Here is a 207,478-nt window from a genome sequence, read left to right on the forward strand (position 1 = left end):
CTTCTCGATTCGACAAACTCAAGAGAAACTATGAAAGCGTCATAGCAATGGCCTGCGCTTTTCTGTGGCTGCCAATGTGAAACGGGAACAGACCCTAGCTTGCGGAACTCCTCCGACCAGTTTTTCTCGGCAAACCTCTTTCTCACCAGTTTTCTCTGGTCGAGATACATACAGATGACGCCGATCGGAGGCTCTTGCGACTCTGCCATCTCCTTGGCCATGCCCGCGCAAAATTCAGTGTCCTCTGCGATTTCTTCCAGCAGCCGGATGATCGCATCCGCTTCAACATTGTTGGACAAGCTCAGAGTGCCGCTGTCATAGGCTTTTTTGCCTAACTCGCTGGTGTCGACCCAAGTGACCACATGGGACAGACACTCAGGCACTTTTTGCGAAAAATAGGCAGGGCTGGGTCGATAGCCGTTCTCAAGGTCGATGTCATAGAAAATCTCGTTAACCAGATCGCCAATGGCTGGGAGCATTCGATACTGGGTATTGAGCGTCGCCCGGGTGGCACGCCCATATGGGGATTGGAAGACTCGCTCGAAGTCGCTGCGCATGACCTGCTGGAATTCGGCTGACCCGCTGGTAACGCCCAGGGAACGGCCAATAGCTGCCTTATGTTCTTCCTCATACGTAGGGCGCAGTTGGTTGTGGTCGCCGACCAATAGAACCCGAGAGCCCACCTGCATGGCGATCGCCAATTCACTCGGCGCCGATCGAGCAGCTTCGTCGATGATGACCCAGTCGAAGTGGGTTTCCGCAAGCTTGAGATGTTGTAGCCCAATACCCACGCAGGTGCCGCAAACCAATGTCCTAGACCGCATCAGAAACTCATCATAATTGGCCCTGTTGCTCGACAGACGCTCAACGTACTCCTGAGAAAGTTGGATCAGGTCAAGGCAGTGTTTAAATTCCGGAGGCCGTACTCCATGAACGGTTTGGACATGGTCATAGATGCGCTCCAGCAATTCTTGGGGTGTGCTTTCGCCCTCAACCAGCTCGCCAAGAAACAAGCTGGCATTCAGATTCAGCTCGCCCACCAGAGAGGACTTCAGCGCTTGCAACGCCTTTTGATCTGCTCCGTTTCCTTGTGCATGCTGAATTTCCTCGTCCAGCTTTTTCAACGACCGAACCAAGTTGAACACTCGCTGATTCACATCCACCATCGTCTGGACAAAAGCTTTGCCCAAACCCAGCGACGACGCCATGGAACCCACGCGTTCCTTAAGTTCAGCGCTAAACCCATTTCTCTGGCGGTCGACGATATTGCGAGAATAAACGTCCAGTAGCTCCTCAGAGACAACCTGGTCACGGTTACTAAAGCGCACAACGTTCAGATCGGTGTCCAGTCGACGGCAGTGCGCGCGGATCCGTTCTGCTGCAGTATTCACAGCTTCATGAGACTGGCTGACAAGGAGGATATTTCGCACCCCGACCTTGCTTATCAGATAATGGATGAAGGCCGCAATGAACTCCGTCTTACCTGTACCCGGAGGTCCCTGCAAAAGACCCACTGGGCCTGTGGTGATAAGCTGCGTAAATGCGGCGCGCTGGGCCTCATTCAGTCCGATGACCGTGCCACTAGCAGTGGTGCGTTCGTACACTGCAAAGTCCGCATCGGTAGGCTCTTCAGCATACCCCCTTGGTGCCAGTTTGCATTTCTCGTCGAAGTAATCCATCAAATCTGGCAACACTGACTGCCGGTTCAGAATCCGCTCCATCGCACCACGACGACGTGTCATTGATGTCTTGTTCTGCTGGCTTTGTAGGAACAATTGGGAGTCAGCCTGTACGCGTTTCGAACGACTGGAGGCAAGGACGTAGACTGCATCACGCATGCTCATGCCCAGGTTGATCTCACCGATATCTATATCCTTCTCCCCGTCCCTGAGGATCAGTCGGATGTTGTCTCCCGCTTCAAAACCCTCAAGGGCCTTCGCATCCATGGCGTAGGGAATCAAAAGTCCTACGCCGTCCTTGTGGAAGTGTGGTTCTTCGGAAACACGGAAAGAAGGCTGGGCCTCAAGCTCAGTGGAGGTGATGGTTTTCCATATCTGACTGACAGGGAAACTGCGCACTTTCACAGTTTCTAGCTGCGCCTCATCTATGGCCAGTCCGTTGTCCTCGTCCTCACAGGTAATCGAGTCCGCAACGCTTTCACCGTCCTCAATCGCCGCTTGCTTACGCACTTCAGCGTCATGCACCTGCGCGGCGAGATTTAAAAACGCCTCGTCTTTGGCCAGAAGCTTGGTCAGCTCATAGACATTCACGCTGGTACCGCCCGAAATGCTGAACCGCGCCTCTATGTGGTGGTTTGCCTGACGCGCCAGATAGGCGGGAACCCGCATCTCCTGATGGGCCTTGAACGCATTTACAAACTGCTTGGAATCAGGATTGAACTCGGTCAGTAACTGCCCGCCGACACCCGCGAACGTCACCTCCAAGGCTTTGGTGGGGGCTCTTTGGTCGGGTTTAACGACAACAAATACTTTCCCGTTGTCAGGTAGGATCTCAAATGAATCGCCACTTCTGTTTCTTAGGACGACAGAGATGGTTTCAATGGTTTTTGCAGGCGTGAAAGCAGCTTCCAGAGCATCCTTGAAACGCTCCAAGGAAAGAAAGCCGGATTCAGTATCCATCTCGTGCGCGACGGCCGCCCTCAGGGCGGGAATGTCCTTTTGCGACGGCACATCCCAGTCCATGTCCAGGAGCTCAAACACCATTCTCATCACAGCAAAATTGTCTCGTTCTGCTGGGGTGCAGTTTTCCAATACGGGACTGTAGCGGGTGTTGACCGGTGACGCGCCTGAAGCCGAGAAATCCGGACAGTCGAGCAGGTAGATCTGGGTATTTTCGGGAGCCGAACCGACATTGACTTTGACGTTGTGTGGATGCAGATCGCCGTGGCTCAATTGCTGGCCATGCAACCCGTCGATTGCCTCGATTAGCCCATGGGCGACGACGATACGGGTCTCAACCGACAACTCCTTCAGCTCATCCCAGTGCTCACCCTCGATATGCTCCTGAGCCAGGAATGGGTTACCGCTGCGATCGTACCCAAAGTGTTCAATTTTTGGCAGAAAGGCGAAACCGCTGCCTTTCAGCTGTTCCAGGACCTCAAAGAAAGCCATCAACATCGGTCCTTGGCCGTCCTTGGGATCCCGGGCATTGATCGACGGCCACGATTTCACGACCAGGGCGCCGGATCGATAAATCAATTTCTCTGCTGTGTCGGCGATAGGGTCATCGTCTTCCCGGTAAGCGGAACTCAACCGTAGATCGGTAGAGAAAACGTCCAGCCTCCGGTTATCAAATTCAAAACTGGCAGAGTTGTCCGGTGTAGACTCGCTCAATGCCTGCTGAAATGCACCGGCATGATCGAACCGCTCCTTTGGATCATTCTGCAATGCTTGCACGAGGACGTTTGCAGGCCACTCTTCTGATGACTTAACCTGAGCTTGAATACTTGCAACGTAGGCGACATCAAGCTTCAGAGGCATTGGCCGGGCCTGAAGCAGATGCCAACCCATCAGCCCGAGCGCGAAGACATCACGACAAAATGGCGTACTGCCTTCCATCGCATTGTCTTGGTCTTCAGGAAGCGCGATAGCGCCGATGCTCAGCAGGGTACGCAAATCGCCGAGAGTACCTACAGGCCGGTAATAGGCACTGATGAAATTGGAAAGAGCGATCGATGACGATGGAGAGAACCACACGCTGTGGTCACCCAGATCACGGTGAGCAATGTTGAATCCATGTAGCCCGGCAAATTGGGCCAGTAGGATTTTGAAAAGCTGGACGCGCTCAAGCGCAGTCATCCGCTCCACAAAGCGGTTGATGAACTCGTTTAGGCGGTAATGCCCGTCCGGCATTTCAAGCAATTCGGCATATTGCTCGGTGACACTATCGGGGCTGGCATTACGCTTAGGGCGAGCACAGCGATTCATCAATTCCTGATCGCGCAGACGGAGGTAGACCATGACATCCCTCTCGCGCGACAGGATTCGGTACCGTCCTTCAGCCGTTCGAGCACGGGTGTCATCTAGCTTCGAAAAGTCCCAGAGCCGGACCATCGCACGGTCATCCTTGTTATGGATATTGACCGCGTCGTACTCTCGGTAGACTTCTGTGGGGTGTGTGAACACTGCTTGAGACTGCGCACGGTAGTCATCGACAACAAGCTCTTTGGGCTTGACCGTACCTTCATTGATGATGCCATCGAAGAAGCCGAAATGCTCGTTCAAGCCGATATTCGAGCGCGCGTTGAATCGGTCTTTAAACCGCTTAGGGTCAGCCATTTCCAGAAAGTCGTCCAGCAGCATGACATGCTGCATTTCGACGTCAGGAAGATTCAGGGTGCACTTACCTGTGAGCACAATGCAGAAGTCGATCCAGGGCTCTTTCCCATTAGGCAGCCGAGACTTTAGGCCCTTGATTCGTTTCCTCAGCTCAAAGGTTTTCCGACGGGTTTTGTCTACCGGCGAGACTTCTGTTTCCTTCCCGTCTTGGTGCCATTTACCGCCGTGGTTGGTGATCTCGCCGCGCCAGTGCTTAAGCTCGACAACAAGAATGAGGCTATGGGTGACAATAACAAGATCGAACTCCCCATCTGAGCCCCGCGAGTTCGCAAAACGAAAGCCTGCGTAGCCGCGCCAAGGCCATACGCCATGGCCTGCCTCAGGTTTCTTCAATTGTTTCAGGACGTCAAACGACTTCCCTTTCGTGGAGCCTGATCCCAGTTCCGAAGGAAGCTCTTTGGGCCCAAATGCTTTAGCTATCTTGTCGATAGCATCGATCTCAAAAGAAAGGAGACCTCCTTCCCAATAGCGTACGTCCATGTGATCCCCGAAACGTTTTTATAGTGGAGTCAATCTGCCACACGTTAAAGTAAATAATGGCGTATTGAAATCTAAGATCGGATGACTTGGCGATTTAGGATCCGTTTTTTTGAGATGCGCCCTACTCACTGTTTTCGCTTTCTAGGACTCACTTGACTCAACCCGCGCTCAAAGCTCGGCGTCTTGCCGATGACAACGACTATCCAGTCAGCGCCGACACAGCACACCACCGGCAGATTTCCCGAAAAATACGAGTCGACGCCAAGCCGCTGATGAATCCTTCAGGGACCATGATCAGGCTATGCACCGGATCGTTGAAGATCATGGACTGCCGCCTCTCCACTTCCCAGCGGCTGATGTAGCGAATGTCCGGCCGCACATCAAATTTGCCGACCGGTGTCGTCATACTTTTCTCCTCGGGTAAAAAACCGCTGCTCGTCGGGTTATCCAAATGCAGGTTAAAATTCGTTAAACAACAAGGAGATATTTCCATGAGGTTATTGATCACAGGCTGTGCCGTTGCGTTGCTGTCGGGCTGCGGCACTGTTAAAACACTGAGTGATGCACCTGGCGCTGCGGACGACCTGGCGCGCTGGCAATCGAACTGCAATACGATTCCTCGAGCCTACAGCGGAGCGTCTTATCAGTTCTGTAACTTGAACAGCCCTCAAAGATCCGGGTCCCACTGGAGCGCACCAACGATCGGCCTGGACCTGATCGTCTCTGGAATCGCCGATACCATCGTTCTGCCATACACGGGCTACCAGCAGTACCAGAAAGGCGATATTAAGGTTCGCAAAAAACAGTACTAAGGTGAAGCCGCGGACCAAGCAGGCGCAAAAAAACCGCACATCGGCGGCCGTGGGTGTGGCTGGAATTTATAGTCGTTACGCGGGGAGTTCCAGCTTCGGGAGCTCCCTAATGAACTCGGCCACTGTTGGCTGCTCTCGCTTACCCGCCACACCAGAGCTAACTGCTCATAGACGTAGGCACAGACCAGTGAGCGCCAAACACGGAAAGCGATGCCATCCTTCTAGAACTTCGGTACCGCTGGTTCCTCTGCATAGCTCACGGCCGTGGCGATGCTGTCGTAGCGGGCTGCGATTGCTGCATCATTGAGCTTGCCCTGCACTGCCCGTTCGAACTCTGCCATGGTAGCAGCCTGAGCAGCAGCAACTTGAACTGCCAGGTCAGCATCGCGCGCTGCCTTCTCTGTTGTTGTCATGGCAACCTGCTTACGTGCTACCTGAACGACTTGCGCTCAAAGTCAATGGTTAGCACCTCTGCATCCAACTTCTTGTTGGTGCCAAGTTCGCCCTCAGTATCCTCCTCGGGTGTAGTGGCATTGCGCTGAGGAAGGTGGTGGAGCGGACGGAAAAACGGGCAGCGACCGAGTAGTGCTGCTGAACAGCAGAGCTCTCGCCGCGCTCAAGTTCGCCCGGGAATACGCGGAGCGTCGGAAAAATGGCAAGGGCCGAGTGCTTGAAACCCCGTTTATTTTCCCGCCATCCAGGAACGCCGATTACGTGAAACAGACCTCAGACCTGCACAAACAGTGGGTGCCGGCACTGACCGCCCTCAACATCCTCCGTCACCCACCATGTCACTGCGGCCTCAGCTATGCGACAATGCGCGCCAATGTCTGGCATGAATTCTCACATTCATATCCCGGCAACGCAGCCATGACAGTCTGACGTTGCTGACGACGTCTGCCCGCTGGATCAGCTCAAGCTCAGCCATTGCTGGCTGGAAAGCCCCAGACTGGTCCCACATGGGTCCCAGCCCAAATAAGCTCATCCCAAGTTATTGAAGGTAAGGTAATTGATCTCCACAGCTAACATCACGATGCAGTTCGGCGCCAAACCCTTGTTCGAGAATGTCTCGGTCAAGTTTGGTGCCGGTAACCGTTACGGCCTGATCGGCGCGAACGGCTGCGGTAAATCCACGTTCATGAAAATCCTCGGCGGCGATCTCGAGCCTTCGGGTGGTCAGGTGATGCTGGAGCCGAACGTGCGTCTGGGTAAGCTGCGCCAGGATCAGTTCGCCTACGAAGAGTTCACGGTGCTCGACACTGTGATCATGGGCCATGAAGAGCTATGGAAGGTCAAGGCAGAGCGCGACCGCATCTATTCGCTGCCGGAAATGAGCGAAGACGACGGCATGGCCGTCGCCGAGCTGGAAACCGAGTTCGCGGAAATGGACGGCTACACGGCCGAGTCTCGTGCCGGTGAGTTGCTGCTGGGCCTGGGTATCGGCATCGAGCAGCACAACGGGCCGATGAGCGAAGTGTCGCCGGGCTGGAAGCTGCGCGTTCTGCTGGCGCAGGCACTGTTTTCCGATCCTGAAGTGTTGTTGCTCGACGAGCCGACCAACCACCTGGACATCAACACCATTCGCTGGCTGGAAAACATCCTGACCCAGCGTAACAGCCTCATGATCATCATCTCTCACGACCGTCACTTCCTGAACAGCGTGTGCACGCACATGGCTGACCTGGATTACGGCGAGTTGCGCCTGTTCCCGGGCAACTACGATGAGTACATGACCGTAGCGACCCAGTCCCGCGAGCAGTTGCTGTCGGACAACGCCAAGAAGAAAGCGCAGATTTCCGAGCTGCAGTCTTTCGTCAGCCGTTTTTCGGCCAACGCCTCGAAAGCCAAGCAGGCAACGTCCCGCGCCAAGCAGATCGACAAGATCCAGCTGGCCGAAGTCAAGCCTTCAAGCCGCGTCAGCCCGTTCATTCGTTTCGAGCAGACCAAAAAGCTGCACCGCCAGGCTGTTATTGTCGAGCATATGGCCAAGGGCTTCGATGGCGTCCCGCTGTTCAAGGACTTCAGTTTCACCGTAGAAGCCGGCGAGCGCGTTGCGATCATCGGCCCGAACGGTATCGGCAAGACCACCCTGCTCCGTACGCTGGTCGACGAACTGCAACCGGATGCCGGTACAGTGAAGTGGACCGAATCAGCGGAAATCGGCTACTACGCTCAGGACCACGCTCACGATTTCGAAGACGACAGCACGCTGTTCGACTGGATGGGCCAGTGGACTCAAGGTGGAGAGCAACTGGTTCGTGGCACACTGGGCCGCATGCTGTTCTCCAACGACGATATCCTCAAGTCGGTGAAGGTGATTTCCGGTGGTGAGCAAGGCCGCATGCTGTTCGGCAAGCTGATTCTGCAAAAGCCCAACGTACTGGTAATGGATGAACCGACCAACCACTTGGACATGGAATCCATCGAAGCGCTGAACCTGGCGTTGGAAAACTACCCGGGCACACTGGTCTTTGTCAGCCACGACCGTGAGTTCGTATCCTCGCTGGCAACACGCATCATCGAGCTCAGCCCAAGCGGCGTGATCGACTTCAGCGGTACTTACGACGATTACCTGCGCAGTCAGGGCGTATCGATCTAAGCCCTGCTGGCAGTGCAGAAAACCCCGTCTTCGTGACGGGGTTTTCTGTTTGTACGCCCTGAGTTACTGACCGGGCTGCGTCAGCATCTCGATCCAGAGCGCACCTTTACCGGACGGAGCCTCACCAACCCGCTGCAGCGATCCGTTCGCTCCAATGGCGTAACTGCCGACCTTCTCGCTTTTTTCCCCGGTGACCAGCAACCAGCGGCCGTTTGGCGCCACCGCGATATTGCGCGGCTGCTTTTCCTGAACCGGGTAATTTTCAACAAAGGTCAGCTTGCCATTTGCAGGATCGGTCTTGAACACCGACACGCTGCTGGTGGTGCGCTCGCTCATGAACAGCCATTTGCCGTCGGGTGAGATGCGCACGTCCGCTGCCCAGATTCGTGGCGTCGGATCATCTTTCAGATCATTATTACGGGCGTCACGCACCTGACCTTGGGCCAGCTTCAAGCGCTCCGGAATCCCGTTGGCCTGACTCACCTGCTTCAACGCACCGGTTTTTTCATTAATGGAGAAAGCGGTCACGGTGCCGCTCATTTCGCCTACGACGTAGACGTAATGGCCGTCTGGCGAGAACGCGAGGTGTCGCGGGCCGGTGTTTTGCGGGACACTGACGAAGCCCTCACCGATAGGTACCAGCTTGCCGTCCTTGGGTTCAAGACGATATTGCAGGACACGATCAACCCCGAGGTTGCCAGCGTAAACAAAGCGATTGCTCGGGTCGGTGCGCACGGAATGGGCATGCATGCCGGTCTTGTAGATCTCGATGCTGTCGCTGGGCCGATGCTGTGCATCGATGGGCTGCACGCTGAGGAGATCGCCGCCATAAGACGCGCCGAACAGGAAACGTCCGCTGCGATCAGTGGACAGGTAAGCCAGGCTCTCGGCCAACGGTGCCTGGGACAGAGGCTTCAAGTGCCCGGTCACCGGCTCGATGCTGTAGCTGACAACCTGAAACGGTTTGACACGCAAAGCGGCGAACAGCGCTTTGCCATCAGGAGAAATCGCCATCGGGTTGACTTGATCACCCGCCTTGGTCTGCTCGACCAGGCTCAGTGCGCCGCTTTTATCATCCAATTGGTACTGGGAAATCATCCCATCACCAGGGCTGGAGATGTAGGCGAAGGTCGACGCGTGGACAGGCAAACCGGTAGAACAACCGACCGCAGCGGCCAGCAACAGGTATTTTCTCATGGAAGACCTTTTTTGTTATTGTGTTGTGATCAGTCATCCTATGACTATCGAACAGAGACGGCAACTGTCTCCGAGAATGCTTGGCCGGGTTGCCGGTTAAAAGTGATCAAAAAACGTTAGCGTGCTTTCATTAAATCCCGGTGCAAGCCATGATGGGGCACTCCCACCGCCTGCCAGCGAAGAGTCCAATGCCCGCCGCCTCACCTCAGCAACCTGCCGCGCAGCCGAGTTCGATGACGATCACGCTGCAAATCGTTTCCATCGTTTTCTACACGTTCGTCGCCTTCCTGTGCATCGGCTTGCCGATTGCTGTGCTGCCGGGCTATGTCCACGATCAGTTGGGTTTCAGCCCGCTGATTGCGGGATTGGCGATTGCGTCGCAGTATCTGGCGACCCTGATCAGTCGGCCATTTGCCGGACGAGCGACTGACACACTGGGCAGCAAGCGTTCGATTATTTTCGGCCTGTGGGGCATTTGTCAGCGGGGCCATGACGCTGGTTGCGACGTTGCTGGAGCCCTTTCCGGTAGCCAGCCTGTCGATACTGATCCTGGCACGCTTGTTTCTCGGCTTGTCCCAAGGGTTGATTGGCGTGGGTACGATCAGTTGGTGCATCGGCAAGGTCGGCGCTGAACACACAGCGCGCTCCATCTCATGGAACGGTATTGCCTCCTATGGTGCGATTGCCATTGGAGCACCGCTGGGCGTGGTAGTGATCGCAGCCGTCGGGTTCAACAGTCTCGGGATCGCTCTGATGGTGATGGCGGGCCTGTCGCTGGTGTTGATCCGTAACAAGCCTTCGGTGCCAATCATCGTCGGCGAGCGACTGCCCTACTGGTCAGTGTTTGGCAGAATCGCGCCTTATGGGCTGGGCCTGACACTGTCGTCCATTGGTTACGGCACCCTGACCACGTTCATTACGTTGTTCTATTTCAGCCGAGGCTGGGAAGGCGCTGCGTACTGCCTGACCATGTTCGGGGTGTGCTTCATCCTTGCCCGCCTGCTGTTCATCGGGGCAATCAACCGACTGGGAGGCTTCAATGCGGCGATCCTCTGCATGGCCGTGGAAACCTGTGGCCTGATCATGCTGTGGCTGGCGCCTGACACGAGTGTTGCGCTGGCCGGGGCTGGTCTGACCGGGCTTGGGTTGTCGCTGGTGTATCCGGCACTGGGCGTCGAAGCCATCAAGAACGTCCCCACCCCTAGCCGGGGCGCAGGCTTGAGTGCGTATGCCGTGTTCTTCGACCTGGCTCTGGCGATTGCCGGGCCCGTCATGGGCGCCATCGCGCTGGGACAGGGTTATGACTGGATATTCTTCTACGCGTCAGTGCTGTCGGTCTGCGCATTGGGATTGACACTCTGGCTGGCTCGTCGAGCCCGCCAACAGGCTTGAACCATTGCATTGCATGGTCGAGAAGAATAACAGTTTCTCCGCTAATTCCATAAGTTACACGGCGTTACTGAAAAACTGCCGGCTGTCGGTCATTTTCTTGACGTTTATCCTGTTCGCCTCTTGACTTGATCACACGGGCCTGTAACAGGCCGCACAGCGGTCGTCGCCAGAACTCACGCGACGTTACTTGCGTGGCAGTCGGGCACGTAGCAAACCTTTGGTTGCCTCCCTGACCGCGTATCAGGGAGAGCCATTCATGAGACTCCGCCACCTTCCTCTGAGCTTCAGCGGCAAAGCCTTGCCCGTCGCCCTGCTGGTGATTGCATATCCGCATGCCGACGGCGCCTGCAACCTCGTGCCCATTGCCACGGGGGGTGTTCAGATCTGTGACAGCGGGAACAGCGGTCCTCTGACAAACCTTGACGGCAACAACACGCTGGTCTTTCCCACAGCCGGAACAGGTTCCATCATTGGCAATGTTGTGTTCGGCGCTGGCAACGACAGGATTGAGATGAACTCAGGCAGCATGGTCGGCGATTTCAATCTGGGGTCAGGCTCCGACGCGTTCACGATCAGCGCTGGCACGATCACCGGCAACGTCAATCAGGGTTTCGAACCTGACGACTTCGTCATGCGCGGCGGCATGCTCAGCTCGCTGACGCAGGGTGACGGCCAGGACACTTTCCTCATGACCGGTGGCACGATCCTGAACGCGTTCGAAGACGGTGATCAGGCAAAGATGACCGGCGGAACCATTGGCCGAGTGGACATGAAGCTGGATAACAATGTGTTCGAATTGTCTGGCGGAACCATCATCAACAATCTGGTGGCCGGCTTCGGCCGGGACACGATCACTGTCACCGGCGGCAGCATTGGCGGCGCCGTCAGCGTCAGCGGAGGTAACGATCGGGTATCAATCAGCGCTGGCGAGATTCGCGGCGGGATACGCACCAGCTTCGGCAATGACAGCTTCGACTGGTCCAGTGGTGGGTATGTACGTTCGAGTATTTTGATGGCCGAAGGCGATGACACAGCGCACCTCTACAACCTCAACGAATACTATTTGAACGCCAACCCGCTTCTCGACGGCGGGCCCGGCAACGATGCCCTGACCCTCGACGCTACCCACTCCACAAGCCCAACGCGATACACGAACTGGGAGACACTCAACCTGCTTGACGGCTCGCGAATGGACTTGAATGGCAACCTGACCCTGGGCGACGTTATCAGTGGCACCGGCATGATGAATGTCGATTCCGCCAGCACGCTGACGTCTGCCTCAGGCAGTATCAGGCCCTTTGATCCGTCAGGACTTGCCAGGCTCAAAAACTCAGGCACGCTGGATTTGAGCGCAGGCGACGCCACTGACACGCTGACCATTCAGGGCAGCTACATCGGGGACAAGGGTCAACTGCTGGTGCAATCTGTACTGGGCGACGACGCATCACCGAGCGACAAGCTGGTGGTGTTGCAAGGCGTCATCGCCGGATCGACCTCGATCACGGTCGACAATGCGGGTGGAACAGGCGCTCTGACCCGGCTGAATGGCATTGAAGTGGTTCAAGCCAGTAATGGCGCAACCAGCACGCCGGCGGCCTTCAGATTGCAAAACTCCTTGTCGGCTGGTGCTTACCAATACTATCTGTTCAAAGGCGGCGCCACGGCAGGCAGCGAAAACAGCTGGTTTTTGAGATCGTCGGTGCTTTCACCGCCGTTCGCGGCTTTCGCGCAGCCTGAATCCCCCAACGAACCGGAGCTCCCAAAGCCACCAGAACCAGCACCAGCACCCGACCCGACGCCTGATCCCCTACCAACGCCCACACCTCCCGCTGGTCCAGCCCCGACGGTTCCAGTTCCAGTTCCGACTCCAGCGCCCCTGCAACCGGCAGCCACCCTGCCCGTTCCGGCACCCGATACGCCACCCCTGCCAGATCCAGTGCGAGGGGCTGCGCCCATTGCCATATACCGTCAGGAAGTCCCCAACTATTCGGTGATCGCGCCAACCGCCGCCATGCTGGCGCTTTCATCATTGGGCACGTTCCACGAGCGCCAGGGTGAACAGGGTCTGTTGCGCAATACGGGAATCACAACTGCAGGCTGGGCACGCCTGTCTGGCAGTGACATCAAGCAGCAGTGGTTGGGAACAGTGTCACCCAAACTGGACGCCTCGCTGGCGGGCTACCAGATCGGCCATGACCTGTTCGCCTGGCCAACCGACCGCGGGTCTATACAGCGAGTCGGCTTCTTTGTTGCGCATAACCGTTTGAAAGGCCGGGTCGAAGGATTTGCAGGCGGTTTTGAAAACAGCCCGACCGGACGACTGAACATGCAGGGGGATAGCGTGGGCGGTTATTGGACAGTGGTCAGCCAGCAAGGCAACTATGTGGATACCGTGGTCATGGTCACCGATCTGGACGGTCGCAGCCGTTCTGATCGAGGCATGAGTGTGGAGACCGAAGGCCACGTGCTCAGCCTGTCGATCGAGGCGGGTCGACCCTTCACGATCGGCACCGACTGGGTCGCCGAACCGCAGGTTCAATTGATCCATCAGCGCGTTGACATGGACGACCAGAATGATGGCGTTTCGACGCTTGCGTTTGACAGCCAGCCTTCGACCACGGGCAGGGTCGGCGTGCGTTTGAAGGGTGATTATCGGGCGATACAAGTGCCTGTCGAGCCCTTCGTGCGAGCCAATCTCTGGCGCACCATGGAAGGCTACGACACCGTGACATTTGATCATTCAGAACGGATCAGAACCCGGCAAAAAGCGACCACAGCCAACCTCGGCGCAGGGCTGGTGAGCAGATTGTCACAGGACATCAGCCTGTACCTGAGCGCTGACTACAAACAAAATCTGGATGACAACGACATGGACGAGGTCAGTGGCAACCTCGGTGTAAGAATGGAGTGGTAACGTCAGGGACTGCATCGGCGCTTTCAGGTCAGCAACCTGAAAGCGCCGATGCGAGGCCTAGGTTTATTCCTGCGCAGCCTTCGGCTTGAGGATAAGCACCGCCAGGGGCGGCAGGTTCAGGGTCAGCGACACTGGCATGCCGTGAGCCTTATCTTCTGCGGTATGCACGTCGCCACCGTTGCCCAGATTCGAGCCTGCATAAGTCTCGGCGTCGCTGTTGAGCAGCTCAGTCCAGGTCCCGGCGAAAGGTACACCGACCTGATAACCTTCCCGAGGGACCGGCGTCATGTTGGCAACCACCAGCAATGGCTCACCTTCTTTGCTCCAACGCAGATACGCATAGACGCTGTTGGCCTTGTCGTCACCGATCAGCCACTGGAAACCCATCGGTTCCGCGTCCCGCTCATGGAGAGCCTTTTCTTCGCGATAAATGCGATTGAGATCACTCACCAGCTTCTTGATACCGACATGGTCAGCGTACTGCAGCAGGTACCAGTCCAGTTGCTCGTCGTGGTTCCATTCGCGCCACTGACCGAACTCGCAGCCCATGAACAGCAGCTTCTTGCCTGGATGGGTCCACATAAAGGCCAGGTAGGCACGCAGGTTGGCGAACTTCTGCCAACGGTCCCCTGGCATCTTGTCGATCAACGAATGTTTGCCATGCACTACTTCGTCGTGGGATATCGGCAGGATGAAGCGCTCGGACCACGCGTACATCAGGCCGAAGCTCAGCTCACCGTGATGGTGCTCCCGATGGATCGGGTCCTGCTCCATGTAATGCAGCGAGTCATGCATCCAGCCCATGTTCCACTTGTAATTGAAGCCAAGACCGCCCTGCTGGGTGTCCTGACTGACGCCAGGCCAGGCGGTGGATTCTTCAGCAATGACCATTGTGCCGGGCGCTTCCAGAGCGACTACATCGTTCAGATGGCGCAGGAAGTCGATGGATTCGAGGTTCTCGCGACCGCCGAAACGGTTCGGTACCCACTCGCCGGCCTTGCGCGAGTAATCGCGATACAGCATGGAAGCCACGGCGTCCACGCGCAGACCGTCGATATGGTAGTGCTTGAGCCAGTGCAGCGCCGACGCAAGCATGAAGCCGTGCACTTCGGTGCGACCCAGGTTATAGATAAGCGTGTCCCAGTCCTGATGGAAGCCTTCCTTGGGGTCGGCATATTCATACAGCGCGGTGCCATCAAACTGCGCCAGGCCGTGGGTGTCGGTCGGGAAGTGCGCAGGCACCCAGTCGAGAATTACGCCGATTTCGGCTTCGTGGCAGGCGTCGACGAATGCCGCAAAGTCAGCAGGCGAGCCATAACGGGCCGTCGGCGCAAATTGTGCGAGCAACTGATAACCCCATGAGCCGCCGAACGGGTGCTCCATGATCGGCATCAGCTCGATGTGAGTGAAGCCCAGTTCCTTGACGTAGGGAATCAGACGATCAGCCAGTTCGCGCCAGTTGAACTGCCGCGATTTGCCCTCTTCGTCATAGTCCAGTTGCCATGAGCCCGCGTGCAGCTCATAGATCGATAACGGCGCAGCAACGCTGTGCCGCTCGCCACGCGACGCAAGCCAGGCGTCATCGTGCCATTCGAACTGCAAAGGTGCTGACACCCTGGATGCGGTATCAGGTGGCAACGTGGTCGCCAGCGCCATCGGGTCGCTTTTCAACGGCAGAATACCGTGAGCACCCAGGATTTCATACTTGTAGACTTCGCCCGGCTCCAGGCGCGGAACAAAAATCTCCCACACGCCAGACGGGTGACGCAAGCGCATCGGATGACGGCGGCCGTCCCAGTTATTGAAACCGCCGACCACCGAAACACGCCGGGCATTGGGCGCCCATACCGAGAAGCGCACACCCTGCACACCGTTGACGTTGATAACCTGGGCGCCGAGGCAGCTACTGAGGTCGCGGTGATTGCCTTCGGCGAACAGGTACAGATCCATTTCACCCAGCAACGGACCGTAGCTGTAGGGATCTTCTGTGATCTGCTCGCCACCGGCCCAGTTGATTTTCAACAGGTAGGGTTGCGGGTGCTCAAGATGCCCAACGAAAAAGCCGGGCACATCGCTCATCTGCATCTCACCCAGATCGTGATGGCCGTCCTGAGCGAGCAGGCGCGCACTCAGGGCGCCTGGCAGATAGGCGCGGACAAACTGTCCGCTGCCGCCGTCACCATGTGGGCCGAGGATTGAAAAAGGGTCACGATGTTCAGCACGGATCAACGCATCCATGTCCACTGCGGCAGGCAAGGCCTTGCGGTCTGCGCCGGTTTTGTCAGGTGCATTCATGTTGGCTCTCCATCAGACAGGTGCAGCAATCCACGTAAACCTTGCAAAGGCACGGCCAACCAGCTCGGGCGATTCTCGGCTTCATAGATTACTTCATAAGCGGTTTTTTCCAGAGTGAACAGCTCAAGTGCAGCGTCCTCCCCGTTTGTTTCTTTCCAGGCGTGAGCGATGTCGCCCGAGGTCGAACGATAGCCTTCAATGAACGCGTCGCGAGCCTGCGCAAGGTAAGTGTCCGCAACGCGCTTGCGCGCTGCCGCGGCCTCTTGCGAGGTATCCACGCTCTGCGCACTGCGCACCGCCATGGCGGCAGCGTAGTCGAAAGATCGCAACACACCGCCGACATCCTTGAACGGGCTGTGCTTGGCGCGTCGTTCATCCAGCGGCCTTGCAGGCTCACCCTCGAAGTCGATCAGGTATGCATCACCCTTGACCACCAGCACCTGGCCCAGATGCAGGTCACCGTGGACGCGGATGCGCAGGCCCCCGACCGAGCGCCTGGCCAGAGTCTCGACATGCTGCTGGATACGTTGACGATTGTTTGCCAACTCAGTGATTAGCTTCTGGTCATCGGCACCAAGGTCGGCCTTGCGCTGATCCAACAGCAAGAGCGCCTTCTCAAGCTGCCCGATAATGCTCTTCGCGGACGCTGCAGCATCGTCGCTGCTGGTTACTTCGACGGCAAAGTCCTGATTCTCTGTGGCTTCTGCAAGAATATGGTGCATCTCACCCAGACGAGCACCCAACTGGCGAGAAAAATCGGCCAGCTCAAGCAATGCGTTGTAGTGCTGCTCTTGCTCGGAGACACCGCGCGCCAGTTCGTCACGAACCGCACGCTCCAGATTGTTCTGCGTCCACTCCCAGGCATCGCCCTGATTGTTCAGATAACCCTGAGCGATCATCAACAAATGCGGCTGCCCATCGTCATTGACGCGCACCACCGAGCCCAGCAAGGGCGAGATGTTGCCGTACCCGGCATTGGTGAGGTACGCACCCATTTCGAGTTCCGGATGCGTACCGGCACTGACCTTGCGGATCATCTTCAGGACCAGGCCGCTGCCGACCACCACCGAGCTGTTGGACTGCTCAGCGGACAGATAACGCACCTCTGACTCGTTGTTCAACCCCAGCGGTGAAAGCTGCGCGGTCTGCTCGAAACGCAGTTCGCCGTCACCGCACGGGATTACATCCTGTGACTGCATGCCTTGAATGACTGAACGTATGAAGGTTTCCAGAGTGAAGGCATCCGTGATCAAGCCCACCTGTCGGCCGCGGCGTACGCGGGCCAGCGCCAATTGTTGTGGCAGCGCACTGTGGATTTCGTCCTCGGCCAGCAGACCGAACGGCAATTGATAGCGCTCGGTCTGACCGCCTGCGGTCACCTCGATTTCGTTGAGCAACACCGGGTTCGCAGGGTCGCCGAAGCGCACTGCGTAAGCGATATTGACGTGCTCGATCGGTTTGTCCTTGCCGGCAAACCAGCGGCGTTTTGGCAAATAGACAGCCAGTGAAGTTTTTTCCATGGTGCTGCGAAGCGGCTCGTCGAGCAACTCCTCCAGACGCTTCTTGAGCACCAGGGTCGGGAAGTCCGGCATGCTCTGCGCGGGTTCAACGTGCCAGCTGGGCATTTGATTCTCCGAAGCCAATAGAAACCAGTAAAAGCCGTAAGGCGGCAATGTGAGCAAGTAATTCAACTGCCCGATCGGCGGAAAGGCGCTACCGCCCAACATCTCGACGGGCACGGTACCGGCGTAAGCCGACAGCTCAAGTTCGGCCGCCTGCGCGGCGCTTGAAACGTTGGCGACGCAGAGCACAATCTCGCTACGCCCGTCGCTACCTGTGTACTCGCGCAGGTACGCCAAAATGCGCCGGTTGGAGGGTGACAGCATTTTCAGGGTGCCACGACCGAACGCCTTTTGCTGCTTGCGCACGGCAAGCATGCGACGGTTCCAGTTCAACAGCGAATGCGGGTCGCGCTCCTGACTCTCGACGTTGACCGACTGGAAGCCGTACATCGAGTCCATGATCGGCGGCAGTACCAGGCTTGCAGGATCAGCGCGCGAAAAACCGCCGTTGCGGTCAATCGACCACTGCATCGGGGTGCGCACCCCATCTCGGTCGCCGAGGTAGATGTTGTCGCCCATGCCGATCTCATCGCCGTAATACAGCGTCGGCGTGCCGGGCATCGACAGCAGCATGCTGTTGAGCAGTTCGACGCGACGGCGGTCACGCTCCACCAAGGGTGCCAGACGACGGCGGATACCCAGATTGATGCGTGCACGGCGGTCAGCGGCGTAATAATTCCACAGGTAGTCACGCTCACGGTCGGTGACCATTTCCAGCGTCAGTTCATCGTGGTTGCGCAGAAAAATCGCCCACTGGCAGTTTTCAGGGATTTCCGGGGTCTGGCGAAGAATGTCAGTGATGGGAAAGCGGTCTTCCTGAGCCAGCGCCATGTACATACGTGGCATCAGCGGGAAGTGGAACGCCATATGGCATTCGTCGCCATCCGGACCATGACTGTCGCCAAAATACAGCTGGGTATCTTCCGGCCATTGATTGGCCTCGGCCAGCAGCATGCGATCCGGATAATGAGCGTCGATTTCGGCGCGAATCCGCTTGAGTACCTGATGCGTTTCCGGCAGGTTTTCGTTGTTGGTGCCATCGCGTTCGATCAAATACGGGATTGCGTCAAGCCGCAACCCGTCAATGCCCATGTCCAACCAGAAGCGCATGACTTCCAACACCGCATTCATGACCTGCGGGTTGTCGAAGTTCAGATCCGGCTGGTGGGAGTAGAAGCGGTGCCAGAAATACTGACCGGCTACCGGATCCCAGGTCCAGTTGGACTTCTCGGTGTCGAGAAAGATGATCCGCGTGCCCTCGTACTTCTGATCGGTGTCCGACCAGACATAAAAATCACGCGCCTTGGAGCCGCGCTTGGCATTGCGCGCTTTCTGAAACCACGGATGCTGGTCGGAAGTGTGGTTGATAACCAGCTCGGTAATCACCCGCAGCCCGCGCTTGTGCGCCTGGGCAATAAATCGCTTGGCGTCGGCCATGGTCCCGTAGTCGCTGTGAACGTCACGGTATTCGGAAATATCGTAGCCATCGTCACGGCGCGGTGATGGATAGAACGGCAGCAGCCAGATCGTATTGACCCCAAGCTCAGCGATGTAATCGAGCTTTTCGATGAGACCGGCGAAGTCGCCAATCCCATCATTGTTGGCGTCATAAAACGACTTCACATGAACCTGATAGATCACCGCATCCTTGTACCAGAGCGGGTCTTTGATGAACGTCGCATCACCGGCCTTTTTTGCCATTACGGACTCCTTGCGGTTTATTGCGCGGCCTGGATACGCCAGATTCCAAAAGGCTGATGCGACGGATCGATGCGCATCCACTGGACCTTGCCGTACCAGGACCAGCGGTGTCCGGTCATCAGATCTTCACCCGTTGTCACCGCATCGTCGGGCAGGCCCATCTCCCACAGCGGCAGCTCGAAATGGGCTTCCTGCACGTTATGCGGATCGAGGTTGATTGCCACCAGCACGAAATTGCTGCCGTCGGGCGAGCGCTTGCCGAAGTACAGAATGTTGTCGTTCCACGCGGCGAACAGCTTCAGGCCAAGGTGGGTGTGCAACGCAGGGTTCTGTCTGCGGATGCGATTGAGCTGAGCGATTTCGGCAATGATGTTGCCTGGCGCGGTGAAGTCGCGAACACGGATCTGATACTTCTCCGAGTCCAGGTATTCTTCCTTGCCAGGAATCGGAGCTGCTTCACAGATCTCGAAGCCTGAATACATGCCCCACAGCCCGGACCCCATGGTCGCCAGAGCAGCGCGGATCAAGAACCCGGCACGTCCTGAATCATGCAGGAAGTGCGGGTTGATATCGGGTGTGTTGACGAAGAAGTTGGGGCGGTAACAATCACGCAGCGGTGCTTCGTTGAGCTGGGTGAAGTACTCCGACAGCTCAGCCTTGGTGTTACGCCAGGTGAAATAGGTATAACTCTGGCTGTAGCCGACCTTGCCCAACCGCGCCATCATGGCCGGCTTGGTAAACGCTTCGGCCAAAAACATGACTTCTGGGTGCTGACTGCGAACCTCACCGATCATCCACTGCCAGAACGGCAACGGTTTGGTGTGCGGATTATCAACGCGGAATATTTTCACCCCTTCCTTGACCCAGCCAAGCACGACGTCGCGCAACTCCAGCCACAGGCCGGGAATCGCATCCGGCGCGTAAAAATCGACGTTGACGATGTCCTGGTACTTCTTCGGCGGGTTCTCCGCGTAACGAATGGTGCCGTCCGGGCGCCACGAGAACCAGCCCGGATGCTGCTTGAGCCACGGGTGATCCTGCGAACACTGGATCGCGAAATCGAGGGCAATTTCCAGACCGTGTTCAGCCGCAGCAGCCACCAGATTACGGAAATCTTCGCGGCTACCCAGTCGCGGGTGAATGGCATCGTGTCCGCCATCCTCACTGCCGATCGCGTAAGGGCTGCCCGGGTCGTTCTCGCCTGCGGTCAGCGAATTATTGGGGCCTTTGCGGTGCGCACGACCAATCGGGTGAATGGGCGGGAAATACAGCACATCAAAGCCCATGTCCCGAATGATCGGCAAACGTGAGTGCACGTCGTTGAACGTACCGTGGCGCTCCGGATCATCAGTGATCGAACGAGGGAACAGTTCGTACCAACTGGCAAACTGGGCAAGCTCACGTTCGATATCCAGCGGGAATTCGACACTGCGGCTCAAGAACGCGTGATTGTCGACCTGCTTCATCAACGTTGCGGTTTCAGCATGCAGCAACAACTCAACCCTGGCGTCGTTATCCGCCTGTTGCAATTGTGCCAATACGCCTTCGATCTGATGACGCTGCTCACCCTGACTGCGCTCTATTGCATGCACGAGGTGAATGCGGCCCTCCTCCAGCTCAAGCTCAATGGCTACGCCTGCACCGAACTTCTTCTCAAGCTCGTAACGATAACTGCCGAACTGATCGATCCAGGCTTCGAGCCTGAAAACGTACTGGCTGACAGTGGTCGGGGTGAATTCACCGATCCAACTGTCATTACCCAGCTCACGCATCGGCGCGGTGTGCCAATGCTCCTCATCAGCCGCACGCCAGCGAATGCTGACCGCCATCTTGTCGTGCCCGTCGGCGTAGACCTTACTGGTGACAGTAACTGGCTGACCGACAATCCCCTTCGCAGCGAACAGCCCACCGTCGATTACCGGGGCGGTGTCTTCGATCACGATTCGTGGCAGTTGCAGAGCCTGGGTCAATGAGAGGGGACGGTTGCTGTGCGGGACATCGGAGGCCAGAGAATCCGGACCGTATGACTGTTCATTCATCGAGCATCACTCCTTCACGCCCCAGGGACGCTCCTGTGCATTCCATGCAATAGATAGAAAGTTCACAATACGGCAGCTGACGGTGCACAACGGCAAGACACGCCTGTTCCGGCTGCCTAGGTTCCGAGCAGCCAGCGTTACGAAAGTTCAAAGGTTTGTGAGACGACTCGTGAGACGCATCAGAGCATAGCGCAGGCTTTGGCATCTGAAATGCACGATGTCCATTGGGCCAGAAGCTGCCACGGCGATCAAACGACAGGCCGGAAGCTTCAGTTTGAAACAGCGAAAACGATGTCTCTGCGCCGATCAGTCAACTGCGTTGAATTATCGGCAAACCGTGAGAGTCGTAAAAAGGCCAACAACAAGGAGGCTGCCCCATGAATCTACCGACACCACCCGAGCCAGGCGATCCAAACATCGACAACCCGACACTGCCCGACCCTTTGCCGGAGCCCGCACCCACACCGGAACAAGAGCCGCCGAGCGAAATACCGCCAACACCTCCCGTCGGCGATCCGCCGCCCAATGAGCCGCCTGTCATCACCTGATATCACCTGACAAACGTTGCCGGAACGATTGTCAGGGAGCGTTCGACCCGTCCTTTTTCGCAGGGTTTTCCAGGGGCGGGTCAACGCGCTCCACGATATGCGGCACCAGCCTTAAAATACCCAGCGCCAGCACGGTGCTCAGTACAGCCGTGGCCTCGCGCCCCAGCCCGGCTGCCACACCGATTGCTGCGGTCATCCAGAGCCCGGCAGCCGTGGTCAGTCCCTTGACCTGCCCTGCGCTTCTGACATTGTCCTTGAGTATCGTGCCCGCGCCGAGAAACCCAATCCCTGCCACCAGGCCCTGAATGACACGGCTGATCGCTGCGTCATCGGCTCCGGCTAGCCTGGGCACCAGCACAAACAGCGCCGCCCCCATGGCAACCAGCATGTGCGTTCGTACCCCCGCCGCCTTGCCCCGATGTTCGCGTTCAAAACCGAGAATACCGCCCAGCACCGCAGCGGTTACCAGCCGGACCGTGACACGCGTCAACTGCGTAGGGTCGGTAATGTCGGAAAATTCGGACTGTAACGTTGCCACCACTTGCTGCCACCATGCGTTCATTGCTGCTCCTTGAGTACTCGACGGGAGGATATGGACCTCAGATTCGTCGACGAGTGCTCCACGTCTGGCGGATGGGCAGAACATTGGTCCACAGACGCAGTCCCAGGAAAACAACGCATCAGGAGGGTCACGATATGCCAGTGGAATTCGATCAGGACACGATTACATGCGCCATTACTTTCGAGGGCGAGGTTTTGCAAAGCGCTGTTCCGGACGTAATCATTACCAACAGCCAGGACGCACATCACCCGTATGCGCTGATCAGTGGAAGATGAGTGCCGATCAATGAAGAAGAGGCGGATGCGCTGGCCATCAATGGCGCTCAGGACGAGCGACATCACAGCAAATATGCCCAAGGCAACGCGAACAGCCTGCCTTGACTGACTGATGCAGTATTAGCTGGAGGGCAAGAAACCTGGCGTCAGCGTCCGCCTGCCACATCGATGAAGGTACCTGTGGCGTAGGACGCCTTGTCCGACAGCAGCCAGATGATAGCTTCAGCGACTTCCTCAGCGGAGCCGCCACGGCCCATGGGCAGAGACCCTTCCAGCTTGCTGACGCGAAACGGGTCGCCGCTCAAGGCATGGAAGTCGGTAAAGATGAAGCCCGGCCGGACGGCGTTAACGCGCACTCCGTCCATGGCCACTTCTTTGGAAAGCCCAAGCGTGAAGGTATCCATCGCGCCTTTGGACGCGGCGTAATCGACATATTCACCCGCCGATCCAAGCCGTGCAGCAGCCGAAGACACATTGACGATACTGCCGCCGTGACCGCCGTGGCTGGGCAACATACGCAGCAACGCATGTTTGGTGCACAGCATGGGGCCGACCACGTTGGTCATCATCATCTTGAGCAGGCGAAACTCCGACATCTCCTCCACACGCGAGGCCTGTGCAGTGGTGCCTGCGTTGTTGACCAGATGAGTCACTCGTCCCAGTTCGGAGTCGACACGGGCGTAGAGCCGGATGATTTCGTCCTCGTTACTGACATCAGCCTGAACTGCAATCGCATGCGCACCCAATGCCCTGACCTGGTTACAGGTTTTTTCAGCGGCGGCATGATCGGACAGGTAGTTGATGCAGATTCGATAACCTTCAGCGGCCGCAAGCAGTGCCGTGGCAGCACCGATCCCGCGCGAGCCGCCAGTAATGATGAGGACTTTTTGCATGGGTGTGTCTCGTAGGTTTCCATAATGCGGGGAGAAGATCATGCTGCGCCATGCTGAAGCGCCCTGAAAACAGATCGTGCCAGCGTTTCGAACCGGACGCTATCGCTGCGTTCAGTCAACCCTGGCGATTTTCTCAGGCACTTCATCACTCAGGCGCGCTTCAACCACGCGAATATCATCGAGAAACCGCTGCGCTGGCAATGGATGGCCAAGCAGGAAGCCTTGCAGAGAGTCACAGCCCAGACGCGTCAGGAAGTTTTGCTGCAATGTAGTTTCTACGCCTTCCGCCACGATGCGCAGGTTCAGCGCCTGGCCTACCGCCACAATGGCCGAGACGATAGCCGCGTCATCGCTGTCATGCTCAAGATCACGCACGAAGCCCCGATCGATCTTGATCTCGTTGGCGGGCAGGCGTTTGAGGTACATAAGACTGGAATAGCCCGTGCCGAAATCGTCGATGGACAGGTCCACGCCCATTTCCGACAGCCTGTTCAGCACCGCGAGGCTTGCATCCGCATCGCTCATGGCGGTGGTTTCGGTGATTTCCAGCGTCAGGCAGTTGGCAGGCAATTCGTGTCGCGCCAGGGTATCGGCAACGGTCTTGACCAGCCCCGCGTGACAGAACTGCAAAGCTGAAAGGTTGACCGCGATACGCCAGTGTTCGTAGCCCAGTGAGTACCACTCGCGCATTTGCCGACACGCTTCGTCCAGCACCCACTAGCCGATCTGAATGATCAGCCCGGATTTCTCCGCGAGGCCAATGAACGTGGTGGGACCCAGCACACCCTTTTCAGGATGATTCCAGCGCAGCAGAGCTTCTGCGCCAACCGGCCTGCCCGTGCCTGCATGAAATTTTGGTTGGTAATACAGACAGAAATGTCGCTCTTTCAACGCAGTACGCAGGTCCTGCGACAGTTGCAACTGGTTACGCGCGTTGCTGTTCATCGATGCATCAAAAAAACTGTAGCCGTTCTTGCCTGCAGCTTTGGTGTGGTACATGGCAGCGTCGGCATTGACCAGCAACTCATGCTGGGATTCGCCATTGCCGGGGTACATACAGATGCCGATGCTCAGCGATATCTGCACCATGTGCCCACCGATATCGAATGGGTGGGCAATGACAGCCACCTGACGTGCCGCAACGGCAAGGGCGTCCTGCGCATCATTCAGCTCCATCAACAGCACGAACTCATCCCCACCGATCCGGGCCAGTGTGTCGTGGCGATGGAGATTTTCGCGCAGACGCAACGCGACTTCGCGAAGCAGCAGATCACCAATGTGGTGCCCGAAAGCATCATTGACCGGTTTGAAGCCATCCAGGTCCATGAACATCAGGGCGAAACAGCCGCCCTCCTCGCCGACTTTCTTCAAAGCCTGCTCAATACGATCCGTCAGCAGAACCCTGTTCGGCAGACCGGTCAGGTTGTCGTGCAGCGCCAGGTGCGTCAACTCGCGGCTGGCTGTGTTCAGGGAATGTGCCAGAACGGCGGTTCGCGCTTCAAGACGGGCGTCCAGGATGCACGCCAGCAGCGCGATAGTGAGTACCGCAAGGCTGGTCACCACGACCAGCTTGTCCAACCCGTCAGCACTCAGCCCATTGCCCCAGGCGCCACAGAAACTGCCCTCTGCAAAATTGGCGGCAGCCATGCCGGTGTAATGCGTACCGACAATGGCCATGCCCATGACAATTGCCGCTGCTGCTCGAGTCAACTGGATACGTGGCGCTTTTTGACGCAGGCGAAAGGTAATCCAGAGTGCCGCTGCCGACGCGATAATGGCAATCACCAGCGACAGGCTGAACAACGCGGGGTCGTAGTCGATACCGGGCTGCATGCGCATCGCCGCCATGCCGGTGTAATGCATCGCGCTGATACCGATGCCCATGAACAACGCGCCCAGCCCAAGATGCAGCGCAGGCATCTGCGGCTGCGCGACCAGCCACAAGGCAAACCCGGACGACAACATCGCGATCAACAATGAGCACAAGGTAAGCGGCAGGTCGTATCCAAGATTCAGGGGCAGGACGAACGCCAGCATGCCGATGAAATGCATCGACCAGATGCCGATGCCCATGGCAAAGGCTCCGCCGGCCATCCACATATAGACGGCGCGACCATTGGCAGAGGCAATACGACCGGCGAGATCCAGCGCCGTGTACGATGCAAGTATTGCAACGAGCACCGAAATCACGACAAGTGAGGGGATGTAACTGCCAATCAACATACGCGCACCCAAAGCAACGAACGCGTCCATGCCGATTTGATAAGGTGATTGTACCCAATAGACAGCAATTGTCGCGGCAGCTGGTCGAAAATATGGCAATGAGCCATTATATTTTTGACCAACCGGTCAACCTCAGCCAATTGTCCTACAACTGACTTGCCAGTCAGTCATTACTGGCGTGTCAGACCGCTCTCTGCGTCCCATCCGCCACCTAGCGCAGCGATCAGTTGCACGCTTGCGATCAAGCGACTTTGCAATACATTCAACACGCTGCGTTCATTGCTCAGGGCGGTGGCCTGCACGTTGACCACATCCAGATAGCCAATCAGACCTGCCTTGTATTGATTGCTGGTCAAGCGCAACGAATCACGCGCTGACTCCAGCGCCTCCTGACGAACCGAAGCCTCTTCCTCGTACACCTTCAACTGCACAAGGTAATTCTCCACTTCACGAAAACCGTCGAGCACAGCCTGACGGTATTGCGCGACGGTCACGTCATAAGCGGCTTCAGAGCGCTCTACCTCCGCTGAACGGCGACCGCCGTCGAACAGTGTAAGGGCCAGCTGCGGCCCTACTGACCAGAAGCGGTTCGGCAAGCTGATCCAGTTTGCGAACGAGCTGCTGTTGTATCCGCCACTCATGCTGAGGGTCAGGTCCGGGTAATAGGCAGCCTTGGCCACACCGATATTGGCATTGGCGCCCATGACCGCGCGCTCGGCGGCGGCGATGTCCGGCCGACGTTCAAGCAGTTGTGACGGCACACCGACAGGTATTTGTGGCAATTGAGGAACGGACGCGACGGTCTGCAGATTGAAGTCCGCAGGCGCCATGCCCATAAGTACTGCAATGGCGTTTTCGAACTGCGCACGCTGCCAGGCCAGATCGATCAGGTCGGCCTGTGTGCTTTTAAGCTGGGTCTGCGCCTGAGCAACGGCGTCACGACCGGAGATACCGGCGCGGTATTGATTCTGGGTCAGGGTCAGCGAGCGCTGATAGGTATCCACGGTGGATTCGAGCAGCCGCTTCTGTTCGTCGATCACCCGCAGTTGCAAGTAATTCTGCACCAGCTCGGACTGCAAGCTCAGGCGCATGGCTGCCAGATCAGCAAGGCTGGCCTGAGCATTGGCCGTATCAGCTTCCAGGCCGCGACGCAATTTGCCCCAGATATCAGCCTCCCAACTGACGCCCAACTGCGCGCTGTAGCTGTCGCGAATACCTGAGTTGAGGTTGCTGGACCCCGACGTGCTGCTGCCGGTGCCCTGGGCAGAGCGGGTCTTGCCGGTGGTCAGGTCGAGTGTCGGAAAGAATGCGGCACGGGAGCTGCGAACCAGCGCCTGCGCCTGACGGTACTGAGCTTCGTACTGAGCCACCGTCTGGTTGGAGCTGTTGAGGCGAGCCACCAGCGCGTTCAGCTCGGGGTCGCCATACACCTCCCACCATGCGCCACGGGCAATCGCATCACTGGGCGTCGCCTGACGCCAGCCCTGCGCGGCCTTGAACTGCGCAGGCGTGGCCATCTCCGGCTTCTGATAGTCCGGACCGACAGCACATGCGCTCAGCATCAGAGCGCAGAGCCCCAGACCGAGCGGGCGAATCAGCCGACGAAGGTTGAAGGTGCAAGCCAGGCAATCGGTCATAGCGGAGTTTCCAGAGCAGCATCAGTGCGCACGCCGCGCCATCGGCTGAAACGATGGCGCAGACGGTCGAGATAAAGGTAAACCACCGGGGTGGTGTAGAGAGTCAGCACTTGGCTGAAGACCAGCCCGCCAATAATCGTGAGACCCAGCGGCCTGCGCATTTCCGCACCTTCGGCAGTGCTCAGCAGCAGCGGCAAGGCACCCAGAATAGCGGCCATGGTGGTCATGAGAATCGGACGAAGCCGTTGCAGGCACGCGCTGCGAATCGACTCCTGAGGAGTCATGCCCTGCTCCCGCTCGAGGTGCAAGGCCAGATCGATCATCATGATCGCGTTTTTCTTCACCACCCCGATCAGCAGGAACAGCCCCAACAGCGAGATCAGGCTGAAATCGCTGCGCAGCACATAGATGGTCAGAAGAGCGCCTACCCCTGCCGACGGCAACGTCGACAGAATGGTCAGCGGATGAATATAGCTTTCATACAGAATGCCCAACACAAGGTACACCGCCAGCAGCGCCCCGAGGATCATCCACGGCTGGCTTTTCTGCGTGGCGGCGAACGCATTTGCAGTACCTGCCATCTTCGAGATGATTTCAGCAGGTAAACCAATCGCCGCGATGGAACGCTCAATGGCGACGGTAGCCTTGTCGAGGCTCACACCTTCGGCCAAATCGAACGAGATATTTTCCGAGGCAAACTGGCCGTCGTGGGAAACCCGATCATTTTCAAGGCTTCGTACGTAATGCGCGATGCTCGACAACGGCACGCGCTGGCCGTCGGCCGTGATGACCTGAACCTGCTCCAGCGTGACCGGATCCTGCGCATACTTGGGATTGACCTCCATCACCACCTGATACTGGTTCAGGCTGTCGTAAATGGTCGATACCTGGCGCTGGCTGTAGGCGTTATTGAGCACCGCGGTGATCATGTTCATGTCTATGCCGAGCCGCTTGGCGGTGTCACGATTGACCATGAGCGTGACTTGCTGGGCACCGCGCCCTTCCCGCGCATCAATGGCGGTGAGCTCCGGGAGTGACTTGAGCGCCGCAACAATCTTCGGGTACCACTCGCGCAGGCTGGCCAGATCGCCACTTTGCACAATGTACTGATACTGCGAACTGGTCTGCTCACGGCCACCGCCCAGCTGCAGGTCCTGATCCGGAGCAAGGAACAGCCTGCCACCGGGCACGTGGGGCAGATTCTTGCGCAAGCGCTCGACAACTTTTTCGGCCGACAGGTTACGTTCGCTGATCGGCTTGAGGCGCACGATCATGAAGGCATTGTTGGTACCGCCGCTGCCGCCAATGAACCCCGCCACGCTTTGTACAGCCGGGTCAGCCAGCACGGCACGACGGTAGATCTCCATCTTGGGCTGCATGACCGAGAACGACAGGCCGTCATCGCCGCGCACAAAGCCCATCAATTGGCCTGTGTCCTGCTGTGGCAGAAACGTCTTGGGCACCACTACATACAGCGCGATGTTGACCACCACCGTGATCAGCAGGCTCAACAGCGTCAGTCGTGGATGGCGTAACACCCAACCGAGCGTGCGGTCATAGCCCGCGACCATACGGTCATTTACCCGCTCGCTCCAGCGCTGAAAAGCGCTCTCTTCCTGCGCCTGACGTGGCTTCAGCCAGCGGGCGCACAACATTGGCGTCAATGTCAGAGACACCACCAGTGACACCACGATGGCCACCGACAGCGTGATGGAGAATTCGCGGAACAGGCTTTCCACCAGCCCGCCCATGAACAGGATCGAGATGAACACGGCGACCAGTGACACGTTCATCGACAGCAGCGTGAACCCGACTTCCTTGGCACCCAGAAAAGCAGCTTTCATCGGGTCGAGGCCGTTGTGAATATGCCGCGAGATGTTCTCCAGGACCACAATCGCATCATCGACCACCAGTCCGGTGGCCAGGATCAGCGCCATCAACGACAGGTTGTTCAACGAAAAACCGCACAGGTACATGATGGCGAACGTACCGACCAGCGAGACCGGAACGGCCAGAGTCGGGATCAACGATGCACGAAAGCTGCCCAGAAACAAAAACACCACCAGCACCACCAGCACGACGGCAATCAGCAGCGTCATTTCAGCTTCATGCAGCGTGGCGGTGATGACCGGCGAGCGGTCCATGGCAATGTCCAGCGTGACACTGGCCGGCAGTACTGCTTGCAGAGCGGGCAATTGCGCTTTGATCTGCGCCACTGTTTCGATGATGTTGGCACCTGCCTGACGGTTGATGACCAGCAACACCGCTGAGTTATCGTTGAAAAAACCGCTGTTGTAGCGGTTTTCAACTGCGTCGCTGACCTTGGCAACGTCCTTGAGCCGCAGCGTCGCACCGTCCTGATAGCGAATGATCAGCGGCGCGTAGTCCTTGGCTTTCTCCAATTGGTCATTGGCCTGCACCTGCCAATTATGCTGACCGTCTTCGACCGAACCTTTTGGCCGTCTGACGTTGGTGTTGGTGATGGCGGTACGTACTTCATCCAGCGAAACACCGTACTGGGACAGCATCTGCGGTTCCAGCTCGATTCTGACCGCTGGCAGCGAACTGCCGCCGATCTGCACCTCGCCCACTCCGGTGACCTGCGACAGGCTTTGCGACAGGATGGTCGAGGCCAAGTCATAGAGCTGACCTTTCTCAAGCACCGTTGACGTCAGCGACAGCACCATGATCGGCGCCTGGGACGGGTTGACCTTCTTGTAGGTCGGCATGCTGCGCATACCGCTGGGCAGCAGGTTGTGTGATGCGTTGATCGCCGCCTGCACTTCTCGCGCGGCGCCATTGATGTCGCGGTCCAGGTCGAACTGCAGAATGATCCGTGTCGAACCCTGGCTTGAGTTGCTGGACATGGTGTTGACGCCAGCGATGCTGCCCAGCGAACGCTCCAGCGGCGTGGCGACGCTCGACGCCATGATCTCGGGGCTGGCGCCCGGCAGACTGGCCGAAACCACGATCACCGGGAAGTCCATGTTGGGCAGCGGCGCCACTGGCAACAACCGAAAACTGACCGCGCCCAGCAGCATGATCGCAAGGCTCAGCAGTACGGTGGCGACCGGTCGGCGGATGAAGGGCGCTGAAAGGTTCATGCGTCAGCCTGTCCCAACCGCTCCGGGGACTGGGGCTTGCGGCTCCAGCGGCGGCCGAGTCGATCAAAATACAGGTAGATCACCGGCGTAGTGAACAAGGTCAGCACCTGGCTCAGCAGCAGCCCGCCAACCATCACCAGCCCCAGCGGCTGTCGCAATTCCGCGCCAGAGCCGGTTGCCAGCATCAGTGGTATCGCGCCGAACAGCGCCGCCAGCGTGGTCATCAGAATCGGACGGAAACGCAGCAGAGCCGCCTCATAGATCGCTGTTTCGGGATCGACGCCACGATTGCGCTCAGCGTCCAGCGCAAAGTCGATCATCATGATGGCGTTTTTCTTGACGATACCGATCAGCAGAATGATACCGATGATCGCGATCATCCCCAGGTCATTACCGCTGATCAACAGTGCAAGCAAGGCCCCGACCGCTGCAGATGGCAGCGTCGACAGAATGGTGATCGGGTGAATGTAACTCTCGTAAAGCACACCCAGCACGATGTACATGGTGACCACGGCCGCGAGAATCAGCAGCAGCGTACTCGACAGCGAAGCCTGAAAAGCTTCGGCCGCGCCCTGGAACTGCGTCTGCACACCGATTGGCATGCCGATGTCCTGCTGCACCTGCTCGATGACTTCGACCGCATTCCCCAGAGCGACACCGGGCGCCAGATTGAATGACATCATCACCGCAGGGAATTGCCCCAGATGGGCAATGGCCAACTGCGCCTGGCGCTGTTCAACCCGCGCCAGACTCGACAGTTTGACCTGCGCACCGTCGGTGGTCTTGACGTGTATCTGCTCCAGCGCCTCCGGCCCCAGCTCGCTGCTCGCTGCCGACTGGAGTACCACACGGTACTGGCTGGCCTGGGTATAGATAGTCGAAATCTGCCGCTGACCAAAAGCGTCGTACAGGGCGTCGGTAATATTGGCCACGCTGACCCCTACCCGACTGGCCGCGTCACGGTCGATCAGCAGATAGACCTGCAAACCCTTGTCTTGAAGGTCACTGGCTACGTCAGTCAGCTCGGGACGCCTGGCCAGCGCATCGACCAGCTTGCCGCTCCACTCGCTGAGCATTTCGGCATCAGGCGATGACATGCTGAACTGGTATTGGGTACGACTGACCCGGTCCTCGATGGTCAGGTCCTGCACCGGCTGCATGAACAGGCGAATATCAGAAAGCTTGTCCACTTCAGGCTGCAGTCGATGGATGATCTGCGTGGCCGTCAGGTCGCGCTCGCCATGGGGCTTGAGGTTGATCAGGAAACGTCCGCTGTTGAGTGTCGCGTTATCCCCGTCAACGCCAATGTAGGAAGAAAGACTTACCACTGCCGGGTCTTTCAAAATGATGTCTGCCAACGCTTGCTGACGCTCGCTCATGGCTTTGAACGACACAGACTGCGCCGCTTCGGAAGTGCCCTGAATGACGCCTGTGTCCTGAACCGGAAAGAACCCTTTTGGCACTGCCATGTACAGCACAACAGTCAGGGCCAGCGTGCCAATCGCGACCAGCAATGTCAGCGGCTGGTGCTTGAGCACCCAGCGCAACCTGCCTGCATAGACATCGATCAGCCAGTCGAGCCAGGCGCCGCTGGCACGGTAAAAGCGGCTTTGCTCCTCTTCCTTCGGCTCACGTTTGAGCAACCGGGCACACATCATTGGCGTCAGGGTCAATGACACAACAAGCGAAATCAGGATCGCCACAGCGAGAGTGATGGCGAACTCACGGAATAGCCGTCCTACAACGTCCGCCATGAATAACAGTGGGATCAGCACTGCAATCAACGACAGGGTCAGCGAAATCAGCGTGAAACCGATCTGCTTCGCGCCCTTGAGCGCAGCCTGCAGCGGTGTTTCGCCCTCCTCGATGTGCCGGGATATGTTCTCCAGCATGACGATGGCGTCATCCACCACAAATCCGGTGGCGATGGTCAGGGCCATCAAGGTCAGGTTGTTGATCGAGAATCCGGCCAGGTACATGACACCGAACGTACCTACCAATGACAAAGGTACCGCAATCGACGGAATGATGGTCGCGCTGACACGACGCAGGAACAGGAACGTCACCAGTACCACCAGCACGATAGCAATCAACAACTCGTGCTGAACATCAGTTACCGAAGCGCGGATTGTCTGGGTACGGTCTGTGAGTACTGCCACGTCCAGACCGGCCGGCAGGTTATCGGTGATGCCCGGCAGCATGGCCTTGATGCGGTCGACCACCTCGATCACATTGGCGCCCGGCTGGCGCTGGATGTTCAGTAATACCGCCTGACTGCGGTTTGCCCAGGCGGCCAGCCGTTCGTTTTCAGCCCCGTCGACAATCTGTGCGACGTCCTTCAGACGCAGCGGCGCGCCGTCCTTGTAGGCCAGAATCAGGTTGGCATATTCTTCTGGCGACTTGAGCTGGTCGTTGGCGTCGAGCATCGACACCCGGGTCGGGCCGTCAAAGTTGCCCTTTGGCTGGTTCACGTTTGAAGTGGCCACCAGCGTGCGCACATCAGCAAGGTTGAGGCTGTTGGCGGCCAGCGCCTCTGGGTTGACCTTGATCCGCACGGCCTGTCGCTGACCGCCGGCAATGCTGACCAGACCGACGCCGCTGATCTGGGAGATCTTCTGCGCCATGCGCGTATCGACCAGATCGTTCAGCTTGGGCAGCAACATGGTTTTGGAGGTGATCGCCAGGGTCAGCACCGGCGTATCTGCCGGGTTGACCTTGTTGTAGACCGGCGGCGCGGGCAGATCATTGGGTAGCAGATTGGTAGCCGCATTGATGGCCGCCTGCACTTCCTGCTCAGCCACATCCATGTTGATTTCAAGACTGAAGCGCAGCGTGATGACCGACGCGCCGCCCGAACTGGTAGACGCCATCTGAGTCAGGCCGGGCATTTGCCCGAACTGCCGCTCCAGTGGCGCGGTTACTGCGCTGGTCATGACCTGCGGACTGGCGCCGGGGTACAGGGTCATCACCCGAATGGTCGGATAATCCACCTGAGGCAAGGCCGAAACCGGCAACAGGCCATACGCGATCAGACCGGCCAACACGATAGCCAGCATGCTCAGCGTGGTAGCGACCGGGCGCAGGATGAACAGACGCGACATGTTCATACGCTTGATTTTTCCACCTTGCTGACTGCCGCCGACTTGTCACTGCCGCTGTCCGGCTTGCCCTGCAGTTTTTGCACCGGACCCGCCGGGACGTCCTTGCTGTCGCTGACCACTTCGACTTCGGCACCATCACGCAGACGATCGGTACCTTCCAGCACCACGCGCGCACCCGCTGCCAGACCTTCGGTGATCACGGTAGACGTCTCGTTGCTCGGCCCGGTCTTGAGCAGGTTGATCTTGACCTTCTTTTCGCCATCGAGCACATAGACGAACGTGCCGTTGGTGCCGAACTGCACCGCCGCAGTGGGTACCAGAACGGCCTGAATCAGCGTGTCGGCACGCAGACGCACATTGACGAACTGGTTGGGGAACAGCACCTCGTCACGGTTATCGAAACGGGCCTTGAACTTGAGTGTCCCTGTGGCCACGTCAATCTGATTGTCGAGACTGGCAAGCACACCGGTGGCTTGCAGCCTGGTGTCGCCGCGGTCCCAGGCCTCTACTGGCAGCTTGTCACCCGTGCGATAGCGCGCGACTACTTTGGACAGGTCTTTTTCAGGCAACGTGAAATTGACCGAAATGGGTTGGGTCTGGGTAATGACGACCAGTGCGGTGGTGTCATTGGCGGCCACCAGGTTGCCGACATCCAACTGCTTCAGCCCGACGCGGCCAGCAATCGGTGCGCGGATACGGGTGAAGTCCAGATTGAGCTTTGCCTCGGCCACTGCAGCCTGGTTGGTCTTGATGGTGCCCTGATACTGATTCACCAGCGACTCGGCGGTATCCAGCGTCTGCTTGGCGATGCTGTCTTCGGCGTACAGGCCACGATAACGATTGACATCCAGCTGGGCATTCTTGAGCAGGGCCTGATTGGTGGCGAGCGTGCCTTGGGCCTGCTGCAGTGCAACCTGATAGCTGCGCGGGTCGATTTCCGCGAGCAGGTCACCGGCCTTGACCATCTGGCCTTCCTGGAAATTCAGCTTCACCAGTTCGCCCGCAACCCTGCTGCGTACGTTAATGGTGTTCATCGCCGCAACAGTGCCCAGTGCCTTGTAGTAAATCGGGAAATCACCCTGGGTCACCGGCGCAACGCGCACGGGAACCGCAGCAGCAGATGCCCCGAACCCCGGACGCCCCATGCCATGTCCGGCACTTTTGCCAGCTTGCACGCCGGTGCCGGGCGTGGAGGCAGGCCAGAACCACCAGCACAGGCCGACGATGACCAACAGGATCAATAAACTGATCAACCAGCGACGGGAGTTACGGGAGCCAGACGATTGCATGAATAAATCAACCATTACAGATGGGGCTTTCTTTGAAGGGCGAACAATAAGCACAGATGAGCTGCAAGCAAAGCGCCTTTACCAAGCGCTTACTTTTGTTAAACGGTTGAGGCACACATAAAAAAACGGCCTGAACGGGTTCAGGCCGTTTATGTTGCAGAACGTTACTTCAGTACAGCCAGTGCAGCGTCATAGTTTGGCTCTTCGGCAATTTCCGATACCAACTCACTGTGCAATACCTTGTCGTTTTCATCCAGCACCACGACGGCACGAGCGGTCAGCCCTTTCAGCGGGCCGTCAGCGATCGCCACACCGTAGTTTTCGCTGAAGTCAGCGCTGCGGAAAGTGGACAGGTTCTTGACGTTCTCCAGACCTTCAGAGCCGCAGAAACGCGCCTGAGCGAACGGTAGGTCAGCGGAGATGCACAACACCACGGCGTTGTTCAGGTCGTTGGCCTGGGCATTGAACTTGCGAACCGAGGTAGCGCACGTCGGCGTGTCGACACTTGGAAAGATGTTCAGAATTTTGCGCTTGCCAGCGTAGTCAGCCAGGGTTACTTCGGCCAGACCAGCGCCAACCAATGTGAAGGCGGATGCAGCAGCACCGACGTTAGGTAATTCGCCATTGACTTGAACGGGGCCGCCTTTGAGGGTCACTTGAGCCATGAAACGAAATCCTTCTTTCAGAGTATGTAAAAGAGTAAGAAGTTAAACACGAAAGTGCGCTGCAACCTATATCGGATAATTCCGAATGTGCTCAGGAAACCAGTCGATCTCTGACTTCAGGCCGCGAACACAACTCGGCCAGCCAATCGACAAACACCCTCACCCGCCGTGACAACTGGCGATGTGGCGGATAAAGCGCCATCAGCGGCATGGCTGGTGGCCGGTATTCGCGTAACACCTCGACAAGGCTGCCGCTGCGCAACTGCGCGGTGATGTGGTAGCGAGGTGCCTGAATCAGGCCGAACCCGGCCTCACAGGCCGCCACGTAGCCTTCGGCACCATTGACCGAAAGCGAGCGGCTCAGACGAGGCTCGTGGACCTGTCCATTGACCATGAACTCAAGGCCATAACGTTTATTGGAAGGTGTTGAAAAGTACTCGATCACCTGATGCACTCCAAGCTCTTCGAGCGACAACGGCGTGCCGTACCGGTCCAGGTATGCCCTGCTGGCACAGGTGATTTGCGTGAGCTGGGCCAGCGGACGCGCCACCAGCGCCTCGTCCAGCGGGCTGCCGGCACGCAACACGCAATCCACACCTTCGCGAATCAGATCGACCGGGCGATCACTCATGCCTATTTCCAGATCGATTGATGGGTAACGTTGAGCGAATTCGGGCAACGCCGGCATCACGATCATGCAGCCGATGCTCATCGGCAGATCGACACGCAGCAGCCCCTTGGGGCCTGCGTTGCCGGGGGAAAATGCAGCCTCGGTGTCGTCCAGATCAGCCAACAGGCTCAGGCAGCGTTGATAGTAGGCGACGCCATCGGGCGTCGCGCTCACCTGCCGAGTCGTTCGTTGCAGCAGTTGTACGCCCAGATGAGCTTCAAGTTGCTTGATCAGAACAGTGACCGACGCCCGCGGCATCTGCAAGCTTTCGGCGGCGCGGGCAAAACCGCCCAGCTCGACGATTCGAGTAAAGACGCGCATGGCGTTGAATCGATCCATGATAGGCGGATGTCCATTGGGTTGGTTCGGGCCACGGTCAGCCGCTGTTTTAACGGTTTCTTGCGGGTCCTGTCGAGGCCTGAGTCGGTTATGCACATCTGTTGCAGCGCTGCGCGTTACGCGTCAGAAGTCCCGTTTGTAAAAGATGTCCAGCGAACTGGCGATTCCGCTGGCGGCTTCCAGGTACACACGCTTGCTGAGCAGGTAGCGCAACGCAATGGTGTTGGCAGGTTCGAACACCCCTACCCCATAACGCAGGCTGAGCTTGTCGGTAATCTTGCCACTGGCGACCACATTGGTCTTGTCTCCGGTGCCGGACGTATCCAGTTCGAAATCCTTGATTCCCAGATTTTCTGCCAGTTTGCCAGTCGTCGTAGAGCTGCCCGCAACGCCGAGTGCCAGTGCGGCCTGCGCGACCATGTTGTTGTCCTCGCCAGAGTTGCCCAGAGGCCGTCCCATGACCAGATAGGACAAGGCCTGCTCCTGACTCATGGCCGGCTCGGAAAACACTTCGGTGGTTGGCTGATCGGCGCTGCCAGTCAAGCGGATGCCCGCGATCACGTCATCGGTCTGGCGAATGGCTTCAATATCCAGATAGGGTTGGTCAACAGGTCCTGCAAACAACAGCCGTGCCTTACGAATGGTCAGCCGTTGTCCGTACGCCCGATAACGGCCGTTATTGAGGTTGAGCTCGCCACGAGTATCGAGGTTATCGCCGATATGCACACGCCCGACCAGATCGGCCGTAAGCCCGAAGCCGGTGAAGCTGAGTTTCTCCTGGCCGACCTCGACGTCGACATCGATGGCAACTGCAAGCGGTGCAGCCCCTTCCTCAGTCTGCTGCCCGACAATGACGGTGTCGCCCGAGAGCTTGACCGTGGAAGGCGGTAACTCACGCACGGTGATCGTGCCTTTTGGAATCAGGACCTTGCCAGAGACAGCCAGGCGCTCTCCCTTCATGGAGATTTTCAGATCAGGTGCCGCTTCGACCGCCACATAGGGTTCGACAGTGATGGGCAGACGTGTACCTTTAAGGCTCACATCGACGACCAATGTCTGCCCCCAGGCCACCTGCCCGCCAATCGAACCCTGCCCGGTAGTGCCGCTTTTCCAGCCACCGTTGATCTGCACGCTTTCGCCAGCAATCACTGCCTGAATCTTCAGGTCGCGCAGTTCCATCGGCAGTTCAGGCCCGGAAACTTCGCCGTCATCCAGCGTTACGTTGCCGTTGACCAGCGGCGCCAGCAACCCGCCCGACAACCGGCCGCTACCGTTCAAGCGGCCATTGAGCTTCTGCACCATTGGTGCAAACGGCCGGGCTACCGAAACATCCAGGCCCGAGAGGGTGAAATCACCCGTCAGCGTCTTGTTTTTTGCCAGCGGGTCGATTTGCGCGTTCAGCAGCAGGCGCCCAAGTTTTGCACCCTCGAAGTCCAACCGGGAATCGATGCGTTTGGGCGTCAGGGTGCTGGTCAGCTTGAGAGTCTGATAAGGGAAGTCCAGCCACTGATCCTTGTCACGAACCCGCAATGTCCCACCACTGGCATCCATCGAAATCTGCCCGCTGGGGCCTGCCGCTGGCAGGTCAAGCTGAACATCGGCGTTCAGCGCACCTTTCCAGGCAAAATCTCTGGGCAACCATTGTGCAAGACTTTCGATCGGGAAGTTCTTGAGCTGATAACGCAGCCGAGGATCGGGCAGCAGGCGCTGATCGCCTGCACACAGACTCGCCTGCCCAGACACCCAGCAATGCGAACCGACGTTCAGCTTGCCATCGGCCAGACGCTCGATCCTGGCGGGCTGTTGCAAGCGCCAGCTCTGGCCACCACTCTGCACATCGCCAGTGGCCAAGCGACCGCGCCAGTTACCTTTGTCCTGCCTGCCGTCAAGGGCCAGCCCCAGCTTGAGCAGCGGGCCTTGCAGGTTTATCTTGAGTTGCTGGGCCTTGAGCGTGCCCTGGCCGTCCACCGACAAGGTGCCCAGCCGTGTTTCTCCGGTCTCAATGCCTGTGCCTTTCAGGTCAAGTGTCGCGCGCTGTGCGGGGTCAAGCGTTGCGGCGAGGGTTAGGCCCTGCAAGCGATTGTCCTGCAAAGCCAACTGGCTGCCCTGGAGCGCAAGCTGCCCCTGAGGAGCCTGCGGCGTTCCGGCCAGATCGAGGCGACCCTTGACCTGACCCTGGAGCCGCGGCCACAACTGGGCAAGACGCGGCAGGTCGAGATCAAGCCGACCCTGAATCCGCTCGTGCAGGCTGCCGGTGCCTTGAATGCGATTGTCGCCCAGCCGAATATTCAGGCTATTGAGGTTCCACTGCTGCGCGCGGCCATCAGCCTTGGCCTGCAACACAGCTGGCTGGCCGCGAAGGCGCCCGTTCAGATCCAGGTCGGCGGTCAGCTCCAACTGCCCGTTCTTCATCTGACCTTTACTGCGCAGCGGTCCGGCCAACGTCCCCGGCAACTCGGCGACCCAGAACGAAGGGTCGAGCGCAGTCAGATCCAGCGCCGTATCCCATCCAATGCCATCGGCGAACTGCAGGTTCAAATGACCGCCGGCCTTGCCCTGACCTGCGACCATCTCAAGCTGCGGCAAATAGACGTTTTGCAGATCACCGCTGAAGGGGCTGCCCAAGGTAAACGCACCTGCAGGGCCATCAATGTTTGCATTGAAATGCCCCAGATACTTGCCATCTGTATAGGAAACCTCGCCTTTGAAGGCGCGCAAAGCGACTTGCGGTTCGGTCTCCAGGGGATAAAGCCGTTGCCAGGGGAAGTCCAGCCAATCGACGCTCGCGTCAGCAGAAAAGCCGGTTTCCCAGCTGAGTTTGCCGCTGACGGCCAGACGCTGTTTGTCACTGGCATTCAAGTCAAGCGCCGCAATGGTCGCGCCTTTGGCATCCGCAATTCCCTTCAGGGACAAGGCGATCGGCGCCTTGGCGGCCGGCAGACTGGCGCTACCGTCAATCTGGTATCCGTTCTGAAGATTACCTTCTGCGGTCAGCAATAACTGGTCGAGCTGCAAGGTATCGGGCAAACCTGCGCTGGGCTTGAAGTGTTCGGACGTCAACTTGAGACGCGCGGGCAGGTGCTCGGTCAAGGGTTCCAGCTCACCGGTCAACACGCCCACCAGGTAGCCGCTGCTGTCGGCCTTGAGCTGCAGTGTGTTCAGCAGTTCACCTTTAATGTCGAGAGCCAGCGACCATGGCTGACCATCCTGAGGCGGTAATTGCAGTTGCCCCGTGACGGCCAACGGCCAGTCGCTCTCGGGCTTCAAAAGCCCCTGAAGATCCAGAACAAGCGCGTCACGTTGCAGGTGCGCACTGTCGATCTGCAGCCCTTCGGCTGTCCAGTGCGCAGCAAGTTGCAGGTCACGCAGTTGTTCTACGCCACCCAACTGAATGCTGCCGACCTGCACGTCCTTGAGCTGAATCGATAACGGCAGCTTCAGCACCGGCAAGGTCGTCGGACCCTCACTGGCGGGTTGATTACCAGGAGGAAAGGTCAACAAGACCTGCCCCGCGTGCAGTTGATCGATGCACAACCTCATGCTGAGCAGACAACCTGGCGACCAGATCAATGCGGGCGACTGGACTTCGACGCGGTCTTCGCCCTGCATCCACACCAGACGATCAGCAGACCACTGCCCGCCCAACTGCCCATTGAAGTTCTCCACCGTCAGACCGGGCACCTGCGCCAGCGCCCATCGGCTGCCGCTCTGCGTACCCACAACCAGAGCAACGCCCGTCACCAGTAGCATGAGGATCACCAGCACGCCCAGCCCCGCGATCTTTGCGCCACGCTTGATATTCACACGGTTCACAATTCCGGCCCCATGGAGAAATGCAGGCGAATGCCGCCGTCATCGTCCAGCGGGTGCGCGAGATCCAGCCGCAGCGGCCCCACCGGCGAGACCCAACGGACCCCAAAGCCAACGCCGGTTTTGAGATTGGGAAGGTCAAGGCTGTTGAACGAATTACCCTGGTCGACAAAGGTCGCCAATCGCCATTTCTCGGCAATCGAATATTGATACTCGACACTCCCCGCGACCATGTACCGTCCGCCGACGCGGTCGCCGTCAGCGTTGGTCGGCGAGAGCGTCTGGTAGTCGTAACCGCGCACACTTTGATCGCCGCCAGCGAAGAAGCGCAACGACGGCGGAATCGACGTGTAGCTGTTGGTGAAGTTGCCGCCGAACTGGACACGTCCTAGAAAACGGTGGTTTTGCGCCACGGTCGTGAGGCCCTTGAGCAACACCGTGCCACGCACCAGATTGGCGTCGGACAACATGCCTTCCTTGGCCACTTGAGCATCAAACTGCAAACGGTAGCCTCTGCTTGGGTCGATACGATTATCGCTGCGCAGGTACGAATAGCTGACGCCGGGCATCAGCAAGGTGCTCAGACCCGAGTCGTCGCCCAGCCGGTACTCTTCGCGCTGCCACTTGAGCGAGAGAACGCGTTCCCAGCCGCTGGGCAGTTTGCTGTGCCACTCAGGACCTACGGTCAGCAGCTTGCTGAGGCTGTCGGTGCCGGCTATTTCTTCGTATTGATAACCACCGGCGAAGCGCAAATTGTCGGTCAGCGGCGGATCAAGCGGCACGTCGTACCACAGGCCGACGTTCTGGCGAGGCGCCGACAGTTCGGATTCAAAGCCATAACTGTGGCCTTCGGCGTTAGCCCAATGGCGCGTCCAGTTGGCCCTGCCACGCGGGCCGACGTCGGTGGAGTAACCCAGCCCCAGGCCCATCGTGCGAGGCTTGCGGGTTTCCAGTTGCACGGTCACCGGAATCACCTGGCCCACGGCTGCGGTCGGCGCAGCATCGACACGAACCCCTTCGAAATAACCGCTGGCCTGCATGGCCTGGGTCAGCTCAGCGATCAATTGAGAGTCGTAAGGGGTATTTTCCTTGAACGGGACCATGCGCTTGAGCAGGTCCTCATCAAAAGGCGAGTCGCCGCTGAACGCAACCTGACCCAGTGTGTAGCGCGGGCCGCTGTCAAATACCAGCTCGACATCAGCGACCCCGGCTCGCGGATCCACAGCCAGACGCTGCTGAGTGAAATGGCCGCTGAAGAATCCATAGCGGGACGCCTGATTCTGGATCAAGCGTTTGGCATCTTCGTATTTGCCGTGATTCAACACAGCACCAGGCTTCAGAGCATCACTTTTGGGCACCCTGAATGCCTTCAGCGATGCTGCAGGGCCGTCGACCCGTACAGTGACGTTACGCAGACGGATCGGTTCGCCCGCCTGAACAGTGATGACCAGCAGGGGCTCCTGGCCTTCCTGGATTTCGCTGTCGACCTGCGCCTGATAATAGCCCAGCGCCTGCGCAGCTTTCTGCGCCTGCTCTTCGGCGCCGATCCTGAACTGCCGCAAGGCCTGGGCATCACGCTCACCCGGTTCTCCCACATAGCCCTCAATGTTGGCTTTGAGGTCCGGGTTGGCCGGGGTAACCCTGACGTCAAGGCGCGCAGCGCAAAATGCTGCTGCGCTCATCGACATCAGGAGCACGCTGCCACTGAATAATCTGAAAAGCTTCATGGGCGTGGATGCTAACACGACCCGGGGGTCACGCTGAAAGACACTAAAATGACGGTTTTTCAAACCGTTGCGTCATGGATCGGTCGCGAAACCTGAGGGTTTGGGTGAAAAAAAACGTGCTCGCGAACCGGGCCCACTGCTATTTCGCCAATTTCTTCATAACCCTGTCGCTTGTAGAACTCAAGATAGCGGGTATTTCCAGTGTCCAGGACGATGCCTTGAGAGTTTTCATCCAAAGCGCACCAGTCGTGCAACGCCTGCAACAACTGCTCGCTGAGGCTCTGCCCAAGTTCCTGGCCCTGAAACTCCGGGTGCAGACCGATCAACGGCAATACGTGAACGGTTTCGGATGGCAGGCAGGCGAGCACCGCGTTGTAGTACGCCAGATAGCGCTGTGTGCAACTGAGCCCCGTATCGACCACCATTCGCAGGCGCCATGCCCAGCTTTCGGTGACACCCAGACGGCGCTGGGGCGGCGCGATCAGCACAACACCCACAAGACGATCCTCCAGAAACAATCCCAACGCTGGCTGGTTCTGTAGAAAATGCTGCTTGACCAGTTGCCGGATTGTCGCAAGGACTCGCTGGTCGTAACCCGAACGCGGCGCGTCGAACAGAAAGGCAAAGGTGGGATCGTTGCGATAGACCTTGAACAACAGATTCCGGGTTTCACGGGAATAGCCACTGTCGAGCTGGCGGATTTCGCCCACGGAGGCAGCAGGTTGGGACATGGAATGACCTCTCGATAACGGCGCTGCGTATGGTGCAGCACTCTTGGGGAGCATGGCTTCGAGTAATGGCACTTCACGACAGTTCCAAATAAATTGTCCTACAGACGATGCCTGCACCCGGCCTCCAGTCGTTCAACCACAGGACTGCACGCTGGCCCTGAGCCGGGAGGTCAGCTAGCATCGCGGTTTGTGTTTTCTCAGGACTGCTGTTTTATGAAAATCGTCTCGTTCAACATCAACGGTCTGCGTGCTCGGCCCCACCAGCTGGCGGCGCTGATCGAGAAGCACCAGCCTGACGTGATTGGTCTTCAGGAAACCAAGGTTTCGGACGAACAGTTTCCGCAGGCAGAAATCGAAGCTCTGGGCTACCACGTGCACTTTCATGGGCAGAAAGGCCATTATGGCGTCGCACTGCTGTCGCGCAACGCGCCGCTGACCCTGCACAAGGGTTTTGATGGTGACGACGAAGAGTCTCAGAAGCGCTTCATCTGGGGTACGTATGCGGACACCAATGGCCAGCCGGTGACCATCATGAACGGTTATTTCCCGCAGGGTGAGAGCCGTGACCACCCGACCAAATTTCCCGCCAAGCAGCGCTTCTACAATGACTTGCAGACGTTGCTTGAAACCCGTTTCAGCCACGATCAGCCGCTGGTTGTGATGGGGGACGTGAACATATCCCCGCAGGACTGCGACATCGGTATCGGCGCCGACAACGCCAAACGCTGGCTGAAGACCGGCAAATGCAGCTTCCTGCCGGAAGAACGCGAATGGATGGAGCGCCTGAAAAACTGGGGGCTGATCGACAGCTTTCGGCACCTGTACCCGGAAGTCGCCGATCGATTCAGCTGGTTCGACTACCGCAGTCGTGGCTTTGAAGATGAACCCAAGCGCGGCCTGCGCATTGACCTGATCATGACATCCACGGGGCTATTACCAAGAATCAAGGCAGCGGGAGTGGACTACGACCTGCGTGCCATGGAAAAACCGTCGGACCACGCACCGATCTGGCTCGAACTGAGCTGACACCAAGCGCCGCGCCGGTCTGCTCGTGTTCGCGCGCAGACCGAAACCAACTGACGGCAAATCGCATCAAATCGTCATTTTACCGTCATCTTTCCGTCTTATTCTTTCGACACTTTCCGTGATTCAAGGTGACGCCGATGCTGCGCGCTCTGCTTACGGCGCTGATCGTGTCGAGCGCCACCGTGCCCTGCCTTGTTCTGGCCGCCCTGCCCTTGCCCACAGGTGACGTGCCCGCATTGCGGATCCAAGGCTCCAACACCATCAATGCCCGACTGGGGCCGGCACTGGTCGAAGGATTGTTGCGCCAGCAGGGCCTGAAAGCGGTGCAAACGCTGCCGGGGGAGCGTGACAATGAACAGCGCGTGATCGCAACCACTGCAGACGGCCAGTCATTACGTATCGACATCGCGGCACATGGTTCGGGCACTGGATTCAGCGCTCTCAAGGACGGTAACGCCGACCTGGCGGCCTCATCAAGACCGATAAAGGATCAAGAAGCGAAAGACCTGAGCAGCCTGGGCGATCTTTCAAGCGCAGCCAGCGAGCAGGTCATAGCCATCGATGGGGTCGCCGTTATCGTCCATCCCGCCAACGTGCTGCGCCAGCTCGATACCACGCAACTGGCGCGCATTTTCTCAGGGGACATCAAGGACTGGAGCGAAGTGGGCGGCACCAGCGGAGCCATACATGTATATGCGCGCGATGAGCAATCCGGCACCTACGACACCTTCAAGGAACTGGTTCTGGCCAGGCAAGGCAAAAGCCTGAGCAAGTCGGCATTACGCTTCGAGTCCAGCGAATTGCTCTCTGACGAAGTCAGCAAGGACCGCAACGGCATCGGCTTTACCGGTTTGCCCTCGGTCAGGCGGGCAAGAGCGCTGGCCATTGTCGACGGCCATTCAAAACCGATGCTGCCAACCGTCAATCTGATTGCGACCGAAGACTATCCGCTGTCGCGTCGCCTGTATTTCTACCTGCCGCCTGCCAGCCATCAACGCTGGGCGCTGGCCCTTGTTCAGTTCGCGCAGAGCAAAGAAGGCCAGGCCATCGTCGCGCAGAGCGGTTTCGTTGCGCAGACAGTGCGCGCGATCACCGTACCAACCACACCGCAAATGCCGGTTGACTATCAAGCGCTGACTCGGAAAGCGGAACGACTCAGCGTCAACTTCCGCTTCGCTCAGGGCAGCGCGACGCTGGACAACAAGGCGCAACAGGACCTGAGGCGAATTGTCGATTACCTCAAGACCAACGCCCTGCTCGACCGACGTGTAACGCTGGTTGGGTTCGGCGATGCCAAGAACGACACAGCGCGTGCCGTTCTGCTGTCCCGATTGCGCGCCATGACCGTGCGACGTGAGCTGCAGAAGAGTGGCGTCATCGTTCTCGACGTCGTCGGCCTGGGTGATGAAATGCCAGTAGCCGCCAACGACCTGGACGACGGTAAAATCAAGAACCGCCGTGTCGAGGTCTGGGTGCAGTAACCCAGACCTGTGGCGTCGTTCAGGACCGGCTGCGCAACAGCTCTGCGGGTACGTACTTGCCCAGTTCGAACTTGCCAATCGCTGCCCGATGCACTTCGTCCGGACCGTCTGCCAGACGCAACGTACGCTGCATGGCGTACATGTAGGCCAGCGGGAAGTCATTGGACACCCCAGCCCCGCCATGCATCTGGATGGCGCGGTCAATCACCTTGAGGGCGACATTGGGCGCGACAACCTTGATCTGGGCGATTTCACTTTTTGCGACCTTGTTGCCAACCGTGTCCATCATATAGGCAGCCTTTAGCGTCAGCAGCCGCGCCATGTCGATTTCCATACGCGAATCGGCAATTCTGTCGATGTTACCGCCCAGCCTCGCAAGCGGCTTGCCGAACGCAACGCGGTCAATCGAGCGCTTGCACATCAACTCAAGCGCGCGCTCCGCCATGCCCACCGAACGCATACAATGGTGGATCCTGCCCGGACCAAGGCGTCCTTGCGCGATCTCGAAGCCACGGCCCTCGCCCAGCAACACGTTCTCATAAGGCACACGGACATTCTCGAACAGCACTTCGGCGTGACCGTGGGGCGCGTCGTCATAACCGAAAACCGGCAGAGGCCGGACGATCTTCACGCCAGGCGTATCCACCGGCACCAGAATCATCGAGTGTTGCTGGTGCCGCGGGCCGTCAGGGTTACTAAGCCCCATGAAGACAAGAATTTTGCAACGTGGGTCACACGCCCCGGAAGTCCACCACTTGCGCCCGTTGATCACCCACTCATCGCCATCCCGCTCGGCGCGCGCAGCCATGTTGGTTGCATCCGAAGACGCTACGTCAGGCTCCGTCATCGCAAACGCCGAACGGATTTCGCCACGTAACAGCGGCTCCAGCCAGCGAGTCTTCTGCTCATCGCTTGCATAGCGAACCAGGACCTCCATGTTGCCGGTGTCGGGTGCCGAGCAGTTGAATGGCTCGGGCCCCAGCAATGAACGCCCCATGATCTCTGCCAGCGGCGCGTATTCCAGGTTCGTCAAACCGGCGCCCAGTTCGGATTCAGGCAGAAACAGGTTCCACAGCCCCTCGGCCTTAGCCTTTGCCTTGAGCTCTTCCATGATCGCCGTCGGCTGCCAGCGATCACCTTGAGCTACCTGTTGTTCGAATACTGGCTCGGCTGGATAAACGTGTGCGTCCATGAACGCGGTCACACGCTCACGCAGCGCCTGCACCTTTGGGGAATATGCGAAATCCATGAGCAGTTACCTTCTCGTTCAGGGTGTCGAGGACATGAATTGAATGCTAGAGAAGGGTCGCGCATTTATCTAATCTATTCTCGGCGTGTATAAACATTCATAACCGATATATGATCCAGCTACGTCGCGGCACAAGCGATAACCCACAACAACAAGAAGAGGCGCCCCATCAATGAACCTGAGCAAGGTTGATCTCAATCTTTTCATTGTCTTCGACGCCATTTATACCGAAGCCAATCTGACCCGCGCCGGGCAGATTGTCGGCATCACCCAGCCGGCTGTATCAAACGCACTGGCGCGTCTGCGTGAAACGTTCAACGACGCCCTGTTTGTACGCACCGCCCAAGGCATGGTGCCCACGCCCATGGCCCAGAACATCATCGGCCCGGTGCGCAACGCCTTGTCTCTGCTGCGGGTCTCGGTGCAGGAAAGCCGCATTTTCAACCCGCAGCAGGCCATCAAGAACTATCGCATCAGTATGACCGACCTGACCGAGGCAGTGATCCTGCCGGTCTTGTTTCAGCGTCTGCGCCGCCTGGCCCCCGCTGTCACCGTCGAGAGCTTCCTGTCAAAACGCCGCGAAACCACCAAGGAACTGGCCGCAGGACGCCTGGACTTCGCCGTCGACGCGCCGCTCAACACTGATCCCCAGGTACGTCACGTCAAACTGATGGAAGACCGCTACGTCTGCGCCATGCGCAAGGGGCATCCACTCGCGAGCAAAACGGCGTTGACGCTTGACGATTATCTCGCCCAGGCGCACACCCATATTTCCAGCCGGCGCAGCGGCCTTGGCCATGTCGACCTGGCGCTGGGCAAGATCGGCATCCAGCGCAAGATTGCATTGCGTTCCCAGCACTATCTGATGGCCATCCAGGTTCTGCAACAGACCGACATGGTCATGACGGTGCCTGAGCGCTTTGTACGTCGCAACGATCTGCACTTTGCCAACCTGCCGGTCAACGACGTCCCCACAGTAGAAACCCACCTCTACTGGCACGAAAGCACCGACCAGGACCCGGCCAATCGCTGGATGCGCGAACAGATTATCGAGTTGTGTCAGCGCGTGACGGCCCAGGAACAAAAGCCAGAATCTGCATTAGGTTAATTTCTCATCCAATTGATTTACATATATTTAATTTATAAACCTAATGTTATTTCGAGCTTTTATTGCCTTTCTGACCGGCCAATCATGGCCGCCTGGCATGCTTGACGCTTACGTAAAGCAGCACGTAGCTTAACCTTACGTCTACCGTCGAGCCTTGCCATGAGCAGTACCACTTACAGCATTTCCGAACTCGCCCGTGAGCTGGATATCACCACCCGAGCGATTCGCTTTTACGAAGAGCAAGGCATGCTCTGCCCTGAGCGACGTGGCCTGGAGCGGGTCTACTCAGCCCGCGACAAGGTCACGCTCAAGCTGATACTGCGCGGCAAGCGAATCGGCTTTTCGCTTGCCGAATGCAAGGATCTGATCTCGTTGTATGACCCGAGCGGTGGCAATCAGAAACAGTTGCAGACCATGCTTGGCAAGATCACTGAACGCCGCGGACAGCTGGAACAACAGCTGCTCGACATTCAGCAGATGCAACTGGAACTGGATACCGCCGAAGAGCGTTGCCGCGCAGAGCTGGACAGAACCGCAGCCATTTCCCACTGACCCACACAGGCGTTGCCATGTCACTCCCTCAATATGTGAATATCGTCGAAGTCGGGCCGCGTGACGGCCTGCAAAACGAAGCACGCCCCATCAGCATTGCCGACAAGGTGCGCCTGGTGGACGACCTGACTGCGGCAGGACTGAGCCATATTGAAGTCGGCAGCTTTGTATCGCCCAAATGGGTGCCGCAAATGGCAGGGTCTGCGCAAGTATTTGAGCAGATCCAGCGGCGTGAGGGCGTTGTGTACTCGGCACTGGCGCCCAACCTTAGAGGCTTCGAGGACGCCTTGGCTGCCGGGGTGCGCGAGGTTGCGGTATTCGCGGCAGCATCCGAAGCGTTTTCACAGCGCAACCTGAACTGCTCGATCAGTGAAAGCCTGGAGCGCTTCGTCCCGATCATGGCGGCGGCTCGACTGCATGGCTTGAGGGTCCGGGGCTACGTGTCCTGCGTGCTGGGCTGTCCTTATGAGGGTCGCGTATCCGCCGAGCAGGTCGCCTCCGTCGCGAACGAGCTATATGCCATGGGCTGCTATGAGATCTCGTTGGGTGACACGATTGGCACAGGGACGCCGAGGGCCACTCGGGAGCTGTTCAACGCAGCCGCCGCCCAGATCCCTCGCGGCAAGCTGGCGGGGCATTTTCACGACACGTATGGCCAGGCTCTGGTGAATATCTATGCCAGCCTCGAAGAAGGCATCCAGGTATTCGACAGCTCCGTAGCGGGGCTTGGCGGCTGCCCTTATGCCAAGGGTGCGAGCGGCAATGTGGCCACCGAAGACGTGTTGTACATGCTGGAAGGTATGGGCATCGAAACGGGTGTCGATCTTGATCTGACGATCAAAGCTGGCCAACGCATCTGCGATGTACTGGAGCGCAGTAACGGCTCACGGGTCGCGAAGGCGCGGCTGTCAGCGTGAAGTGTCACCGGTCGGTAACCGGGTGCGACAACTTGTCACAGAGTGTTACCCTCCTCCGCGTCATGTCGAGGCAAACGGGTAACACAGAAACAATCGACAAGGAATTTGAACGACACGTGGCGGGTAAAAATCTTCAAACCCCTGTTCTACAAGGGTTTTAAAAAACTGGCACGGGTTCTGCTATATCTCTTTTATAACAAAAACAAAAAATGCAGCAATCCAATAAAAACAAAACGTACCGGCTCTGACATAACAAGAACAACACGGACAGAGACGCAGCTAACAGATTTTTTTGGAGTGGACAGCTTTTCTGAACAGTGTGCTCGTCACGCCGTTCGCAACCGGACAGAGAACAATAAAACTGCTTCAAGGCAGCGTCCAGACTGGTTGGATCGATTCGATAAAAGTGTGATCAGCGCTCAAAAAAATACGTTTGCTCTTGATCCCGAATGGGGATCGCTCAAAAAAGATGTGAAGGGCAAGGTCGACAAAAACAACAACAGGCCTCCCGACAAACAAAAACGAGCATAGCAATACACCTTGAAGGGGAGCCCAGGCTCCCCTTCGTGCTGTCTGGCATTCATGAATGTCCTGTCTCCTCAGGCCCCCTTCCCACCCCTGGCTAACGTCCGTTCGCGGTACTCGACGTACCAAGCTCGGCGTTGACACTGTCTCGCCACAGGTTTACGTTAACGTAAAGGTCATAGCTGATCCGTCCAAGAATAAAACAGGAACGCTACCCATGAGTTACCCCAGCCTGAATTTCGCCCTGGGCGAAACCGTCGACATGCTGCGCGACCAGTTGCAGTCATTTGTTGCCGCAGAAATTTCCCCGCGTGCCGCACAGATCGACAAGGACAACCTGTTCCCCGTCGACATGTGGCGCAAATTCGGCGACATGGGCCTGCTGGGCATCACGGTCGACGAAGAGTACGGTGGCGCAGGACTTGGTTATCTGGCGCATGTGGTCGCCATGGAAGAAATCAGCCGCGGCTCTGCGTCAGTTGCACTGTCCTATGGCGCGCATTCCAACCTGTGCGTCAACCAGATCAACCGTAACGGCACGCCAGAGCAGAAAGCGAAATACCTGCCTCGTCTGATCAGTGGCGAACACGTCGGCGCATTGGCCATGAGCGAACCGAACGCAGGTTCTGATGTGGTTTCGATGAAATTGCGCGCCGACAAGCGCGGTGATCATTACGTGCTCAACGGCAGCAAGACGTGGATCACCAACGGTCCGGACGCCAATACCTACGTTATCTACGCCAAGACCGATATCGAAAAAGCCGCGCATGGCATCAGTGCATTTATCGTCGAGCGCGACTGGAAGGGTTTCTCCAGAGGCAGCAAATTCGACAAGTTGGGCATGCGCGGCTCCAACACATGCGAGTTGTTTTTTGACGATGTCGAAGTTCCGGAAGAAAACCTGCTGGGCAAACTCGACGGTGGCGTGCGGGTGTTGATGAGTGGCCTGGATTACGAACGCGTCGTGCTGTCCGGCGGCCCGACCGGCATCATGCAAGCCTGCATGGACGTGGTGGTGCCGTACATTCATGACCGCAAGCAGTTTGGCCAGAGCATTGGCGAATTCCAGCTGATCCAGGGCAAGGTCGCTGACATGTATACCCAGCTCAATGCCAGCCGCGCTTATCTGTATGCGGTCGCCCAGGCGTGCGACCGTGGCGAAACCACGCGCAAGGATGCCGCTGGCGTAATCCTTTACAGCGCTGAACGCGCGACCCAGATGGCATTGGACGCAGTGCAGATTCTGGGCGGCAACGGTTACATCAACGAGTTTCCGGCCGGTCGACTGTTGCGCGACGCCAAGCTCTATGAGATCGGTGCAGGCACCAGCGAAATCCGCCGCATGCTGATCGGGCGCGAACTGTTCAACGAAACACGTTGATTCTGGAGTTCACATGGCTATTTTGCCCACCCGCATCAACGCACGCTCCCCAGAGTTCGCCCTTAATCAGGCCGCGCTGCTGGAACAACTCAACAACCTGCGCAGCCTGCTTGGCAAGGTCGAACAAGGCGGCGGCCCCAAGGCACAGGAGCGGCATACGTCACGTGGCAAACTGCTGCCGCGTGAGCGGATCAACCGCCTGCTGGACCTTGGCTCGCCGTTTCTGGAAATCGGCCAATTGGCAGCGCATGAAGTCTACGGCGAGGACGTTCCGGCAGCGGGCGTGATCGCCGGCATCGGGCGCGTCGAAGGCGTTGAATGCATGATCATTGCCAATGACGCCACGGTAAAAGGCGGGTCCTACTATCCACTCACCGTCAAAAAACACCTGCGTGCGCAGGCCATCGCTCAACAGAATCGCCTGCCCTGCCTCTATCTGGTGGATTCAGGCGGCGCCAACCTGCCACGCCAGGACGAAGTGTTCCCTGATCGCGAGCACTTCGGCCGGATCTTCTTCAATCAGGCCAACATGAGTGCGCAGGGCATCCCGCAGATCGCGGTGGTCATGGGCTCCTGCACGGCGGGCGGCGCCTACGTGCCCGCCATGGCTGATGAGGCAATCATGGTGCGCCAGCAGGCGACGATCTTTCTCGCAGGCCCGCCGCTGGTGAAAGCCGCGACCGGCGAAGTCGTCAGTGCCGAAGACCTTGGGGGTGCTGACGTACATTGCCGGACTTCCGGAGTCGCCGATCACTACGCTGAAAATGACGAGCATGCGCTGGCCATCGCCCGTCGCTGCGTCGCCAATCTCAATTGGCGCAAACACGGGCAACTGAACATTACTGTTCCCGTCGAACCGCTGTACGCCAGCGAAGAGTTGTACGGGATCATTCCTGCAGATACCAAGCAGCCGTTCGATGTGCGCGAAGTCATCGCTCGCCTGGCGGACGGTTCGGTCTTCGATGAATTCAAAGCGTTGTTTGGTGCAACCCTGGTGTGCGGGTTTGCTCATCTGCATGGCTACCCGATCGCCATCCTGGCCAACAACGGCATTCTGTTCGCAGAAGCCGCGCAGAAAGGCGCACATTTCATCGAGCTGGCCTGCCAGCGCGGCATCCCTCTGCTGTTTCTGCAAAACATCACCGGCTTCATGGTCGGTCAGAAGTACGAGGCAGGCGGCATCGCCAAGCACGGTGCCAAGCTGGTCACCGCGGTGGCCTGCGCGAAGGTGCCCAAGTTCACGGTCATCATCGGGGGCAGTTTCGGTGCCGGTAACTACGGGATGTGCGGACGCGCCTACGACCCGCGCTTTCTCTGGATGTGGCCCAACGCCCGGATTGGCGTGATGGGCGGCGAGCAAGCCGCAGGCGTGCTGATCCAGGTCAAATGCGAGCAGGCCGAACGCAGCGGACAGGCGTTCAGCCCCGAGCAACAGGCCGGGCTCAAACAGCCGATCCTGGATCAGTATGAGCGCCAAGGGCATCCGTACTACTCCAGCGCCCGCCTGTGGGACGACGGAGTCATTGACCCGGCACAGACCCGCGACCTCCTCGCACTGGCCATTTCCGCCTCGCTGAACGCGCCCATCGAACCCACCACGTTCGGCCTGTTCCGAATGTAAGCCGGGATGACACCATGACCTCATTTGCAACCATCGAACTGATTGACGATTCCCATGGCTTCGCCACGCTGTGGCTGAACCGGCCGGAAAAGAACAATGCTTTCAATGCCCAGATGATTCGCGAGCTGATCCTGGCCCTCGACGACGTGCAGAGCAATGCCGCACTGCGCTTTCTGCTGATACGCGGACGCGGCAGGCATTTCAGCGCAGGCGCCGACCTGGCCTGGATGCAACAGGCGGCGGACCTCGACTACAACACCAATCTGGACGATGCGCGCGAGCTGGCGGAGCTGATGTACAACCTCGCCAAATTGAAGATTCCGACACTTGCCGTGGTACAAGGCGCGGCATTTGGCGGCGCGCTGGGCCTGATCAGTTGCTGCGACATGGCGATTGCTGCGGATGACGCGCAGTTTTGCCTCTCAGAAGTCCGCATCGGCCTGGCGCCAGCGGTCATCAGCCCGTTCGTGGTGCAGGCGATTGGCGAACGCGCAGCCCGCCGCTACGCGTTGACGGCCGAACGATTCAGCGGCCAACGAGCGCGGGAGATTGGCCTGATCGCCGAATGCTATCCGCTGGCGGACCTGGAGTCGCAGGCGCTGCGCTGGGTCGATAACCTTCTGCTCAACAGCCCGCAGGCCATGCGCGCCAGCAAAGATCTGCTACGTGAAGTCGGTAGCGGTGCGCTGACGCCAGCGCTGCGTCGTTATTGCGAAAGTGCAATTGCACGAATCCGCACCAGTGCCGAGGGCCAGGAAGGTTTGCGCTCGTTTCTTGAGAAACGCCCCCCTGGCTGGCAGACCGCAGCACAAGGCCACGACGCCGAGCCCCCTGCCCCGGCGACCCCGAGCAAGGACTCTCACTCATGAGCACACCACCACTTGACACGCTACTGATCGCCAACCGGGGCGAAATTGCCTGTCGCATCATGCGCACTGCCAAACGAATGGGGTTGACCACCGTCGCAGTCCACAGCGCAACTGACCGGGACGCACGACACAGCCGAGAAGCCGATATTCAAGTGGACCTGGGCGGCAGCAAGGCTGCAGACAGTTACCTGCAGATCGACAAGCTGATCGACGCGGCCAAGGCCAGCGGTGCGCAAGCGATTCACCCTGGCTACGGCTTTCTTTCGGAGAATGCCGGCTTTGCGCGCGCCATCGAAAATGCCGGGCTGATATTCCTCGGGCCGCCTGCTTCGGCCATCGACGCCATGGGCAGCAAATCTGCCGCAAAGTCGCTGATGGAGCAGGCCGGTGTGCCGCTGGTGCCCGGCTACCATGGCGATGCTCAGGACCTTGCCACCTTTCGCAGCGCCGCTGATCGCATTGGCTACCCGGTACTACTCAAGGCGACAGCGGGCGGCGGTGGCAAAGGCATGAAAGTGGTGGAGCACGAAAGCGAACTGGCCGAGGCGCTGGCGTCCGCTCAGCGTGAGGCGCTTTCTTCGTTCGGTGACGAACGGATGCTGGTGGAAAAATACGTGTTGCAGCCTCGACACGTAGAAATCCAGGTATTTGCCGATCAGCACGGCCATTGCCTGTATCTCAACGAGCGAGACTGCTCCATTCAGCGCCGCCACCAGAAAGTGGTCGAAGAAGCGCCAGCGCCTGGTCTTTCTGCCGAACTGCGCCGCGCCATGGGTGAGGCAGCCGTCAAGGCAGCTCAGGCCATCGGTTATGTCGGCGCGGGTACGGTCGAGTTCTTGCTGGATGCTCGTGGCGAGTTCTTTTTCATGGAGATGAACACCCGCCTGCAAGTGGAACACCCGGTGACCGAGTACATCACCGGGCTGGACCTGGTCGAGTGGCAGATTCGCGTCGCCCGAGGCGAAACATTGCCCATCACTCAAGCACAGGTTCCGCTTATTGGACACGCCATTGAGGTGCGTCTTTATGCAGAAGACCCGGCCAATGACTTTCTACCCGCAACCGGCACACTTGGTTTCTATCGCGAACCTGCTGCCGGGCTGGGCCGCCGTGTCGACAGCGGTGTAGCCGAGGGAGACCAGGTATCGCCATTTTACGACCCGATGCTGGGCAAGCTGATTGCCTGGGGCGAAGACCGGGAAGAAGCGCGTTTGCGCCTGCTGGCCATGCTCGACACCTGTACCGTGGGCGGGGTCAGGACCAACCTGGCATTTCTGCGCCGGATCATCGCTCATCCGGCCTTCGCTGCTGCCGAGCTGGACACCGGCTTTATCCCGCGCCACCAAGCGCAATTACTGCCAGAACCTGCTGGCTTGAGCGACATGTTCTGGCAAGCGGCTGCCGCAGCGTTCAGCCAGAGCGAGCCGCCTCGGACGTGCCCGGCTGATCGCCACTCACCATGGGCGGTGAAGAGCGGGCTCCGCTCTGGTCTGCCCAGCGAAATCGATATGCACCTGGAATGCAACGGCGTGCGTAGCATGGTGCGGCTGCGGAATGCAGCCGCACCCTCGTGGAGGCTGACGGGAGAGTATCTGTGCGGCGACCAGGACGGCGTTCGACGCCAGCATCTGGCAGTTCGCCATGGCGCCACGCTTTACCTCAAATGGGAAGGCGATGTGCACGCAATCACCCGCTTCGACCCCATCGCAGAAGCGGATAGCAGCGATGGGCAACAGGGCGGCATGACCGCGCCCATGAACGGCAGCATCGTTAGGACACTGGTCGAGGTGGGTCAGGCAGTCGAGGCAGGAACGACGCTGGTGATACTGGAGGCCATGAAAATGGAGCACAGTGTTCGTGCGGCAACCTCAGGCGTCGTCACGGCGCTGTATTGCCGTGAAGGCGACATGGTCAACGAAGGCGCCGTGCTCGTAGAGCTGAAGGATCCCGACTGATCCAGTAAAGCCCACTACACACACAAAAATCATATACAAAAACGCCCTGAAGGGTCAGGGCGTTTATCGTTACAGCAATACAGCACACACCACAGACAAACGCTTAGTAGTAAGCGTTTTCTTTCTGCGTGTGGTCGGTGACATCACGTACACCCGACAACTCTGGAATGCGCTCAAGCAAAGTGCGCTCGATGCCTTCCTTCAAGGTTACATCGGCCTGGCCGCAGCCCTGGCATCCACCGCCGAACTGCAGCACAGCGATGTTTCTGGTTTCTTCCTCTACAACGTCGATCAGGGTCACTTGACCACCGTGGCTGGCGAGCCCCGGGTTGATCTCGGTTTGCAGGTAATAGTTGATGCGCTCGTTGATCGGGCTATCAGCATTGACCATCGGAACTTTGGCATTTGGCGCCTTGATGGTCAGTTGGCCACCCATGCGATCAGTCGCATAGTCGACAACGGCATCGCCCAGAAACGCTTCGCTGAAACCGTCGATCCAGGCAGTGAAGCTTTTCAGGCCGATGGCCTTGTCTTCTGGCTTTTCTTCGCCCGGTTTGCAATAGGCGATACAGGTTTCAGCATACTGAGTGCCGGGTTGGGTAATAAACACGCGGATGCCGATGCCTGGGGTATTCTGCTTTTCCAGCAGATCGGCCAGATAATCGTGGGCGGCATCGGTAATAGTGATAGCGGTCATGAAAATTCCTCGCAGACGTGCGTGCAGTTTACGCCAATCCCGTGCATCACACAAAGTCCCAGTAATTTTGTCAGGTTAATGCGTCCACCCTGCCACGCACCCGACGGCTGTCCAGCCAGTCCTTCATCCGGCGATACAGCCCCTTCTCGATCCACTCGTAACTCAACCAGGCGCCCATGGCAATAATCGGCACGCAGAAAGCGAAGACCACGTAGGGACTCAGTCCGAAGCGCTGCGCCATCAACAACCCGCCGTAAAGCACCAGCACATGCAGCAGGTAGACCGAATAGGAGCAGTCGCCGAGCACTTTGAGCAGGCGATTGCCTCGAAAATACGGTTCAAGCGAGATACAACACAACACGATCAAAGCGCTGGGCAGGCCCCAGTTGAGCAAGCGCTGGTCGTTGGTGAGGTGGTTGATCGCATACAAACCGATGCCAATACCCACCAACGGCAACCACAGCGCCTCCTTGATCCAGCCGCGGCGATAGAGCATGCCAATGCCGATACCCAGCAGGAATTCGTAAATGATGTCATTGCCGTAGAAGCGGCTGATCAACCCGGCGCGGGCCAACACTTCACTGACGGCAAACAGCGCAGCGGCGATTATCAATGGCCTGTAACGTTGCTCGAACAGGAAAACCATCGAGAACAGCAGGTAGAAGAACATCTCGTAGTTGAGCGTCCAGCCCACATTGAGTGTGGGGTACAAGCCGTAACCACCAGGGTTTTCCGACGGTATGAAAACCAGTGACAACAGGAAGTTCTGCCAGCCGATCACCTGATGCGGCAGCATCGGTGCCGCGGCCAGCAACAGCAGCGCCATGGCGGCGGTGTACAGCCAGTACGCCGGCACGATACGGATCAGCCTGTGCAAAATGAAACGCCCTGCGGGCATGTCGCTCTTTTGCGTTGAGAGAAAGATCACCAGCCCACTGATGACAAAGAATATGTCGACGCCGACAGCGCCTTTGGAGACAAAAAACTGGCCGAGCGGGCTGCTGGCCTTGAAATCAAAAAAGATCTGCATGAAGTGATGACACACAACGACCCACGCTGCGAATGCCCGTAAAGCCTGTACCGAAATCAACATCTAAAAAACCTCTGTTTCCTGTCTTTTCAAACCGGAATCCACACTGACGTTCAGCCATGGGTTCCATGGCGTGCACCGTCTCGGACCGCTTTTTTTGAAAAAAGATCGCAGAAAAAGAGATCTGTTCAGGAAACCAATAATGGCTGCAGGCCATGTACGTCGTGGCTTGCAGCCGCATCGCACCGGCCTGGAGGTTCTCGAAGCGGTTCACGTCGAACGCGGCTGCTTCCTGCGGATCGGTTTCCTGAAGGTAACGATTGAGGTCGTGGAACCAGGTCCAGAACAATGGATGCGTACGCCGGATGCCCCACCGTTGGATGACCTGCTCGAAGCTTGCCATATCTTTGCTTTGCTGCAGCGCATCGACAAAGGTTGATACTTCACTGGCGGGGTATTAAAGATGAAATTCGGGTAACTGTTGAGCACACCTGGCCAGATCGTGAAGGTGTCTAGCCCCGGAAGGCGTTGGTCAAGCCTGAGCACTGCGACAGAAAGACAGCACAGCCAGGCATGCCTGCAAGCGGGAGGGCATTTCATCAAAGCTCTACGGAAAAAATGGCACGATTCTAAAAGCGCAAGCACACCCTCAACATGAGCGATTTTCATGCAAAAGCGTCAACAACACTAAAACCTTTCCGGTTTGGTATTATTCCGTTCTTTATGCATCGACCTTCCCAAGGTAGCCCCCATGTCTGACCGCAGCGCCCGCCATCAAGCCTTCCTCAATGCTCTTAAACAGAGGATCCTCATTCTCGATGGCGGCATGGGCACCATGATCCAGAGCTACAGGCTTGAGGAGCAGGATTACCGGGGCAAGCGTTTTGCTGACTGGCCGAGTGACGTGAAGGGTAACAACGATTTGTTGATCCTTACCCGTCCCGACGTGATTGGCGCCATCGAGAAGGCCTACCTGGATGCCGGCGCTGACATTCTTGAAACCAACACCTTCAATGCGACTCAGGTTTCCCAGGCCGACTACGGCATGGAGTCGATCGTTTACGAGTTGAACGTCGAAGGCGCGCGTCTGGCACGCAAGGTGGCTGATGCCAAGACCCTCGAAACTCCTGACAAACCGCGCTTTGTTGCCGGCGTTCTAGGTCCGACCAGCCGAACCTGCTCGCTGTCGCCGGACGTCAACAACCCTGGCTATCGCAACGTAACCTTCGATGAGCTGGTCGAGAACTACACTGAAGCCACCCGAGGGCTGATCGAGGGCGGCGCAGACCTGATTCTCATCGAAACCATTTTCGACACGTTGAACGCCAAAGCGGCCATTTTCGCGGTTCAGGGTGTTTTTGAGGAACAGGGTTTCGAACTGCCCATCATGATTTCCGGCACTATCACTGACGCTTCCGGGCGCACCCTGTCGGGCCAGACTACCGAAGCCTTCTGGAACTCGATCAGCCATGCCAAGCCGATCTCCGTAGGCCTGAACTGCGCGCTGGGTGCCAGCGAACTGCGACCTTATCTGCAAGAGCTGGCGAACAAAGCCAACACGCACGTTTCGGCGCACCCCAACGCCGGGCTGCCGAATGCCTTCGGCGAATACGACGAGCTGCCAAGCCAGACCGCCAGCATCATTGAAGAGTTTGCCCAGAGCGGCTTCCTGAACATCGTGGGTGGCTGCTGCGGCACTACGCCGGCGCATATCAAGGCGATCGCCGAAGTGGTTTCCGGCTACGCGCCACGCCAGATCCCCGATATTCCAAAGGCCTGCCGCCTGTCAGGTCTGGAACCGTTCACCATTGATCGTCAATCGCTGTTCGTCAACGTTGGCGAGCGCACCAACATCACCGGCTCTGCCCGCTTTGCCCGCCTGATTCGTGAAGACAACTACACCGAAGCTCTGGAAGTCGCCCTGCAACAGGTCGAAGCCGGTGCGCAGGTGATCGACATCAACATGGACGAAGGGATGCTCGACTCGAAGAAGGCGATGGTGACCTTCCTCAATCTGATCGCAGGCGAGCCAGACATCTCACGCGTGCCGATCATGATCGACTCGTCGAAGTGGGAAGTGATCGAAGCCGGGCTCAAGTGCATTCAAGGCAAGGGCATCGTCAACTCGATCAGCATGAAGGAAGGCGTCGAGCAGTTCATCCATCACGCCAAACTGTGTAAGCGCTACGGCGCCGCCGTTGTGGTCATGGCGTTCGACGAACAAGGTCAGGCGGACACCGAAGCGCGCAAGAAAGAAATTTGCAAACGCTCTTACGACATTCTGGTCAACGACGTGGGATTCCCGCCGGAAGACATCATTTTTGACCCGAATATCTTTGCCATCGCTACCGGCATCGAAGAACACAACAACTACGCGGTCGACTTCATCAATGCCTGCGCCTACATCCGTGATGAGCTGCCCTACGCGCTGACATCTGGCGGCGTATCCAACGTGTCGTTTTCGTTCCGCGGCAACAACCCGGTGCGTGAAGCGATTCACTCAGTGTTCCTGCTGTACGCGATTCGCAACGGCCTGAGCATGGGCATCGTCAATGCCGGACAGCTGGAAATCTACGACCAGATCCCGGCCGAACTGCGCGATTGCGTCGAAGACGTGGTGCTCAACCGTACCGCCGACGGTACCGATGCGCTGCTGGCCATCGCCGACAAGTTCAAAGGCGATGGCAGCGTCAAGGAAGCCGAAACCGAAGAGTGGCGCAGCTGGCCCGTCAACCAGCGCCTGGAACACGCACTGGTCAAAGGCATCACGACGCACATCGTCGAAGATACTGAAGAATCGCGCCAATCCTTCACCCGGCCCATCGAGGTCATCGAAGGGCCGTTGATGTCAGGCATGAACGTGGTCGGCGACCTGTTCGGCTCGGGCAAGATGTTCCTGCCACAGGTGGTGAAATCCGCTCGCGTCATGAAACAGGCCGTAGCGCACCTGATCCCCTTCATCGAGCTGGAAAAGGGCGATAAACCGGAAGCCAAGGGCAAGATCCTGATGGCGACCGTGAAAGGCGACGTTCATGACATCGGCAAGAACATCGTGGGCGTGGTGCTGGGCTGCAACGGTTATGACATCGTCGACCTGGGCGTGATGGTACCCGCAGAGAAGATTCTGCAAGTGGCCCGCGAACAAAAATGCGACATCATCGGTCTGTCAGGGCTGATCACCCCGTCGCTTGACGAAATGGTCCATGTCGCCCGTGAAATGCAGCGTCAGGACTTCCATCTGCCGCTGATGATCGGCGGCGCGACGACCTCCAAGGCACATACCGCGGTCAAGATCGAACCGAAGTACAGCAATGACGCCGTCATCTATGTCACTGACGCGTCGCGTGCGGTGGGTGTTGCCACACAACTGCTTTCCAGGGAGTTGAAACCGGCGTTCATCGAAAAGACCCGTCTGGAATATATCGAAGTGCGTGAGCGGACTTCGGCACGCAGCTCGCGCACCGAGCGCCTCAGCTATGGCGCGGCCGTGGCGAAGAAGCCGCAATTCGAATGGGAAAGCTACACCCCTGCCCGCCCGACTTTCACCGGCACGCGGGTCTTGAACGACATCGACCTCAACGTTCTGGCTGATTACATCGACTGGACACCGTTCTTCATTTCCTGGGACCTGGCCGGCAAATATCCGCGCATCCTGACGGATGAAGTGGTCGGCGAAGCCGCAACCGCGCTGTTCGCCGACGCCCGGCAAATGCTGCGCAAGCTGATCGACGAAAAGCTGATCAGTGCGCGTGCGGTGTTCGGCTTCTGGCCTGCCAATCAGGTCAACGACGACGACCTTGAAGTCTACGACAACGCAGGCAAGCCGCTGGCGAAACTCCACCACTTGCGCCAGCAGACCATCAAGCCGGACGGCAAACCGAACTTCTCGCTGGCCGACTTCGTCGCCCCCAAAGACAGCGGCCTGACTGACTACATCGGCGGGTTCATCACCACGGCGGGCATCGGTGCCGAAGAGGTCGCCAAGGCCTACCAGGACAAGGGCGACGACTACAATTCGATCATGGTCAAGGCGCTGGCTGACCGCCTCGCCGAAGCCTGCGCCGAATGGCTGCACCAACAGGTGCGCAAGGACTACTGGGGGTACGCAAAAGACGAGGCGCTGGATAACGAGGCCTTGATCAAGGAACAGTACATGGGGATTCGCCCGGCCCCAGGCTATCCAGCCTGCCCGGACCACACCGAAAAAGGCACCCTGTTCGCCCTGCTCGACCCGCTGCCGGAAGGCACGCCGGAACACACGCCGGGCAAAAGTGGCGTTTTCCTCACCGAGCACTATGCGATGTTCCCTGCCGCAGCGGTCAGCGGCTGGTACTTCGCCCATCCGCAGGCGCAGTACTTCGCGGTCGGCAAGGTCGACAAGGATCAGGTCGAAAGCTACACCGCTCGCAAGGGCCAGGACCTGAGCGTGACTGAGCGCTGGCTCGCACCAAACCTGGGTTACGACGAGTAAATCAGATGTCCCGGGGCCGACGCAGTATCTGGCTCCGGGTATGTCGGCCAATCATCTGCAAACCCGATTATTCTTCTGCGATGGTTCCTATCGCTCGCCTCCGGATTTCTTGCCCTCGGGCTGGGCAAGCGGCAGCATATTTTTCAGCGAGAACGGCGAGTCTTCGCCGACACCACTGACGTTAAACGCTTGCCTGTCAAGGCGGTACCGCTCATCCCGAGTGGCTTCAAGAAAACGTTGCGCATCCTTAAGTTCCACCACATGCAGAACATCAATCGTCCTGGCCCCCACCTGCTTTCGCGCCTGTGGATGCGCAGTGTCATAGCGGCTCAGCAAAATCATTGCCCAGCCACCCAACGTAAAGTGCCCCGTCGCAACCACACCCAGACTTCCGTTCAACTGGGCGCGCAGCGACAACGCGGTGCCGTTGATGGCGCTGAAAAAAATATCTTTGCCGGGCTCGCCACCGCGCTCACGCAGCGCATCCATTGCGCCGAAGGCCATCTGCTCGTTCGCGGACCAGACCAGCCTGATCCCGGGATAGCGCTTGAGCAACACTCGGGCCTGTTCCAGCGCGCGGTCACGGCGCCAGCCACCCAGTACAATCTGGCGCAGATGCACTTGCGGGTGTTCAGCGACCGCTCGCTGCATGCCGTGCTCACGCTGTAGCGAGACCGGCGTGGAATTGGTGCCCGAAAATGCCAACAACTCAACAACATCACCTTCGGGCACAGACGGAGCCAAAGCGATCAGACGCTTGGCGGTAACGTAGCCGCCCTCCTCATCGTTGCCGACCAGACTGCCGATAAAATCAGGGTAACGGGCAGGCAGATCGCCGAGAATGCGAATTTGATCTGCTGTCAGCGTGTTATTGACCGCGAACAACTTGACGCCGCTGCCTTGTGACAGACGCAGGATTTCCGGCGCGACGTTCAGTTCGTTGGAAAACACCAGGTAGTCAGGACGCGCATACCCCTGCAATGTGTCACGGGCCATACTCAGCAATTTGCGTGTGTCTCGGTCCGAGTGCAGGACTGTCAGCGACATACCGGTAGTGTTCGCGGCGGCCTGCATGACATGTACATAGCTCTGCCAGTAAACGTCGTTCTCCGTGCCGGGGCTGATAAACACCACAGACGCGGCCCACGATGAACTGGCCCACGAACAGGCAAGCGCAATCAACCAGCGGGCAGAGACCTTCATATTGTTGAACCTTGGGGCGCCGGGGATAGATCAGCGTATTCCTGAGCTATCGGCTGCTACCCCCGGGTTCTGGAGTGCAAACTGGGCTTTCGGCAGATTTATCTAGCGGCTACTGGCCCAGAAGATGGCAGCGCCCACCGCAAGAATCACGATAAAAAGAATGGCCCAGGTGTCAACGGAACCCCCTGGCTTGGTCGTTTTAGGGTGTTTGCTCATCGCATCGCCTCTTGTCTGTCTTATGGGTGATTGCATATGAAAAGAGAGGTCATGCCTCTCATCAGGCTTTCATCAAGGCTCAGTAAAGCCGACACTTGCCCATACAGCAAGAAGGGGCATTGGCGGCGACTGATTTGCTTATCGCTTTTAGTGATTTGCATATATATAAACATCACTTTTATCGATATCTGCAAACTGATATCTTCGCCTCCGCTCCGTAGGGAGTGCGCGACCGTGCGCGCAGAATTGACCAAATGAAGCCGGGCCCAGTGGACGATCAGCAGCTGCTATCCAGCAAGCCATGCTGATAACGCCCGCCCCGGCTCCATGACGAAGCCTGAGAACAGGACCTATATGTACGTATACGACGATTACGATCAGAGGATCATCGAGGACCGCGTCAAGCAGTTCCGGGATCAGACCCGACGCTACCTGGCGGGAGAACTGAGCGAAGAAGAGTTTCGACCGTTGCGCCTGCAAAACGGTCTTTATGTCCAGCGCTTTGCGCCAATGCTGCGCGTTGCCGTTCCGTACGGTCAGCTGACGTCGCGCCAGACGCGCATGCTGGCGAAGATCGCCCGTGATTTCGACAAGGGCTATGCCCACATCAGTACCCGCCAGAACGTACAGTTCAACTGGCCCGCGCTGGAAGATGTCCCGGACATTCTCGCCGAACTGGCAACAGTGCAAATGCACGCCATCCAGACCAGCGGCAACTGCCTGCGCAACGTGACCACCGATCAGTTTGCCGGTGTCGCCGCTGACGAGTTGGTAGACCCTAGGCCATGGTGCGAGATTGTTCGCCAATGGACCACCTTCCACCCCGAATTCGCCTATCTGCCGCGCAAATTCAAAATCGCGATCAACGGTTCGACCAGCGACCGTGCAGCGATCGAAGTGCACGACATCGGCCTTGAGCCGCTGCGCAACGAAGCCGGTGAGCTGGGCTTCCGCGTTCTGGTTGGTGGCGGTCTCGGCCGTACGCCAGTGGTTGGTGCGTTCATCAATGAATTCCTCCCGTGGCAGGACCTGCTGAGTTACCTGGACGCTATTCTGCGCGTTTATAACCGCTATGGTCGTCGGGACAACAAATACAAGGCGCGGATCAAGATCCTCGTCAAGGCACTGACACCTGAAGTGTTCGCCGAGAAGGTTGATGCGGAAATGGCCCACCTGCGTGGCGGCCAGACCACGCTTACCGAAGTCGAAGTCCTGCGTGTGTCGAAACACTTCGTCGACCCGGAGTACAAGGCACTGACCGATCAGCACGCCGAACTGGCAGCGCTGGAAGCTCAGCACCCTGGCTTCGCTCGCTGGCGTCAGCGCAATGTGCTGGCTCATAAAAAGCCGGGCTACATAGCCGTTACCCTGTCGCTCAAACCGACTGGCGTAGCGCCGGGCGATGTGACCGACAAGCAACTGGACGCCATTGCCGACCTGGCTGATCGTTACAGTTTCGGTCAACTGCGCACGTCTCACGAGCAGAACATCATTCTCGCCGACGTCGAGCAGGCTCAACTGTTCACGCTGTGGAATGAGCTGCGCGACAACGGTTTCGCCACGCCGAACATTGGTCTGCTGACCGACATCATCTGCTGCCCCGGCGGTGATTTCTGCTCACTGGCCAACGCCAAGTCGATTCCCATCGCCGAGTCCATCCAGCGTCGCTTCGACGATCTGGACTACCTGTTCGACATCGGTGAGCTGGATCTGAACATCTCCGGCTGCATGAACGCCTGTGGTCACCACCATGTGGGCCACATCGGTGTGTTGGGCGTCGACAAGAAAGGTGAAGAGTTCTATCAGGTGTCGCTGGGTGGCAGCGCCAGCCGTGACGCGAGCCTGGGCAAGATCCTTGGTCCTTCTTTTGCCCAGGACGCAATGCCCGACGTGATCGAGAAACTGATCGACGTCTACGTTGAAAAACGTAATGAAGACGAGCGTTTCATCGACACCTACCAACGTATTGGCATTGACCCTTTCAAGGAGCGCGTCTATGCAGCGAATCATTAAGAACAACGAAGTCGTCGACGAAACCTGGCACTTGCTGCCCAAGGACACGACGTTCGACAGCCTGTCCAACTGCGACGACCTGATCGTTCCGTTGGCACTTTGGCGTGAACACGCCCATGCACTCAAAGCCCGTGATGGCGGCTTGGGTGTCTGGCTGGACAGCGACGAGGAAGCCGAGGAAATCGGTGACGATGTGGACCAGTTTCAAGTCATCGCCCTGAATTTTCCGGCGTTCACCGACGGCCGCAGCTTCTCCAACGCACGTTTGTTGCGTGATCGCTACGGCTACAAGGGTGAACTGCGCGCTATCGGTGACGTGTTGCGCGACCAGTTGTTCTACATGCACCGCTGCGGCTTCGACGCCTTTGCAGTTCGCGCCGACAAGGACCCATACGAAGCTCTGGAAGGTCTCAGGGACTTTTCGGTCACGTATCAGGCTGCCACCGACGAGCCACTGCCGTTGTTCCGCCGTCGCTGATCGCCGTATGCAGAGCCAAAGCCCGAACCCTTCTGAAGGGTTCGGGCTTTTTTATCGCTGGACGAGATACAGAGCTGAGGCTTTCAACGAACAGGACAACCGATTCGTCAGCAAGCTGACCTCCACAGATGACACACTTCAAGCGAGCTTGCTCGCGAAAGCTGACTGAAGTGCATCCGAGAGATGTACCGCGCTGCTCCCGAACGAGCTGAAAACCGTTCGAGTCACGCTTCGGTGACAGTCGTCTGCACAGCACCCGTCACTCGGCGTTTACCAGAAACGCTGTTGCGTCAGGCGGCTCCACCATTTGCTCGCCAGGTGGTCAGCAGATTTTGCTGCAGCCATGCCCATGCGCTCTTGCAGGCTTTTGCGCTGCACGTAGTGCAGGTGAAATACGTCAGCATCGCGGGCGCGTTCAGCAAGGTATTCATCGCTGGTCTTGAGCTCATCGACCAGTTGCTTGTCCAGCGCGGCCATGCCCAACCAGACTTCACCAGTGGCCACTTCGTCAATTGACAACTGCGGGCGGTAGCTGGCGACGAAGTTCTTGAACAAGTCGTGAGTGATGTCGAGATCCTGCTGAAACTTCTCGCGGCCCTTTTCGGTATTTTCGCCAAACACTGTCAGGGTGCGTTTGTATTCACCGGCGGTGAGCACTTCAAAATCGATGTCGTGCTTTTTCAACAGACGGTTGACGTTGGGCAACTGAGCTACAACGCCTATGGAACCCAGGATGGCAAACGGCGCGCTGATAATCTTGTTGCCAATACACGCCATCATGTAGCCGCCGCTGGCCGCGACCTTGTCGATACAGATAGTCAGCGGGATGCCAGCCTGACGGATCCGGGCCAGTTGCGAGGATGCCAGACCATAGCTGTGAACCATGCCGCCGCCGCTTTCCAGACGTAGAACCACTTCGTCCTTGTCGGTGGCAAGGGTCAACAGCGCAGTGATTTCGTGACGCATGCTTTCAGTGGCTGACGCTTTGATATCGCCGTCGAAGTCGAGCACATAAACACGAGCCTTGGGCTCGGCCTGCTTTTTCTCAAGCTTAAGTGCTTTGCCCTGCTGCTTTCGCAAGGCCTTCAGCCGCTCCTTGTCCAGCAGCGACTGCTCAAGACGCTCGCGCAAACCCTTGTAGAAATCATTCAGCCTGGTGACCTGCAGCTGTCCGGCCGTCCGGCGGCGGCCCTTGCCTCGCATGGACGCAATGGCAACCAGCACCACAACGATGGCAATCACCAGCGTCACTGTCTTGGCCAAAAAACTTGCGTAATCAACAACAAACTCCACGGACATTCCTCACGTACGTTGCGCCCTTTCCAATCAAGAGCTGCGATGGGCCAGCATACCGGCGCCTCCTGCCGTTAACCAGCAGACGACGGTTACCAGCGATTAAAACGAGGATTTCAAACGCTCGTATGTTTTTTATTGACAGCCCCCCGACATCCCTCATAACCTCGCCAAACCTTCAACGTACCGAGATGACACGGACGTGGGCAGCATCTACCTGATACGACATGGCCAGGCCTCATTTGGTGCCGACGATTACGACGTCCTGTCGCCTGTGGGCATTCGCCAGGCACAAGTGCTCGGCGCTCACCTTGTCGATCTGGACATTACATTCGACCGCTGCATCTCGGGCGAACTGAGCCGCCAGCGAGACACCGCGCAGAACGCACTGGCCCAGTTCACGCAAGCCGGTCTTGATGTTCCACCTCTGGAAATCGACAGTGCGTTTGATGAACTGGACGCTGAGGGCGTTATCCGTGCTCTGATCCCCGCGATGCTTTCTGAAGAACCCGAAGCGCTGAACGTGTTGCTCAACGTCTCACAGCACCCTGCCGAGTTTCAGCGCCTGTTTGCCTTGATCATCGGTCGCTGGGTGGGCGGTCAGCATGACACGCTTGGGCTGCAAAGCTGGCTGGGATTCGTGGCGCGGGTCAAGGCGGGACTGGACCGAATACTCGAACAGGCAGCACCCCATGAGCGCATTGCCGTGTTCACATCCGGCGGCACCATCACTGCGTTGATTCATCTGATAACAGGCATGCCTGCACAACAGGCTTTCGGGCTTGGCTGGCATATCGTCAATACTTCACTGCACCGGCTCAAGTTCAGTGGCAGCGAAGTGACTCTGGCTTCCTTCAACAGCTACACCCATTTGCAGTTGTTGAAGACGCCGGAGCTCATCACTTTCCGATGAGCCCGGCCAATCGCGCTCTCTAAGGCGCAAGAACTCACCATAAAAGGATCAAGACATGACCTCAGTAGCCGACGCCGTTCAGACCATGAAAGCCAAGTTCAACCCAGCTGCCGCTGCCGGCCTGGACCTGATCTTTGGCTTCCACATCACTGACACAGACCAGCATTACGCACTGGTCGTGAAAGACAGCACTTGCGAACTGCAGGAAGGCGAAAACCCTGATGCAAACGTGACCCTGGTCATGGACAGCGACACTCTCAAGGGCATCGTCAGCGGCGAGACCGATGGCATGCAAGCGTTCATGGGCGGTAAATTGCGCGCCGAAGGCGACATGATGCTGGCCATGAAGCTCAGTGAACTGTTCCCGGTCTGAGTAAGCACATCATGTGACATATCAAAAACCGAAGCCGCCGCTTCGGTTTTTTTTCGTCTGCCACTGGCGCTGATCAGCCCTGATGATTGGTCTGCAACACGCTAGCCTATAAAGCTGCCGGTGACTTGTCCGGGCACTCAGCGCCCATTAGATTAGTCAATGATTCAGCTTCACCATAATAAGCAGAAGGGATAAGCATGGCGCTGATTGACCAGTCAACTGACGTTCGCACCGGCGAAGAGCTGGACATCGCTCTGATTGATCCATACCTGAAAAGTCAAATCCCGGACCTGCAGGGTACGCCAGAGGTCAGCCAGTTTCCGGGCGGTGCCTCAAATCTCACGTATCTGATTCGATACACGAGCCGGGAGCTGGTACTGCGCCGCCCGCCGTTCGGACACAAGGCCAGATCGGCTCACGACATGGGCCGCGAGTACCGAATTCTCAACCAACTCAAGGAAGCTTTCCCCTACTGCCCTACGGCGTACGTGCACTGCACTGACGAATCACTGATCGGCGTGCCGTTCTATGTGATGGAGCGGGTCAAGGGCATCATCCTGCGTTCGGAGATGCCACCGGAGATGGGCCTCGATGCTCAGCGAACCGAACGGCTGTGCAAGAGCTTCGTCGACAAACTGGTCGATCTGCACCGCGTCGATTACAACGCGTGCGGCCTGGGAGACCTGGGCAAGCCGCAAGGCTACGTGCAGCGTCAGATCGCCGGCTGGAGCGAGCGGTATGAGAAAGCCATGACGCCTGATGCGCCCGCCTGGGAAAAGGTGAAAGCCTGGCTGGTGGAAAAAACGCCCGATGACTCGCCAACCGCAAGCATCGTGCATAACGACTATCGGTTCGACAACGTGATCCTGGACCCCGACAATCCGATGCGCATCATTGGCGTACTGGATTGGGAACTCACCACGCTCGGTGATCCACTGATGGACCTTGGCAACACACTGGCTTACTGGATTCAGGCTGACGATCCGGCACCGGTCCAGTTGATGCGACGCCAGCCCAGTCACTCGCCTGGCATGCTGACCCGTCAGCAGTTTGTCGATTACTACGCCGAACGCGCGGGCATCAAGATCGACAATTTTGACTTTTACTACACCTATGGCCTGTTTCGCCTTGCCGGTATTGTTCAGCAGATTTACTACCGCTTCTATCATGGTCAGACCCAGGACAAGCGCTTCGCCCAGTTCATCCAGATGAACAGGCTGCTGGAGCAGATGAGCCTGAACGTGATCGCCAAATCCAGCCTTTGAAGACACCCGCAAGGAACAGACATGTCCAGAACCCAGCTATTTGATCTAGACGGCAAGATCGCCTTCGTTTCCGGTGCCAGTCGCGGGATCGGTGAAGCCATCGCCAGACTGCTTGCGCAGCAAGGTGCGCACGTCATTGTGTCGAGTCGCAAGATTGAGGGCTGCCAAAGCGTTGCAGACGCGATCATTGCCGAAGGCGGCAAGGCAACCGCGCTGGCCTGCCACATCGGCGAGATGGAACAGATCAGCCAGGTGTTCGAGCAAATCCGCCAGCAATTCGGGCGGCTGGATATTCTGGTCAACAACGCAGCCACCAATCCGCAGTTCTGTAATGTCCTGGATACTGACCTGAGCGCGTTTCAAAAGACCGTAGACGTGAACATCCGCGGTTATTTCTTCATGTCGGTAGAAGCCGGAAAGCTGATGCGTGAAGGCGGTGGTGGCAGCATCATCAATGTTGCCTCCATAAACGCCGTGTCGCCTGGCGCCTTTCAAGGCGTCTATTCGATGACCAAGGCCGCCGTGATTAACATGACCAAAGTGTTCGCCAAGGAATGTGCAGGTTTCGGCATTCGCTGCAACGCGTTGCTGCCCGGCCTGACAGACACCAGGTTCGCCTCGGCACTCGTCAAAAACGATGCGATTCTGAAAACAGCACTGGCGCAGATTCCTCTCAAACGCGTCGCAGCGCCCAGCGAAATGGCCGGCGCGGTACTGTATTTGGCCAGTGAAGCCTCAAGCTACACCACCGGCGTGGCGCTGAACGTCGATGGCGGGTTTCTCTCCTGATTCCGAGCCTCCACAACGCCTCAATGGAAGCCTTCGAGATGCCTGCGAGCACTTATAAAGAGAATTAATATTCCATTAGCTAATTTTATGGAATATATTTTCCGCATAACAACTATCCTTTCTGGAGACTGTCATGCGGGAAACCTCGTCCAATGCTCGACCGACACTCGGTATCGGCCTGATCGGCACCGGCTTCATGGGGCGCGCACATGCCCTGGCCTTCAGCAACGCAAACGCTGCGCTGGAATTGCCCGCCCGCATTCGCCTCGCAGCACTGGCAGACGCAGACAGCGCACGCGCAGAGCAGTGTGCGATGGCATGGGGCTTTGACCGCAGTCACAGCGACTGGCAAACGCTGATTGCCGACCCTGACGTCGACATCGTTGCGATTACTACCCCCAACCACCTGCACTTCCCCATGGCAATGGCCGCCATCGCCGCAGGCAAGGCGGTCTACTGCGAGAAGCCTCTGGCTGTAAGCCTGGCTCAGGCCGATGAAATGCGCCGCAGCGCAGAAGCCGCAGGCGTCGTCACCCAAGTGGGTTACAACTACCAGCACAACCCGATGATTGGCCTCGCCAAACACATGATTGCTGCCGGTGAGCTGGGCGAGATCGTCAGCTTTCAAGGCGAATTCAGCGAAGATTTCATGGGCGATGCGGGCTCACCCTGGTCGTGGCGCTGCGAGGCCGCCCATGCGGGAGGTGCCCTGGCAGATCTCGGCAGTCATTTGTTGGCCATGGCCCGCTACCTGCTCGGTGATATCGAAGCGGTCTGCGCCGACGCCAACACAGTTCATCGCCAGCGACCGGCAAGCGTCGGCAACCCGGAACAGCGAAGCATCGCGGTGGATGATCAGACCCATGCCCTGCTCCGCTTTGCCAATGGTGCACGCGGAACATTCAGCACCAGCTGGCTGAAGCACGGCTACAAGAACCACTTGAGCTTTGAAATAAGCGGCACCAAAGGCACGCTGGCGTTCGATCAGGAGCGCCTGAACGAATTGCGTGTCTACCGAAGCGGCGCGTCTGGGCGCGACGGCTTCCAGCGACTGCTGGCAGGTCCACATCTGCCGGGATATGCCGCATTCTGCCCGGCACCGGGTCATCAATTGGGTTACAACGAGCTCAAGGCGCTCGAAGTCCAGTCACTGATTCTGGCCGTGTGCGGCAGAGGTGGCAGCGGACCTGATTTTCAGGAGGCCTGGCAGATCGAGCGTCTGGCCACTGCCATCCGCCAGGCTGCTGCGCAACAGCGCTGGATAAAGCTTGAGGACGTCTGAGCCGCTTCCTGCATGACCTGGGAAGGGAGTAGAATGCGCGGCGTTCGGACAGCCATTCTGCCCTCTGCCCTCTGCCATAAGCCTGATTTTTCCATGCCTTTTGAACTCAGCGTCGATCTGACCACCCTCGCCATTCTTGCTGTCGTCGCATTTGTGGCGGGCTTCATCGACGCTATTGCGGGCGGTGGTGGGCTGTTGACGACTCCGGCCCTGATGACTGCCGGGCTGCCCCCGCATCTGGTGCTCGGCACCAACAAGCTCAGCTCGACCTTCGGCTCGGCGACCGCCAGCTTTACCTACTTTCGCCGCAAGCTGTTCGAACCACGACAGTGGGTACACGCAGCAGTAGGCACTGCAGTCGGCGCTGCCATCGGCGCAGTGATCGCCCACTACCTGCCCGCCGAATTCATCAACCAGATGTTGCCGGTGATCGTCTTTGGCTGTGGGTTGTACCTGCTGTTTGGTGGCACGCCCAAGGCACCGCTGGACAGCGCAGCGCCCATCAAGAAGAAATGGCAGTTGCCCCAAGGCTTGAGTCTGGGCTTCTACGACGGCGTCGCAGGTCCGGGCACTGGCGCATTCTGGACGGTCAGCACAGTGCTGATTTACCCGGTAGATCTGGTGAAAGCCAGTGGCGTAGCGCGCAGCATGAATTTCGTCAGCAACGCGGTGGCGCTGTCGGTGTTCATGTTTTCCGGTCAGGTGGATTACGTGATCGGGCTGTGCATGGGCCTGGCAGTGATGCTCGGCGCCTACTTCGGCGCGGGTACGGCCATCAAGGGCGGTGCCAAATTCATCCGCCCCGTGTTCATTACCGTTGTCATGGGGCTAACGGTTCGACTGGCCTGGCAGCACTGGTTCGGGGGCGCCTGATCGCTTGGCAAGATAGGCTTCGATCAGGTAGCGAGCGATAGACCGGTTGGCCGGCAGCAGCGGCAGATCATCGATGCGGAACCACTGCGCGTCTTCGATTTCATCCGCCTGAGGCACGATTTCACCGCTTTCGTATTCCGCGTGGAAGCCAAGCATCATGGAGTGTGGGAACGGCCAGCACTGGCTGCCCATGTACTGAAGGTTCTTGATGCGAACCTGAACCTCCTCCATGACTTCGCGATGCACGCAGTCTTCCGCAGACTCCCCTGGTTCGACGAACCCTGCAAGCGTGCTGTAGACGCCGGGAACAAAGCGTGGAGAGCGCGCCAGCAAAACCTCGTCTGCGCGAGTGATCAGCACGATCATGCTGGGTGAAATGCGTGGGTAGAAACGCAGGTTGTCATGTTCACAGTACATCGCCCTCTCGCCAGGGACCTGCACAGTAGGTCGCCCGCATGCCCCGCAGAAGCGATGCTCTCTGGCCCAGGTAGCGATCTGCGCGGCGTAGCCCAGCTTCTGGAACACCGCAAAATCGCCTTCCAGCATGAACTGGCGCAAGCCCTGCCATGAACAGCCTTCAACCGGCACAGAGCGCTCCAGCACCAGCAGATACACTGGCTCGCCATCAAAATACCCGATGCCATGTTCGCTTTGCACCGGCAGATCCAGCCCCTTGAGCCATGCTCTGGGGAACATTGCCCCCTGGCTGTCCAGCAGAAATCCCTGATCTCCCTGGACCACAGCCCATCCACCACTGGCTTCGATGTCCAGAACGGCAGTTGTCCAACGCACCGCCTGCGTCATGGCATGACTCCTTTGCTTGGCCTCAAGCTTTCAGTGCATCAATTGTCGAATACCGGCGTCTGTCTGCTCATCTGCGCAACCATCGCCAGCTTCAGGTCCGCTGATTGCAGCATGGCCGCGTTCCAGATAGCAACGTGTTCAAGTCCATCCTCGACCCGATGGTCACGCATGTAACCAATCATCTGCTTGGTGCCTTCAATGGCAATCGGGGACTTACTCGCTATTTGACGCGCCACGGCGAAAACACCTTCAAGCAGACTCGCATGGTCGCTGAAAATGCCATTGACCAGACCCATTCGCTGCGCTTCGTCAGCCTCGACTGTCCGTCCGGTGTAGGCGAGCTCGCGCATGACCCCGTCGGGGATGATGCGCGGCAGACGTTGCAGAGTTCCCACATCAGCCGCCATGCCCATGTCGATCTCGCGGATCGCAAACTGCGCGTTGCTGGCCGCATAACGCATGTCGCAGGCTGAGACCAGATCAATCGCACCGCCCAGACAATAGCCTTGAATCGCCGCCAGGACTGGCTTGCGGCACTTGTCCACGGCAGTAAACGAAGCCTGCATACCTTGAATCTTGTGCTTGAGCATTCTGGCGTTACGCCCCACGTCCTTGCCCATCTGATTGGCAACGCCGGCCAGCATTGCCAGATCAATACCCGATGAGAAATGCTTGCCTGCGCCGCTGAGTACTACCACCCGTACTTCATCATTACCTTCGACCCACTGGAAGACCTCGATAATCTCGGTCCAGAAAGCCTCGTTCATTGCATTGAGCTTGTCGGGCCGATTGATCTGCACATGGGCAACGTTGTCGGCCAGTTCAACAATAAACGTCTGGTAATCGGGCACGGTCTGTTCCTCGTCGAGCTTTTTATTGATCTCCAGACTATAACAAGCTCTTGGCTGTGCCCGTAAGGAGACTGATGTGACATTCGCCGGACCTCACGTCATCCGTTCGGATGTATTGAAGGTCCATGTTGTTACAAATAGTATGAACCGCGAGAGTGAGCCGAGGTCCAGTATTGGGTGGCTTCCTTACCTCATAAGGTCATTAGAGGGCGATAATTGAATACGTCAAAAGCGGCAACCGGCATTGAAGGACTGGACGACATACTCTCCGGTGGTTTTTCACGCAGTCACGTTTTCCTTTTGGAAGGCGAGCCCGGAACCGGCAAGACAACCGTTGCGCTGCAGTTTTTATTGGCAGGCGCAAAAGCGGGTGAAGTTTCTTTATATATAACGCTGTCCGAAACCGAGCGGGAATTACGCGATGGTGCGCGCTCCCATGGCTGGGAACTCGATGAACATATCCAGATATTCGAGCTGACCCCGCCGGAAAGTTTTCTGGACGGCGATCACCACCAGAGCCTGCTGTATTCGGCCGATCTGGAACTGGGCGAAGCAACACGGCAGATATTTGAAGTAGTCGAGCGGGTCAAGCCATCACGCGTGGTCATCGACAGTTTGTCGGAAATCCGCCTGCTGGCGCAGAGCTCGCTGCGCTATCGTCGACAGATCCTGTCGATCAAGCACTATTTTGCGCGTTACGACGCGACCGTTGTGCTACTTGATGACCTGACGACCGAATCCCTCGACAAGACAGTCCATAGCGTGGCTCACGGCGTCATTCGGCTGGAGGAACTCACACCGGATTACGGCGCAGAGCGTCGCCGCCTGAAAATCGTCAAGTTTCGCGGGCAGAAATATCGCGGTGGTTTTCATGATTTCACCATCGCTGCGGATGGCATTCATGTCTTCCCGCGTCTGGTGGCAGCGGAGCACCGTTCGAACTACACGCGCACGCAGTTCAGCAGCGGCATTCAGGCGCTGGATGACTTGCTGGGTGGCGGGATCGAGACCGGTTCCAGCACACTGATTCTCGGCCCGGCAGGTACCGGTAAATCGCTGATCAGTCTGGTCTTCGCTGCTCAGGCGGTGGCACGAGGCGAGCGCGTCGGGCTGTTCATTTTCGACGAGGAACTTGGCCTGCTGTTCGAGCGGATGCGCAAGATCGGCATCGACCTGCGCGAACTGCAGAAGACCGGTAATCTCATCATCGAGCAAATCGATGCCGCTGAAATGTCGCCGGGTGAGTTTTCTCACCGCGTGCGCCGTGCCGTCGATAAAAAGCAGATCAAGACCGTGGTCATCGACAGCATCAATGGCTACCAGGCATCCATGCCGGAAGAAAGCGCGCTCGTATTGCACATGCACGAGCTGCTGCTGTACCTCAACCGGCAGGGTGCCTCCACGTTCATGACTGTCGCTCAGCACGGACTGGTTGGCGATATGCGCTCGCCGGTCGACATTACCTATTTGGCGGACAGTGTGATTCTCTTGCGTTATTTCGAAGCGCTTGGCCAGGTACGCCGAGCCATCTCCATCATCAAGAAGCGTACCGGCAGCCACGAGTCAACCATCCGCGAATACCGGATTGGCTCTGGCGGCCTGAAAATCGGCGCACCGCTTGAAGCGTTCCAGGGCGTGTTGCGCGGCGTTCCTACCTACTTGGGTGAAAGCAAACCACTGATGACGGACGATGACTCGTGATAACGCCTGGGCAACAGTCAGAACGCGCAGTCATCCTGGCACCCAGGGGTCGTGACAGCCAGATCGCGGTGATGATCCTCAAGGAGGCCGGTTATCCGGCCACCGTTGCTTCCAATCTTGACGAGCTGGTCCGCGAAATCAGTACCGGCGCCGGGCTGGCGATCATTGCCGATGAGGCGTTGCGCAGTCATGACATCAGCCCGCTGGTTGATTTGCTGAGCAGCCAGCCAGCCTGGTCAGACCTGCCCATCGTGCTGCTGACTCACCATGGCGGCCCGGATCAGAACCCTTCAGCGCGTATGGGCAGCGTGCTGGGTAATGTGACCTTTCTGGAGCGGCCTTTCCATCCCGTCACGCTGGTCAGTCTGGTCACCACGGCAGTTCGCGGCCGACGACGTCAATACGAAGCCAGGGCACGGATGGAAGACCTGCTTGAAGGCGAACGGCGGTTGCAGAACGCACTGAAAGCAGGACGCCTGGGGTCTTGGCAGCTTGAAGCCGAACGACTCCATCTGACCTGCTCAGCCATCACCAAAGCGCATTATGGACGTGATGACCGTGAGTCCTTTGGCTACGACGACTGGCTGTCAGTCGTGTATTTCGAGGACCAGCCTCGCATGCAGTCCGCCCTCCAGCGCAGCCTGGACACCGGGGTCGATTTCATCATCGAATACCGCAACATCTGGCCGGACGGCTCACTCAACTGGGTTGACGTACGCGCCAGAGCAATTCGCAACAAAACGGGTCTGGTCACGGCCCTGGCTGGAGTAACCTCGGACATTACCGAGCGCAAGCAGGCCGAATCACAGCTACGACGCCTGAACGAGACACTTGAACAACAGGTGGAAGAACGTACTTCACAGTTGCGGCACAACGAAGAAGTCCTGCGGCAGTCGCAGAAAATGGAAGCCGTCGGTCAATTGACTGGCGGTATCGCTCACGACTTCAACAATATGCTGACCGGAATTATCGGCAGCCTTGAATTGATCAGGCGGCGACTGGCCCGCGGTCGCACGGAAGACATCGACAATCTGATCGACCTGGGCGTGACGTCGGCCAACCGCGCCGCCGCCCTCACCCATCGTCTGCTGGCCTTTTCGCGGCGTCAGTCGCTGGACTCCAAGCCTGTCGAGATGAACCATCTCGTCACCGCCATGGGTGAACTGATCAAACGCAGCGTCAACGAAAGCACAGTGCTGGAGATGCGCCTTGCCGATGATCTGTGGACCGCCGAGGCAGACCCCAATCAACTGGAAAATGCGCTGCTCAATCTGGTGCTGAATGCCAGAGACGCCATGCCGGACGGTGGGCTGCTTGTGGTCGAGACATCCAACCAGCAACTCGACCGATCATTTACCAATACTTACGAAAACCTGCTGCCAGGTGACTATGTGGTCTTGAGCGTGAGCGACAACGGCTGTGGCATGCCGGAAACAGTCATCAGTCGCGCTTTCGACCCGTTCTTCACCACCAAACCCATTGGCCAGGGTACCGGGCTCGGGCTGTCGATGATTTACGGGTTCAGCAAGCAATCTCACGGTCACGTGTCGATCAAAAGCGAAGTGGGACGCGGCACCACCGTGCAACTGTTCTTGCCGCGCTTCCAGGGTGCCAAGGAAGAAGATGAGCAGAATTTCCAGAGCAATGCGGTATACGCGAAGGAAGGCGAAACTGTATTGATCGTAGAAGACGATCCGGCCGTCAGAGCGCTGGTCAGTGAAGTGCTCAGCGAACTGGGCTATGCCTATATCGAAGCCGGCGACTCCGTGGGTGCGGTGCCAGTACTGGAATCCGGGCAACGCATTGACCTGCTGATCAGTGACGTGGGCCTGCCCGGCATGAACGGTCGCCAGTTGGCAGAAATTGCCAGGCAGTTACGCCCGGAGCTGAAAGTCCTGTTCATCACCGGCTACGCGGAGCACGCAGCAGTACGAGCGGGTTTTCTGGACACCGGCATGCAAATGATCACCAAGCCTTTTGCTTTTGATCATCTGACGTCAAAGGTTCGGGAAATGATCGAAGCCTGAACCGTAGTCCGGCTTCGCCGTCGCGCTGCCGGTCAGGCCAGCAGGTCCTGGATCTGCGATTGCAGGGTTTCCATCGTAAAAGGCTTGGCCAGAATGGGCGCCCTGGAAGCAATAGGACTGCCGGAATCGACGATTTCCGCAGGATAGCCACTGATGAAAATCACCTTGAGCTCGGGACGCAGTTTGACTGCAGGCTCAGCGATCTGCACGCCTGAGATACCACCTGGGAGACGGTAGTCGGTGATCATCAGGTCAAGGTGCGGCTTGGTCGCGAGAATCTCGAACGCTTGCTCGCCATTCTCTGCCTGCAGGACACGATAGCCCTCACCCGACAGATAATCGGCCAGCAACATCAGGATCAGGGGTTCGTCTTCCACGATAAGTACGACGTTTTCTGCATCAGCGCTCATTGAACTGCCTATGATCTGGAAATAGCTGCCATTACGACCACGGCCTGCATCGTAGGTTGCGCCAAAGTGCGATAAATCCCTGTCGCCAGTGACTTTATTTTACAGCGGCAGACAAACGCGGAAGGTCGACCCCTTGCCTTCCTCGCTTTCCACTTCAATCCGGCCGCCATGGGCCATCACGATCTGCTCGGAAATGAACAGCCCCAGGCCCAGTCCGGCAACCGCATGATTGGCCGTTACGCGCTCGAACTGTTGAAAAATACGCTTCTGGTTTTCAGGTGTGATCCCGATTCCCTGATCCCTGACCTTAACATAAGCATGGCCAGCCTCGCAATACACGCGGACCTCGATCGGCTTGCGTGCGCCATAGCGCAAGGCATTGGTCAGCAGGTTCGCAACCACCTGCTCGATGCGGAACTCGTCCCATACGCCTATCACAGGCTCCTGCGCAACGAGCGTGATGCTGGAGTGCGCCGCCGCGATCTGCGCTGCGAAGTTTTCCAGCAACTGGCTGACCAGTTCGCTCAGATCAAAAGGGTTGGGGCGTATGGACAGCTTGCCGGTACGAATGCGTGACACATCCAGCATGTCTTCGATCAGCCTGATCAGGCTCTGGATCTGACGCTCGTCACGGTCGACCATGGCGCGCAGCTTGTCGAGTGTGAACGCGGCAGAGTTGTCCTTGGCCAAGTGCAGCTTGCGCAGTTGAGTTTCAAGGATCAGGCCGTTGAGCGGCGTACGCACTTCGTGAGAGACGATAGACATGAAGTCGTCACGCATGCGTATGGCATGCTCAAGCTCGCCCTGAGTGACTTGCAGGCGCTTGAGCAGGATCTCTTGCTCATGGCGACTCTGTTCGAGCGCTTCGACCTGCAGCTTCATGGCCTTGCGCTGACGATAGAGGTCCACGAAAACATTGACCTTGCTCTTGACCGCATGAATGTCCAGCGGCTTGTGCAGGAAGTCGACTGCTCCGCTCTCATACCCTTTGAACGCGTAGTTGAGTTCACGGCCCGCGGCGCTGACAAAAACGATGGGGATACTTTTGGTCTTTTCGGTGCTGCGCATCAGCTCGGCGAGCTCGAAGCCGTTCATGCCTGGCATCTGCACGTCGAGAATGGCCAGCGCAAATTCGTGCTGCAACAAGAGCGACAACGCCTCATCTGCCGAGAGCGCCTTGAATACAAGACGATCTTCGCGCTTGATCAAGGCCTCGAGCGCCAGCAGGTTTTCAGGCAAATCGTCGACGATCAACAGCTTGGCCTGGATGTCATTTAGCATGCGATTCGTTCCAGCTCGACCAGCAACTGGCCAATATCGTTCAAAGACAGAAGGTAGTCTGGCGAGTGCAGCGCCAGAGCAGCTTCAGGCATGGTACGTGCCTGAGCCTGCACGGGGTCCTGGACAACCGTGAAACCTCGATAATTCTTGATCTGCATCAATCCTGACGCGCCATCATTGTTGGCACCCGTCAACAATACCCCGGCGAGCCGGTCACCGTAGGCGTCCGCCGCCGAGCCGAACAGAATGTCTATGCTGGGGCGCGAGTAAAACACTCGCTCCTCCTGGCTCAACGAGAGGCTGTAGTCCGCCTCGACCGACAGATGATAGCCCGCCGGTGCAAAATACAACGTGCCCGCAACGATGTTTTCCTTGTCGTCTGCTTCCTTGACCGGAATCGGCAGTCGGTTCTGGAACACATGCGCCAACTGGCTGCGACGATCATCAGGCAAATGCAGAACCGTGAGGATCGGCAGCCGGAACCCGGGTCTCAGCCTGCTGAAAATACGTAACAACGCCTCGACCCCTCCGGCTGACGCGCCCACCACGATGGCGTCGACGACTGGCAGACCGTTATCGATAGAAGCGCCGTCAAAGGTCGTTCTCATGATTTGCGGTAGATCCGCTCTGACTTCACCATCGTCTCGAAGGCATGGCTGTAGCCAGAAAAATCCAGGGTCTCCTTACTGCCCAGGGCCAGAAAGCCTCGATGGCACAGTGATTCATGAAACAACCCAAACGCACGATCCTGGAGCTTTTTATTGAAATAAATCAATACGTTACGACAGGAAATCAGCTGCGTCTCGGAGAATACACTATCCGTGGCCAGGCTGTGATCGGCGAACGTGACATTTTCACAAAGCGTTTTGTCGAAGATCGCGTGATCGTAGGCGGACGTGTAGTAGTCGGTGAAGTCGCGCTGCCCACCGGACCTGCGATAGTTCTCGGTATAGGTGGGAAGATGTTCGACCGAAAAGATGCCCTGCTTGGCTTTTTCCAGCGAGCGCGGGTTGATGTCGGTGGCGTAGATGATGGTCCGCTCCAGCAGGCCTTCCTCGCGCAGCAGAATAGCCATCGAATAGACCTCCTCCCCGGTGCTGCAGCCTGCGATCCACACCTTGATCGAGGGATACGTACGCAGCAGCGGCACGACTTCCTGACGGATAGCCAGAAAGTGCGAGGAGTCACGAAACATCTCACTCACCGGGATCGTGAGAATTTGCAGCAATTGCATGAAAGCTGCCGGGTCGTGCAGCACACGCTCCTGCAGCGCCGAAATGGTGGCGCATTCAAACTGACGCAGGGCATGCGCCACGCGGCGCTTGACCGAAGCACCGGAATAATCGCGAAAATCGTAGCTGTATTTGAGGTAGATCGCCTCAATCAACAGCCTCAACTCGATCTCGGCGTTTCGATCAAGATGCATGGACGGGCTCGGCAAAGTAGTCAGACTCGTTCGGTTTGGCCGCGATCATTCAAATACGTTCCATCTTCGGCAGCCATACCCGGATCAGCGAAAACAGTCGATCCAGATCGATGGGCTTGGCCAGGTAATCGTTGGTGCCGGCCTGCAGGCAGCGCTCCTGATCATCCTTCATGGCTTTTGCGGTGACGGCAATGATCGGCAGCTTGCGCCAGCGCGGGTCCTTGCGAATCTCGATGGTGGCTTCATAACCGTCCATCTCCGGCATCATCACGTCCATCAGAACCAGATCGATGTCTTCGACTTCGTTAAGCTTGGCAATCGCCTCAAGACCGTTGCGTGCGATTTCGACTACAGCGCCCTTGTGCTCCAGCGCACTGGTCAAAGCGAAGATATTGCGCACGTCATCATCGACCACCAGGATCTTGCGCGCCTCGAAGACCTTGTCACGACTGCGCGCGGTCTTGAGCATCTTCTGACGTTCACTGGACAGCTGCGATTCGACCTTGTGCAAGAACAGCGTCACTTCGTCGAGCAGACGCTCTGGAGAGCGTGCACCCTTGATGATGATCGAGCGTGAATACTTCATCAGCTCGGCTTCTTCATCACGGGTCATGTTGCGTCCGGTGTAGACGATCACAGGCGGGAACGAGCAGATTTCCTCGGTGGACATTCGCTTGAGCAACTCATCACCGAGCATGTCCGGCAACTTGAGGTCGATGATCATGCAGTCATAAACCGTGTCGCGCAGCAGGTCCAACGCCTCCTGGGCGAAGCCCACGGCGGTGATTTCAATGTCGTCATCGCCAATAAGCCGCGCAATGCTGTCGCGCTGCAAGGCATCGTCTTCGACCAGCAGGATGCGTTTGACCTTCTGGGTAAGCTTGGCTTCCAGCTTGGCGAACACATCCTTGAGCTCTTCGCGGGTGGTCGGTTTGACTGCGTACCCGATCGCGCCCATGTGCAAAGCGGCTTCCTGGCGGTCTTCGACCGAAATCACGTGCACAGGAATGTGACGAGTAGGTGCCAGTTCCTTGAGACGCTGGAGCACGGTCAGGCCCGAGTGGTCCGGCAGACGCATGTCCAGGAGGATGGCGTCCGGCGTGAAACGCGCCGCCAGATTGAAACCGTCGTCAGCGGCATGCGCCACCAGACAGTAGTAGCCCAGCTCGTGTGCCAGATCGAACAGAATCTGCGCAAACCGGACTTCGTCCTCGATCACCAGAATGCAGCGTTTGTCGAAAGGCGCCTTTTCACGGTCATCGTTGAAGGTAATCAACGGCTCCTGATACACCTCAGGCACAGGCACAGCCTTGGGTGGTGCGGGCAATACGGCGACCGGCGCGGGAGCCACAAGCGCAGACACTGCGCCGGGTTCCTGAGCGGGTTGTTCGAGGTACTGCTCTGGCAGCACCAGGGTGAAAATACTGCCCTGCCCCGGTGCGCTGGTGACACTGATCGAGCCACCCAGCAAGGCCGCCAGATCTCGTGAGATCGATAACCCGAGACCCGTGCCACCGTAACGACGGTTGGTGGTGCCGTCTGCCTGGCGGAATGCCTCGAAGATGCTCTGTTGATGCTCGTCGGCAATGCCGATGCCTGAATCGCGAACGGTAAAGGCGATACCCGCGCCCGGCTGGCGCGAGACAATCATGCTGACGGTGCCGGTTTCGGTGAACTTGATCGCGTTCGACAACAGATTCTTGAGAATCTGCTCCAACCGTTGCCGGTCGGTAAACAGCATGGTCGGCGTACCTGCCTGCAGCTCGACCGTGAACTGCAGACGTTTCTCTGCGGCCAAAGGCTCGAAAAGGCCACGCAGCCCCTCCACCAAGCGCGACACGCTACTGTTTTCAGGGCGCACTTCGAGTTTGCCGGCTTCGACTTTCGAGATGTCCAGAATGTCGTTGATCAGGTTCAGCAGGTCATTGCCGGCAGAATAGATCGACTCGGCAAACTTGACCTGTTCAGCGGTGAGGTTTTCCGCCGGGTTCTCAGCGAGCAGCTTGGCAAGGATCAGCGAACTGTTGAGCGGCGTACGCAGCTCGTGGGACATGTTGGCCAGGAACTCTGACTTGTACTTGCTGGAGCGCTGAAGCTCGTCGGCGCGCGCCTGCAACTCCACCTGAGCCAGATTGAGCTCCTCGTTGTTACGATCCAGTGCATCACGCTGATCGGACAGCGCCTGGCTCTGCTCGGCCAATTGTTCGTTGGTCTGCTCCAGTTCGGCCTGCTGGGTTTCCAGATGGGCCTGGGACTCCTTGAGAATGCGTGACTGCTCTTCGAGCTCTTCGTTGGCGGTACGCAGCTCTTCCTGCTGGACCTGCAACTCTTCGTTGAGCTGCTGGGTTTCAGCCAGCACTTCCTGAAGACGCTGACGATAGCGAGCGGATTCGATCGAGGTGCCGATGTTATCGGCCACCAGTTCCAGAAACTCCACGTCCCTCTCACTCAACGGACGCAGGAAACCGAGCTCGACTACACCGTTGACATGGTCATCGTTGCTGGTCGGCACCACCACCACACTGCGTGGCGAGCCTTCGCCCAGACCGGAGCTGACCTTGAAATAATCGCTCGGTGCCTCTTCAAGGCTGATGATGCGGTCCTGCCGCGCGGCCTGGCCAACAATGCCTTCATCACTGTGAATGGTCTGCTCGCGCTCTTCCTGCTCGCGGGAAAAACCATACGAGGCAACACGCGTCAGTCCACCGTGCTCCTGGCGAACATATACCGCCGCGACGGCAGCGCCGAGATAATGGGTCAGAAACTGCAGGATATTGCGACCCAGCAGGTTCAGCGTCAGTTGGCCGAGTACCTGTTCAGCCAGCTCACTCTGACCATTGCGCAGCCAGGCAACCTTCTGCAGACGTTCGGAGTTGATTTCCTGGAGCCGAAGATTCTCGCTGTAGGTCGTTGAAAGCGCGAGCAAGTCACGACGACCGATGTACGCCAGAATCCCGCTGACCGTCAGCACAAAAATCAGGTACAGGGTGACTGACATAATGGTGGTGCGGGTGACCTCGGCATTGCGGTTCAGGCGCAGTTGCTGCTCCATCGAAATCGCCTGGTCATACTCAGTGCGAATTTCATCTGTAATACGCTTGCCACGCCCCGACTGGGTCGGCGTCAGATAGTCACCGCCGTTGCGCCGCAGGTCGATCATCTCCTGAGCGAAACGGTTCCATTCCAGCTGCAGCGTCGACAAGCGCCGAAAGCGATCCAGTTGCGTCGGGTTATCTTCGACCAGCTTGTCCAGACCGGCAAGCTCGGCGGTCAGCACCGGCTTGGCGACTTCATAAGGATCCAGAAAGTGCTCGTCGCCGGTCAGCAGGAAACCACGCATCCCGGTTTCCATATCGATGGAAAGCTTCATGGAGCGGTTGGTGTTGTTGATGACCCGGTCTGTATGCTCGACCCACTGAATGACGGACAGCAGGTACGTGATCAGCAGCACGAAAAAAGCTGCGCTCAATACACCTACACCCAGAGGTAAGCTAACGTTACGCCCAAGCAGTTTGCGGAAGCGTTGCTCATCGACGGCAGACGTTTGAATCATGAGTAGTCCTTGGCGACCGGATCAAAACGATGGAGTTTGCCGTAAAGCCACAAAAAAGACTCTAATTTCTGACATATAGGATTGAAATTTCACACATAAATCGGCGATAAGCTCGCTTGCAGCAACAGGTTGGGCACTCCGGCGCGCAGGACGGCGTTCTGTCTCGACGCCAAGCGTCGCCGATTGAACTTATGAGTGTGTTTTATTTACTGATACAGGGACGTATAAAAAGCGGACAGCTCTGCACCACAGCAGCTTGTCCGACCGCGTTCAATGCCTCTGTACCGTTCACGCAATCATATTTTTTCAGGTTTAAGGAGTTCGCCATGCCGGAAGCAACCAGCATCATTCTTGTCGTCGAGGATGACAGCATCGTGCGCATGCTGATTGTTGATGTTCTGGAAGAGCTGGAATACAAGGTTCTTGAAGCCGATGACGCCACGACAGCGCTGGATATCATCAGGAGCGATCAACCTATCGACCTGCTGATGACTGACCAGGGCCTGCCTGACATGAAGGGCACCGAACTGGCAAAACGAGCGCGCGAATCACGTCCGGTGCTGCCCGTGCTGTTTGCCAGTGGATACTCGGAAAACATTGATGTGCCGTCGGGCATGCACTCGATTGGCAAACCCTTCTCGATCGACCAATTGCGCGACAAGGTAAAAAGTATTCTTGGCCAGCCCTGACGCTGTACCCGCACTTGGCTGCCCGGCACCCGGGACACGATTACTGATCATTGGTTACGTCTGGCCAGAGCCGCGCTCCTCGGCGGCCAGCGGCCATGTCATGCAACTGATCCGGTGCTTTATCGAACAGGGCTGGCAGATCACCTTCGCGAGCCCGGCCAATGAAGGCGAAAACCGCGCCGACCTCGTGAGCCTGGGCATCGACGAAGTCCATATCCAACTCAATAACAGCAGCTTTGACACGTTCATTCGCCAACTCGAACCTGATGTTGTGCTGTTCGATCAGTTCATCATCGAAGAACAGTTCGGCTGGCGTGTCGAACAGCAGTGTCCCAATGCGCTGCGGGTGCTGGAAACATCGGACTTGCAGAGCTTGCGCCATGCACGTCATCTGCGGCTCAAGAGCCTGCTGAGCCAGGACGCGCAAACATCCGACACCACCGGACTGTTCAATCAGGATCACGCAGAACTGTTTTCGAACATGGCCGACAGCGACCTGGCGCAACGTGAAATTGCCGCGCTTTACCGCTGCGATTTGAACCTGATGACCTCGGATGTCGAAATCGACCTGCTGGTCAGTGCATTCGGACTGCCCGCCTCGCTCCTGCACTGGTGTCCACTGATGGTCGACGGAGTGCCTGAAAGCGCTCCATCGTTTGCACAACGAGAGCACTTTCTCAGCATCGGCAATTTCCGTCACGCGCCCAACTGGGACGCCGTGCTGTGGATGAAAACCGCAATCTGGCCGATGATTCGCAAGGCGCTTCCCGACGCACAGTTGCATGTCTATGGCGCCTACACGCCGCCCAAGGCGACCGCGCTTCACAATGCGGCGCAAGGGTTTCATGTGATGAACTGGGCCGAGGATGCTCTGCAGGTAATGTCTGCGGCGCGTATATGCCTTGCACCGCTGCGCTTCGGCGCTGGTATCAAAGGCAAGTTGGTGGACGCCATGATATGTGGCACGCCGTCAGTGACCACGCCAATTGGCGCGGAAGCGATGATCGCCGGGCAGCCATGGCCGGGGCTGATTGCCCGTGATCCGGCCGAAATTGCCGACGCGGCGGTTCGGCTCTACACCGACGAAACGCTTTGGAACGAGGCCAGGGCCGCAGGCTGGACCCTGCTGAATGAGCGCTACCAGCACTCGCAACACTGCACCAGACTGATCGCCCGTATCGACGAGCTTCGCAGCAATCTGCCCGCTCATCGCCTTGCCAACTTCACGGGAGCAATGCTGCGCCATCACCATCACAAAAGCACGCGATACATGGCGCAATGGATCGAGGCCAAGAACAGCAAGGCTTCAGTCTGAGACGTTGCGCCAGCCCTGAGCTAAAGCGGTCTGCGCAGCAAGTAAGTGTCCATGATCCAGCCTTTGCGGCTTCGGGCTTCGGCACGCAGCCGTTTGATCGGCTCGCACACGTCATCCAGCTTCCCGGCTAACAGTATTTCGTCGGGCGAGCCCAGGTAAGCCCCCCAGTAAATATCCAAGCCCTGACCGACAAACCGCTCGAACGCACAGTGCGCGTCCAGCATCACTACAAGGTTGGCAGAGTCATCCTCAAGCCCTCCAGCAACGCGCCGCCCGGTGCTGATGTGGATCGGCTCGCCAATGCGATTGAGCGCAATTCGATGCCGGGCCGCCAAAGCCTGAACGCTGGTAATGCCGGGGATGACTTGATAGTCGAAGACTTCCTGCCCCCGCGCCAGCACGCGACCCAGAACTCGCAGGGTGCTGTCATACAATGATGGATCGCCCCACACCAGAAACGCACCGACACCGTCGGCCTGCAGTTCGTCACCGATCAGACGTTCGAACAACACGGCACGTTGCTCATGCCATTGCTCGACACCCCGTTCGTAGCGCTGCGGATCGTCTTCGCGCCGCGGATCCTGTACCTGCACCAGCCTGCAATGCTCATGGTTGATATAACGCTGGCAAACGTCCTGCCGGGCCCGCAGCAGATCATCCTCGACGTGACCCTTGTCGAGCAAGAAAACCACCTGAGTGCGCTCAAGCGCCTTGATGGCTTGCACGGTGATGTGATCAGGGTCACCCGCGCCCATGCCGATAAGCAGGATCTGTTTCATTGAACAAGCGCTCCATTCAGGCGATTGGTCCATCAAACAAGCCAGCCCAAACGCTTTTTTTCAGGTTCGGTCGGGCAAGGATTAAAAAAATAAGGCACATTATGGCCCTGGCAACCTATGCAAGCAGCCACGTCATGACCAAAACAACAAGAATTGCTGACCCTTCGTATGAACTGATGGACGACCACAATGGCCTGTCGATCATCTACCGCGAGCATGGTTTCCCTTGTCCGCTGGTGCGTTGGCACTTTCACAAGGAATACGAGCTGCACCTGATCGTCGCCAGCTCAGGGAAGGTGTTCGTTGGCGATTACATCGGCAACTTCAACCCTGCAAGCCTGTTCCTGACCGGTCCCAACCTGCCTCATAACTGGATCAGCCAGATTGATGAAGGGCAAGTGGTTCCCAAGCGCGACATGCTGGTCAATTTCACCGACGACCTGCTGGAAGGTGGCAATCAGGTCTTTGCCGAACTCAGAACCCTTGCCCCTTTGCTGGAGCGCGCTCAATACGGTATCGAGTTTCGTTGCAAACGCACGATACGTGAGGCAACCCGACTGATGCAGAAAATCGCCGATTCTGGCGGGATCACCCGGCTCGGGCATTTTTTTATTCTGCTCGAACTGCTGGCGGCCAGTGACGATTATCAGTTGCTGTCCGGCACGGCCGTCAATCCATCGGCTGACGAGCACAGCATCGACCGGACCAACCGGGCGGTGGACTATATCTTTGCCCACTATGCACGAGAGCTGCCCTTGGAAGAAGTGGCCGAGTATCTGGGCATGAAGCCAAGCTACTTCTCACGGGTATTCAAACAGGCCACCGGCCGCTGCTTTGTCGAGTTCGTCAATCGACTGCGCATCAGCAAGTCCTGCGAGCTTTTGGCGGACGGCGAAAAGCCGGTTACCGACGTCTGCTTCGAGTCCGGCTTCAATAATATTTCCAATTTCAATCGCCGCTTTCAGCAGCTCAAAGGCATGACGCCGTCGCACTATCGTCGTCTGGCCGTACAGCGCCTTACCGAGCAAAACCTGTACTGATTTGCCCTCCCTGCGCACTCATGGTCTACGCTTGTGCTGCGTCAACGCCCACCCGAGGGCGTTTCGAGCGCATGCGCATCCTGCAGGCCAGTGCAAAAAAGTATCAGTGACAGTGCTGTGCAGGATTTGTCTTTCAGACCGAACGTCGATGTAATCAGCCCACATCTTCCTCTCTCCGGAAGAGACAAAAACAATAACCTGCCTTCTGCCGCTCACTGGGCGTGGAAGAGGAGTGATCAATGAAGACCTCAGCAAAACTTCTGCTCGCAAGTTCCGTCCTCAGCACCTGTTTCATGGCCAGTGGCACTGCCTCTGCCGGGACCGTGACTATCGCCACGGTCAACAACAGCGACATGATCCGCATGCAACGCCTCTCCAAGACCTTCGAAGAAAAGCACCCTGATATAAAACTCAACTGGGTCGTGCTCGAAGAAAACGTTCTGCGCCAGCGTCTCACCACTGACATCGCTACCAAGGGCGGCCAGTTCGACGTGCTGACCATCGGCATGTACGAAGCCTCACTCTGGGGTGCCAAAGGCTGGCTGCAAGAGATGAAGGACCTGCCCGCCAACTATCAGTTGGACGACGTGTTCCCTTCCGTGCGTGACGGACTGTCGGTGGATGGCAAACTCTTCGCGCTGCCGTTTTACGCGGAAAGCTCGATCACCTATTACCGAAAAGACTTGTTCAAGGACGCTGGCCTGACCATGCCGGAGCGCCCGACCTGGACGCAGATCGCCGAGTTCGCCGGCAAGTTGACCGACAAGTCCAAAGAGCAATACGGCATCTGCCTGCGCGGCAAGGCCGGCTGGGGCGAGAACATGGCGTTGATCACCACCGTCGCCAATGCCTACGGTGCGCGCTGGTTCGATGAGCAGTGGAAACCTCAGTTCGATCAGCCTGAATGGAAGAACGCGCTGAATTTCTACGTCAATACCATGAAGCAGTCCGGCCCGCCCGGTGCTTCCAGCAACGGCTTCAATGAAAACCTGGCGCTGTTCAACAGCGGAAAATGTGCAATCTGGGTCGACGCCAGCGTCGCCGGCTCGTTCGTGACCGACAAGACCCAAAGCAAGGTTGCCGATAACGTCGGCTTCACCTTCGCACCGCATGAAGTGACGGACAAAGGGTCGGCGTGGCTGTATTCGTGGGCACTGGCGATTCCAAACAGCGCCAAGAACACGAAAGATGCCGCCGAGTTCACTCAGTGGGCCACCTCCAAGGAATACGCCGCGCTTGTCGCCGAGAAAGACGGCGTTTCCAACGTACCGCCTGGCACCCGCGCGTCGACTTACAGCGATGAATACAAAAAAGCAGCACCGTTTGCCAACATCACGCTGGAGTCGCTGAAAGCTGTCACCCCCAAATCGCCAACACTCAAGCCAGTGCCTTATGTCGGCATCCAGTTGGTGACCATTCCTGAGTTCCAGGCGATTGGCACCAGCGTCGGCCAGCAGTTCTCTGCTGCACTCATTGGCCAGTCCACGGTCGACAACGCCCTCAAAACGGCGCAGACCGCGACCGAACGTGACATGAAACGAGCGGGCTACCCTAAAAAGTAATCGCGACGGCACGGGGCACGAGCTGACGCTTGTGCCTCGTCGCCCTCAGGCGTAACCCTCAGGTGCAATCCGGTTCGGAGCCCCCTATGAAGACCTCAGCCACTTCTGATCGCGCGGACGTGTCCGCCGTATCGCCCCAGAACAAACCCGCTCGTTTCAAACCGGGATGGTTTCTGGTCAGCCCTTCGGTGGCGTTGCTGCTGGTGTGGATGATCGTGCCACTGGGCATGACCATCTACTTCTCGCTGATCCGCTATAACCTGCTGTCGCCCGGCGAGAATGAGTTCGTCGGTCTGGAAAACTTCGAATACTTCGTGACTGACAGCGGCTTCCTGCCCGGCGCAGGCAATACTCTGCTGTTGGTTGGCAGCGTACTGGCGATCAGCGTGATTCTTGGTGTTCTGATTTCCGCGCTGCTGGAAGCCAGCGAATTCTTTGGTCGGGGCATCGTACGGGTGCTGCTGATCTCACCGTTTTTCATCATGCCGACAGTCAGCGCACTGATCTGGAAAAATCTGATTTTCCATCCGGTCTCCGGCGTGCTCGCTGCTGTATGGAAATTCTTTGGCGCTGAACCCATCGACTGGTTCGCGCACTATCCCATGCTGTCGATCATTATCATTGTGTCCTGGCAATGGCTGCCATTCGCCATCCTGATTCTGATGACCGCCATGCAGTCGCTGGACCAGGAGCAGAAAGAAGCCGCCCGTCTCGATGGCGCAGGCCCCATTGCGATTTTCTGGCATCTGACCCTGCCGCACCTCGCGCGTCCGATCGCGGTGGTGGTGATGATCGAAACCATTTTCCTGCTGTCGGTGTTCGCGGAAATCTTCACCACCACCAACGGCGGTCCAGGCTTCGCGTCGACCAACCTGGCGTACCTGATCTACATTCAGGCCCTGTTGCAGTTCGACGTGGGCATGGCCTCGGCAGGCGGCTTGATTGCCGTCGTCATCGCCAACATCGCGGCGATCATCCTGATCCGGATGATCGGCAAAAACCTCACCGACAAGTCATGAGGACCTTGCCATGATGACTCTCAAACAATCACGCCGTGTTCAAAGCCTGCTGCTCGGGACTCTGTCCTGGATCATCGCCGCGCTGGTGTTCTTCCCGATCTTCTGGATGGTCCTGACCAGCTTCAAGACCGAGATCGACGCGTTCGCCACGCCGCCGCAGCTGTTCTTCACGCCCACGCTGGAAAACTATCTGCACATCCAGGAGCGCAGCGATTATTTCCACTTCGCCTGGAACTCGGTGCTGATTTCATTCAGCGCCACCCTCCTGAGCATGCTGGTTGCCATTCCTGCGGCGTACTCGATGGCGTTTTTTGAAACCAAGCGCACCAAAAGCACGCTGTTGTGGATGCTCTCGACCAAAATGTTGCCGCCGGTGGGCGTGTTGATGCCCATTTACCTGCTGGCCAAGACCTTTGGCTTGCTGGACTCACGACTGGCGCTGATCATCATCTACACATTGATCAACCTGCCGATTGTGGTCTGGATGATCTACACCTACTTCAAAGACATTCCGGGCGAAATCCTCGAAGCCTCGCGCCTTGACGGGGCCAGCACCCGCCAGGAGATTTTTCGCGTCCTGATGCCGATCTGCAAGGGCGGCCTGGCCTCCACCGCGTTGCTTTCACTGATCCTGTGCTGGAACGAAGCTTTCTGGTCGCTGAACCTTACCTCTTCTGCAGCAGCACCGCTCACTGCCCTGATCGCATCCTACTCAAGCCCCGAGGGTCTGTTCTGGGCCAAGCTGTCGGCGGTGTCGACACTGGCGTGTGCGCCGATCCTGATTTTCGGCTGGATCAGTCAGAAACAACTGGTTCGTGGCCTGTCGTTCGGCGCCGTCAAATAGCCCCGACCCAAGAATAACAAGGAGTCCTTCATGGCTAACCTCAGCATCAGAAATCTGCAAAAAGGCTTCGACGGCCACCAGATCATCAAAGGTATCGACCTGGACGTGAACGACCGCGAATTCGTGGTCTTCGTCGGGCCGTCGGGCTGCGGCAAATCCACCCTCCTTCGCCTGATCGCAGGGCTTGAAGAAGTGACCTCCGGCACCATCGAACTCGATGGCCGTGACATCACGCAAGTCACCCCTGCCAAACGCGATCTGGCCATGGTGTTCCAGACCTACGCGCTGTACCCGCACATGACCGTTGGTAAAAACCTGTCCTTCGCGCTGGACCTGGCAGGCGGTGACAAGGCCGAGATCAAGAAGAAGGTCGATGAGGCCGCGCGCATTCTGGAACTGGGACCGCTGCTGGAGCGCAAGCCAAAACAATTGTCCGGTGGTCAGCGTCAACGGGTTGCAATCGGCAGGGCCATCGTGCGCAACCCGAAAATTTTCCTGTTCGACGAACCACTGTCCAACCTCGACGCTGCGTTGCGCGTGCAGACTCGACTGGAACTGTCACGTCTGCACAAGGAGCTGCAGGCCACGATGATTTACGTGACCCACGATCAGGTTGAAGCCATGACCCTGGCCGATAAAGTCGTGGTGCTCAACGGCGGCAAGGTCGAACAGGTTGGCTCACCGCTGGAGCTGTACCACCACCCGGCAAACCTGTTTGTCGCGGGTTTTCTCGGTACGCCGAAGATGGGCTTTCTCAAAGGCAGGATCAGCCGGGTCGACAGCGCGGGTTGCGAGGTTGAGCTCGATGCAGGGACGCGGATCAGCCTGCCAGTCAGCACTGACGGTTTGTCCGTGGGCGCACCTGTCACGCTCGGCATACGCCCGGAGCACCTGAATATTGCCCAGAGCGGCGATTGCCAGATGCAAGTGATCGCCGACGTCAGCGAACGGCTGGGCAGCGATACCTATTGCCACGTTCGCACTCATTCCGGCGAAGCGCTGACCATGCGTATTCGTGGAGACCTGGCCAGCCAGTACGGCGAGACCCTGAATCTGCATTTGGATAGCACGCAGTGCCATCTGTTCGACGCCCAAGGTCTGGTCATTGCCAAAGCCTTGCAGACTGCCGCCGCCTGAGCCCTGGAGTACCTGTCATGAAACTGAACAAACAGAACCTGACGCGACTGGACAACTCTGTCGACCTGCCCGCCTATTCACCTGGCGGCATCCGCCAGGGCATCGCTCATATCGGGGTGGGTGGTTTCCATCGCGCTCATCAGGCGTTTTACACCGATGCACTGATGAACACGGGCGAAGGTCTGGAGTGGGGCATCTGCGGCGTCGGCCTGCGCCCGGAAGACCGCGGCGTGCGCGACGCGCTGGCAGAACAGGACTATCTCTACACCCTTTATGAGCTGGGCGACACGCCCGACACCAAGACCCGCATCATTGCCTCGATCAGCGGCATGCTGCTGGCCGAAGATGACGCGCAGGCGCTGATCGAAAAGCTGGCTGATCCCGATATCCGCATCGTCTCGCTGACGATCACCGAAGGTGGCTATTGCATTGACGACAGCAACGGCCAGTTCATGTCTCACCTGCCGCAGATCAAGCATGACCTCGCTCACCCGAACGAACCGAAGACTGTTTTCGGCTTCTTGTGTGCCGCTCTCGATCGCCGCCGCGCCAAGGGCACGCCTGCCTTCACTGTAATGTCCTGCGACAACCTTCCGCACAACGGTGCCGTGGCTCGCAAGGCGCTGCTGGCCTTCGCTGTATTGCGCGACGCCAACCTGCATGACTGGATCGCCGCGAACGTCAGCTTTCCCAACGCCATGGTTGACCGCATCACGCCGATGACCAGCGCGGCTCACCGCTTGCAACTGGCCGATGACAAGCATGTTGACGACGCCTGGCCGGTGGTCTGCGAACCCTTCGTGCAATGGGTGCTGGAAGACAAGTTTGTCGCCGGTCGCCCCGCGTGGGAAAAGGTCGGTGTGCAGTTCACTGACGACGTCACGCCCTACGAAGAAATGAAGATCAAGCTGCTCAACGGCAGCCATCTGGCATTGACCTATCTGGGGTTCCTCAAGGGCTATCGCTTTGTTCACGACACCATGAACGACCCGCTGTTCGTGCGTTACATTCGTGCCTACATGGACCTGGACGTCACGCCACAACTGGCATCGGTACCGGGCATCGATCTGGAAAGCTACAAAGACACCCTGATCGAGCGCTTTTCCAATCAGGCGATCGCCGACCAGTTGGAGCGAGTGTGCTCGGACGGCTCGTCGAAATTCCCCAAATTCACTGTTCCGACCATCAATCAATTGATTCAGGATCACGGCAACCTGCAGCGCGCTTCGCTGGTGGTCGCTGCCTGGGCCTTATACCTCAAAGGCGTTGACGAGAAAGGCACGACCTACAAGATACCCGACCCACGCGCCGAGTTCTGCCAGAGCCTGGTGACCGACGATGCACTGATCGCAGAGCGTCTGCTGGCTGTTGAGGAGATCTTCGGCGTGGCCATTCCTCAATCCAGTGAGTTCGTGGCCGCCTTTGAGCAAAACCTCAATGACCTGCGTGAGCTGGGCGTGACCAGAACGCTGGAAAAATTGTTGGCCAACGGCCTCTGAGGAACTGCAATGTTTCTAGGAATCGATTGCGGCACTCAGGGCACCAAAGTGCTGGTACTGAATGCTGAAACAGGAAAAGTGCTGGGCGAAGGCTCGGCACCGCATACCTTGATCAGCGACCACGACGGCCGTCGCGAGCAGGACGTGCAGCAGTGGCTGGACGCACTGCAGGTGGCCACACGTATTGCGCTGCAAAGCTCAGGCGTCGACGGCAACGAGGTTCTGGGCATTGGTGTTTCAGGCCAGCAACACGGCCTGGTAATGCTGGATAACGAGGGTCAGGTGCTACGCCCTGCCAAATTATGGTGTGACACTCAGACCGCTCCGGAAAACCAGCGTCTGCTCGACCACCTGGGCGGCGAGCAGGGTTCGCTGGAGCGCCTTGGCCTGGTGATCGCTCCCGGCTACACCGTGTCCAAGTTGCTTTGGAGCAAAGAGCAGCACCCTGATCTTTTCGAGCGCATCGACAAGATCCTGCTGCCGCATGACTATCTGAATTACTGGCTGACCGGGCGCTGCTGCACCGAATTCGGCGACGCGTCGGGCACCGGCTATTTCAACATCCGCACCCGCGAATGGGACCTGGCCCTGCTGGCGCACATCGACCCCAGTGGCCGGTTGGAAAAAGCCCTGCCGACGCTGCTTGAGGCGAGACAGCCAGTGGGCACACTGCGCCCTGATATCGCCACTCTGCTGGGGCTCAACCCTGACGCGGTGGTATCCAGTGGCGGCGGCGACAACATGATGGGCGCCATCGGCACGGGCAACATCCAGCCTGGGCTGATCACCATGAGTCTGGGCTCTTCGGGTACGGTGTATGCGTACGCCGATCAGCCACAGGTCAGCGAGCACGAATCGGTCGCGACCTTCTGCTCATCGTCCGACGGCTGGCTACCGCTGATTTGCACCATGAACCTGACCAACGCCACCACCGCCATTCGCGAGCTGTTTGCGCAGGATATCCCAGGGTTCAACAACGCGGTCGCCAGCGCACCCATTGGTGCGGAAGGCGTGCGGATGCTGCCGTTCCTCAACGGCGAGCGCGTACCCGCCCTGCCCGACGCGACGGGCAGCATCATCGGGCTGGACAGCACCAACCTGACCCAGGCCAATCTGTGCCGGGCTGTGGTCGAAGGCACCACTTTCGGCCTGCGTTACGGGCTGGACCTGCTGCGCGCCAGTGGAATCAAAAGCGAACGTATCCGGCTGATCGGCGGCGGCTCCAAGAGCGGAGTGTGGCGTCAGATTGTGGCTGACATCATGAACACCCCAGTGATTTGTACCCAGTACGCCGAAGCTGCGGCCCTCGGTGCAGCCATTCAGGCCGCGTGGTGCTGGTCCGGCGAAAAAGGTGGGGTTCAGGATCTGGCCCAGCTTTGCGAGCGATGCGTGAGCCTCGATCCGGCCAGCGAAACCCAACCAGTCGCGCAGAACGTAACGGCCTACGAAAAGGTCTATCAGCACTATCAGGCGCAATTGCACGCAATCTGACCTCACGTGTTTTCATGGAGCTTTTATGTTTCTGGTTTGCGGCGAAGCCCTCTTCGACATTTTCACCCGCGCGGACAACGGCGGCTCTCTCAACAAACTCGGGTTTGATGCCATTGCTGGCGGCTCCCCGTTCAACGTAGCCATCGGCCTGCGCCGTCTGGGTGTCGAAGCGGCTTTCTTCGCAGGCCTGTCCAACGACTATCTGGGATGTCGCCTGCGCGCTGTACTGGAGCAGGAAGCCGTAAACCCCGACTACCTGATCGACTTCGACGCACCCACCACGCTGGCCATGGTGGCAGTGGGCGCAGACGGCTCGCCTACCTACAGTTTCAGAGGCGACGGCTGCGCGGACCGCCAATTGCGTCTCGAACATCTGCCAGTCCTCGACGACGGTATCCGTGGCATTCATGTCGGCTCGTTTTCACTGGTCGTGCAACCGATTGCCGATACCCTGCTGGCCCTTGTCGCACGGGAGAGCAGTCGCTGCCTTATATCGCTTGACCCGAATGTACGGTTGAACCCTGCACCGGACATTCAGCGCTGGCGCACCCAGATTGCAGCCTTTGCCGAACACGCACATCTGATCAAGGTCAGCGACGAAGACCTCCACCTGCTTTATCCCGACAGTGACCCGCAACAGATCGCACAAGGCTGGCTGAGCAAGCGCACCCATCTCGTGATCGTGACGCGCGGTACCCAAGGGGCGAGTATCTTTACTCGGCAGCAGGGCACCTGGTCTGTGCCCGCAAAGAATGTGGTGACGGTCGACACGGTAGGCGCCGGGGATACCTTTCAGGCCGCGTTGCTGACGTTTTTAAGTGAGCACAAGCTGGACACGCCCGAAAAGCTGGCGTCGCTGTCGCGGGAAACCCTGGACGAGATGGTTGAATTCGCCGTGTCCGCGGCCGCGCTGACCTGTACCAGAACGGGACCGGACCTGCCGTACCGACATCAGCTGGGGTAGCTGAAAGGGCCGCGAATACTTGCAGGAAGGTGAGCGGGAGATGATGCGTTCCAGTGCAATGCACTGAAACGCTCATCCAGGCCATCAGGCCAATATTCCAGCCTTGATGCCTCTGATGCGGGTGTTGATATCATCCGCCACATCATTCTGCTTGTCCTTGAGCGCATCCTGGACTTTCTGGTCAAGAGCCAGTTGGTCCTGAGGCGTCATGGAGTCGTAGTCCTTCTGACTGACACCGGTCAGCTTTTCACGGACTTTCTCTTCAGCGGTCTGCTTAAGAATGTCCATGAATTGCTGCATTGATCCAGTGGAGGTCGCGCCGGTAGCGTTGGCGTCAGCCACCGAACCGATAACGCCGTTATCACGATCGGCGGTCTTCTCGGACAGCGAGGTATCACCGGCTGCCTTGAGGTTGACCATCATCCTTGCAAACGATTCGTTGTAACCCTTGTTGTCCTGTGTACTGTCCTGCGACACAGAGCTGTTGTTTTGCAATGTAACCGGTGCCGCGCCCTGAAGAAGGCCTGCAGCGGCGACCGAGCTGAACGCGTCCTGAGACACTTCATCAACGGTCTTGCGCCCCACAGCACGGGAAACCAGCTGTTCGAGCGCACTGTTACCAATAATCATCTTCCACCTCCTGATGATATGGGTGCACTGGTTTAATAGCAAAAGCAGTGCCAGTTCGCTAGAAAACGCTTAAGACGCTGATTCAAAAGACTAAATTCTTGACAGCCCGTGTCAAAACGATGACACAGGCACTGCCGACTGCCGCCTGCGGCAAAACACTGCCGACAACCGGAGGATCGCTGCTAATGCAAATGCCCGCTGGCCGTCAGCTTTTCCATCGGCACCGGGGCGGAAAAGTAATAACCCTGCGCCTGTCCAGCACCTATCTCGCGCAACATCTCAAGGGTCTGCAGATCCTCCACGCCTTCGGCGACCACACTCAGGTCCAGCGACTCCGCCATGCGCACAATGGCCCGCACGATCGCTCGGCTTCGAGCACTGGTTGCCAACTCGAAGATGAACGATTTGTCGATTTTCAGGCCACTGAAATGGTACTGGTGCACATAGCTGAGGGATGAAAAACCCGCGCCAAAGTCGTCCAGAACCACTGACATCCCATGTTCGGCCAATTGTTTCATGGACAGACGTGCCTGCTCGGGGTCAGCCACCAGCGCACCTTCGGTCAACTCCAGACACAGGCGACCAGGTGCTACTGCCTGCTCGGCAAGCATGGCCAGCCCATCCCGCCGCCGCCCTGCCCCATCAGACGCTTCTGCTCGCCCGCAATATAGAGCGCCCAAGGAACGTTCGGTATGCGTGCTCGCGCGCCCTGCATCACGTCGTCGAGGGCGTTACGGCTGGAAAATCGGCCATAACCCTCGTGCTGCGCCACGCTGGGGTCCGCGTCAATGTTGGCCGAAGGGGAAAGACCTGAGGTCATGGGGGGTACTGTCATGAAAACACCGGCTCCAGAAACGACGGCTATATTCGACGGCCAGGCGTCGTGCTGGCAAGCCCGTTATAGCCTTATCGCCACCTTTACCCGCAAGGACTGTTCCTGCCTCAGGCCCCCACGCATCGGTATTTCGAGACCCGCACCACTTGAACCGTCCCTTGCCGCCTGAACCGCGCACGACGCCAAGCATCGCACGATGCAAGCGCCGAAGGGTCTACAGGCACTCAGGCATATTGCGCACTATGCTGTGCATCGATTTCAGCCACCACACACTGACGAGGTGATCGCAATGGTCAAAACATACAGCTACGCAGCCCAGAGCCCGACAGACCGGCTCAAGCCTTATCGCTTCGAGCGACGTGCGCCCGGTGCGGACGACGTGCAGATCGACATTCTTTATTGCGGCGTCTGCCACTCCGACCTGCATACCGCGCGCAATGAATGGAAGAACACGTTGTACCCGTCCGTGCCGGGCCATGAAATCGTCGGACGCGTCACGGCGGTGGGCGCCAACGTCACGAAATTCAAGGTCGGCGATCTTGCGGGCGTCGGCTGCATGGTCGACAGTTGCCAGACCTGCGTCTCTTGCGCCGAGGGTGAAGAGCAATATTGTGAGAATGGCTTTACCGGGACCTACAACGGCCCCGTATTCGGCGGGGAAAACACCTTTGGCGGTTATTCCGACACGCTCGTCGTGAAAGAAAAATTCGTGCTGCGCATTTCCCACAGTGACAACCTGGCGGCCGTCGCACCGCTGCTGTGTGCAGGTATCACGACCTATTCCCCGCTTCGCCACTGGAAGGTGGGGCCTGGCAAGAAAGTCGGCATCGTCGGTCTTGGTGGCCTGGGCCATATGGGCGTCAAGATTGCTCATGCGATGGGCGCAGAGGTGGTGCTGTTCACCACATCGCCCAACAAGCGTGAGGACGGATTGCGCCTTGGCGCCAATCAGGTGGTGGTGTCAAAAGATGCGAAGGAAATGGCCGAGCAGATCAACAGCTTCGACTTCATTCTCAATACCGTAGCGGCCCCTCACGATCTGGACGCGTTTCTATCGCTGCTCAAGCGCGACGGCACCATGACGCTGGTCGGTGCGCCTGCCGAACCACATCCCTCGCCGACCGTCTTCAATCTGATCTTCAAACGTCGCAGCCTCGCAGGCTCGCTGATCGGCGGCATTGCCGAGACGCAGGAAATGCTGGATTTCTGTGCCGAGCACGGAATCGTGTCTGATATCGAAACCATTGCTATTCAGGACATTAATGAAGCCTACGAACGGATGCTCAAAGGCGACGTGAAGTATCGATTCGTCATTGATATGGCGTCGCTGAAGCAGGAAGCCTCTGCCGCCTGACGCTTGGCGCATCTCAGGGCCGTTCAATGAGCGGCCCTCTTATGATCAGATCGACTTGCTCTTCAGAGCCGTCCGTCGCGATCCTGCGCGGTTCGTCACTACAAACTTGATCTGCACCTTTGCGGGGCGCCAGATAGAGCCCTGCTCATCGCTGAGACAGATGCACACCTCTCGAAGCTCGCGTTTCCGCGACCTCCCCCTTCCATTGCCTGCATCACCGCAGCGTTGGTCCACAGCGTTTTCTGTTAGCTGACATGGCACCAAATATGCTTGCTCAGCTTAAGATGAACTTTTTATTACAATTTAGTGACTATTTAAGCCTGCGCATGGGTCTCAAGTTCATTAAGTCCTTGCAGATACTCATGGTAATGGACGTTAGACAGGTGAATGGATATGAAAGAACGAGCAACAGTCATCTGCAAACGTGACGGCCAGGTCCTGTACGTGCGCAAACCAAAATCCCGTTGGGCATTGCCAGGCGGCAAAATCGAAGCGGGGGAAACTCCGGCTGAAGCAGCAGCGCGTGAGCTGAACGAAGAAACCGGTCTGGAGAATCTGGACCTGCTCTATCTGGCCGAATACGAGAAAGACAAGGTTACGCACTATGTGTTCGTGACCCGCGTACCGGCGAGCAGCGAGCCTTCCCCACAGAACGAAATCTCGGCCTGCAAATGGCTGGCATCCAAGAACGTTGGCGACCTCAAGGCCAGCAGCGCCACAAAGACCATCGTCAAATCGTTTGCCAGACAGGCCTGAATGCTCGGGTTGCTGTTCAAACCGCCTGGTGACAGGCGGCCTGGGCAGGCACCTGCAATTAAAAAGAGCCGAAACGAAAAAGGGCCAACCTTTCGGTTGACCCTTTTGCTACCGCCCAGCAGAGCGGATTTTGTTTGGTAGGCGCGATTGGACTCGAACCAACGACCCCCACCATGTCAAGGTGGTGCTCTAACCAACTGAGCTACGTGCCTGCTGTGGGTCGGCATTCTACGGATATTCAAATAGCTGTCAACGGCTTTTTCGCAGTAACTCTCTGAATACGCAAATTTTTTGCGCTCCAAAGCAGCGCGCCCTGGCTGCGTGTGACATGCGATCGCTCATCCCTGAATCCTGCCCATCCAGTGCGAGCGAACTTGCGAGGACTTATTCAGGACGGGACAGCAAAAACAAAAAGGGCGACCCTTTCGGATCGCCCTTTTCCTACCGCCCAGCAGAGCGGATTTTATATGGTAGGCGCGATTGGACTCGAACCAACGACCCCCACCATGTCAAGGTGGTGCTCTAACCAACTGAGCTACGTGCCTGCTGTGGGTGTGCATCCTACCTGCATTCGCAGGCGTGTCAACCGGTTTTTGACGCTAACCCTATGAATTGATGAAGCTTTTGCGCAAGGCGCCACTCGAAGTGTTTTTCGGTTGTGCTGGCAGAGCGATTTCATCTCGGGTAGGATCGACGCAATCGTCAAGAATATTAAACGGAGTTCCAGTATGGCGAACACGCCCTATCCGCAGTCCTATTACGCAGCTTCGGCCAATCCGGTACCGGAACGCCCAGTCTTGCAGGGTGAGGTCGAGACCGATGTGTGCATTATCGGCGCGGGTTACACAGGGCTGTCCAGCGCGCTTTTCCTGCTGGAAAACGGTTTCAAGGTGACTGTCCTGGAGGCGGCAAAAGTCGGCTTCGGTGCGTCTGGTCGCAACGGAGGGCAAATCGTCAACAGCTACAGCCGCGACATTGATGTGATCGAGCGCACTGTCGGGCCTCAGCAGGCGCAATTGCTGGGCCACATGGCCTTTGAAGGCGCAGCCATTATCCGGGATCGCGTATCCCGCTATGGCATTCAGTGTGATCTGAAGGATGGTGGTGTGTTCGCGGCGCTGACCAGCAAGCAGATGGCGCATCTCGAAGCACAGAAGCGCCTCTGGGAACGTTACGGCAACACCAGCCTTGAACTGATGGACAAGCGCCGGATCAACGAAGTCGTGGCTTGCGATCAGTATATAGGTGGCCTGTTGGACATGAGCGGCGGTCACATCCACCCCTTGAACCTGGCGCTGGGGGAAGCGGCTGCGGTCGAGTCGCTGGGCGGCACGATCTTTGAACAGTCGGCGGCCATCCGTATCGAGCGAGGCGCAAGCCCCGTGGTACATACCGCACAGGGCAAGGTCCGCGCCAAGTTCATAATTGTCGCGGGCAATGCATATCTGGGCAACCTGGTGCCGGAGCTGGCAGCCAAATCGATGCCCTGCGGCACTCAGGTAATTACCACCGAACCGTTAAGCGACGACCTGGCCAAGACCCTGCTCCCGCAGGACTACTGCGTCGAGGACTGCAACTATCTGCTGGACTACTACCGCCTCAGCGCCGACAAGCGGCTGATCTTTGGTGGTGGTGTCGTATATGGCGCCAGAGACCCTGCCAACATCGAAGCAATCATCCGCCCGAAGATGCTCAAGGCATTCCCGCAGCTCAAGGACGTGAAGATCGATTACGCCTGGACCGGTAACTTCCTGCTGACCCTGTCGCGCCTTCCTCAGGTCGGACGACTGGGCGACAACATTTACTACTCGCAAGGTTGCAGCGGGCACGGCGTGACTTATACCCACCTCGCGGGCAAGGTGCTGGCTGAAGCACTGCGCGGCCAGGCAGAGCGATTCGACGCTTTTGCCGACCTGCCTCATTACCCGTTCCCTGGTGGACAGTTGCTGCGCACTCCAATGACTGCTTTGGGCGCCTGGTACTACAGCCTGCGCGATCGACTCGGTTTCTGATCGGCGATAAAAACCGGCATCTTCGGATGCCGTTTTTCATGACGTGCGTTTATTTCATTTAACGCTTTGGGTCATTTACCACCCCGATTCAGTGTTTTCACAGCTTCACCCGCCGCCTGCTCCTGCCCTGCCCTCGCCAGCTCGTCGGCAGCCTTGAGCCAACGCTGCTGATCGACGTGAGCGGGCAACTGACGTGGCGACTGGATCAGTACCGCCCAGCCACCGGCATCCTTCCAGGCCGAACTGAAGCTGCTGAAGCTCATCACGTAGCGCCGGTCCATACCTGCGTGCAGCAGGACGGTTTCCTTGACTCGGTTGTAACCGACCAGCACGGCATAACGCGGCCCCTTCCAGAAAGCAGAACCCTGCGCAAAGCGCAACATCACCGGATAACCCGCAGAAACCTGCGCCAGTACGGACTGCAAGTCACTGTCGACGGGATAGACCATGAATCCGTATTCGCGGGCGACTTTCTGCATGTTCTGCTCCAGACGATCTTCGGCGCCCGGCAATTGCAGCGGTTTGTCCAGCAAGCCAGGAGTGGTCTGAACATTCTGATTGGCCAACATGCTGGCCAGCGCTCCAGGGCCACTCTGGTAGATATTGCCCCGGAAGAACGGCACCGAGTTGAGTTCAACCCGATCCGGGAGCTGTTTGATCTGTGGGGTAACCATGGACGTGCAGCCCGCCAGCGTCAGCACAAGCGCAACGGTGAGCCAGGGTTTGAGGGATCGGGTGGCGCAGGAACGAAACAATACCGGCAACATGTTTACTCACTTCAACAGACGTCGAGCAGCCCACAACCCGACTCGGACTCCGATCATAGAGCGGTCCAAGGACCGGGTATAGCCTACAACCGCAGTCAATGCATTCCAATAGACCAAATCGGTCATAGCGGATCGCCATTGGTCAATTAACCGAAACATGGCCAGTAGTAGACTGTCAATTATCAGAAGTGCAACACACAGCATGAATGTGGAGGCAGTGATGAGCCTGGAATTGACAATCGTGATGCTGATAGCTTCGTGGCTTGCCGTAGCGACTGCAATGTTGTGGGGCGTACTGCGCATCTCGCGCCGTCACCATCCCCGCAGTGTCACGCAAACGACTGTGGCGCGCGGTCGTGAAATCACGCACCCGAAAACGCAGCCTGCTGCCGCGCATTGAGCGGGCTGGCGGCATGATGGTCAGTGGACACAAGTCTTTCTGATCCGCCATAAAAAAGGGCCGATCCGTTTTGCCCGGATCGACCGTTTCATTCAGCGGGTCTGGGATCAGGCGTTGGAAACCTGTTTCGCAGCCTTCTTGCGTTTTGCCTTGCGGACCAGCATGTTCAGGCCTTCGATCGCTGCCGAGAACGTCATGGCGGCGTAGATGTAGCCTTTCGGAACATGAGCACCGAAGCCTTCGGCGATCAGTGTCATACCGATCATGATCAGGAAGCCCAGCGCCAGCATGACGACCGTCGGGTTCTCGTTGATGAACTTGGCCAGCGGGTTGGCCGCGACCAGCATCACGATGACAGCGGTCACTACAGCGATGATCATGATCGGCAAGTGTTCAGTCATACCCACAGCAGTAATGATACTGTCGATGGAGAACACCAGATCCAGCATCAGGATCTGCACGATTGCCGCACTCATGCTCAACGCCACGGTGGAGCTGAGAGTTTTCTCTTCCTCGGTCTTGACGTCCATGCTGTGGTGAATTTCTGTCGTGGCTTTCCAGACCAGGAACAGACCACCCGCGATCAGAATCATGTCTTTCCAGGAAAACGCCTGACCGAAGACTTCGAGCACCGGCTGAGTAAGCTGGACAATGTATGCCACGGTGCTGAGCAAGCCCAGACGCATGACCAAGGCCATACCGATACCCAGTTTGCGGGCCTTGTTACGTTGATGCTCCGGCAACTTGTTGGTGATGATCGAAATGAAAATCAGGTTATCGATACCCAATACCACTTCCATCACAACGAGGGTTGCCAGCGCGATCCAGGCGGCCGGGCTTGTTGCAAGTTCCAAAAGGTATTCCATAGATCACTGCCCTGCTTAAGCCAATAGGTGGACGTCAGATTTCTTTATCGGACTTGCTTTCTTTTTTATCGGAGCTTTGTGCCGGTTCAAGCACTGAAAGTTCCTGCCTGGCCTCATCAAGGGCCTTTGTTGCAGCCTGATGGGTGTCGTCAATTGCCTGCTTGGCTGAATTGGCCGCCGTATCAAGCATCTGCTTGGACGATGACTCAATCTGATCGCACCCTGCCATTACAGCAAGCGAACAGGCCAGAAGTACAGCGTAAACCGGTGTGTTCATGATTTCCTCGATAGGCAGAGCCGGACAGCGAGTTTGGGTCCGGCGTTGGAACAGCATTCTAATGAAGCCGAAACATCCGGAAAATTCGATTTTATAAGGCGTACACTTCGGCTTTTACGAATCGGGAAATGTCGATGCTCAATTACCGGCAGTTACACTATTTCTGGGTCGTGGCCAAAACCGGCAGCATCGTGCGCGCCTGCGAGCAATTGAACCTTACCCCGCAGACCGTCAGCGGGCAGATCAGCCTGCTCGAGGCATCTTTGGGCGTTGATCTGTTTCAACGAGTAGGCCGGCAGTTGGAAATGACCGAGGCGGGTCGAGTCGCCCTGCCCTACGCAGAGCAGATGTTTCAGCTGGGTAACGAACTGGAAAACCTGTTGCGCTCCCAGCCTGATGAACAACAACTGCTGTTTCGTATCGGCGTAGCGGATGTGGTGCCCAAATCGATCGTGTACCGATTGATCGCACCGACCATGGACCTCAACGAATCGATGCGAATCACCTGCCGCGAGGACAAACTGGAGCGATTGCTCGCCGACCTCGCAATACAGCGGCTGGATCTGGTGATTTCGGACAGTCCGATGCCGCCGCACCTGGATATCAAGGGGTTCAGCCAGAAGCTGGGAAAATGCGGTGTCAGCTTTTTCGCGACGCAAGAAGTCGCCGAACGGCTCGGGACTGATTTTCCAAGGTGCATGCATGGGGCGCCGCTATTGATTCCAGGTCCGGAAACAGTGGTCCGCGGGCGACTGATGCGCTGGTTCGCCGAGCAGAAAATACAGCCGCGTATCATTGGCGAGTTCGACGACAGTGCCCTGATGAAAGCCTTCGGAAAATCAGGCAGCGGAGTTTTTGTAGCGCCCGCAGTGATCGCTGACGAGGTCCAGAGCCAGTATGGCGTGCAGCTGATCGGTCACACAGATGCCGTCACCGAATCGTTTTATGCTATTACGGTGGAGCGCAAGGTCAGGCACCCTGGCGTTGTCGCTATCGCCGAAGGTGCCCGAAACCAGCTATTCACCGACGCGCTTTAAGCCGTGGCGGTCGCCGGCTGGCCTTTCATCAGCAGCAAGGCCAGCAGTATCGCCAGGACGATGATTCCGGCTGCCGCGAACCCGAGGCTGCCAAGCCCCAGGTGATCAATAACCCGGCCACCGATCACTGCGCCGATGCCTATACCCAGATTGGCGCCAGCGATGTTCAACGACGCGCCGAACGCGGGCGCTTGGGGCGCGGCCTTGATAAGCCGGACATGACTGACCAGAAAAAGGGCAGCCTGGGTGATACCCCATATCGCCAGTGCGAGGGGCAGCGCATAAACAGAGTGAATGCTCGGGACCACAGCGACCATACCCACCACCATGAATGCGCAGAACACCAGACTGGCGACCAGCGGATGACGGTCGACCATGCGCCCGCCCAGCGAGTTGCCGAGCAATCCCACCGCACCGAAGCCCATCAGGCACCAGCCCACCAGGTTGCCATCAAACCCGGCAAGGCGTTCCAGCATGTCCGCCAGGTAGGTGTATGCCGTAAACATGCCGCTGAACACCAGCACAGACAGCAATACGTGCCCCTGCATCAGCGGGCTGCGCAGCACGCCGAACTGGCTGAGGATCGACACCGGATCTTTTTTCGCGTCCGTTGCGGGCAGGAATACCAGCAGCAACAATGCCTTGGCAAACGCCAGCACTGACAGCAAGGCAAACACAGTGCGCCAGCCGAACGCATCGGAGATCAAGGTGCCCACTGGTATGCCGAACACTGTGGCGCAAACAATCCCGAAGCCGATTCTGGCAATCGCGCGCCCGGCAAACTCAGGGCCGACGATGTCGACGGCAGTCTCGCTCGCCAGTGCCCAGAACACCGGCAGGCCTAACGCCGGGATCAGCCGCGCGATGCCCATGATCGCCATATTCGGCGCCAGCGCCGCCAAGGCGTTTGAAAGCCCGAACAGAATCAGGATGCTGATAAACAGACGCTTGCGATCAAAGCGCGAAAAAAAGGCAGTCAGAAACGGACCAAATGCAGCGACGGTAAAGGCAAACAGCGTGACGAGCAGCCCGGCCTGAGACACCGTAACCCCGAGGTCGCGCGCCATTGCAGGCAAAAGACCGACGATAACGAACTCCGTGGTCAGCACCGTGAACCCGGCAGCCGACAACAGCAGGATGGGTAACATGAAAACTCCAGAACAGCGACGCAGAAAGCCTCGGATCGAGCCACTGCGGGAAAGGCAAATTACGAGGATTGATCTTTTGACCGGCCCATCGCGTGTTTGTACACACGCAATGGACGGGCTTGAAGCGTGCAGTCAGCCAATCAGGCCAATCAGAACTTGCCCATGAAATCGCGCTTGCCGATTTCAACGCCGTTGTGGCGCAGCAGGTCATAGGCTGTGGTGACATGGAAGAAGAACTGTGGCAGCGCATAGCTGAGCAGGTACGCCTGACCGTTCAAACGCTTTTCCTTCTCGGTGCCAGGACGCAGCACAATTTCGATGCCTTCGTTGCCATCGACCTGTTCAGGCTTGATGCTGCCGATGAACTCAAGCGTCTTGGCAAGCAGCGCCTGCAACTCCGCGAAAGTGGTTTCGCTGTCTTCGTACTGTGGAATTTCAACGCCAGCCAGACGAGCCGAAGCGCCCTTGGCGAAGTCGACTGCAATTTGAATCTGACGGGTAAAGGGCAGCATGTCCGGGAAGAGACGGGCCTGGAGCAGCGCTGGAGGCTGGATTTTCTTCTCGGTCGCGTGGGCTTCGGCTTTGGTCAGAACATCGTTCAACGCGTTGAGCATTTGCTGAAAGACTGGGATGGACGCGGCGTACAGGGAGATAGACATGACATATCCTGAGTGAGAAAGGCGCAATTATAGACCTTGCGCAGATGAAAACATGTGAGAGTTTCAGTCTCATTGATGGCTGTGAGAAAATCGCAGCGCAATGTCAACGCCGTAATGCATGGCGAAAACTGCCTGGTCATAACCAGCCGGGTACAGCTTTTGAGCCCTGTACATCCAGCAACCGACCTGGCTCCTGTCAGCGCGTCGAGCTGGCAATAATCTCTCTCACCCCCTACGCTGGCTCACCGTCATCACTCAGGGAAGCGTCATGTCCATCGAACCCTCCTCTCCCGACTTGTCCCAGAATGCCCAGGCGTTGCAGCTCAACAGCACCGAAGTGCGGATTCTCGGCAGCCTGATCGAGAAACAGGCCACAAGCCCCGAGACCTATCCGCTGACCCTCAACGCGCTGCTCATTGCCTGTAATCAAAAGACCAGCCGCGACCCGGTCATGAACCTGACTCAGGGTCAGGTCGGCCAGAGTCTGCGTGCACTGGAAGGTCGTGGGCTCACGCATCTGGTGATGGGCAGCCGAGCCGATCGCTGGGAACACAAGGTCGGCAAGGCGCTGGAGCTGGTGCCTGCGCAGCTGATTCTGATCGGCTTGCTGTTATTGCGAGGGCCGCAGACCGTCAGCGAATTATTGACCCGCAGCAACCGCATGCACGACTTCGACGACAGCGAACAAGTGGTGCATACGCTGGAGCGGTTGATTGCACGCGGCCTGGCGACGCTGATACCGCGCCAGTCCGGCCAGCGTGAGGATCGCTACATGCACCTGCTGGGCAGCCCGGAAGACCTCCAGGAACTGCTCACCACACGCCAGAACCCGCCAGAACGTGCGCCTGCAAACGCTGCCTATAGTGAGCGACTGGAAGACCTGGAGGCGCGAGTTCTGGCACTCGAAGCGCGCCTGGCAAAACTCGAATAGTTGATGCAGTCTGCCCACCTGAAATGGCGGGCAGACTGTTGCGCCTCAACTTCGGGCAAACGCTGCGGCCTGCTGATACTGATCATCGGTCGGACGAACACCGGTGTATAGCACGAACTGTTCCAATGCCTGAATCGCGGCCACTTCATCACCACTGATGACCCGTTTGCCCAGCCGTCGCGCCGCCTTTATCAACGGCGTATCGGCGGGGATCGCCACCACATCAAAGATAGTGTCGGCGCTATTGATAGCGGCCTCGTCAAAGGCCAGCTCATCCGCTTGCGGGCCTGTCATGCCCAGAGGTGTGACGTTCACCAGCATTTGCGGCCGCTCACTGCCAAGCTCGGCCTGCCAGCGCAAGCCACAGGCTCGCGCCAGGTTACGCCCGGCCTGCTCGTTGCGCGCCACGATGATACCGTCGGTGAACCCGGCATCACGCAAGGCAAACGCCACTGCCTTGGCCATGCCGCCGCTGCCACGCAAGGCAAATGTGCCGTGTGGCACAGCATGGCTCTGCATCAATTGGGCAACTGCTATGTAGTCGGTATTGAAAGCTTTCAAGTGCCCGTCGGTATTGACGATGGTGTTGATCGACTGAATGGCCGCGGCGGATGCGTCCAGTTCATCGACCAGCGCAATGCAGTCTTCCTTGAACGGCATCGACACCGCACTGCCTCTTATGCCCAGCGCGCGTATACCGGCCACGGCGGCAGCCAGGTCGTTGGGGGCAAACGTCTTGTAGTAGAAGTTCAGGCCCAACTGTTCATAGAGATGGTTGTGAAAACGCACGCCAAAGTTTCCTGGACGCGCGGCCATGGACATGCACAGCAACGTGTCCTTGTTTGCAGTAATGGGCATGTTTTTTCTCCCGAACGGTATTGGATTATTTCTGTCAGGCAGGCGTACACTTCGCTTCGTTGCCAGCCACACAAGTCGCTGAGCACCTTACATAAAATTTACTCAACGATTTCGCAGTTTTTAACAATTTCGATGTCTTAGAGTTATCCCGTGGCAGTGCTTGAGAGTAGTGCAGGCCCGCGACAACGGGTTGAGAGCGAGGAACACTCATGATTCGTCAAATCCCCAAAATTGCCTTGTTCATAGGTGCCTTGGCCCTTGCTGGCCAAGCGAATGCCGACCGTGGCTGGGGTGGCCCTGCCGTGGTAGGAGCCATCGTAGGCGCTGCCGTTGTAGGCGCAGCGGTTTCGTCCAGCCGTGACAGGACCGTCTATGTAGAGCGCGAGCCGGTTTACGTGCAACAGGCGCCGGTCTATTACGCACCGCCTCCGCCGCCGGTCTATTACCAGCCCACTTATCAAGTGGTGGAGCGTTACCCGGTACCGGTACCGGGACCACGCTACTACTATCGTCACTCAGGCTATGACCGGCCGTATGGCACGCCTCCAGGCCCTGGCTATTACTACGGCCCGCCCCGTGGCCGCTGGTAAACACAGCAGTTAAAAAGAACCCGCCTTTACTGGCGGGTTTTTTTAACTGCACATACGCGGTCCTGCCTCGGCAACCCTGCTGCCCCACGCTTGTATCAATGATGACTATTGAGAGCGTTGATTTCTACCTCTGTCCATCACGCCTTAAAGTGGCGACATAGATTGGTGGAGGTTAATCATGAACAAGGTTCAAATCATGTCCGTAGTCGGCAGCGCTGTTCCGGCCCCACTCAGGGAACGCGGGCTGTTGGCCTGCTGGTACCTGATACAGGATGGCGAACCCGTCAGCGGTCCGTTCGCTTCTCTGCCGCTGGCTCAGGCGCTTTCCGAGAAACTGGAAAATCATTCGCTCAACAGTTGACCACTTTCATCCCCGATTTTCGTGAGACTCGTGCGTTGCTCCGCACTCCGTTGACCGCATCCTTCGATGCGGTTTTTTTTGCCCTGATTTATCGGCTTCGGTCTTCGGTCTCAGGCACGTTCGGCCATGGCCGCGTTGACCTGGCAGCGATGGGTGAGCTTTTGCAGGCGTTTTTCCAGCGCCATGAACACCACCCGGTCGGTACGCCCACTGTCCAATTCGTCGATCAGGTCGTTGGCCACCTGACGCAGTTCGAAAGCCAGTACCACCCGGTCATCGTTGAGATCCTGCTTGTGGGACTCGAACAGCCGGTGCAGATAATCCTGCAGCGTGTATTTCAGACTGTGCCGGTCGCTGGCTCGCAAGTGCGTGAGGTTCAACTGCGTGCGGGCCTGAACTTCGCTCAGTTCGCCACACAGATACTGCATGCGACGCGCATAGCCTACTTCCCTGTCGCGGATCTGTTTGCGGTTCTGCTCCGCATCCTGCTTGCGTTGAATGGCCGGTACCGCAACGGCCACCATGATGCCGACAATCAGCCCAATCGCCTGCATCCAGCCCGCCCAGTCAGCGGGACGCGACACGAAGCCTGCGCCCAGCAGCAGTACGGCAACCAGAGAAGCGACGATTACCAGTACAACGTAATCCCTGCCGATAAACCCCTTGAGCATTGCATGACTCCTTGAACCCATGACCTACGTAGCCGGGAATGCTAATCGGTGCAGGCTTCAGACACCATGAAAATTCAAGGTGCAGCCTCTTTTGTGCGCGCTTGCTACTTAACGGCAACTTAACAAGATCCTGTTTTCGAGCAGTATTAGCGAAACGCCCTACAGCGCCCATCGACATTAACGAAACTCTGCTCCTAAAATGCAGCGTTTTTTCTTGTTCCTTCCGTTAACACACTTTATCGAGTGAGCCTTGCTCTTGAAAATCCGTCTGCCTCTACTGGGCCTATTATGTGTACTTACAGGTCCAGCATTTTCTACCTCTGTTCTGGCAAACGAAACCGCCGCTCTGAACCGTGACCCGTCCAATCTGCATCTTGCGTCCGGCAGCGCCATGGTCATTGATTTGCAGACTGACAAAGTCCTGTATTCGAGCAACCCGGATGTGATCGTGCCAATCGCTTCAGTCACCAAGCTGATGACAGGCATGGTTGTGCTGGACGCCAAACAATCGATGGACGAAATCATCCCGGTCAATATATCCCAGACTCCGGAAATGAAAGGCGTGTTTTCCCGGGTCAAACTGGGCAGCGAACTGAGCCGCAGGGACATGCTGCTGATCACCCTGATGTCCTCGGAAAATCGGGCTGCGGCCAGTCTGGCACACAGCTATCCAGGCGGTTATCCGGCGTTCATTCTGGCGATGAACGCCAAAGCCAAGGCATTGGGCATGAAACACACCGCTTACGTCGAGCCGACCGGCTTGTCGGTGTATAACGTTTCGACGGCGAGGGACCTGACAAAGCTGGTGATGGCGGCACGCAAGTACCCGATGCTGAGCGAACTGAGCACCACTGAGCAAAAGACAGTGACCTTCCGCAAACCCACCTACAGCCTGGGCTTCAGCAACACGGACCATCTGGTACGCAAGGAAAACTGGGACATCAAGCTGACCAAGACCGGCTTCACCAACCAGGCTGGCCATTGCCTGGTGCTGTTGACCACCATGGCCAACCGTCCGGTTTCCGTGGTGATTCTGGATGCATTCGGCAAATACACCCATTTCGCCGACGCCAGCCGTCTGCGCAAATGGATGGAAACCGGCCAGAGCGGCCCGGCGCCAGAAGTGGCTTTGCAGTACAAGAAAGAGAAGAATCTGGTCATGAAGCAGACCGGGATCCAGGCCCGCGACTGATCACCTGCCGTATGAATGATGCTACAAACCAAAAACGGTCGGCCTGTGCAAACAGGGCGACCGTTTTATTTTACCTTCCGACAATCAGTTGTACTGAGTGACCAGCTTGGTGTTCAGATAAGCCTCGATGGCCTCTGTACCACCCTCCGAGCCGTAGCCGGAGTCCTTGATACCGCCGAACGGGATTTCTGGCAGGCCAATACCCTGATGGTTGATCGACAGCATGCCCGCTTCGATGTAGGTACTCAGTGCCTGAGCAGTCTTCATCGATGTGGTAAACGCATAGGATGCAAGACCGAACGGGACACGGTTGGACTCGGCAATTGCCTCCTCGACGGTATCGAATGGCACCAGCAGCGCAACAGGGCCGAACGGCTCTTCGTTCATGATGCGCATGTCACGGGTCAGCCCGCTCAACACAGTGGGTTCGAAGAAATAACCAGGGCCATCAATGGCCTTGCCGCCCGCTGACAAGGTAGCACCAGCGCGAACCGCATCGTCGACCAGATCCACAAGCGCAGGAATTCGGCGTTCGTTGGCGACCGGCCCCATGGTTGTGCCTGCTTCCAGACCATTGCCCACTTTAATCTCACGGGTCAGGCCGACGAATTTTTCGGTGAAGGCTTCCAGCACATTGCGCTGCACCAGTATCCGCGTGGGTGATACACAGACTTGCCCGGCATTGCGGAACTTGGCGGTTGCCAGAACACGAGCAGCCAGATCAATGTCAGCGTCTTCGAATACCAGGGCCGGCGCATGACCGCCCAACTCCATGGTCGCGCGCTTCATGTGCTGACCGGCCAGCGCAGCCAACTGCTTGCCGACCGGCGTGGAGCCGGTGAATGTCACTTTGCGGATGACCGGATGCGGAATCAGGTAATTGGAGATTTCCGCCGGAATGCCATACACCAGACCGATCACGCCCGCTGGCACACCGGCGTCAGCGAAGGCGCGAATCAGTTCGGCAGGCGACGCCGGGGTTTCTTCCGGGGCCTTGACGATGATCGAGCAACCGGCAGCCAGCGCAGAAGACAACTTGCGCACCACCTGGTTGATCGGGAAGTTCCAGGGCGTGAACGCCGCCACCGGACCTACTGGCTCCTTGATGACTTTCTGCTCGATGGAAACGCCGCGCGACGGCACGATACGCCCGTAGCTGCGACGGCCCTCTTCAGCCAGCCATTCGATGATATCGGCTGCAGACATGGCTTCCATGCGTGCTTCCGCCAAAGGCTTGCCCTGCTCTTGGGTCATGATGCGCGCGATGCTGTCGGCCCGTTCGCGAACCAGCGCAGCCGCTTTCTGCATGATTTTGTAACGGTCATAGGCGGACGTGGCGCGCCAGGTCGCGAAGCCGCGCTCGGCAGCAGCCAGCGCTTCGTCCAGATCGGGATTACTTGCGTGAGCGACAGTGCCGATCGACTCACCGGTGGCGGGATCGATGACCGGCAAGGTACGGCCGTCGCGACTCGCGCGCCATTGGCCGTCAATATAAAGCTGTACGTCGGGGTACATGGCAACTCTCCATAGGTCGTTGCAAGGGAGCGTGAGATTCGCTCAAAAACTGCCCAGAGCCAAAACTGCCCAGAATTTAGGGGCGTATACCCGTATTGGTCAAGCGACCTCATCGACAGCGGCCGATTGGTGCTCTTGAGACGATGCAAATACGGGTCAAACGGCAACAAAGGCATGAGCCTTCAAGGTGGCCATACTCATGGGACTTTATGAATATCGGGTCGATAAACGAGGATTCAAGTCATTCAGTTTGAATCAGGCAGGATCGGTAGTGGTGCAAGCGCCTGCTGGTCACCCATGGCCTTGTATTTCTTGCGCAGCGCCCGGAGCTCTTTCTGATCAAGATTGTCCAGGCTTAACAGTGCGTTCTGCGCATCCTTGGTGACTCGCAGCAATTCATCCACCTTGAGGTGCAGCACATCGTTGTCACGGTTCTGAGTGTTCTGAGTCAGGAACACCATCAGAAACGTAATGATCGTCGTCGACGTGTTGATGATCAACTGCCAGGTGTCGTTGTAATGGAACCATGGGCCGGTGCTGGCCCAGACCCCGATAAGGACAACGGCGACGGCGAATGTGCCGGGGCTGCCTGCCCATTTGGAAAGGGATTGTGCAAATTTTGAAAATTTCATGAGGACCTGCCTGACATCAAGTGTTACTGCATAGACATCCGACGGTTTGTGAAATTTCCTTTGATTTCAATGAAGTGAATACCGAGGCGGTGCCCGGAACAGGCACCGCACTCACAGGATTTACAGAATCGGTTTACCGCCGGTCACGCCGTATCGCTCGCCGGAAATATAACTGCCCTCATCGGACGCCAGCAGCACGTAGATAGGCGACACTTCGACCGGTTGGCCAGGGCGACCCAGTGGCGTCTGACTGCCGAAGCTTTCGACTTCCTCAGGCGACATGGTCGATGGAATCAGAGGCGTCCAGATCGGACCGGGCGCGACGCTGTTTACGCGAATACCCTTGGGGCCCAGCAATTGCGCAAGACCGCCGGTAAAGTTGGCAATCGCGCCCTTGGTGGTGGCATACGGCAGCAATGTGGCCTTGGGCATGTCGGAGTTGACCGAGCTGGTATTGATGATCGAGCTGCCCTTGGCCATGTGCGGAACCGCGGCCTTGCAGATACGAAACATCGACGTGATGTTGGTATCGAACGTCTTTACCCACTCTTCGTCCGTGATCTCCTCAAGGGTCTCGTGGCTCATCTGAAAGGCGGCATTGTTGACCAGCACATCAATGCGACCGAATTCCTCGACCGTCTTGCTGACGATGTCTTCACACTGTTGACGTTGCGCCAGATCGCCTGGCAGCAGCAGGCATTTGCGACCGGCCTCTTCTACCCAACGCGCCGTCTCCTTGGCGTCGTCGTGCTCATTCAGGTAGGAAATCGCGACCTGCGCACCTTCGCGGGCAAACGCAATAGCCACCGCGCGACCGATACCGCTGTCAGCACCGGTAACCAGCGCGATCTTGTCCTTGAGACGTCCAGAGCCGGTGTAGCTCTGCTCACCACAATCCGGGTACGGGTCCATTTTGGCTTGAGAGCCGGGGACAGATTGAGGCTGCTTGGGGAACGGTGGTGTTGGATACTCTTGTTTCATTTGAAGATCTCCTTGAGATTGACGACTCTCGCCCACGCCTGACCAGGCGCGGCAGAGGTTGATTGACGCGCCACGGCGTCAGGCAGCTGGCTTGAGAACCACTTTGGTCCAGCCATCATCACGGGCGTCGAAATGCTGGTAAGCCGAAGGGCCTTCAGACAGTTTCAAGCGGTGGGAAATAATCTGGGAGGGCGTCGCTCGACCATGATGGATCAGTTCGGCCAAGCGACGGTTGTAGGCTTTGACGTTGGCTTGCCCGGTGCGAATCTGCTGACCCTTGAACCAGAAAGCGCCGAAATCGAAGGCCATCTTGCCCTCTTTGGCCAGTTCGTTCTGAGCGCCCGGATCCTGCGGCACGAACACGCCCACGACGCCGATTCCGCCGGTCGGTTTGGTCGATGCCACCAGGTTGTTCATGGTCAGATGGTTAGCCTCTTTGCCATGACGATCACAGCACTGATAACCCACGCATTCACAGCCCCGGTCGGTGCCTTTGCCATTCGTGAGGTTGAGGATCTGATCCACGGCGCCCTGCTCCACGGAATTGATCGGCGTCGCACCCATCTTCTCTGCCAGCGCCAGACGATCCGGGTGGCTGTCGACGACAAATACCTGCGAGGCACCCTTGATCATGGCGGAGTGCGCAGCCATCAGACCGACTGGCCCGGCTCCGTAAATCGCAACGCTTTCGCCCGGCAGCAAACCCGAAAGCTCAGTGGCATGCCAGCCAGTCGGAAAGATGTCTGACAGCATCACATAGTCGTCTTCGCGTTCGACGGCGTCCTCGGGAAGCAGCAGGCAGTTGAAGTCCGCATAGGGCACGCGCAGCAGTTCGGCCTGTCCGCCTTCATGGCTGCCCATGTCGGCAAAACCATAGGCAGCACCGGCGCTCCCCGGGTTGGCGGTCAGGCAGTAACCGGTCAGGCCTTTTTCGCAGTTTTCGCAGAAACCGCAGCCGATATTGAACGGCAGGCAGACCCGGTCGCCGACCTTGATGCGGTCAACGCCCGCGCCGACCTCAATGACTTCGCCCATGTTTTCGTGGCCGAAAATGCGCCCGGTTTCAAACGATGTACGGCCTTCGTACATGTGCAGATCCGAACCGCAGATATTGGTAGTGGTCACCCGGACAAGAGCGTCTGTCGGCTTCTCTATCTTCGCATCCGGTACGTTTTGAACGCTGACGTCACGCGGACCGTTGTAGACGATGGCTTTCATTCATGGCTCTCCAGACAGTGAAAAAAAACGTGAGCACGCTGCGGCTCACCGTATTTCTGTCACGACAGAAGCAGCCATGTTCAAAGTGATTGCCCGCACACCTGACGAATGGTCGTGATCGTTCACCAGCAAGCGAAGCGGTCTGGCCCGATGTTTTCCACGCACAGGGCGGTCGTGTAGCCCCTGAACGAGCGCACGAATAAAGCATATGCACGCCCAGTCTTATGGTATACCATCATACGAAATACAACTGCGCTTGATTCAGGAGTCCTGCATGAGCTTTGATATCCGCAAAATAGTCAATTACACCGAAGAAACCTTCATTGAAGGCGACAAAGCGACCGACAAGCCTGTGACCATGGTAGGCCTGGCCGTGGTGATCAAGAATCCTTGGCTCGGTCGTGGCTTCATCGAAGACCTCAAGCCTGAGATCCGCGCCAATTGCTCGGATCTGGGTGAGCTGATGGTCAAGCAACTCACTGACGCGATTGGCGGTGCGGACAAGATCGAGGCCTACGGTAAAGCTGCCGTGGTCGGTGCAGATGGCGAGATCGAACACGCCTCTGCCGTGATCCACACCCTGCGCTTCGGCAATCATTACCGCGAAGCAGTCAAGGCCAAGAGCTACCTGAGTTTTACCAACAAGCGCGGCGGCCCGGGTACCTCCATCCAGATTCCGATGATGCACAAGGATGACGAAGGCCTGCGCTCGCACTACATCACCCTGGAAATGCACATCGAAGACTCGCCGCGTGCCGACGAGATCGTTGTGGTGCTGGGTGCTGCAAACGGTGGACGTCTGCACCCGCGCATCGGCAACCGCTATATCGACCTGGAAGAACTGGCCGCCGAAAAGGCGCAGTGATCCGATCATGTTCACGTCTGCGCAGGAGCGATCCATGAGTCAGCTCACCGCTGAACGCACCCCGGCCGGGACCAGTTATCTGGCCACCGGCCAAGGCCACCCTGTGGTGTTGATTCACGGGGTGGGCCTGAACAAAGAGATGTGGGGCGGCCAGATCGTTGGGCTGGCATCGCACTACCAGGTCATCGCCTATGACATGCTGGGGCATGGTGCCAGCCCTCGACCCGACCCCGAAACCGGGCTGCCCGGTTATGCGCAACAACTTTACGAATTGCTGGACCATCTGGGGCTTACCCAGGCCAGCGTCATCGGCTTCTCGATGGGCGGTTTGGTCGCCAGGGCGTTTGCCTTGCAGTTCCCGGAACGCCTGTCCGGCCTGGTAATTCTCAACAGCGTGTTCAATCGCAGCCCCGAACAGCGAGCCGGCGTCATCGCGCGCACCAGCCAGGCGGCCGAACACGGTCCGGACGCCAATGCAGGCGAAGCGCTGTCGCGCTGGTTCAGCCGCGAGTACCAGGCGGCCAACCCTGCACAGATCGCTGCCATTCGGCAGAATCTGGCCAGCAACGACCCGCAGGGTTACTTGACCACCTACAAGCTGTTCGCGACGCAGGACATGTACCGCGCCGAGGATCTGGGCGATATTCGCGCACCGACGCTCATTGCTACCGGCGAGCTGGACCCTGGCTCAACGCCAGAAATGGCCCGCGAACTGGCGATGCGCATCAAAGGGGCGGAAGTCGCGATTCTGCCCGATCAGCGTCATATGATGCCGGTTGAATCGCCACGGCTGGTGAATCAGGTGCTGCTGAACTTTCTCGACAAGTCAGCAGCTGTTCACAACTCGATGAAAGGGATTGTTGCATGAGCCTTACCCGCTTCCAGATGTGCATCGACGGCCAATGGGTCGATGCGCTGTCAGGCAAGACCTTTGACAGTCTGAACCCGGCGCTGGCGCAGCCCTGGGCGCAGTTACCCGACGCGGGCGAAGACGACGTGGAGCGTGCCGTACAGGCCGCTCAACGCGCTTTCGAAAGCCCGGCATGGCGCGGTCTTACAGCCACTGCCCGAGGCAAATTGCTGCGCAGGCTGGGCGATCTGATTGCCGATAACAAGGAACAACTGGCCCAGCTGGAAAGCCGTGACAACGGCAAACTGATTCGTGAAACCCGCGGTCAGGTCAGCTACCTGCCAGAGTTCTTCCATTACACCGCAGGTCTTGCCGACAAGCTGGAAGGCGGCACCCTGCCCCTCGACAAACCGGATCTGTTTGCCTACACGGTGCACGAGCCGATGGGCGTGGTGGCCGGTATCATTCCCTGGAACAGTCCGCTGTATCTGACCGCTATCAAGCTCGCCCCAGCGCTTGCCGCCGGTAACACCATCGTCCTCAAGCCTTCAGAACACGCTTCCGCGACGGTGCTGGAACTGGCCCGACTCGCACTTGAGGCTGGCATTCCAGCGGGTGTGGTCAACGTCATCACCGGCTACGGCCCGACTACAGGAGCGGCGCTCACCCGCCATCCGCTGGTGCGCAAGATCGCCTTTACTGGCGGCGCAGCAACGGCCAGGCATGTGGTGCGCAGCAGTGCGGAAAACTTCGCCAAGCTGTCACTGGAACTGGGCGGCAAGTCTCCCAACATCATCTTTGCCGATGCCGACCTGGACAGCGCCATCAACGGTGCCGTGGCAGGCATTTATGCCGCGTCGGGCCAAAGCTGCGTGTCGGGCTCGCGGCTGCTGGTTCAGGACGAAATCTACGATACCTTCGTCGAAAGACTGGTCGAGCGCGCCAGCCGAATCCGCATTGGCAATCCGCAGGACGAAAGCACCGAGATGGGCCCCATGGCTACGGCGCAGCAGCTAGCCGTTGTCGAAGGTCTGGTGGCCGATGCACTGGCCGAAGGTGCGCGTCTTCGCCTGGGCGGCAAACGCCCTTCTATGGCCGGCGAGGGTTGGTTTTATGAGCCAACCCTGTTCGAATGCGACCACAACTCGATGAAAATAATGCAGGAAGAAGTCTTTGGTCCGGTGGCCTCGGTGATTCGGTTCAAGGATGAGGCAGAAGCGTTGGCGATTGCCAACGACTCCCAGTTCGGGCTGGCTGCTGGAATCTGGACCCGTGACCTGGGTCGCGCGCACCGTCTGGCGCGTGACATCCGCTCCGGTATTATCTGGGTCAACACCTACCGTGCCGTTTCAGCAATGGCGCCTATCGGTGGTTTCAAAAACAGCGGCTACGGCCGTGAGAGCGGGATAGACTCCGTGCTGGCCTATACCGAGCTGAAAACGGTATGGATCAACCTTTCGCAGGCGCCCATGCCTGATCCATTTGTCATGCGTTAACGAGGCTGCTGCGATGATCGAACCCGGTATCTACAAAGAAGTGATGGCGTCTTTCCCATCAGGCGTGACGATAGTCACCACGCTGGACCCTGAGGGCAATCTGGTCGGCATCACCGCCAGCGCCTTCAGCGCCCTGTCCATTGACCCTGCGCTGGTGCTGTTCTGCCCCAACTATGCGTCGGACACCTACCCTGTGCTGCGCGACAGCAAGAAGTTCGCGATTCATCTGCTCTCTGCGGAGCAACAGCCCGAGGCTTATGCCTTTGCCAGCAAAGGCAAGGACAAGACCAAAGGCATCGAGTGGCACCTGAGCGAACTGGGCAACCCGCTGCTCAGCAAGGCGACGGCTATCATCGAATGTGAGCTGTGGCGCGAATACGACGGTGGTGACCACGCGATCATCGTCGGTGCGGTAAAAAATCTGATATTGCCTGCGATTCCTGTGACACCCATGGTCTATCACCGAGGCAAGATGGGCGCGCTGCCAGCGCTGGTCTGACAACGTCAGGGGCGTTTTGTTGGTTGCGGGCAACGGCGTGATAAACTCGGCCGCGACCCGGATTCAATCGTCCGGGCCATGCTGTAGCCCGCCTCGACAGCGGGTTGCCGACATGAGCGAGGCCCTTTGCCGGGGCCACGTTTTTCCACTTTGACAGCCTACTCTGAGCGCACCTGATGAAACGCCTGCCACTCGACGACAACTTCAAGGTCAACCGCAACCCCGTGACTCTGCGCGAGATCGTGCTCGACAAACTGCGCAGTGCGATCATGAATTTTCAGCTGCTGCCAGGGGATCGGCTTGTCGAGCGGGACCTGTGCGATCGACTCGGCGTCAGTCGCACGTCGGTTCGCGAAGCACTCCGCCACCTCGAGTCTGAAGGCCTGGTCGAATTTGCTGACGCAAAAGGGCCAAGGGTCGCCATTATCACCCTGGCGGACGCCTGCGACATCTATGAGCTGCGCTGCGTGCTGGAAGGGTTGATCGTTCAATTGTTCACCTTGCGTGCCAAACCCAAGGACATTCGTGCGTTGGAAAAAGCCCTGGAAGACAATCGCAAGTCACTCAAGGAAGGTGAGTTGCAGCAGGTCATCGATTCGGTTCAGGGGTTTTATGACGTGCTGCTCGAAGGCTCGGGCAACCATGTTGCTGCGACTCAACTGCGCCAGTTGCAAGCACGGATCAGTTACCTGCGCGCCACGTCGGTTTCCCAGGAAAACCGCCGCGAAGCCAGTAACAAGGAAATGGAGCTGATGGTAGAAGCCATCAAGAGCGGCGATCCACTGGCCGCACACCAGGCGTGTGTCGATCATGTGCGCAAGGCGGCTCACGTGGCGTTGCAGTATCTGAAGTCCAAGCAGGACGACGACGCAAAAGTGCGCGATATCGTGGCGCCGGTCGCGCTCAAAGAACCCCGTATGGGCCGCTGACATGGGCACACGTCCACCGCGTTTTTGCCCGCAATGCGGCAGTGCCGAACTCGGTCAGCGCGTTCCGCCAGGCGATACGCATACGCGGTGGATGTGCGCAGGTTGTGACTACATTCACTACATCAACCCCAAGATCATCGCCGGCTGCATCATCGAGCAGGAGGGCAAATACCTGCTGTGCCAGCGTGCGATCCCGCCTCGCCCTGGCACCTGGACTTTGCCTGCCGGGTTCATGGAAGGAGGTGAGACTACCGAGCAGGCGGCCCTGCGCGAAGTCTGGGAAGAAAGCGGCGTGCGCGCCGAGATCATCTCGCCCTATTCCATTTTCAGCGTGCCGCAGATCAGCGAGGTGTACATCGTCTTTCGCGCCGTTGCGATCGAGATTACCGGCCAGTTCGGCCCGGAAACCCTGGACTACAAGTTCTTCGCCCCCGAAGACATTCCCTGGGACAGCATTTACTACCCCGCCATCCGCCAGATTCTCGAGCGCTATATCGAAGAGCGTCAGGCGGGCGTTTACGGGATCTACATCGGCAATGACGACACCGGCAAGGTGCACTTCATTCGATAAAGCGGTGCGCAACCGTCAGTTGCCCGCAAACCCTTCGACAATGACGATTTCTGCCCTTGCAGCGCCCTGCCGGTAACTCATTGCCTGCTGATACTCAGCCGATTGATAACAGGCGACCGCCTGCTCGTAAGACTCGAACTCAATGACGACGGTACGCTGCGGAGTAGCCCGCCCTTCCAAGGCGTCGGAGCGGCCGCCCCGCGCCATGAATTTGCCACCAAATAGTTGGAACGCCGCTGGCGCTCGCTGGGTATATTGACTGTACTGCTCAGGGTCAGTCACGTCGACGTGCGCAATCCAATAAGCCTTCATCGTGATCTCACTGTTTCATTGATAGGGAATCTGTGAAATATTCTGTCTTATGGTATACCACGATTCATTCATCCATAACACCGAGATCCGAGCATGGCATTCGATCGTATCGAAGACATCATTGATGACTTCCGGCAAGGCAAGATGGTCCTGCTGGTCGATGACGAAGACCGGGAAAACGAAGGCGATCTGTTGCTTGCAGCGGATTGCTGCACGCCTGAGGCAATCAGCTTCATGGCCCGCGAAGCACGCGGCCTGATTTGCCTGACGCTGACCGATGAGCATTGTCAGCGTCTGGGGCTTGAGCAGATGGTTCCCAGCAATGGCAGCGTGTTCGCAACAGCCTTCACCGTGTCTATAGAGGCGACAACCGGCGTCACTACCGGTATCAGCGCCGCCGACCGTTGCCGAACGGTTCAGGCGGCTGTCCACCCGGCTGCGGCGCCGGAAGACCTGGTACAACCGGGCCATATATTCCCGTTGCGCGCCCGCGAAGGCGGCGTATTGACCCGCGCTGGTCACACTGAAGCCGGCTGTGACCTGGGTCGTCTCGCCGGTTTGACGCCCGCTTCGGTGATTGTTGAGGTCATGAATGATGACGGCACGATGGCCAGGCGCGATGACTTGATAAGGTTCGCCAACAAGCACGGGATACGCATCGGCACCATCGCCGACCTGATCCATTACCGACTGAGTACCGAACACACGATCGTCAGGATCGGCGAGCGCGATCTGCCCACCGTGCACGGCACGTTCCGCCTGTTCAGCTACGAAGACCGCATCGAGGGTGGCGTACACATGGCCATGGTGATGGGCGACATCAAGCCCGATTTCCCGACACTGGTGCGTGTCCATGTGGTCGATCCACCGCGTGATCTGGTGGGGGCCGAATACACCGGGCCTGCCAACTGGACGCTGTGGGCGGCCCTGCAAAGAGTCGCGGAAGAAGGTCATGGCGTAGTCGTGGTACTGGCCAACCACGAGTCATCTCAGGCCTTGCTGGAGCGTATCCCTCAGCTTACCCAGCCACCGCGACAGTACACCCGCTCCCAGTCACGCATCTATTCCGAAGTGGGGACCGGCGCGCAGATCCTGCAAAACCTCGGTGTCGGGAAGTTGCGCCATCTGGGCCCACCGCTCAAATATGCAGGTCTCACCGGCTACGATCTGGAAGTCGTTGAAAGCATTCCGTTTCCTGGATAACGCCCGCGCAGCGCTGGTGAATATCAGCCATGAGTCACAAGCCGCAGGCTTTGGGCATCCCACTGAGATCGATTAAAAACGCCGAATCCGAGCGTTTCGAAAGGGCAAAGTGCTTGCACAAAGTTTGGAATACCATAATATGATATCCCGTAGACCGATTGTTTTGTCAGGCGCCCCCGCTCTGGGACAGCCCAATAAAAGCCCTGACAGGTCGCCAGTTTCAACGGTCCTCTGGACCTACTGCTCCCGAATACGCGGGCAAGAAAAGCCCGCTCAAAACACAACAAATGAGGGCGTGAAAATGGTGTTGAACAAACGTGCAACGGCAGTCCTGGCGGCTGGCGTTCTGGCCCTTTCAAGTGCAGCCGCCATGGCCGCCGAAAGCGTCAACTTCGTAAGCTGGGGTGGCTCCACACAGGACGCCCAGAAACAGGCGTGGGCGGCTCCGTTCACCAAATCCAGCGGCATCACCGTCGTGCAGGACGGCCCGACTGACTACGGCAAACTCAAGGCCATGGTTGAAAGCGGCAACGTGCAGTGGGACGTCGTTGATGTCGAAGCCGACTTCGCCCTGCGCGCCGCTGCCGAAGGCCTGCTGGAGCCTCTGGATTTCAATACCATCAAGCGCGACAGAATCGACCCGCGCTTTGTGTCCGACCACGGCGCCGGTTCGTTCTTCTTCTCCTTCGTGCTGGGCTACAACGTAGGCAAGGTTGGCGCCAAACCGCCGGTCGACTGGGCAGCCATGTTCGACACCAAGACCTACCCTGGCAAACGTGCAATGTACAAATGGCCGAGCCCAGGCGTGCTTGAGCTGGCTCTGCTCGCCGATGGTGTCGCAGCCGACAAGCTCTACCCTCTCGACCTGGACCGCGCCTTCAAGAAGCTCGACACCATCAAGAAAGACATCGTCTGGTGGGGCGGCGGTGCCCAGTCGCAACAGTTGCTCGCGTCCGGCGAAGCCGTCATGGGCCAGATGTGGAACGGCCGCGTCTACGCCCTTCAACAGGATGGCGCCCCGGTGGGTGTGAGCTGGAAGCAGAATCTGGTTATGGCCGACTTCCTGGTAGTGCCAAAAGGCGCCAGGAACAAGGATGCCGCAATGAAGTTCATTGCCGAAGCAACCAGCCCACGCGGTCAGGCTGACTTCTCCAACCTGAGCGCCTACGCCCCGGTAAACCTCGACAGCGTGGCACGCCTGGACTCAACGCTGGCGAAAAACCTGCCGACCGCCTATGCCCCGGACCAGATCACTCTCGACTTCGCATACTGGGCCAAGAACGGTCCGGACATTGCGACACGGTGGAACGAATGGCTGGTCAAGTAAAAATGACGGCTGCGGTTACCCGACCTTCCAACCCGGCCGGGGGTGCGTCCAGCACCGCCGGTGCGGCTATCAAAAAGGCGGCGACCATGCAGCCCTCCACCTCCCTTGCCCAGCGCTGGCGTGGCAGTCGTAATCTGCTTCCGGCGCTGATCTTCCTGGGTCTGTTCTTCTTCGCACCCTTGATCGGCCTGTTGCTGCGCGGCGTACTGGAGCCCACACCGGGCCTTGGCAACTACGAGCAACTGTTCGCCAACTCGGCGTATTCGCGGGTGTTGCTCAATACCTTTTCGGTCGCGGGCCTGGTCACGCTGTTCAGCCTGTTGCTGGGCTTCCCGCTGGCCTGGGTGATTACCTTGGTACCGCGTGGCTGGGGCCGCTGGATTTTCAACATCGTGCTGCTGTCGATGTGGACCAGTCTGTTGGCGCGCACTTATTCCTGGCTGGTGCTGTTGCAGGCATCCGGGGTCATCAACAGGTGTCTGATGGCGATGGGCATCATCGATCAGCCACTGGAAATGGTTCATAACCTGACAGGCGTGGTGATCGGGATGAGCTACATCATGATCCCGTTCATCGTGCTGCCCCTGCAGGCGACCATGCAGGCCATCGACCCGATGGTGTTGCAGGCCGGTTCGATCTGCGGTGCAAGTCCATGGACCAACTTTTTCAGGGTATTCCTGCCGCTGTGCCGTCCGGGGCTGTTCTCCGGTGGTCTGATGGTGTTTGTCATGTCGCTCGGTTACTACGTCACCCCGGCACTGCTCGGTGGGGCGCAGAACATGATGCTGCCTGAGTTCATCGTCCAGCAGGTGCAGTCGTTCCTCAACTGGGGCCTGGCCAGCGCCGCTGCAGCGCTGCTGATCCTGATCACCCTGGTGCTGTTCTACTTCTACCTGAAGCTCCAACCGGAATCCCCGGTCGGCGCCAGTAATGCGAGGTAAGCCGCCATGCTCCTGACACCCAATGCCATGAGCCCAGGATTGCGAACAGGTCTTTACCTGACCACGGGCCTGATCGCACTGTTCCTGCTGTTGCCGATCCTGTTTATCGTCCTGCTGTCTTTCGGCTCCTCCCAGTGGCTGATGTTTCCGCCGCCGGGCTGGACGCTCAAGTGGTATCAGCAGTTTTTCTCAAACCCCGAGTGGATGGCCGCTGCGGCATCCAGCTTCAAGGTCGCCATTCTGACCACCATCAGCGCCGTGGCGCTGGGCCTGCCGACTGCTTTTGCCCTGGTTCGCGGCCGTTTTCCTGGTCGTGACCTGCTGTACGGCATCTTCACCCTGCCGATGATCGTTCCTTTGGTGATCATCGCCGTGGCGGTGTACGCGCTGTTCCTCAAGCTCGGGTACACCGGCACGCTGTTTTCCTTCGTGGTCAGCCACGTAATTGTCGCCCTGCCCTTTACCATCATCTCGATCATCAACTCGCTGAAGCTGTTCGATCAGTCGATTGAGGATGCAGCGGTGATCTGTGGCGCATCGCGTCTGCAGGCCATTTACAAAGTGACCTTCCCCGGCATTCGTCCCGGCATGATGGCCGGTGCGCTGTTCGCGTTCCTGGTGTCGTGGGACGAAGTGGTGCTGAGCGTGATGATGGCCAGCCCGACCCTGCAAACCCTACCCGTCAAAATGTGGACCACGTTGCGCCAGGACCTGACACCTGTGATCGCCGTCGCCTCGACGCTGCTGATCGCCCTGTCGGTAATGATCATGTTCATCGCCGCTGGCCTGCGCCGCCGCAACGAAGCCAGGAGTACCTCATGAGTGCCGTGATCAAAGACCCCGCACACGCCGACCAGAAGCCTCTGGTCAGCCTCTGCAACCTCAACAAGCATTACGGTGATTTTGCTGCCGTCGACGACATTTCGCTGGACATCCAGAACGGTGAGTTTCTCACGTTTCTGGGCTCCAGCGGCTCGGGCAAGAGCACCACACTGTCGATGCTCGCCGGCTTCGAGACACCCAGCTCAGGCGAAATCCTGGTCAACGGCAAGTCACTGGTGAATGTGCCGCCGCACAAACGGGACATCGGCATGGTGTTTCAGCGCTATTCGCTGTTCCCGCATTTGTCGGTGCGCGACAACATTGCCTTCCCGCTGGCGATTCGCAAACTGCCTGCGGCCGAGCGGGAAAAGCGAGTCGACGCAATGCTCAAGCTGGTGCAACTGGAAGCGTTCGCGCACCGCCGCCCTTCACAACTGTCTGGCGGCCAGCAACAGCGGGTTGCTATTGCCCGGGCGCTGGTCTATGAGCCACGCATTCTGCTGATGGACGAACCACTGGGCGCGCTTGATAAAAAACTGCGCGAAGACCTTCAGGACGAGCTGCGTCAGTTGCACAGACGACTGGGCATTACCATCGTCTATGTGACCCACGATCAGGAAGAAGCCATGCGCCTGTCGCAGCGTATTGCGATCTTCAGCCACGGCAAGATCGTTGGGCTGGGTTCGGGTTACGACTTGTATCAGAACCCGCCAAACGCTTTTGTCGCCTCGTTTCTCGGCAACTCCAACTTTCTCCGGCTCAAGGCGCAGGGCAACGCGGTGGCAACATTCGAGGGCAGGCCGCTGACCATTCGCCTGACCACCGGCCTGAAGACCGATCAGGACGTGTTGCTGATAGTTCGTCCGGAAAAGGCTCAGGCGCTGAGCGTGGAGCAGGCATCGGCCAACCCACTGGACGCGGGCTGGAACGAAGTCACCGCCAACGTCACCGAGGTACTGTTTCTGGGCGAAAGCCAGACCTGCTCAGTGGTGACATCCGGCGGTACAGCGATGACTGTCAAGGCGTTGTCGGCGACCGGCATGCCGCTCAAGGCAGGCGATCCGGTGCGCGTGCGCTGGGCGGCTGCGGATGCCTGTATTTACACCGAATGGGCAGACAGCGACCTGAACAAGGCAGCAGGCGCGCATTGAGTGCGAGCCGCCGACCCCTTCCTCAAGGGATTGGCGGCGTCAGGCCTCGGACATTCCGGGATGCTGAGCAAAAAACTCCCGCAAAAACTCTACCGTCACCCGCACTTTGGCCGAGCTCATCAGGGGTGAGGTGTGCACCGCCCAGATGTCAGCGTCCTGACGATACTCGGGTAATACGTGCACCAAATGCCCTGCGGCCAGATCGGCGCGCACGTCCCACAGCGAACGCAACAGCACGCCTCGCCCATCAAGACACCACTGCCGTGCGATTTCCCCATGATTGGTCGACAGGCTGCCGGTGATCTTCACCGTTTCTGCGCCACTGGGACCGTGCAGGTGCCAGATGCCGAACGGGCGGTCCCGCTCCTTGATCACCAGACAATCATGGTTGGCGAGTTCTGCCAGGCTGACAGGTATGCCGCGTTGTGCGAGGTAGCCGGGGCTGGCGCACAGCACTCGCCAGTTGCTGGCCAGGTGTTTGGCACGCAGGTGCGGAGCAATGTCGTTGCCTACGCGGATGTCCAGATCAACGCCCTCCTCGATCAGGTCAATCAGCCGGTCCTGAATATCCAGGCGTATATCCAGTCGTGAATAGCGCACGGCCAATTCAGAAAGCGCCGGGGCGACGAAGCGGCGACCGAACCCCTGACTGCTTACAACCCGTAGCAGCCCGCTCGGCTCGCCATGCAGGGCCGCGACTTCGTCACCCATTTGCTGCACCGATTCAAGAATGCCTTTGGCCCACTCGTACACCCGCTCGCCATCTTCGGTGATCGATACCTGCCGGGTAGAACGGTGCAACAACACGACGCCCATGTTCTGTTCCAGCAAACGAATACGTTTGCTCACATAGGCCGCAGACATCCCGAGCTCACCGGCGGCACCGACAAAGCTGGAGCGGCGCGCCACATGGATGAACACGTTGAGGTCATCAAGGCTTGGGTAATTGTTCACGAATCGTGTTCCTGCAATCCATTAATTGGCTGATTATCTTTGCTTCGTGAGCTTATAGCATGGCAAGCCTGTGCAACCCATCGAGAACGCCCCACCATGAACAACAAGAAACTGCGTATCGCCGCCATCGCCGGTGACGGGATTGGCCTGGAAGTGTTGCCGGAAGGCGTCCGCGTGGTGCAAGCCGCCGCTGAACGACATGGCCTGGAGCTGGAATTCGAATACTTCGAATGGGCCAGCTGCGACTATTACCTGGAGCACGGCAAGATGATGCCGGACGACTGGTTCGAGCAGCTAGAAGGCTTCGATTCGATTTTCTTCGGCGCAGTGGGCTGGCCGGACAAAGTGCCTGACCACATTTCGCTGTGGGGCTCGCTGCTTAAATTCCGTCGCGAGTTCGACCAGTACGCCAATATTCGCCCGGTGCGCCTGTTCCCCGGCGTTCCCTGCCCGCTGGCCAACCGCAAGCCAGGCGACATCGATTTTATCGTGGTCCGGGAAAACACCGAAGGTGAGTACTCGTCACTGGGCGGCATCATGTTCGAGAACACCGAAAACGAGTTCGTATTGCAGGAGTCGGTGTTCACCCGCCGTGGTGTCGACCGCATCCTCAAATACGCCTTCGAACTGGCCAGCAAACGCGAGCGCAAGCATGTGACATCGGCGACCAAATCCAACGGCATGGCAGTGAGCATGCCGTACTGGGACAAACGCACCGAGGCCATGGCCAGCCAGTATCCAGCGATCAGTTGGGACAAGCAGCACATCGACATTCTGTGCGCGCGCTTTGTGCTGCAACCGGAACGCTTTGATGTCGTCGTAGCGTCCAATCTGTTCGGTGACATCCTCAGCGACCTGGGTCCGGCATGCGCCGGCACCATCGGCATTGCGCCTTCGGCGAACCTGAACCCGGAGCGCAACTTCCCTTCGCTGTTCGAGCCGGTACACGGCTCCGCTCCGGATATTTTCGGCAAAAACATCGCCAACCCGATTGCCATGATCTGGTCCGGTGCCTTGATGCTGGAATTCCTGGGCCAGGGCGATGCACGCTTCACCGCTGCGCACGACGAGATCGTGACCGCGATCGAGCAGGTGATTGCCAGTGGCGATGTCACGCCGGACCTCGGTGGCCAGCGATCAACTCAGGAAGTCGGTGCAGCGATTGCCCGGCGTGTGTCAGCGCCTCGATAAGCGCCTGCCAGCGTGTCAGCCGCTCTTCAGCGGCTGCGCACGCGATGGCCCGGAGTTCGCCATCTGGTCTTCAACCAGTTGCACAAAGCGCGTCAGGCTTTGTGAAACGGTGCCCCGCCGCCAGATCAACCAGGTATTCAGATAACGAAACGCTTCAGACAACGGCCAGATACTGACGGCAGAGCAGCCCGGCATGCTTTCCAGCATGCTGCGCGGCATTAACGCCAGGCCCGCCCCGGCGCTGACACAGGCCAACATGCCGTGGTAAGACTCCATTTCATGGATCTTGCCTGGCACGGCCGCATCCTCGCTGAACCAGCGCTCGAAATGATGCCGATACGAGCAGTTGGGACGAAACGCATAAATGCTTTCGCCACTGACATCCCGCCCGCGTGTGACCGGCGCATGGTGCAGCGGCGCGATGATGACCATCTCTTCCTCGAATACCGGCACCCCTTCAAGCGACGGATGCAGCACTGGCCCGTCCACGAAGGCAGCTACCAGGCGTCCCGCCAACACACCGTCGATCATCGTCCCGGACGGCCCGGTCGACAGGTCCAGTTCGACCTTGGCGTATTGCTGGTTGTACGCCGCAAGCAAACCGGGAATACGCACTGCCGCAGTACTTTCCAGCGAGCCCAGAGAGAACGGTCCTTGCGGTTCTTCGCCCGACACAGCCAGACGTGCCTCCTGCACCAGATCAAGAATCCTGCGGGTGTAATCGAGAAAATTCCAACCTGCGGGTGACAGCCGCAAGCGTGCTTTCTCACGGATGAACAGCTCGACGCCCAGGTCTTCTTCGAGTTGCTTGATACGCGTGGTCAGGTTCGAAGGCACACGATGAATATGCTGGGCCGCAGCGCTGATGCTGCCGTGCTCGGCAACAGCCTTGAAAATCTCCAGCTGGACAAGATCCATACTCATTCTCCAAACGTGAACATATCGCTCATTATTATTCAGTTTTAGAAAGCATTGCACGCGGATATTCTGGTTCCATTCCCACTTGAACAGGATGGCGCCATGACCACCTTATCCAGCAACACCCACGCGCTCTCGATCAACCCCGCCACCGGCGAGCAGATCGGCCAGTACGCCTATGAAACCGACGCTGCACTCGATCAGGCACTGACACGTGCGGCAAGCAGTTTCGTCAAATGGAAACGCGAGCCCATCGAAGGGCGCGCTCAGCGAATCGTCGCCCTGGGCCAGGCCCTGCGCGACGAGGCTGACACCCTTGCACGCATGATCAGCAATGAAATGGGCAAGCCCATCGCTCAAGCAAAAGGCGAAGTCGAAAAATGCGCCCAGTTATGTGACTGGTACGCGGCACAAGGCCCGGCGATGCTGGTGGCCGAATCGACTCAGGTCGAAAACGACAAGGCCCGTATCGAATACCGCCCGCTCGGTCCGATCCTTGCGGTCATGCCGTGGAACTTCCCGATCTGGCAGGTGCTACGCGGCGCCGTCCCCACTTTGCTGGCTGGCAACACCTACGTGCTCAAGCACGCACCCAACGTAATGGGCTGTGCCTATCTGATGCAGGATGCGTTCAAGCGCGCCGGTTTTCCTGAGGGCGTGTTTGAAGTGATCAACGTGACCCAGGACGGCGTGTCAAAAGCCATTGCCGACCCACGGATTGCCGCCGTCACGCTGACCGGCAGCGTCCGGGCGGGCATGGCCATCGGCGCTCAGACCGGCGCTGCGCTGAAAAAATGTGTTCTGGAACTGGGGGGCTCCGACCCGTTCATCGTGCTCAACGATGCCGACCTGGATCAAGCGGTAAAAGCCGCCGTGATCGGCCGATACCAGAACACCGGACAAGTCTGTGCAGCGGCCAAGCGTCTGATCATCGAAGCAGGCGTGGTTGAGGCTTTCACCCGCAAGTTTGTCGAACAAACGCAGGCACTGGTGATGGGCGATCCTTTGGCTGCCAATACCTATATAGGCCCGATGGCGCGTTTCGATCTGCGTGACGAACTGGACGAACAGGTACAGGACACGCTTGCCGAAGGCGCCACACTGCTGCTGGGCGGCGAGAAAGTTGCAGGCCAGGGCAACTTCTATGCACCGACCATACTGGGCGGCGTGACCGATCAGATGACTTCGTTCAAGCAGGAACTGTTCGGTCCTGTGGCCTCTATCATCACGGCTCGTGACGCCCGTCATGCCTTGCAGCTGGCCAATGACAGCGAGTTCGGCCTGACCGCCACGGTCTACACCCGCAACCTGGAGCTGGCCGAACAACTGACTGAAGAACTGGAAACCGGTGGCGTATTCATCAACGGCTACAGCGCTTCGGACCCGCGCGTCAGCTTTGGTGGCGTGAAGAAAAGCGGCTTCGGGCGAGAGCTGTCGCACTTTGGCGTACGCGAGTTCTGCAACGCGCAAACCGTCTGGCGTGATCGCAACTGATCTGAAGTCGTTGAGCGAAAACGGGGAGCCATGAGCTCCCCGTTTTCGTTGATGTCACTCGACAACGTGCGCTTATGACTCGTCGGTTTCCACAATGGCAGGCTCACCAATGGTGTAGAAATGCCCGCCTGCAATGTAATGCAGGCTGCGCCATTTGGGATCGGCTTTTTCAAACTCCCAGTGGCCATCGTTGAACACACGAGTATCAGCCCAGGCGCCGACGACTTCGGCGATGAACAGGTCGTAGGTCTGCTGGTTGTGTGGCTCCGGAATGACTTGGCAGATCAGCCAGGCAGAGCAGCCTGCCACCAGCGGTGTATCGTGATCTTCGATACGGAACAGCTCAACCCCGGCTTTGTCGAGTTTGTCCGGAGCGAACACCAGGCTTTGGGTGCCGACTTCAAACGTCAGGTTAAGTTGATCGACGTTAGGGATCTGCAGCGCAAAATAGCCGCTCTTTTCAACCAGGGTGCGGGTTTTGGTCATCTTGTCGATGACCAGCGTCACCTTGGGTGGCGAGAAGTCCAGCGCACACGCCCAAGCGGCTGACATGACGTTGTACACACCATCATGACTGGAGGACACCAGTACGGTCGGGCCGTGGTTGAGCAAGCGATAGGCTTTTTCCAATTCGACCGGGCGGATGTGATTGTCCACTAGAAACCCTCAAAAGACATGAATCGAGCCACTAACGACCCGGCAGCGAAATGAGGCATTGTACGTGCACCGCACTGCCAGGAACCTGCTGTGACAGTGCTGAGACGTGTACCCCTTGCTTCCTCACCTCTTGATAAGGATTCGGATTGACCAGCATAGACCGCCCGATTCCCCAAGTGTTCGCCCTCATTCTCGCGGCGGGCCGCAGCACCCGCTTCGAGGGCGACAAACGTCAGGCGCTTCTGCCCTGCGGCCGTTCCATGTTAACGGCGAGTATGGAGGGTGCCAGAAAAGCATTCAGCAACATTGGGGTGGTATTACGCAATGACGATGATGCAGATGCGCTCGGCATACCGTCCAGCGTGCAGGTCATTCGCAGCGAGCACGCGCACTTGGGCATGGGCCACAGCCTTGCAAGCGGGATTGAAGCGCTGATGTTGTCTCCGTTCGACGCGGTGGCGGTTTTGTTGGCAGACATGCCCTGGATACAGACGCAGACCTTGCGCGACCTTGCGAAGATGGCCGATCCACAACGCATCGCGCTGCCCACGCATGACGGACAGCGAGGTCATCCGGTGATCATCGGCCGGGCATTCTGGCCTGCCCTGCTGACGCTCGAGGGCGATCAAGGCGCCAGGGCCGTGATCGCCGCGAACGCCGCACAATGTGATGTGATGGCGTGTGACGACCCCGGCACGCTACGCGATGCCGATACCCGCTCAGCGCTCGAGATTGCCTGTCAGCAACACCTCACAATGCCTCGCGACTGACGCCGTTGGCGACCCTCAGCACGTCTGCCATCACGGCTATTGCAATTTCAGCAGGCGTTTTACTGCCCAGATTCAACCCGATCGGCGCATGAATGCGCGCCAGCGCCTCTTCATCCAGCCCGCCGATGCGCGTCAGCCGCTCGAGGCGCTTGCCGCTGGTGCGCATCGAGCCCATGGCGCCAATGTAGAACGCCTCGGTGCGCACGGCTTCCAGTAGGGTGAGGTCATCCAGTTTTGGATCATGAGTCAGCGCCAATACCGCGGTGGACGCATGGCAACCACCTTCGGCGATAAACACCGCAGGCAACACGCCACGTACTTCCACGCCCGGCATGGAAAACCCGGCAGTCACCTCGGTTCGAGGGTCGCAAACGATGACCTCGTAGCCCATGGCAACGGAGAAACTGGCACAGAATTCGGCCACGGGTGATAACCCTGCCAACAACACCCGATACACCGCGCCCATACGGATGCTGATGCGCTCATTGTCGACGCGGACCCGCGCTTCACCCAGCGTGGCCGGGCCCAGATTTCGCTGACCGCAGCCCAGCAGCACGTTGCGGGTCAATAACTCACGACCTGCCAGCGCCTGCTCGACAGCCGCCAGATGTCGGTCCGCATCGGGAGAGGGCTTAATGCACTCGATCAGCACATCCAGTACACCGCCGCATGGCAAGGCCATCGTAGGTGCAAGCCCACCCTCCCCGTAACGCACGATCTGGTTGATCGGGTCAAAACCGCCTGCGGCCACTCGCTCGAGAAAATCCTCTTCCACGCAGCCACCGGACAGCGAGCCACGGTGCTCACCGTTGTCGAGCGCCACCAGCATGGCGCCCGGCCCGCGCGGGGCTGAGCCGAACGTCGACAGCACGGTGCACAGCCACACCGGTTTGCCGACGGCCAGCCAGTCACGCGCCTGCTGAATGACCTGCAAATCGAGTTGCTTCATTTCTACAGCCCCGCCATCAGCTTTTCCTTGGTGATGGGCAGGCTGCGCACCCGTTTCCCGGTGGCGTGATACACCGCGTTGGCGACTGCGGCAGCCAGCCCGGTCACACCGATTTCGCCAATGCCACGCGCGCCGAACTCACCCAGGTTGTAATCCGGATAATCGAGCAGCATGACGTCGATATCGGGCTGGTCCGCATGCACTGGCACCACGTATTCGGCGTAGTTGTTATTGACCGGCAAACCGTTGCGTGGGTCGAACTCGCCAGCCTCGAACAAGGCCATGCCGATGCCCATGACAATCGCGCCTTCAACCTGGTTACGCGCCGCCAACGGGTTGACCACCTTGCCGACGTCGATTGCGCTGACCACGCGTGAGACACGCAGGCTGGAAATGCCCGGATCCCAACGCACTTCCACGAAGTGCACACCGAACGACCGGAACGAGTACTTGCCCTTCTCCGGCAGACCACTCTGGAAATTGCCTTCAGCCCGCGACAAGCGCTGGCCGTTCAAGATGTCGGCGAAGGTTGCACGCTGCTCGCCTGACACCAACCGGCCGTTTTCGACGGTGATCGACTCAGGATCTTTTCCGGCAAAAATCGCGTCTTTGCCGACCGCGTACTGACGCATTTTCTGCAGGGCTTCACGGGTAGCACCGGCGATCGCGGGCATCACGCTGGCCGTCACCCACGAGCCACCGGACACGGGTCCAGGCGGGAAAGACGAACTGCCCAGTTCGACTTCAACCCGCTCCACGGGAATTCCGGTCAACTGGCTGACGGTCTGGGCGACGATGGTGTAAGTGCCAGTGCCAATGTCCTGCAAGCCACACTGGGCAAGCGCGGTGCCGTCAGCGCGCAGAATCACCCGGGCGTCAGTGGGCACCTGATAGGCCTCCCAGTTACACGCCCCCATGCCATAACCGATGATTTCATCACCTTCACGCATCGAACCCACTTGAGGCTTGCGAGCGTGCCAGCCAAAACGTTCAGCTGCCTTGTCGATGGCCTCAGGGAGGTGATTACTGGACCACGGCAGACCGACGCTCTGGTCCTTGTCCGACAGGTTCAACTGACGGAACACCAATGGGTCCATACCGGTGGCCAATGCCATTTCGTCGATGGCCGATTCCAGCGCAAACAACCCTGGCGCAGCGCCCGGCGCGCGCATCGAGGTCGGCGTACCCCGATTGACCTGGGCGATTTTGTGGCTGACCAACACGTTGTCGCAGGCATAAAGGCTCTTGGTCACGCCGCCACAGTTTTCGGTGTAATCGTCCAGCGTCGACGTGGTGTTGAACGACTCATGGCGAATCGAAAGCAGCTTGCCGTTGGCATCCGTTGCCAGCCTGAGGCGCTGACGGGTTTCCGGGCGATGGCCCACAGTGGTGAACATCTGCGCACGCGGCAACACGAATTGCACGGGGCGGCCGGTGACTTTCGAGGCAGCGCAGACGGCCACAGAATGCGGCCATGGCCAGAGCTTGCCACCGAAACCGGAACCTATGAACGGCGCGCGAACTTCGACCCTATCCGGAGGCAGATCGAACACATTGGCCAAAAGATTACGGTGGTTGACCACGCCCTGAGTGCTCTCGTAGACGTAAAGCTTGCCGTCCTGCCACCAGGCGGTGCTGGCGTGCATTTCCATCGGGTTATGCACTTCAACCGGAGTGGTGTAGGTCTGATCGACTTTGCGGGCCGCGCCCAGAAATGCGCGATCCGGGTCGCCACGATGATGCCCTGCACCACCGTCGCGGGCGCCATTCTTGCGCAAGCCTTCTTGCAGGTCCTTGACCGCAGGTGCCTCGTCGTAATCCACGGTCACACGATAGGCCGCAGCCCTCGCCTGCTCGAAACTTTCGGCAACCACCAGCGCCACGAACTGACCGGGGTAATAGACGCGATCATCTTCGAACGGCAAACGGTGTTCATCTGTTTTGCTCGCCGAGAGCATTTTGGCGAAGCTCAGGGGAGCATTCGGGGTACGGTGCAGCGCCGGGAAATTGCCATAGTGAAAAATCTCGACCACACCCGGCATCGACCGGGCCTGCTGGTCGTTGATCGCAGTCACTCTGCCGCTGGCGATGGTGCTATAGACGCCATACGCATACAGCATGTCTTTCATGGCGTGATCGGCTGCATAAAGCGCCTGACCACTGACTTTCTTGCCGCCGTCGATACGACGCTGTGGCGTACCGATGACCTGCTGATTCTGCTCGCTCATGAAAAGCTCCTACGCCGTAAGGTCACGAAGATTGCGGACGATGACCTGCTGACCCAGCGGGACCTTGAAGGCATTGTGTTCGTAGGCGCGCGAGCCTTTCATCGCCAGCGCTGCCACTTGGGCAAAGGTGTCCATGTCGGCTCGCTGACCGATCAGTGCGCGCTCGGCCTCGACTGCGCGCCACGGTTTGGTACCCACGCCGCCCAGCGCAATGCGCGCGTCGCTGATGCGCTTGCCGTCCATCACGACAATCACAGCGCTTGAAGCGAGCGCAAACTGATACGAGGTACGGTCGCGCAATTTCAGGTAGCTGGAACGACCACCCGACAACGGTGCGTCCAGGGTCACATGTGTAACCAGCTCGCGAGGCGCCAATGCATGCTCACGCTCTGGCGTGTCGCCTGGCAGCAAATGGAAATCGGCAAACGGGATGTCTCTGGACCCGTTCGCGCCCTGCACTGTGACCTGCCCGCCAATCGCCGCCATGCCCACGCACATGTCCGATGGATGTGTAGCAATGCAATGATCGCTGGTGCCCAGAACGGCATGCACGCTGCGGTTCAGACCGCCGATGGCAGCGCACCCGGAACCTGGCTGGCGCTTGTTGCACGCCGAAACACCGTCGCGGAAATACGGACAGCGCACCCGCTGCATAAGGTTGCCTGCCGTAGTGGCCTTGTTGCGAAGCTGGGTCGAGGCACCCGCAAGGATCGCCTCGGCGAGCACCGGGTAGCGTTGCTGCACCAGCGGATGGCTGGCGAGGTCGGTATTGCTGACCAGAGCACCGACCCGCAGGCGGCCATCAGACAGCGACTCGACCTGCTTGAGTGCCAGGTGATTGATGTCCACCAGTTGCTCTGGCTGCATCACGTCGAGCTTCACCAGGTCGAGCAGCGTGGTGCCGCCCGCCAGATAAAAGCGCTCGCCACTGCCCGCTGCGGTAGTGATTGCCTGAGCGGGCGAGGCGGCCCGCGCGTAATCGAATGTCCGCATCAGACTGCACTCCCCATTTTGGAACGCGCCGACTGCACGGCCGTCAGGATGTTCTTGTAAGCGCCACACCGGCAGATATTGCCGCTCATGGCCTCTTTCACGCTGGCGTCGTCTGAACCTATGTTGGGATCCTTGAGGATCGCCACTGCGCTCATGATCTGGCCAGATGTGCAGTAACCGCATTGGTAGGCATCGTGTTCCCAGAACGCTTCCTGCACCGGATGCAGCTTGCCGTTCACGGTCAGCCCTTCGATGGTGGTGATGCTGTCGCCATCATGCTGAACAGCGATCGACAGGCAGGAGTTGATGGCCACGCCATTCACCAGCAGCGTACAAGCGCCGCACTGGCCGTGATCACAGCCCTTCTTGGTACCAGTCAGTTGCAGCCGGTCGCGCAGCACGTCCAGCAGAACCGCATTGGCCGGAACATTCAGGGTGTGCACCTGACCGTTTACCGTCAGTTGGATACGATGCTCACCTGCACCCGGTGCGCTGTCGTCATTCACCACAGATACAGGCGCAGCGAGAGGTTCAGCCTGCAGCATGCCGTCAGCCGGTATCCAGGTCGACAGCGTGACGGCGGCGATGCCAGACGCACCGAATTTGAGAAAATTGCGTCGCGAAGGCTGCACGGTGTCAGTTTCGGCAACAGGTTCCTTCCGGGTCTTGGGTTCGTTCATCAGGATCACTCGGTATCAGCCATCGCTTCTGTAGGGCGACGGGCATTATTGTGGGACAGCGGCCTGGGCGTACTCCTGCTCGCTGACCTGTTGCTTCCAATCGACGACCTTGCCCTGCAGCGACTCTGCAATGGCAATGTGAGTCATGGCGGTTGTTGCGGTTGCCCTGTGCCAATGAAGCACGTTGGGCGGGATCCAGACCGTATCGCCAGGACGGATGCGCTGGGCCGGTTTACCGGCTTCCTGCACCCAGCCACTGCCAGCAGTCACAATCAGGGTCTGCCCAAGCGGATGCGTGTGCCATGCAGTACGGGCACCGGGCTCGAATGTCACCGTTGCGCCGCTCACCCGGGCTGGTTCAGTGCCCTTGAAAGGTGAATCGATACGAACGGTGCCAGTAAAGTAGTTCCCGGAGCCAACGGCAGACGGTTGATCACCATTCACTTTCACCGTCACGGCGCTCTGGTTTTGCGCACTGTCAGCATTGGCATGCAACGCCAAAAGCGATAACGACAATACAGCCCACGAAAATCTGATCACGGCAATCCCTGTCTTCAAGTGGCGCGCCTGACCTGGCCACCATCGCTGGCTGCCTAGTGTTTAACTGGCCAGCACGGCGAAAGTTCCACGTTTCTGCCAAAGCGCGACTGTTTATGGGGTGGTATTAAACGCCCATGACCGGGCGCCGATGAAAGAAGAAAACTTCGTCCATGCCCCACCGAGCCTAACAGCGGGACACTTCGAGCATTAGCCCCTAGAATTAGCTAACACTGCTGAGTTTTTCTCAACAATGCGGGTCTATGGGCTTAGCCATCGAAGGGCTCATCTCGCCAGAAGATTTACGATAAAGGGCAGGAATTCAGACGTGCGGAGCACGGTATTTCGGCCAGTTGCTCAAGATTGAAGCCTGGCGGGCGATACAGCCGCTTAGGCGCTGCGAGGCGTCTGTATCAAGCGTTTCCGGGGCGATGTGATGATGTCACCTCGCATCAGAGGGCCACAGTGTGCCAAAATGCCGCGTCTTTGCCGAAATGGCACCATGATGTGGCGCTGACTGCGCAGACGAAAAAACGCCACAGAGCGTGTCTTCATGGTTCCGTCAGGCGTCCAAGACTCCGTGAACAGGCTGACCAGGTGTGTCGCACGAGCGTGTGACGGGGACCTGATCCCCTTGCGCAGCGATACATCAATAGAGCACATGTCACTTCATGACGCTGAGTCCAACGACGATAAGAAGCCAGCGCAGTAGGACATAAACTGAGGTCTCGAGCGGTATTGTATTGGCCTTGTATGTCCACCTCTAGTCCCTGCAGGTGCGAGCGTTTGTCGCATGCTTCGTTGCACGCGAAAGCACCCGGATCCTCAGGGGCAGTCGGCGGATGGCGTTTATCAAATGGATTACAGTATGTTTAAGAAAGTGAACACGGCCCTTCTGGGTCTGGCGATGTCGCTGGGGCTGACGCCTCTGCACGCAGCCGAAGCCAAGAAAGTTGATGTACTGCTCGTCGGCGGCGGCATCATGAGTTCGACCCTGGCGGTCTGGCTCAATGAGCTCGAGCCAAGCTGGTCGATGGAAATGGTCGAGCGCCTCGATGGCGTGGCCGAAGAAAGCTCCAACGGCTGGAACAACGCGGGTACCGGTCACTCTGCTTTGGCTGAGCTGAACTACACCCCGGAAGACAAGAACGGCAACGTTGATATCTCCAAAGCGATCGAAATCAACGAAGCTTTCCAGATTTCGCGCCAGTTCTGGTCCTAGCAGGTCAAGACCGGCGTGCTGAAAGACCCGCGCTCGTTCATCAACTCCACGCCGCACATGAGTTTTGTGTGGGGCGACAACAACATCCAGTTCCTGCGCAAGCGTTACGCCGCCCTGCAAGCCAGCCCGTTGTTCAGCGGCATGCAATACTCGGAAGACCACGAGCAGATCAAGAAGTGGGTTCCGCTGATGATGGAAGGTCGTGACCCTGCGCAGAAGCTGGCCGTGACCTGGACGCCAATCGGCACTGACGTGAACTTTGGCGAGATCACTCGTCAGTTCGTGGCCAACTTGAAAACCAAGTCCAACTTCAGCCTGAAGCTGTCGAGCGAAGTCGAAGACATCAGTCATAACGACGATGGCACCTGGCGCGTCAAATACAAGAACCTGAAAGACGGTTCTGTGACTGAAACCGACGCCAAGTTCCTGTTCATCGGCGCGGGCGGTGCGGCTCTGCACCTGCTGCAAGAGTCGGGCATTCCTGAAGCCAAGGAATACGGCGGCTTCCCGGTTGGCGGCTCATGGCTGGTCACCGAGAACCAGACGCTGTCCATGCAGCACATGGCCAAGGCCTACGGCATCGCATCGACCGGTGCGCCACCCATGTCCGTTCCTCACCTGGACACCCGTGTTCTGGACGGCAAGCGCGTGATCCTGTTTGGCCCGTTCGCAACGTTCTCGACGAAATTCCTGAAAAACGGCTCCTACTTTGATCTGTTGACCAGCACGACGACTCATAACGTCTGGCCAATGACCAAGGTTGGCATCGCGCAGTACCCGTTGATCGAATACCTGGCGGGTCAGGTAATGATGTCTGATGACGACCGTTTTGCTGCACTGCAGCAATACTTCCCGAACGCCAAGAAAGAAGACTGGCGCCTGATGCAGGCCGGTCAGCGCGTTCAGATCATCAAGCGTGATGAAGAGAAAGGCGGCGTTCTGAAGCTGGGTACCGAAATCGTTGCATCCAAGGACGGCAGCATTGCCGGTCTGTTGGGTGCATCGCCAGGTGCTTCGACCGCAGCGCCGATCATGCTGGGCGTACTTGAGAAAGTCTTCAAGGACAAGGTAGCGACACCAGCCTGGCAGGAAAAACTGCGCCAGATCGTTCCAAGCTACGGCACCAAGCTGAACGAAAACCCGGATCGGGTTGCACAGGAATGGGCTTACACCGCCGAGACCCTGCAACTGACTCCACCGCCACCGGTCAACAAGGCTTCCGCCGCAGCTGCTCCAGCGCCTGCTGGCCAGCCTGCACCGAAGCGTGAAAGCAACCCTGCCAGTGACATGGCGCTTTAAGGCTCACACCGCTTGAAGCAAAGCCCCGTCAGACGTCGTCTGGCGGGGCTTTTTTATCGCCTGCTGCCTGGGCTCAGCGGCTCTCGCTTACTTGGCGAACAACTGACTCATGTCCTTGAACGCCTTGAACTCCAGCGCATTGCCACACGGGTCAAACAGAAACATGGTGGCTTGCTCACCGACCTGGCCCTTGAAGCGGATATAGGGTTCGATCACGAATTGGGTCCCCAACGACCGCAGTCGTTCAGCCAATGCCTCCCACTGTTCCCAATGCAGGATGATGCCGAAGTGCGGAACCGGTACATCGTGACCGTCCACAGCATTGCTGTGCACGTGCTCTTGTGACGATGTTTTAGGGTGTTCGTGGATCACCAACTGGTGCCCGTAAAAATCGAAATCGACCCATTGCTCGCTGGAGCGGCCCTCAGACAAACCAAATACATCGCCGTAAAAAGTGCGCGCGGCGGCAAGGTCGTAAACAGGTATCGCCAGATGAAAAGGAGAAAGGCTCATCAGTTGCTCCACGGTCAGGTTTGGGGTTGACGTATCGGGGCGTCGATGGCGCCCTCTTCGTTCATCGCGAAAATCATAGGCCAGGCGACTGACCAATAAAATCAATATATATTTCTCTGATACACAAAAGAGATCTATCAATGATTCGCGAATTGAAGACCCTGGTAGCCGTGGCTCAGGAAGGAACATTCGCTGCTGCAGGCAACCGGATCGGTCTTACCCAAGCGGCGGTCAGCGCGCAAATGCAGCGCCTCGAAGCGCAATTGGGCTTCACACTCTTCGACCGCAAGGGCCGCTCGGCGCACCTGAACAAAATGGGCCAGCAGACGCTGCTGCAGGCGCAGGAGCTGATCCGCCTCTACCACAGCCTCGGCACGACACCGGCTGGCCCACCGGCCACAGTACAAGTGACCATCGGTGCCATTGCCTCCATGCAATGCTCGCTACTGCCCGACGCTCTTAGCGCCTTTCATCGCCACTGGCCGCAGTGTCGAACACGGGTCATTCCGGGCGTTTCGATGAACCTGATCAATCAGGTTGACGCCGGTGAGATCGACCTGGCGGCAATCATCCGACCACCGTTTTCGCTGCAAAGCGACTTGCGCTGGACAAGCCTGGCGCACGAGCCCTATCGGCTGATCGTGCCCAGCGAATTGCCGGGTGATGACTGGGTAGAACTGCTGTCATCCCAGCCATTGATTCGCTACGACCGTACCTCGTTTGGCGGAAGACAGGTTGATCGATTCCTGCGTCAAATGCATTTCAGCCTGCGTGAGGTCTGCGAACTGGATGAGCTGGAAGCCATTATCAAGCTGGTTGCGCGAGGCATGGGCGTGGCGTTGATTCCGCAGACCGCCAGCCATCGGGACTGGCCCGAGGGGATCCGCGCCCTGGATCTTGGCGAGCACACCTTTCATCGCGATGTAGGGCTGGTGCACCGCGACCGTCGCAGCCTTGATGAACAGACCGCCTTGCTCATCGAACTGCTTGAGCGCAATGCCAGTGGACAGCAGCCGACCTCCGCACCGCCTGCTGATCACAAGGCCCGGTGAAAAACATCGAACTCGCCGGCCCGCCTCGCCCTCCAACGCTGACACCATCAGTGAGGAATGGAAATGACTGACCACGACGCAACACCACAGAAAGAGCGCGACAACGACAAGCCTTATACCCCCACCGTCGATCAGTCGGGCAAGCCAGTCGAGGTTGTACGCGAAGACATCGAGCGTGAAGGTCTGGACACTAACGGCGTGGACAAAGTCGTCACGCCAACGGCCAACAAGGAAAAGGAACAGGACGCAGAAACGCTCAAGGAGAAAAACCGGGAGGTCGAACGCAAGCTGGCTGGCAAGGATTGACCAGCGGGTTATAAACCGTCGCGGACCACGCTTATTGCCGACCCGTTAGGCTGGAAACACAGGCCAGCAAGTCAGTCCGCGGCAGGCTTTCCAGGCCCCAAGAGCCATACGCCAGACGCCCAGAAGTCAATACAGCACCTTCGCTGCCTCGCGCATGAAGATTTCAACCGTTTTGGGACCAATACCATCAAACGCCTTGAGGCGCGTTTCGAAGTCCGCCCGATTTTCGCTCGCCTGATGAATATTCCCGACTTTGCCGCCGTAGTCCTCGTTGAGCCTGGCACATAACGCCGACAGACGATCCGCTGTGGATTCGTCATAACGCACGTAGTGCGCTTCGCCCAGATAAGCGACCAGTTGCGCATGAGTGCAGTTCGCCAGTTTGCGAGGCGTGTCACGACCATGCTGTTCGACGATCACTCTGTACGCCTCGCAGGCGATTTCGGCTTGAATGCGCTTGCCCATCAAGAAGCTGGCGACAAGCCATTTGAACAATGAGTGTTCCAGTCCAGCTTGGGTATTGCCGCTGAAATCAATCTGCAAGTCCGCTGCGCTGATGGATCGATTCATGACGCCCTCATCGAACAGTCGATGGCCGTGACACCCAGGACATGAGCGCTGAACGACCGCCGATTATTTGCTTTGCTCGGCCTTGCCGTCCTGCATTTGCACCGAAGACTTGGTGCCATCGGTGTTGTCCTTGGTTTCGTTGCCTGAATTGTCGAAGCAGCCCTGCAAGGCCAGCAGACAGAATATTGTCAAACAGACACCTGGCTTGTTCATGTGCATGTACTCCTGATTCCTGGTTGTGGCGCAAACACGCAAAACCGCATGGCCTGCGAATCGATGAAATGAAACTGTTCGCACAGCTTCGCGTCTCCATCAGCAGACCGTTGCAGAACGATCGGGGTTTGCAAAATTCACCCGACAGCGCGACCAACGGTCGCCGCAGAGAGCCTATGGCGCGCCAAACAACATCGTCCAATAGACCCCGTAATCGGTATTGGACCCGGTGGCGTAGGCTGCGCCGACCTCAGTGAACAGAGGGTTCATCAGATTCGCGCAATGGCCGGGACTGGCCAGCCAACTGGCCATCGCCTTTTGCGCGGAGCCCTGCCCTGCTGCAATATTTTCGCCGATCTGCCGCCCGCCATAGCCGGCGGCTCGCGCTCGGTCCGCTGGTGAATCGCCGTCAAATCCTCGGTGGGTGAAATAGTTCTCGCTCGCCATCGACTGGCTGTGGCCCTGTGCCGCCAGCTCAAGCGTTGCGTTCCACACCAGAGGCCGCGCCGACGCATACGGCGTCTTGCCGCACACGCGCGGCTTGGCTCGTGCCGCATTCACCTGCGCCAGCAATAGCTGTCCGGATGAGCGCCCCTGGGCCAACTGCCGGTCCAGCAATGGCTTGGCAAGTACCACGCGCCAGTCATCACGGTCCTGTGTGACGCCGATATCGGCATATTGCGCATCAAGTAATGCACCGCAATAACGACGTTTGAGCATGCCGAACGCCTCATTGACATCCTGCGCACCCACCAGCCGGATGGTGCGCACGGTGACTGCCTGATAGCCGAAAGCCTTCAGGGCGTCTCGCGAGCTGCCACTGAAATCAAGGGGGAGCGCGACATTTGCGTTTAAAGTCAGCGGTCTGGTGGCCTTGGCCGTGGCTGTTTCGCAGCGTTGCGGTTGCGCGCGATAGTCGTTGATTGCCTGAACCAGTTGCCGCTCGCCGTTGGCGCTGGCCGGACTGACGAGTAACAGAAACAACGATCCGGCACACATCCCGCTGCACCAGATTGAACGAGGAATGAAAGACATGGCGCACAGGCTCTGAGAAAGATCGGCCGCTGGCTGACATACCCGGCGGACCCTGTTTTTCAGGGCCCGGATGTGACCCCGAATTCAGCACAAGGTTCAGGGCAAAACAGGCGACACCTCTGCATCAGGCTCAAAGCTTGCCGATTTCTCCTGTGGCCTCACCCAGTGTCGCCAGCGTTTCCTCGATGTCGAAAAGTGCCTGCTGCAGCCTGGCGAACGATTGCTGGACAGCTTCGCGATCATCAACCGTCTGATGCCCTCGCAACTCCTCCACACGCTCAAGTTCGCTGCGCTCAAGCGCCTCCACACCGTCGCGCAAGGTATGCAAGGTTGTGCAGACAGAGCTGAACAACTGATGACTGCTGGATTCCACGTTGACTCTCCTGATCAGCAGGTTGTACGCCTGACTGAATCCAAAATGACCGACTGCCTCAGACCGAAACTTGACCATCCCAGCCCAATTGACGCTTGATTGCTCGGCGATAAGGCGTATCGATTTGCTCGGGGACCTTCTCGAAGTAAGTACGGGCGTGATCCAGCGTGTCTCCTGACAGGCTGCCCAAGTACTCCAAAGCGTCATCGAGCGACGGGATACGACCTTCGATTCCGTTGATCCGGGGCGGCAATGCGGTCCAGATGATTGCGTCGATGCCCCGCTCCTTCGCCCAGCGCATCATCAACCCCTCAGATAGCCGGGCGGTCAACAAGGTGCCGATGCCGTCCTCGCGCTGCACCGAAATCTGTTCACGTTCGCGCAATGCCTCACAGGCCTGGGCTAGTGTGTCGGCGGCGACCAATGCCCAAAAGACTTTCACCGGGGGCGCATTGAGGCAGATCGCCGTGGCCAGCTCTCCGCTGTCGCCTACCCTGGCAAATTCGATTGGCAGACTCGGCCCGTCTGAATACCACTCCCCCGCCAAAGGCAATGCACCCGGCACCCAAATCAAAGATCCCCACCCCAGGCAAGCAATGTTCAATTGCGCGTCTCCCATCGTCCGTTCCAAGGCGCAACCGAGTGCGCCTTTCGTTGTATGCGTGTTCAAGATGGGACAACGTCAGGCGTCGATACGCTCACACTTCCAGACCGACAAGCCGAACAGATCATCACGGTTACCCTCAGCGGTCACGCAAGGCAAATGACTGAACCAAACGGGAACAGCAACTTCAACAGAACACAGTTTGGGAATGTGCGAAGGAGTTGAATCATGAGCGATCTGGATCTGCTGCAACGACTGCTGCAGGCACGAGCGCCGGGAGGCGAAGAAAGCGAGGTTCGCGCCATCTGTCATGCAGAAATCAGCAAGCATTGTGACGAGGTCAGAATTGACGACGCAGGCAACCTGATCGGCGTGATACGCACCCCTGCCCGGCCAGATGCGCTTGAAAATGCCCCCGTATTGATCCTCGCCCACCTGGATGAAATCGCAATGATGGTGAAGCGCATTCAGCAAGATGGCACGCTGGAGGTCACCGCATTGGGCGGCATCAACCCGGTCAACTTTGGCATGTGCCCACTGGACGTCATGGGCGACCGGCAGACCGTCGCAGGGGTGTTGTCATTCGGCAGCATGCACTTGACGTCGAAGTCTCCTCAAGGCAGCGACGTACAGAACGGAACAGTCGGCTGGAAAGACGTGCATGTCGTCACCCGCCGCAGTGCAGCCGAGCTGGAACGCCTGGGCGTGCGGCCCGGCACGCGCGTGGTGCTGAGCCAGCACTGGCGCAAGCCCTTTGCGCTGGGCGACGCTACCGCTGCACATTTCATGGACGACCGAGCACCCATCGCTGCTGTGATCGAGACAATCGAACGTGTTGCGCAACAGCGTGCCGACCTCAAGGAGGATGTCTACTTTGTGTTTACCACCATGGAAGAGGAAACCAACGCCGGCGCACTGTTTGCCGCCCATCACCTGCCCTGCAAAACCGCCATAGCAGTCGAAGTGGGCCCGATCGCAGATGAATACGGGACGCAGTTGACGGTCGACCCGATCATCGTGGCAGGTGACGAGAAGGGCCAATATACCCGTGCTTTGACCGATGCCCTGATCGAGTCGGCGCGCGCTGTGGAACTGCAGCCACAAGTCGCCCTGCTGGTGGATTTTGCCTCAGACGCCAGCGCGATTTTGAGCGCAGGTGCCATGGGCAAGGCGGCATGCATTGCAATCCCGACAGAAAACACACACAGCTTCGAGATCGTACTGAACGATGCGATATCCGCCTGTGCCAGCACATTGACCGAGTTCCTGACAGGCAAGGCAGGCGCCGCCCGTCCGACGCGATTCTGATCGTTTTGAATTTCTGACAGATGTGACGATCTTTTCGAGACACACACCGAAGGAAATCGGTGACAGTCACATGCTTTACGGGAGGGACGATGACTGCCGTAACCGAACGACGACAGCGCGCCAAAGAATCGCTGATCAACAATGCTGTTCAGCGCGTCAAATACCTGCTTCGACTGATTGCACGTGAACTTCGCCCCGAGGCGCCGCGCAAGCGCCTGCTCAGACGATGCCGAAAATCACGCGAAGACCGGTGAATCACTCGTCGTGAGTCGACCGCATCTCAGCGGTCGTCGCAAGGTTCAGCAGGAATATTCGTAAAACCCGGATGCGTTACAAAGCGCAAAAGATTCAACCAGGGCAACAGGGAGGTGATGTGCGTATTCATCATTTGAACTGCGGGTGCATGTGCTCCATCGGAGGCGCGCTGTTTGATGGTTTCAGCCGTGGCCTGACGGCACAGCTGGTGTGCCATTGTCTGCTGATCGAGACTGATCGTGACGGTCTGGTGCTGGTGGACACGGGTTTTGGTCAGGAGGATGTGGAGCACCCATCGCAGCGACTGAGTCGATTTTTTCGATACTTCAACAATATCCGGCTTGAGCATCGCTACACCGCGCTGCAACAGATAAGGCAGTTGGGATTTCGCGCCGAAGATGTGCGCCATATTGTAGTGACCCACCTTGATTTCGACCACGCGGGCGGCCTGCAGGATTTTCCGCTCGCCCGGGTTCATGTAATGCGCGATGAAATGCAGGCCGCCAGCCATGCAACTGGCTGGCGGGACTCAAGGAGATTCCGGGCAGCCCAGTGGCGCGGGGTCAAGGACTGGGCGCTTTATGACTGTGAAGGTGAACGCTGGAACGGATTCGATTCAGTACGCGCGGTGCTTGGGTCAAGTAATGAAGACATTCTGCTGGTCCCGCTGCATGGTCACACGGCCGGGCACGCGGGTATCGCTGTACGCACTTCTGAAGGCTGGCTGCTGCATGCCGGTGACGCGTATTTCTACCGAGGCGAAATAGGCTCACCGCAACGACAATGCACACCGGGCTTGCGGTTCTACCAGCGAATGATGGACACCGATCATGCAGCGCGCGTCGCCAATCAGGCACGCCTGCGCGACCTCTCACTGTCCAGCAACGGGCAGGGTTTGCGCATATTTTGCAGCCACGATGCCCTGGAGCTTGAACAAAGCATCGAATATCGCTCGGCTGTCATGGCTGAACAGCAAGCAAGGAATCCAGCTGACGTTCAGCGTGACAAATAGACAGAACGTTCAAGCGCAACGTCGCTCTCAATTCTATAAATCAGAAATATCTGCACCAACCTGCGGGCATTGTCGACCTCTTGAAAGGATTTCTCATCATGAACACCAATAGCACTGCTTCATTGCGGCGGGCGATCACCGCGCCCATGTTGATGCTGTTCATCCTGGGAGATGTGCTGGGCGCAGGGGTCTACGCATTGGCGGGCACCATCGCCGGACGCGTCGGTGGGGCCATTTGGGCACCGCTGCTGATTGCACTCTGCTTTGCGCTGCTGACCGCAGCCTCGTATGCCGAACTGGTCACCAAGTATCCCAGAGCAGGCGGTGCGGCAATGTATGCCGAGAAGGCATTCGGCAAGCCCCTGCTATCGTTTCTGGTCGGCTTTTCAATGGTCGCTGCAGGCGTTACCAGCGCGGCCGGACTGGCCGTCGCGTTTGCCGGTGACTATCTGCAAGCGCTGGTGGCGTGGCCTGCACAATGGGTCTGCGTCGGCTTTCTGGTCATTGTCGGCCTGCTTAACGCGCGAGGGATCAAAGAGTCTCTGAGCGCCAATCTGTTGATGACGACCATCGAACTGAGCGGACTGGCCATGGTGATCGCGGCAGCAATCTGGTTTGTCAGCCAGGGCCAGGGTGTCCCGCAACGGGTGCTGGAACTGGACACTGCCTCACCCGCTACTGCGATTCTCGCCGCGTCCCTGTTGGCGTTTTACTCATTTGTCGGCTTCGAAACCTCCGCCAATCTCGCCGAGGAAATCAAGGATGTACGCAAGGTGTACCCACGCGCCCTGTTCGGTGCACTGCTGATTGCGGGCGTCATCTACATGTTGGTGGGCGTCGGTGCGGCAATGGTGCTGCCTGTCGAGCAATTGAAAGATTCCGAGGCCCCGCTCCTTGACGTCGTCAAGGCCTCGGGGCTCGGGATTCCCGGCTCATGGTTCGCCGTGATCGCACTCATCGCAGTGGCCAACGGTGCGTTATTGACCATGATCATGGCAAGTCGACTGACCTTCGGCATGGCGCGCGAAGGATTGCTGCCTGCGGTCATGGGCGCCGTACTGCCAAAGCGCCGCACGCCCGGGTTCGCCATCCTTGCGACCACCCTGGTGGCAATAGCACTTTCTTTTACCAGCACCCTGACGACGCTCGCTGAAACGGTCGTGCTGATGTTGTTGTTCGTGTTTGTCAGCGTCAACGTGGCAGTGCTGGTACTCAAGCGAGACAAGGTCGACATCGATCACTTTCAGGTGCACTGGGTCATTCCTGTGCTGGGAATAGCATCATGTCTGTTACTGCTCACTCAGCAAGGTCCGCAAACCTGGATGCGCGCCGGGATCATGCTGGTGGTTGGTGCCGTGTTGTATGGGCTGACACGCCTGGGACACACGGCGTCTGTTTCGCAACCCCGCTGATCAAGCGGGATTGCAGCACAATAGCCCCGAGGCATAACACCGCCGGAAGTGCTGGAAAGTCAGTGCGCTCACCAGGCCTTCATACGCGGGGCACCTGAACGCGGGGTTTTCGACTGTCTCTTACCCATTCTGGATGTCGCTGTCCTACTAAACTGAAAATGCCCTTGTCAGAGTTTCGACAAGGGCATTTTTTACGACTTGATGCCGGGCTTCAACGACGCTTCATCCGGTCAATGATCACGGCCAGCAACAGGATCGTGCCGCGAATCACGTATTGGTAGAACGTGTCGATGTTCTTCAGGTTCATCGCATTCTCGATGATGGCCAGGATCAGCACGCCCGCGATCACGTGGCGGATCATGCCGATGCCGCCGCTCAGCGAAACACCGCCCAGCACGCAGGCAGAGATGATCGTCAGTTCGAAACCCTGCCCGACCATTGGCTGGCCGGAGGTCATGCGCGAGGCGAGGATCACGCCGGCGAGTGCACCAATGAGACCGTGTACGGCAAAAATAATGATCTTGGTGCGGTCAACGTGGACGCCGGCCAGCAAGGCGGCTTCCTGGTTGCCACCGATGGCCATGGTGTTGCGACCGTAGGTGGTGTAGTTGAGCAGCCAGCCAAAGAAGATGAAGCAGGCAATGGTGATCAGGATCGGCACCGGTACACCGAACAGCTGGCCATTGCCGAACACGAAAAAGTCTTCGTTCGATACACCGACCGCTTTGCCGCTGGAGAAGATGTACGCCAGACCACGCACGATCTGCATGGTCGCGAGTGTGGCGATCAGGGCATTGATGCGCAGCTTGGCGATCACGATGCCGTTGATCAGCCCGACCACCAGGCCCATCGCCAGCGCTGCGGAGATGCCGAGAAACACGCTGTCGGTGTCACGGATCACGATACTGGCGATGACGCCCGAGCACGCCAGCACCGAGCCGATCGACAGGTCGAAGTGCCCTGACGCCAGGCAGTAGAGCATGGTGCAGGCAGCGATGCCGACCGTGGAGATGGCCAGCCCCAGACCGCGCATGTTCATGGGCGACATGAAGTTGTCGATGAACACCGCGCAGAGCGCAAAGACACCCACAGCGGCCAACAGCATGACCCATTCATCGGCAAAACGGCGCAGGTTCAAGCCCTGACGGGGAGCCTTCAGGCTGGATTCGGTAGACATACGCACCTCTTTTTATTGTTCATGGTCGAGGACCAGTGGTTCAGCCGCGCGTGCGTGGCAGAGCAAGTTGCAGAAGTCGCGATTCGTCAGCCTCGTCGCGATTGAGTTCGCCAGTGATTGCGCCTTCGCTCATCACCAGAATACGGTCCGAAATCCCCATGACTTCCATCAGGTCACTGGACACCACGATGACCGCAATACCATCGGCGGCCAGGTTGTGAATGATCTGGTAGATTTCGGATTTGGCACCAATGTCGATGCCTCGGGTCGGCTCGTCCAGCAGCAGGACTTTCATGGGCATCGACAGCCAGCGACCGAGAATCGCCTTCTGCTGGTTGCCGCCCGACAGGAATATGATCTGCTGGTCAGGCGATGGCGTCTTGACGTTCATCGACTGGATCTGGGTCCGTGCGTTATCCCGCTCCCAGCGACCCTGGATCAGGCAGCCCAGGTTCACGTGACGAGGCCTGGCGCCAATATTGATGTTTTCAGCCACGCTGGACAGCGGCACGATGCCTTCTTTCTTGCGGTCCTCCGGACAAAGCAGAATCCCGGCGGCAATGGCGTCGCGAGGTGACTTCAAATCGAGCGGTTTGCCATCGAGTTGCAAGGTCCCCGCAGTGCTGCGTGTCAGCCCGGAAAGAATCCGGAACAGTTCGGTGCGACCGGCACCTACCAGACCAAAAAAACCCAGCACTTCGCCCTTTTGCACGGCAAACGTCATCGGTTCCTTCAGCCCTGGCCCCAACAGCCCGGTGACGCGCAGGCTTGGCCCGTGATGCTCACGAGGCCGATAGTTGTAGATGTCCTGAATGTCGCGCCCGACCATGCACGTCACCAGGCGGTCGTGGTCCAGATCAGCCATTTGCTCGAACGTGCGCACAAACCGCCCGTCCTTGAATACGGTCACGGCATCGCAGACGCGGAAGATTTCTTCCATGCGATGGGAGACATACAGAATCACTTTCCCTTCATCACGCAGGCGCACGATGATTGCCATCAGACGGTCGATTTCGCGTGCCGACAGGCTGCTGGTGGGTTCGTCGAACGCAATGACATGAGCGTTACGCGACATGGCCTTGGCGATTTCCACCAGTTGCCGTTGACCCAGAGACAGATCGCCCAGGCGCGTGCCCGGATCGATCTCGTCTGCCAGCCCCTTGAGCAACTCACCTGCACGGCGCTGCATGGCCCGACGATTGATCAAACCAAAACGGTTGGGCATGTGCCCGAGCAGCAGGTTTTCGGCGACGGTCATTTCCGGCACCAGATGCAGCTCCTGGTGAATCACCGCAATACCTGCCGCAATGCTGTCGGCAGTGGATTTGAACTGGTGAGTCTGACCGCCAATCTGCAAGGCGCCGCTGTTGGGCTGGTAAGAGCCGCCCAGAATCTTCAACAGTGTGGATTTGCCCGCACCGTTTTCACCCATCAGCGCATGCACGCTGCCAGGCTTCGCCTCGAACGTGATGTCAGACAGTGCCTTGACGCCTGGAAAGACCTTGCCGATGCCTTCGAAGCGCAAAGTACCGCTGGTGGGTTGTTGCTCGATAGCCTGTTGCATGAAGCCGACCTCCTCGCAGGTTTGAGGGGCCCGGAATCAGGCCCCTCGTTCAGCTCACTTCCAAAGACCGATTTTGGTCAGGACTTCCTGGAAGTTGGCGCGGGTGATCAGCGTCACGTCGTCCATCGCAGTGTACTTCGGCGGCTCGGTGCCTTCAGTGACCCACTTATACATATACAGCGCGGTGTTGTAGCCTTCCTTGTCCGGGCTTGGCAGCATAGAACCAAAGAAGCCGCTTTCCTTTTTCTTCAACTCGTCGATAGCGTCGGTGCCGTTGATGCCGATTCCGATCACGTTTGCCGGTTTGAAGCCTGCGCCAGCAGTAGCACGTACGCCACCCAGAACAGTGTTGTCGTTCATGCCGCCCACGATCAGATTTTTCGCATCACCCGGCAGCTTGGGCAAAGCCGCGTTGGTCGAGTCCATGCTGCCTGGTACGTCGAGGGTTTTCTGAGGCGTGAACAGAATGTGGTCTTTCGGCAGGCCAGCCTTGGTCAACGCATCGACCGAACCGTCAGTGCGCTTCTTGCCAGTGTCCAGCTCGTTGTAGGTGTTGATGATTGCGTAAGTGCCCTTCCAGTCGCTTTCATCCCACTTGCGGTTCTTGGCTTCGGTCGCCATCGCCGCGCCCTGCTTCTGGCCCACTTCAAACGCGGCCATGCCCAGATACGGCACGTCCTCCATGAACTTGCCTTTGGCGTCGACAAAACGATCGTCAACCGCCATGACTTTCATGCCAGCAGCCTTGGTCTTGGCAACGATGGCCGGGCCGAGGGATACATCAGGAGGACAGATCACAAAGCCTTTGACGCCATTGGCCGCCAGGTTGTCGATAGCAGACAACGTCTTCTCGCCGTCGGGTACGGCGATCTTGATGACTTCAAAACCATGGTCCTTGCCTGCCTTTTCGGCAAAGGCCCATTCCGTCTGGAACCATGGCTCTTCAGCCTGCTTGACCAGAAAGCCGATTTTCACTTGTTCGGCAGCGGAAACGGCGCCGTTCATGCCCAGGATGGCGGTGGCGACAGCAGCACAGCACAGGGAACGGATCCCATGACGACTCAACATAGCTAACTCCTTATTTTTATTGACTAGCTACAACGTTCAGCAAGGTTCGATTCTGCAAACACGGCTGCGTTCGAGAATCGATTAAATAGTCATACCATATTATGAATGACCGCTATGTAACCTAATGTCACGCCAGCCCGAGACAAGGCCTTTTCATCTCTACATGCAGCGCGTTCAACCTGCAAAGCGGTGGCACGGCTGTCCGGCGATACCCACATCAGCCTTCAGCACCGCACCATCGAACTCACCGTGAGCGTCGGCGGGTGCGGCGCTGGTGACGTACAACGTTTTCAGCTCAGGGCCACCAAACACACAGCTGGTCGGGTGGCTGACAGGCAGATGAATGATCCGGTCGACGCTGCCGTCGGGGGCAAAACGGATCAGGCAGCTGCCGCCCCAGCGGGCATTCCAGACGTAGCCATCGGCGTCCATGGCCGAGCCATCGGGCGAGCCGCGATCATGCTCCTGCGCCCACACCTGTCGAGCGCCCAGCAGGCCGTCGGCCTGAATCGGGTATTGATAAATGACGTCATCGAGGGTGTCGGCGCTGTACAACACGTCTCCCGCGGCACTCCACAACAAGGTATTGACGATGCCCTGGCCATCCAGCAATGGCGTGACGTTTGCGTTTGCGTCGACCCGGAACAAGCCACCGGAGCGACGCACCAGCGGAACGTCGCCGCCCCGAGCATCGAGGTTGTTCTGCATGCTGCCGAGCCACAGGCGGCCCTGCGCGTCACATCGCGCCTCATTGGCGCGATTGCCAGAGACAGGGTCTGCAACACACAGCAGGGTCAAAGAGGTTTTTTCGGCGTTCAGGTCCAGACGGTAGACGCCACTGGCCAGCGTGACCAGCGCATCGCCCTGCTCGGTGGGGATAAACGCGGACACCGGCTCTGGCATGCGCCATTGGCGGTACTGGCCGTCAATGAGCCGGCAAGCGAGAAAGCCTGCGATGTCGACCCAATAAAGGGCTTGTTGCTCAACGTCCCAGCAGGCACCTTCGGCCAGCTTGAAACGGTGCTCGGATATAGGCGACCAATGCATGAAAATGTCCTTTGTTATTGTTGTAAAGGCTCTTTTCCAACGTGACGGAGTGTGCAGCGCGATGCAATTTCAACCTTGAATCAGTTGGGGTCAGCCCACCACCTGAAGCGGCGTCTTCTGCCGGGCAAAGAACGCATCAATCACCCCGGCCGCCTGTTCGATCAGACTCATGCAAGCCCACACTCCACGTGCGGCATCGCGGCTGGCAATCGCATCGGCAAGGTCCTTGTGCAGCGGCAGAGTCTTGCCCAATTCGCCCGGCACCGCCGAGGTCACCTCGAACGACACCGCCAGCAATGCGCCCAGAGCAGGCAGCATCTGCTCGATGAACTGGTTGTGACTGGCGGCCAGTACCGCTTCGTGAAAACGTCGGTCGGCCAGGTTGTAATCGCCTTTGTCCGTGACCGAGGTCTGCAGCAGGCGATACGCTTCCTGGATCTCGTCAATCTGCTGCGCAGTGGCCCGCTCGCAGGCCCAGCGCACCGCCATAGGCTCGATGGTTCTGCGTAAATCCAGCAAATCGCGTACGAAGCTCTCCGGCAAACCCTTGCGCGCCAGCCAGCCCACAACCTGCGGATCGAACAGATTCCAACTGCGCAACGGCAACACCCGTGTACCGACTTTTGGACCTACTTCCAGCAGCCCTTTGGCCACCAGCGTCTTGATCGCTTCGCGCAATACCGTGCGGCTGACACCCAGTTCCTCGCACAAGGCCGCTTCGACCTTCAGCGTCTGACCGGGCTCGACATTGCCTGCAGCAATCCAGGCGCCCAGCCAGTCCACCGTTGAAGCGTGAAAATTACCGCGCATATCCTGTTGCCCCATAGCCGACTCGGCGCAATCAGGCTAATCATCATATGAATAGCTGTCAAACCGACGAAGGTCGCAAATCCGCTGCTGGCAACTCTGCCATTACTAAATAGTATTACAATTCATTTTTCAAGCAGCATTTTTTGGTCTATAAATCCATTCATCGGATAAAAACCGATCAAATAGTCTTACCAATAAAAATAAAAGCGGGTAAAACAGATGAAAAAGCATGCTCTTCTCAGCACCATCGGACTGTCCTTGATGATCAGCACCTTGACCGCACACGCCGCAACGCTTTCCAGTGAACACAGCGCTTTCGGTCAACTGCCAGACGGCACCCCCGTCGAGAAATACACCCTGCGCAACAGCCACGGCATTGAGGCCAACGTCATCACTTACGGGGCAACGCTGCAGTCGCTGCTGGTCCCGGACAAAAACGGCAAAGTGGACGACATCGTGCTGGGCTTCGATGACGTACAGGGCTATCAGAACAACGGCACCGTGTACTTCGGCGCCACCATCGGTCGCTTCGGCAATCGCCTGGCGGGCGGAAAATTTCAGTTGGACGGCAAGACCTACCAGGTGCCGCTCAATGACAAAACCAATGCGCTGCATGGTGGCAACCAGGGCTTCGACAAACGTTTGTGGAAGGCCGAGAGCACCAAGACCGGTGATTCGGTCGGTGTGAAACTGACCTACCTTTCTCCGGACGGCGAGATGGGTTTTCCAGGAGCGTTGCTGACCGAAGTCACCTATAGCCTGAATGAACGCAACGAGCTGAAGATCGACTACCGCGCCACCACCGACAAGCCCACCGTGCTAAACCTGACCAACCACAGCTACTTCAATCTGGCAGGCGCAGGCAGTGGCGATGTCCTAAAGCAGGTCGCCACCCTCCACGCTTCCCACTACACGCCGGTCAATGACAAGCTGATCCCGACCGGCGAACTGCCTGCTGTGGCGGGTACGCCCATGGACTTTCTGAAGCCGACGGCATTTGGCAAGCACATCAAGGATGACCATCAGCAGCTCAAGTACGCCGAACCCAAGCAAGGGGGTTTTGACTTCAACTGGGTGCTCGACACCAAGGGCGACGTGAAGAAACTGGCGGCCGAAGTCAGCGATCCGCAATCCGGCCGCAAACTCCAGCTGTTCACTACCGAGCCCGGCGTGCAGCTGTATACAGGCAACTTCCTAGACGGCAGCATCCACGGCAAGGCCGGCAAGGTATATCCGCACTGGGGGGCGTTCACGCTGGAAACCCAGCACTACCCTGATGCACCCAATCAGCCGAAATTCCCCAGCACACGACTGGACCCGGGCAAAGCCTATACCCAGACCACTGTTTTCAAATTTTTGAATAACTGAGGCACGGTCGCGCAGCGTCTGCCCGGGCAGAGCTGCGCAAATGTCAGCAACTCGCAGGCAAGAGCACATGTCAGGTTCGTTGAGGTCGAGCACCGTGACGACAGGCGGACAGCTCACCGGTACGGGGCAAGGGATGGAGGCTATATGACGTGAGCGAGCGGTGTCGAGGTGACCGGCACCGCCGCCAGGTCAATGCGAATTACGGATGGCGCTTAAGGATGCTGCTTCATGGCGGCGAAAAGGGTGTCGACGTTGTAGCGGAACATCTTCGCGTAGGTCGGTGCAGGGCCATCGGCTGGCGACAGCGCTTCAACGTAAAGCTCGCCACCCGGTTGCGCACCGCTGGCCTCGGCAATCTGCTTGACCAAACGTGGGTCACCGGAATTCTCGAAGAAGTAAGCACTCACGTGCTCGGCCTTGATCTGACGAATCAGCTTGGAGACGTCTGCGGCAGAGGCTTCAGACTCGGTCGACAAACCCAGTGGCGACAGGAAGGTCACGCCATACGCATCGCCGAAATAACCGAAGGCGTCGTGAGACGTCAGGATCTTGCGATTGGCCGCTGGGATCGCCTTGATCTGGTCACGCGCATAGCTGTCCAGTTGCTGGAGTTCTGCGATATAGCGGTCGCCATTGGCCTCATACTGGCTGGCGCCGTCAGGGTCGGCTTTCTTCAAGGCGGCAACAATATTGCGCACATAGATCACACCGTTTGCAGCGCTGTTCCAGGCGTGTGGGTCGGTGATGCGCTTGCCGTCTTCATCCATGCTGCGAGTCTTGATGCCTTCGGACAGCACCACTGGCTTGCCTTTGTAACCCGAAGCCTTGATCAAACGGTCCATCCAGCCTTCCAGGTGCAGACCGCTGACAAACGTGACATCCGCCTTCTTCAAGGCCTGAGCGTCGGTCGGGGTGGGCTCGTAGACATGCGGATCGCCGTTGGGCCCGATCAGCGAGGTGACATGCACGCGGTCGCCGCCGACAGTGCTGACCATGTCGGCAATCACCGTAAACGAAGCGACGGCTTCCAGCGGTTTGGCCTGGGCCATGGAAGCAAAGGCCGACAACGCCATTGCCGCCATCGAACTCAACAACATCAATCGTTTCATGACATACCCTTTCAATGAGCCAGGTGAGGTTTGGGAAACAGCCGACGCACGATGCCCGTGCGCCCGAACAGCAGGGAGAAGCCATAAAACGCGCTGGCGGTCAGGACAATGGCAGGTCCCGACGCAACGCCCAGATGATAGGAAACGATCAGGCCGATCAGCCCTGACAGGGTCGCCAGTACGGTCGAGATCAACATCAGCGCACTGAGCGAGTTGGCCCAGAAGCGCGCCGCGGTGGCGGGCAGCATCATCATGCCCACGGCCATCAGCGTGCCCAGCGCTTGGAAGCCTGCCACCAGGTTCAGCACCACCAGCAGCAGGAACAACACGTGATACAGCGATCCGCGCCCACCGACGGCGCGCAGAAACCCCGGATCAAAGCACTCCAGCACCAGCGGCCGATAGATCACGGCCAGCAGCACCAACGTGAACGATGCAATGCCGCCGACCATGTAGATAGAAGCGCTGTCGATGGCCAGAATGGTGCCGAACAGCACGTGCAGCAGGTCGACACTGGAACCATGCAAGGACACGATCAGTACCCCGGCGGCCAGAGACGTCAGGTAAAAGCTGGCAAAACTGGCGTCCTCGCGCAACGCAGTGAGCCGGCTGACCAGGCCTGACAACAGCGCCACCGCCAGCCCCGCGATCAGCCCGCCAAACCCCATGGCCGGCAACGACAACCCGGCAATCATGAAACCCACCGCCGCGCCAGGCAGCACCGCGTGGCTCATCGCGTCACCGACCAGGCTCATGCGGCGCAGCATCAGCAACACGCCGACCGGCCCGGAGCCAATGCCCAGCGCCAGGCAGGCGACCAGTGCACGGCGCATGAAGCCGAATTCGACGAAGGGCTCGACAATCATGGTGTACAGCATCATGTGCGCTCACCTTCGTCATCACACAGCAAGGCGTCAGGGCTCCAGTATTCGGCCATGTCGCGGGCCTTGCGCAAATTGGCGACGCTGAGCACATCAGCCGTGTCGCCCCAAGCAATCGCTTCACGGGCCATCAGCAGGGTCTGCGGAAAGTGCTGACGCACCTGCTCGATGTCATGCAACACCGCAATCACCGTACGACCCTGACCGTGCCAGACACGTACCAGCTCCAGCAGATCGCGGGTGGTGCGTGCATCGATGGCGGTAAACGGCTCATCCAGCAGAATGACCGAAGCGTCCTGCAACAACAGCCGCGCAAACAGCACGCGCTGGAACTGACCGGACGATAGTGAACCCACGCTACGTACTTCGAATCCTTCAAGCCCGACGGTGCGCAGCGCTTCCTGAGTCTGTCGGCCATGGTCACGGCTCAAGCGCCGAAACGGGCCAATACTGTGCCAGGCGCCCATGGCCACTGTGTCCGCCACGCTCAAGGGAAAGGAGCGATCAATTTCGGCAGCTTGCGGCAGATAGCCGATGGTGCGGGTCGCAAGGCGACCACGGTCCACACGACCCTGCGCAGGTTTCATAGTCCCGGCGATGGCTTTGATCAGCGTCGACTTGCCCGCTCCGTTGGGGCCGACAATCGCCGTCAGGCTACCCGCCTCGAAGCGACCGCTGATGTGATGCACGGCAGGACGGCGCTCATAGGCGACGGTAAGGTTTTCCAGGCCGATGGCTGCGCTCACGGAATGGCCACCGACCAGGCGATGGCCAGCCACAGCAGCGCCAGAATGGCGACAGAAAAAAGGACTCGCTTCCAGGCTGATTGAGCCAGAACCGAGCCCGCAACGGACGGGGTATTGGGAGTCTTCACGTGCACATAACCTGCAACTATTTGTTACAGTATTACACGCCGCACAATGAAATGTTATTAAATAACATTCATCCTTGATCGACTGGCGACAGACACGCTGCAAACCCCCGTTGCAGGTCGTCGATCAATGTCGACAAGTCCTCCAGACCGATGTGCAACCGCAGCACGCTGTTCAACGCCCTGTCCGCCGCACTGTCGCGATCACTGACGTCAGCCACGGTAATCAGGCTTTCGTAGCCACCCCAGGACGCGCCCAGACCGAACAGCTGCAACGCGCCGATGAAGCGCTCGGGCAATCCGGCGTCGCTATCCTTCAACTCAAACGACAACAGCCCGTTGCTGCCGGTGAAGTCTCGCCGCCACAGGGCGTGGTGCGGGTGTTCAGGCAGCGCTGGATGGAAGACACGATTGACCTGTGGATGGGCTGCCAGCCAGTGCGCCACCTCAAGCGCCTGTCGCTCATGGGTGTCCATGCGCGACGCCAGTGTGCGTGCGCCACGCAACACCAGCCACGCATCATCAGGGCTGACTGCGTTGCCAAACGTGTCGCTCATGCGTCCTAGTTGCGGCCAGACCGACTCATGGGTGCAGACACTGCCCATCACCACATCGCTGTGCCCACACAGGTACTTGGTCAGCGCCATGATGGAAATGTCCGCGCCCAATGCCAGTGGCCTGTAGAGGTAGCCCGAGCCCCAGGTGTTGTCGACCGCCAGCAGGATACCGCGCGGCTTGCACAATGCGGCAATCGCTGGCAAATCGCACAGTTCATATAGCAACGAGCCCGGCACTTCGGCGTAGACCATGCGCGTATTGGCTTGCAGCTGAGCTTCCAGCCCTTGCCCATCGGCGGCGTAATAGCTCACTTCGATCCCGAACGGCTGAAGAAACTCGCGAGCAAGCCGCCGGACCGGCGAGTAAACCGCGTCGGTCAGCAACACATGATCACCGGGACGCAGGTACGCCAGAAAGGTTTGCGCCACGGCCGCAAGCCCAGTGCCAAACAGGCGTGTGCGGTAGCCACCTTCCAGCTCCGTGACCAGGTCTTCCAGGGCAAACGCGGTAGGGTTGCCCCGCGCGCCGTAACTCAGCAGCCGCTCGCTGTCCCGGCGTTTACGCACGTCGCGCATCTCACCGAGACTGTCGAACAACACCGTGCTCAGGCGCGTAACCGGCACGTTGACGCCTCGCGCCCCGCTACCTTTTGCGGTGCGCGCAGCGTGAACCAGACGCGTGCGAACCGGCGTCTGGCCGTTGTGCGCTGGGGTGGGCTGAAGCGGTTTGAAGCTGGCGATTTCCTGTTCGGTCATTTGTCCGAGAAGGCCGATTTCCCACGCCAGGTACTGACGTGCGGCGTCCTTGTTGCCTGAATGCCGATCATGGGTGTAAAACAGAAAGTCGATGCAATCGGCATCCGGCAGGCTGCCATTGTCTTCCTGGACAGGCAGGCCTGCGGCTTGCCAGGCCTGAACCCCGCCTTCAAGCAGGCGAACCTGCTGTCGCTGGGCTATGGGCAATTCCTGAACGGCAAGCTGTGCGACCGCAGGGTCGTCGGCCACCAGCACCACCGGCCGGGTTTCCAGTGCCAGCGCCCCGGCCAGCTGCGAACGAATCGACTAGCGGGCGCCTTCGATGTGCGCCTTGCGGTAGCTCATGCTCGGGCGCAGATCAATCACGGCCACTGCGGCATCTTTCTGCGCATCGACCAACGCCTTAACACTGATCACCGGCAACGCAGGCAAAGGCTCTTCACCACAGGCTGGCAGCGACAGATCTGCGTTGATACCCTGAGCCAGCACACACGCATCGTGCCCGAGCTGTCTTAGCCAACCGGCAATAATCGGTGCCCGGATACCTTCGGCATCCAGCACCACCAGCCGGGCCTGACGCACACCCACGTAAAGATCGGTCGACTGCACCAACTGGCCGCCCGGCGTGTGCTGCGCGCCTGGCAGACTGCCCGCAGCAAACTCTTCAGTAGTGCGCACATCACACAGAAACAGGCTGCGATCCGGTTCGCTCGCCCAGCGTCGCACCTGTTCGGCATCAACGGTTTGCACCTGAGCACGTTGGGCCAGGGCGTGCGCCGCTTCACGCTGGCGCCCATGATGGTCAGCCGACACCTGATCCGGGTAATGCCGGGCGCTGCCGTGCTCCAGTTGCAGGTCGGCCAGGTACCAGCCCTGAGTACCGTTCTCCAGGGCATATACCGGGTTTTTCACGCCCAGATCGATCAGTGTCTGCGCGCCGATAATGCTGCGGGTTCGGCCGGCGCAATTGACCACGATGGGCGTGCTTTCATCCCTGACCAGCTCCGGCAGGCGATAGCCCAGCTCGCCGTTGGGGCAGCAGACTGAACCGGGAATGGTCATCTTGCGGTATTCATCCAGCGGCCGGCCGTCGAGCACCAGCAATGGCTCGCCACGCGCCTGCCACTGCGCCAGTTCGGTCGCGCTCACATGCGGCGTGTGGCTGATCTGCTCGACCAGCTCACCGAACGCCTTTGACGGCACATGAACCCCGGCGAACAGCTGGCGACCCGAGGCCTGCCAGCCCTGCGCGCCACCTTCGAGAATGTACACGGTGCGATAGCCCAACGCCTTCAAACGTTGGGCTGCCCGTGGAGCGACATCACTGCCGTGTTCATCGTAAATCACCAACCGCACGGCCGGGTTGGGTGCCAGTCGCCGGATATCCAGTTCGAGGCGACTGTAGGGCAGCGTCACCCCATGAAACAGATGCGCTTCGCCGTACTGGCCATGCTCACGAACGTCGAACAGGGCGATTTCCTGTCCGTCGAACAGCCATTGTTGAAGGGTATCTGCGCTGATGGTCTGGCTCATGAGGGGCTCAGTGAATTGAAGGGATCAAGGCGATGGCCGACGCCCGCCGTTGCACATGCGCAACGATTGCGCCGACGCTTCAGTAGGCGCGGATCGAAGGCACCATCTGTGAGGCGTTGTAATTGAGTACGCGCCCGTCCGGGTTGACCCCGAAACGGCGGTTGAGCGATTCCAGCGGACGGCCATACAGGTGGAAATGCAAGGTGGGCTGCTCACCTTCGACCTTGATGCCATGCAGGTCATCGCCGAGAAAACTGATCGGCGTGCCGGGCTGAACCACCACTTCCTGCTCCAGTTCCAGTCGGGCAAACGCCGGATCACTGCCGTCATCGGTGCGCGCCCAGACATAGTTGATTTCCTGCCCCTGCACCGCGACGATCACCGCCCAGGTTTCATGGTTGTGCGGCACCGTGCTTTTGCCGGGCAGCAGCGAGTTCATGTACAGCGTCGGGGTCTCGCCATCGTCGTTCAGGCGATAACGGAACGCAGTGTCGCCCTCGCCTGGCACCGGAGCCGGAAACTCGGCGAAGTTGAACAGGTCATGCCGCTCGGCCAGCGTTTCGAGCAGCGCAACGATTTCCTGCAGGGCCGCACGGTCTAAGCCGCGCTGGTGGATCACTCGCACTTCTTGCAGAAATGCTTCGATGGCCTGGGTTCGGTCAGAAAGGCTCATTCAGTTACTCCCGGTTTCTTTCGGTTGGCGGTCGCGCACGTCATTCAAGGCGTAGGCGGTCTTGTCGCAAAGGCTTAAACGGACAGGCTGTAGCGGCTGATATTGCTCAGCAGGAATGGGTCACCCGCCCTCGAACGTCGACGTCCGGAATCCCCCAGCGCGTGGTGCAGAAACTGGGCAGTGCGCTCACTGATAGGGCGCTGGAAGATTTGCTCGGCGCTGCCGTGCTCGACAATCAGACCGTCTTCAGTGAAATACACCAGGTCACTGATCTCTTCGGCAAACCGCATCTCGTGGGTCACCAATACGCAGGTCATGCCCTCCTCAGTCAGCTCGCGGATCACCGCCAGCACTTCATCCACGGTTTCCGGGTCCAGCGCGGAGGTCACTTCATCGAACAGGATCAGTTCCGGACGCATGGTCAACGCGCGCGCGATGGCCACGCGTTGCTGCTGCCCCCCGGACAGTTGCCCTGGGTATGCATCCGCCTTGTGCTCCATACGCACCTTGGCCAGCAGCGCCCTCGCCTGCTTCTCGGCCTCGCCGCGCTCCAGGCCCAGTACCTTGCGCGGTGCGATCACCAGATTTTCCAGCACTGACAAATGCGGGAACAGGTTGTACTGCTGAAACACAAAACCGACGCGCTTGCGCAACTCGACGTGCTCGGCCTCACGGCTCAGCGTATCAACGCGTGTGTCACCTACCCGGATGCTGCCGCGCTGCGCTTTCAGCAGGCCGGTGATGCAACGCAGGATGGTCGATTTACCCGAGCCGGACGGTCCGATGATCGACACTGCCTGGCCGCGTCGCACATCAAGGTCGATGCCCTTGAGCACCCGATTGCTGCCGAATGACAGGTGCAGATCACGCAGGCTGACCAGCGGCTCGGCGACAGGATCAAAGGAAGGCATAACGTCGCTCCAGGTAGTGGGTCAAGCGGGAGATGGGGTAGCAATAGGCGAAAAACAGCACCAGCAGGCTCAGGTAGACGAGGACCGTGAAGCCGGTCTGGTTGACGGTATTGCTGGCCATTTGCGCGGTGTCGATCACGTCATGCACGCCCACCAGCGAAGCCAGCGCAGTGCCCATGGTGATCACCGCATACAAGTTCATCCAGGGCGGCAACATGCGCTTGAGGCACTGCGGCAGGATGATCGAACGGAAGATCTGCCCGCGCGTGAACGCCAGCGAACGTGCAGCCTCCCATTGCGCGCTGGGGATCGACGCCACGGCGCCGCGAAAGATCTCGGCCACATTGGCGCTGGCTGGCAATGCCAGGCCGATGGTGACTTTGACCCAGTCCGGAAAGGAGATGTAGCTGCCCGCAATCCTGATCTCGAACGGAAACACGTACGTCGAAAAGTAGATCAGCACCAGCCACGGCGCATTGCGAAACACCTGCACCCAGATCCGTGCCGGCAAACGCAGAATCCGAAACGGCGAAAGCCCCAGCGCGCCCAGGATCAGACCGAAGCAAGAGCCCAGGCCAATCGCGACCAGACTGATCAAGATGTTCTTGCCGAACCCTGCGGCCAGTGCGGGTGACCACTGCATCAAAGCACTGAACGCCGGACTGTTTGCGGCCCAGTACACCAGCACGAATACCACCGGCAGCGCAGCCGCCCCCAACAACAAATGACGTCGTGGCCAGGCGACTGGCGCTGCGACCGAAGAATCAATGTCCATAGCCGGGCATCCTCAAGCGGGTTTCCAGGGCGCGCCCTGCGCAATTGACCGCAAAGCTGAGCAGCCCGAAGAAGCTCAGGATCAGAATCATCAGTTCCAGCACATTGTCGCTCTGGGTCCAGATCATGATCGAGGCGTAAGTGATATCACCCACCGCGATGGCCGAGGCCACTGCCGTCATCTTCACCAGATCGATCAGGTTGTTGACCAGTGACGGCAAGGCAAAACGCAGCGCCAGGGGCAACTGCACGTTCCACAACAACTGTCGGCTGTTGAACGCCAGCGAGCTGGCCGCTTCCAGCGTCACGGCGGGTACGGCTTCGATACCGGCACGCAAGGCTTCGGCGTGGAATGCGCCCTTGTGCAGGGAAATCACAATCACCACCCAGGCGAACGGGGTCAACGGGTTGGCGGCACCGACGGCCTGGGTCAGCAACATGTTAAGCACCAGAAACGCGCAATACAGCTGCACCAGTGTCGGCGTGTTCCGGGTCACTTCGATGAAAATCCGCGACGGGGTCGCCAGCCACGGCTTGCCCGAGGTCAGCATTGACGCCAGAACAACCCCGACCAGCAGGCTGCCGATCCCTGTGAACAGGCACAGCCACACGGTGGTCAGCGCGCCATCGAGCATCGTGCCGCGCTGATAGGCATCGAGCAGAAAGGCATAGTTCAGGCCGAGGTCAGCGGTCCAGCGCACGAACACTTCAAGCCAATGGCTCATGACGCGTCTCCTTCATGCAGTTGTGCGCAGGCCAGCGCAATACGCCGTCCAGCTTCGCGGACCGTTTCAGTCGCCGTCGCGATGGACAGGCGAAACCACGGCGACAGGCCATAGGCACTGCCCACCACACTGGCCACCCCACACTCCAGCAGCCAGGCGACCACATCGGCGTCGCTGTCCAGACGCTGGCCGTCCAGCCGACGACGTCCCAAAAGCCCCGCGCAACGCACAAATACAAATAAGCCGCCGTGCGGCATCAGCACTTCAAGCCCAGAGACCTGACTGAGTGATTCAACCAGCAGATCACGCCGCAACCGATAGGCCGCCACCTGCCCGGGCAGAAAATCCAGACCTCCCTCGAAGGCTGCCAGCGCAGCGGCCTGGCCAATGGACGATGCACCGGATGTCGACTGCGATTGCACCACCGCCATCGCATCGACCAGGCGTTTCGGCCCGGCCGCCACACCGATGCGCCAGCCAGTCATGGCGTAGGTCTTCGACACACCGCCTACCCACAGGCAACGCGGCTGAAGGTCCGGGGCAACATTCAGAAGACTCAGCGGCACTTGCCCATCGAAACGAATGTGTTCGTACAGTTCATCCAGCAAAATCAGCACCTGCGGATGGCGTCGTAATACGTCGGCCAGCGCCAGCAACTCGGCTTCGCTGTACACCGCGCCGCTGGGGTTGCCGGGGCTGTTAAGAATCAGCCAGCGAGTCCGCACATTGATGTGCTGCTCCAACTGCAGCGGGGTCAACTTGCAGCCCTGCTCCAGACCGCATTCGATCAATACCGGTTCGCCGCCGTTGAAACGCACACTGTCTGGAAATGAAGGCCAATACGGCGCTGGCACCAGCACCTCGTCCCCATCGTTCAGGGTCGCGGCAAATACGTTGAAGATGATCTGCTTGGCGCCATTGGCAACCACGATCGAATCCAGCGAATAGTCCAGCCGGTTTTCCCATGCGAGCTTGCGTCGGACGGCCTCACGCACTGCGCGTACGCCGGGCGTCGGCGTATATTTGGTATCACCCCGCTCGATGGCCGCGCAGGCCGCTGCCTTGATGTGTAACGGCGTATCGAAGTCGGGCTCGCCGGTGGTCAGGTCGAGAATGTCCAAGCCGGCTTCGCGCAATGCCGTTGCCTGCGACCTGGCCGCCGCGTTGGCAGATAGCGAGACCCGCTGCACGCGTTTTGAAAGAATGAAAGTCATGCCCGAGCCTCCAGCACTTTGCCAGGATTGAGCAGATTGAGCGGGTCCAGCACCTGCTTGATACGGCGCATCAGGTCCAGCTCTACCGGGCTTTTGTAGTGTGCCAGCATCTCCAGCTTGCGCTGACCGATGCCGTGCTCGGCGCTGATCGATCCGCCATGGGCATGCGCGCTGTCGTGCACGATCTGACTCAGCTCGGCATAACGGGCCATGTGCGCTTCGATACTGCAACCCAGCGGGTGCGCGACGTTGTAGTGCAAGTTGCCGTCGCCCAGATGGCCAAAGGTGAAGTTACGAACACCGGGGAAATGGTTCTGCAATAACGCGTCTGTCCGGGACACGAACTCAACCACACGGGAAATCGGCACGGAGATATCGTGCTTCATGTTTCGTCCATGGCGTTTCTGCGCGTCACTGAGGTTTTCGCGCAACAGCCAGAAGGCCGCGCTTTGGGCCAGGCTCTCGGCAATCAGCGCATCGGCCAGCAGACCGAACTCAAAGGCTTGCCCCAACACCGCTTCGAACGATGCCCGGGCGTGTTCATGGCTGTGGTTGTCAGACAGCTCCAGCAAGGCAAACCAGGACTGCGGTGCATCACGAAACGGCTGTGCACCGCCCGGGAACTGCTCGCGCAACAACGCCAGACAATCGGCACTCAACAATTCGAAGGCCGTCAGGCCTGCGCCAAAACCCGCCTTGGCATGGGACAGAAAGCTGACCGCATCGCTCAGCGAATCGAAGGCCAGAAACGCGGTGGTGACGGCCTTTGGCAGTGGAAACAGTTTCAGCGTGGCGGCCGTGATGATGCCCAGCGTACCTTCACTGCCGATGAACAGATCGCGCAGGTCATAACCGGTATTGTCCTTGCGCAGACCGCGCAACCCGTTCCAGATTTCGCCCTGGGCGGTGACCACTTCCAGCCCCAGCGTGAGCTCGCGCATATTGCCGTAGCGCAACACTGCATTGCCGCCTGCATTGGTGCCAAGGTTGCCACCGATGGTGCAGCTGCCCTGTGAACCCAAGGTCAACGGAAACAGGCGGTCCGCCTGACGCGCAATGTCCTGCACATGCTGCAACACGCATCCGGCTTCGACAGTCAGTGTGTCGTTGTCGACATCAACCTCGCGCACCCGGTTCATGCGGTCCAGCAGCACCAACACCGCCGTGCCATTCGCGTCTGGCGTCGCGGCGCCCATCAACCCGGTATTGCCGCCTTGCACCACCACAGGTGCCGCATGTGCCGCACACAGCCGGACCACCGCTGCAACCTGCCCGGTATCGGCTGGGTGAACCACCGCCACCACCTGCCCGATGTAGCGCGCCTGCTTGTCGATCAAACGCTCACGCGATTCGTCAGCACGTTGCACGTGACGGTCGCCCAGCACGTTCTGCAACGCCTCGAACAGCTGCTCACTCACGGTGCAACGGCCAGCGGTGCAGCGTTACGATATTTTTCGTGCAGCGCCAGCAGCGCAGACGACGGCGCCATTCCGGTACGGTTGCCCAACTCGATCAACCAGGCACTGCGGTGCCAGTCGCGGACGATGGCATCCAGACGCGCCTGAAGATCAGACTCGCCCTTGCGCACCCAGATAACCGACGGCGAAGGGATCAGGTCGGTCGGTAACGGAAACTCGTAATCAGACCATTCGCCCTCACCCAGCAGGGTGCGCATGGTCGGGCTCACATGCACTGCCGCCACACAGCCATTGCCCCGCAACGACAACAGAGACTCCGACTGGCTGCGGAAGGCCTTGATCTGGGCGCCGTACACTTCCTGCAAGGGCTTGATGAGGTTGCTGCCCTGCGACACGCAAACCGGCTTGTCCTTGAGGTCTTCCCAGCGCGTAATGCCCGCGCCTTTGCGAACCAGTGCCGCGCCACCCACTTCTTCGTACGGGGTCGGCACGTAGTCGAGGATCTGCGCACGCTCTTCGGTGAGCTGCATGTTGGCGATCAACAGGTCGACCTTGCCCTGCTGCAGAAACTGCACGCGGTTGGGCGCCAGTACCGACACCGTTTCTGCATCGACATTCAGGCGTTTGGCGATCTCTTTCGCGAGCTCGACGTTATAGCCCTGATGCTCACCGGTTGCCGGGTCAATGGTGCCGAATGGCGGGCCGCTGAGCATCACGCCGACGCTGACCTTGTGTCGCTCGCTGATCCTGTCCAGTGTCGCGTCGGCCTGGGCAAAACCGGCACACAGGATCAGCCCTAGTGCGGTCAGTGTCTTGATCGATAACATACGGTTCATGAGGGTCTTCCTTGAGGGCCGACACACTGCGCGTCGGCCAGGGAATTGAAGGCGTGGGCGCGACGATCAGGCGCCCTTGAATTGCTCATGCAACTCAACCAGCGCAGGCGATGCAGGGGTGATGTTGTGACGCTTTTCGACGTCGATCAGCCAGCCGGTGCGATGCCAGTCCTGCACGATGCTGTCGAGACGTTTCTGGGTATCGGTTTCGCCGGAGCGGGTCCAGATCACCGACGGTGCCGGGTTGAGTTCCGGGGTAATGGCGCGGTAATCCTTCCACTCAGGGTTGCTGGCGAGTAACGGGTTGATCAGCGTAGCGTCATGCACGGCGGCGACGCAGTTGCTGCCACGCAATGCCAGCAAGGACTCGGCTGAACTCTTGAACGCCTTCAACTGGGCACCGAACCCGGTCAGCGGCTTGATGTAGCTGCTGCCCTGAGACGTGCACACCGGTTGATCCTTGAGGTCTTCCCAGCGCGTGATCTTGCTGTCCTTGAGCACTGCCGCAGTGCCACCCACTCGATAGAAAGGCGTGGGCACCGAGCCCAGCAACTGCCCGCGCTCCGGCGTCCACTCCATGTTTGCAATCAGCAGGTCGACCTTGCCCTGCTGCAGAAACTGCACGCGATTGGCGGTCAGTACAGACACCAATTCGACCTCGACGCCCAGTCTGCGCCCGATGTCCTGAGCAAGGTCCACATTGACGCCTTCCGGAGTTCGCGTGGCCGGATCGATGGAGCCAAACGGCCCACCGGACAGCAGCACACCGACCACCAGACGATGACGCTCCTGGATCTTGTCCAGCGTTGCATCAGCCCACACTGCCCCGCTGACCGCCATGGCAGACACAACCCCCAACAGGGCCGGAAGAAAACGAGAGACGGTTGAGCGAGTGTGCGACATGGATTTCCCCTGGCAGATGATCGGCGTACCCCGACCTGATGCCGCGACACTACGGATCGCCGTGGCTTAACGGAAATTCAAATATCAAATATGGTTATAACTTTCAGTGCGGCTCTGCGCTTGACGCTTACGCATGCCCCGTATTTGCTGGGCTTTCTTTGCCGACTCTGAAAGAACTACACAGCATCCATAAAGATCCGTAATGTATTTACCTGCCAACCTGATATGAAATCGGTCCAAAAGCTCATGCCTGATCTGCCTCGCTCCCCTTCAACCCTGGACCTGGAACTGCTGCGCACTTTCGTGGCAGTGGTCGATCACCCAAGCTTTGCTGAAGCGGGCGTCAGCCTGTCGCGCACGCAGTCGTCAGTCACTCAGCACATGCAGCGTCTGGAACAACAAGTGGGCGTGACGCTGTTTCAGAAACAGGGACGCCAGAAGCAACTCACAGAGCCCGGCCGACAACTGCTGCGCCACGCCCGACAGATGCTGTCGCTCAACGACGACGCGTTGAATTCATTGCGCGAAAACAGCCTCAGCGGCGTCTTGCGCATCGGTTCACCGCATGACATTGCCGACACCATCCTGCCGCCGCTGCTCAGCCATATCGCCCGCTCGGCACCGCAACTGCGCCTGGAGATAGACGTCGGGCGCAGCCCGTTCCTGATGGAAGACCTGCATCGCGGCAAAGTCGACATGGTGATTTCTACCCGCGAAGATCCGACGCTGGAAGGTTTTGCGCTGCGCACCTCGCCCGTCTGGTGGATCTGCTCGGCGCAGTACATTCATGTGCCGGGCGAACCATTGCCCCTGATTCTGGTGGACGAACCCAGCATTTATCGGCGCTATGCCTTACAAGCGCTGGAAGCGGCCAATATCCCGTGGCGGCAGGCGTACCTGGCGTCCAATCTGATCGGCATCAAGGCGGCAACGCGTGCAGGCCTGGGTGTCACCCCGCGCAGCATGGAGATGCTTGGGCCAGACATGCGCGTCCTCGGGGAAAGAGAGGGATTGCCACGCATGCCGGACGTCACGTACCACCTGTGGATCAGGCCCAACACCGTCAACCCGCTGGCACGCAAGGCGTATGAGTTGATCCGCACCAGCCAGGGCTTGTAACGCTATACGGTACTTGTGCCTGACCAGCCGACCCTATACTGTACATGCACACAGTAATAGGGGCATTTCATGCAGCTCATCGACAAGCTCAGCATTCTGGCGGACGCCGCCAAGTACGACGCGTCATGCGCCAGCAGTGGAGCCCCCAAGCGCAGCTCTCAGAATAAATCCGGGCTGGGCTCCACCAACGGCATGGGTATCTGCCACAGCTACACGCCTGATGGCCGTTGCGTGTCGCTGCTGAAAATCCTGCTGACCAATTTCTGCCTGTACGACTGTCAGTACTGCGTCAATCGTCGCTCGAGTGACGTGCCGCGTGCCCGTTTCAGCCCTGAAGAAGTGGTCACCCTGACGCTGGATTTCTACCGCCGCAATTGCGTGAGCGGCCTGTTCCTGAGTTCGGGGATCATTCGCTCGGCGGACTACACCATGGAGCAACTGGTCGAAGTTGCCCGCCTGCTGCGCGAAGTGCACGAATTTCGTGGCTACATCCACCTCAAGACGATTCCGGACGCAGACCCTGCGCTGATCGAAAAGGCCGGCCGTTATGCAGACCGACTGAGCGTCAACATCGAACTGCCCACCGATCTCAGCCTGCAGACCCTCGCGCCGGAAAAAGACGTCGCCTCCATCAAGCAGGCGATGCAGACGATCTACACTGGCGAGCAGACCGTGCGCAACGAACCGCGCTCACCGCGTTTCGCACCTGCTGGGCAAAGCACGCAAATGATTGTGGGTGCCGACGCCACAGACGACAGCACCATCCTGCACAGCGCACAGTCGCTTTACAGTAACTTCAAGCTGCGCAGGGTTTACTACTCTGCGTTCAGCCCGATCCCCAACAGCCCCAACAGCGTGCCGCTGGCCGCCCCGCCGCTGATGCGCGAACACCGACTGTATCAGGCTGATTTTCTGTTGCGCGGTTACGGTTTCACCGCAGGCGAACTGCTCAACGGCCCAGGCGATCTGGCACTCGATATCGACCCGAAACTGGCGTGGGCCCTGGGCAATCGGCAGGTGTTTCCGCTGGACCTGAACAATGCCGACCCGGCGCTGATCGCTCGCGTGCCGGGGATCGGCATCCGCACCACACAACGGCTGGTCGAGTTGCGCAGGCAGCGGCGCATTCGTTACGAAGACCTGACCCGCATGCGCTGCGTGCTGGCCAAGGCCAAGCCGTTCATCATCACCAGTGATTACCACCCGCCGCAGGCCGAAACCACTAGTGAGCTGCTGCACCACCAGTTGCGCGACCGGCCACAGCCACAACAGATGGGCCTGTGGGGATGATCTGCCTGGACTGCGACGACTTGTTCGACACCTGGCGCCAGCAGGCTCGCTGGCTATTGAGTCATGAAATCGACCCGAGTCGGGTCAGCTGGACGTCACCCGACGCCGCTGACCTGTTTGCCAGTGATGAAGAACTTCCCCAGACCCAAGGCCCCTTTCAGGCACGTGCCCCGCTTGCGTTGCTTGAGTTGCTGCAAAGCGCATCGCGCTACCGGGGTGAACAGCGCTGGAGCCTGTTGTATGAAGTGCTGTGGCGCGTCAGCCATGGTGATCGAACCGCCATGATGGCTGGCTACAAGCTGGGCAGTGAACTGCATCGTCGCCTCAAGTCGATCAGCCGTGAGGCGCATCACCTGCATGCGTTCCTGCGCTTCGTCGCGCTGCCACCTTCGGACAACGAGGCAGAAATACTGCGCCCCCAGTATGTCGCCTGGCATGAACCGGCCCACGACATCCTGCACAGCGCCAGCGAGCATTTCATCGGCCGCATGGGTCAGCATCGCTGGTTGATTGCCACGCCACAGGACGGCGTTTACTACGACGGCAAGCAACTGATTCATGAGCGTCGCTGCCCGCAAGCATGGGCCACAATGGCTCGCCAGGTAGAAGACCCACACGGCGAGCTGTGGCTGACCTATTACAGCCACATCTTCAACCCGGCGCGGCTGAACCCCAAGGTCATGGAAGGCCATTTTCCGTCACGCTTCTGGAAAAACCTGCCCGAAGGTCCGCTGATCCCGGCACTCATCAGCCAGGCCCGGACCGGCAAACAGCGCGATGGTCAGGCCAGCGATATTGCTGCCAGAAGGGGCAAGAAAATCAAGACTTCCGGAGCCTGAACATCCGCGAACCGGGCCCTTGCGCCCCCCCCATGCAAGAACCTCAGTACACCCCCTTCAGTGAGCGTGCTCACGAAGACGCCCGGTACATCTGTTACATATGCGCTGGCTATGCATCAGCCTTCGCCAACAAGCTTGCTCTCTCGTCAGTCAGGTCTTAGGTTCTGTACGAAAAGTCGGCGAGCGAAGGTCAGGCAAGGCAAAAACAGGCGAGGAAGCGGAGTCTACTGGCTGTAAATGAGCATTCTGAGCCTGTTTTTAACGCAGCATCACCGAGCGCAGCCACTTTTCGTACAGAGCCTAGAGCAAAACACGTCCATTGATGCAGGTCACGGTTGATCCGCCTACCCAAATGTCGTCACCTGTTTTTGTGATCGTCAGTCTGCCTTTGCGCCCCATGGCAGTGCCTTGGCTGACCACATAGCTGTCCGGCGCCAGCCCTTCGCTGAGTAGCCAGCGGGCAATGCCGGCATTCAAGCTGCCGGTCACCGGGTCTTCGGGCATTCCATCGCCTGGCACGAAGGCACGTACTTCAAATTGCGCCTCGTCGCCGTCCACCCGAACATCCCAGGGCGCAAATACTCCGAATTTAAGTCCGCTCAGCTGTGAATAATCCGGCTGTAAAGCCAGAACACTGGCGCGGTCCGCCAGGCGAATCGCAATCCAGTCAGCGCCGTTGCTCACCCAGCGGGCGTCAAGGACAGCACCATGAGCGAGTCCCAGACCGTGGCGAATCCTCTCGATTACCTCGGTGTCTACTGCGCCGAAACGCAACAACGGCGGCGCGGTAAAGGCCAGTTGTGTGCCTTCCTTTCGTATCCGCACCAGACCGATGCCGCATTCCTGAATGATTTCATCGCCACGCGCAATTCCGCCCGCTTCCAGCCAGGCATGACACGTGCCCAGTGTCGGATGGCCGGCGAACGGCAACTCCTCAAGCGTGGTGAAGATCCGTACACGGTAATCGGCGCGTGGATCCACAGGCTGGAGCAAAAAAGTGGTTTCGCTGAGGTTGGTCCAGCGTGCGAACGCCGCCATCTGTTCATCACTCAGACCATCCGCACCGAGCACGACAGCCAAGGGGTTGCCCAGCAGTGGCTTGTCACTGAAAACGTCCAGTTGCTTGAAATCGAACGATGGCATCAGAAGCGTCCCTTGCAGATATGAAAGCGCTAGATTGCCACGCAAGGTCCTGAAGATACACATGACTGTTGCGCAATATTTCAGGTCAGCTGTACGACACGACTTAGCCGGACGTCCGCTAACGTTTCAAGTGATTCGCCATCAGATTCGATAAGGGACCGTCGTGATGCCTGATCTCCAGACACTGCTTGTTTTCAGTGGCGCCATCGGGCTGCTGCTACTGTCACCCGGTCCGAACATGGCGTTCGTTCTCAGCCATTGCGTGGCTTACGGGCGGCGTGGCGCGACAGCCGTAGCATTAGGTATCGCATTTGCCGACAGCATACTGACCGTTCTGACCGCGACCGGTGTGACCGGGCTGGTCGCGGCATGGCCACCGTCGTTCGACATCATTCGTTACTGCGGCGCGTTTTACCTGCTGTGGATGGCCTACAAGACACTGCAAAACGGAGGCTTGTGCAAGGCACAGATCGAACAAGAAATTTCCACACAGGCGATTTTCTGGCGAGCCACGCTCAACAGCCTGCTGAATCCAAAGGCGCTGCTGTTTTTCATTATATTTTTGCCACAATTTGTGAAACCAGACGCGGACAGAATTGCCCAACAGTTACTGGTGCTTGGGGCCTTGCTGACAATACTGGCCCTGATCTTTCATCTGGTGCTCGGGATCTTCGGGCACTCGGTGAGCCGGATTTTCTATGCCAACAATCGCTTCTCCCGGCTTCAGCCCAGGCTACTTGCTGGAATGCTGACGTTGCTGGCGGCGCGATTGTTGGTGATCTCCCGAACTTGAATTGCAAGCCATCCGAGGTTTGACATGCTGGACAGCCCAACCCGCAATATGCTCGACACTCTTGGTCAGGCGTTGGCCGAGCGGTCGTTTCTGGTCGTCACCGGGGCTGGCATAAGTACTGCGTCCGGCATCCCCGATTACCGGGACAAGGAAGGTGTTAGGCGCGGCAAGCAGCCGATGATGTATCAAGAGTTTGTCAGCAACCCTGCAGCCAGGCAGCGCTATTGGGCGCGCGCCATGCTGGGTTGGCCGCGCATTCGGACAGCCCAGCCCAACGCAGCGCATCAGGCGCTGGCGGCCCTGCAAAACCGCGAGGCAATTGCTGGTTTGATCACGCAGAACGTTGACGCGCTTCACAGCCAGGCAGGCAGTCGCGACGTTATCGAACTGCATGGCAGTCTGCACCGGGTGCTGTGCCTCGACTGCCATACCCGAAGCGACCGTGCTGCGATTCAAGAGGTAATGGTTGAGCAGAACCCTTATCTGGCGGACGTCCACGCCATACAGGCGCCCGATGGTGATACGTTGCTGGAGCCCGCCTTCGAAGCCGGTTTCAGACTGCCCACCTGCCCACATTGCAACGGCGATCGGCTAAAACCCGATGTGGTGTTCTTCGGAGAAAACGTGGCACCGGAAACCGCCGCCAAAGCGATGCTCGGCGTGAGGCAAGCTCGAGGGCTGCTGGTTGTCGGCACGTCGCTGATGGCCTGGTCGGCGTTCCGCCTGTGCCGGGCCATGGCCGAGCAATGCAAGCCGATCATTGCCATCAACTACGGCAAGACACGGGCCGACGAGTTGCTGGACATGAAGATCCAGGCGCCCTGCGAGCAGGTCCTGCCGTGGCTGGCGGAGCACTTGGAGGCGTATCAGAACAACCCCAGCTGACCGCCGATCAGAGTACTGAAGTCATCGTCCACGAACGGCAGAATGGCGTCGGCCAGTGGTTGCAGTTGGCGCGTCACATAGTGGTCGTAATCGATGGGTGCGTGACGAATTTCCAGCGGCTCGGGACCGGCGGTGGTCATCACATAGCTGATCCAGCCGCCGCTCTGATACTGGCGCGGCCGCCCTTGCTGGTCGTTGTACTCGTCGGCAATTCGCGCGGCGCGCACGTGTGGCGGCACGTTACGCTGATAATCGTCGAGCTTGCGTCGCAGGCGCTTGCGGTAGATCAGCAGATCATCCAGCTCGCCTGACAGCGTGCGTTGCACGTAATCACGCACATAGTCCTGATAGGGCTGACGTTTGAAAATGCGCAAGTACAGCTCCTGCTGGAACCGTTGTGCCAGGGGCGACCAGTCGGTGCGTACGGTTTCCAGGCCCTTGTAGACCATTTCATCGGTGCCGTCGGCGCGAGTAACCAGCCCCGCGTAACGTTTCTTGCTGCCCTCCTCTGCGCCACGCACGGTCGGCATCAGGAAGCGCCGAAAATGCGTTTCATATTGAAGTTCCAGAGCACTGTGCAGACCATATTCGCTGTGCAGATGTTCGCGCCACCATCGATTGACCTGTTCCACCAACATCTTGCCGATGTTCGCAGCTTCCTCCTGGCCATGCGGACGGCCCAGCCAGACGAAGGTCGAGTCGGTATCGCCGTAGATCACGGTGTAACCCTGCGCCTGGATGAGGTCGCGGGTCCTGAGCATGATTTCATGGCCACGCAGGGTGATGGACGACGCCAGGCGCGGGTCGAAAAACCGGCAGCCGCTGGACCCCAGCACACCATAGAAAGCGTTCATGATGATTTTCAGCGCCTGCGACAATGGCGCGTTCTTCTCGCGCTTGGCCGTTTCCCGGCCCTGCCAGACGCGCTCGACGATCGCCGGCAGGCTGTGCCGCGTGCGGGAAAAGCGCGCACCGCGAAAGCCCGGCACCGACTCGTTGTCACCCGGGTTGCGCATGCCCTCGATGAGGCCGACAGGGTCGATGAGAAAGGTACGGATAATCGACGGATAAAGGCTTTTGTAATCGAGCACCAGCACCGACTCATACAAACCGGGTTGCGAGTCCATGACGAATCCGCCAGGGCTGGCTTCCGGCAGGCGCTCACCCAGATTGGGTGCCACGAACCCTTGGCGGTGCATCAGCGGAATGTACAAATGGCAGAACGCCGCAACCGATCCACCACTGCGATCAGCAGGCAGACCGGTGACTGTGGCGCGTTCCAGCAGAAAGGTCAGCAGTTGGGTCTTGGCAAAGATCCGCGTCACCAGCTCGCAATCCTTGATGTTGTAGCGCGCCAGTGCGGGTTTGTCCTCGGCGAACATTCGGTTGATCTCGTCCATACGCTGGTAGGGCGTGTCGATGGCCTTGCCCTCGCCCAACAGGGTTTGCGCCACATATTCGAGGCTGAACGAGGGAAAGCTCCAGGTCGCAGAACGCAATGCTTCGATACCGTCAATGACCAGACGCCCGCTGACCTCGGCGAAGAAATGATTGTTGCGGCTACCATGCTCGCGCCAGCCCATGGCCTCCCCGCCGCGTCCCAGGCGCAACGGGACATTCAGGCGCTGGGCGTGTTCGTGCAGCACTCTCAGATCGAACTGCACCACGTTCCAACCAATGATCGCATCTGGGTCGTGCTCTGCCAGCCAACCGTTCAGCCGCTCCAGCAGTTGCGCGCGGGTGTCGCAGTAATCGAGCTGAAAATCCAGCGCTTCATTGCCTCCGTTTGCTGGGCCCAGCATGTACACCTGACGCTGGCCGCACCCTTCGAGCGCTATGGAATACAACTCGCCTCGGGCGGTGGTCTCGATGTCCAGCGACACCAGTTCAAGCTGCGGGCGATAATCCGGGGCGGGTCTGATCTGCGCGTCGCACAGCACACCGTCCTCGTTCGGTGTACCGCTGAATTGCACGGGCGCAGTGATGAAGCGCTCCATCAGGTAGCGCTCGGGCGGACGAATGTCAGCCTCGTAGACATCCACGTTACCTTTGCGCAGCAGTTTTTCGAGATTCATCAACTGACGATGTTGCTGGCAGTACACCCCCAGCACAGGCCGATGGCGGAAGTCGCACAGCTCAAGCGGGCGAAGCTCCACACCGCGCTCCGCACGCAACAGCGCCTGCGCACGGTCACGCTGCTCGGCCGGGACAAACGCAACGGAGGGCTGGCAGGCCAAGCGAATGTGACGAGGCCCTGCATCGGTTGCCAGCCAGAAATCGACTTGCGTGCCGGCAGGTGTGTCCTGCCAGTGCCGACTCAGGATAAAACCCTGCTGTAAATCCAACGTTGCAACCTCGTTCAAATCGTTTCAGGGGCTGATTCTACTTGGCTATGCCGGCAAAGGCCCGGCTGATGGTCGGTTCAAGAAATATTCGTCCACGCCGATAAATTCGCATAACTACCGATCAAGGACGTTTGTCAGTCGGGCAGGCACGTGATGCTTGATCAACCGTTTCCAGTTGTCGAGGGATGAGCTGCCTTTGACCCTGCGGACGCTAATGAACGTGGAACCGCAATGATAAAACCGCCCGCTCCGTTTTTTGCTCAGTCAGAGCCTATTGCCCGCAGTCGGTCCCTGGCCAAACGCACCCTCGGCTCAATGGCAGGCCTTCTGCTGACTCTGTCCGTCGTCACTGTCGGCTCGCTGTTTTATATCGCCTGGGAACTGAATCAGCAGGCCGCACGCCAGAGCCAGCGGCTGGTCGATAACATCTGGCAGTCCCGGCAGGCAGCGCTCATCAGCAATCTCAAGGACTACGCATTCTGGGGTGACGCTTACCGGCATCTGCATATCGAGGTCGACAAGGACTGGGCCTATACACGCAATAACCTTGGGGCATCGCTCTACAGTGATTTTCAGCTTGAGGGCGTGTTTGTCATCGACGCTCATAACCAGACCTCCTACGCGGTGGAGAATGGCGAGCTGACAACAACGCAGCTTCGTGACTGGATGGACGGCGACCCGATGCCGCTCGTAGAGCAGGTGCGTGACAGCGGTGACGATGCGGTGGTAACCAAGGTGCGTCATGTCCGAAACGACCCCGTCCTGCTGCTGGCTGCGCCATTGTCGACCGGTGGCGACGAAGCCGTGCAGCCCACTGCGCCGCCCCAGTCTGTGCTGGTGCTGGCCTACGTACTCACGCCTGAAAAATTGCTTGCTCTGGGGCGTCAGTACGACGTCGACGGCTTGCGTGAACCGTCCAGTATCGAAGACGCGGCGCAGTTCCCGTCGACGGAAGTCAGCCCAGGCCTGGTGCTGCGCTGGAACCCCGAGCGCCCCGGTGCAAAGCTTGTCGGTGGATTGCTGCCAGTCCTGATCGTTTTTCTGCTGACGCTTGCCTACCTCGCCCGACGTGAGGCCAAAAAAGCGCTGGCCAATGCAGAGCGCATGGACCTGCAGCTTGAGCTGCTGACCCAGAACCAGACAGCACTGGCAGCCAGCGAAGAGCGGTTTCGTAACGTGGCGGAGACAGCGTCCGACTGGGTATGGGAAACGAACGCGCAATTACGCATCACCTATCTGTCGGAGCGCTTCACACGCGTCACCGGGCATGCTTCAGAACCCTGGATCGGCCGCTACCTGACTCAACTATTGTCCTGCCCGAACCAGTCGCTGAGTGATTGGATACGCGAGGAACGACCTGCAGATGCGCGCGCTGTGTTGCGCTGCAGCCACTATTCGGTACAGGGCGCACCGCGCACCAGCGCCATTGCCGTGAGACCTATCAGGGTCAACGAGCACATCGTCGGTTATCTGGGGATCGCTTCGGACATTACCCGGGAAGTCGAGACTCAGGCACGGCTGTTTCACCTGTCCCAGCATGACGCGCTGACCGGCCTGCCCAACCGGACCCAGTTGCAGGCGTTTATCAATCGTCATCTGGATTGCGGACCTGACGCTCCGCAGGCCATGACCGTGCTGAATCTGGATCTGGACAGCTTCAAGCCGATCAATGATGTGTTTGGCCATGCTGTGGGCGATGGGGTGCTGCGCGAAGTAGCGGAGCGCCTGTCGCAGTGCCTGCCTGTGGGGGGGCTGCTGGCCAGACAAGGCGGCGACGAGTTCATCATGGTGGCCACGTCCATGACCTCCATCAGGGAAGTCGAACACCTTTGCGAACGACTGATCGAGAAGATCAGCAGACCTTTCAGCGTCAATAATCAAGAGGCATTGATGGGCCTGAGTATCGGCGTGGCGCTATGTCCTCAGCACGCAGGCGACAGTCAGAACCTGATCAGGTTTTCCGACCTCGCCTTGTATCAGGCCAAGAAAGATGGAGGCAGCACCTGGCGCCTCTATGAGCAGGACATGACAGTTCGCATCACGCAGCGGCGTGAACTGGAAAAAAATCTGCGTCTGGCGATTCGAAACGACGAGTTCAGTCTGCGCTATCAGCCCAGATACAACATCCAGAGCGGCGAGATCTCCGGCGCCGAGGCACTCATCCGTTGGGAACATCCAACCCTGGGCCTGTGCATGCCGGACCAGTTCATCGGCTTGGCCGAAGAGAACGGCCTGATCCTGTCACTCAGTGACCGGGTGTTGCACCGTGCCTGCAGCGACGCAGCTTCGTGGCCCGCCACACTCAGGGTCTCGGTGAACATTTCAGCAGTCGAGTTCCGCACGCCGGGGCTGGTTGAGCGGGTGCGCCAAGCGTTGGCCAGTACGGGCCTTGCCAGCGATCGCCTGGAGCTTGAAGTCACCGAGCGTGTAATGATCGACGACGCCCAGTCGGCCTTGAAGCTGATGACCGAGTTGAAGGCGCTGGGCATCAGGTTGTCGATGGATGATTTCGGCACCGGTTACTCGTCATTGAGCTACCTGAGGATGTTTCCGTTCGACGCGTTGAAAATTGACCGCAGCTTTATCAACGAGCTCGACAAGAGCACCCAGAGCCAATCCATTGTCCACGCCATCATTCACCTGGGCCGCTGCCTGTCGATGACCATCACTGCTGAAGGTGTGGAAACAGCTCAGCAACTGGATTGCCTGCACACGCTGGCCTGCGATGAAGCGCAAGGTTACTACCTGAATCGACCCATGCTGCTTGCCGCCTTCAATGACGCCGTGAAGGCTCAGGCCCGCGTGTCATGAGCCACACCCTTCATGCCTCGCTGAAATGCGACCATTTTCCTGCTTGCTCGAACCCGCGCAGTCTACGATTCTGTACACGGCACCGTTATCGTTCTGATACAGCGCGTGTCGACGCCAGCAGGGGCGCGTTTGCCAACCCGGCGTCCTTATCATCACGGAGAGCACCATGAAAACCGTCGCCCAGTTGCTGAAATTGAAAGATGAGCAGAACCAGCAGGTGCACACCATCGGCCCGGATCAGATGGTGCTGGACGCGCTGAGACTGATGGCAGAAAAAAACATCGGTGCCTTGCCGGTCGTCGAAAACGGCGTGGTAGTAGGTGTAGTCAGTGAGCGCGACTACGCGCGCAAGATGGTGCTTCAAGGACGCTCTTCAGTGGGTACGCCGGTCAGGGCGATCATGAGCAGCAAGGTGATTACCGTTGACCCTCAGCAAACCGTGGAAGGCTGCATGGGGATCATGACCGACAGCCACCTGCGTCACCTGCCGGTGGTGGAAAACGGTCAACTGCTGGGCCTGCTGTCGATTGGCGACCTGGTCAAGGAAGCGATAGCTGAGCAGGCCAGCCTGATCAAGCAGATGGAACAGTACATTCGCGGCGAATGAGCTGACAACGCTGATCTGACCGCCGAGCGCGCCGGCCGCACGCAAGCGACGCTCGAGGGTTTCGATCAATCGTCCAGCGTCTTGCCGGGCCCGGCCTTGCCGGGTTTGGCTGCTTTCTCGGCTGGCGCGGGTTTGGCTTGCGGCTCTGGAGCAGGCGCAGCGGCCTCCTGTTCACGCATCGGCATCTGATCGATGGTGGCGAAGATCTCTTTTGGGTCAACCGTGCCCGACTTCTCGATTTTCTTCTCTCCGTCCTTGCCGACCAGAATGACCTTGGTTTGCGCCCCGGCCCCCAGTTTCAGCTCGCGGATCAAGGCCATGGTCGATTGCGCGTCCATGGTTTTGCCATTGCGCTCTCCAATGGTATTGATCACCGTGAACAACACCATGTTGCGTTGCGCAAACGCTTCACGGTTGGCCGGCTCGTCGAGCGCTTTTTTGAGGCTGACCAGGGTCGGATCGACCGTGCTCGGCGCGATGATGATCAGGGGGCGCGACTTGCCGCGCTCCTGCGTCAGAGGGTTGTCGCTGTCGGCGGCAAACACCGGACCGGCAGCGACAAGCAGCGTGGCGAGGGTCAGAGACCGGATTAGCATGGAGGGCTCCTTTTGAATCCATGGGAGATAGTCACTGCGTGGACATCCGCAATGCCCGTCCCGTTCTACCGCAAAATCATCATGGCGGTATAGCCCAGAATAGTCCGCATGCTCAAACCTTCACCGCGAATCGTCTCCTCATGCAGACTGCTCAAGCGCTGGCAAAGCGACATCCCTTAGTACCGCAGCAATACCCTGAACGATGCTCTCAACCTCAGCCGCATCCAGTACCAGCGGCGGCAACAGGCGAATGACCTTGCCCCGCGTAACGTTTATCAACAGACGGTGATCGTGCGCCGCCAACCGGGTCAGATCGGGAATAGCGTCCTTCAGTTCGATACCAACCATCAAACCGCGACCGCGTATTTCAAGCACCTGCGGGCTATCGCCAAGCACAGCCCGCAACCGCTCAAGCAAGTGTTGCCCTTGCTGACGGGCATTATCGACGAGCCCCTGTTGCTCGATGATGTCGACGACCGTGCAACCGACCCGGCACGCCAGTGGATTGCCACCGAAGGTGCTGCCATGACTGCCGGGCGTGAAAAGCCTGGCAGCCTTGCCCCGTGCCAGACACGCACCAATGGGTACGCCATTGCCCAGCCCCTTGGCGAGCGTCATGACGTCCGGCAGGAAATTTTCATGTTGAAAGGCAAACCACTTGCCGGTACGGCCCATGCCCGTCTGTATTTCATCGAGCATGAGCAACCAGTCGCGCCGGGTACACCGATCACGCAAGGCTTTCAGGTAGCCAGCGGGCGCGACCGATACACCGCCCTCGCCCTGAATCGGCTCGACCAGCACGGCAGCAATCCGATGACCATACGTCACGCACACGTCATCGAACGCTGCCAGATCCCCGAACGGCACCTTGATGAAGTCCCCCGGGAGGGCGCTGTAACTCAAACGGACCGCCGGCCCGTCGCTGGCGGACAGCGTGCCCAGGGTACGACCGTGAAAGGCATTTTCCATCACCACCACCAGCGGTCGCTCGATGTACTTGTGCCAGCCATGCAGACGCGCCAGCTTGAGGGCGGTCTCGTTGGCTTCGGCTCCGGAATTATTGAAAAAAGCCCGATCCAGTCCGGACAGTGCGGTCAGCTTCTGCGCCAGACGTTGCTGCCAATCGATGCTGTACAAGTTGGAGGTGTGCAACAAGAGACCTGCCTGATCGCGAATCGCCTCAACCAGCACAGGGTGCGAATGGCCAACATTGGTCACTGCAACGCCTGCGACAGCGTCCAGGTATTCGCGCCCGTCCTGATCCCACAGGCGCGTACCCAAACCGCGCTCGAAGCAGAGCGACATCGGCTGGTAGGTAGTCATCAGGCAGGGGGTGGTCATGAGGTACAGCTCCTTGGGTGCAATGTGTAATTGCAGTATCGTTAGCAACCTGAGCTGGATAAACACCTGAATACTTCAATCATTTTAAAGCTGGAATTCATAATGGATTTGTTTCAGGCAATGGCCGTGTATGTGAAAGTCGTAGAAGCAGGCAGCCTGACCGGCGCTGCACAAGCCTGTTCGATTTCAACCACCATGGTCGGCAATCACTTGCGTGCACTGGAGCAGCGTCTGGGCGTCAGCCTGCTCCAGCGCACCACTCGGCGCCAGCGCCTGACCGAGTTCGGCACGGCCTATTACGAGCGCTGCCTGGAGGTGTTGGGGCTGGTGGCCGAATCTGAACAATTGGCAGAACAGGCACAAGGCGCTCCAACCGGTACGCTGCGTATCACTGCGCCACTGACATTCGGCTCGGAAGTACTGGCCCCGGCACTCTGTGAGTTTTCAAGGCGCTTTCCGGCGCTAAAGTTCGATCTGGTGCTGAGCAACCAGCGCCTGGACCTGATTGATAACGGTTTTGACGTTGCCATTCGACTGGGCAGTATTGCGCAGGCATCACCGCTGATTGCGCGCCCATTGCACGACTACACACTGACTTTATGCGCCTCGCCCGACTATCTGGCGCGATACGGCACGCCGACCAGCCCCGAGGAGTTGAGCACACATAACTGCCTGGCGTTCGCTTATCCGGTGGGCGACGACTGGAGCGATGCAGGCACCCGCTGGCGCATGAGGGGTCCCGACGGCGAGGTGCTGGTTGACGTCAACGGTTCGATGCTGATCAACACTTCATCAGGCCTGTATCAAGCCGCTCGCGCCGGGATGGGCATAGTGATGCTGCCGGATGCACTGGTGCAGCGCGATTTGCTCGATGGCAGCATGGTTGCTCTGCTGCCGGGTTATCACTTGCCGCGAAGACCCTTGAATCTGCTTTACGTGCAGGATCGTTATCGTCTGCCAAAGCTGCGCAGCTTTGTGGAATACGCGCTGCAAGTGTGGGGGCGTTGAGCACCTTGCCGCGGTGCAGACTTGTTGCATGAAAGAGGCTGCGAAGGCCAGGCGACCGCGTTTGTTCAGCGCCCCTCGACTGCTGTGTACAGGACACTGTAGTCAGGCGTCGTCTGGCTCACCGTGGCGGCTTTCGAGGTGTCCTGGCCGTTAAGCAGCATCTCGGGCGAGACTTCAATGCCGAAATGTGGAAACGGTTCCTGCGCCACCCACCCTCCTGCAGCCAGAACCAACAACAAGAACACCCCTGCAACAGGCTCTTTGGGTCCGCACATTTCCGTTCCTCCAGTCTTTTGAAAATGAAATCGCGCCGGGCGATTCATAAAGCGCGCCGACCCTCGGCGTGCCGTCCAACACTGAACCCCTCACTCACTGGCTATTCGCCTTCCTGCTTGGTGCGATGCAGCATGCGGCCTGGCCACAGCGTTTTCTTGCTGCTGAAAATACGACAGCCAACGACGGGCTGGATCGTCTCGCAAAACAAGCGAAGGGCAGAGAGGGCTGACATCGCGTAACCCACTATAAGTAAACCGAACGGTACGCTTCAGAAAAAAGATAAGCAACCTCTCTTTTCGGTATCTGCGAATGTGAATGGCTGTTTGCGCAGCGCAGCGCAGCGCACCGTTGCCAGATTGCCAGATTGCCAGACGCTGGACCCACCGCATCGTTGGCCTCTAGACTGAACGGCCACTGACTCCATGGATGAATCGAAGTGCACGCGCCCTCCTCTCAGATCATCATCGAACGGTTTGCCGAAGTTCACATCGAGGGCGTATCTGCGCTCTACAACGATCCGGCTGTCTGTCGTCAGGTCTTGCAGATGCCTTACCAGTCCATTGAAATCTGGCGCAAACGCCTGGTCGTCGACAATGAGCGACGGGTACAACTGGTGGCACAGCACGCCGACGATGTGATCGGCAATATCGGCCTTGAACAATACGCCCGCAGCCGTCAAAGCCACGTCGGAAGCATCGGCATGGGGGTCGCTGCGGCGTGGCAAGGCAAAGGGGTGGGCTCCAGAATGCTCGCCGCCGTGCTCGATGTCGCAGACAACTGGATGAACCTGCGACGTGTCGAGCTTACGGTGTTCGCCGATAACGAACCGGCGCTCGCGCTGTATCGCAAGTTCGGGTTCGACATCGAGGGGCGGCTGCGCAACTACGCAGTGCGCGATGGCGTACTGGTCGATGCGCTGAGCATGGCGCGCTTGCGCTGATAATCAGGGCGTTATCGTCCACTCCTTTCTCATATGAGGTCCGGCATGAAAATCGGCGTTATCTCCGACACCCACGGCCTGCTGCGGCCCGAAGCCATCGCTGCCATGCAAGGCTGTGAGCGCATCATTCACGCCGGTGACATCGGCGGTCCGGACATCATCGAGCAGCTTGCAGCCATTGCACCGCTGCACATCGTGCGTGGCAACAATGATCTGGATGCACCGTGGGCAACGACCATCGCCGACCATCTGCGCTTCGATCTCGACGGCTGGGGCATTCTGCTGGTACATGACATCGCCGACGTTCCAGGACTGCTGGATGGCGACGTCAGACTGATTATCACCGGACACTCCCACAAGCCCGTCATCGAATGGCGCGGCGAGCGGTTGTACCTCAATCCGGGAAGCGCCGGGCGGCGACGCTTCAAACTGCCGGTGACGCTGGCAATTCTGGACACAACACCTTCGCTACTGGAGCCGCGCCTGATCCATTTGCTGCAATAAGATTTAACAGGTGCAGACGTCACTCCTGACGCTTTGCGCAACATCGCACTAAAGCACGCGGCTCATCAACGAAAGCTCTCGTCCCCAGGCGTGCAAACGCTCACGCTCCGTCCAGCCACGTTTGGCGTAGTAGGCTTGTTGGTCCTGAGTATGCAGATACAACGTCGAAACACCGGTGCTGCGGGCGCGCATGCAGATCCCTTCGATCAACTGCGCCGCCAGCCCTCTTCCGCGCGCTTGAGGTGTCACGAAGACGCAGGCCAGCCACGGATATAAATCAGGACGATCGGACAGATCCTCACTGGCCAATGCGGCACAACCCAACAGCGTTCCCTGCTCCAGGGCGATCAGGCACTGCCAGTGACCATTGTATTGACCCTGCGAAAATTCATGCTGCCAATCGGCCAGCGATTGCTGGGCAAACTCATGGCTGAACTGTTGGTGAAGCCAGAGCGCCAGGGTGTCGCTGTGCTCCATGTGGTTGGCGAGCCAATCCAGGCTGATCATGGGCAGTCCTCGTTTGCGGTTCGTTCATGTTTGCGACACAACGATAAACCGGTGAGCCCGGCAAGGCTAACGTCATCTCAAAACCAGCGCATTGACCGTGCAGCGGGCGCCGCACGAAACAACGCGCAAAGCTGGTCGGCGCTGGCTGTCCTGTCCCTGGGGTCCGACGCCAGTGCGCTGCGTAACGTGGCCCAGCATGCGGTTGGCAGACTCTCGGGTCTTTCGAGCCGCCGGTCAGATCGAGGCTTGCCGACGGATACATCGGTTGCAAGACCGAACGGATGCTCACCGGACGCGAGTTCATACAACACGCACGCGACGGCATAAACTTCGGCCTTTTCAGTCAGCGATGCTCCATCGCATCGCTCAGGCGCGGTGTAGCGCGGAGTCCAGGCACGGAGCCCATTTGGGTGCAACTGCGGCAGGCCTGCCTGAACGCCCTCCAAGGGGTGAGCCAGGCCAAAATCAAACAGCCGTAAACCCTGCTCGGTCAGCATGATATTGCCGGGTTTGACATCGCCATGCAGGACACCCCGCTGATGAGCGTGGCCCAACGCATCGAGCAGTGTCACGGCGATGCTCTGCAGCTCATGCCAAGGCAATCCCTCGGGCCGTTCATGCATAAGGCAGTCGAGCGTCAGGCCGCGCATGAGGTCCTGAACCAGAAAAGCGCCGCCTGAGGCAATGTCCACATCAAACGCGTGGATACGAAGGATGTGGGGATGATGCAACTGGCGTGTCAGGGCAAACTCTCGATAAAGCAAAGTGCCTGCGTCAGCAGTATGCGCAAGGTCATCGTTCAGCACCTTTATCGCGACACGCGAATCCGGCTCGCCAAACTGTTCATGCAGCAGATCGCGGGCCTGGTAGACCGCGCCCATCCCGCCAGCGCCCAACAGACGTTCAATCCGGTAGCGTCCAGCCAGTACCTCGGGCAACGTACTGCTGGACTTGTCTGGACTGCGAAGGTTTTCAGCGTACATCAGAGTTGTGCAGGCATACGGAAGCTGCGCAGCACAGACATGTCGAACGGGTTCGGTGAACGCTGGCTCATCAACAGATAGTTGGCGCGCATTCCGCCCAGATCGGCCTTGAGTACCAGTACATCCCGCCCTTTCAATGGCTCGGTCTGCATCAGGTCAAACAGTCGAAAAAGCGACCATGGGCCGGTATTTTTTTCCAGCCCCAAGGGCCGCCCTGCGCTGCGATCCAATACCAGGCTGGCGCGACCATCATCGACATCGGTTGGCCAGGTAAACAGTGCTGACACAATCGGACCGTGCCGGTACTCCATGGACTGATCGCCCAAGCGAAACTCCGCTCTGCTGACACTTTGATCCAGCGTATAAGGCTCAAGCTTGAACTGCACCTGCGGTTCTTGCGTGTCGCTGGCGAAAAAGCTCTTGCGGATCCGGCTTACCTTGGCCATCTGATCCAGATAAGCACGGCTCATCGGCAGACTGAGGCCATCAATACTCCGTAAGCGATAGTGCCCGGGATCGCCGCTGACAAAGGGTTTCAGGTAGCTGTCAAAAAACCGCTCGGCGAGGCCCTGCGACTTGAAAAACTCCCGAAAATCGTTGAGTGCCACATCGCTGCTGCTATGCGCATCAAAGGGATAGCGTTTGTCCAGCGCCTGGCCGTAAAACGTGTAGAGCTCATCCCTGTAGCGTTGATTTAGGTACTGATGCGATTGGTAAAGAACATGGCCCCAAGTGCTTTCAGCCAGATCGTTGAGCCAACCCGCGACCGGCTGGGGTAACCGGGAAGCGGTCTGGCGCAGTTGGCTCAGCGCATCACGCTGGCCGGCCAAGCGTGCCTTGGCCATCTCGTAGGCGGCCAATTCAGGCTGGCCTGCACGCGCCAGGGCAGCCATCTGTAGCTGAACGTCGTTGAGCGCAGCCAGCAGCGCATCCAGATCAGCAGCCGGACCACCTTCGTTATCCAGCAGCCGATGCAGAGGTGTGAAGCGCCGCAGCAGCGCTCTCTTGGCGTTGTCGGGCATAGTTTGAACACCGGTCTCCTGTATCAGTCCATTCGCGGCTGCGACGCTGTCGGGCGCACCCACTTTTTTCAACGCCTGCACAGCGGCGGTCGAAGGCTCACGTGCCATGTCCGCCAACACCGGAAACAGGGTGTTTTCACGAACCTCAATCAACAGTTGCAGTAGCGGAGAACTGGCTGATGTCAGGCCAGCCATGAGGACCGCCCCCTGCCTCGCGCCTTCAAAGGGCTGTAGAGACACTTTGCCTACCAGCTCTGCCCAATGATCTGCGTAATCGCCAAAGTACAATTGCTCCAGTTCAACCATTAGCGCATGCAACTGCAACGGATTCAGCGTCTTGCCTTCGCCCAACACCCAGTTGTCGCGCAGAATTTCACTGACGACTGCACTGCCCTGGCTGATGAAAAACTGCTGATAGCCTTTGCGCGTGTAAAGACCGGGAAGGCGGTAGTCTGCACCCGCTAACAACGCGCCCTGCGGTCCGATGTGTTGAGCCAGGCTGTACTCGGGAAGAACACGTGCCTTTTCCACGAGCGCGCGGTAGACCAGATGGGCCATCGACTCGCTGCGCAACACCTGACGCGCCTGAGCCACAAGCGCAGCATTGAAAGGATGAGCGAAGGGTTGGGTGAGCAGGCGTGCAAAGTGGTCCCCCAACTGCTGCTGCGCCGCCAGGTGCCCGCTGTAGCGTAATGACCAGTCCGAGGCGAGTCGCGCTTTCAGCCATGCAACGTCGCGGCGCTCAGGATCGCGAAGCATCAGATAGGCACGCAAACTGTCCAGTAGTTGCTGGCGATCACTCAGGTTGGCCTGCATCTGTGTTTCGAGCATGCGTGCCACACGGGGCAACATCTGCGCCTGCAACTGTTGGTGATACGCTTGCTTGAGTACGATGTTCGCTGGCTCGCCCTGATAAAGACCATTGCGCTCATACACCGCGGTCTCATCGGTTGCAGGGAACACACGGGACGCCTCATAAGCCGTGTTCAAGGGCTGCAGAACCGTAAGCAGGTCGTCCTGCTCACGGACGGAAGACCACTGCTGCGTCAGTTGCCGGGAAAGAAGACGCAGCGTTTCCAACCGTTCGTGGTTGGCATTGAAACCGAGAGCCCAAAGCGTACCGAAAACGGCCAGCAGCCCCAGAGCTAAACCCTGCAGGCCACGCTGGCGCCAGTTGATCTTTCGACGGGCGCGGCTGTCGAGGACTGCCAGGCCCGACTCGGGAAAGATGACTCGGCTCAACAGATCATGAATGAAACGAGCGCGTCCAGCGTGCAGCTCAGGCAAACCAACGATGCGCTCCTGCGTGTCTTGTATGGCTGCAGCAGCCTTGCCTATGACATGGGGCGCACGTGTCAGGTAAAAGCCCCTCAATTGACTGCCCCGCTGATAACGATTGCCCGAGAATGCCTGTTCAACGAACACCTCCAGGCGGTACCCAATGCGCGCGAACTGGTTGGGGAAATCGAGCATCCGGCCCCGTCGTTGCGTACTGCGTTCCTGATGGATGCGGGTAATCAGTTGACTGGCCAGACGCTGCAACAGCGCCTCGAACTCTTGGCGCAGCACCTCAACGTCAGTGCCAGCCTGCCCGTTTCGGAAGGTCACCCCCAGCACCTGTTCGCTTTCCTCCTTGGACAGCTGCTCGAAAAACTCATCGAAACCGGTCAGCGAATCGGCTTTGGTCAACACCAGATAGACTGGAACATCGACATGCAGTCGTTGATAAACCTCATAGAGTCGACGACGCACTGTTTCGGCCAGCTCATCCAGAGGGTTGTCAACATCGTCGTTGAGCAGCATGTCAATCGGCAGGGTCACCAGGATGCCGCTCAGCGGACGCACACGACGGCGATTGCGCAACAACCCCAAAAGACTCGTCCACGCGCTGCCGTCCACCTGCGATGCAGGTTGTTTAAAATAACGGCCAGCGGTGTCCATGATCACGGCCTGATCCGTGAAGTACCACTCGCAATCCGAAGTGCTTCGGGTGTCACGCGTCAGCTTGCGCTCGGAGCGGTTCAATGGAAAATCGAGCCCCGAGAAATCCAGCAGGCTGGTTTTACCGCTGCCTTGCGGCCCGATCAGCAGATACCAGGGCAACTCCTGGCGCCATCGTGCGCCGCGAGCACCGTACAGGCTGGACTCCTTCAGAACGCGCAACACATCCTTGAAACGAGTAGCGAGCGCCTTGCGCTCTTTTTCAATCAACACGTCCTGACGCACGCGCTCATGATCGGCAGCACTGTCGCCCTTTCGCCCACGGTTTTTGCCACGTCCGCTTAAAAAGACCATCGCCAGCCCCCAGAACAGAAACAGCAGGCTGATCGTCGTCAGGCGCGAGGCAGCGCTTGCCCAGAACCTGTTATCCGAAACGGCCAGTTCCTGTCCGAAAAGCCAGATTGAAACGGCCGCCAGCAGTATCAGCAGCAATGACCAGACCCACGAAGTCGCGAGCAGGCACACCAGTTTGTTGAAGAAGATTTTCATTACGTTTCTCGGGTCACGGCTGAAGCACAGGCGCAGCGGATTCAAATGACTGATAGGGTTTGAGAACGGTCTCGCGCTGTTTGCCCAGCACCCAGGCAAACCCCGAATACATGATCGTCAGGGTCATCGCGGTAAACAGTACGACCAACCATAAGGGCACGATGCGGACATGATTGACGCTTGTCGGCTTGCTGCCTTGCCACTGAGGTGAAAGCATTCGGGGAATGTCACCTCGCGACTGCCGTATCTGCCGATAAAGCCTGTCACGGACCACTTCAAGTTCTGTGTCACCGCGGTGAGCGACACGGTATTTGCCTTCAAAACCAAGTGCGAGGCACAGGTACATGAGTTCGAGCATGGGCAGATGCTTGCGCGGGTTGCCGGACAAACGCTCGAGTAGCTGGAAGAATTTTTCGCCCCCGAATGTCTCGTTGTGAAAGCGGCTCAGCAGGCTCATCGTCGACCAGTCACTCGAACTGCCCCACGCGCTGGTAAGCACCGTTTCATCCAGGACGGTGCACAGCACGTAGCGGGCAACCAACAGCTGGTCGTTTTCAATTGCATGGTGCCGGGCAGTCAGTTCAAAAAGCTTCACCTGTTCCGACAGCCGAACATTCAACGAGCGGATATCCGTCCGTTGGTCCACGTCGGCCAGGCTGACCATTTCCACCAGTAGCTCACTGGCCGCAGCCACTAGCGGATTGATATGCAGGTCAAGCCGCTTGCCGGAGCCCAGACGGGCGCTGTCCATCAAGCGCTCCTGCAGGTTTTCGAATCCAGGCGAGTCGGCCTTGTCGGTCAAGACAGGATGGGCTGCCGTCTGATCACGGTGATACAACACCGTTTTGTCGCCATGGTTGTTTCTCATGCTGTTCATCCGTTTCTGATCGCCCAAAATTGCAGTTCAAGGCCGGGAAATTCTCCGGACACATGAAAAGCAAAACCGCCCGAGTTATCGATACGGGCCTGCTCCTGATCGTCGATATCCAGAATGAAATAGGTCTTGTTGGCGTGGAACGGAATCTGCCGCGGGGCAACGGGAAGCGGCCGCAGCCTGATACCGGGCAAGTGAAGGCTGACCAGCTCGCGGATACTTTCCACAGAGCCTGCCTTGAGGTGCGCGGGCAAACGATGGCGTAAATCTTCCGCCTCGCAATGCGCCTGCGCCGCCAGAACAAACGAAGCAGAGCCCAGCAACTGTCGGTCTACACGCGGTGATACCAGGACGCCGTACTGGCGCTGCTGCAATTCAAGCTCCATCGCATGCTGTTCCAGCACCATGGACAATGCCTGACGAATGGCTGACATGACTGCCCTGAACGTCGCGCCCTGATTACTATGCTGATAGCGGCTATCCAGTTGCGGACGCCGTGTCTCAGCACCGAAAGTGGCCAATTCACCCACTAGCGCAAGCAACTCGCGATAAAGCGCTTCGGGATGAACGTTGCCCGTGGCCAGGTAATGCTGAAGCAGCAACTGGGCACGATTGATCAACTGCAACATCATGAAGTCACCGACTTCCGCACTGCCGCCCTTGCCATTGGAGCGCATCCGGCGGGCAATAGCGTCGCCTCGGTGCTCCAGCAGGCTGACCACCTCCTTCAGGCACGACATCAGATAAGCCGAGCCGCTGGCGTTGATGAACGTTGGCGAAAAATCAGTATCCAGCCGTAATGCCTTGTCCGGCGTGCTGATCAGCACTTGACACAGCTTAAGCATTACCTGGGCGTTGTCAGCGGGCTGCTCGCCAATCAGCAAGCGAAACTCGGGGCGCGCGCACAGAATCGTTGTGGCAGAAACCACTCCGGCATTGGAGTCAGAGACGTTGGTCGAATAAGCCGTGTAGCGGGCCACAGTATCTGGTTGATCGGTCGTCCTCGCCTCGATGCAATTCCCGCTCACCATCGGCAGCGCCAGGTAAACCGCCTTGTTCGCGGTATTGGCGGGTATTTCCAGCGCCAAGGGCCTGTCACGGTCGCCCAGATCGAACACGCTACCGTCAGGCAGCACGCCTGCCGCCTGGTTGAGCACGATCTGGCCTGATTCGAGAAACTGCGGATCGATTTCCAGCGCCGTGAAACCCCAGATATAGCCGCCAGCCAACCGGGTTCGGATCCTCAGTTGATGGTCGTAATACCGATCGTTATGCTGAAAATGCTGCGGTCGCAGCAACATGCCTTCCTGCCAGATAACCTTGTGGACATTCATGATCAGCGTCCCGCTCCTGCCAGTAACGCGTCGGTGCGGTGCAAGCCATCTTCGTCGAGGGCAAGCTCGGCACGGGTCTGCGCTTCGGGCTGAAGCTGAACCACGTAACGCCATCTGACGTGTGGCAGGTTGCGATAGGCCGCCAGCACACCTACGTAGCGACTGCCGGGCAGCACGCTCAACTTCAGATCAACGCGCTCGCCCGGACGCAACTCAAGCTCCTCGCTGATAACGAGGTCCCGGGAAAGGGTTTCCTCGCCGCGTTCATACAAGTCAAAGAAATCATTTGTTTCAAAAGCCACCGGATGCTTCAGCTCCAGCAGCCGCAGAACAACAGGCGACGGTCGGCCATTCAGGTCCGGATTGAGCTGATCGCTCGCGGTCAGCCCGAGCTGCAGTCGAGTCTGCGTCGAATAAGGTGAAAAGGCCGAACACCCGGCCAGCAGTGAAAACAAGACCAGCAAGGCGGGTGTCTTGCAATGAAATTTCATGTGCGTCATTCCGGTAAGCCTGAGTGAAGGGTATTGATCAAGCGAATCTGCTCGTCGTAGGCCTGAGCGAAATCCTGGGCCATGAACCCGTCGCTCTGTTGAGCCTGGCAAGTCAGCGTTTGATGGTGGCGCTGATAAGCACGCCAACACCTGCCAGCGGTGGTCAGCACCGGCCAGTTGGCCTCAAGCCCGAATTGCAGGCGCAGCTGTTTCGGGGAAAGGTTTTCCAGGAGGGCGCGGGTCATCGCACGACACCCGGCCAGCATGGCGACCTGATGCGCCTGTGCATCTCGAAACGCCTGTGCAATCAACCGTTCAGAGTCTCTGGGTTCGGGCTGCTTTAACAGGAGTGTCACAAGCGTGGAACGGGTGTCTCCGGTCTCGAACGGGTCGTCACCATCAGCGGTAATACCAGACAGCCCGCCACCCCATTCTTCTGCCAGCTCGTTACGCGTCCAGGCGCCTTGGCGCAGGCCTGTTACGCAATGCTTGAGCAAACCGGCGACCCGCTCGGCCAGGGCTTCACGAGTGGCGGGATCCAGCTCACTGACATTCATACCCAACGCGACACCAAACCGGTTCCAGAACAGGTCTGGCTGTGTCGCCAGGACCTCCGTCATACGGTGAGGCAGTCTGGGTTCCCCACAGGCAACCAGCTCCGGCAAAGGCAAATGCTCTCTCTCGGGACGAGCGTAGCAAGAGCCCTGACCAGGTTCGCTGGCACCTGCGATGAACGACGAAAGACCATCCATGACGCCACACACCGGGGCATGTGCCTGTAGCGCGATCAGCGGGTCAAGCTCGTCTGATCCGAGGCCTTGCAGTACGCTTTCAGTCATGAGCGAGCAGGCACTCTGGCTGCGATTCACTGCGCCGAGATACGCCTCGATTTCGACGTCGCCCAACTGGTATCGACTGCCTTGGCGGACGCGCTGCGGATAACCTGTGCGCAACGTTTCCGCCTGGCTTGTTGCGGTTCCATTGCGACTGATATCAGTCAGGTAATACTCGCCCTGGCTGTAGGTGATCTGTGCGTGATGCCTGGACACGTGCTGCCCCGCATCCTCGATACGCCAGTCACAATCAGCGGCGCGACCTATGACTCCGCCGCCGGGGCCGCAGGTCCATGACATGGCCCTGCCCTCCCTCAGGCTGTGCGGGTTGATGACTTCAAACACCAGTTCCATGAATTCTTCTCTTGCGCTCATTTATCGCGATTGACTGACGCTGGATCGCCCAACGGGCGATACTCGTCATCACTGAATGTGTAATGGCCCGTGCAACCGCCGACGGTCATCAACATGAACAACGACAAAAAACGGGCAAGCCGGTGACGGGAAGTCATCAGAGGATCTCCAGAAAAAGAAACAAATGTGGGTGGTCGGATGCCCGCTAGGCTCGCCCTGACTCTGCTGCGCCTATGTTGAAATGGGCGATGCGATACAGCAGCGTGCGTCTCGATAATCCAAGGGTGCGGGCCGTAAGACTTCGGTTGCCTGCGCTGCTGCGTAAGCACTCCAGTAAAATGCCGCGCTCAAAATGCTCCAGGCGGTCGCGCAACCTGGGGCTGGTAAACGGTGTGGAGGTTTCGAGGCCCACGGGAAAATGCTCCGGCCCCAACACCCCGCTGTCACATAACAACACTGCGCGTTCGACAAGCGACTTGAGCTCCCGGACGTTGCCGGGAAATGCATAATTCGCAAGGCTTGCGAGCGCCAACGGAGACCATTCGACGGCGTCGCGCTTCAAGCAGATGCAAGCTTTTTCAGCGAAATGCCTGGCAAGCGTTTCAATGTCCTCACCGCGCTGACGCAGAGGCGGCAACTCGATGGGAAACTGGGCCAGTCGGTAGTAGAGGTCTTCTCTGAACTTCCCTTCGGTAATCAGCGTTGGCAAATCCCGGTGTGTCGCGGCAATGATCCGTACATCGACCTTGCGCACCTCGTTGGAGCCCAATGGGCGAATCTCTCCCTCCTGTAAGACACGGAGGATTTTTGCCTGCAGCGCAAGGGGCATGTCGCCAATCTCATCCAGCAGCAATGTTCCGCCGTCGGCCTCTTCAAAAAGCCCGCGACGGTCGCGATCAGCACCGGTGAAAGCGCCTTTGCGATAACCGAACAGCTCGCTCTCCAGCAACTGTTCGGGGAATGCCGCACAGTTCTGTACAACGAACGCTTTGGAGCGCCGAGGACCGCATTCATGCACCGCGCGCGAGACGACCTCCTTACCGGTGCCTGTCTCACCAGTCAGCAAAATGATGTAAGGACTGTGCAGGACCTTGCTGATCAGATGACAGGTCTGGCGCATCACCGCGCTCTTGCACATCAGACCGTAATCCATGGAGGGTGCCAGTGGATCGGCAGGCGAGCGGATCATGTGTGGTGGGTTCAAGCGCCGTAACAACGATCTTTGGCGTAGCGCGAAAGCACCCAGCGAACCCAGCGACACAGCAAAGCCCTGCAATGCCCGACGTTCGCTGCTGGCACAGACCAGCAACGCCTTGGGAACACCATCACGGTTGAGCAGCGGCACGCACAGCAGCGACCTCCACGCTTTTTTTCGCGCAGGCAGAAAACCGGTCTGGTACAGGCTCGAACCCAGGTCATCCAGGTCAACCGCCCGATTCTCGGCAAGGCTGAACTGAAGTAACTGTTCGGTGCTGTAATCAATCTCCCCTTCTTGGGACGCCGACGACTGAACAGCGCCGCCAAGCACTGCCGCACCCAGGACAAGCCGCTCATCGTCAACCAAAAAAACCTGGGCCAATTCACACTCGCTGAGTTCAGATGCAGTACGAACAAAATCATGCAACAAGGCCTCGCTGTCGCCGAGTTGCGACAATGCTGCGTAGTGCGAACACAGTTTCTGCGCATACCCAAGTGGCTCGTGCACAGCCAGGAACATTGAACCCATCCTAGGCACACTCACAGACGATACAGCCAGCGCCATCAAGCGTGACATGGAGCTGACTGACAGGCTCGCATCGCGACATGGCGTCCAGCAGACGGTCAGCGATGGCGGGTGTCACACAGGTATCAAGGACGTGATCGATCATTCGAGCACCGCTGTCGCCGGACGAGCAGCGTTCAAGCACACAGGTGACCAGCGTCGGCGAAAGGCTTAATGACACGCCTCGGTTTTGCAGACGATCACCCAGGCGATTCAGCTTTATGTCGACCAGTTCGCGAAGCACCTCGTTTCCAATCGGGTAATACGGCACCACAGACATTCGAGCCAGCAATGCAGGCTTGAAGTGCGCGCTCAACAACGGTCTGATTTCCGCTTCCAGCACGCCGACGTCAGGTCGTTGCTGATTGTGGCAGAGTGCACTGATTCGCTCGCTGGCCAGGTTGGAGGTCATCAGGATCAATGTGTTGCGGAAGTCGATCTCTCGCCCCTCCCCGTCATTGACCACACCCTTGTCGAAGATCTGATAAAACAGATTGAGTACATCGGGGTCGGCTTTTTCGACCTCGTCGAGCAGGACCACTGAATAAGGCTTATGCCGCACGGCTTCGGTCAGCATGCCGCCCTCGCCATAACCGATGTATCCTGGAGGCGCGCCGATCAGCCGGGACACGGTGTGCTTTTCCTGAAATTCGGACATGTTGATGGTGGTCAGAAAGCGCTCGCCGCCATACAGCAGATCAGCCAACGCAATTGCCGTCTCGGTCTTGCCCACACCGCTCGGGCCAACCAGCAGGAAGACGCCCACCGGCCCCTCTGGCTTGTTCAAACCCGCTGCAACTGCCCGCATGGCCCGATCAAGCGCTTGAACTGCCTGATCCTGCCCACGAATGCGCGCTCGCATATTGCTGGCAAACGTCGCGACCGTTGCACTGTACTCCTGAGTCAGCTGTGAGCGCGGAACGCCAGTCCATGCGCTGACCACGTCTGCGACCATCGTCGGGCAAACTTCGACACTCACCAATCGTTCGGTGGGGGGGATATCAGCGAGAGTCTTGTAGAGCAAGGCCTGTTCGGCTCTCAGCTCAGTCAGCTCAAGTTCGGATACCATTGCCAGCGGCGCTGGAGATGCGTCTACCGGACTAGCCTGGTATTGCGATATCTGCCGACGCAGGTCAAGCACTCTGCCGGCAGAAATACGTTGCTCATTCCAGCGACTCTCCATCAGGACGGCCTGCGTACCGAGTTGCTGCAACTGAACCGTCAGGGTATCCAGAACGTTCTGATCCACAGACAAACCTGCCGCTGCGTCACGAGTCATTGCTTCCAATTGGCGCTGCCCCCGAACACATTCGGTACGAAGGCTCTCAAGCTGCTCGGGCAGCGCGGCCAGTCCGATACGAACACGCGCACAGGCCGTGTCGAGCAAGTCCACAGCCTTGTCAGGCAGTTGTCTGCCACTGAGATAGCGAGCCGAGAGACGGGCCGCGGCGACCACCGCATCATCACGCAGATAAACGCCGTGGCTCTTTTCGTAAATCGGCGCCAGCCCACGCAAAATAGTAATGGCCTGATCAACCGTTGGCTCAAGCACCCGGACCGGCTGAAAGCGACGGGCCAGCGCCGGATCCTTCTCGAAATATTTCTTGTACTCAGACCACGTGGTGGCAGCGATTGTCCGCAGCTCCCCACGTGCCAGAGCAGGTTTCAGCAAGTTGGCGGCGTCGGAGCCACCGGCTTGCCCACCCGAACCAATCAGCGTGTGGGCTTCGTCGATAAACAGGACGATGGATCGAGGCGAAAGTCTTACTTCGTCCATGACGCCCTTCAGGCGTCGCTCGAACTCCCCCTTGATGCTGGCTCCCGCCTGAAGCAGGCCCATGTCCAGCGACAGCAGCTCTGCACCCTGCAATGACTCCGGCACCTCCCCCCGGACGATCTTCAACGCCAGACCTTCGACAATCGCAGTCTTGCCGACACCGGCCTCGCCGACCACAATCGGGTTGTTCTTGCGCCTGCGGGACAGGATGTCGATCATCTGACGAATCGAGTCGTCACGGCACAGCACCGGATCAATTTCTCCGTCACGTGCCTGACGTGTCAGGTCATGGGTGAAGCGCGCCAGCAAGGATTCCTGTTCGAGGCTCGCGGCGCCCGCACCGGATGCGGGTTGTTCACTCAGGGCGAAATCGCGCAGACGATCGCTGTCTATTCTGGCCAGCAATGGCTGGTAACGGCTTCCGGCATAGCGCAAGGGATTACGCAGGACTGCAAGGATCAAAGCGGCCTGATCAATGTGGTTTTGCCCCAGTTCCAGAGTGGCCACCAGCAAGGCGTCCTGAAGCCATTGAACAAGCTCGGGAGCGAAAACAGGGTTGCAGGTCGCGCTGTGTTCGATTGCAGGCTGCAACTCGCATGTCAGTTGCGCATGTTCGACCCCTGCATCTTTCAGAGCACGGGCCAGCAAGCCCTGAGGCCGGTCCAGCAATGCCTGCAACAGGTCTTCCACTAGAATCCTGCTTCCACCACGGGCCACGCAACGCTCTGCCGTACCTTCCAGGTCTTGCCGGGTCACAGCGTCCAGCGCCTTGACCAGTTGTTGCAGATCCACGTTGATCATGGATAACTCCTCAAAAAATCGGTCTGCCAATTACTACTAAGCCATCGGCCTCTTCGCGCCCCAGCCATGTGGTCCAGCCGAGGTGACACGTGTTCATCTCGCCGATGCGCAGCGACCGGATGTCTTCATGAAGCAGTTGCAGGCAGATGTCGTAATCCAGGGGATCACGCAGCGTGAACCGCACCAGCGCGCCCAGTGGGGAATAGCCCGAGCCGGTCGGTAGAAATTCATGAAAGCGGTCCCAGCCAAGCTGCTTGATGTGTACGCGAAACTTGCCACTGCGGTCGCGAACCCGCTCGCCCAGCACAGCATCCTCACCCAACTGATGATTGGCTTTACCCAGGCGATTGAGCTGCGTTCGCGAAATACTTACCGAGCGCTCGACACACTGTTCAATGAACAAAGCGGGATGTTTGAAGTAGTAACGCAGTACAGCCTCGACCAGCGCCGCCGAGTGCGCCCGCAAACTCAACAGCCCCAGATAAGGCAATAGCCGCTTCCAGTTAAGCGCTTTCGCATCACGGATCCTGCTGCCGCCCAATCCAATCAATGCAAACAATTGTTCGGAGAACGGGTCACGTGCACCGTTCAGGAACATCGCGTGATAACGGTACTTGCGCCATACAGGCACCATCAGTTTTTGCAGCCTATGGTGAAAAACATCCATGAAGTCACGCGTCGTGTTGATCTTTTCGCTGTACCCCAACGCTTGTTCTGCATAAAAAACCGGTAACGGCGACGCCGCACCAATCAGGCCGATAACGTTGAGGCGCAGCTTTACGCGTAACAGCCCGTGCTCTTCAAATACCTCCAGCCGATCAATGTCGCTGCCCGGGAACCCGAAACTCGGGTTGGCCTGGAGCTCAAGAAAATCATGAAGCTGTTCCTCATTCAGACCAGGGTAAATCTCAGCCAGCGAGTTCAGAATCAGCGGTATCGCCTGGTAGATGGAATACTCACGGACCACTGGGCCGAGTGCTGCTAAAGCAGCGGTTGCAGCCCCATGCGTGGCGTCCATTGATACATTCCTCCTTGAGTACTTTTGACCTGCAATTCATGAAACGAGTTGAGGCTGGCGTACAACGCGAAAAACTCGTTGATGACCGACGCGAACAGAAACAGATGGCCTTCGCCCACATAGCCACTGGGGTCGATGACCAGTTCGGTTTTTACACCCCGCAATGGGAGGCCCTGATACAAACGATCAACCGATTCATGGCGAATCGATTTAAGGGCGTTCATGAGATGCTGGCTGATGCGCTCTGCCTGCTGGTCGTGATGGCGAGGCAAGTCATAGGTTTCAAGAATGACTTTCAACGCATCGACGTTCGCCAGCGACAGGTAGTTGAGTGACATGTTGCTGATCACCCGCCAGAAAAAATCACGGTCAATGGGCGGGGGATAACTGGGAGTCGCTTTGGTTATATTGCGAAACTTCAAAAAGTCTGGTGTACCTTCACAAGACCGACAGATTCCGCCCGCGCTGATCCGCGCAGGCAAATCATGATTGGTGCACGTCAGTTCAATCGAGACTGTTTCAAGCGGCTGTGCTCCGCGCTGGCCAAAACTGAGGTAGGTATCAAGACCGTCGTGGTGCAGCGACGGCTTGTGTCTGACACTGTAATGGCCACAGTCGGCCTTGGCTCCGAATGCAGGATCATGCTCGAATGATTCAAAGGGCACATAGTGCTGATAGCCCAGCCCACCCGGCTGCCACCCGGTAACTTTGTCGACCGAATAAACGCCGCAACTTCCCTGACCTTCATGTGAAGGGCTAAGCAGGTATTCGTCCTGCCTGGCATCAGCGAGAACAGGTATGGCGTCCTGCTTGAAAAGATTCACCACGGGCGTGCAATACAGCTTCACATTGTCGATCGTCGGGCGCAGGTTCTGAATGTCACTGCTCGCCATGTCAAAAACCAGTTGCACAGCGCGAGTCTGTTCAAGCACCTCACCCGTCAACGAACCCAGCACCTCAAACCCTGATACATCGACAAACAGAAACTTCTCCGGAAAGAAAAAATACTCCTGCAAGTAGCGATACCCCCTGAACGTATTCAACGGATAAGGAATCAGCGCTTCATCTTCAGCAAAACCGACCGGCCTGACCTGATCGACAGGCACGTCGAGCTCAATGATGTTTGCGCTGTTGTCGAGCAGAGGCGCGCCCTGCGCATCAAGGGGAATCAACCTTATACTCAACAGCTTGCGCAGCAGTCCAAGATACAACTCCTGACTGACCATCCGATCACCCGCGAGATGCAACCGCACCCGACGCAAATCCAGATCACCCAGGTTGCCGTCGCAGTTGAGCTCCAGCTGCACTTTTATTACCGCCCCCTCACCGTAAGCCGAGCAATCAAAACGCGTCAGCTTCAACGGCAAAACCTCCGTCGCAAAACAGGTACGAAAGCGGCAGATCTGGCCGCTGACAGGCTCGCTCTCCACCGGGGTATCGCGCTCGACGGTCAATCCGGGTCCAGGACGATCCAATGGGTCGAACTGAAGCATGCTGACCGAAGGCAGCGGTCGCATGTAGTTCGGCCATAACAACTGCATCAACGAATGAGTCAGCTCGGGCAAATCATCATCCAGCTTCTGACGCAAGCGACCGGTCAGAAAAGCGAACCCCTCCAACAATCGTTCTACATCCGGATCTTTTCCAGGCTGGCCGAGAAACGGAGCCAGGGCCGGATTGCGCTCGGAAAAACGGCGACCCAATTGACGCAACGCCGTCAGCTCATTCTGGTAGTACTGGTTGAAAGACACGACTTGCCCACCGGATAATTTGAAAACAGGGATCGATATTTGTACTGCCGGAAACAGCGTCAGGTGTGAATCACCCTGACCTCGCCACTTGAGCCCAGGTTGGCGGTGAACTTCACCGCCCTCTTCACTCCGCCTACCTGCAGTGAAGCCTTGATACCGAACGCACGCCTGAGCGGGTCATTGTCTTCGTTGAAAGCCGTTACAACGACATCGGTCAAACGCGGTTCGTAGCGCTGAATGAGCGCTTCAATAGCCAGCCGAGCCTGAGTCCGCGTTTCGTTGAGACTCAGCTTCATATCGTTCAGGTCTGGGAGGCCGTAGTCAGGCACTGTCTGCACACTGCCAACGCGCACACTCAGCATCTTGCCAAGGTGGGCGCTGACAGAGCGCATCACACAGCTTTCTCGATCCAGCGGATCTGATGCGTCAGGCTCTTTGAGAAGCCGCTCGAACAGGCTGCCTTCGCGGCTCATCTCAGCGCTCCGCTGTTCATTCCTTATCCATCTTCCCCACCAGGGAAAGCGTGATATCTGCACCCATGTATTTGAAATGAGGACGGACGTTCAAACTCACACGATACCAACCTGCCTCACCTTCAACGTCACTGACCGTGACCTGCGCGGAACGCAGCGGACGCCTTCCGCGCGTTTCCGCACTGGGGTTGTCCTGATCAGCGATGTACTGACGAATCCACTTGTTCAAATGGAGTTCAAGGTCCGCGCGCTCCTTCCAGGACCCGATCTGCTCTCGCTGCAGAACCTTGAGGTAATGCGCCAGCCGGTTGATGATCATCATGTAAGGCAGTTGCGTGCCCAGCTTGTAGTTGAGCTCAGCGGTCTTGCCTTCCGGGCTGTTGCCAAAGAATTTGGGCTTCTGCACGGAACTGGCCGAAAAGAACGCGGCGTTGTCGCTGCCCTTGCGCATGGTCAGCGCAATGAAACCTTCTTCGGCCAGTTCGTATTCACGACGATCCGACACCAGTACCTCGGTCGGAATCTTGGTCTCGATTTCACCCATACTGTGAAATCGATGCAATGGCAGGTCATCGACCGCACCGCCGCTCTGTGGCCCGACAATATTCGGGCACCAGCGGACCTTGGCAAAGCTGTCAGTCAGTCTGGTGGCAAACGCATATGCTGTGTTGCCCCATAGATAATGCTCATGGTCAATCGACACGTTTTCTCTGTAAGCAAAACTCTTGACCGGATTTTCTTCCGGATCGTACGGGCTGCGAAGCAGGAAACGCGGCACCGTCAATGCGAAGTAACGAGCGTCTTCGTGCTGACGAAAGCTCTGCCACTTGGTGAATTGGGGACCGTCGAAATGATCCTTGAGGTCCTTCAGATCCGGCAGACCGGTGAATTGATCAAGACCGAAGAAACGCGGACCTGCTGCAGCAATAAACGGGGCGTGGGCCATGCAGGCGACGCTGGAAACGTACTGCATGGTTTTGACATCGGGGGCGCTGGGCGAAAAGAAATAGTTGGCAATGATCGCGCCGACTGGATTACCGCCGAACTGGCCGTATTCTGCCGTGTATACATGCTTGTACAAACCCGACTGCATGACCTCCGGCGAGTCTTCGAAGTCTTCCAGCAAGTCCTGCTTCGAAACACTCAACAGCTCGATCTTGATGTTTTCACGGAAGTCAGTGCGATCAACCAGCAGGTGAAGTCCGCGCCAGGATGACTCCAGCGTCTGAAACTCGGGATGGTGCAGAATCTCGTCCATCTGAAGGCTCAGTCTGGCGTCGATTTCAGTGATCATACGGTCAACCAACGCCTTTTTCACGGGCTCCTGGCTGTTATGTGGCTTCAGCAATTCTTCGATGAAAGCCGCCACGCCGCGCTTGGCGATGTCATAAGCATCTTCACCAGGGGCGAGCTTGGTCTGCGCAATAATCTGATCGAGAATTCCGTTGTCCAAAGCTTGATGACTGTTCTGTTGTGCAGGGTTGGTGCTCATACATTCACATCCTGTTGTGGATCAAACGCCTTGTTCAGACGCTGCATCAAGGCCCAGCTCTTTCAGTACTCGATGCCGTGACTGGTCATCCATCAAGACACTTTCAATAGCCTTGCGAAAAGCGGGTGTGTTACCCAGAGGCCCTTTGAGCGCCATCAGCGCTTCGCGCAGCTCCATGAGCTTTTTCATTTCAGGAATCTGCTCGACGAGATTGGCCGGATTGAAGTCCTTCATACACGTCACGTTGATGCGCACCGACAGATCCATACCGTCACTGCTTTCATCCAGCCGATTGCGGACACTCAGAGAAAGTGCCAACTCCTGCTTCTCGAGCACATCATCGAAGTTATTTTTGTCGACACTGATCGACTTGCGATCTTCGAGCTTGCGCTCATCACTGCGCTGAACAAAATCACCCAGAACCAGAAGTTTCAACGGCAGCTCAACTTGTTGCTGAACGTCACCCGTTGCTGGTTTGAATCTAATGTTTACGCGTTCTTTGGGCGCGATGGAGCCTTCTTTGGCCATGAATTTTCCTTGATTAAAATTGAACTGCCTAGTTTTTACCCAGCACGGTTTCCAGATCGTGATAACACAACCGTCGATACACGTCCTTACCCAGACTGGAATCGTTATTTTGCGGAAGCCGTTGATAACACAGGTGCAATAAGCGCCAGACGTTTAAAACAACATCAGGCTCCCATGCGTGAAGATCAAGTGCCTGAATCTGCTGATCCAGCATTTCAAGTTGCACTCTGGCCAACTCGTATTTCTTCGCTTCGTAACAGATACGGGCCAGCGTAAACTGCCAATAAAAACAGGCTCTACCGCCACGAGCATCACCAATGTGCTGCTTGATGATACTGACCGCGGCTCTGAAGCCGCCTCCCCGTAAACCGGGTACAAGTTCATGATAAACTGCATCCCAGGTGGGCTGTTCATCCACACCCGAAGCACTTGTAACAGGCTGTGAAGGCATTACAATTGGCAATACGTGAGCGGCTATCCAGTCCCGGGTTTCAGTGTCGGCAAACGGCTGGCCGTCCTGAAAGCGCAAATCGATAAGTGTCGGTATCCGTTGCAGCAACACCGCCAACTGAACTTCAACTTCTTCCGCTGCCGAGTCGGCATTCAAACCTTTCAAGCACTCCCAGACAATGCGTTGACCTTCCAGCCAGAACGGGCATCCCGTCAGACTGGACTCGACCCGTACAATCAAATCTGCGTAATGACCTTGTTCAAGCCGCTCCCTGTAAATCTTCACGCCGTCTGACGGCACGCCGCGCAGTTCGGTAATACCGTCGGCATTACTGGGAGGCGCATTCTCGATATCCAGCCAGAGTACGGTCCGGTTCAGTCGCAAGGCACGCAAGTCTGTTGTCTTTTGCTGCAACCACCATGCTGTGAGGCAATAAGCAGACTCTCGATGGGCGCTCCACGCCTGACGAGCATCTTTTTCGCTGCCTATGGCTTGGCTTTTCGAAAACAGTTGAGTCGCCACATGCCTGACCTGCTCTGTGACGGTCGGCCTTGCTTCCTCGTTCTGGGCAGCCTGTTGAATGACGCGTGTCAGTCGACGCCGCAGTGGCAACAACAGAGGAGCATCATTGATCAAATGGCGACCCAGCAGGTCATCCAGATCCCCCAGATAAACGGCCAGTTTCTCGAACAGCGACCGCTGCTTTTTTATCGATACGTCTTCAATCGGAATCTTTTCAAGACGCGAGAACAACCATCCCATCGCGGCTGCACGAGTTCTCGACTTGCGGGGATGTAATACTTGCCACCGTTGCTCACAAAGCCAGTGCAACAACCCCATGCCGGCCAGCAGACCTGGAAACGAATCACATTGATAGAGCGCCCACACCAGCCAGCACGCAACTCGCAGATCCTTGGATTGTTCGCAAAGAATAGACTCACATCCCTGTCGAACCTTGATCCAGTCAACGTTGCTGCTGCGCAAACCCGACTCGGTAATATTGAGCTCAGCTTCCAACGCATCGAATTCCGGCGAAAAACGAATATCTTCTCCTGCGTCGTCAAGCCCGTTTATTGGACGCTGTGCAACACCAATAAACTGATTCAAGAGTTGATCCAACTGAGCCACCACTTATTCCTTACCAATGACTGGTTTAAAAAGAGAGTTGACTGTCGGCGCCCTCTTGCAGAAGGCCAACACTAAGGTTGTACAATTTTTTTCACAAGCCTATTTTTCAACGCCTGATAAATATCAGACTTTTCCTACAAGCCAGAAAAAATTAAATGTAGGAAATCGAGAATAATCTGGTTACCCGACACACAGTCACCTTGCCAGTTCACGAATGACAACAAACGGGCAAGTGCGCAAAAAAATGCGCACCAAAAAAGCCAGAAACAGTTGAAAAATGCCTGAAACCTACGACATACCGGGTTGAATAACACGTGCGCAAGTGCTGACAGCAGCTGGCACAATATTGCGCAGTCTCTGATCCGCCCGCCAGCCAAACCCATAAGAACTTGACGAACAACTTGCCTTACGGCTTGTTCTATCAGGGACCTGAAAACTGGCATGGTCCTTGTAAGAACAACGGTAACCGCTCCATTAACCCCACATTCAAAGCACTAAGCTAATGCCAGATGCTGGGCTCCCGATTCTCTCAGGAGCCCATCGATCATGATGCGACCCGAC

173 protein-coding genes, 2 tRNA genes and 9 pseudogenes are annotated in these 207,478 nt (G+C 58.3%); 80 read left to right on the forward strand and 104 right to left on the reverse strand.

The features are described 5' to 3' along the window. Nucleotides 1–80, forward strand: a pseudogene (locus KDX37_RS12550) (IS5/IS1182 family transposase); the annotation flags it as partial. 87 nt (nt 81–167) lie between these two features. Here KDX37_RS12550 and KDX37_RS12555 read toward each other — a convergent pair. Together KDX37_RS12555 and KDX37_RS12560 are read right to left on the reverse strand one after the other, a co-directional pair. After that, nucleotides 168–4,838 (reverse strand): annotated as a pseudogene (locus tag KDX37_RS12555) (AAA domain-containing protein); the annotation flags it as partial. A gap of 199 nt (nt 4,839–5,037) precedes the next feature. Beyond that, nucleotides 5,038–5,244, reverse strand: coding sequence for a hypothetical protein (locus tag KDX37_RS12560; protein WP_231653032.1), 207 nt, complete (start codon nt 5,242–5,244; stop codon nt 5,038–5,040). A gap of 85 nt (nt 5,245–5,329) precedes the next feature. Between KDX37_RS12560 and KDX37_RS12565 the strand changes: the two genes are divergently transcribed. Further along, nucleotides 5,330–5,650, forward strand: a complete 321-nt coding sequence (locus KDX37_RS12565; RefSeq protein WP_231653033.1) for a YceK/YidQ family lipoprotein — start codon at nt 5,330–5,332, stop codon at nt 5,648–5,650. 221 nt (nt 5,651–5,871) lie between these two features. On the opposite strand, the gene KDX37_RS12570 is transcribed toward KDX37_RS12565, so the two are convergent. Next, the gene (locus KDX37_RS12570) at nt 5,872–6,063 is read right to left on the reverse strand and encodes a hypothetical protein (RefSeq protein WP_231653034.1); all 192 of its coding nucleotides are present in this window, start codon (nt 6,061–6,063) and stop codon (nt 5,872–5,874) included. A 172-nt stretch (nt 6,064–6,235) separates the two neighbouring features. Here KDX37_RS12570 and KDX37_RS12575 point away from each other — a divergent pair, with 172 nt between their 5' ends. Next, entirely contained in the window at nt 6,236–6,532 is a 297-nt protein-coding gene (locus KDX37_RS12575; protein WP_231653035.1) for a hypothetical protein, read from the forward strand. Nucleotides 6,533–6,659: 127 nt separating this feature from the next. Continuing rightward, nucleotides 6,660–8,249: an ABC-F family ATPase gene (locus KDX37_RS12580; protein ID WP_231653036.1), complete on the forward strand. Its 1,590-nt coding sequence runs from the start codon at nt 6,660–6,662 to the stop codon at nt 8,247–8,249. A gap of 63 nt (nt 8,250–8,312) precedes the next feature. On the opposite strand, the gene KDX37_RS12585 is transcribed toward KDX37_RS12580, so the two are convergent. Then, nucleotides 8,313–9,446 carry a lactonase family protein gene (locus KDX37_RS12585; RefSeq protein ID WP_231653037.1) on the reverse strand — a complete coding sequence of 378 codons (1,134 nt, stop codon included), beginning with the start codon at nt 9,444–9,446 and terminating at the stop codon, nt 8,313–8,315. Nucleotides 9,447–9,634: 188 nt separating this feature from the next. Between KDX37_RS12585 and KDX37_RS12590 the strand changes: the two are divergent. Further along, nucleotides 9,635–10,838, forward strand: a pseudogene (locus KDX37_RS12590) (MFS transporter). Between the two features lie 256 nt (nt 10,839–11,094). Continuing rightward, a complete protein-coding gene (locus tag KDX37_RS12595; protein ID WP_231653038.1) occupies nt 11,095–13,752 on the forward strand; it encodes an autotransporter family protein in 2,658 nt (885 codons plus the stop codon). Nucleotides 13,753–13,815: 63 nt separating this feature from the next. On the opposite strand, the gene glgB is transcribed toward KDX37_RS12595, so the two are convergent. From glgB to KDX37_RS12610, 3 genes are read right to left on the reverse strand one after another with little or no spacing between them, the layout of a single operon-like run. Further along, nucleotides 13,816–16,047, reverse strand: coding sequence for a 1,4-alpha-glucan branching protein GlgB (glgB, locus tag KDX37_RS12600; protein WP_231653039.1), 2,232 nt, complete (start codon nt 16,045–16,047; stop codon nt 13,816–13,818). Next, complete coding sequence (gene treS / locus KDX37_RS12605; protein WP_231653040.1) at nt 16,044–19,370, reverse strand: maltose alpha-D-glucosyltransferase; 3,327 nt, start codon at nt 19,368–19,370, stop codon at nt 16,044–16,046. Before treS ends, glgB begins: the two co-directional genes overlap by 4 nt. Before the next feature lie 17 nt (nt 19,371–19,387). Further along, a complete protein-coding gene (locus tag KDX37_RS12610) occupies nt 19,388–21,409 on the reverse strand; it encodes an alpha-1,4-glucan--maltose-1-phosphate maltosyltransferase (protein ID WP_231653041.1) in 2,022 nt (673 codons plus the stop codon). Between the two features lie 377 nt (nt 21,410–21,786). On the opposite strand from KDX37_RS12610, the gene KDX37_RS12615 reads away from it, so the two are divergent. After that, nucleotides 21,787–21,957 carry a hypothetical protein gene (locus tag KDX37_RS12615; RefSeq protein WP_231653042.1) on the forward strand — a complete coding sequence of 57 codons (171 nt, stop codon included), beginning with the start codon at nt 21,787–21,789 and terminating at the stop codon, nt 21,955–21,957. 31 nt (nt 21,958–21,988) lie between these two features. Here KDX37_RS12615 and KDX37_RS12620 read toward each other — a convergent pair whose 3' ends face one another. After that, complete coding sequence (locus tag KDX37_RS12620; RefSeq protein ID WP_231653043.1) at nt 21,989–22,519, reverse strand: MgtC/SapB family protein; 531 nt, start codon at nt 22,517–22,519, stop codon at nt 21,989–21,991. A gap of 134 nt (nt 22,520–22,653) precedes the next feature. Between KDX37_RS12620 and KDX37_RS12625 the strand changes: the two genes are divergently transcribed. Both KDX37_RS12625 and KDX37_RS12630 read left to right on the forward strand, forming a co-directional pair. Further along, the gene (locus KDX37_RS12625; RefSeq protein WP_231653044.1) at nt 22,654–22,794 is read left to right on the forward strand and encodes a DUF3203 family protein; all 141 of its coding nucleotides are present in this window, start codon (nt 22,654–22,656) and stop codon (nt 22,792–22,794) included. Continuing rightward, complete coding sequence (locus tag KDX37_RS12630; protein ID WP_231653045.1) at nt 22,795–22,899, forward strand: DUF3203 family protein; 105 nt, start codon at nt 22,795–22,797, stop codon at nt 22,897–22,899. Nucleotides 22,900–22,940: 41 nt separating this feature from the next. On the opposite strand, the gene KDX37_RS12635 is transcribed toward KDX37_RS12630, so the two are convergent. The 11 genes and pseudogenes from KDX37_RS12635 to KDX37_RS12685 form a co-directional block, all read right to left on the reverse strand. Further along, nucleotides 22,941–23,687 carry an SDR family oxidoreductase gene (locus tag KDX37_RS12635; protein WP_231653046.1) on the reverse strand — a complete coding sequence of 249 codons (747 nt, stop codon included), beginning with the start codon at nt 23,685–23,687 and terminating at the stop codon, nt 22,941–22,943. A 111-nt stretch (nt 23,688–23,798) separates the two neighbouring features. Next, a pseudogene (locus KDX37_RS12640) lies at nt 23,799–25,910 on the reverse strand (putative bifunctional diguanylate cyclase/phosphodiesterase). A gap of 170 nt (nt 25,911–26,080) precedes the next feature. Beyond that, the gene (locus KDX37_RS12645; protein ID WP_319941696.1) at nt 26,081–27,547 is read right to left on the reverse strand and encodes an efflux transporter outer membrane subunit; all 1,467 of its coding nucleotides are present in this window, start codon (nt 27,545–27,547) and stop codon (nt 26,081–26,083) included. Next, complete coding sequence (locus KDX37_RS12650) at nt 27,544–30,651, reverse strand: efflux RND transporter permease subunit (RefSeq protein WP_231653047.1); 3,108 nt, start codon at nt 30,649–30,651, stop codon at nt 27,544–27,546. The genes KDX37_RS12645 and KDX37_RS12650 overlap by 4 nt, the downstream gene beginning before the upstream one ends. After that, nucleotides 30,648–33,758, reverse strand: coding sequence for an MdtB/MuxB family multidrug efflux RND transporter permease subunit (locus KDX37_RS12655; protein WP_231653048.1), 3,111 nt, complete (start codon nt 33,756–33,758; stop codon nt 30,648–30,650). Before KDX37_RS12655 ends, KDX37_RS12650 begins: the two co-directional genes overlap by 4 nt. Next, nucleotides 33,755–35,056, reverse strand: coding sequence for an MdtA/MuxA family multidrug efflux RND transporter periplasmic adaptor subunit (locus tag KDX37_RS12660; RefSeq protein ID WP_231653049.1), 1,302 nt, complete (start codon nt 35,054–35,056; stop codon nt 33,755–33,757). The genes KDX37_RS12655 and KDX37_RS12660 overlap by 4 nt, the downstream gene beginning before the upstream one ends. Nucleotides 35,057–35,205: 149 nt before the next feature. Beyond that, nucleotides 35,206–35,706, reverse strand: coding sequence for a thiol peroxidase (tpx, locus tag KDX37_RS12665; protein ID WP_231653050.1), 501 nt, complete (start codon nt 35,704–35,706; stop codon nt 35,206–35,208). A 91-nt stretch (nt 35,707–35,797) separates the two neighbouring features. Beyond that, complete coding sequence (locus KDX37_RS12670; protein WP_231653051.1) at nt 35,798–36,715, reverse strand: LysR family transcriptional regulator; 918 nt, start codon at nt 36,713–36,715, stop codon at nt 35,798–35,800. 123 nt (nt 36,716–36,838) lie between these two features. Beyond that, entirely contained in the window at nt 36,839–40,519 is a 3,681-nt protein-coding gene (locus tag KDX37_RS12675) for a translocation/assembly module TamB domain-containing protein (protein WP_231653199.1), read from the reverse strand. A gap of 5 nt (nt 40,520–40,524) precedes the next feature. Next, nucleotides 40,525–42,252, reverse strand: a complete 1,728-nt coding sequence (locus tag KDX37_RS12680; protein ID WP_231653052.1) for an autotransporter assembly complex protein TamA — start codon at nt 42,250–42,252, stop codon at nt 40,525–40,527. A 59-nt stretch (nt 42,253–42,311) separates the two neighbouring features. After that, a complete protein-coding gene (locus KDX37_RS12685) occupies nt 42,312–42,983 on the reverse strand; it encodes a GNAT family N-acetyltransferase (protein WP_231653053.1) in 672 nt (223 codons plus the stop codon). 213 nt (nt 42,984–43,196) lie between these two features. On the opposite strand from KDX37_RS12685, the gene xthA reads away from it, so the two are divergent. Further along, nucleotides 43,197–44,009, forward strand: coding sequence for an exodeoxyribonuclease III (gene xthA, locus KDX37_RS12690; protein ID WP_231653054.1), 813 nt, complete (start codon nt 43,197–43,199; stop codon nt 44,007–44,009). Nucleotides 44,010–44,146: 137 nt separating this feature from the next. Further along, entirely contained in the window at nt 44,147–45,490 is a 1,344-nt protein-coding gene (locus tag KDX37_RS12695; RefSeq protein ID WP_231653055.1) for a substrate-binding domain-containing protein, read from the forward strand. A 19-nt stretch (nt 45,491–45,509) separates the two neighbouring features. On the opposite strand, the gene KDX37_RS12700 is transcribed toward KDX37_RS12695, so the two are convergent. After that, a complete protein-coding gene (locus KDX37_RS12700; protein WP_231653056.1) occupies nt 45,510–46,739 on the reverse strand; it encodes an acyl-CoA dehydrogenase in 1,230 nt (409 codons plus the stop codon). A 172-nt stretch (nt 46,740–46,911) separates the two neighbouring features. Between KDX37_RS12700 and KDX37_RS12705 the strand changes: the two genes are divergently transcribed. From KDX37_RS12705 to KDX37_RS12715, 3 genes are all read left to right on the forward strand, one after another. Then, a complete protein-coding gene (locus KDX37_RS12705) occupies nt 46,912–47,847 on the forward strand; it encodes a LysR family transcriptional regulator (RefSeq protein ID WP_231653057.1) in 936 nt (311 codons plus the stop codon). A gap of 159 nt (nt 47,848–48,006) precedes the next feature. Further along, complete coding sequence (locus KDX37_RS12710; RefSeq protein ID WP_231653058.1) at nt 48,007–48,399, forward strand: MerR family transcriptional regulator; 393 nt, start codon at nt 48,007–48,009, stop codon at nt 48,397–48,399. A 17-nt stretch (nt 48,400–48,416) separates the two neighbouring features. After that, nucleotides 48,417–49,316, forward strand: a complete 900-nt coding sequence (locus KDX37_RS12715; RefSeq protein ID WP_231653059.1) for a hydroxymethylglutaryl-CoA lyase — start codon at nt 48,417–48,419, stop codon at nt 49,314–49,316. A gap of 279 nt (nt 49,317–49,595) precedes the next feature. Here the strand turns inward: KDX37_RS12715 and KDX37_RS29540 are convergent. After that, nucleotides 49,596–49,850 (reverse strand): annotated as a pseudogene (locus tag KDX37_RS29540) (hypothetical protein). Between the two features lie 208 nt (nt 49,851–50,058). On the opposite strand from KDX37_RS29540, the gene KDX37_RS12725 reads away from it, so the two are divergent. Genes KDX37_RS12725 through KDX37_RS12740 form a run of 4 tightly spaced genes read left to right on the forward strand, consistent with a single transcriptional unit; the run spans nt 50,059 to nt 55,667 of the window. Continuing rightward, on the forward strand, nt 50,059–51,222 hold the full coding sequence (locus KDX37_RS12725; RefSeq protein ID WP_231653061.1) for an isovaleryl-CoA dehydrogenase: 1,164 nt from the start codon (nt 50,059–50,061) through the stop codon (nt 51,220–51,222). Between the two features lie 13 nt (nt 51,223–51,235). Further along, entirely contained in the window at nt 51,236–52,843 is a 1,608-nt protein-coding gene (locus tag KDX37_RS12730; RefSeq protein ID WP_231653062.1) for a carboxyl transferase domain-containing protein, read from the forward strand. 14 nt (nt 52,844–52,857) lie between these two features. Next, nucleotides 52,858–53,712, forward strand: coding sequence for a gamma-carboxygeranoyl-CoA hydratase (locus KDX37_RS12735; protein WP_231653063.1), 855 nt, complete (start codon nt 52,858–52,860; stop codon nt 53,710–53,712). After that, complete coding sequence (locus KDX37_RS12740) at nt 53,709–55,667, forward strand: acetyl/propionyl/methylcrotonyl-CoA carboxylase subunit alpha (RefSeq protein ID WP_231653064.1); 1,959 nt, start codon at nt 53,709–53,711, stop codon at nt 55,665–55,667. Before KDX37_RS12735 ends, KDX37_RS12740 begins: the two co-directional genes overlap by 4 nt. Nucleotides 55,668–55,770: 103 nt before the next feature. On the opposite strand, the gene nfuA is transcribed toward KDX37_RS12740, so the two are convergent. The 3 genes and pseudogenes from nfuA to KDX37_RS12755 form a co-directional block, all read right to left on the reverse strand. Beyond that, nucleotides 55,771–56,364, reverse strand: coding sequence for a Fe-S biogenesis protein NfuA (nfuA, locus tag KDX37_RS12745; RefSeq protein ID WP_231653065.1), 594 nt, complete (start codon nt 56,362–56,364; stop codon nt 55,771–55,773). 70 nt (nt 56,365–56,434) lie between these two features. After that, nucleotides 56,435–57,457, reverse strand: a complete 1,023-nt coding sequence (locus KDX37_RS12750) for an acyltransferase family protein (RefSeq protein WP_319941697.1) — start codon at nt 57,455–57,457, stop codon at nt 56,435–56,437. Nucleotides 57,458–57,647: 190 nt separating this feature from the next. Then, nucleotides 57,648–57,919: pseudogene (locus KDX37_RS12755) on the reverse strand (fatty acid cis/trans isomerase); the annotation flags it as partial. 226 nt (nt 57,920–58,145) lie between these two features. On the opposite strand from KDX37_RS12755, the gene metH reads away from it, so the two are divergent. Further along, nucleotides 58,146–61,865: a methionine synthase gene (metH, locus tag KDX37_RS12760; protein ID WP_231653067.1), complete on the forward strand. Its 3,720-nt coding sequence runs from the start codon at nt 58,146–58,148 to the stop codon at nt 61,863–61,865. An 87-nt stretch (nt 61,866–61,952) separates the two neighbouring features. Here the strand turns inward: metH and KDX37_RS12765 are convergent, their stop codons facing one another. Beyond that, nucleotides 61,953–63,068 carry an ABC transporter substrate-binding protein gene (locus KDX37_RS12765; RefSeq protein WP_231653068.1) on the reverse strand — a complete coding sequence of 372 codons (1,116 nt, stop codon included), beginning with the start codon at nt 63,066–63,068 and terminating at the stop codon, nt 61,953–61,955. Nucleotides 63,069–63,638: 570 nt separating this feature from the next. Here KDX37_RS12765 and KDX37_RS12770 point away from each other — a divergent pair. Next, nucleotides 63,639–65,297: a nitrite/sulfite reductase gene (locus KDX37_RS12770; protein ID WP_231653069.1), complete on the forward strand. Its 1,659-nt coding sequence runs from the start codon at nt 63,639–63,641 to the stop codon at nt 65,295–65,297. Next, nucleotides 65,281–65,775 carry a DUF934 domain-containing protein gene (locus KDX37_RS12775; protein WP_231653070.1) on the forward strand — a complete coding sequence of 165 codons (495 nt, stop codon included), beginning with the start codon at nt 65,281–65,283 and terminating at the stop codon, nt 65,773–65,775. The genes KDX37_RS12770 and KDX37_RS12775 overlap by 17 nt, the downstream gene beginning before the upstream one ends. 270 nt (nt 65,776–66,045) lie before the next feature. Here KDX37_RS12775 and sohB read toward each other — a convergent pair whose 3' ends face one another. Then, nucleotides 66,046–67,068 (reverse strand): protease SohB, encoded by a 1,023-nt coding sequence (sohB, locus tag KDX37_RS12780; protein ID WP_231653071.1) that lies wholly within the window; start codon nt 67,066–67,068, stop codon nt 66,046–66,048. A gap of 202 nt (nt 67,069–67,270) precedes the next feature. On the opposite strand from sohB, the gene KDX37_RS12785 reads away from it, so the two are divergent. From KDX37_RS12785 to KDX37_RS12810, 6 genes are all read left to right on the forward strand, one after another. Next, nucleotides 67,271–67,981 (forward strand): histidine phosphatase family protein, encoded by a 711-nt coding sequence (locus KDX37_RS12785; protein ID WP_231653072.1) that lies wholly within the window; start codon nt 67,271–67,273, stop codon nt 67,979–67,981. 55 nt (nt 67,982–68,036) lie between these two features. After that, a complete protein-coding gene (locus KDX37_RS12790) occupies nt 68,037–68,354 on the forward strand; it encodes an SCP2 sterol-binding domain-containing protein (protein ID WP_231653073.1) in 318 nt (105 codons plus the stop codon). A 197-nt stretch (nt 68,355–68,551) separates the two neighbouring features. Then, nucleotides 68,552–69,619, forward strand: coding sequence for a phosphotransferase family protein (locus KDX37_RS12795; RefSeq protein WP_231653074.1), 1,068 nt, complete (start codon nt 68,552–68,554; stop codon nt 69,617–69,619). A 21-nt stretch (nt 69,620–69,640) separates the two neighbouring features. Further along, nucleotides 69,641–70,408: an SDR family oxidoreductase gene (locus KDX37_RS12800; protein ID WP_231653075.1), complete on the forward strand. Its 768-nt coding sequence runs from the start codon at nt 69,641–69,643 to the stop codon at nt 70,406–70,408. Between the two features lie 133 nt (nt 70,409–70,541). Next, entirely contained in the window at nt 70,542–71,690 is a 1,149-nt protein-coding gene (locus tag KDX37_RS12805) for a Gfo/Idh/MocA family protein (RefSeq protein WP_231653076.1), read from the forward strand. Between the two features lie 93 nt (nt 71,691–71,783). Continuing rightward, the gene (locus KDX37_RS12810; protein ID WP_231653077.1) at nt 71,784–72,563 is read left to right on the forward strand and encodes a TSUP family transporter; all 780 of its coding nucleotides are present in this window, start codon (nt 71,784–71,786) and stop codon (nt 72,561–72,563) included. Here the strand turns inward: KDX37_RS12810 and nudC are convergent. Both nudC and KDX37_RS12820 read right to left on the reverse strand, forming a co-directional pair. Beyond that, on the reverse strand, nt 72,519–73,367 hold the full coding sequence (gene nudC, locus KDX37_RS12815; protein ID WP_231653078.1) for an NAD(+) diphosphatase: 849 nt from the start codon (nt 73,365–73,367) through the stop codon (nt 72,519–72,521). The two genes, KDX37_RS12810 and nudC, sit on opposite strands and share 45 nt — an antisense overlap. A gap of 38 nt (nt 73,368–73,405) precedes the next feature. Continuing rightward, nucleotides 73,406–74,218 (reverse strand): crotonase/enoyl-CoA hydratase family protein, encoded by an 813-nt coding sequence (locus KDX37_RS12820; protein WP_231653079.1) that lies wholly within the window; start codon nt 74,216–74,218, stop codon nt 73,406–73,408. A 216-nt stretch (nt 74,219–74,434) separates the two neighbouring features. On the opposite strand from KDX37_RS12820, the gene KDX37_RS12825 reads away from it, so the two are divergent. Together KDX37_RS12825 and KDX37_RS12830 are read left to right on the forward strand one after the other, a co-directional pair. Beyond that, the gene (locus KDX37_RS12825; protein WP_231653080.1) at nt 74,435–75,919 is read left to right on the forward strand and encodes an ATPase domain-containing protein; all 1,485 of its coding nucleotides are present in this window, start codon (nt 74,435–74,437) and stop codon (nt 75,917–75,919) included. Beyond that, complete coding sequence (locus tag KDX37_RS12830; protein WP_406642231.1) at nt 75,916–77,946, forward strand: response regulator; 2,031 nt, start codon at nt 75,916–75,918, stop codon at nt 77,944–77,946. The genes KDX37_RS12825 and KDX37_RS12830 overlap by 4 nt, the downstream gene beginning before the upstream one ends. A gap of 32 nt (nt 77,947–77,978) precedes the next feature. Here KDX37_RS12830 and KDX37_RS12835 read toward each other — a convergent pair whose 3' ends face one another. The 5 genes from KDX37_RS12835 to KDX37_RS12855 all read right to left on the reverse strand — a co-directional run bounded on the left by KDX37_RS12835 (nt 77,979) and on the right by KDX37_RS12855 (nt 84,616). Continuing rightward, nucleotides 77,979–78,356: a response regulator gene (locus KDX37_RS12835; protein WP_231653081.1), complete on the reverse strand. Its 378-nt coding sequence runs from the start codon at nt 78,354–78,356 to the stop codon at nt 77,979–77,981. 99 nt (nt 78,357–78,455) lie between these two features. Continuing rightward, nucleotides 78,456–79,637, reverse strand: coding sequence for a hybrid sensor histidine kinase/response regulator (locus KDX37_RS12840; protein ID WP_231653082.1), 1,182 nt, complete (start codon nt 79,635–79,637; stop codon nt 78,456–78,458). Next, the gene (locus KDX37_RS12845; protein WP_231653083.1) at nt 79,631–80,245 is read right to left on the reverse strand and encodes a chemotaxis protein CheB; all 615 of its coding nucleotides are present in this window, start codon (nt 80,243–80,245) and stop codon (nt 79,631–79,633) included. The genes KDX37_RS12840 and KDX37_RS12845 overlap by 7 nt, the downstream gene beginning before the upstream one ends. After that, entirely contained in the window at nt 80,242–81,063 is an 822-nt protein-coding gene (locus KDX37_RS12850; RefSeq protein WP_231653084.1) for a CheR family methyltransferase, read from the reverse strand. The genes KDX37_RS12845 and KDX37_RS12850 overlap by 4 nt, the downstream gene beginning before the upstream one ends. 49 nt (nt 81,064–81,112) lie before the next feature. Beyond that, nucleotides 81,113–84,616 carry a response regulator gene (locus tag KDX37_RS12855; RefSeq protein ID WP_231653085.1) on the reverse strand — a complete coding sequence of 1,168 codons (3,504 nt, stop codon included), beginning with the start codon at nt 84,614–84,616 and terminating at the stop codon, nt 81,113–81,115. Nucleotides 84,617–84,942: 326 nt separating this feature from the next. On the opposite strand from KDX37_RS12855, the gene KDX37_RS12860 reads away from it, so the two are divergent. Together KDX37_RS12860 and KDX37_RS12865 are read left to right on the forward strand one after the other, a co-directional pair. Further along, on the forward strand, nt 84,943–85,305 hold the full coding sequence (locus KDX37_RS12860) for a response regulator (RefSeq protein ID WP_231653086.1): 363 nt from the start codon (nt 84,943–84,945) through the stop codon (nt 85,303–85,305). Further along, nucleotides 85,292–86,620, forward strand: coding sequence for a glycosyltransferase (locus tag KDX37_RS12865; RefSeq protein ID WP_231653087.1), 1,329 nt, complete (start codon nt 85,292–85,294; stop codon nt 86,618–86,620). The genes KDX37_RS12860 and KDX37_RS12865 overlap by 14 nt, the downstream gene beginning before the upstream one ends. Before the next feature lie 20 nt (nt 86,621–86,640). Here the strand turns inward: KDX37_RS12865 and cobF are convergent, their stop codons facing one another. Beyond that, nucleotides 86,641–87,399 (reverse strand): precorrin-6A synthase (deacetylating), encoded by a 759-nt coding sequence (gene cobF / locus KDX37_RS12870; RefSeq protein WP_231653088.1) that lies wholly within the window; start codon nt 87,397–87,399, stop codon nt 86,641–86,643. A 134-nt stretch (nt 87,400–87,533) separates the two neighbouring features. Here cobF and KDX37_RS12875 point away from each other — a divergent pair, with 134 nt between their 5' ends. The 8 genes from KDX37_RS12875 (at nt 87,534) to KDX37_RS12910 (ending at nt 96,955) form a co-directional block, all read left to right on the forward strand. Next, the gene (locus tag KDX37_RS12875) at nt 87,534–88,439 is read left to right on the forward strand and encodes an AraC family transcriptional regulator (RefSeq protein WP_231653089.1); all 906 of its coding nucleotides are present in this window, start codon (nt 87,534–87,536) and stop codon (nt 88,437–88,439) included. A 239-nt stretch (nt 88,440–88,678) separates the two neighbouring features. Next, nucleotides 88,679–90,001, forward strand: a complete 1,323-nt coding sequence (locus KDX37_RS12880) for an ABC transporter substrate-binding protein (protein ID WP_231653090.1) — start codon at nt 88,679–88,681, stop codon at nt 89,999–90,001. 86 nt (nt 90,002–90,087) lie between these two features. Then, on the forward strand, nt 90,088–91,020 hold the full coding sequence (locus KDX37_RS12885) for a carbohydrate ABC transporter permease (RefSeq protein ID WP_231653091.1): 933 nt from the start codon (nt 90,088–90,090) through the stop codon (nt 91,018–91,020). Nucleotides 91,021–91,030: 10 nt separating this feature from the next. Beyond that, complete coding sequence (locus tag KDX37_RS12890; RefSeq protein WP_231653092.1) at nt 91,031–91,864, forward strand: carbohydrate ABC transporter permease; 834 nt, start codon at nt 91,031–91,033, stop codon at nt 91,862–91,864. 30 nt (nt 91,865–91,894) lie between these two features. Beyond that, entirely contained in the window at nt 91,895–93,001 is a 1,107-nt protein-coding gene (locus tag KDX37_RS12895) for an ABC transporter ATP-binding protein (protein WP_231653093.1), read from the forward strand. Between the two features lie 17 nt (nt 93,002–93,018). Beyond that, a complete protein-coding gene (locus KDX37_RS12900) occupies nt 93,019–94,500 on the forward strand; it encodes a mannitol dehydrogenase family protein (protein ID WP_231653094.1) in 1,482 nt (493 codons plus the stop codon). A 9-nt stretch (nt 94,501–94,509) separates the two neighbouring features. After that, nucleotides 94,510–95,991 (forward strand): xylulokinase, encoded by a 1,482-nt coding sequence (xylB, locus tag KDX37_RS12905; RefSeq protein WP_231653095.1) that lies wholly within the window; start codon nt 94,510–94,512, stop codon nt 95,989–95,991. A 25-nt stretch (nt 95,992–96,016) separates the two neighbouring features. Then, a complete protein-coding gene (locus KDX37_RS12910; RefSeq protein ID WP_231653096.1) occupies nt 96,017–96,955 on the forward strand; it encodes a carbohydrate kinase family protein in 939 nt (312 codons plus the stop codon). A gap of 84 nt (nt 96,956–97,039) precedes the next feature. Here the strand turns inward: KDX37_RS12910 and KDX37_RS12915 are convergent, their stop codons facing one another. The 3 genes and pseudogenes from KDX37_RS12915 to KDX37_RS12925 form a co-directional block, all read right to left on the reverse strand. Next, nucleotides 97,040–97,585: a hypothetical protein gene (locus KDX37_RS12915; RefSeq protein WP_231653097.1), complete on the reverse strand. Its 546-nt coding sequence runs from the start codon at nt 97,583–97,585 to the stop codon at nt 97,040–97,042. 182 nt (nt 97,586–97,767) lie between these two features. Continuing rightward, nucleotides 97,768–98,202, reverse strand: a pseudogene (locus KDX37_RS12920) (EAL domain-containing protein); the annotation flags it as partial. Then, a complete protein-coding gene (locus KDX37_RS12925; RefSeq protein WP_231653098.1) occupies nt 98,175–98,420 on the reverse strand; it encodes a hypothetical protein in 246 nt (81 codons plus the stop codon). The gene KDX37_RS12925 and the pseudogene KDX37_RS12920, both read right to left, overlap by 28 nt. A 289-nt stretch (nt 98,421–98,709) precedes the next feature. On the opposite strand from KDX37_RS12925, the gene KDX37_RS12930 reads away from it, so the two are divergent. Together KDX37_RS12930 and KDX37_RS12935 are read left to right on the forward strand one after the other, a co-directional pair. Then, nucleotides 98,710–99,774 carry an NAD(P)-dependent alcohol dehydrogenase gene (locus KDX37_RS12930; protein ID WP_231653099.1) on the forward strand — a complete coding sequence of 355 codons (1,065 nt, stop codon included), beginning with the start codon at nt 98,710–98,712 and terminating at the stop codon, nt 99,772–99,774. A gap of 393 nt (nt 99,775–100,167) precedes the next feature. Then, nucleotides 100,168–100,530, forward strand: a complete 363-nt coding sequence (locus KDX37_RS12935) for an NUDIX hydrolase (protein WP_231653100.1) — start codon at nt 100,168–100,170, stop codon at nt 100,528–100,530. A 135-nt stretch (nt 100,531–100,665) separates the two neighbouring features. Here KDX37_RS12935 and KDX37_RS12940 read toward each other — a convergent pair. Together KDX37_RS12940 and KDX37_RS12945 are read right to left on the reverse strand one after the other, a co-directional pair. Next, nucleotides 100,666–100,742 (reverse strand) — tRNA-Val (locus KDX37_RS12940). Nucleotides 100,743–100,998: 256 nt separating this feature from the next. After that, nucleotides 100,999–101,075 (reverse strand) — tRNA-Val (locus tag KDX37_RS12945). 183 nt (nt 101,076–101,258) lie between these two features. Here KDX37_RS12945 and KDX37_RS12950 point away from each other — a divergent pair. After that, the gene (locus tag KDX37_RS12950; RefSeq protein ID WP_231653101.1) at nt 101,259–102,542 is read left to right on the forward strand and encodes an NAD(P)/FAD-dependent oxidoreductase; all 1,284 of its coding nucleotides are present in this window, start codon (nt 101,259–101,261) and stop codon (nt 102,540–102,542) included. A 71-nt stretch (nt 102,543–102,613) separates the two neighbouring features. Here KDX37_RS12950 and KDX37_RS12955 read toward each other — a convergent pair whose 3' ends face one another. Beyond that, on the reverse strand, nt 102,614–103,309 hold the full coding sequence (locus tag KDX37_RS12955) for a peptidase C39 family protein (RefSeq protein ID WP_231653102.1): 696 nt from the start codon (nt 103,307–103,309) through the stop codon (nt 102,614–102,616). Nucleotides 103,310–103,529: 220 nt separating this feature from the next. On the opposite strand from KDX37_RS12955, the gene KDX37_RS12960 reads away from it, so the two are divergent. Continuing rightward, entirely contained in the window at nt 103,530–103,709 is a 180-nt protein-coding gene (locus tag KDX37_RS12960; RefSeq protein WP_231653204.1) for a hypothetical protein, read from the forward strand. 107 nt (nt 103,710–103,816) lie between these two features. On the opposite strand, the gene KDX37_RS12965 is transcribed toward KDX37_RS12960, so the two are convergent. Beyond that, entirely contained in the window at nt 103,817–104,575 is a 759-nt protein-coding gene (locus tag KDX37_RS12965; protein WP_231653103.1) for a TerC family protein, read from the reverse strand. A gap of 34 nt (nt 104,576–104,609) precedes the next feature. Further along, on the reverse strand, nt 104,610–104,852 hold the full coding sequence (locus tag KDX37_RS12970) for a hypothetical protein (RefSeq protein WP_231653104.1): 243 nt from the start codon (nt 104,850–104,852) through the stop codon (nt 104,610–104,612). A 134-nt stretch (nt 104,853–104,986) separates the two neighbouring features. Here KDX37_RS12970 and nhaR point away from each other — a divergent pair, with 134 nt between their 5' ends. After that, on the forward strand, nt 104,987–105,889 hold the full coding sequence (nhaR, locus tag KDX37_RS12975; RefSeq protein WP_231653201.1) for a transcriptional activator NhaR: 903 nt from the start codon (nt 104,987–104,989) through the stop codon (nt 105,887–105,889). Here the strand turns inward: nhaR and KDX37_RS12980 are convergent. Next, nucleotides 105,886–107,037, reverse strand: coding sequence for an MFS transporter (locus tag KDX37_RS12980; protein WP_231653105.1), 1,152 nt, complete (start codon nt 107,035–107,037; stop codon nt 105,886–105,888). The genes nhaR and KDX37_RS12980 overlap by 4 nt on opposite strands. Before the next feature lie 149 nt (nt 107,038–107,186). After that, nucleotides 107,187–107,696: a DUF1993 domain-containing protein gene (locus KDX37_RS12985; protein WP_231653106.1), complete on the reverse strand. Its 510-nt coding sequence runs from the start codon at nt 107,694–107,696 to the stop codon at nt 107,187–107,189. Nucleotides 107,697–107,964: 268 nt separating this feature from the next. On the opposite strand from KDX37_RS12985, the gene KDX37_RS12990 reads away from it, so the two are divergent. Next, on the forward strand, nt 107,965–108,627 hold the full coding sequence (locus KDX37_RS12990) for a YceH family protein (RefSeq protein ID WP_231653107.1): 663 nt from the start codon (nt 107,965–107,967) through the stop codon (nt 108,625–108,627). 45 nt (nt 108,628–108,672) lie between these two features. Here KDX37_RS12990 and KDX37_RS12995 read toward each other — a convergent pair whose 3' ends face one another. Next, nucleotides 108,673–109,485, reverse strand: coding sequence for a shikimate 5-dehydrogenase (locus KDX37_RS12995; protein WP_231653108.1), 813 nt, complete (start codon nt 109,483–109,485; stop codon nt 108,673–108,675). 209 nt (nt 109,486–109,694) lie between these two features. Between KDX37_RS12995 and KDX37_RS13000 the strand changes: the two genes are divergently transcribed. Further along, complete coding sequence (locus KDX37_RS13000; protein WP_231653109.1) at nt 109,695–110,075, forward strand: hypothetical protein; 381 nt, start codon at nt 109,695–109,697, stop codon at nt 110,073–110,075. A gap of 178 nt (nt 110,076–110,253) precedes the next feature. Next, on the forward strand, nt 110,254–110,436 hold the full coding sequence (locus KDX37_RS13005; RefSeq protein ID WP_231653110.1) for a hypothetical protein: 183 nt from the start codon (nt 110,254–110,256) through the stop codon (nt 110,434–110,436). Nucleotides 110,437–110,546: 110 nt separating this feature from the next. Here the strand turns inward: KDX37_RS13005 and KDX37_RS13010 are convergent, their stop codons facing one another. Beyond that, on the reverse strand, nt 110,547–111,107 hold the full coding sequence (locus KDX37_RS13010; protein WP_231653111.1) for a hypothetical protein: 561 nt from the start codon (nt 111,105–111,107) through the stop codon (nt 110,547–110,549). Nucleotides 111,108–111,357: 250 nt separating this feature from the next. Between KDX37_RS13010 and pbpG the strand changes: the two genes are divergently transcribed. Next, entirely contained in the window at nt 111,358–112,299 is a 942-nt protein-coding gene (pbpG, locus tag KDX37_RS13015) for a D-alanyl-D-alanine endopeptidase (RefSeq protein ID WP_231653112.1), read from the forward strand. Between the two features lie 84 nt (nt 112,300–112,383). Here pbpG and KDX37_RS13020 read toward each other — a convergent pair whose 3' ends face one another. The 4 genes from KDX37_RS13020 to KDX37_RS13035 all read right to left on the reverse strand — a co-directional run bounded on the left by KDX37_RS13020 (nt 112,384) and on the right by KDX37_RS13035 (nt 116,645). Continuing rightward, nucleotides 112,384–113,814 (reverse strand): NAD-dependent succinate-semialdehyde dehydrogenase, encoded by a 1,431-nt coding sequence (locus KDX37_RS13020; protein ID WP_231653113.1) that lies wholly within the window; start codon nt 113,812–113,814, stop codon nt 112,384–112,386. A gap of 245 nt (nt 113,815–114,059) precedes the next feature. Beyond that, nucleotides 114,060–114,446 (reverse strand): low affinity iron permease family protein, encoded by a 387-nt coding sequence (locus KDX37_RS13025; protein WP_231653114.1) that lies wholly within the window; start codon nt 114,444–114,446, stop codon nt 114,060–114,062. Nucleotides 114,447–114,566: 120 nt separating this feature from the next. Continuing rightward, nucleotides 114,567–115,427 carry an SDR family oxidoreductase gene (locus KDX37_RS13030; protein ID WP_231653115.1) on the reverse strand — a complete coding sequence of 287 codons (861 nt, stop codon included), beginning with the start codon at nt 115,425–115,427 and terminating at the stop codon, nt 114,567–114,569. A gap of 78 nt (nt 115,428–115,505) precedes the next feature. Then, nucleotides 115,506–116,645 carry a glutathione-independent formaldehyde dehydrogenase gene (locus KDX37_RS13035; protein ID WP_231653116.1) on the reverse strand — a complete coding sequence of 380 codons (1,140 nt, stop codon included), beginning with the start codon at nt 116,643–116,645 and terminating at the stop codon, nt 115,506–115,508. Between the two features lie 274 nt (nt 116,646–116,919). On the opposite strand from KDX37_RS13035, the gene KDX37_RS13040 reads away from it, so the two are divergent. The 6 genes from KDX37_RS13040 (at nt 116,920) to KDX37_RS13065 (ending at nt 121,855) form a co-directional block, all read left to right on the forward strand. Beyond that, nucleotides 116,920–117,510, forward strand: a complete 591-nt coding sequence (locus KDX37_RS13040) for an amino acid synthesis family protein (RefSeq protein WP_231653117.1) — start codon at nt 116,920–116,922, stop codon at nt 117,508–117,510. A 34-nt stretch (nt 117,511–117,544) separates the two neighbouring features. Beyond that, nucleotides 117,545–118,378, forward strand: coding sequence for an alpha/beta fold hydrolase (locus tag KDX37_RS13045; protein WP_231653118.1), 834 nt, complete (start codon nt 117,545–117,547; stop codon nt 118,376–118,378). After that, on the forward strand, nt 118,375–119,856 hold the full coding sequence (locus KDX37_RS13050; RefSeq protein ID WP_231653119.1) for an aldehyde dehydrogenase: 1,482 nt from the start codon (nt 118,375–118,377) through the stop codon (nt 119,854–119,856). Before KDX37_RS13045 ends, KDX37_RS13050 begins: the two co-directional genes overlap by 4 nt. 13 nt (nt 119,857–119,869) lie before the next feature. After that, the gene (locus tag KDX37_RS13055) at nt 119,870–120,355 is read left to right on the forward strand and encodes a flavin reductase family protein (protein WP_231653120.1); all 486 of its coding nucleotides are present in this window, start codon (nt 119,870–119,872) and stop codon (nt 120,353–120,355) included. Nucleotides 120,356–120,531: 176 nt separating this feature from the next. Then, nucleotides 120,532–121,284 carry a GntR family transcriptional regulator gene (locus KDX37_RS13060; protein ID WP_231653121.1) on the forward strand — a complete coding sequence of 251 codons (753 nt, stop codon included), beginning with the start codon at nt 120,532–120,534 and terminating at the stop codon, nt 121,282–121,284. A 1-nt stretch (nt 121,285) separates the two neighbouring features. Beyond that, nucleotides 121,286–121,855, forward strand: coding sequence for an NUDIX hydrolase (locus tag KDX37_RS13065; RefSeq protein WP_231653122.1), 570 nt, complete (start codon nt 121,286–121,288; stop codon nt 121,853–121,855). Nucleotides 121,856–121,870: 15 nt separating this feature from the next. Here KDX37_RS13065 and KDX37_RS13070 read toward each other — a convergent pair whose 3' ends face one another. Continuing rightward, nucleotides 121,871–122,167 carry a DUF1330 domain-containing protein gene (locus KDX37_RS13070; RefSeq protein ID WP_231653123.1) on the reverse strand — a complete coding sequence of 99 codons (297 nt, stop codon included), beginning with the start codon at nt 122,165–122,167 and terminating at the stop codon, nt 121,871–121,873. Between the two features lie 93 nt (nt 122,168–122,260). On the opposite strand from KDX37_RS13070, the gene ribBA reads away from it, so the two are divergent. From ribBA to KDX37_RS13095, 5 genes are all read left to right on the forward strand, one after another. Continuing rightward, nucleotides 122,261–123,370, forward strand: a complete 1,110-nt coding sequence (ribBA, locus tag KDX37_RS13075) for a bifunctional 3,4-dihydroxy-2-butanone-4-phosphate synthase/GTP cyclohydrolase II (RefSeq protein ID WP_231653124.1) — start codon at nt 122,261–122,263, stop codon at nt 123,368–123,370. A gap of 301 nt (nt 123,371–123,671) precedes the next feature. After that, the gene (locus tag KDX37_RS13080) at nt 123,672–124,697 is read left to right on the forward strand and encodes an ABC transporter substrate-binding protein (RefSeq protein ID WP_231653125.1); all 1,026 of its coding nucleotides are present in this window, start codon (nt 123,672–123,674) and stop codon (nt 124,695–124,697) included. Beyond that, the gene (locus KDX37_RS13085) at nt 124,682–125,638 is read left to right on the forward strand and encodes an ABC transporter permease (RefSeq protein ID WP_231653126.1); all 957 of its coding nucleotides are present in this window, start codon (nt 124,682–124,684) and stop codon (nt 125,636–125,638) included. The genes KDX37_RS13080 and KDX37_RS13085 overlap by 16 nt, the downstream gene beginning before the upstream one ends. 6 nt (nt 125,639–125,644) lie before the next feature. Then, complete coding sequence (locus tag KDX37_RS13090; RefSeq protein WP_231653127.1) at nt 125,645–126,460, forward strand: ABC transporter permease; 816 nt, start codon at nt 125,645–125,647, stop codon at nt 126,458–126,460. Next, a complete protein-coding gene (locus KDX37_RS13095) occupies nt 126,457–127,611 on the forward strand; it encodes an ABC transporter ATP-binding protein (protein WP_231653128.1) in 1,155 nt (384 codons plus the stop codon). The genes KDX37_RS13090 and KDX37_RS13095 overlap by 4 nt, the downstream gene beginning before the upstream one ends. 39 nt (nt 127,612–127,650) lie before the next feature. On the opposite strand, the gene KDX37_RS13100 is transcribed toward KDX37_RS13095, so the two are convergent. After that, complete coding sequence (locus KDX37_RS13100) at nt 127,651–128,565, reverse strand: LysR substrate-binding domain-containing protein (protein ID WP_231653129.1); 915 nt, start codon at nt 128,563–128,565, stop codon at nt 127,651–127,653. 96 nt (nt 128,566–128,661) lie between these two features. Here KDX37_RS13100 and KDX37_RS13105 point away from each other — a divergent pair, with 96 nt between their 5' ends. Beyond that, on the forward strand, nt 128,662–129,756 hold the full coding sequence (locus KDX37_RS13105; RefSeq protein WP_231653130.1) for a tartrate dehydrogenase: 1,095 nt from the start codon (nt 128,662–128,664) through the stop codon (nt 129,754–129,756). A 15-nt stretch (nt 129,757–129,771) separates the two neighbouring features. On the opposite strand, the gene ptrR is transcribed toward KDX37_RS13105, so the two are convergent. Continuing rightward, nucleotides 129,772–130,674 carry a putrescine utilization regulator PtrR gene (gene ptrR, locus KDX37_RS13110; RefSeq protein WP_231653131.1) on the reverse strand — a complete coding sequence of 301 codons (903 nt, stop codon included), beginning with the start codon at nt 130,672–130,674 and terminating at the stop codon, nt 129,772–129,774. Nucleotides 130,675–130,776: 102 nt separating this feature from the next. Here ptrR and KDX37_RS13115 point away from each other — a divergent pair, with 102 nt between their 5' ends. After that, nucleotides 130,777–132,168, forward strand: coding sequence for an aldehyde dehydrogenase family protein (locus tag KDX37_RS13115; protein ID WP_231653132.1), 1,392 nt, complete (start codon nt 130,777–130,779; stop codon nt 132,166–132,168). Between the two features lie 72 nt (nt 132,169–132,240). Here KDX37_RS13115 and KDX37_RS13120 read toward each other — a convergent pair whose 3' ends face one another. Then, nucleotides 132,241–132,825, reverse strand: a complete 585-nt coding sequence (locus KDX37_RS13120; protein WP_231653133.1) for a flavin reductase family protein — start codon at nt 132,823–132,825, stop codon at nt 132,241–132,243. Nucleotides 132,826–132,971: 146 nt separating this feature from the next. Between KDX37_RS13120 and KDX37_RS13125 the strand changes: the two genes are divergently transcribed. Next, nucleotides 132,972–133,595, forward strand: a complete 624-nt coding sequence (locus tag KDX37_RS13125) for a nucleotidyltransferase family protein (protein WP_231653134.1) — start codon at nt 132,972–132,974, stop codon at nt 133,593–133,595. On the opposite strand, the gene KDX37_RS13130 is transcribed toward KDX37_RS13125, so the two are convergent. Genes KDX37_RS13130 through KDX37_RS13150 form a run of 5 tightly spaced genes read right to left on the reverse strand, consistent with a single transcriptional unit; the run spans nt 133,576 to nt 138,946 of the window. After that, complete coding sequence (locus KDX37_RS13130) at nt 133,576–134,544, reverse strand: XdhC family protein (protein ID WP_231653135.1); 969 nt, start codon at nt 134,542–134,544, stop codon at nt 133,576–133,578. The genes KDX37_RS13125 and KDX37_RS13130 overlap by 20 nt on opposite strands. Before the next feature lie 2 nt (nt 134,545–134,546). Then, nucleotides 134,547–136,772 (reverse strand): xanthine dehydrogenase family protein molybdopterin-binding subunit, encoded by a 2,226-nt coding sequence (locus tag KDX37_RS13135; protein ID WP_231653136.1) that lies wholly within the window; start codon nt 136,770–136,772, stop codon nt 134,547–134,549. A 9-nt stretch (nt 136,773–136,781) separates the two neighbouring features. Continuing rightward, nucleotides 136,782–137,765 (reverse strand): FAD binding domain-containing protein, encoded by a 984-nt coding sequence (locus KDX37_RS13140; protein WP_231653137.1) that lies wholly within the window; start codon nt 137,763–137,765, stop codon nt 136,782–136,784. Then, nucleotides 137,765–138,445, reverse strand: a complete 681-nt coding sequence (locus KDX37_RS13145) for a (2Fe-2S)-binding protein (protein ID WP_231653138.1) — start codon at nt 138,443–138,445, stop codon at nt 137,765–137,767. Before KDX37_RS13145 ends, KDX37_RS13140 begins: the two co-directional genes overlap by 1 nt. Before the next feature lie 45 nt (nt 138,446–138,490). Next, a complete protein-coding gene (locus KDX37_RS13150; protein ID WP_406642255.1) occupies nt 138,491–138,946 on the reverse strand; it encodes a (R)-mandelonitrile lyase in 456 nt (151 codons plus the stop codon). Between the two features lie 904 nt (nt 138,947–139,850). Between KDX37_RS13150 and mqo the strand changes: the two are divergent. Continuing rightward, nucleotides 139,851–141,503: pseudogene (gene mqo / locus KDX37_RS13155) on the forward strand (malate dehydrogenase (quinone)). 87 nt (nt 141,504–141,590) lie between these two features. Here the strand turns inward: mqo and KDX37_RS13160 are convergent. Next, the gene (locus tag KDX37_RS13160; RefSeq protein ID WP_231653139.1) at nt 141,591–142,016 is read right to left on the reverse strand and encodes a VOC family protein; all 426 of its coding nucleotides are present in this window, start codon (nt 142,014–142,016) and stop codon (nt 141,591–141,593) included. A gap of 140 nt (nt 142,017–142,156) precedes the next feature. Here KDX37_RS13160 and KDX37_RS13165 point away from each other — a divergent pair, with 140 nt between their 5' ends. Together KDX37_RS13165 and KDX37_RS13170 are read left to right on the forward strand one after the other, a co-directional pair. Beyond that, nucleotides 142,157–143,068, forward strand: coding sequence for a LysR family transcriptional regulator (locus KDX37_RS13165; protein ID WP_231653140.1), 912 nt, complete (start codon nt 142,157–142,159; stop codon nt 143,066–143,068). Between the two features lie 63 nt (nt 143,069–143,131). Next, the gene (locus KDX37_RS13170) at nt 143,132–143,374 is read left to right on the forward strand and encodes a hypothetical protein (protein WP_231653141.1); all 243 of its coding nucleotides are present in this window, start codon (nt 143,132–143,134) and stop codon (nt 143,372–143,374) included. 126 nt (nt 143,375–143,500) lie between these two features. Here KDX37_RS13170 and KDX37_RS13175 read toward each other — a convergent pair whose 3' ends face one another. The 5 genes from KDX37_RS13175 to KDX37_RS13195 all read right to left on the reverse strand — a co-directional run bounded on the left by KDX37_RS13175 (nt 143,501) and on the right by KDX37_RS13195 (nt 146,184). Beyond that, nucleotides 143,501–143,944 carry an HhH-GDP family DNA glycosylase gene (locus KDX37_RS13175; RefSeq protein ID WP_231653142.1) on the reverse strand — a complete coding sequence of 148 codons (444 nt, stop codon included), beginning with the start codon at nt 143,942–143,944 and terminating at the stop codon, nt 143,501–143,503. A gap of 63 nt (nt 143,945–144,007) precedes the next feature. Beyond that, a complete protein-coding gene (locus tag KDX37_RS13180) occupies nt 144,008–144,157 on the reverse strand; it encodes a hypothetical protein (protein ID WP_231653143.1) in 150 nt (49 codons plus the stop codon). Between the two features lie 174 nt (nt 144,158–144,331). Continuing rightward, nucleotides 144,332–145,156, reverse strand: coding sequence for a CAP domain-containing protein (locus KDX37_RS13185; RefSeq protein WP_231653203.1), 825 nt, complete (start codon nt 145,154–145,156; stop codon nt 144,332–144,334). Between the two features lie 166 nt (nt 145,157–145,322). Beyond that, the gene (locus tag KDX37_RS13190) at nt 145,323–145,565 is read right to left on the reverse strand and encodes a hypothetical protein (protein WP_231653144.1); all 243 of its coding nucleotides are present in this window, start codon (nt 145,563–145,565) and stop codon (nt 145,323–145,325) included. Nucleotides 145,566–145,623: 58 nt separating this feature from the next. Then, entirely contained in the window at nt 145,624–146,184 is a 561-nt protein-coding gene (locus tag KDX37_RS13195; RefSeq protein WP_231653145.1) for a hypothetical protein, read from the reverse strand. A 213-nt stretch (nt 146,185–146,397) separates the two neighbouring features. Here KDX37_RS13195 and KDX37_RS13200 point away from each other — a divergent pair, with 213 nt between their 5' ends. The 4 genes from KDX37_RS13200 (at nt 146,398) to KDX37_RS13215 (ending at nt 150,156) form a co-directional block, all read left to right on the forward strand. Further along, the gene (locus KDX37_RS13200; protein WP_231653146.1) at nt 146,398–147,477 is read left to right on the forward strand and encodes a M20/M25/M40 family metallo-hydrolase; all 1,080 of its coding nucleotides are present in this window, start codon (nt 146,398–146,400) and stop codon (nt 147,475–147,477) included. Between the two features lie 89 nt (nt 147,478–147,566). Then, nucleotides 147,567–147,731: a hypothetical protein gene (locus KDX37_RS13205; protein ID WP_231653147.1), complete on the forward strand. Its 165-nt coding sequence runs from the start codon at nt 147,567–147,569 to the stop codon at nt 147,729–147,731. A 119-nt stretch (nt 147,732–147,850) separates the two neighbouring features. After that, on the forward strand, nt 147,851–148,744 hold the full coding sequence (locus KDX37_RS13210) for an MBL fold metallo-hydrolase (RefSeq protein ID WP_231653148.1): 894 nt from the start codon (nt 147,851–147,853) through the stop codon (nt 148,742–148,744). A 98-nt stretch (nt 148,745–148,842) separates the two neighbouring features. Then, nucleotides 148,843–150,156, forward strand: a complete 1,314-nt coding sequence (locus KDX37_RS13215) for an APC family permease (protein WP_231653149.1) — start codon at nt 148,843–148,845, stop codon at nt 150,154–150,156. A gap of 211 nt (nt 150,157–150,367) precedes the next feature. On the opposite strand, the gene araH is transcribed toward KDX37_RS13215, so the two are convergent. From araH to KDX37_RS13240, 5 genes are all read right to left on the reverse strand, one after another. Further along, nucleotides 150,368–151,333 (reverse strand): L-arabinose ABC transporter permease AraH, encoded by a 966-nt coding sequence (araH, locus tag KDX37_RS13220; RefSeq protein WP_231653150.1) that lies wholly within the window; start codon nt 151,331–151,333, stop codon nt 150,368–150,370. A gap of 40 nt (nt 151,334–151,373) precedes the next feature. Further along, nucleotides 151,374–152,897 (reverse strand): L-arabinose ABC transporter ATP-binding protein AraG, encoded by a 1,524-nt coding sequence (gene araG / locus KDX37_RS13225; RefSeq protein WP_231653151.1) that lies wholly within the window; start codon nt 152,895–152,897, stop codon nt 151,374–151,376. 54 nt (nt 152,898–152,951) lie between these two features. Continuing rightward, nucleotides 152,952–153,965 (reverse strand): substrate-binding domain-containing protein, encoded by a 1,014-nt coding sequence (locus tag KDX37_RS13230; RefSeq protein ID WP_231653152.1) that lies wholly within the window; start codon nt 153,963–153,965, stop codon nt 152,952–152,954. 174 nt (nt 153,966–154,139) lie between these two features. Next, a complete protein-coding gene (locus KDX37_RS13235; RefSeq protein WP_231653153.1) occupies nt 154,140–155,012 on the reverse strand; it encodes an SMP-30/gluconolactonase/LRE family protein in 873 nt (290 codons plus the stop codon). Nucleotides 155,013–155,102: 90 nt separating this feature from the next. Then, nucleotides 155,103–155,822 (reverse strand): FadR/GntR family transcriptional regulator, encoded by a 720-nt coding sequence (locus tag KDX37_RS13240; RefSeq protein WP_231653154.1) that lies wholly within the window; start codon nt 155,820–155,822, stop codon nt 155,103–155,105. Nucleotides 155,823–156,041: 219 nt separating this feature from the next. On the opposite strand from KDX37_RS13240, the gene KDX37_RS13245 reads away from it, so the two are divergent. Beyond that, nucleotides 156,042–157,190, forward strand: coding sequence for an aldose epimerase family protein (locus KDX37_RS13245; RefSeq protein ID WP_231653155.1), 1,149 nt, complete (start codon nt 156,042–156,044; stop codon nt 157,188–157,190). A gap of 212 nt (nt 157,191–157,402) precedes the next feature. On the opposite strand, the gene KDX37_RS13250 is transcribed toward KDX37_RS13245, so the two are convergent. The 13 genes and pseudogenes from KDX37_RS13250 to KDX37_RS13305 all read right to left on the reverse strand — a co-directional run bounded on the left by KDX37_RS13250 (nt 157,403) and on the right by KDX37_RS13305 (nt 170,351). Then, nucleotides 157,403–158,299, reverse strand: coding sequence for a metal ABC transporter substrate-binding protein (locus KDX37_RS13250; protein WP_231653156.1), 897 nt, complete (start codon nt 158,297–158,299; stop codon nt 157,403–157,405). Between the two features lie 11 nt (nt 158,300–158,310). Next, nucleotides 158,311–159,180 carry a metal ABC transporter permease gene (locus KDX37_RS13255; protein ID WP_231653157.1) on the reverse strand — a complete coding sequence of 290 codons (870 nt, stop codon included), beginning with the start codon at nt 159,178–159,180 and terminating at the stop codon, nt 158,311–158,313. Then, the gene (aztA, locus tag KDX37_RS13260; protein ID WP_231653158.1) at nt 159,177–159,926 is read right to left on the reverse strand and encodes a zinc ABC transporter ATP-binding protein AztA; all 750 of its coding nucleotides are present in this window, start codon (nt 159,924–159,926) and stop codon (nt 159,177–159,179) included. The genes KDX37_RS13255 and aztA overlap by 4 nt, the downstream gene beginning before the upstream one ends. Beyond that, nucleotides 159,923–160,054, reverse strand: a complete 132-nt coding sequence (locus KDX37_RS29415; RefSeq protein ID WP_264759240.1) for a hypothetical protein — start codon at nt 160,052–160,054, stop codon at nt 159,923–159,925. Before KDX37_RS29415 ends, aztA begins: the two co-directional genes overlap by 4 nt. A 68-nt stretch (nt 160,055–160,122) precedes the next feature. Next, nucleotides 160,123–162,897: pseudogene (gene metC, locus KDX37_RS13265) on the reverse strand (cystathionine beta-lyase). A 79-nt stretch (nt 162,898–162,976) separates the two neighbouring features. Beyond that, nucleotides 162,977–163,570, reverse strand: a complete 594-nt coding sequence (locus KDX37_RS13270) for a cysteine dioxygenase family protein (protein ID WP_231653159.1) — start codon at nt 163,568–163,570, stop codon at nt 162,977–162,979. A 74-nt stretch (nt 163,571–163,644) separates the two neighbouring features. Continuing rightward, entirely contained in the window at nt 163,645–164,481 is an 837-nt protein-coding gene (locus KDX37_RS13275; RefSeq protein WP_231653160.1) for an amino acid ABC transporter ATP-binding protein, read from the reverse strand. After that, nucleotides 164,468–165,256, reverse strand: coding sequence for an amino acid ABC transporter permease (locus KDX37_RS13280; RefSeq protein ID WP_231653161.1), 789 nt, complete (start codon nt 165,254–165,256; stop codon nt 164,468–164,470). The genes KDX37_RS13275 and KDX37_RS13280 overlap by 14 nt, the downstream gene beginning before the upstream one ends. Beyond that, nucleotides 165,246–165,980 (reverse strand): amino acid ABC transporter permease, encoded by a 735-nt coding sequence (locus tag KDX37_RS13285; protein ID WP_231653162.1) that lies wholly within the window; start codon nt 165,978–165,980, stop codon nt 165,246–165,248. Before KDX37_RS13285 ends, KDX37_RS13280 begins: the two co-directional genes overlap by 11 nt. After that, nucleotides 165,977–167,194, reverse strand: coding sequence for an aminotransferase class I/II-fold pyridoxal phosphate-dependent enzyme (locus KDX37_RS13290; protein WP_231653163.1), 1,218 nt, complete (start codon nt 167,192–167,194; stop codon nt 165,977–165,979). The genes KDX37_RS13285 and KDX37_RS13290 overlap by 4 nt, the downstream gene beginning before the upstream one ends. Continuing rightward, nucleotides 167,191–168,612 carry an FAD-binding oxidoreductase gene (locus tag KDX37_RS13295; RefSeq protein WP_231653164.1) on the reverse strand — a complete coding sequence of 474 codons (1,422 nt, stop codon included), beginning with the start codon at nt 168,610–168,612 and terminating at the stop codon, nt 167,191–167,193. The genes KDX37_RS13290 and KDX37_RS13295 overlap by 4 nt, the downstream gene beginning before the upstream one ends. After that, nucleotides 168,609–169,448, reverse strand: a complete 840-nt coding sequence (locus tag KDX37_RS13300; RefSeq protein WP_231653165.1) for a transporter substrate-binding domain-containing protein — start codon at nt 169,446–169,448, stop codon at nt 168,609–168,611. Before KDX37_RS13300 ends, KDX37_RS13295 begins: the two co-directional genes overlap by 4 nt. Nucleotides 169,449–169,514: 66 nt before the next feature. After that, nucleotides 169,515–170,351 carry a transporter substrate-binding domain-containing protein gene (locus KDX37_RS13305; protein ID WP_231653166.1) on the reverse strand — a complete coding sequence of 279 codons (837 nt, stop codon included), beginning with the start codon at nt 170,349–170,351 and terminating at the stop codon, nt 169,515–169,517. A gap of 246 nt (nt 170,352–170,597) precedes the next feature. Between KDX37_RS13305 and KDX37_RS13310 the strand changes: the two genes are divergently transcribed. The 3 genes from KDX37_RS13310 (at nt 170,598) to KDX37_RS13320 (ending at nt 173,599) form a co-directional block, all read left to right on the forward strand. Further along, nucleotides 170,598–171,470 carry a LysR substrate-binding domain-containing protein gene (locus KDX37_RS13310; RefSeq protein ID WP_231653167.1) on the forward strand — a complete coding sequence of 291 codons (873 nt, stop codon included), beginning with the start codon at nt 170,598–170,600 and terminating at the stop codon, nt 171,468–171,470. Nucleotides 171,471–171,539: 69 nt separating this feature from the next. After that, nucleotides 171,540–172,760, forward strand: a complete 1,221-nt coding sequence (locus tag KDX37_RS13315) for a putative DNA modification/repair radical SAM protein (RefSeq protein ID WP_231653168.1) — start codon at nt 171,540–171,542, stop codon at nt 172,758–172,760. Next, nucleotides 172,757–173,599 carry a TIGR03915 family putative DNA repair protein gene (locus tag KDX37_RS13320; RefSeq protein ID WP_231653169.1) on the forward strand — a complete coding sequence of 281 codons (843 nt, stop codon included), beginning with the start codon at nt 172,757–172,759 and terminating at the stop codon, nt 173,597–173,599. Before KDX37_RS13315 ends, KDX37_RS13320 begins: the two co-directional genes overlap by 4 nt. A gap of 300 nt (nt 173,600–173,899) precedes the next feature. On the opposite strand, the gene KDX37_RS13325 is transcribed toward KDX37_RS13320, so the two are convergent. Beyond that, complete coding sequence (locus KDX37_RS13325) at nt 173,900–174,742, reverse strand: PhzF family phenazine biosynthesis protein (protein ID WP_231653170.1); 843 nt, start codon at nt 174,740–174,742, stop codon at nt 173,900–173,902. A 166-nt stretch (nt 174,743–174,908) separates the two neighbouring features. On the opposite strand from KDX37_RS13325, the gene KDX37_RS13330 reads away from it, so the two are divergent. Both KDX37_RS13330 and KDX37_RS13335 read left to right on the forward strand, forming a co-directional pair. Beyond that, the gene (locus KDX37_RS13330; protein ID WP_231653171.1) at nt 174,909–175,535 is read left to right on the forward strand and encodes a LysE family translocator; all 627 of its coding nucleotides are present in this window, start codon (nt 174,909–174,911) and stop codon (nt 175,533–175,535) included. Nucleotides 175,536–175,559: 24 nt separating this feature from the next. Next, on the forward strand, nt 175,560–176,420 hold the full coding sequence (locus tag KDX37_RS13335; RefSeq protein WP_231653172.1) for an NAD-dependent protein deacetylase: 861 nt from the start codon (nt 175,560–175,562) through the stop codon (nt 176,418–176,420). On the opposite strand, the gene KDX37_RS13340 is transcribed toward KDX37_RS13335, so the two are convergent. Continuing rightward, nucleotides 176,402–178,765: a DNA polymerase II gene (locus KDX37_RS13340; protein WP_231653173.1), complete on the reverse strand. Its 2,364-nt coding sequence runs from the start codon at nt 178,763–178,765 to the stop codon at nt 176,402–176,404. The two genes, KDX37_RS13335 and KDX37_RS13340, sit on opposite strands and share 19 nt — an antisense overlap. A 231-nt stretch (nt 178,766–178,996) precedes the next feature. Between KDX37_RS13340 and KDX37_RS13345 the strand changes: the two genes are divergently transcribed. Next, nucleotides 178,997–181,576, forward strand: coding sequence for a bifunctional diguanylate cyclase/phosphodiesterase (locus KDX37_RS13345; protein WP_231653174.1), 2,580 nt, complete (start codon nt 178,997–178,999; stop codon nt 181,574–181,576). Between the two features lie 166 nt (nt 181,577–181,742). Continuing rightward, nucleotides 181,743–182,183 (forward strand): CBS domain-containing protein, encoded by a 441-nt coding sequence (locus tag KDX37_RS13350; RefSeq protein ID WP_231653175.1) that lies wholly within the window; start codon nt 181,743–181,745, stop codon nt 182,181–182,183. A gap of 65 nt (nt 182,184–182,248) precedes the next feature. Here KDX37_RS13350 and KDX37_RS13355 read toward each other — a convergent pair whose 3' ends face one another. Together KDX37_RS13355 and KDX37_RS13360 are read right to left on the reverse strand one after the other, a co-directional pair. After that, nucleotides 182,249–182,779, reverse strand: coding sequence for a DUF4174 domain-containing protein (locus KDX37_RS13355; RefSeq protein ID WP_231653176.1), 531 nt, complete (start codon nt 182,777–182,779; stop codon nt 182,249–182,251). A gap of 138 nt (nt 182,780–182,917) precedes the next feature. Continuing rightward, nucleotides 182,918–184,120, reverse strand: coding sequence for an aspartate aminotransferase family protein (locus KDX37_RS13360; RefSeq protein WP_231653177.1), 1,203 nt, complete (start codon nt 184,118–184,120; stop codon nt 182,918–182,920). Between the two features lie 102 nt (nt 184,121–184,222). Between KDX37_RS13360 and KDX37_RS13365 the strand changes: the two genes are divergently transcribed. Further along, nucleotides 184,223–185,128 carry a LysR family transcriptional regulator gene (locus tag KDX37_RS13365; protein WP_231653178.1) on the forward strand — a complete coding sequence of 302 codons (906 nt, stop codon included), beginning with the start codon at nt 184,223–184,225 and terminating at the stop codon, nt 185,126–185,128. A gap of 65 nt (nt 185,129–185,193) precedes the next feature. On the opposite strand, the gene KDX37_RS13370 is transcribed toward KDX37_RS13365, so the two are convergent. Then, complete coding sequence (locus tag KDX37_RS13370; protein WP_231653179.1) at nt 185,194–185,403, reverse strand: hypothetical protein; 210 nt, start codon at nt 185,401–185,403, stop codon at nt 185,194–185,196. 437 nt (nt 185,404–185,840) lie between these two features. Between KDX37_RS13370 and KDX37_RS13375 the strand changes: the two genes are divergently transcribed. Next, nucleotides 185,841–186,344: a GNAT family N-acetyltransferase gene (locus KDX37_RS13375; RefSeq protein ID WP_231653180.1), complete on the forward strand. Its 504-nt coding sequence runs from the start codon at nt 185,841–185,843 to the stop codon at nt 186,342–186,344. A 45-nt stretch (nt 186,345–186,389) separates the two neighbouring features. Further along, nucleotides 186,390–186,848 carry a metallophosphoesterase family protein gene (locus KDX37_RS13380; protein WP_231653181.1) on the forward strand — a complete coding sequence of 153 codons (459 nt, stop codon included), beginning with the start codon at nt 186,390–186,392 and terminating at the stop codon, nt 186,846–186,848. A 48-nt stretch (nt 186,849–186,896) separates the two neighbouring features. On the opposite strand, the gene KDX37_RS13385 is transcribed toward KDX37_RS13380, so the two are convergent. From KDX37_RS13385 to tssA, 16 genes are all read right to left on the reverse strand, one after another. Continuing rightward, a complete protein-coding gene (locus KDX37_RS13385) occupies nt 186,897–187,355 on the reverse strand; it encodes a GNAT family N-acetyltransferase (protein WP_231653182.1) in 459 nt (152 codons plus the stop codon). A gap of 77 nt (nt 187,356–187,432) precedes the next feature. Then, nucleotides 187,433–188,338, reverse strand: a complete 906-nt coding sequence (locus KDX37_RS13390) for a serine/threonine-protein kinase (protein ID WP_231653183.1) — start codon at nt 188,336–188,338, stop codon at nt 187,433–187,435. Then, complete coding sequence (gene tssM / locus KDX37_RS13395) at nt 188,338–191,850, reverse strand: type VI secretion system membrane subunit TssM (protein ID WP_231653184.1); 3,513 nt, start codon at nt 191,848–191,850, stop codon at nt 188,338–188,340. Before tssM ends, KDX37_RS13390 begins: the two co-directional genes overlap by 1 nt. A 13-nt stretch (nt 191,851–191,863) precedes the next feature. Next, nucleotides 191,864–192,727 (reverse strand): type IVB secretion system protein IcmH/DotU, encoded by an 864-nt coding sequence (gene icmH / locus KDX37_RS13400; RefSeq protein WP_406642180.1) that lies wholly within the window; start codon nt 192,725–192,727, stop codon nt 191,864–191,866. Further along, nucleotides 192,724–194,058, reverse strand: coding sequence for a type VI secretion system baseplate subunit TssK (gene tssK, locus KDX37_RS13405; RefSeq protein WP_231653186.1), 1,335 nt, complete (start codon nt 194,056–194,058; stop codon nt 192,724–192,726). The genes icmH and tssK overlap by 4 nt, the downstream gene beginning before the upstream one ends. A gap of 2 nt (nt 194,059–194,060) precedes the next feature. Further along, entirely contained in the window at nt 194,061–194,549 is a 489-nt protein-coding gene (gene tssJ / locus KDX37_RS13410) for a type VI secretion system lipoprotein TssJ (RefSeq protein WP_231653187.1), read from the reverse strand. A gap of 5 nt (nt 194,550–194,554) precedes the next feature. After that, complete coding sequence (locus KDX37_RS13415) at nt 194,555–195,736, reverse strand: type VI secretion system-associated FHA domain protein (protein WP_231653188.1); 1,182 nt, start codon at nt 195,734–195,736, stop codon at nt 194,555–194,557. A gap of 17 nt (nt 195,737–195,753) precedes the next feature. Continuing rightward, nucleotides 195,754–195,894: a type VI secretion protein gene (locus KDX37_RS13420; RefSeq protein WP_231653189.1), complete on the reverse strand. Its 141-nt coding sequence runs from the start codon at nt 195,892–195,894 to the stop codon at nt 195,754–195,756. 47 nt (nt 195,895–195,941) lie between these two features. Beyond that, on the reverse strand, nt 195,942–197,453 hold the full coding sequence (locus KDX37_RS13425) for a sigma-54 interaction domain-containing protein (protein ID WP_231653190.1): 1,512 nt from the start codon (nt 197,451–197,453) through the stop codon (nt 195,942–195,944). A gap of 10 nt (nt 197,454–197,463) precedes the next feature. Beyond that, nucleotides 197,464–200,076 carry a type VI secretion system ATPase TssH gene (gene tssH, locus KDX37_RS13430; RefSeq protein WP_231653191.1) on the reverse strand — a complete coding sequence of 871 codons (2,613 nt, stop codon included), beginning with the start codon at nt 200,074–200,076 and terminating at the stop codon, nt 197,464–197,466. A 10-nt stretch (nt 200,077–200,086) separates the two neighbouring features. After that, a complete protein-coding gene (gene tssG / locus KDX37_RS13435) occupies nt 200,087–201,094 on the reverse strand; it encodes a type VI secretion system baseplate subunit TssG (protein WP_231653192.1) in 1,008 nt (335 codons plus the stop codon). Then, complete coding sequence (gene tssF, locus KDX37_RS13440; RefSeq protein WP_231653193.1) at nt 201,058–202,845, reverse strand: type VI secretion system baseplate subunit TssF; 1,788 nt, start codon at nt 202,843–202,845, stop codon at nt 201,058–201,060. The genes tssG and tssF overlap by 37 nt, the downstream gene beginning before the upstream one ends. Before the next feature lie 59 nt (nt 202,846–202,904). Next, nucleotides 202,905–203,318: a type VI secretion system baseplate subunit TssE gene (gene tssE, locus KDX37_RS13445; RefSeq protein ID WP_231653194.1), complete on the reverse strand. Its 414-nt coding sequence runs from the start codon at nt 203,316–203,318 to the stop codon at nt 202,905–202,907. A gap of 16 nt (nt 203,319–203,334) precedes the next feature. Continuing rightward, complete coding sequence (tssC, locus tag KDX37_RS13450; RefSeq protein WP_231653195.1) at nt 203,335–204,810, reverse strand: type VI secretion system contractile sheath large subunit; 1,476 nt, start codon at nt 204,808–204,810, stop codon at nt 203,335–203,337. Nucleotides 204,811–204,831: 21 nt separating this feature from the next. Continuing rightward, nucleotides 204,832–205,338 carry a type VI secretion system contractile sheath small subunit gene (gene tssB / locus KDX37_RS13455; protein ID WP_231653196.1) on the reverse strand — a complete coding sequence of 169 codons (507 nt, stop codon included), beginning with the start codon at nt 205,336–205,338 and terminating at the stop codon, nt 204,832–204,834. Nucleotides 205,339–205,366: 28 nt separating this feature from the next. After that, nucleotides 205,367–206,917, reverse strand: coding sequence for a type VI secretion system protein TssA (tssA, locus tag KDX37_RS13460; RefSeq protein ID WP_231653197.1), 1,551 nt, complete (start codon nt 206,915–206,917; stop codon nt 205,367–205,369). Between the last annotated feature and the right edge of the window lie 561 nt (nt 206,918–207,478).

It is taken from the genome of Pseudomonas californiensis (assembly GCF_021147775.1).
Taxonomy (GTDB): Bacteria; Pseudomonadota; Gammaproteobacteria; order Pseudomonadales; family Pseudomonadaceae; genus Aquipseudomonas; species Aquipseudomonas californiensis.

What these genes read in the sequence shown, in the direction of transcription:
- KDX37_RS12560 (WP_231653032.1), bottom strand. Translation starts at nt 5,244, where the DNA reads ATGACGACACCGGTCGGCAAATTTGATGTGCGGCCGGACATTCGCTAC.
- KDX37_RS12565 (WP_231653033.1), top strand. Translation starts at nt 5,330, where the DNA reads ATGAGGTTATTGATCACAGGCTGTGCCGTTGCGTTGCTGTCGGGCTGC.
- KDX37_RS12570 (WP_231653034.1), bottom strand. Translation starts at nt 6,063, where the DNA reads ATGACAACAACAGAGAAGGCAGCGCGCGATGCTGACCTGGCAGTTCAA.
- KDX37_RS12585 (WP_231653037.1), bottom strand. Translation starts at nt 9,446, where the DNA reads ATGAGAAAATACCTGTTGCTGGCCGCTGCGGTCGGTTGTTCTACCGGT.
- KDX37_RS12595 (WP_231653038.1), top strand. Translation starts at nt 11,095, where the DNA reads ATGAGACTCCGCCACCTTCCTCTGAGCTTCAGCGGCAAAGCCTTGCCC.
- glgB (WP_231653039.1), bottom strand. Translation starts at nt 16,047, where the DNA reads ATGAATGCACCTGACAAAACCGGCGCAGACCGCAAGGCCTTGCCTGCC.
- treS (WP_231653040.1), bottom strand. Translation starts at nt 19,370, where the DNA reads ATGGCAAAAAAGGCCGGTGATGCGACGTTCATCAAAGACCCGCTCTGG.
- KDX37_RS12610 (WP_231653041.1), bottom strand. Translation starts at nt 21,409, where the DNA reads ATGAATGAACAGTCATACGGTCCGGATTCTCTGGCCTCCGATGTCCCG.
- KDX37_RS12615 (WP_231653042.1), top strand. Translation starts at nt 21,787, where the DNA reads ATGAATCTACCGACACCACCCGAGCCAGGCGATCCAAACATCGACAAC.
- KDX37_RS12620 (WP_231653043.1), bottom strand. Translation starts at nt 22,519, where the DNA reads ATGAACGCATGGTGGCAGCAAGTGGTGGCAACGTTACAGTCCGAATTT.
- KDX37_RS12625 (WP_231653044.1), top strand. Translation starts at nt 22,654, where the DNA reads ATGCCAGTGGAATTCGATCAGGACACGATTACATGCGCCATTACTTTC.
- KDX37_RS12635 (WP_231653046.1), bottom strand. Translation starts at nt 23,687, where the DNA reads ATGCAAAAAGTCCTCATCATTACTGGCGGCTCGCGCGGGATCGGTGCT.
- KDX37_RS12645 (WP_319941696.1), bottom strand. Translation starts at nt 27,547, where the DNA reads ATGACCGATTGCCTGGCTTGCACCTTCAACCTTCGTCGGCTGATTCGC.
- KDX37_RS12650 (WP_231653047.1), bottom strand. Translation starts at nt 30,651, where the DNA reads ATGAACCTTTCAGCGCCCTTCATCCGCCGACCGGTCGCCACCGTACTG.
- KDX37_RS12655 (WP_231653048.1), bottom strand. Translation starts at nt 33,758, where the DNA reads ATGAACATGTCGCGTCTGTTCATCCTGCGCCCGGTCGCTACCACGCTG.
- KDX37_RS12660 (WP_231653049.1), bottom strand. Translation starts at nt 35,056, where the DNA reads ATGGTTGATTTATTCATGCAATCGTCTGGCTCCCGTAACTCCCGTCGC.
- tpx (WP_231653050.1), bottom strand. Translation starts at nt 35,706, where the DNA reads ATGGCTCAAGTGACCCTCAAAGGCGGCCCCGTTCAAGTCAATGGCGAA.
- KDX37_RS12670 (WP_231653051.1), bottom strand. Translation starts at nt 36,715, where the DNA reads ATGGATCGATTCAACGCCATGCGCGTCTTTACTCGAATCGTCGAGCTG.
- KDX37_RS12680 (WP_231653052.1), bottom strand. Translation starts at nt 42,252, where the DNA reads ATGAAGCTTTTCAGATTATTCAGTGGCAGCGTGCTCCTGATGTCGATG.
- KDX37_RS12685 (WP_231653053.1), bottom strand. Translation starts at nt 42,983, where the DNA reads ATGTCCCAACCTGCTGCCTCCGTGGGCGAAATCCGCCAGCTCGACAGT.
- xthA (WP_231653054.1), top strand. Translation starts at nt 43,197, where the DNA reads ATGAAAATCGTCTCGTTCAACATCAACGGTCTGCGTGCTCGGCCCCAC.
- KDX37_RS12695 (WP_231653055.1), top strand. Translation starts at nt 44,147, where the DNA reads ATGCTGCGCGCTCTGCTTACGGCGCTGATCGTGTCGAGCGCCACCGTG.
- KDX37_RS12700 (WP_231653056.1), bottom strand. Translation starts at nt 46,739, where the DNA reads ATGGATTTCGCATATTCCCCAAAGGTGCAGGCGCTGCGTGAGCGTGTG.
- KDX37_RS12705 (WP_231653057.1), top strand. Translation starts at nt 46,912, where the DNA reads ATGAACCTGAGCAAGGTTGATCTCAATCTTTTCATTGTCTTCGACGCC.
- KDX37_RS12710 (WP_231653058.1), top strand. Translation starts at nt 48,007, where the DNA reads ATGAGCAGTACCACTTACAGCATTTCCGAACTCGCCCGTGAGCTGGAT.
- KDX37_RS12715 (WP_231653059.1), top strand. Translation starts at nt 48,417, where the DNA reads ATGTCACTCCCTCAATATGTGAATATCGTCGAAGTCGGGCCGCGTGAC.
- KDX37_RS12725 (WP_231653061.1), top strand. Translation starts at nt 50,059, where the DNA reads ATGAGTTACCCCAGCCTGAATTTCGCCCTGGGCGAAACCGTCGACATG.
- KDX37_RS12730 (WP_231653062.1), top strand. Translation starts at nt 51,236, where the DNA reads ATGGCTATTTTGCCCACCCGCATCAACGCACGCTCCCCAGAGTTCGCC.
- KDX37_RS12735 (WP_231653063.1), top strand. Translation starts at nt 52,858, where the DNA reads ATGACCTCATTTGCAACCATCGAACTGATTGACGATTCCCATGGCTTC.
- KDX37_RS12740 (WP_231653064.1), top strand. Translation starts at nt 53,709, where the DNA reads ATGAGCACACCACCACTTGACACGCTACTGATCGCCAACCGGGGCGAA.
- nfuA (WP_231653065.1), bottom strand. Translation starts at nt 56,364, where the DNA reads ATGACCGCTATCACTATTACCGATGCCGCCCACGATTATCTGGCCGAT.
- KDX37_RS12750 (WP_319941697.1), bottom strand. Translation starts at nt 57,457, where the DNA reads ATGTTGATTTCGGTACAGGCTTTACGGGCATTCGCAGCGTGGGTCGTT.
- metH (WP_231653067.1), top strand. Translation starts at nt 58,146, where the DNA reads ATGTCTGACCGCAGCGCCCGCCATCAAGCCTTCCTCAATGCTCTTAAA.
- KDX37_RS12765 (WP_231653068.1), bottom strand. Translation starts at nt 63,068, where the DNA reads ATGAAGGTCTCTGCCCGCTGGTTGATTGCGCTTGCCTGTTCGTGGGCC.
- KDX37_RS12770 (WP_231653069.1), top strand. Translation starts at nt 63,639, where the DNA reads ATGTACGTATACGACGATTACGATCAGAGGATCATCGAGGACCGCGTC.
- KDX37_RS12775 (WP_231653070.1), top strand. Translation starts at nt 65,281, where the DNA reads ATGCAGCGAATCATTAAGAACAACGAAGTCGTCGACGAAACCTGGCAC.
- KDX37_RS12790 (WP_231653073.1), top strand. Translation starts at nt 68,037, where the DNA reads ATGACCTCAGTAGCCGACGCCGTTCAGACCATGAAAGCCAAGTTCAAC.
- KDX37_RS12795 (WP_231653074.1), top strand. Translation starts at nt 68,552, where the DNA reads ATGGCGCTGATTGACCAGTCAACTGACGTTCGCACCGGCGAAGAGCTG.
- KDX37_RS12800 (WP_231653075.1), top strand. Translation starts at nt 69,641, where the DNA reads ATGTCCAGAACCCAGCTATTTGATCTAGACGGCAAGATCGCCTTCGTT.
- KDX37_RS12805 (WP_231653076.1), top strand. Translation starts at nt 70,542, where the DNA reads ATGCGGGAAACCTCGTCCAATGCTCGACCGACACTCGGTATCGGCCTG.
- KDX37_RS12810 (WP_231653077.1), top strand. Translation starts at nt 71,784, where the DNA reads ATGCCTTTTGAACTCAGCGTCGATCTGACCACCCTCGCCATTCTTGCT.
- nudC (WP_231653078.1), bottom strand. Translation starts at nt 73,367, where the DNA reads ATGACGCAGGCGGTGCGTTGGACAACTGCCGTTCTGGACATCGAAGCC.
- KDX37_RS12835 (WP_231653081.1), bottom strand. Translation starts at nt 78,356, where the DNA reads ATGAGCGCTGATGCAGAAAACGTCGTACTTATCGTGGAAGACGAACCC.
- KDX37_RS12840 (WP_231653082.1), bottom strand. Translation starts at nt 79,637, where the DNA reads ATGCTAAATGACATCCAGGCCAAGCTGTTGATCGTCGACGATTTGCCT.
- KDX37_RS12845 (WP_231653083.1), bottom strand. Translation starts at nt 80,245, where the DNA reads ATGAGAACGACCTTTGACGGCGCTTCTATCGATAACGGTCTGCCAGTC.
- KDX37_RS12850 (WP_231653084.1), bottom strand. Translation starts at nt 81,063, where the DNA reads ATGCATCTTGATCGAAACGCCGAGATCGAGTTGAGGCTGTTGATTGAG.
- KDX37_RS12855 (WP_231653085.1), bottom strand. Translation starts at nt 84,616, where the DNA reads ATGATTCAAACGTCTGCCGTCGATGAGCAACGCTTCCGCAAACTGCTT.
- KDX37_RS12860 (WP_231653086.1), top strand. Translation starts at nt 84,943, where the DNA reads ATGCCGGAAGCAACCAGCATCATTCTTGTCGTCGAGGATGACAGCATC.
- cobF (WP_231653088.1), bottom strand. Translation starts at nt 87,399, where the DNA reads ATGAAACAGATCCTGCTTATCGGCATGGGCGCGGGTGACCCTGATCAC.
- KDX37_RS12875 (WP_231653089.1), top strand. Translation starts at nt 87,534, where the DNA reads ATGACCAAAACAACAAGAATTGCTGACCCTTCGTATGAACTGATGGAC.
- KDX37_RS12880 (WP_231653090.1), top strand. Translation starts at nt 88,679, where the DNA reads ATGAAGACCTCAGCAAAACTTCTGCTCGCAAGTTCCGTCCTCAGCACC.
- KDX37_RS12885 (WP_231653091.1), top strand. Translation starts at nt 90,088, where the DNA reads ATGAAGACCTCAGCCACTTCTGATCGCGCGGACGTGTCCGCCGTATCG.
- KDX37_RS12890 (WP_231653092.1), top strand. Translation starts at nt 91,031, where the DNA reads ATGATGACTCTCAAACAATCACGCCGTGTTCAAAGCCTGCTGCTCGGG.
- KDX37_RS12895 (WP_231653093.1), top strand. Translation starts at nt 91,895, where the DNA reads ATGGCTAACCTCAGCATCAGAAATCTGCAAAAAGGCTTCGACGGCCAC.
- KDX37_RS12900 (WP_231653094.1), top strand. Translation starts at nt 93,019, where the DNA reads ATGAAACTGAACAAACAGAACCTGACGCGACTGGACAACTCTGTCGAC.
- xylB (WP_231653095.1), top strand. Translation starts at nt 94,510, where the DNA reads ATGTTTCTAGGAATCGATTGCGGCACTCAGGGCACCAAAGTGCTGGTA.
- KDX37_RS12910 (WP_231653096.1), top strand. Translation starts at nt 96,017, where the DNA reads ATGTTTCTGGTTTGCGGCGAAGCCCTCTTCGACATTTTCACCCGCGCG.
- KDX37_RS12915 (WP_231653097.1), bottom strand. Translation starts at nt 97,585, where the DNA reads ATGATTATTGGTAACAGTGCGCTCGAACAGCTGGTTTCCCGTGCTGTG.
- KDX37_RS12925 (WP_231653098.1), bottom strand. Translation starts at nt 98,420, where the DNA reads ATGACAGTACCCCCCATGACCTCAGGTCTTTCCCCTTCGGCCAACATT.
- KDX37_RS12930 (WP_231653099.1), top strand. Translation starts at nt 98,710, where the DNA reads ATGGTCAAAACATACAGCTACGCAGCCCAGAGCCCGACAGACCGGCTC.
- KDX37_RS12935 (WP_231653100.1), top strand. Translation starts at nt 100,168, where the DNA reads ATGAAAGAACGAGCAACAGTCATCTGCAAACGTGACGGCCAGGTCCTG.
- KDX37_RS12950 (WP_231653101.1), top strand. Translation starts at nt 101,259, where the DNA reads ATGGCGAACACGCCCTATCCGCAGTCCTATTACGCAGCTTCGGCCAAT.
- KDX37_RS12955 (WP_231653102.1), bottom strand. Translation starts at nt 103,309, where the DNA reads ATGTTGCCGGTATTGTTTCGTTCCTGCGCCACCCGATCCCTCAAACCC.
- KDX37_RS12960 (WP_231653204.1), top strand. Translation starts at nt 103,530, where the DNA reads ATGAGCCTGGAATTGACAATCGTGATGCTGATAGCTTCGTGGCTTGCC.
- KDX37_RS12965 (WP_231653103.1), bottom strand. Translation starts at nt 104,575, where the DNA reads ATGGAATACCTTTTGGAACTTGCAACAAGCCCGGCCGCCTGGATCGCG.
- KDX37_RS12970 (WP_231653104.1), bottom strand. Translation starts at nt 104,852, where the DNA reads ATGAACACACCGGTTTACGCTGTACTTCTGGCCTGTTCGCTTGCTGTA.
- nhaR (WP_231653201.1), top strand. Translation starts at nt 104,987, where the DNA reads ATGCTCAATTACCGGCAGTTACACTATTTCTGGGTCGTGGCCAAAACC.
- KDX37_RS12980 (WP_231653105.1), bottom strand. Translation starts at nt 107,037, where the DNA reads ATGTTACCCATCCTGCTGTTGTCGGCTGCCGGGTTCACGGTGCTGACC.
- KDX37_RS12985 (WP_231653106.1), bottom strand. Translation starts at nt 107,696, where the DNA reads ATGTCTATCTCCCTGTACGCCGCGTCCATCCCAGTCTTTCAGCAAATG.
- KDX37_RS12990 (WP_231653107.1), top strand. Translation starts at nt 107,965, where the DNA reads ATGTCCATCGAACCCTCCTCTCCCGACTTGTCCCAGAATGCCCAGGCG.
- KDX37_RS12995 (WP_231653108.1), bottom strand. Translation starts at nt 109,485, where the DNA reads ATGCCCATTACTGCAAACAAGGACACGTTGCTGTGCATGTCCATGGCC.
- KDX37_RS13000 (WP_231653109.1), top strand. Translation starts at nt 109,695, where the DNA reads ATGATTCGTCAAATCCCCAAAATTGCCTTGTTCATAGGTGCCTTGGCC.
- KDX37_RS13005 (WP_231653110.1), top strand. Translation starts at nt 110,254, where the DNA reads ATGAACAAGGTTCAAATCATGTCCGTAGTCGGCAGCGCTGTTCCGGCC.
- KDX37_RS13010 (WP_231653111.1), bottom strand. Translation starts at nt 111,107, where the DNA reads ATGCTCAAGGGGTTTATCGGCAGGGATTACGTTGTACTGGTAATCGTC.
- KDX37_RS13020 (WP_231653113.1), bottom strand. Translation starts at nt 113,814, where the DNA reads ATGTACCCCGACGTACAGCTTTATATTGACGGCCAATGGCGCGCGAGT.
- KDX37_RS13025 (WP_231653114.1), bottom strand. Translation starts at nt 114,446, where the DNA reads ATGAAATTTTCAAAATTTGCACAATCCCTTTCCAAATGGGCAGGCAGC.
- KDX37_RS13030 (WP_231653115.1), bottom strand. Translation starts at nt 115,427, where the DNA reads ATGAAACAAGAGTATCCAACACCACCGTTCCCCAAGCAGCCTCAATCT.
- KDX37_RS13035 (WP_231653116.1), bottom strand. Translation starts at nt 116,645, where the DNA reads ATGAAAGCCATCGTCTACAACGGTCCGCGTGACGTCAGCGTTCAAAAC.
- KDX37_RS13040 (WP_231653117.1), top strand. Translation starts at nt 116,920, where the DNA reads ATGAGCTTTGATATCCGCAAAATAGTCAATTACACCGAAGAAACCTTC.
- KDX37_RS13045 (WP_231653118.1), top strand. Translation starts at nt 117,545, where the DNA reads ATGAGTCAGCTCACCGCTGAACGCACCCCGGCCGGGACCAGTTATCTG.
- KDX37_RS13050 (WP_231653119.1), top strand. Translation starts at nt 118,375, where the DNA reads ATGAGCCTTACCCGCTTCCAGATGTGCATCGACGGCCAATGGGTCGAT.
- KDX37_RS13055 (WP_231653120.1), top strand. Translation starts at nt 119,870, where the DNA reads ATGATCGAACCCGGTATCTACAAAGAAGTGATGGCGTCTTTCCCATCA.
- KDX37_RS13060 (WP_231653121.1), top strand. Translation starts at nt 120,532, where the DNA reads ATGAAACGCCTGCCACTCGACGACAACTTCAAGGTCAACCGCAACCCC.
- KDX37_RS13065 (WP_231653122.1), top strand. Translation starts at nt 121,286, where the DNA reads ATGGGCACACGTCCACCGCGTTTTTGCCCGCAATGCGGCAGTGCCGAA.
- KDX37_RS13070 (WP_231653123.1), bottom strand. Translation starts at nt 122,167, where the DNA reads ATGAAGGCTTATTGGATTGCGCACGTCGACGTGACTGACCCTGAGCAG.
- ribBA (WP_231653124.1), top strand. Translation starts at nt 122,261, where the DNA reads ATGGCATTCGATCGTATCGAAGACATCATTGATGACTTCCGGCAAGGC.
- KDX37_RS13080 (WP_231653125.1), top strand. Translation starts at nt 123,672, where the DNA reads ATGGTGTTGAACAAACGTGCAACGGCAGTCCTGGCGGCTGGCGTTCTG.
- KDX37_RS13085 (WP_231653126.1), top strand. Translation starts at nt 124,682, where the DNA reads ATGGCTGGTCAAGTAAAAATGACGGCTGCGGTTACCCGACCTTCCAAC.
- KDX37_RS13090 (WP_231653127.1), top strand. Translation starts at nt 125,645, where the DNA reads ATGCTCCTGACACCCAATGCCATGAGCCCAGGATTGCGAACAGGTCTT.
- KDX37_RS13095 (WP_231653128.1), top strand. Translation starts at nt 126,457, where the DNA reads ATGAGTGCCGTGATCAAAGACCCCGCACACGCCGACCAGAAGCCTCTG.
- KDX37_RS13105 (WP_231653130.1), top strand. Translation starts at nt 128,662, where the DNA reads ATGAACAACAAGAAACTGCGTATCGCCGCCATCGCCGGTGACGGGATT.
- ptrR (WP_231653131.1), bottom strand. Translation starts at nt 130,674, where the DNA reads ATGGATCTTGTCCAGCTGGAGATTTTCAAGGCTGTTGCCGAGCACGGC.
- KDX37_RS13115 (WP_231653132.1), top strand. Translation starts at nt 130,777, where the DNA reads ATGACCACCTTATCCAGCAACACCCACGCGCTCTCGATCAACCCCGCC.
- KDX37_RS13130 (WP_231653135.1), bottom strand. Translation starts at nt 134,544, where the DNA reads ATGAAGCAACTCGATTTGCAGGTCATTCAGCAGGCGCGTGACTGGCTG.
- KDX37_RS13135 (WP_231653136.1), bottom strand. Translation starts at nt 136,772, where the DNA reads ATGAGCGAGCAGAATCAGCAGGTCATCGGTACGCCACAGCGTCGTATC.
- KDX37_RS13140 (WP_231653137.1), bottom strand. Translation starts at nt 137,765, where the DNA reads ATGCGGACATTCGATTACGCGCGGGCCGCCTCGCCCGCTCAGGCAATC.
- KDX37_RS13145 (WP_231653138.1), bottom strand. Translation starts at nt 138,445, where the DNA reads ATGAACGAACCCAAGACCCGGAAGGAACCTGTTGCCGAAACTGACACC.
- KDX37_RS13160 (WP_231653139.1), bottom strand. Translation starts at nt 142,016, where the DNA reads ATGAGCCTTTCTCCTTTTCATCTGGCGATACCTGTTTACGACCTTGCC.
- KDX37_RS13165 (WP_231653140.1), top strand. Translation starts at nt 142,157, where the DNA reads ATGATTCGCGAATTGAAGACCCTGGTAGCCGTGGCTCAGGAAGGAACA.
- KDX37_RS13170 (WP_231653141.1), top strand. Translation starts at nt 143,132, where the DNA reads ATGACTGACCACGACGCAACACCACAGAAAGAGCGCGACAACGACAAG.
- KDX37_RS13175 (WP_231653142.1), bottom strand. Translation starts at nt 143,944, where the DNA reads ATGAATCGATCCATCAGCGCAGCGGACTTGCAGATTGATTTCAGCGGC.
- KDX37_RS13180 (WP_231653143.1), bottom strand. Translation starts at nt 144,157, where the DNA reads ATGAACAAGCCAGGTGTCTGTTTGACAATATTCTGTCTGCTGGCCTTG.
- KDX37_RS13185 (WP_231653203.1), bottom strand. Translation starts at nt 145,156, where the DNA reads ATGTGTGCCGGATCGTTGTTTCTGTTACTCGTCAGTCCGGCCAGCGCC.
- KDX37_RS13195 (WP_231653145.1), bottom strand. Translation starts at nt 146,184, where the DNA reads ATGGGAGACGCGCAATTGAACATTGCTTGCCTGGGGTGGGGATCTTTG.
- KDX37_RS13200 (WP_231653146.1), top strand. Translation starts at nt 146,398, where the DNA reads ATGAGCGATCTGGATCTGCTGCAACGACTGCTGCAGGCACGAGCGCCG.
- KDX37_RS13205 (WP_231653147.1), top strand. Translation starts at nt 147,567, where the DNA reads ATGACTGCCGTAACCGAACGACGACAGCGCGCCAAAGAATCGCTGATC.
- KDX37_RS13215 (WP_231653149.1), top strand. Translation starts at nt 148,843, where the DNA reads ATGAACACCAATAGCACTGCTTCATTGCGGCGGGCGATCACCGCGCCC.
- araH (WP_231653150.1), bottom strand. Translation starts at nt 151,333, where the DNA reads ATGTCTACCGAATCCAGCCTGAAGGCTCCCCGTCAGGGCTTGAACCTG.
- araG (WP_231653151.1), bottom strand. Translation starts at nt 152,897, where the DNA reads ATGCAACAGGCTATCGAGCAACAACCCACCAGCGGTACTTTGCGCTTC.
- KDX37_RS13230 (WP_231653152.1), bottom strand. Translation starts at nt 153,965, where the DNA reads ATGTTGAGTCGTCATGGGATCCGTTCCCTGTGCTGTGCTGCTGTCGCC.
- KDX37_RS13235 (WP_231653153.1), bottom strand. Translation starts at nt 155,012, where the DNA reads ATGCATTGGTCGCCTATATCCGAGCACCGTTTCAAGCTGGCCGAAGGT.
- KDX37_RS13240 (WP_231653154.1), bottom strand. Translation starts at nt 155,822, where the DNA reads ATGCGCGGTAATTTTCACGCTTCAACGGTGGACTGGCTGGGCGCCTGG.
- KDX37_RS13245 (WP_231653155.1), top strand. Translation starts at nt 156,042, where the DNA reads ATGAAAAAGCATGCTCTTCTCAGCACCATCGGACTGTCCTTGATGATC.
- KDX37_RS13250 (WP_231653156.1), bottom strand. Translation starts at nt 158,299, where the DNA reads ATGAAACGATTGATGTTGTTGAGTTCGATGGCGGCAATGGCGTTGTCG.
- KDX37_RS13255 (WP_231653157.1), bottom strand. Translation starts at nt 159,180, where the DNA reads ATGATGCTGTACACCATGATTGTCGAGCCCTTCGTCGAATTCGGCTTC.
- KDX37_RS13270 (WP_231653159.1), bottom strand. Translation starts at nt 163,570, where the DNA reads ATGAGCCTTTCTGACCGAACCCAGGCCATCGAAGCATTTCTGCAAGAA.
- KDX37_RS13275 (WP_231653160.1), bottom strand. Translation starts at nt 164,481, where the DNA reads ATGCCTTCCTTTGATCCTGTCGCCGAGCCGCTGGTCAGCCTGCGTGAT.
- KDX37_RS13280 (WP_231653161.1), bottom strand. Translation starts at nt 165,256, where the DNA reads ATGGACATTGATTCTTCGGTCGCAGCGCCAGTCGCCTGGCCACGACGT.
- KDX37_RS13285 (WP_231653162.1), bottom strand. Translation starts at nt 165,980, where the DNA reads ATGAGCCATTGGCTTGAAGTGTTCGTGCGCTGGACCGCTGACCTCGGC.
- KDX37_RS13290 (WP_231653163.1), bottom strand. Translation starts at nt 167,194, where the DNA reads ATGACTTTCATTCTTTCAAAACGCGTGCAGCGGGTCTCGCTATCTGCC.
- KDX37_RS13300 (WP_231653165.1), bottom strand. Translation starts at nt 169,448, where the DNA reads ATGAACCGTATGTTATCGATCAAGACACTGACCGCACTAGGGCTGATC.
- KDX37_RS13305 (WP_231653166.1), bottom strand. Translation starts at nt 170,351, where the DNA reads ATGTCGCACACTCGCTCAACCGTCTCTCGTTTTCTTCCGGCCCTGTTG.
- KDX37_RS13310 (WP_231653167.1), top strand. Translation starts at nt 170,598, where the DNA reads ATGCCTGATCTGCCTCGCTCCCCTTCAACCCTGGACCTGGAACTGCTG.
- KDX37_RS13315 (WP_231653168.1), top strand. Translation starts at nt 171,540, where the DNA reads ATGCAGCTCATCGACAAGCTCAGCATTCTGGCGGACGCCGCCAAGTAC.
- KDX37_RS13320 (WP_231653169.1), top strand. Translation starts at nt 172,757, where the DNA reads ATGATCTGCCTGGACTGCGACGACTTGTTCGACACCTGGCGCCAGCAG.
- KDX37_RS13325 (WP_231653170.1), bottom strand. Translation starts at nt 174,742, where the DNA reads ATGCCATCGTTCGATTTCAAGCAACTGGACGTTTTCAGTGACAAGCCA.
- KDX37_RS13330 (WP_231653171.1), top strand. Translation starts at nt 174,909, where the DNA reads ATGCCTGATCTCCAGACACTGCTTGTTTTCAGTGGCGCCATCGGGCTG.
- KDX37_RS13335 (WP_231653172.1), top strand. Translation starts at nt 175,560, where the DNA reads ATGCTGGACAGCCCAACCCGCAATATGCTCGACACTCTTGGTCAGGCG.
- KDX37_RS13345 (WP_231653174.1), top strand. Translation starts at nt 178,997, where the DNA reads ATGATAAAACCGCCCGCTCCGTTTTTTGCTCAGTCAGAGCCTATTGCC.
- KDX37_RS13350 (WP_231653175.1), top strand. Translation starts at nt 181,743, where the DNA reads ATGAAAACCGTCGCCCAGTTGCTGAAATTGAAAGATGAGCAGAACCAG.
- KDX37_RS13355 (WP_231653176.1), bottom strand. Translation starts at nt 182,779, where the DNA reads ATGCTAATCCGGTCTCTGACCCTCGCCACGCTGCTTGTCGCTGCCGGT.
- KDX37_RS13360 (WP_231653177.1), bottom strand. Translation starts at nt 184,120, where the DNA reads ATGACCACCCCCTGCCTGATGACTACCTACCAGCCGATGTCGCTCTGC.
- KDX37_RS13365 (WP_231653178.1), top strand. Translation starts at nt 184,223, where the DNA reads ATGGATTTGTTTCAGGCAATGGCCGTGTATGTGAAAGTCGTAGAAGCA.
- KDX37_RS13370 (WP_231653179.1), bottom strand. Translation starts at nt 185,403, where the DNA reads ATGTGCGGACCCAAAGAGCCTGTTGCAGGGGTGTTCTTGTTGTTGGTT.
- KDX37_RS13380 (WP_231653181.1), top strand. Translation starts at nt 186,390, where the DNA reads ATGAAAATCGGCGTTATCTCCGACACCCACGGCCTGCTGCGGCCCGAA.
- KDX37_RS13385 (WP_231653182.1), bottom strand. Translation starts at nt 187,355, where the DNA reads ATGATCAGCCTGGATTGGCTCGCCAACCACATGGAGCACAGCGACACC.
- KDX37_RS13390 (WP_231653183.1), bottom strand. Translation starts at nt 188,338, where the DNA reads ATGTACGCTGAAAACCTTCGCAGTCCAGACAAGTCCAGCAGTACGTTG.
- tssM (WP_231653184.1), bottom strand. Translation starts at nt 191,850, where the DNA reads ATGAAAATCTTCTTCAACAAACTGGTGTGCCTGCTCGCGACTTCGTGG.
- icmH (WP_406642180.1), bottom strand. Translation starts at nt 192,727, where the DNA reads ATGAACAGCATGAGAAACAACCATGGCGACAAAACGGTGTTGTATCAC.
- tssK (WP_231653186.1), bottom strand. Translation starts at nt 194,058, where the DNA reads ATGAATGTCCACAAGGTTATCTGGCAGGAAGGCATGTTGCTGCGACCG.
- tssJ (WP_231653187.1), bottom strand. Translation starts at nt 194,549, where the DNA reads ATGAAATTTCATTGCAAGACACCCGCCTTGCTGGTCTTGTTTTCACTG.
- KDX37_RS13415 (WP_231653188.1), bottom strand. Translation starts at nt 195,736, where the DNA reads ATGGAACTGGTGTTTGAAGTCATCAACCCGCACAGCCTGAGGGAGGGC.
- KDX37_RS13420 (WP_231653189.1), bottom strand. Translation starts at nt 195,894, where the DNA reads ATGACTTCCCGTCACCGGCTTGCCCGTTTTTTGTCGTTGTTCATGTTG.
- KDX37_RS13425 (WP_231653190.1), bottom strand. Translation starts at nt 197,453, where the DNA reads ATGTTCCTGGCTGTGCACGAGCCACTTGGGTATGCGCAGAAACTGTGT.
- tssH (WP_231653191.1), bottom strand. Translation starts at nt 200,076, where the DNA reads ATGATCAACGTGGATCTGCAACAACTGGTCAAGGCGCTGGACGCTGTG.
- tssG (WP_231653192.1), bottom strand. Translation starts at nt 201,094, where the DNA reads ATGGACGCCACGCATGGGGCTGCAACCGCTGCTTTAGCAGCACTCGGC.
- tssE (WP_231653194.1), bottom strand. Translation starts at nt 203,318, where the DNA reads ATGAGCCGCGAAGGCAGCCTGTTCGAGCGGCTTCTCAAAGAGCCTGAC.
- tssC (WP_231653195.1), bottom strand. Translation starts at nt 204,810, where the DNA reads ATGAGCACCAACCCTGCACAACAGAACAGTCATCAAGCTTTGGACAAC.
- tssB (WP_231653196.1), bottom strand. Translation starts at nt 205,338, where the DNA reads ATGGCCAAAGAAGGCTCCATCGCGCCCAAAGAACGCGTAAACATTAGA.